Here is a 178,192-nt window from a genome sequence, read left to right as displayed (position 1 = left end):
TCATCCACCTTTTCGCGCTCCCCGAGCCTCGCCGCCCAGCGCGTAGGCCGCTCCGTCACCTTTCGTGCCTACATTCGCAGCGCCGGCGCCTACGCCCCGCCTACGCCGGCGCCCACATTGCCAGCGCCCCTACCCACGCCAAACCCAACGCCCACGGGGTTTCCGCCGATTTTCACCTCTGCGGCTCTCATCTCCCCTTTTTTGTAGGTCCGCCTCCCGCGGTATAATGGCCCCGCTTCGATAGCCGCCGCCGTTTCTGCTGCACCGCGGGATCAAACCCGGCCGGAAGGTGTTCCCCCCGGCGCTCCGGCCATGTATCTGACCCCCATCCGAACGGGCCTTCGGAATCGCGACGCTTATTGAGGACGGCTTGATGACGAACCGCTGGGTCTACAGCTTCGGAGGCGGCGGCGCCGAGGGCGACGCTTCGATGAAGAATCTGCTGGGCGGCAAGGGGGCCAACCTGGCCGAGATGTCGTCGCTGGGCCTGCCCGTGCCCCCCGGCTTCACCATCACCACCGAAGCCTGCAACAGCTACTACGCCGAGGGCCGCATGTACCCGGCCGATCTCGCCGCCCAGGTGGCCGACGGCATCGGCCACATCGAAAAGATCACGCAAAAGACCTTCGGCGACGCCGCCAACCCCCTGCTGGTTTCGGTGCGCTCGGGCGCCCGGGCCTCGATGCCGGGGATGATGGACACCGTCCTCAACCTCGGCCTCAACGACGCCACGGTCGAGGGCCTGGCCAAACTGTCGGGCGACCGCCGCTTCGCCTTCGACAGCTATCGCCGCTTCATCCAGATGTACTCGAACGTCGTCCTCGGCCTCGACCATCACGCGTTCGAGGAAATCCTCGATGATCACAAGGACCGCCTCGGCGTCGACGTCGACACCGCCCTGACCGCCAGGGACTGGGAAACAATCGTCACCGAGTACAAGCGCGCCGTGGACCGCGAGCTCGGCAAGGCCTTCCCGCAGGACCCGCAGGAACAGCTGTGGGGCGCGGTCGGCGCTGTCTTCCAGAGCTGGATGAACGACCGGGCCAAGTTCTACCGCCGCATGCACGACATCCCCGAAAGCTGGGGCACGGCGGTCAACATCCAGTCGATGGTGTTCGGCAACCTCGGCGACACCAGCGCCACCGGCGTCGCCTTCACCCGCAACCCCTCGACCGGCGATCCGGCCCTCTACGGCGAGTTCCTGATCAATGCGCAGGGCGAGGACGTCGTCGCCGGCATCCGCACCCCGCAGTCTCTGACCAGGGCGGCCCGCGAAGAGATGGGCGACCGCAATCCGTCCATGGAAGAGGCCCTTCCGGAGGTCTTCGGCCAGTTCCGCGATGTCGCCGCCCGGCTCGAGAAGCACTACCGCGACATGCAGGACGTCGAGTTCACGGTCGAACAGGGCCGGCTCTGGATGCTGCAGACCCGCAACGGCAAGCGCACCGCCAAGGCCGCGCTGAAGGTCGCCGTCGACATGGCCGACGAAGGCCTGATCAGCAAGGAAGAGGCCGTCTCCCGCATCGACCCGGCCGCCCTCGACCAGCTGCTGCATCCGACCATCTCCCCAGACGCCACCCGCAGCGTCATCGCCAAGGGCCTGCCCGCCAGCCCGGGCGCCGCCGTCGGCGCCATCGTCTTCTCCAGCGAAGATGCGGAACGTCGCGGCGCCGCCGGCGAGGCCATCATCCTGGTCCGCCACGAAACCAGCCCGGAAGACATCAAGGGCATGCATGCGGCCCGCGGCATCATCACCGCCCGTGGCGGCATGACCAGCCACGCGGCCGTGGTCGCCCGCGGCTGGGGCATCCCCTGCGTCTCCGGCGCGGGCGACATCGCCATCGATCTGAAAAACCGCAACTTCTCGGTCCGCGGCAAGGTCTTCAATGAAGGCGAGACGGTCACCATCGACGGCTCGACCGGCGAGGTCCTGGCCGGCTCGGTGAAGATGATCGAGCCGGAGCTGACCGGCGATTTCGCCAGCCTCATGGTCTGGGCTGACCAGGTCCGCCGCCTCAAGGTCCGCGCCAACGCCGAGACTCCCCTGGATGCGAAGACCGCCCGCCAGTTCGGCGCCGAGGGCATCGGCCTGTGCCGCACCGAGCACATGTTCTTCGACGAGCACCGCATCGCCGCCGTCCGTGAGATGATCCTGGCCGACGACGAGAGCGGCCGCCGCGCCGCCCTGGCCAAGATCGCCCCCTTCCAGAAGGCCGACTTCGTCGAGCTCTTCACCATCATGGAAGGCCTGCCGGTCACCATCCGCCTGCTCGACCCGCCGCTGCACGAGTTCCTGCCCCATTCGGAGGAGGACCTCGCGGCCGTCGCCGAATCCACCGGCCTCGACCCGGCCAAGCTGATGCGCCGGGCCCGTGAGCTGCACGAGAGCAACCCGATGCTCGGCCACCGCGGCTGCCGCCTCGGGATCAGCTTCCCGGAAATCTACGAGATGCAGGTCCGCGCCATCATCGAGGCCGCCTGCGAGATCGCCAAGTCCGGCAAGCCCGCCCCCGTGCCCGAAATCATGCACCCGCTGGTCGGCAAGGGCACGGAGATGAAGTTCCTCAAGGACCTCACCGACAAGACCGCCCGCGCCGTCATCGCCGAACAGGGCGTCGAACTGCAGTATCTGGTCGGCACCATGATCGAACTGCCCCGCGCCGCCATCCGGGCCGGGGACCTGGCCGAGAACGCCGAGTTCTTCAGCTTCGGCACCAACGACCTGACCCAGACGACGTTCGGCATCAGCCGTGACGACGCCGGCAAGTTCCTCAACGACTACATCGAGAAGGGCATCTTCGAAAAAGACCCCTTCGTATCTTTGGACCAGGAAGGCGTCGGCGACCTGATCCGCATCGCCGCCGAACGGGGCAGGGCGGTGCGCCCGGACGTCAAGCTCGGCATCTGCGGCGAACACGGCGGCGACCCCGCCTCCATCGCCTTCTGCGAACAGGTTGGCCTCGACTACGTCAGTTGCTCCCCCTTCCGAGTCCCGATCGCCCGCCTCGCGGCGGCCCAGGCGGCGCTGGCCAAGCGCTAGCGGCAAAGCCGACCAACCCAGCTCTCCCCCCACTTCGCGGGGGGAGAGCTTGTGTGACTGCCTCCACCGACACCCTGTCTGCGAATTCACCTGACAGTTTCGCCAACCCGTGGCCTCATCGCCGCATCGGGGAGACTTTCATGGCCACGTTCGATCCAGCCGCCGAGACGGCGCGCTACCTTGCCGCCCTGCCGCCCGAGGGCCACGCCAAGGCCGTCGCCTATACGCAAGGCGGCCACTGGCTGCTCCTCTGGGGCACGCTGGTCTCCCTGGCCGTCGTCTGGATCCTGCTGAAGAGCGGCGTCCTCACCCGCCTTCGCAGCCGCGTCGAAGCCCGCAAGCGCCGCCCGTGGCTGGCCTCGCTGGTCGTTGTCCTGGTGGCCCAGGCGGCCACCGCCATCCTGACCCTGCCCTGGGCCGTCTATTCGGGCTGGTGGCGCGAGAAGGCCTACGGTCTGACCAGTCAGCCCATCGCAGGCTGGCTGACCGAATGGGTCATCTCATCGGTCATCGGCCTGATCGTCGGCTCGCTGCTGCTGATGCTGTTCTACGCCCTGCTGCGGGCTGCCCCGAAGACCTGGTGGATCTGGGGCGCCGGCCTCTCCGCCGTGACGGCCGCCCTGCTGGTCCTCGCCTCTCCCATCCTCATCGAGCCGATCTTCAACGACTACAAGCCGGCCCCGCCAGGACCGGTGCGCGACACCGTCGTCGAGATGGCCACCGCCAACGGCATCTCGCCGGACCGCATCTTCGTCTACGACGGCTCCAAGCAGTCCAACCGTTACACCGCCAATGTCTCGGGTCTCTTCGGCTCGGCCCGGGTCGCCATGAGCGACACCATGTTCAAGGCCGGCGCCGACATCGCCGAGGTGCGCGGCGTCGTCGGCCACGAGATGGGCCACTACGCCCGGCAGCACATCCTCTGGCAGCTGGGGGCGATGATCCCGTTGCTGGTGCTGGCTTTCTTCCTGGTTGATCGGCTGTTCCCGCTGGCCAGCCGGTTGCTCGGGGCCGGCGACGTGCGGAGCATCTCCGACCCGGCGGGCTATCCGGTGTTCACCGCCATCCTGGTGGTGCTGGGCCTGCTCGCCACGCCGATCATGAACACCATGATCCGTGTCGGCGAAGTCGATGCCGACAACTACAGCCTCAGGGTCGTGAACGAACCCGACGGTCTGGCCAAGGCGCTGGTGAAAACAATCGAGTACCGCGCCGCCACGCCGGGCAGGCTGGAGGAGATCATCTTCTACAGCCACCCGTCGGTCAGCTGGAGGGTGCGCAACGCCATGAACTGGAAGGCGGCGCACCCGCCGGCCGAACAGCCCTAGGTCCGGCCCCCTCTAGGTCTGGCGGAGCGGCACGATCATGTGGTTGTCGAAGTTGAAAACCGCCTGCGGCACGAACGGCACCACCACGGTGTAGCGGTAGGTCCAGCTGATCCGCGCCACCGGCGTGCCGCCGTCCAACGTCTGGTTGGTCAGGGTCAGGTTCAGGTCGTCGATGCGGGCCACCTTCAGCCGGCCTGACACCGCCGTCCGCATCTGGGCCTGGGTCGTGTGCGGATCAACCAGCAGCAGGCGGCTGCAGCGCTCGATCGCGTGGCGCACGTCACTGCCCACGTACAGCGCCCAGCCGTAGTTGAAGATGCCGAAGATCAGGGCGGCGAACACCGGCAGCACCAGGGCCAGCTCGATCGCCGCGGCCCCGGACTCCGGCCCTCGCCGCGTCCGACGCCTCATCGGGTTCGCACCAGTTCGCTGGTCGCCAGCGTCGCTTGCCCGGTCGGACCGGTCATGGTCGTGCTGGCGCTGATCCTGGTGAAGGCCTGCGGATAGGTGGTGTCCTCGCAGACCGTGGTGCAGGCGTGGCGGATCGTGGCGCAGGTGCAGTACTCCTCGACCACGATGTCGCCGGCGGCGCCGCGGTTGGGCCAGGCTTCCAACGCCACGGCGCGCACCGCGGCCGGGTTGGCCCCGCTGGTCATCAGGGCCTGGGCCCCGGCGTTGACCGCCTTGTGCATGGCGTGGCGGTTGTAGACCACCCCGCCAACCTGGCTGAGGCCCAGGACCACGGCGATCAGGGCCGGGGCGATCAGGCCGAACTCGACGGCGGCGCCGCCGGACTGATTGCGGGCGAGGCGGGTTAGGAAACGGGTCATGGCCCTACCCCACCAGGCTGATCAGGCCGCCGGCAACGATGGACCGGAGGCCCAGCGCGCTGCAGTCGACGTTGAGGGTCGTGCTGCCGGACCAGCTGATGGTCCGGGCCACCACCTGGGTGCAGCCGCTCGTCCCCGAGAAGTTGCCCAGGTAGTTGACGTCCTGCTTGGGGAAATAGAGGGCGCCGGTCATCTTCGAGTCGGCCGTGCCGTTGAAGGTGTTGCCGACATTGGTGTTCGACCGCGAGCCCATGAACAGCACGCCCTTGTAGTCTCCGCTCGTCGGGGCCGACAGGTTCAGGGTGGCGTTGCCGTTGATGTCCACGTTGGCGTCGTTGGCCAGGTAGATGGTCACGCCCGTGCCGTTGATGTTGGCGTTGGCATTGATCTTCAGCGTGCCGCCATCGATGACGTAGACGCCGGGCGCCAGGTTGACCGTGTTCTTCAGGTTCAGGCCGTCGCAGTAGCGGCCCGGATCGAGGTTCTTGCCGTTGCCGTTCTTGCAGGCGCCGCTGTTCGACGGCTCGGCCACCGAGCGGAAGGGGTCGGCGGCGGGCGGGGCGGAGGTGATCACCGACCCGCAGGACAGGTTGAAGGCACCGGTGACGCTGGCCCCGCCGACCGACACGGCACAGGGGGCGTTGACCTGCGAAGAGCCCTGGTTGTGCACCGCGTCGCTGGCCATGGAGTTGGCCATCACCACACAGCCGGTGAAGTTGGCCGTGGTGTTGCCTTCGAAGGTGATGGCCTGCGAGGCGGCCCGATCGAGGGCCAGTATGCAGGTGTCGGAGGCGACCGCATAGGCGGCCGTCGACTTGGCCTGGACCACCATCGGGGTGTTGGTGAACATCTTCGAGAACAGCCGCTGTTCGACGCGGTTGATCTGGACGGCGACGGCGTTCTCGTTGGACGTTCCGTTGACCAGCGCCGGGGTGGTCATCAGGAGTTCGTCAGCGTTGACGGTAACCCCGTTGGCCTGGGCGGCGGCCTGGGCGGCAGCCAGCATCTGGCTCTGGGTCCCGCCCGAGCGCAGCTCGGCTGCGGCGGCATAGGCGGCCGCGTCGGCGGCCTGCTGCATTCGGGTGGTGTCATAGAACCAGTAACCGGCCTCGACACCGAAACCGGCGCCGGCTGTCACCATCGAGACAGTCAGCGCCGCCATGACGCCGACGTTGCCGCGTGCGTCTCTGCAGAACCTGCGCATTGTGGGAGCCCCCGGACTGATGCTTGAAAACAGCGCAGGATGATCGCATCAGGGTTTAGGGCGGGTTCGCCAAGGTGGTGAAAACGACGTTTGCCATGTTTTACCGCCTGGACGTGCCGGCGGGGGTCAGTCCACGCGGGGCGGGTAGTCGCGCTTGCGGCCGGCCGGGTCCTCGACCTGGCCGGCGTCCAGATAACCCGGCCCGATCGGCACCTTCCCGTGCCCGTCCGGGATATCGAGGATGTAGGTCGGCTGGCACAGCCCGCTCCAGGCGCCGCGCAGGGCCCGCATGATCGCCTGGCCTTCCGCCACGCTGGTCCGCAGATGTCCGGTGCCGGGCGCCAGGTCCATGTGGTGCAGGTAATAGGGCTTGATCCGTGTCTCAACGAAGCCTCGCATCAGGGCCCCCAGCGTCTCGGGATCGTCGTTGACGCCCTTGAGCAGCACCGTCTGGCTGACCATGGCCATGCCGCCGTCGACCAGCCGGGCGCAGGCGGCGCGGGCCGCCGGCGTCAGTTCGCGCGGGTGGTTGGCGTGCAGGGCGACCCAGGTCGTCAGCCCCGGATGGCGCAGGGCGGCGACCATCTCGTCGGTGATGGCCTCGGGATCGACCACCGGAACGCGGGTGTGGAAACGGACGATCTTCACATGCGGGATGGCGGCCAGCCGGTCCATCGTCTCGCGCAGCCGGCGCGGCGACAGCACCAGCGGATCGCCCCCTGTGACGATCACCTCCCAGATATCCGGCCGCCCGGCGATATAGGCCATGGCCTCGTCCAGTTGGGCGGCGCTCATATTGCCATGACCCTCCGGTCCAACCATCTCGCGGCGGAAGCAGAACCGGCAGTAGACGGCGCAGGTATGGGTCAGCTTCAGCAGAACCCGGTCGGGATAGCGGTGCACCAGGCCCTGGACCGGCGAATGGGCCTCGTCGCCAATCGGATCGGGCCGCTCCGTCGGATCCAGGGTCAGTTCCTCCTCACGCGGCAGGAACTGGGCGGCGATCGGGTCGGCGGCATCGGCCGGATCGATCAGCTCGGCCATGCCCGGCGTCACCGCCACGGCATAGCGCGCCGCCACCGCCTCGAGCGCCGGCAGCCGCTCGCTTGCGATCAGGCCGGCCTCGGCGAGGTCATCCAGGGTGCGGAGGGTTTTCACGGGCGCGCATATGGACCTTCAAGGGACCGGCGTCCACTGCACCTGCTCGATCCGGTTCGCCCCGGTCGCCAGCATCACCAGCCGATCAAACCCCAGGGCCGAGCCGCAGGCCTCAGGCATCACCTCCAGCGCGGCCAGCAACTCCTCGTCGATGGGATACCGTTCGCCGTAGACCCGGGCCTTCTCGTCCATCTCAGCCGCGAACCGCCGCCGCTGCTCTGCCGCGTCGGTCAGCTCCCCGAAGGCGTTGGCCAGTTCGACGCCGCAGGCATAGAGCTCGAACCGTTCCGCCACCCTGGGATCGGCCGCCTTGGGCCGCGCCAGGGCCGCCTCGCTGATCGGGTATTCGCACAGGATCGTCGCCCGCCCCACGCCCAGCTTCGGCTCGACCTTCTCGACCAGCAGCCGGCTGAACACATCGGCCCAGGTGTCGTCGTCGGCGACCCGCACCCCGGCGTCCCTGGCCTGCGCCGCCAGCCCGTCGCGGTCCGTCCCGCCGCCCGCCTCGACCGTCGCCAGCAGGTCGACCCCGGCCCACTGCTGCAGTGCTTGCGCCACCGTCACCCGCTCCGGCGTGGCGAAGGGATCAACCTCCAACCCCCGGAATTTGAACGTCCTTGTCCCCGCCGTCTCCGCCGCCAGGGCCAGCAGGCCCGCGCAGTCGTCCATCAGCTGCTCGTACGGCTCGCCGGCCCGATACCACTCCAGCATCGTGAACTCGGGGCTATGGAGCGGCCCCCGCTCGCGGTTGCGCCACACCCGGGCCAGGTCGAAGATCCGCGTCTCCCCCGCCGCCAACAACTTCTTGGCCGCGAACTCCGGCGAGGTGTGCAGGTACAGCGTCGCCCGCTCCCCGCCCGTGGTGATGGCCTCGGTCGCGAACCCGTGCAGGTGCGCCTCGTTGCCCGGCGAGACGTTCAGCGCCGCCGCCTCCACCTCGGTGAAGCCGCGCTCACCGAACCATCCGCGCACCGCGGCGGTGATCCGGTTACGGCCGATCAGGAAGGGCCGGCGGTCCGCGTGGCGGTCCTTGTCCCACCAGGGGGAGGGGAGGGTCATTGGTCGCTCCGGCCCGAGACTGGCGCAAACGCCTGGGACCCTATAGAGAGCGCCCCCAACAGGTTTCAACGGAATCGAGCGCGCCCAGGTCTTTTGAGAGGCACGCCGTTCCCGCTCACGAGGATACCATGCCCAAGGTTGCCGCCAGCTCGCTGCGCAAAGGTTCGGTCGTCGATGTCGACGGCAAGCTCTACGTCGTTCTCAGCATCGAGAACATCCACCCCGGCAAGGGCACCCCGGTCACCCAGCTGGACATGCGCCGCATCACCGACGGGGTGAAGGTCTCCGAACGCTACCGCACGACCGAACAGGTCGAGCGCGCCTTCGTCGACGAGCGTGAGCACACCTTCCTGTACCAGGACGGCGAGGGCTACCACTTCATGAACCCCGAGACCTTCGACCAGTACGTGGTCTCGCCGGAAACCGTCGGCGACAAGGGCGTCTGGCTGGCCGAGGGCATGAGCGTTTTCCTGTCGCTGCACGAGGGCAACCCGCTGGCCATCGAACTGCCGGCCCGCGCCACCTACGAGATCGTCGAGACCGAACCGGCCATGAAGGGCCAGACGGCCTCCTCCTCCTACAAGCCTGCCATCCTCAACAACGGCGCCCGGATCATGATCCCGCCGTATATCGCCACCGGCACCCGCGTCGTCGTGCTGCTGGAAGACGGCAGCTACTACGAGCGCGCCAAGGACTAATCCGCACCGTCGGCTTGACCGACAGCTGTAAAATCAACACCCTCCCTGCAAAGATGCAGGGGGGTGTCATGTTGCGTATCGGGGCGTGGCGTAAAGGTTGGCTGGGACTCGCGGGCGTGGTTCTGGCCTTCGGCATAGGTCAGGCGGCCCCCGCCGCCGACGCGCCCAAAGCCCTGAACCCCCAGCTGACTGCCGAAAACTACCGCGACGGCGAACTCGGCGACGAGAAAGACGACCTGCGCATCGGCTGGATGGACATCGCCGTCGACCTCAACGGGACGATGGCGCTCACCACCGTCACCGTCCGCTTCTCCAACCCGACAGACCGCGAGCTGGAAGGCGACTTCACCCTCGACCTGCCGGCCGAGTCCCTGATCACCGGCTACGCCCTCGACGTCGAGGGCGCCCTGCGGCCCGGCGTCCTGGTGCCCAACGCCAAGGCCGAGGAGGCTTATCGCGAAAAGGTCCGCGAGGGGGTCGATCCGGGCATCGCCCAGGTCACCCGCACCAACGCCTTCCGCACCCGGGTCTTTCCGATCCTGCCCCGCAAGGGCCGCACCGTCCGGCTGACCTTCGTCACCGCCCTCAGCCCCGAGCGGCCCTACCGTCTGCCGCTGGTCACCGGCCAGGCCGCCGGCCGGGTCGGCATCACGGTCACAGCCGACGGCCTCAAGGGCGCACCGCAGGTAGTCGGGCCGGACGGCGCCCTGCTGCCCTGGACCGACAAGGGCGTCGCCGCCGGCTGGGAGAACCGCGCCTTCAGCGGCGCCCTGACCATTTCCGAATTGACCCCCGCCAGCCCGATGACGCTGAGCCGCCACAGCGCCGGCGACACCGTCTTCGACATCCAGGACAGCCTGCCGCCGCTGCGCGGCGCTGACCGGCCCCGCACCGTGCGGGTGCTGTGGGACCGTTCCCTGTCGCGCAAGGACGACGATCTGACCCGCGAGCGCGACCTGATCGGCCGCTACCTGGCGGCGACCCAACCCCAGCGGATCGACCTGGTCACCTTCGCCAGCGACACCCCCACGCGCCAGACCTTCAACAGCGCCCAGGCGCTCGACGCCGCCCTGGCCAAGGTCACCTACCGGGGCGCGACGGCCCTGACCGGCGTGCTGGAGCAGGAGGACGCTGATGTCTGCCTGCTGTTCACCGACGGCAACGTCACCCTCGACGCCTGGCGGATCGAGCGCCAGCGCTGCAAACTCGTCACCATCGCCACCGCTCCGGACGCCAACGCCGCCCGCCTGGCCGGACTCGCGCGCCGCTCCGGCGGCAGCCACATCGATCTGTCCGCGACCGACCCGGCCCAGGCGTTGCAGCGTCTGCTGGCCCTGAAGCGCCGCATCGTCGAGATCACCGCCGCCGACGGCCGTCCGCTGGATGCCGTGGTGCTGCAAGAAACCGCCGACCGCTTCCGCATCGTCGGCCGCGCAGACCTGACGGGCGACGTGTTGGTCCGCACCGTCAACGGCGGCGAGGTGCGGCGCTACAGCCCCTCGCGCGGACCCGCCCGGGCCCACGACGCAGCCGGCGTCTTCTGGGGCGTGCGCCAGATCGCCGACGCCGAGGTCTCCGACCGCCCCGACAGCGATCGCCTGGTCGCCCTGGCCCGCCGCTGGTCTGTGGCCACACCCATCGCTTCCTTCCTGGTGCTGGAAGAGATGGAGGACTACGCCCGCTGGGAGATCGAGCCGCCGGCCATGGTCGGCAAGGGCGAGATGGGGCGGTACCGCGACCTGATCGCGGAGGCCCACAAGCAGGAGAACACCTACAAGGCCAACCACCTGGACGACCTCGTCACCGCCTGGACCGAGCAGAAGGAATGGTGGAACACCCGCTTCCCGCCGGTGCGCCGCATCCGGCCGCCGAAGGGAGAGCGGGTTGGCGCGCCGCCGCCTCCGCCCCCGCCCGTGGCCGCCGCTCCGGCCACGGCCGAGTTTGGCGATGACGACGCCGGTGGAGACGTCAGGGAACTCATCATCACCGGCCAGAGGCGTGCGCAAGACATCCAGGATGTTCCGATCGCCGTCAGCGCCTTCGGCAGCGAAAGCCTGGCGCGGTCCATCGAGGTCGAGATGGCGGAGTGGAATCCCGACCGTCCGTACCTCAAGGCCCTGGACGCCGCGCCGCCAGAGCGCTTTGCCTCCGTCCTGGCAGCCATGGAGGCCGAGCACGCCAAGAGCCCTGCCTTCTATCTGGACGTCGCCGAATGGCTGTTCCGCAAGAAGCGCGGGCCCGAGGCTGTGCAGATGGCCCTCAGCGCGCTGGATATGCCGCAGGCCAACGACGCCACCCTGATGGTCGTCGCCGACCGGATGATGCGCTACGGCGAGCACGACCGGGCCATCTGGCTGTTCGACCGCCTGGCCTATCTGACGCCGGACAAGCCCCAGCCGCTGCGCAGCCTGGCCCTGGCCCTGATCACGCGCGCCGAGTTGCCGGCGACCTCGCCGGCCGTGCGGGCCGCCGACTATCGGCGGGCGGCCGATCTGCTCAATACCGTCATCGTCACCCCTTGGGACGGGGCCTACGACGGCATCGAGATGGTCTCGCTGATGGAGATCAACCGCATCCTGCCGCGCCTGCCGACCGGAACGTCACCGCTGGATCCGCGTCTCGTCGCCCTGCTCGATGTCGATCTGCGGGTGGTGCTGGAGTGGAACACCGACGTCAGCGACATGGATCTCTGGGTGCTGGAGCCCTCGGGCGACACGGCCATCTACAGCAACCCCAAGACCCGCATCGGCGGCCGGCTGTCGAACGACATGACCGACGGCTATGGCCCCGAGGAGTATCTGCTGCGCAACGCCCCGCGCGGCGAGTACGAGATCCGCGCCAACGTCTTCGCGCCCGACGCCCTCGATCCGAACGGGGCGACGACGGTCCGGGCCCGGCTCTATCGCAATTGGGGCCGGCCCAACCAGAGCTCCGAGGTGCTGGAGATCGACCTGACGCCGGACACCGACGACAACCGGATGATCGGCAGGTTCAGGGTCGGGCGGCCAGAGTAGGCCGCCCGATGCCGAAGCCTAGCGCGGCTGCATGCGGATGGCGCCGTCCAGGCGGATGTCCTCGCCGTTCAGGTAGTTGTTGGTGACCATCATATGGGCCAGCTCGGCGTACTCCTCCGGGCGGCCCAGGCGCTTGGGGAAGGGCACCGAGGCCGACAGCGCGGCCTTCACGTGCTCGGGCGCGCGGCCCAGCAGGGGGGTGTCGAAAATCCCCGGCAGGATGGTGTTGCAGCGGATGCCTTCGCTCGACAGGTCGCGGGCCACGGTAAGGGTGATGCCGACGATGCCGGCCTTCGAGGCGGTATAGGCGACCTGGCCGATCTGGCCGTCCTCGGCCGCGACCGAGGCGGTGTTGACGATGGCGCCTCGGTCGCCGTCTTCCAGCGGCTCCAGGGTCAGCATGCCGGCGGCGCTGCGGGTGATGCAGCGGAAGGTGGCGACCAGGTTGATCTGCAGGATGCGCTCGAAGTTCTCGAGCGGGTATTCCTTGATCTCGCGGGTTTCCTTGTCACGGCTGACAGTCTTGGCCCCGCCGCCGACGCCGGCGCAGTTGACCAGGATGCGCTCCTGCCCATGGGCGGCGCGGGCCTTGTCGAAGGCGGCCGTCACCTGTGCGTCGTCAGCGACGTTGACCTGGCAGAAGACCCCGCCGATCTCCTGGGCCAGCGCTTCACCTGCCTCGGCGTTGAGATCAAAGATGGCGACCCGGACGCCGTCGGCGGCCAGGCGTCGGGCGGTGGCCGCGCCGAGACCGGAGGCCCCGCCGGTGACCACGGCGGCGATGGAGGAATCGAGTTTCATGGCGCGTCTCCTGACTTGTTGAGACGCTGTAAGCACAGCCGCGAAGGCCCGTCGACAGTGACCCGACGGCAAGCCCCCCGAGAGCGTGGCCGCGCCGGCGCCGTGGTGCGTTCCCCCGAACGCGCCGTTGCCCGGCGCCGCGGCAATGCGCGGCCACACCCGTCACGGCTGGTTCGCCGTCGCCGTGATGAACCAATGCTACCCACTGGTACGGTAAAGCCTATCCCCATTTGCGGTATGTCGTTGACCTGATCGTCGGACCAATCGGCTCCCTGATGCGTTGGTTCGCCGATGGCCGCACAACGCGATCTCCTCGAAACCCTTCAGGACCAGCTGGACCGCGCAGTCAAAGCCGGCGACACCGAGCGCGCCGACGCCCTGGCGCAGCGCCTCGAAGACCTGCGGAACGGAGCGACCTCCTACCTGCGTCCACAGCAGCCTGGCGCCATGGGCCTGGGAACCAGTGACGAGGTTCCGCGACGGCCGGTCGGTTGGAAGCCGCCCAAGCGTCCTGATCCGATGACGACCGGCGCCTCGCGTCGTCGCCGGTGAATCCAATCGGCCCTCCAGGCGTTCAGAACCCAGGAGACCGCCTGATGACCGACACCCGCCCCTTCATGGTCCACACCGCCAACGACAGCCGCGACGCCGGCCACACCGTGCGCGCCCAGTCGGTCGAGGACGCCGCCTTCGCCTTTGTCGATCACTGGCATCCGCCGGTCGATGCGTCGGGGGACGTCGTCCTGATGATCACCGACTGCGAAAACGGCCGCCGCGAATGCCTGCGGCTGGACCTGTCGGACGGAACGGCGGCGCCCTGCGACTAGGGGCCAGTCGGGCCACCCTTTTGAAGAATTGCGCGCCCGCCGCGCATCGTCCAACCTCTCCCCGTTTGGGGGAGCGTCATGTCCGGTCAGCGTTTGATTGTCGTCGAGGATGAAGCGCCCCTGCGCGACCTCTATGCGCGGGCCCTGGAACAGGCCGGCTATCAGGTGCGGACCGCCGGCGGCGCCCAGGCCTGTCGCCACCTGCTGCGGGAAGGCCCCGCCGACTGCCTGCTGCTCGATATCGGCCTGCCGGACCTGGACGGCCTGTCGCTGGCCGCCGAGTTCACCGACACCCCGGATCTGGGCCTGATCATCGTCTCGCGCCGCGACGCGCCCGAGGACCGCATCGCCGCCCTGGAGCTGGGCTGCGACGACTACATCACCAAGCCGGTGCATCTGGGCGAGCTCTGCGCCCGGGTAATGGCCGTCCTGCGCCGCCGCAGCCCGCGCCGCCGGCTGGCGCTGGGTCCCTTCCGCATGGACCTGGAGGCCCACGCCCTGTCCGCCGACGGCGTTGACATCCCCCTGACCCGAGGCGAGTTCGCCATCCTCGCCCTGCTGGTCGCGGCGGGCGGCAAGGTGGTGGCGCGCGAGGCCCTGTTCGAACGCATCAGCCGCAAACCCGACGAAGGCGACCTGCGCACCGTCGACATCCTGGTCAGCCGCATCCGCCGCAAGACCGCCGAGGCCGTCGGCGGCGACCGCCTGATCGTCACCGCCCCGGGCTTCGGCTACCGCACGGGCCTCGAAGCGGTCGAATGCTAGAGGCTCCAAATCTCGGACGGGAACCCGAACGCCATCGCCTGATGGCCGCCCTGGCCGACCCCGCCGTCCGCCTGATCGTCCTGCGCGGCGAGGCCGGGGCCGGCAAGACCGCCCTGGCCCGCGAGGCCATGCAGGCCGCCGCCGAACAGGAGGCCCTCGTTGCACTGGGCAAGCACGCCGAAGGCGACAGCGGCGTCCGCCCCGCCGGCCAGGCCCTGGCCCGCCTGCTCGACCAGGCGCTGGAACAGCTGCACGACCCCGAGGCCGGCCTCGCCTCCCTGCGCCAGGCGCTGGGCTCCGCCGCCCCCGTCCTCGCCGCCCTCGACCCCGCCTTCGGCCACGATGACGCCCCCTCCGGCGCCCCGCTCACAGCCGAAGCCGCCGCCCAGCGCCTGGCCTTCGCCGCCATCCGCTTCCTGCGCTGGGTCTCGGGTCTGGGCCTGCCCATCCTCCTCGTCCTCGACGACTGGGGCCGGGCGAGGGGACAGGCCGCCGTCCTCTACGAACGCCTCGCACGCGAGTCCGAACTGCCCGGGGTCACGCTCATCGCCACCGAGCGCAGCGGCGAAGAGAGCCCCATAGCGGGCGACGTCACGCTCGATCTTGCCCCTCTCAGCCGCGAGGCCCTCCACGCCATCGCCGCCGCGCGCCTGGACGGCGACGCCGTCGCCGCCTCCGCCGTCCTCGCGCTCTGGCCCGGCCCCATCACGCCTCTGACCCTGATCCAGGGCCTCGCCGCCCTGACCGACGCCGGTGCGCTGACCCGGGACGCGACAGGCTGGCGCTTCGACCGCGCCGCCGGGGCCGCCGCCCTCGGCGAGGACGCCGCTCAGCTCCTGCTCGGCCGCATCGTCGGCACGGCGCCCGACCTGCGCTGCATCCTCGACGCCATCGCCGTCTACGGCGACGCCGCCCCGCGCACAGCCCTGGAAGCGGTCTGCGACTTGGGCGCACGCGGCCCCGCCGCCCTGATCGCCCTCAGCGACGAGGGCCTGATCGAACTGGTTGGATCCCAGGCCCGCCTGCGCCACGACACCATCCGCGCCGCCATTCTGGCCAGCCTGAAGCCGGCCGACCGCCGCCGCTTCGCCGCCGCCTGGGCCGAGCAGCTGCGCCGCGTCCGTGGCGCCGACCTCCAGACCATGCTGCGCCTGCGCCTCGAAGCCGGGATCGCCAACATCAGCCCCGACTGGGCGCCGCTGTTCACTGCAGGCGCCGCCGCGGCCCGCGCCACCGGGGCAGGCGCCCAGGCGCGCGCCCTCGCCGACGCCGCCCTGACCCTCGAAGACGCCAGCCATAAGAAAAGTTACGCCGCCGCCCGCGAAGCCGGCCTCGCCGCCGTCCAGGAAGGCGACCTCGCCGCCGGTCAGGAGCTGGCCGCCCTGATGGAGGTCCGCGCCGCCGACGACGACCAGCATCTCGAAGCCGCCGAGACCGCCGTCTTCGCCGCCCGCCTCTCTGGCGACCACGCCAAGGCCTTCCAGATCGGCCGCGCCGCCGTCCGCCGCTTTGGCCTGTTCGCGCCCGACAAGGGCTCGCTGCCCGGCCTCATCGCCGCCCTCATCGGCATGCGCCTGACGCCCGACACTCCTCCAAAGCAACGGCCACAACAGGGCGCCGCCGCCCACCGCCTGCTCAGCACCTTGGGCTCCATCGCCTTCGAACGCGACCCGGCCATCGCCGTGGTCATGGCCGCCCGCAGCGCCACCCACCCGGCCCTGCGCGGCGGCCCCTTCGCCGCCGCCCTGCGCTGCATGCTCGCCTGCCTGACCGGCGACTGGAAAAGCGCCTCCCAGCTCGGCGAAACCACCTTCGCCCGCCTGGACAACGAAGACCCCCTGCGGGCGGCCGCCATGCAGCTGGCCCTGCAGTTCGGCCTCGGCCTGACCATCGACGCCCCCCGCCACATGGCCGAGGCCGAACGCCTCCAGGCCCTCGCCCTGGCCGAAGGCGACCTTGGCGTCGCCGCCTACGCCAACCGCGACCGGGCCCTGGCCTCGATGCGCATGCCCATCACCCTGGCCGCACACCGCAAAGTGCTGGCCGAGTGCAAGGCCAACGCCGGCCGCTTCCAGGACCAGGCCACCGAACCCCTGATCGACGCCCTCAGTCAGATGGCCGCCAACCTCGCCGAGGGCGGTCCCGAGCCCTGGCGCCTGGCCGGCGACATCTTCGACAGCCCCAACTTCGAACAGACCTGCGGCCCCGACCTCGAACGGGTGGCCATGGCCGCCATGACCTTCGAGGCCCTGCTGGCCAACGCCTGGGGCGCCTGGGAAACCACCCTGGCGGTCTGGACCCGCATGGGGACCCGCTTCGACAGCCTCAAACACCACCCGGTCACCGTCATCTGGGCGTTCCACACTGCCCTGGCCCGCGCCCGGCTCGGCATGCCGATCCGCAAGTGGGAGACCTTCGTCGTCGACCGCGCCGCCAGATTCAATCCGCTCAGCTACGCCCACCGCAGCCTGGCCCTCAAGGCCGAAGCCCAGCTCCAGAAGGGCCGCCCCGCCGCCGCCATGGCTGCGTATGAGGCCGCCGTGGTCGCCGCCGCCCAGTCCGGCTTTCCCCTCGAACAGGGCGTCGTCGCAGTCGCCGCCCGCGCCGCTGCCCTGCAGGCCGGCCGCCCCGACCTCGAGGCGCGCTTCGCCGCCGCCGAGCAGACCGCCTGGCGCACGCTCGGCGCCCACGCCCGCCTCGGCGAGGCTCAACCGACCGAACCCTCCGTAGCCTTGGCGAAGGAGGGCGGCCCCGTCACCGATGACCGCGCAAGCCGCGCCAAGACCCGCCTCCTCGCCGGCGCCGCCCACGAGTTGCGCACCCCGATGCAGGGCATCCAGGGCCTGCTCGACCTCGCCGCCGACGACCCCGCCACCCTGGACGTCGAGCGCCTGCGCGAGGCCTTCGGCTCCCTCAGCGCCGTCGTCGACGACCTCACCGAGCTCGGCGCCGTCGAGGCCGAGCGAGTCGCCATCGTCGACGCCGTCTTCCAGCCTCTGCGCCTGGCCCAGACCGAGCTGCAGCTGGCCGGCGCGGACGCCGTCCGCCGCGGCCGCAGCTTGCGGATGGAGACCGACGGCGATGTCGCCGCCGACGTCCTCGGCGACGCCGGTCGCATCAGCCAGATCGTCCGCAACCTCCTGACAAACGCCCTGCGCTACGGCGAGGGCGAGACCCTGCTGCGGGTCCGGACCACTGGCGACAGCCTGGTCTTCGAGGTCCTCGATCACGGCCCCGGCCTGACCGCCGCCGACCTCACCCGCCTGTTCCAGCCCTTCGTCCGCGGTGACGCCTCCGGCAAGGCCGAGGGCACCGGCCTTGGCCTCTCCCTCTCGCGCCGCCTGGCCCGACGCATGGGCGGTGACCTGACCGGCGACAATCGCCCTGAAGGCGGCGCGGTCTTCACCCTCAGCCTGCCCCTGCGCCGGCCTGACGCTTCGACCGCCATCGCCGCCGCCGCGCCATCCCGCCCGCTCCGAATCCTGCTGGCCGAAGACACCGAACTGAGCCGCGAGACCCTCAGCCGCCTCCTGCAACGCCAGGGCCACACCGTCACCGCTGTCGACGACGGCCAGGCCGCCCTGGCCGCCGCCCGCGCGTCCGCCTTCGATCTCCTGATCATGGACGTCCGCATGCCCGGCCTCGACGGCCCCCAGGCCCTAGGCCAGCTTCGGGCCGAGGGCATCGCCACCCCCGCCCTGATCCTCAGCGCATCGGTGGACGAGCCTCTGGCGCGGCGCCTTGCTGGCCTCGACCCTGTCCGCCTGGCCCGCAAGCCCCTGACCGCCGCCCAGCTGGCCGGCCTGGCCGCCGACTTCGCGGGCGACGGCATCGACGCGGTGCTCGGCGACGACGCGCCGGCCGCCCGCGCCCAGGCCGTCGCCGTCCTGCGCCGGCGCGCCGCCGAGGTTCTCACCTGGCCCGACACAGGCCTCGCCGCCGCCCGTGAAGCCGCCCATGCCGCCGCGGGCGTCGCCGCCCAGTTCGGCCTGGTCCGGGAGGAAGAAGCCTTCGCGGCCGCCGAGCAGGCGGCGGCGAGCGGCGACGAGGCGGCGATGACGGCGGCCTGCCAGTCTCTGGGGACGCTCGCCTAGAGCTCGGCCAGCACTCGTTCGAGCTGCGCGCGGAGGTCCGGCGAGGGCGCTCCTGCCTTGAGCGCCGCCTGGAGATCGTCAAGCAGGGATGCGGTTTCAGCCAGACCAAACTGCCCGGCCAATCCAGCCAGACGGTGGGCCTCATCGGCCAGCGCCGGCTCAGGCGCGGCGGCGACCTTTGCCAGCAGCTCCCCGGCCCGCGCCTTGACCTCGACACGGGCGGCGGCGGTCAGCCGCGACAGCTCGGCCTCATAGGTGTCTTCATGAGCCGCCGGCTGGGCGGCCTGGCCCAGGCTCTGGGCGATGGCGGCGCGCAGCTCGGGCGCGGCGACCGGCTTGAACAGCACCTTGGCGGCCCCGGCGGCCAGCGCCGCCTCGACCCGGTCCGGGGCCGTCGATCCCGTCAGCACGATGACCGGGGGCGCCTCGCCCTGGCCGCAGTGACGATGGAGCGCCGCGATCACCTCCAGCCCGTCCCCGTCAGGCAGGCCGAGGTCGAGCAGGATGAGGTCCAATGGCTCCTGGCAGAAGGCGATAGCCTGGGCCAGGGTCGCCGCCTCGACCGTGGTGTGGCCGTCGCGGCGCAGGAAGGCGGCGAAGCTGCGCCGGATCAGGGCGACATCATCGACGATCATCACCTTGAGCGGCGCAATCAGCGGACTGACCGGCTCGGCCGGCGCCTGCGTGCTCACGGCCGCCGGGAAGGTGAAGGTGAAACGCGCCCCGCCGTCGGCCCGATTGTCGGCCTCCAGCCGCCCGCCCAGCCGCTCGGCGATCCGCCGCGAGATGGTCAGCCCCAGGCCCAGCCCGCCCGGCTCCTCGCGGCCGCCCCGGTCGAAAGGCTCGAAGATCAGGGTCTTCTGGGCCTCGCTGAGCCCCGGACCGGTATCCTCGACGGTGGCCGTCACCGCATCGCCGGCGCTGGTCAGCCGCACCACCACCCGGCCGGCGTCGACGTATTTCACCGCGTTGCTCAACAGGTTGCGCATCACCTGGCGCACGCGCGCCCCGTCGGTGATGACGGCGGCCGGCAGGGCCGGGTCAAGACTGAGCTCCAGCGCCAGCCCGCGCGCCGCCGCCGCCGGCGCGACCAGCCCCAGTTCGGTGCGGGCCAGCATCGCCAGGTCGACCGGCGCCAGCCGCAACACGGCGTCGCCGCCGGACTGCGCGCCCAGATCGGTCAGGTCATCGACCACCTCCCGCAGGCTGCCGAAGGCGTCCCGCAATCCGGCCAGGTCGATCGCGCCCGGATCGTCGGCGGCCAGCTCCAGCAGGGTCTGGATGCTCTGCATCGGCGTGCGCAGTTCGTGGCTGACATCGGCCAGGAACCGCATCTTGGCCCGGTCCGCCTTCTGGGCCAGCGCCGCCTGGCTCTCGGCGGCGGCCAGCCGGCCGAGCACGGAGGGTGAGGCGGCCTCGTCCGCCTCGGGCAGCTTGCTCAGCGCGCCCCAGGCGCGCCAGATGTCGCGGGCGATGGCCTCATAGCGGTCGGCGGCGGCCCCTTCGCCCAGCGCCCGGGCGGCGGCGGCGGCGCATTCGGCCGCCACCCCGGCGTCGAGTCGCGTACCGCAGGTCCGCAGGGTCTCGATGGCCGCGCTCCAGGCGGCCAGGCTGGCATGGGCCTGGCCCTGCTGGCGCAGGGTCTCGGCCCGCAACACCGGCAATCGCCAGCCATGGTCGGTCGGGTTGAGCCGCGCCGCCCGCTTCAGGTAGCCCAGATCGCCCCGCCGCACCGGCCGACCGGTCTTCAGCCGCGCCAGGCTCTCATAGAAGCGCCAGATCACCCCGCCCGGATGGCTGCTCCAGCCGGCCCGCCGGCCATGCATGCTGTCGGCGAACCGGGCCAGCCCGACCCAGTCGCCGGCCAAGGCCAGCAATTCGATGTGCACCACGGGGATTGCCGTGGTCCCGGACGGCGTCGCCGCCTCGGCCGGACCGGGCCCGGCCAGGCCTCCCGGCTGCATGATCCGGGTGATGGCGTCGGTCGTCAGCCGAAGGCCGGCCAGGATGGACTCATCGCCCAGCCGCTCGGCGATCTCCTCGGTGGCGGCGAACTTCTGCAGCAGCGGCGGCAGGGCCGGGGCCAGCCGCCAGTCGAGCAGCACGCTGTTGCGGATCGCATAGCCGGCGCTGACCAGGTCGCCCTCGGCCAGCGCCATGTTGTAGGCCTGGTCGCAGTAGGGCGGCATGTCGGCCAGCGGTCGGTCCCAGATCACCCCGAAGAAGGCGGCGCGGTACAGCGACAGCCCCCGGCCGAACACCACCTCCGGCGCCCTGCGCACCGCCTGGGCGCCCAGTCGGGCCGCCTGTTCGAACCGCCCCAGGGCTGCCGCCAGGAAGGTGTCGGTGGTCAGCCAGAAGGGATCGTGATCCCCCCTCCTGTGCGCCTTGGCCGAGCCGATCAGCCCGATGAACATCGCGTCCAGCGGGTTGCGCTCGAACGCCAGCGACCCCGCCGAATGGGTGGCCCGGGCCAGGGTCGAGGGGGGCGCCGCCCCCTGATCCCGCGTCGGCGAAAGCGTCAGCGCCAGTCGCCACAGCAGCGCCCGGAACATCAGGCGCGCCATGGTCGGCCGGGCCGGCAGGACGATGCCGTGATGGCGTAACGCCTCCGTCGCGATGGCCCAGGCCCCGGCGTCGTCGCCGGCCAGCCGCTGGGCCGAGACGGCCAGGTCATAGGCCTCGGCGATCTCCATCTCGCTGTCGGCGGCGGCGATCATCAGGGCGGTGCGCGCGCTCGCCGCCGCCCCGTCCCGCCGCGCCCCGGCCGCCAGCGCCGCCTCGCGCACCAGCAGGCCGTCGGCTTCGCGCCCGCCCGCTTCCTGCTGGCGCAGTGTCCAGGCCGCCTCGGCGAAGGTCACCGAGGTGCGGGTGTCGGCGACGATGCGCGCGGCGTTGGCGGCCTCCGCGAACCGGTCCCGCCACAGCCCGGGCCCGGCCTCCTCCAGCCCGCCCTGCAGTCTCAAATGCAACGCCGTCCGCCCGACGCGCCGCCAGGCCTCCGCCGGACCCGCCGCCAGCCGCTCGGCCATGGCCGCCGCCAGCCCGTCCAGCTCGGCCGCCGCCGTTGACGCCAACAGGCTGGCCCGATGCCGATCATGGGTGAAGGCAACCTCGCCCGCCTCCCGCCGTGCGATCCCGGCCCCGGCCAGCCCCTGCGCAGCCCGGGCGATAGCCGCCTCCGGCAGCCCCAACGCCAGCGCCAGATCCTCGATGGCCGCACGGTCCCCCCACAGCGCCAGCCCCTGGCCGACCGTCCGCAATTCCGGGTCCAGCTCCCGCACCCGCCGCGCCATGCTGGCCGTGAAGTCGCCCCGGTCGATGACCGCCGCCCGCGCGTCGCTGACCTGCCAGACCCCGTCGCGTAGCCGCAACGCCCCCGCCTCGGTCAAGGCCCGCGCCGCCTCCAGCAGGGCCAGCGGCAGGTTCTGGCTGTCCTCGCCCAACCAGGCGTCGACCGCCGCCCCGGCCCCGGCATCGCCCAGCGCCAGGCTCAACAACGCCCCCCGGTCCTCCAGCGACAACGGCCCCAGCACCAGCTCCGGCGCCGCCAGCCGCACGGCCCCGGCGACCGGCGCCGCATCGTCCCGCTGACTGAGCAACAGCGTGAAGAACGGATGCCGCGGCTCCCGCGCCAGGGCCGCCGCCAGCGCATGCGCCTCCGACGGCGCCCGATGCCAGTCGTCGATGAACAGCACCGTCGTGGCGCCAAAGCCGTTCAGCCAGTCGATGACCCGCAGCATGGCGTCGACCAGTCGGGCGGCGCTGGCCCGCGCGCCCACCGCCTCGCCGCCCCGCGCATAGGGGTCGGGCAGGGCGCCCAGCGCGTCGAACCCCATCCGCGTCAACAGATCGAACCCCGGCCCGACCGCCTGGCTCAGGCTCTCCAGCCCCGCCTGCGGATCGTACAGCAGGTCCAGCGCCTGTTCGACCACGCTCGACAGCGCCGACAGGATCGGCAGAAACCCGGCCCCCGCCTCGCCCTCGGCATATTTGCCCGAGCCCCGCAGCACCGCCCCGCCAAGGCCCGACATCGCGCTGACCGCCAGCGCCGTCTTCCCCGCGCCCGACGGCCCGGTGATCAGCAGCACCGGCGTTGCAGCGTCATGGATGGCGCTCTTCAGCCGCGCCAGTTCGCGATCCCGGCCGATCAGAGCCGCGGGCGGGCCCACCTTCAGAGGCTCTCCGCCGGTCGCGTCAGCCGATAGCCGAAGCCCGGCGCCGTCGCGATCACGCTGTCATCCCCGACCGCCGCCAACTTGCGGCGCAGCCGGCTGACCAGCACATCAACCGACCGCAGGTCGGCGTCCTCGGGATTGCGGCTGACCCCCTGGACCAGCAGGTCGCGGCCGACGATCTTGCCCTCGGCCTCGATCAGCCGCGCCAGCACGTCGAACTCCCCGCGCGTTAGTCCGGCGTCCATGTCTCCGGCGACCACTGTCCGCGCCTTCAGGTCGACCACCCACCCGGCCAGCCGCTTGCGCCCGTCCTGCAACAGCCCCCGGCGCCGCATGACGCTGCGGATCCGCGCCGCCAGCTCGCCGTAGTGGATCGGCTTGACCAGATAGTCGTCGGCCCCGGTGTCCAACGCCTGGATTCGCGCCTCATGGCTGGCCTCCCGGGTCGCCACGATCAGCCCCGCATCCCCCGCCGCCCGCAGCTCGCGGGCCAGGGTCAGGCCATCGACGCCGGGCAGCCCAAGGTCGAGAATGATCACATCGGCCTGGACGCTGCACAGCACCGCCCGGCAGGTCACCGCGTCGGAGGCCTCGGACACCGAAAACCCCTCCTGGCGAAGGGCCAGCGCGATCGCCCGCCGGGTCAGCACCTCGTCCTCGACCACCACGACGCGCAAACAGGCCTCCCCTCAGTCTGGGGAGACCATAGGCCTCGCGCGCGAGGCTCCGATAGCCGCCGCCTGCGAAAATCGACCGCCTGTTCACACGCGGTTGACAGCGGACTCGGCGCGCTGGCCACGATGGCCACCGGAATTGCGTAATTCCCCAAACCGGGTGGAACGGTTAATCGCGGCGCGGCTTTCAACACGGGTTCGGCGGACGATCGGCCGGCCTGTGGATCGGCCTCGCGTCCCCTCACGGGCCGGTCCACTTCTTCCGTCCCTGCTCGAAAGCCTCTCCATGAGCGATGACAAGACCCAGGTCGGCGCCGACCGCAAACGCATCAGCCTCGCCGAAGACTACGAGCGCCGCCACTGGGCGGCCCGCTTCGGCATCAGCGAGGAGCGCCTGCGCGCCATCGTCGGCGAGGTCGGTCCGATGGTCGAGGATGTGGAGCGGGTGTTGCGGGGCCAGGGCGGATCGGCCCGGTTCTGACCCTCGACATTAGTCCCAGACCGACCCCGTCTCTGCATACTCCACGTCCCCCCACCCCTCGTCGTCAGGCGGCGCGAAGAACGGGTGGTACCCCTCGATCCACCGGTCGCTGTTGGTGCGCGCGATCTCGACGCTTCGCGACCGGTTAAGCCTGCCGGTTCAGACTGCCCCCATGGCGCCAGACCCGATTCCCGAACCCAGACCGGCCCTGAAGGACCTGATGGCCGCCGTCGGCTACCTGTTGCTCTATTGGGGGCACACCGAGCGGCGGCTGGCCGGAAAGCCTTTGCCGGAAGACCTGCAACCGATCCGCCGGCTCAGGAACGATCTCTGCCACACCCTGGAGTCCGCCCACGCCTTCCCGCTGCACGCCCACGAGCCTCAGCTGACCTGCCGCCGCCCCGGCGGCGAGCGGGTCATCTACGGCTGGACAGACCTGCAGGACGCGATCCGTGTCCTCGAAACCTTCCAGGTTCGCGGCTGAGGGCGTTGCTCTACCAGATCGTCAGAACGCGGTGACCCGCTGGTTCGTCGCCGTCGCGTCGATGCGCTTGATGATGTCTTCCAGGCTTTCCGGAGCGGCCGGCAGCTCGAACCGCGACGCCGGGATCGGTTCATGCGAAACCGACGTCAGCTCGGCGCCGGCGATCGAGATGGGCGTACCCCCCCTCATGATGGTCGCCATTTCAGCACTGAGCGGGTTGGGGGCGAGCTGGAGGCGGTCCGACATGGCGAACTGACCAGCAATGGCGATGCCGATCGGCGCCAGTTCGGGATCGGAACTGATCACGACCACCGGCGGAACGTCCGGGCGACGGGGGCCTGGAAAATAGTAGGGCGTTCCCTTGCGGCCCTGCACGACGACGTCGTCACCTTTGGTCAGAAGATTGCCCTCGCCCTCCATGTCCTTGGCGGCGGTCTGCATCATTTCCAGGAACGCGGGACCCAACCGTTTCTCTGCGACCACCTTCAGACCGGCCACCGCGTCTTCCACGCGATCGACAACCACGCCGTTGGCGGTCTGGATGACGACATACCCCTGTCCGTTCCGGGTCAGGACGTAGACCCCTGGCTTGCCCGCGATGTCACCCCGAACATCGCCATTCGCGGCGATCTCCAGGGTCATCCTGAACTTGCCCCCGGGGAGCTCGTAGACGGCTGTCGTATCCGCGAACGCGGGTCCGGCCAGGCCGAAGAAAATGCAGATCAGCCAAATGCGCATCGACGCCCCCCTGTCGAACGCCGAGGTAGCATGGAAGCGGTGACACACTGAAATCGCCAATGTGTCCCCTCTCACGTTCCGCCGGTCCTTATGCGTCGGCGGCTTCCATCGCCGCCTTCGCGGCCGCCATCATCTTGGCGAAGGCGCCGCTGCGGATCAGTTCGCGCCGCTCCTCCAGCCCGCGGTGAAGCTCGGCCAGCGTTCTTGCGGCATGTTCATTCGTCTGGATCGCGGCCCAGTAGGCGGCGACGTTGGCGTGATCCGGAATGGGGTTCCCCCGGCCGGCGGCCGGCAGGGTGTTCTCGATCAGGAACAGCGCCGGGACCAGGGCGCAATCGGCCATGGTGAGCCGCCCGCAGCAGGCAAAGCCGTCCTTGCCGATGATGCGGTCCAGGGCCTTGATGTTGCGCAGCACCTGGCCTGCCAGCAGATCGACGACCCCCTCGTCGCGGGTCTGGGCGTAGGTCTGGCCGGCCAGCATGAACATGTTGTTCATCAGGTAGATGTCGCCGATCCGCGCCAGCGTGCGGATCTGGGCGGTCTCGCGGGGCGTGGCGCCCAGCATCCGCGGCTCCGGATAGATCTCCTCCAGATACTCGGCGATCACCTCCGACTCCGGCATCAGATCGCCGTCGATATCCAGGACAGGGATGCGGCCGATGGGATTGTCCTGGCGGAACGCCGGCAGGCCGAAGGTCGCCGGCCGCTCGAACACGATATCGGTGATGCCCTTGGCGTAGATCTGCATACGCACGCGCGCCGAATAGGGGCTCAAATCCCCGGAATAGAGCTTCATCATCCGGTCTCTCCTTCGGCGCTTGCAGGTCAATTCGAGGGTCGTCCGCACCTTGCCCGGAAACGGGGACACATTGAAATCGCAGATTTCAATGTGTCCCTCTCGGCCAATATGGCCGCCATCCGTCCTCAGGACTGGCCGATGGAGGTCTTGTCCTGCTCAAGGGCCAACAGGTCCAGTTTCTCTCCGAGATAGACACCGACGAACAACACGGCGGCGGCCAGCAGGCATAGGGCGGCGAACTGTGACAACAGCAGCTGGGTCTGCAGCAGTCCCAGATTGTGTGTGCCTTCCGGCGCGGTGTCGAAGAAGACCGAAATCAGCAGGGCGATCCCGCCGATGATCGCAAGGGCCTTCCAGATGTGCCCCAGGCTGACGGTCAAGGTGATGGATTTCATACGGTCTCTCCCCCAATGGTTGCGTCGACCCTAGGCGATTCTATCCGGCCTGCTGGCGCCGATCCTCTTGTGGCGTTAACCTTTCCCGGGGCGCCGCATCGCGGCGGGATCGGGGACGTCTTATGGAATTGGGGGCTTGGCTTGAACAGGCCAGGGTCGCCATGGCGGCGGTCTGGGCGATGCTGTCATCACCGATTGCGCTGCGCGTCTACTTCATCGGCGCCTGCATAGCCTCGCTGCTCGCTTCGCTCGCGGCGCGGCGCGTCCAGAAGAAGATCAGCGACCTCGCGCAGGGGCGGGAAGCCCATCCGCCGAGTCGGCGTGGCCGTCGGGCGACCGTGGCCGATACCCTGCGGCGAAACCTCAAGGACCTGAACGCCACCCAGCAGAGCTTCCTGCGCGAGCTATTAGCCAGGGCCGCATTGGTCGTCACGTTCGGACATCTTCTGCCGACGCTCGGCCTCTTCGCAGCGACCTATTGCTACAGCTGGTTGACCATGGGCGGCGCCATGCTGACGGGACCGGGCGGCCCGGTCCCGGCCCCGACCGTCATGGAGACAGCGCTGTTCTGCCTGACTCAACTGGCCGGCGGCGGACTGGCGGACACCCTCGAGGTTTTCGGCATCAGCTGGGGCGCCCTGGAGGCCGATGCCGGCAACAGGCCGGTGCTGGCCTTGCTGGTCCTGTATCGCCTGATCGTCGGCGCCTACGCGGCCATACTGATCCTCACCGTTCACGCGATGATCGTGGTGCGCCGCAACTACAGGCCTCGACGCGACGAACTCGAAGCTCGTCTCCACGCGGCGGTGGCGGCGGAGGCCGAAGGCTGATCAACGCCCCCTGCCCAGCCGGGATCGTCCTCAATGCCGGGACCTCAGGCCGCTCAACCCCGAATGAGGCGATGTCGCCTGCGTCAGAGCGTCAGGCCGCCTTGCGGCAGGCCTCTTCGGCCTGAGCCTGCTCGTCATAAGCCTCGGCCAGCTCCAGCAGCATGGCGGCCATCTCTGGCTGACGGGTCCCGGCCGCCTGCCTGCGGCAGATGGCGGCAAGTTCGCGAAAGGTGGGGTAGGGGCTCGACATGCAGGCCCAAACTCCGCGAGCCCGGCCGCCGTTCCCGGGGCCGCCTGTGAATCCCGTGTCCCGAATTGTGGATTTTTTCCGCGCCGGCGGGGAGGGGGCGGCAACCCCCGGGCTCTCCCTACTGCGTCCGCTCGCACCGCATCTTGCCCGCGGCGCTGTTGAACTCCGCGAGCGTGTCCTCGGCCTTGACCCGCGAGCGCCACATGGCGTCCACGACGTCCTGCGGGCAGCGCATCTGCTTGCTCAGCCGATGGCCGTCGCTGTAGACGCCGCACAGCCGGCCCGCCACCTTGGCCCTCAAGTAGGGGCTGCCGCCGGCGAAGTCCTTGAGTTCCCGCGCGGCCGCTTCGGCGTCAGCCGAGGTCTGCCGCATCAGGCTCCGGCAGGCCTCGAGATCGGCCGGCGTCGGGTTCGGCTTGGGCGTGTAGACGGGCCGCAGCTGCGCCAGGCTGGCGACCGAAAAGCCGAACCGCTGGTCGCACAGTTCGACCGCGAACTTCACCTGGTCGCCCGTCATGCCGTCGCTCCTGCTGTAGGACGCGTCCATGGTTTCGGCCCTTTCGCGCAGCAGCCCGGCCGCCTCCGGGTAGGGCCTCCCGGACCGCCTGGCGAATTCGGCCGTCAGCGGACCCTCGGCCAGCCGCGCCGCTTCCGCCATCTCCGGGGCGCCGGTGAAGCGGCCCGCCACCATGCGGTACATGCCGCCGCAGACCTTGGCGAACTCCGTGCTGGCATAGAGCTCGGGACCCTGCGGCAGCACGCCCGTCTCGATCGGGATGGCCCAGGCCCTGACGACGTTCAGCCGGAACTCCTGGTCGCAATGGCCCAGCTCCTTGTCGAAGTCGGCCACTTTCAACGCGCCGGAAATCAGTCGCTCGCGCACCAGGCCCGCCGCCCTGGCGGCCTCCCGCTCCATGCCGTTCGGGGTGATCCTGGGGTTGCGGGACATGGTTATGGCGTAGAGGTCGTCCCGCGCCGCGGCCGCGGCCTTGCCCCGGGCCGAGGCCGGCTCCTCGTCGGCGCGGTACTTCATGTAGACGGCGCAATCGGCGGCGAACTGGACGCTATCGAGCCGGCGGACCTGCGCTTCCGTGAGGCCCTGGCGAGCGATGCCGCCAGGCTGGGCCGCGCCGATCAGCAGCAGGGTCGCGACGATGAGGGCCGAACGCCACATGGGAAGCTCCTGAAATCCAGGCGTTCCTCTTAGGCCGCGGCCGCCCATATCGGCGGCCCCCGTAAAGGGGGGCGCCATTCCCCACCCCGGGGAAACACCGTTCTGTTCACACGCCGTTTACAGCCGCCGCTGCGCTCAGGGTGTGTGTAGGCCCCAAGGGCCCGTCATCCCACCGGCGAGTCCTTAGGCGCACCGACTGTCCCCCACAGGCGGTGTCGCTGGGGGAACTGCGCATGCTTCACTTTGCCAACCCGTCGTTTCGACGCGGCCTTCGCGCCTCCAGCACCTCCATGCCCTGCAATCCTGCCCGCCGCCCGGCCCACCGCCGCGCGGCGCTGCTCGTCTAAGGACAGCCCCCGATGCCCAACCAGCGCACCGAAACCGTCGTCAACGAAACCACCGCCGGCCATCAGAACTATCCGACGGTCGCGACCCTGCCGGACGGCGGCTACGTCATCGCCTGGATCTCGTCGACACAGGCCGGCGACACCAACGGCGGCATCTGGTTCCAGCGCTACAACGCCGCCGGCCAGAAGGTGTCGGCCGACGGGCTGACGCTCGGCGCCCAGGAGGTGCTGGTCAATTCGACGACGGCGGGGCGGCAATACTATCCCGACATCACCGTCCTGCCGGACGGCAAGTTCGTCATTGTCTGGAACAGCTACGACGCCCAGGACGGCTCGGGCCAGGGGATCTACGCCCAGCTGTTCGGGGCCGACGGGGCGCCCATCGGGGCCGAGACCCTGGTGCCGGTCACCACCAGCGGCGACCAGTCCGAACCCATCGTCCACGCCTGGGGTGCGGGCTATGTGATCAGCTGGGACTCGACAGGGGGCCCGGGCGACGCCAGCAGCTACCGCGTCTACGCCCAGCGCTTCGACGGGGCCGGCAATTTCGTCGCCTGGAGCGGCGCGGCCAACGGCAACATCCGCGATCAGACCCTGATCAATACCTCGACCGGCAACTCCCAGGGCTGGAACGAGCAGGTCGTCATGGCCGACGGCAAGCTTCTAATGCTCTACGGCAGCCGCCATCTGGCCGGCAACGTCGACATCTTCGCCAAGCTCTACAACGCCGACGGCACGGTCGCCACCGACGAGTTCCGCATCAGCCAATATACGCCGAGCGAGCAGATCTGGCCCAACGCCGCCCTGCTGGAGGACGGCCGCGTCGTCGTCTCCTGGAGCAGCTATGGCCAGGATGGCGACCAGTACGGCGTCTTCGCCCGCTTCCTGACCGCCGGCGGCGTGCCGGTCGGCAACGAGTTCCAGGTCAACACCTACGCCGGCGGCTCGCAGTCGAACGGCCCGGTCCGTGAGGGCTCCCAGATCGCCGCCCTGAGCGACGGCGGCTTCCTGGTCGTCTGGCACAGCGCCGACAACCACGGCGCCGGCGTCTTCTACCAGCGCTTCGACGCCGAGGGCGACAAGGTCGGCGGCGAGGTGATGGCCAACACCGGCAACTACCTTGGCGACCAGTATGTGCCGCAGATCCGCACCTTCGAGGGCGGCTTCCAGCTGGTCTGGCACTCGACCACGGGCGACAGCGAAGGCTGGGCGATCTACCAGAAGACCTACGCGCTCGAGGAAGGGATTGTCCGCCACGGCGGCGAGGAGCTGGTCAACACCGCCACAGGCTTCAACCAGCGTCTGCCGCAGGTCGTCTCGGCCGACGACGGAACCTATGTCGTCGTCTGGCAGAGCCAGACCACCTACAATTCGGGCGACGGGTCCGGCTGGGGCCTGTTCGCCCAGCGCTACAACGCCGATGGCACGCGCTCGGGCGCGGAATTCCAGGTCAACACCGTCACCGCCGGCGACCAGCCCTATGATTTCGGCTTCCAGGTTTCGCAGCTGGCCGACGGCCGGTTCGTCGTCGTCTGGGGGGCCTACAACCAGTCGGGCGACACCGACTACGTCTCCATCGGCCAGCTGTTCAACGCCGACGGTTCCCTCTCGGGCGGCGAGTTCCGCCTCAACACCACGACCGGCGGGGAGCAGATCTATCCCGCCGTCACCGGCCTTGCCGATGGGGGCTTCGTGGCCGTCTACCGCGGCTACAACATGAACGGCGGCTCCAGCTACGACGTCTTCTTCCAGCGCTTCGACGCCGCCGGCGCCAAGGTCGGCGGGGAAACCCGCGTCAGCGTCGCAGACAGCGTCAACACCTCCGACAACTCCGAACACCAGGGCAGGGTCCTGGCGCTCGAGGACGGCGGCTTCGTCATCCTGTTCGCCGACAGCGGCAATGACGGCTCCGGCGAGGGTCTCTACGCCCGCCGCTACGACGCCTCCGGCGCCCTGGTCGGCGGCACGAACGCCGACGGCACGGCGGCTGCCGCAAGCTGGCGCGTCAACCTGCAGACCGTCCACGACCAGTACATGAAGTACCAGTGCATGACCGCGCTGGCCGACGGCGGCTTCGTCATCACCTTCTCGTCGAACCACAGCGACCAGTCCGGCCTCGCCGTCTGGGCCCAGGTCTACAACGAGGACGGAACCCTCCGGGCGCCCCAGTTCCGCGTCAACGGGGGCCAGTACGGCACCCAGGCCGACCCCTCCATCGCCGCCCTTGCGGACGGCAGCTTCGTGGTCGTCTGGATCTCCGAGCAGGTCGATTCCGCCGAGGGCCAGGAGGTCTATGCCAAGCGCTTCGCCGCCGACGGCAGTGTTCTCAACGAGGAATTCGTCGTCGACACCGTCAACACGCTGGGCAATCAGCGCTGGCCCTCGGTCGCCGCGACGCTGGACGGCTTCGTCGTCGTCTGGGAGCATGAGACCAGCGAGTACGCACAATCCTACGACGGTAGCGGCGGCTCCATCTGGAGCCAGCGCTTCACCGTCGACGGCCTGAACGCCACGTCCGACACCGCCCACCGCCCGGTCCTGCTCACCGCGGCGGCGCAAGGCGCCGAGGACACCGCTATCGACCTCGACGTCACCGCCGCCCTGTCGGGCGCCGCCGTGGGCACGGAGTCGCTGACGATCTCCATCGCCGGCCTGCCGGTCGGCGCCACCCTGGCCGACGGGCTCGGCCACCACTTCACTGCCGTCCTCGGCCAGACATGGGCTGACGTCAGCGGCTGGCAGCTGTCCAGCCTGACCGTCACGCCGGCCCAAGACTCCGAGGCTGACTTCGTCCTCCGCGTCCGCGCCACCTCCACGGACAGCGCCAGCGGCGACACCGTCACCAACGAAGCCCAGCTCGCCGTCACCGTCGACGCCCGCGCCGACACCATGGAGGTTGGCGGTCGCTCCGAACGCGTGAACAGCTACACGGCCGGCGACCAGCTGTTCGACGTCAGCGGCGAGCAGATGTCCCGCTCCCCGCTCTCCAGCTGGGCTGACGGCTCCTACGTCGTCGTTTGGCAGTCGAACGGCCAGGACGGCAGTGAGTGGGGCGTCTACGGCCAGCGCTACGCCGCCGACGGCACGCCGGTCGGAACCGAGTTCCAGGTCAACAGCTTCACCAGCTCGACCCAGATGGAGGCCTCGGTCGTCACCCTGGCCGGCGGCGGCTTCGTCGTCACCTGGAGCAGTTTCGGCCAGGCCGTCCCGACCACCGCCACCACCGACCCCTACTACAGCTACTACGACGTCTATGCCCGCGTGTACGACGCCGCCGGCAATCCCGGCGCGGAAACCCACGTCAACACCTACTCGCCCTATGCCACCTACCAGTTCCACTCCGACATCACCGCCCTCAGCGACGGCGGCTACCTGATCGTCTGGCATTCGGAGCCGCAGGACGGCTCCAGTTACGGCATCTACGCCCAGCGCTACGACGCCTCCGGCCAGGCGGTCAGCCGCAACGGCGCCAGCGTCGGCGCCGACGAGTTCCGCCTCAACACCACCACGGCGGGCGAACAGAGCTGGCCCTCGATCCAGGGCCTGCCGGGCGGCGGCTTCGTCGCCGTCTGGAACAGCTACGCCCAGGAAGGGGCAGGCAATAACCACGGCGTCGTCGTCCGCCGCTTCGACGGCATCGGCCAGCCGGCCTCGGCCGAGGCCATCGTCAACCAGACGACGGCCGGTCAGCAGTACCATCCCAATGTCACGGTCCTCGCCGACGGGGGCTTCCTCGTCCTCTGGCAGAGCGACACCGGCGACGGTTCCAGCTGGGGCGTCTACGGCCGCATCTACAACGCCGACGGCTCGGCCCGCAGCGATGAGTTCCTGGCCAACCGCGTCACCAGCAGTGACCAGAGCAAGGCCCAGGCCGTCGCCCTGGCCGATGGCGGCTTCTTCGTCGCCTGGAACGGCCAGAGCGAGGACATGTACGGCTATGGCGTCTTCGGCCAGCGCTTCGACGCCGAGGGCGACGCCGTCGGCGGTGAGTTCCCGCTCGACTCGACCCGCACCTTCGGCGAGCAGCGCTATCCCTTCCTGGCCGCCGGCGCCAACGGCAGCCTGATCGCCGTCTGGCAGGGCCACGACACCTACAGTGACGGCTACTGGGGCGATGGTTCGGGTTGGGGCATCTTCGGAACCCGGATCGAGCTGGACGCCCAGCTGGCCGCCCCGACCGGCGGCGAGAACCAGGTCAACACCAAGTCGGCCCACGACCAGTCGGGCGCCGACATCGCAACCCTCGATGACGGCAGCTATGTCGTCGTCTGGAAGAGCGCACCCAGCCGGGGCACCGGCGATATCTCCTCCAACGGGGTCTTCGCCCAGCGCTACACCGCCGCGGGCCAGCCGGTCGGCGCCGAATTCACCGTCAACACCACCCTGACCGGCGACCAGACCAATCCCCAGATCGCCGCGCTCGGTGGTGGCGGCTTCGTCGTCACCTGGCAGTCTTCCGTCGGTGATGGCTCGGGCTACGGCATCTACGCCCAGCGCTTCAACGCCGCCGGGGCTGCCGTCGGCGGCGAGTTCCAGGTCAACAGCGGCGCGCCCGGCAACCAATACGACGCCCAGGTCACGGCCCTCACCGGCGCCAACGCCGGCGGCTTCGTGGTCACCTGGCATCAGGACAGCGGCGAGGTCGAGGCCCGGGTCTTCAACGCCGCCGGCGTCGCCGTGGGCGCGGACTTTACCGTCAACCTGCAAATCCCGCGTCTGAACGGCAACGACAGCAATGAATACTATCCCGCCATCGCCGCCACGGCCGATGGTGGCTTCGTCATCGTCTGGCGCGACAACGACAGCGACGGCCACTCGGGCGGTGTCTTTGGCCAGCGCTTCGGCGTCGACCTGGCTGGCGGCACGGTCACCCGTCTGACCGGGACCAACCCCGACGGCTCGGTCGCGGCCACCAACTTCCGCGTCAACGACACCACCTACGGCTACCAGCACGATCCCAAGGTCGTCGGCCTGGCCGGCGGCGGCTTCGTCGTGGTCTTCCAGTCCGACGTCCTCGACAGCAGCTCCACCGGCCTGGTCGGACAGCTCTACGACGCCAACGGCGCCCGGGTCGGGACCGAGTTCGTGATGACCAGCCACGTGGCCGGCACCCAGAACCTGGCCGACATCGTGGCCCTGCCCGACGGCAGCTTCCTGCTGACCTGGCAGAGTGACCACAACGACGGCTTCGAAGGCGTCGACGTCTTCGTCAAACGCTTCGCCGCCGATGGCCGCACCCTCAACGAGGAACAGCGCGTCAACACCTACGGCGCCGGCTACCAGGGCGACCCGGCCATCAGCGTGGTCGGCGACGGCTTCACCGTCGTCTGGACCTCGACCGGCCAGGACGGCAGCGCCGCCGGTGTCTTCCAGCAGCACTTCACCTTCGATCCGGGCCCGAACGGCGGCGCGACCGCCGACCGCCCGACCCTGGTCGCCAGCGACGCCACCGGCGACGAGGACACCGCCATCGCCCTGTCCGTCAGCGGCGGTCTCGTCGACACCGACGGTTCCGAAACCCTGACCCTCGAGGTCAGCGACATCCCCGTAGGCGCCACCCTCAGCGACGGCGCTGGCCATACCTTCACCGCCACCGCCGCCGACCGCACGGTCGACATCGCCACCTGGACTCTGTCCGGTCTGACCATCAGCCCGGCTGCCGACAGCGACGCCGACTTCACCCTGCAGCTGCGCGCCCGGTCGCGTGAGACCAGCAGCGGCGACGTCGCCTGGAACACCGACAGCATCCGCGTCACCGTCAATTCGGTGGCCGAGGCCCAGCTGCCCTACAACGACGAGTTCGACGTCAACGTCACGACCGCCGGCAACCAGTACGACCCCCTGGTCGCCGCCTTCGCCGACGGCAGCTACATCGTTGTCTGGACCAGCGACAGCAACCCGGGCGGTCAGTACGAGGACATCATCGCTCGCCGTTTCAACGCCGACGGCACGCCGGCCGGCGCCGAGTTCATCGTCAACCTCACCAACACCAACTACTACGAGAACCGCCCGGACGTGACCGTCCTCTCTGACGGCGGCTTCCTGATCAGCTGGACCCAGCTCGACGAAAGCGGCTGGGGCGTCTTCGGCCAGCGCTACGACGCCGCCGGCGTTCGCCTGAACCTCGACGGCACGACGGGCGGCTCGCCCGTCCGCATCAACGACACCACCGCCCGCGACCAGTACTGGCCGGAAGTAACGGCCCTGGCCGACGGCGGGTGGATCGTCACCTGGCAGTCCTATGACCAGGAAGCGGCCCCGGGCCAGCCGGGCGACGAAACCTGGGGCATCTACGCCAAGCGCTACGCCGCCGATGGCTCGGTCGTGCAGATGTACGACGCCGCGGGCGTCGCCGCCGACGAGGTGCGGGTCAACGTCACCGTGGCCGGCCACCAGCAACATGCGGCCGTGGTCCAGCTGGCCGGCGGCGGCTTCGCCTTCAGCTGGTATGCGCCGGACGCCAGCGGCGGCGGCCAGTACGTCCGCTTCTACGACGCCTCGGGTCACCCGGTGACCAGCCTGGGCAACCAGGGCGAACTGCTCGCCAACACCACGACCGGCAACGAGCAGGGGGCCGAGGGCGGCGCCATGGCCGCCCTGGCCGACGGCGGCGTGGTGGTCACCTGGCACAGCGCGGGCCAGGACGGCTCGGGTTACGGCATCTACGGCCAGATCTTCAACGCCGACGGGACCACCCGTGGCGGCGAGTTCCACGTCTCCTCCTACGCCTACGACAACCAGCAGGAGCCCCGGGTGACCAGCCTGCCCGATGGCGGCTTCATGGTGGTCTGGACCAGCGCCTACCAGGACGGCGACACCTGGGGTGTCTACGGCCAGCGCTTCGACGCCACCGGCGACGCGGTCGGGGCCGAATTCCGCCTCAACGAAACCACGGCCGGCGAGCAGTCGACGCCCGCCATCGCGGTCCAGCCGGACGGTTCCGGCGTCATCGTCGTCTGGGAGGTCGGCGACGGCAGCAGCGGCGGCATCGACGGCAAGCGCATCCCGCTGCCCGACGCCGTCACCGAACTGGCGATCGACACCGCCGGCGTCGAACAGCAGGTCAACAGCTACACCACCGCTGACCAGACCTATCCCTCGGTCACCAAGCTCGATGACGGCTCATATGTCGTGGTCTGGCAATCGAACGGCCAGGACGGCTCCAGCTGGGGCGTCTACGCCAAACATTTCGACAGCGATGGCGACGCCATCCAGCTGACCGACACGAACGGCGATCCGCTGTGGGTGCTCGACGGCAACGGCGACCCGATCCTCGTCCCCGACGGCCAGGGCAACATGGTGCAGGTGCCGCTGACCGAATTCCGGGTCAACAGCTACACCAACAGCGAGCAGCGCGCGCCCAACGTCGTGGCCACGGCCGACGGCGGCTTCATGGTCGTCTTCCAGTCCTACGGCAACGGCGGCGCCGGCGACGGCGACTGGGGCGTCTACGCCCGCAAGTACGACGCCAGCATGCAGCTGGAAATGCTGACCGACGCCTCGGGCAACCCCACGGCCGAATTGCGCATCAACAGCTACACCCCCAGCACCCAGGAGTCGCCCAAGGCGACCCTGCTGGCCGACGGCAGCGTGGTCGTTACCTGGCAGTCGCACACCCTTGACGGCGATACCTGGTCCATCGCCAGCCGCCGCATCGATGCTTCCGGCCAGCTGGTCGGCGTCAGCGACACGGTGGTCAACACCACCGTAAGCGACCAACAGACCACCCCGACCATCGCCACCCTGACAGATGGCGACTACGTCATCACCTGGAGCTCGCTGAACCACGACGGCGGCGACTGGGGCGTCTACGCCCAGCGGTTCAACGCCGATGGCACCCGCGATGGCCAGGAGTTCCTGGTCAACACCCTGACCGACTCCACCCAGTACATCTCCAGTGTGGCCGGCCTCAGCGACGGCGGCTACGTCATCGCCTGGCAGACCTACACCGGCGCCGACAGCGATAACTCCGGCTTCGGTATCGCCGGCCAGCGCTATGACGCGGCGGGCAACGCCGTGGGCGGTGAGTTCCTGATCAACGGCGTCGGCTACCAGGACCAGACCCAGGTCACCCTCGTCGCCGCCCCCGATGGCGGCTTCGTAGTCGCCTGGACCAGCTACCAGGCCGACGGCTCCAGCAACGGCGTCGTCGCCCGGCGCTTCGACGCCGACGGCAACGCCACCGAGCCCTACGGCGACGATGTGCTGGTCAACACCTACAGCCTGAACGACCAGTCGGGTCCGGCCATTGCCATGCTCGACCGCGGCTTCGTCGCCGTCTGGCATTCGCAGAACCAGGACGGCAGCGGCTACTCCATCGAGATGCAGCGCTTCCAGGGTCAGGGCCTCGAGCCGCCGCCCCTGATCGTCGACGCCGCCCAGGGCGGCGACAACGCCAACGACCTGATCTTCTCGACCCTGCAGGAGGCGCTCGACGCCGCCGAGGACGGAGACACCGTCATCCTCAAGGGCGGGACCTACAACCTGTCGGCAACGGCCGTGGTCGATGTCGACGACCTGCGGATCAAGAACGCCGTCGGCGAGACGGTGATCATCAATGGTCCGGCCGGCGCGGCGGTGCTGGAGGTCGGTTCGGGCCTCAATATCACCCTGCGGGCCGATGCGGTCGAGCGGCTGGTGTTCAACGCCGGCGCCGGCGCCCCGGCGGCGGTAGACCTGCTGGGACTCAACAGCGGCACCGAGATCCTGCGCGTCACCATCAACGCCAACGGCGATTATGGCCTGCGCTTCGGCGGCGGCCAGAACGGTGTCAGCATCAGTGACAGCGTCTTCGGCGGCGCCGCTGACCTGGCTCTGGTGCTGGTGCGCGGCACGGCCAGCGGGGTTGCGGCCTCGACCGGCGTCAATGTGCTGGATAACCTGTTCAGCGGGACCGGCGGTTCGGGCCTGGTGACCGAGGCGACCGGCGGTCAGATTCTCGAGAATGTCTTCAGCGCCGACTTCGCCGAGGGCTTCGCCGCCCTCGTCGTCTGGGCGGCCGGCGGCGATATCCAGGACAACACCTTCAGCGGCCCGGGGGCGGGCGCCTGGTTCTACGACCTGGCCAACGCCTACGTGGAGTCGACCTTCCTCAGCCAGAATGCCTTCCCGGCCGGCTGGACCTGGGTGCAGCAGCGCGATGGCGTCTTCTCGACCCTCGAAGAGGCGCTCAGCGTCGCCCAGTCCGGTGACACCGTGCAGGCCACCGCCGGCGACTACTCGGGCGAAACCGGCCTGACTGTCGCCGACGACCACCTGACCATCAACGCACCGGCCGGGGCCACGGGCATCGTTCTGACGCTCGGCTCAGGCGTGACCACCGTCACCTTCAATGACGCGGCGGCCATCACCCTGACCGGCAACAGCGCCGCCAACGCGGTCTATGCGGGTTCAGGGGCGGACTCCATCCACGGCGCGGGCGGCAATGACCAGCTCGACGGCCGCGGCGGCAATGACGCGCTGTTCGGCGACGCCGGCGACGACACCCTCACCGGCAGCGGCGGCGACGACGACCTGCAGGGTGGGGCCGACAACGACCGCTACATCGTCAGCCTGGGCGAGGGCCATGACACCGTCACCGACGCTTCGGGCGCGGCGGACGTGCTGGCGCTCCACACGACCAACTTCGGCAGCAACGACAGCCTGGTGCTGTCGGGCGCCTCGGGCTCGACCACGGCGACCTTCAACGGCGACGCCTCCGCCAATGTGACAGCCACCGGCATCGAAGCGGTCGAGGTCAGCCTCGACAACAACGACAGCGTCACCCTGACAGGCGCGATGGGCGCCTCCGGCGTCCGGATCAACGGCGGTACGGGCGTCAACGTCATCGACGCCAGTGGTCTGACCTCGGCCACGGCCATCACCTTCACCGGCGGACGCGGCAATGACAGCTTCACCGGCTCGGCGGGGCTGAACGACACGGTCGACTACTCGGCCGAGACCGACCCGGGCGACGTCGTCGTCAACCTGGCCAACGGCACGGCCACCGACACCCATGGCGACAGCGATACCCTCAACGGCGTCGAGAACGTCACCACCGGGGCCGGCGACGACAGCATCACCGGCAGCGACGCGGCAAACCGCATTGAAGCTGGCGGCGGCTCCGACGGCATGGTCGGCGGCCTGGGGCGCGACACCTTCGTCTTCCGCGCCGGATTCGGCGGGGACACCATCCTCGACTTCAACGGGGCCAACGAGGTGCTGGCCTTCGACGCGGCGGTCTTCGCCACGGTCGAGGATGTGCTGGCGGCCGCCACGGTCAATGACGGCGACACCATCATCGACGCGGGCGGCGGCAACACCATCACCCTGCTGAACATCACCAACCTCGGCGCCTGGAATATCGATATCCTGGGGTCCAACGACGCCCCGACACTGCGCGCCGGCGCTCCCGACGCCAGCCTGCGCGAAGTCGGCCAGGGCGTGGCCGGCACGGCCTTGTCCACCGTCGCCCTGACACCGGATGATGTTGACGGCACGGTGTCCTACGACACCGTGGCGCTCGCGGCGGACGGCTGGGTGCAGAGCCCGGCCGGCGTCTGGACCAAGGACGGCGTTTACGGCCAGGCGGTCCTGACCACCGCGACCAACAGCCTCGCCTACGCCCTCGACAACGCCCGCACGGCCACCCAGGCCTTGCAGACCGGCCAGACTGTCACCGAGGTCTTCACCGTTCCGGCCATCGATGATGGCGGGCGCACGGCCACCCGGCCGGTGACCTTCAGCATCGGCGGCAGCAACGATGCCCCGGTCGGAGTTATCGACACCGGCACGGCGGTGGAGAGCGGCACGGCCGCCGGCGCCAACGCCACCGGCAACGTCCTGACCAACGACACCGACGTCGATGCGGGCGACACCAAGGCCGTCTCGGCGGTGTCGTTCGGGGCGACCAGCGGCACGGTCGGATCGGGCCTGAGCGGCGCCTACGGGACCCTGACGCTCAACGCCGACGGGACCTACAGCTACGCCATCGACAACGCCAACAGCACGGTCCAGGCCCTGCGCACGGCGGGCCAGACCCTGACCGAGGTCTTCACCTACACGGTGCGGGACACCCTTGGGGCGACCAGCAGCACGACCCTGACCATCACCCTTCAAGGCGCCAACGACGCCCCCGTGGCGGTGGTCGATGTCGGCACGGCGGACGAGGCCGGTGTCGCGGCGGGCGCGAACGCCACGGGCAACGTCCTGACCAACGACACCGACGTGGACAGCGGCGACAGCAAGACCGTCTCCGCCGTCGGAACCGTCGGCGACGGCCCTGTCGGCATCGTCGGCCAGGCCCTGACCGGGACCTACGGCGCCCTGACCCTGAACGCCGACGGCAGCTACAGCTACGTCGTCGATAACGCCAATGCGACGGTCAACGCCTTGCGCACGACCGCCAACACCCTGACCGACGCCTTCACCTACACGGTCATCGACACAGCCGGGGCGACCAGCAGCACGACCCTGACCATTACCATTCGCGGGACCAATGACGCGCCCGTGGCCGTCGCCGACACCGGCACCGCGGTCGAGGCCAGCAGCCACGTGCCGGCCTCCGGCTCGAACGGCGTCGGCCAGGTGTTCAGCAACGACACCGACGTCGACAGCGGCGACACCAAGACCGTCACCGGCGTTTCCAAGGGCGCCGTCAACGGGACGGTCGCCGCTGCGCTCCAAGGCGACTACGGCTATCTGCAGCTCTACAGCAACGGCACCTGGACCTATGTCGTCGACAACGCCAATGCGGCGGTCCAGGCGCTGCGCACCGCCGGTGAGACCCTTACCGACACCTTCGGCTACACCATGCGGGACACGGCGGGGGCGACCAGCTCCAGCACCCTGACGGTGACCATCCAGGGCGCCAATGACGCCCCCGTCGGGGTCGCCGACACCGGCTCGGCCACCGAGGCGGGTGTCGCGGCGGGTTCGGACGCCAGCGGCAACGTGCTCACCAACGATACGGACGTGGACGCCGGCGACACCAAGACCGTCTCGGCGGTCAGCGGCGGGACAGTCGGCTCGCCCCATGTCGGGACCTACGGCTCGCTGACCCTGAACGCCGACGGCAGCTACAGCTACGTCGCCGACAACGCCAACGCGGCGGTCAACGCCCTGCGGCAGTTCACCGACACCCTGACCGACGTCTTCACCTACACGGTGCGGGATACGGCCGGGGCGACCAGCACCGCGACCCTGACCATCACGGTCCATGGGGCCAACGATGCGCCGGCAGGGGTCAATGACACCGGCACGGCGGTAGAGGCGGGAACCTCGGCGGGCAGCAACGCTGGCGGCAACGTCCTGACCAACGACACCGACGTCGACACCGGCGACACCAAGACGGTGTCGGCGCTCAGCGGCGGCACGGTCGGTTCGGCCTTGGCCGGCAGTTACGGAAGCCTGACGCTCAACGCCAACGGCGCCTACAGCTACGTCGTCGACAACGCCAACGCGGCGGTTCAGGCCCTGCGCCTGGCCGGCGACACTCTGAGCGACAGCTTCACCTACACGGTGCGGGATACGGCTGGGGCGACCAGTACGGCAACCCTGACCATCACCATCCAGGGCGCCAACGACGCCCCGGCGGCGGTCGATGACGTCGGTTCCGCCAGCCTCGGCGTCGACGGCGGACCAGCCAATGACGCGACCGGCAATGTGCTGAGCAACGACACCGACGTGGACAGCGGCGATACGAAGACCGTCTCCGCCCTCAGCGGCGGCACGGTCGGCGCGGCCCACGCCGGCCAGTACGGCACGCTGACCCTCAACGCCGACGGCAGCTATACCTATGTCATCGACGAGCTGGATCCAGCGGTTGTGGCCCTCGGCCCGACCGACAGCATCTCAGAGACCTTCAACTACACCGTCACCGACACGGCCGGGGCGACCGACACCGCCGTCCTGACCATCACCGTCTTCGGAGCCAACGAGTCGCCGACGGCGGTCGCCGATGTCGGCACGGCTGTCGAGGCCGGCGCCGGTGCGCCGGGTTCGAACGCCACCGGCAACGTCCTGACCAACGACACCGATCCGGATGACGGCGACAGCCAGACCGTCACCGAGGTGAAGTTCGGTATCGTCAGCGGGACCGTCGGCCAGGCCCTGGCCGGCGAGTACGGCAGCATGTGGCTCAACGCCGACGGCTCCTACGTCTACGCCATCGACAACAGCGACCCGGTGGTGAACGCCCTGCGCACGGCTTCGGACACCCTGACCGAGGTCTTCACCTACACGATGCGCGACACGGCGGGGGCGACCAGCACCACGACCCTGACCATCACCATTCAGGGCGGCAACGACTTCCCGTTGGTCGCGGGCGACACCGGCACGGCGGTCGAGGCGGGGACGTCGGCGGGCATCAACGCCACCGGCAACGTCCTGACCAACGACTTCGACCCGGACACCGGCGACACCAAGACCGTCTCGGCCGTCAGCGGCGGCACGGTCGGCTCGGCCCTGGCCGGCGAGTACGGGACCCTGACTCTCAACGCCAACGGGACCTACAGCTATGTCGTCGACGACAGCAACGCCACGGTTCAGGCCCTGCGCACGGCCGGCGAGACCCTGACCGACAACTTCCTCTACACCATGCGCGACACGGCCGGCGCCTCCGGACAGAACGCCCTGGTGATCACCATCCAGGGCGCGAACGACGGCCCGGTCGCCGTGGCCGACACCGGCTCGGCGACGGAAGCGGGGGCGGCGGCGGGCTCGAACGCGACCGGCAACGTCCTGACCAACGACACCGATGTGGACGCCGGTGACAGCAAGACCGTCTCGGCGCTCAGCGGAGGCACGGTCGGCTCGGCCCTCAGCGGGACCTACGGCGCGCTGACCCTCAATGCGGACGGCAGTTACAGCTACGCGGTCGATAACGCCAATGCGGCGGTCAATGCCCTGCGGACCACGTCCGACACCCTGACCGACGTCTTCACCTACACGGTGACCGATACGGCCGGGGCGACCAGCAGCACCACCCTGACCATCACCCTGCGCGGCGCCAATGACACGCCGGTGGCGGTAGCCGACACCGGTACGGCGGTCGAGGCCGGGGTGGCGGCTGGCTCGAACGCGACGGGCAACGTCCTGACCAACGATACGGACGTGGATACGGGCGACAGCCAGACCGTCACCGCTCTCAACGGCGGCACGGTCGGGTCGGCCCTCAATGGGACCTATGGGGCGCTGACCCTGAATGCGAACGGGACCTACAGCTACGCCGTCGACAACGCCAACAGCACGGTCCAGGCCCTGCGCACGGCCGGGCAGACCCTGACCGACGTCTTCACCTACACGGTGAGCGACGCGGCCGGGGCGACCAGCAGCACGACCCTGACCATCACCATCCAGGGCGCCAACGACGCTCCGGTGGCGATCGCCGACACCAACTCGGCGACGGAAGCCGGGACGTCGGCGGGCTCCGACGCCGCCGGCAACGTGCTCGGCAATGACACCGACGTCGATGGCGGCGACAGCCGGACGGTCTCGGCGCTCAGCGGTGGCACGGTGGGCTCGGCCTTCGCCGGGACCTACGGTTCGCTGACCCTGAACGCCAACGGGACCTACAGCTACGTCGTCGATAACGGCAACGCGACGGTTGACGCCCTGGCGTCGGGCCAGGTGCTGACCGATATCTTCACCTACACGGTGGCGGACGCGGCCGGCGCGACCAGCTCGACGACCCTGACGATCACCATCAACGGCGCCAACGACGCGCCGGTCGGCGTGAACGACACCGGCGCCGCCGTCGAGGCCGGCGCCAGCGCCGGCAGCAACGCCGCCGGCAACGTCCTGACCAACGACACCGACGTCGACACCGGCGACACAAAGACCGTCTCCGCCCTCAGCGGCGGCTCGGTCGGTTCGGCCCTGGCTGGCGACTACGGCAGCCTGACGCTCAACGCGAACGGCAGCTACAGCTACGTCGTCGACAACAGCGACGCGGCGGTGAACGCCCTTCGCACAGCCGGCGACACTCTGACCGATGTCTTCACCTATACGGTGCGGGATGCGGCCGGGGCGACCAGCACCGCCACCCTGACCGTCACCGTCCAGGGCGCCAACGACGCCCCGGTGGCGGTCGATGACAGCGATTTCGCCGGCAAGGACGGCAATGGCGTCCCGATCGACGCGGTCGGCAACGTCCTGACCAACGACACCGACGTCGACACCGGCGACACCAAGGCCGTCTCCGCCATCGCCGGCGGCACAGTCGGCGCCGGCCTGGTCGGCGAGCACGGGACCCTGACGCTCAACGCCGACGGCTCCTACCGCTATGTCACCGACGAGAGCGATCCGGCGGTCGTGGCCCTCGGCCCGACCGACAGCCTGACCGACGTCTTCACCTACACCGTGACCGACGCGGCCGGGGCGACAGATACCGCCACCCTGACCATCACGGTCTACGGGGCCAACGAGGCGCCGACGGCGGTCGCCGATGTCGACACGGCGGTCGAGGCCGGCGCCGCTGCCGGTTCGAACGCCAGCGGCAACGTGCTGACCAACGACACCGACCCCGATGACGGCGACACCCAGGCGGTCACCGAGGTCAAGTTCGGGGCTGTCACGGGCACGCTCGGTTCCGCTCTGGCGGGCGACTACGGGTCCCTGACCCTGAACGCCGACGGCAGCTACAGCTACGCCATCGACAACGCCAATGGGGCGGTGAACGCCCTGCGGACCGCTTCGGACACCCTGACCGAGGTCTTCACCTACACCATGCGGGACGCCGTCGGCCTGACCAGCACGACGACCCTGACCATCACCATCCAGGGCGCCAACGACGCTCCGGTGGCGGTGGCCGATGTCGGCACGGCCGTCGAGGCCGGGACCAACGCCGGGTCGAACGCCACCGGCAACGTCCTGACAAACGACACCGACGTCGACAGCGGCGACGGCAAGACAGTCTCGGGCCTCAGCGGCGGCACGGTCGGCTCGGCCTCGGCCGGGACCTACGGTTCCCTGACCCTCAACGCCGACGGCAGCTACAGCTACGCCATCGACAACGCCAACGCGGCGGTCCAGGCCCTGCGTACGGCGGGTCAGACCCTGAGCGACGTCTTCACCTACACTGTGACCGACACAGCGGGGGCGACCAGCTCGACGACCCTGACCATCACCATCGAGGGGGCCAACGACGCCCCGGTGGCCGTGGCGGACACGGGCTCGGCGACCGAGGCCGGGACCAGCGCCGGGTCGAATGCGACGGGCAATGTCCTGAGCAACGACACCGACGTCGACGCGGGCGACAGCAAGACCGTCACCGCCCTCAGCGGCGGCACGCTCGGTTCGGCCCTCAACGGGACCTACGGCGCGCTGACCCTCAACGCCGACGGCAGCTACAGCTACGCCGTCGACAACGCCAACGCGGCGGTTAACGCCCTGCGGACGGCCGGCGACACCCTGACCGACGTCTTCACCTACACAATGACGGACGCGGCCGGGGCGACCAGCCAGACCACCCTGACCATCACCGTCCATGGGGCCAACGACGCCCCGGTGGCCGTCGCCGACACCGGCACGGCGGTCGAGGCCGGCGCGGCTGCGGGCTCCAACGCCACGGGTAACGTGCTGACCAACGACACCGATGTGGACAGCGGCGACGGCAAGACCGTCTCCGGCCTGATCGGCGGCGTGGTTGGTGCGGCGACGCCGAGCGCCTACGGCAGCCTGACGCTCAACGCCGACGGCAGCTACAGCTACGTCATCGACAACAGCAACGCGACTGTCCAGGCCCTGCGGACCGCCGGCCAGACGCTGACCGAGGTCTTCACCTACATCGTCAGCGATACGGCGGGCGCGACCAGCTCGACGACCCTGACCATCACCATCCAGGGCGCCAACGACGCCCCGATGGCGGCGGCCGACACCGGCTCGGCCCTGGAGGCCGGCACGGCGGCGGGTTCGTGGGCCAGCGGCAACGTCCTGACCAACGATACGGACGTCGATGGCGGCGACAGCAAGACCGTTTCCGCCCTCAGCGGCGGGACGGTGGGCTCGGCCTCGGCCGGGACCTACGGCGCGCTGACCCTCAACGCCGACGGGACCTGGAGCTACGCGGTCGACAACGCCAATGCGGCCGTCAACGCCCTGCAGGCCGGCCAGACCCTGACCGACACCTTCACCTACACGGTGGCGGACACGGCCGGGGCGACCAGCTCCACCACCTTGGCGATCACCATCAACGGCGCCAACGACGCCCCGGTCGGCGTCAACGACAGCGGCGTGGCGGTCGAGGCCGGGACGGCTGCGGGCAGCAACGCCACCGGCAACGTCCTGAGCAACGACAGCGACGTGGACACGGGCGATACCAGGACCGTCTCCGCCCTCAGCGGCGGCACGCTCGGCTCGGCCCTGGCCGGCGAGTACGGCAGCCTGACGCTCAACGCCGACGGCTCCTACACCTACGTCGTCGACGACAGCGATGTGGCGGTGGGCGCCCTGCGCACCGCTTCGGATACCCTGAGCGATGTCTTCACCTACACGGTGCGCGACGCGGCCGGGGCGACCAGCACCGCGACCCTGACCGTCACGGTCCAGGGCGGCAACGACGCCCCGATCGCCAACGACGACGTCGGCTCGGCCATGAAGGACGGCGACGGAACGCCCATCGACGCGGTCGGCAATGTCCTGAGCAACGACACCGATGTCGACACCGGCGATACCAGGACGGTCTCCGCCATCGGTGGCGGCACGGTCGGCGTCGGCCTGGTCGGCGACCACGGGACCCTGACGCTCAACGCCGATGGTTCCTACCGCTATGTCACCGACGAGAGCGATCCGGCGGTCCTCGCGCTCGGCCCGACCGACAGCCTGACCGAGTCCTTCACCTACACCATGACCGACGCGGCCGGGGCGACCGACACCGCCGTCCTGACCATCACCGTCTACGGGGCCAACGAGGCGCCGGTGGCGGTGGCGGATGTGGCGACGGCCGTTGAAGCCGGCATCGGGGCCGGGACCGATCCTTCGGGCAACGTCCTGACCAACGACACCGACGACGACGCGGGCGACACCAGGACCGTCACAGAGGTCACGTTCGGCGCCACGACCGGAACCCTCGGTTCGGCCCTCAACGGCGCTTACGGTTCGCTGACCCTCAACGCCGACGGCAGCTACAGCTACGTCGTCGACAACGCCAATGCGGCGGTGAACGGTCTGCGTACGGCGGGGACCACCCTGACCGAGACCTTCACCTACACGATGCGGGACGCGGTCGGCCTGACCAGCACCACCACCCTGACCATCACCATCCAGGGCGCCAATGACGCCCCGGTGGCGGGCGATGATCTGGGCAATGCGACCGACGGCGGGCCCAACGGCTCGGGCAACGTCCTGACCAACGACAGCGATGTTGACGGCGGCGACAGCAAGACCGTCTCGGCGGTGACCGGCGGCTCGGTCGGAACGGCCTTCGCCGGCCAGTACGGGACCCTGACGCTCAACGCCGACGGGACCTGGAGCTACGTCGTCAACGGGGCCAACGCCCAGGTGGCGGCGCTGGGGGCCAGCCAGACGCTGACCGACAGCTTCACCTACACGGTGACAGATGCGGCCGGGGCAACTGACACCGCCAGCCTCGACATCACTGTGCTCGGCATCAACGACGCGCCGGTCCTCGACCTGCAGGTCAGCCGCGGCGGCACGGGCACGGTGGTCGGCTTCGGCGACAGCACCGGGCCGGTGATCATCATCCCGGCCGACGTCCTGGTCGACGATCCCGACGATGCGACCATGACCAGCGCCACCCTGCGCCTGACCAACCCCTCGTCGGGCGATCGGCTGGGCATCAGCAACGCCTCGGCCCTGACGGCTCTGGGCATCACCGCCTCCGTCTATGACAGCGGCACGGGCATCCTGACCCTGACCGGGCCGGCCAGCGAGAGCGCCTTCCAGCAGGCGCTGCACCTGGTCACCTTCAACTCCACCAACCCGACGCCGCCGCTCGGCGACCGGCTGATCCAGGTCACCGTCACCGACGGCCTGGCCACCAGCAACGTCGCCGTGGCCACGGTGCAGGTGGTGGCCCGCATGACTCTCTACGGCGGGACTGGCAACGACACCCTGACCGGCAACGTCGGCGGCGACACCCTGCTGGGCCGGGCCGGCGACGACGTGCTCAAGGGCATGGGCGGCAACGACCTGATCAACGGCGAGGCCGGCATCGACCGCCTCTACGGTGGCGACGGCGCCGACCGCCTGATCGGCGGCGAGGGGGCAGACAGCCTGTATGGCGAGAACGACAACGACAACCTCAGCGGGGATGCCGGCGACGACAAGCTGTTCGGGGGCGAGGGCGACGACACCATGGCCGGCGGGACCGGCAAGGACGTCCTCACCGGCGGCGCCGGCGGCGACACCCTGCGCGGTGACGACGACGATGACACCCTGAACGGCGAGGCCGGTGTCGACCGTCTCTATGGCGGCAACGGCATCGACCGTCTCAACGGCGGCGTCGACGGCGACTTCCTGTACGGCGACGCCGGCGACGACACCCTGACGGGCTTCGACGGCGACGACACGCTGACCGGCGGGATCGGGGCCGACAAGATCTACGGCAACCTCGGCAACGACCGGGCGTACGGCGGCGACGACAACGACCAGATCCTGGGCGACGCCGGGGCCGATACGCTCAACGGCGATGGCGGCGACGACAAGGTCTACGGCGGCGCCGACAACGATGTCATCAACGGCGGCGTCGGCAACGACTTCCTGCGTGGCGACGCCGGCGACGACAAGCTGACAGGGGCGGACGGCAACGACGACCTGGGCGGCGGCGATGGCCTGGACAACCTGAACGGCGGCGCGGGCCTCGACATCCTCAAGGGTGACGCGGGCGACGACCAGCTGTCCGGCGACGTCGGCGCAGACAAGCTCTATGGCGGCGACGGGACCGACAAGATCTACGGCGGTGATGACGCCGACCAGGCCTGGGGCGATGCCGGCAACGACACCATCCTCGGCCAGCTCGGCGACGACACCCTGTGGGGTGGGACGGGTCTCGACACCCTCTACGGCGGCGACGGGGTCGACCAGATCCACGGCGGCGACGACGCCGACACCCTCAACGGGGACGCCGGCAATGACAGCCTTTGGGGCGATGCGGGCAATGACCGCATGCTCGGTGGGGACGGTGACGATGTTCTGATCGGTGGGATCGGGCTCGACACCATGACCGGCGGTTCAGGTTCGGACCGGTTCGTGTTCAGTGCGATCACGGACTCCGCACCGGGGGGTGCGGACCGGATCACCGACTTCAGCAACGCGCTGGACACGGTCGACCTGTCAGCCATCGACGCCAACATCAACCTGGGCGGCAACCAGGCCTTCACCTGGGCCAGCGGCTTCAGCGGCGTCGCCGGTCAGGCTGTGTTGACCTACAGCACGGTGACCAAGGTCACGACGCTGCAGCTCGACAACAACGGCGACGGCACGGCGGACTTCGCCCTGACCTTCACGGGTCAGGTGACGAACGCCAGCGGCTGGATCCTCTAGGCGCGGGGGACCTGTCCCGCCGCGGACTAACGGGGCGGCGGGACGGGCTTAAGCAAGCCATTCCTGCCGTCCGGCACACAGGCGGGGAGGGGACCGCCGGCTTGACGGGCGTATAGACGCCCCATGGCCGATGGAACCTCCCCCCTCATGACCCAGCCGATCGTCACGACCCAGAGCGGTCCGTTGCGCGGCGTCTCCGCCGATGGCGTCAACAGCTTCCTGGGGGTGCCCTATGCGGCGGCCCCGGTCGGCGAGCTTCGTTTCGCCAGGCCGCAAAAGCCGGCCAGCTGGTCCGAGCCGCGCGACGCCTCGGCGCCCGGCCCGACCTATCCGCAGACCGTCCGGCCGTTCGACGCCCTCGATCTCGCGCCGCTGATCGGCGAGGGCTCACGCCCCGGCAACGACTGGCTGAACCTCAACGTCTGGGCGCCGCAGGGCGGCCCAAGCAATGAGAATGGCCTGCCGGTCATGGTCTGGATCCACGGAGGCGGCTTCGTCGCCGGCAGTGGCCACACCCCGGCCAACGACGGGACCTCGTTCGCGAAGAGCGGCGTGGTGCTGGTCAGCCTCAACTACCGGATGGGCGTCGACGGCTTCATGGCCATCCCGGACGGGATCACCAACCTCGGCCTGCGCGACCAGATCTTCGCCCTCGAATGGGTGCGGGACAACATCGCCGCCTTCGGGGGCGACCCGGCCAACGTCACGGTCTTTGGCGAGAGCGCCGGCGCCATGTCGATCGGCAACCTCGTCGCCTCGCCCCTGACCAGGGGCCTGTTCAGGCGGGCCATAATCCAGAGCGGCCACGGCTCCATGGTCCGCCCCGTCGAGATCAGCCACCGCCTGGCCCGCAAGGTCGCCCGCATGATGGGCGTGCCCGCCACGGTCGAGGGGTTCAAGACAAAGACCGCCGAGCAGACTCTGCAATGGGCCGACAAGGTTCAGATGCCGACGGTGCAGCTCAATCTTCGCGACGATCAGGGCCGCGAGCCGGCCTTCGGCCTTTCACGCTTCCTGCCAGTGTTCGGCGACGACGTGCTGCCCGAGCACCCGCTGGTCGCGCTGGCCAATGGCGCGGCCAGGGACGTCGAGATCCTTGTCGGCACCAACCTCGAAGAGATGAACGTCTACTTCGTGCCGACGGGCGTGCGGAAGAACATCAACCGCTGGCTGGCCTGGTACATGGTCAGCCGCTCGATCCGGAACGCCAAGGCCATCCTGCAGGACTACGGCTACGACGACCGCAAGGTGAAGGCCGGCGACATGCTCAGCGAAGCCATGCACGACCTGGTCTTCCGTTGGCCGGCCCGCGTCTTCGCCCAGAAGCACCAGGGCAAGACCTGGTTCTACGAGTTCGACTGGAAGAGCCCGGCCTTCGACGGCGCGCTCGGCGCCTGCCACGCCCTGGAAATTCCCTTCGTGTTCGACACCCTGCGCACGGCGGCCGGCCCCAAGGGCTTCGCCGGCCCTAACCCGCCCCAGGCCCTGGCCGACCGCATGCACGCCATCTGGGCCGACTTCGCCAAGGGCAAGGGCGCGCCCTGGACCGCCTATGATGCGGCCACCCGCCAGGTGCATCGCTTTGAAACAGGCGAGACGATCACCGACCCCGACATGCCGGCCGCCAGGCACTGGCGTCCGTAAGGACCAACCCGATGTACCTGCAGCGCTTCCAGCTTCCCGGCCGGGTGGCCTTCGTCACCGGCGGGGCCAGCGGCATTGGCCTGTGCACGGTCGAGGCGCTCGCCGAGGCCGGCGCCAAGGTCATCTTCGGCGACCTCAGTCAGGACGCCATCGACGCCGCCGTCGCCGCCATGGCCGCCAAGGGCTATGCCGTCGAGGGCCTGATTCTCGACGTCACCGACTCGCCGGCCGTCGCCCGGGTGGTCGCCGAGGTCGTCGCCCGCCATGGCCGCGTCGATATCCTGGTCAACAACGCCGGCATCGCGCTCAGCGAGATCGACGCCGAGAACATGGAAGACGAGCGCTGGCTGAAGGTGCTCGACGTCAACCTCAACGGGACCTTCTGGTGCGCCCGCGAGTTCGGCAAACAGATGCTCAGCCAAGGTTCCGGCAGCATCGTCAATGTCGGCTCGATGAGCGGCTTCATCGTCAACCGCCCGCAAGGCCAGGCCCACTACAACGCCTCAAAGGCCGCCGTACATCACCTGACCAGGAGCCTGGCCGCCGAGTGGGGCGCCCGCGGCGTGCGGGTCAACGCCGTGGCGCCGACCTATATCGCCACGCCCCTGAACGCCTTCGCCGACAAGGAAGCGCCGATGTACCGGCGCTGGATCGACTCCACGCCCCAGGCGCGCCTCGGCGAGCCCGAGGAAGTCGCCGCCGTCATTCTGTTCCTGGCCAGCGACGCCGCCAGCCTGATGACCGGCTCCATCGTCCTGACCGACGGCGGCTACAGCTGCTGGTAGGGTTTTGACGCCTGTGCCAACTCCGCCTGCGGATCGGCACAGCCCGCGACCTTTCAGATAGGTCCGGCGCGCTCTAAGCCTTGGTGCTAGAACCGGGGCCCTCCCGGCACAGGAACTCCAGGGGAAACCTCATGCGCTTCACCACCCTTCTCGCCGCCGGCGTCGCCGCCTCAGCCCTGCTCTCGGGCACCGCCGTCTTCGCTCAGGACACTGCTCCCGCCGCGGCCGAAGACACCACCGACGTTGGCGAGATCATCGTCACCGCCCGTAAGCGCGAAGAGAACCTGAAGGACATCCCGATCGCGGTCACCGCCGTCGGCGCAGACACCCTCGAGCGCGAGCAGATCAACGTCCTCAAGGACATCGCCGCCTACTCCCCCGGCCTGACCATCAACAGCGACGCCGTCGGCCGCGCCTTCGTCTCGATCCGCGGCATCGGCACCACCCTGATCGACACCGTCCAGCCCGGCGTCGGCATCTTCATCGACGGCATCTACCAGCCCAACACCAGCTACCTGAACAGCCCTCTGCTCGACGTCGAGCGCATCGAAGTGCTGCGTGGCCCGCAGGGCACCCTGTTCGGCAACAACACCCTCGGCGGCGCCATCAGCGTCGTCACCCGCCAGCCCTCCGACAGCTACCGCGCCCGCATCAGCGGCGCCTGGGCCGCCCCGGACAACTACGGCACCGTCGCCGCCTCCATCTCCGGCCCGATCATCGAGGGCAAGCTGCAGGCCCGCATCGCGGCCAGCTACCACACCCAGGACGGCTTCTCCGAAAACGCCCTGGCCGGCGGCAACGCCAGCCCGCTTGAGCAGCAGTCGGTGAACGGCTCGCTGCGCTGGGAAGTCAGCCCCAACGCGGTGATCACCACCAGCGCCTACTTCGACCGCGTCACCGGTGGCCAGACCCCCTATGTCAACGTCACCGGCCCCAAGGACCACAGCCGCGACACGACCCTGAACCTCAACAGCATCGCCACCTACGAGTACCGCGGCTTCAACACCAAGGGCGTCTTCGACATCGGCAACACCAAGGTCACGGCCATCGCCGCCTACGACCGCAAGGAAGGTGAAGCCAAGGGCGACGGCGACTTCGGCCCCGTCGATTTCCTGCGCGTCTCGAACGGCCACAACGACGCGGACAGCTACACCGCCGAACTGCGTGCCGACACCGAGTGGACCGACAGCTTCTCGACCCTGGTCGGCGTCTTCGCCAACGATGTCGAGACGACCAACGGCAACGACACCACCATCGTGCCCTTCGGTATCACCCAGACCTCGGTCGCCACCCAGCACATCCAGCAACAGGCCGTTTTCGCAACCGCCTTTTGGAAGATCGACGACAGCCTCGAGATCACCGGCGGCCTGCGCTACGACCACCAGCTGGTCACCGCCACCAACGCCACCAACGAGTACGAGGCCTACCAGCTGCAGCCCCGCCTCACGATCACCAAGCACTGGAATGACGATGTCATGACCTATGCTTCGGTCAGCCGCGGCTTCCGCGGCGGCGGCTCCAACGGCGCCGGCGCGCCGAACCCGATCTACAGCGGCGACTCCGTCTGGACCTACGAGATCGGGACCAAGCTCTCGACCCCGGACAACAAGCTCTCGGTCGATGCCGCCGTCTTCTACAACGACTACAAGGACTACATCGGCCAGAACTCGCTGGCCCCCAAGGTCGGCGGCGCCGGCTTTGTCGCCATCAACCTCAACAGCGGCGACGTGAAGTCCTACGGCCTGGAAGTGGAGGCCCGCTGGCGCCCGACGGACAACCTGTCGTTCAGCGCCGGCCTGACCCTGCTGCATGCCCGCATCACCGACGACACCGCCTATTTCGACACCACGGGCATGACCCTGGCCAGCGATCGCCTGCTGTTCGTGCCCGACTGGAACTACCACCTGAACGGCAGCTACACCCTGCCCATCGGTAGCGACGACCTGCGGTGGGACGTCACGCTCGTCGGCAAGGGCGAACGCATCGGCTCGACCCTGGCCGCGTCCAACGTGCCGGTCCTGGAGAGCTACAGCCTGGTCAACACCTCGCTGACCCTGGTGCATGGCGACATCAACGTGGCCCTGTTCGCCACCAACCTGTTCGACGAGGACTACACCGAGTCCTACATCGACCGTTCGCTGCTCGAGAAGGCGGGCCTTGCCTTCCTGGCGACCAACCTGGCCATCCAGGGCGACGGGCGTCGCGTCGGTATCCGCGCCTCGGTGAACTTCTGATACGCGTGATCTCCGATGAACGCTTTGAGTGTCAGCCACGGCCTTTCCGAGACCTTCCTGGCTGACGCCCGGGCGGTCTTCGGGGATCGCCTCCACCTCGGCGAGGCCATGCGCCGCCAGCACGGACAGAGTGAAAGCCACTTCGACGTCGTGCTGCCGGATGCGGTGGTCTTCGCCCGCTCGACCGAAGAGGTCGTGGCGCTGGTCAAGCTGTGCAATCAGCATGACACGCCGCTGATCCCCTTCGGCGCCGGCACCTCGATCGAGGGCAACACCATCCCGGTGCGGGGCGGCGTCACCCTGGACCTCTCGGAGATGAACGCCATCCTCAGCGTCAACGCCGAGGACTCCGATGTCACCGTCCAGGCGGGCGTCCGGCGGGAGGAGCTCAATACGCACCTGCGTGACGTCGGCCTGTTCTTCCCCATCGATCCGGGGGCCAACGCCACCATCGGCGGCATGGCGGCGACCCGCGCCTCGGGCACCAATGCGGTGCGCTACGGCACCATGCGTGAAGCTGTCCTGTCCCTGCGTGTCGTCACCCCTGATGGCCGCGACATCCGCACCAGCCGCCGGGCCCGCAAGTCGGCGGCCGGCTATGACCTGACCCGGCTGATGATCGGCTCGGAGGGCACGCTGGGCGTCATCACCGAGGTGACCCTTCGCCTGCACGGCATTCCTGAGGCCATCCTCTCGGCGGTCTGCAGTTTCGAGACCCTGGCCGGGGCGGTCGACACGGTCGTGCAGTCGATCCAGCTTGGCATCCCGCTGGCCCGCGTCGAGATCCTCGACGACATGCAGATCAAGGCCTGCAACGCCTACAGCGGTCTGAAGCTGCCGGAGAAGACGACCCTCTTCTTCGAATTCCACGGCTCCGAACGCTACGTCCAGGAGCAGGTCGAGACCGTCTCGGCCATCGCCGCCGACAACGGCGGTTCCGAGTTCCAGTGGTCGAACCTCCCCGAGGAGCGGGCCAGGCTATGGAAGGCTCGCCACCAGGCCTTCTACGCCGCCACTGCCCTGCGCCCCGGCGCCGTGGGCTGGCCGACCGACGTCTGCGTGCCGATCAGCCGCCTGGCCGAATGCATCGGCGAGACCAAGAAGGACCTGCTGAACGCCACCGTACCCGCCACCATCCTGGGCCACGTCGGCGACGGAAACTTCCACGTGGTCTTCGTCATCGATCCGGAAAACCCGGCCGAACAGGCCGAGGTCGAGCACCTCAACGAGCGTCTCGTCCGGCGAGCCCTCGACATGGACGGCACCTGCACCGGCGAGCACGGGATCGGCATTGGCAAACAGGACTGGCTGGTCGAAGAATTGGGTGACGCCGTAGACATGATGCGGCTGATCAAACGGGCCCTTGATCCCAAGGACCTGTTCAACCCGGGAAAGATCTTCAGCCTGTGACCACCCCCTCCAGGCCGGCCCCGACCGGAACCCGCCCTCTGGTTGATGCCGAGGTGTCGCCCCTGCTCGACATCTTCCCGACCTCGATGCTGAGCAACGAGATCTTGGAAGACCTGCGCAACGCCGACCGCATCCCGTTCCCGCCGGCCGAGGGCAGGGCGGCCGAGGTCACCCGCCAGGTCTTCGAAATCCCGGGTCCCAAGGACGCGCCCGACGTCGGCGTCATCGTCTACAGCCCGCCCGAGCGGACCGGACCCGTCGGCTGCATCCTGCATATCCACGGCGGCGGCTACGTGCTCGGCGCCGCCGCCCCGCAGGAGCCGGTGCACCGCAACTGGGTGGCCGAGCTCGGCTGCGTCATCGTCACCGTCGAATACCGCCTGGCCCCCGAGACCGTTGCTCCCGGCAACGTCGAGGATTGCTACGCGGCCCTGGCCTGGACCGTCGCCAACGCCGAGACCCTCGGCATCGACCCGGCCCGCATCGGCGTCATGGGCGAGAGCGCCGGCGGCGGCCTCTCCGCCGCCCTGGCCCTGCTGGCCCGCGACCGGGGTGAGTACAAACTGGCCTTCCAGCACCTGATCTACCCGATGCTCGACGACCGCACGGTCACCCACCCCGATCCTCACCCCTACGTCGGCGAATTCATCTGGACGCCGCACAACAACCACTTCGGCTGGGCCGCCATTCTTGGCGTCGAGCCCGGCTCCGACGGCGTCTCTCCCTACGCCGCCCCGGCCCGGGCCGAAGACCTGTCGGGTCTGCCCCCGACCTTTATCTCGACCGGCGCCCTCGACCTCTTCCTGGAAGAGGACCTGGAATACGCCCGCTGCCTGATGCGGGCCGGCGTCCCGACCGAGCTGCACGTCTATCCCGGCGGCCCGCACGGCTTCGATTTCCATCCGACGGCGGAGGTCTCGGTGCAGGCGCGGCGCGACAGCCTGGCGGCGCTGGGCAGGTTCCTGCGGCTGCGGACCGCCTAGTCCCGCACGAAGATCCGCTTGGTCTCTCCGTAGCCGAACGCCTCGGCGGCGCTATCCCAGGGCAGGATCTCGGTCGGGATCGAGGTGCTGGAAAACTTCCCCTGCGCCATCAGCGCCAGCACCGGGTCCATGTGGGCCCGGGCGTGCGGCTGGCCCATGATCAGCCGGCCGTTGCGCAGGAACATGGCGCCGGCAGGAATCGCCGCTTCGCCCATGGTTGGCCAGACCGGCGTGCAGACGCCGTCGGGGCCCAGCTTGCCCAGGGCGACGGCCAGGCGATCCACGGCCCCGCTGCAGTCGACGACGATGGGATAGAGGTCGCCGGGCTTGGTGTCCGAAAGCTTCACCGGCCGCGCGCCCAGCGCCTCCGCCGCCGCCAGGACGTCCGGCGAATCGTCCAGGAAGTCGATGCGCTCGACGCCAAGCGCCCTGGCGACCACGATCCCGTAGAGTCCCATATTGTGGGCCTTGCCGCCGACGATCAGCACCGTCGGGTCAGGAAAATCCCCCAGATGCGGCGCGATGGTGCGGTGCAGGTCGACCAGGTTGCAGCCCACGGCCGCGCAGTCGGCGGCCGACAGCCCGGCCGGCACGGGCGCGGCCATGGCGTCCGCATAGGGCACGGACAGCAGGTCCGACATGCCGCCGCCCCAGTCGCCGGCGCGCGCTCCGGAGCCATAGTTGGAAAACGCCGGCCGTGAGGTGCAGCTGTTGGTGCGCCGGGCGTTGCAGCTGGGGCAGGTCCCGCAGTTGATGTGCAGCGGCAGCACCACCCGCATTCCGACCCGGATGTCCCGGACCTCGGCCCCGACCTTGACGACCTCGGCGACAATCTCGTGGCCGATGGCGATGGGCAGCGGCAGGTTGGGGTAGCGGCCGGTCACCACGGCGCGGTCGAAGTCACAGACCGCCACCGCCACCGGCCGCACGATCGCCCCCAGCGGCCCCGAGAGCCTCGGCGCCGGGACCTCCAGCCATTCCAGCCTGTTTGGACCCATCACGGTGAGCTGCTTCATCGAAAAATCCCCGGTTAAGACGACTGTCCTAACGGTTGATATTCTAGGACAGTCGTCATAGTCAAGGGCATGACCCCGTCACCCCGCGACCAGATGATCTCAACCGCCATGACGCTCTTCCAGCGGGAGGGCTACACGGCCACCTCCTGGCGCAAGCTCATCGAGGCGTCCGGCGCGCCTTGGGGCTCGGCCCATCACTACTTTCCCGGCGGCAAGGAACAGCTCGGGGTCGCCGCCTTGGACAAGGCGGGCGAAGGCCTGGCGCGCTTCTTCGAGGCCTGCTTTGCCGCCGACCGAACCGCCGCCGACGGTGTCCAGAGACTGTTCGAAGGCAGCGCCAGGAGCCTCGAACGGTCTGGCTTCTGCGACGGTTGTCCGATCGCCACCGTCGCCCTCGAGACCGCCGCAACGTCTCCGGCCCTGGCCGAGGCCGCTCGCCACGGCTTCCTGCGTTGGCAGGCGGCGATCGAGGCCGGCCTGCTTCGCACCGGCGTCACCCCCGACCGCGCGCCGGCGCTGGCGCAAACCCTTCTGGCGCTGCTCGAAGGCGCCCTGATCCTTGCTCGGGTCACCCGCTCGCCCGACCCGCTGCTGAACGCGGCTGCGTCCATGAAGGTGTTGCTCAGTCAGCCTTGACCTCGGCCCATGCCGCTTCCTTACGTCGCAACCTATCTGACAGGTATGGACGAACCTGTCAGATAGGTCCATGGTGCGACTCGGCCCCCGGGAGAGGGGCGGGAGGACATCGCCATGGGTCAGTTCGCGTCCGAGGCCGTGCGTGCTCACGAGACCATCGTCGTCTCGCATGAACTGACCATTCTGGTCGGCGGCGGCCCCTTCGATTCCGTGGCCATGCCCGAGTACGCCGTCGCCCTGTGCTGCGGCATGGGCTCGATCAACAGCCAGGCGTCCCTGGAAGTGGTTGGCGCCGACAAGGTCCCCGCCCTGCTGGCCCGCGAGAACGAGGCCACCCGCATCATCCTGCTGATCGCGCCCGACGTCGTGAACCGCGTCGGCGCTGAGGCTCTGGACCGCGACGACCAGCGCCTGTTCCACCTGCCGACCGGGCTGCGCACCATCGCCCTGGCCCTGCGCGACACCCAGCGCACCGGCGAGGCGGCCGACATCTACCGCGCCGCCAAGGGGGTCGAGCTGCTCTCCGAAGCCTTCTTCCTGCTGACCGAAGGCGGCCTGGTGCCGATGGCCAGCGACGGCCAGCTGTCGCGCGACGACGCCATGCGCATCCTCGCCGCCCGCCGCCTGATCGACGAGCGCTGGAACGAGAAGCTCTCTCTCGACGGCATCGCCAGCCACTGCGGCCTCAACCGCGAAAAGCTGTCCAGAGGCTTCAAGGAGATGTTCGGCTCGACCGTCGCCGAGGCCATCGCCGAACAGCGCCTGCAACAGGCCAGCCGCATGCTGCTGACCACCGATCTGCCGGTCTCCCTCGTCGGCTATGAGAACGGCTACCTCAACAACGCCAGCTTCGCGCGCGCCTTCGGCCGCCGCTTCGGCGCCTCGCCCTCCGATTTCCGCGCCCGCGAACTCGCGGCCTAAGACAGGACTGAACGCTCATGGGCGTGGTTGCAGTACACAATGGCGCGCGCGACGAAGGCGGCTCGCTGGTCCAGCGGTCGGTCCGCGCGGTCACCGATCACATCCGCGAACATGGCCTCAAGGTCGGCGACAGTCTGCCGGGCGAGGCCTTCTTCGCCACCAGCCTGGGCGTCAGCCGCGCCGTCATGCGCGAGGCGTTCGGGGCTATGGCGGCCCTGCGGCTGATCGATGTCGGCAATGGGCGCAAGCCGCGGGTCGCCGCCCTCGACGGGGCCGTGATGGCCTCCAACCTCGGCCACGCCGTCGACACCGCCCAGATCACAGTGCCCGAAGTCTGGGACGTCCGCCGCACGGTCGAACTGCGCACCGCCGCCCTGGCCGCCGCGAACCGCACCGAGGACGAGGCCCGCCGCATCGTCGACCTGGCCGAGGCCATGGCCGCCTCCATGGGCGACCTGCCGGCCATGACCCGCCACGACATCGCTTTCCACGACGCCATCGCCAAGGCCAGCCACAACGCCCTGTTCGTCCAGATCGTCGCCTCCTTCGGCCCCCTGATGGAAACCGCCGTCCCCACCGCCTGGGCGACACGTTCAACCGAGGAAGAGCGCCACGGCACCATCGCCCGCCACCGCGCCGTCGCCCGGGCCATCTTCGCCGGCGACCCGGCCGCCGCCGTCGCCGCCATGGACGACCATTTCGAAACCGCCGTCGGCGATGTCCTCAAGGCCCAGGAGCTGAAGCGATGACCGTCCACGCCATCGCCCCCGGCGCCGCCAAGGCCGACGCCACCGAACTGCCCGTCATCCACCGCGCCTGGCTCGGCATCCTGATCCTGGCCATCACCATCGCCAGCGGCTCGACCCTGCGCACCCTGTTCTCGCCGCTGCAGGAGGCGGCCAAGGCCGATCTGCATCTCACCGATGTGCAGATCAGCCTGGCTCAGGGCCTCGCCGCCGCCATCCCCATCGCCCTGCTGTCCCTGCCCATCGGCTGGTGGACCGACCACGGCCGGCGGGTGCGCATCCTGACCGGGCTCGTCGCCCTGTGGACGGCGGGCACGCTGATGACCGCCTTCGTCGACGGCTTCTGGCCCTTGATCATCGGCCGCATGCTGACCGGCTTCGGCTCGACCTGCGCGGTCACCGTCGCCATCTCCCTGGCCGCCGATCTCTGCCTGCCCAAGAACCGCGGCCGTTCGCTGCTCTTCCTGACGGTGGGCAACATCGGCGGCGTCGCCATCGCCTTCGCCCTCGGCGGCCAGCTGCTCGACGCCTTCGCCAAATCCGGCCACGTCAGCCTGCTGGGCCTGACCCCCTGGCGCGAACTCCACCTGATTTTCGGTCTGTTCAGCGCCGCCCTCATCCTGCCCCTGCTGACCATGGCCGAGCCCGCCCGCCGCGAGGTCGGCGAAACCAGCGCCGCCCTCAAGGTCGCCCTCAGGGAGCTGTGGGACCGCCGCGCCTTCCTCGGCCCTCTGTTCATCGGCCAGATCTCCGTGACCATGGCAGACGCCGCCGCCGGCGTCTGGGTCGCCCCGGTCCTGATGCGCAACTACGACCAGACCGCCAGCGAGTTCGGCGGCTGGGTCGGCGCCATCCTGCTCGGCTGCGGCCTCCTGGGCGCCATCATCGGGGGCCTCTCCGCCGACTGGGGCCAGCGCCAGAAGATGCGCGGCGGCGTCCTGCTCGCCGCCGTCATCGCCGCCGCCGTCGGCGTGCCCACGGCCCTGTTCCCGATCATGCCGACGGTGCCGGGCTTCGCCGTCATGTTCGCCATCCTGATCCTGGCGGGCACGGTCACCGGCCTGGTCACCGCCACCACCATCGCCGTCCTGGTGCCCAACGAGATCCGCGGCGTCTGCCTCGGCGCCTTCATCGTCATCAGCAGCCTGGTCGGCCTTGGCGCCGCCCCCGTCGTCGTCGCGGGCCTCAGCCAGCTGCTCGGCGGCGAGACACAGATCGGCCTCTCCCTGGCTATCGTCGGCGTCGTCACCGGCGCGGCCAGCCTGATCGCCTTCTGGCTGGCCATGCGCAACGCGCCGCAAAGCGCCACCGAACCCGGCCCGGCGGCCATTTGATGCGCCGCTGGCTGGTCCGGGGCCTGGCGGCCCTCGCCGCCCTCCTCGTCATCCTCCTCGGCCTGGCCATCGCTGTCTTCGCCGCCCAGGGTGTCCAGACACCGAAGGACCCGCCGGAATATGTTGCCCTCGGCAGCAGCTACGCCGCCGGGGCGGGCCTCGGCAAACTCGAGAACGGCAGCCCGCTCCTCTGCGCCCGTGGCGTGGGCGGTTACCCCCATCAACTGGCCGCTATGCGCGGCCTGAGCCTCGTCGATATGGCCTGCGGCGGCGCGGTCACCAAACACGTTCTCACCGGTGGCCAGTTCTTTCAGGGTCCCCAGCTGCGGGTCATCACGGCCCAGACCAGACTGGTAACCCTGACGGTCGGCGGCAACGACATCGGCTACGTCGGCGATCTGTCCCTGCCGGCCGCGGCCAAGGACGACAGCTTCATGGGCTCCCTTACGCGCGCCCTCTGGAAGGGGCCGAAGACCGACCGGCCCTACGAGACGCTCCGCGCCGACCTGAAGGCCGCCTTGGGCGCTATTCGGGCCAAGGCGCCGAACGCCACCCTCGTGGTCGCCACCTACCCTGCCGTTTTGCCGCCCACCGGAACCTGCGCCCGCCTTGGCCTGACCGCGGCCGAGGCCGACCGGATGCGCGTCGTGGCCCTCCGCCTGGCGCAGACCACCATCGCCGCCGCGCGAGAGGCCGGCGCGGTCGTGGTCGACATGAACCGACTGGGCGCCGCCCATCACGCCTGCGCCACCGACCCCTGGACGACCGGCTGGAAAGACGCCGGCCCGGCGCCATTTCACCCCACCCTGGCCGGAGCAAAGGCGACAGCGGCTGCCATCTCGGCCAGTCTCGACGCCCGTTAGCGGCTTCGATTGGCCCGAAGGCCTTCGCCCCGCCGCCGAACCTTGCTAAGGGGCGCGCGTCCAATGACGGAGCCTGCCTTGACCCTGTCCGACCATCTGTCGACCGCCCATCCGGCCCTGGCCGAGTTGATCCTCGCCGTCGCCGACGCCTGCGTGGAGATCGCTGGCGCTGTCCGCCGGGGCGGGGCCGAGCACGCCGCCGCCGTCTCGGTCAATGTGCAGGGCGAGGTCCAGAAGGGGCTGGACGTGCTGGCCGACGACATCCTGGTTCAGGTCGCCGCCCGCGCCCCCGCGCTCGTCGCCATGGCGTCCGAGGAGCAGGACGACATCATCCCGGTCCGAGACCTGGGCCCCGAGGGCGGGTATTACCTGCTGTTCGATCCGCTCGACGGGTCCAGCAACATCGACGTCAACGTCTCGGTCGGCACCATCTTCTCGATTCTGCCGGCCAAGGGGGCGCTGCCTGCCCGCGCCGCCGTCGAGGCCGACCTCATGCAGCCGGGCCGCAACCAGGTGGCCGCTGGCTATGTCGTCTATGGCCCGCAGGTGACCATGGTGCTGACGACAGGGCAGGGGGTCGCCGGCTTCACTCTCGATCCCGAGACGAACGTATGGAACCGCTCCGCCGAGCAGATGACCCTGCCGGCGCGGACCAGCGAATACGCGATCAACGCAAGCAACTATCGCCACTGGGCGCCCGCCGTGCAGACCTATGTCGACGAGGTCCTGGCGGGCAAGGAGGGGCCGCGCGGGCGGAACTTCAACATGCGCTGGGTCGGTTCGATGGTCGCCGACCTGCACCGCATCCTGACCCGGGGCGGGGTCTTCCTCTATCCCTGGGACAAGCGCGAGCCCGACCGGGCGGGCCGCCTGCGCCTGATGTACGAGGCCAACCCGATGGCGATGATTGTCGATCGCGCCGGCGGCCAGGCCTTCGACGGCATGACCGATATTCTCGATACCCCGGTCACCGGTTTGCACCAGCGAGTGTCGGTGATGATCGGCTCGGCCGAAGAGGTTGAGTATCTTAAGGCGCTGCATACGGCTGGTTGAACAGCGCGGGATAAAATGTGACGTTGTGTTGCGTGTGCTACAGCTTGCGCGCGTCCCCGCTATCTTGAAGGGGGAAGCAGGTCACAGGGGGGACGGCCATGGCCGATCTTGGATATCGCAGCGTCGAGGTGGTGGTCACCAACGACACCCGAGGCAATCTGACGGTCCAGGCCGTGGCCTGCGGCTCAGGCAACAGCTGGGTTCAGGGCGAAACTCCGAACCAGGGTGACGCGCTGCCGCAGTACAATTCCGTCAAATGGGGCGTTTCGACCAACGACATCAACGGGACAGCGTCCGGACAGGTTCAGCTGACCGGGCTGGGATCCTGGCCGGTGTCGATCGTCTTCCAGAACAACGCGATGGGTATATCGACCTGCACTGTCAGCCCCAATGACCAGGTAACCGGCATCGTCAGCCAGCAGAACACCGGCGAGATCAACCACTCACTCTTCACCGTCCAACTGATCCCGGTCTCGTAGAGCCAAGGCCGGCGGTCCCCCCGGACCGCCGGCCTTCGCCTAGATGTCGACGATGATCTTACCGAAGTGCGTGCCGCTTTCCTGGTGCGCGAAGGCGGCGCCCAGCTGCTCGAGCGGGAAGTGCTTGTCGAGCACAGGCTTGAAGCCGACCACGTCGATGGCTCGCACCATATCCTGCTGATGGCGGCGGCTGCCGACGGTCAGGCCGATCAGCTTGATCGACTTGCCCATGATGGCCACCGTCGGGATCTCGCCCGAATAGCCGGCCAGCACGCCGATCAGGCCGATATGGCCGCCGATGCGGCTGGCGGTGATCGACTGGGGCATGGTGCCCGAGCCGCCGATCTCGACGATGTGGTCGACGCCGCGGCCATTGGTGATCTCGCGGGCCTTGCCGCCCCAGCCGGGGGTGGTCTTGTAGTTGATCAGGTGATCGGCCCCGAGGCCCTTGAGCCGCTCCAGCTTCTCGTCCGACGAGGAGGTGGCGATGACTTCGCAGCCGAACGCCTTGGCGATCTGCAGGGCGTAGATCGACACCCCGCCGGTCCCCTGGACCAGCACGGTTTCGCCGGCCTTCAGGTTGCCGTCGACGACCAGGCAGCGCCAGGCGGTGACCCCGGCGCAGGTGATGGTGGCCGCTTCGGCGGCGCTCCAACCCCTGGGCGCCTGGGTGAAGGCCGTGGCCGGCATGATCACCTGTTCGCGGGCGTAGCCGTCGATGCCGTCGCCGGGCACGCGGGTGAAGGCGGTCTCCGGCGGCTCGCCATCGAGCCAGTCGGGGAAGAAGGTCGAGACGGCCAGGTCGCCGACCTTGAAGTCGGTCACGCCCTCGCCGACGGCCACGACTTCGCCCGCGCCGTCCGACATCGGCACCCGGTCGCCGGGCGTGGGGATCATGCCCTTGACCACCATCAGGTCGTGATAGTTCAGGGAGGAGGCCCGCAGACGAACCTTGATCTCGCCCTTGCCGGGCTCGCCCGGATCGGCCCGGTCGACCAGAGCCAGCTTGTCCAGTCCGCCGCCGCCGTGAACCTCAATCGCCTTCATCACCGGTCTCCGTTCCCACACCCGCATCATTATAACGGGTTCCAAAATGAAATCGCCGGGACAGTCAGGTGACTGCCCCGGCGGAAGACAAGCGCTAGTTCGAAAAGCCTAGCCGCGCCCTAGCCCCGAACGCTGCGGGGCAGGTCGAAGCGGTCGTTGTTCATCACCTTGGTCCAGGCCTTGACGAAGTCCTTGACGAACTTCTCGCCCGCATCACTGCCGGCGTAGACCTCCGACAGGGCGCGCAGTTCCGAGTTAGCCCCGAAGACCAGGTCGGTCCGTGTCGCCGTCCACTTCTGCTCGTCGGTATTGCGGCAGGTGCCGACAAACTCCTCGTCGCCCGACGCGTCCACCTGCTTCCAGGCGGTGCCCATGTCGAGCAGGTTGACGAAGAAGTCGTTGGTCAGCTGGCCGGGCCGGTCGGTGAACACGCCGTGCCTGGAGCCGCCATGGTTGGCGCCAAGCACCCGCAGGCCGCCGACCAGCACGGTCATCTCCGGCGCCGTCAGGCGCAGAAGCTGGGCGCGGTCGATCAGCAGTTCCTCGGTCGGCACGCTGAACTTGACCGAGAGATAGTTGCGGAAACCGTCGGCCTTGGGCTCGAGCACCTCGAAGCTGGCCGCATCGGTGTGCTCGTCGGTCGCATCGACCCGGCCCGGATGGAAGGGAACCTCGATGCTATGGCCGGCCGCCCTGGCCGCCTGCTCGACGCCGACGTTGCCGGCCAGCACGATCAGGTCGGCCATCGAGACGTTGCCGGCGAACTCGCTCTTGATGCGGCCGAGCGTCTCCAGCACCGCCGACAGCCTGGCGGGGTTGTTGACCTCCCAGTCCTTCTGGGGGCTGAGCCGGATGCGGGCCCCGTTGGCGCCGCCCCGGTGATCCGAACCGCGATAGGTCGCGGCCGAAGCCCAGGCGGTGCTGACCAGGTCCGAGACCGAAAGCCCCGAGGCGGCGATCCTGCCCTTCAGATCCGCGATCCCCGCCGCGTCGACCGGCGGATGGCTCGGGGCCGGCAGCGGGTCCTGCCAGATCAGGTCCTCGGCGGGCACTTCCGGGCCGAGGTAGCGGATCTTCGGCCCCATGTCGCGATGGGTCAGCTTGAACCAGGCCCGGGCGAAGGCGTCGGCGAAGTAGGCCGGATCGTCGCGGAACTTCTCCGAGACCTTGCGGTACTCGGGGTCCATCTTGAAGGCCATGTCGGCCGTGGTCATCATCGTCGGCACCCGGCGATCGGGGCTGTGGGCCCCGGGCGCCAGGTCGCTCGGGGCGACGTTGACCGGCTGCCACTGCTTGGCCCCGGCCGGGCTCTTGACCAGCTCGTAGTCGTAGTCGAGCAGCATGTGGAAGTAGCTGTGGTCCCAGGTGATCGGGGTCGGGGTCCAGGCGCCCTCGATGCCGCTGGTGATCGTATGATCGCCCATGCCGCTCTCGTGGGTGCTGACCCAGCCCAGGCCCTGGCTGGCGATGTCGGCCCCTTCCGGCTCGACCCCGACCAGCGAGGCGTCGCCGGCCCCGTGGGCCTTGCCGAAGGTGTGGCCGCCGGCGGTCAGGGCGACGGTCTCTTCGTCGTTCATGCTCATCCGGCTGAAGGTCTCGCGGATGTCGCGGGCCGACTTCAGCGGATCGGGATTGCCGCCCGGGCCTTCCGGATTGACGTAGATCAGGCCCATCTGGATGGCGGCCAGGGGGTTTTCCAGCGCCCGTCCGGACTCCTCGTCGTGACGGGTGACGCCGACCCATTCCTCTTCCGTGCCCCAGTAGATGTCCTTCTGCGGCTCATAGAGGTCGGCGCGGCCGCCGCCGAAGCCGAAGGTCGGTCCGCCCATCGATTCGATGGCGACGTTGCCGGCCAGGATCATCAGGTCGGCCCAGGAAAGCTTGGCGCCGTACTTCTGCTTGATCGGCCACAAAAGGCGCCGGGCCTTGTCGAGGTTGCCGTTGTCCGGCCAGCTGTTCAGCGGCGCGAACCGCTGACCGCCAGCCGACGACCCGCCCCGGCCGTCGCCGCTGCGATAGGTGCCGGCGCTGTGCCAGGCCATGCGGATGAAGAAGGGACCATAGTGACCATAGTCGGCCGGCCACCAGGGCTGGCTGTCGGTCATCAGGGCGGTCAGGTCGCGCTTGAGGCCGGCATAGTCGATCGACTTGAACGCCTCGCCGTAATCGAAGTCGGCGCCCATGGGATTTCCCTGGTCGCCATGCTGATGGAGGATTTCCAGGCTCAGCTGGTTGGGCCACCAGTCGCGGTTGGTGCGGCCCAGCAGGCGCCGAAGCGCGGCGGGTTCCTTGATCGGGCAGCTCAGCGGCGAGCCTTCGTCACTTCCGTCGTGGGCCATCTTTTCCTCCTGTGGCGTTGGCGCCGGTCAAAGCCGGCGTTCAACCCACAGGCGACACCCAAAGCAGGGCCAAGTCCAATCGATTGATATTGGACTTGGCATAGAAATTTTCTCTAGCTCAGGGCGCCGACAGTTTCAGCGCCGCCTCGATGCCGATCCAGGGGATGATCTTGAAGTTCTGCGGCTCCGGCGGGCTGACGTTGCGGCCGTCCTGGACGACCAGGGCGCCGTTCGGGAACAGCGGCCCCATCGGCCGGCTGGTCACGTCCAGCCCGTCGGTCTCCGACGAGCCGTCAATGCCGGCCGGGCCGTTGGCGACCACGGCGAAGGAACCGACATAGGCGTTGGTCCCCTCGCGCTGGAACACCGCGTAGCTGTTGTTGCCCTGGCTGGAGAGCACGATGTAGCCCTTGCCGCCCGGCTGCAGGTAGAGGCTGACCCCCTCCAGGTCGTCCTTCAGCGCCGGGTTGGTGGCGACGCTGGTCACCTGGGTGCGGTTCTCCGGCCCCTTGGGCTCGGCGTTCAGCCGCCACAGGGCGACGTCTTCCTCGGCGACATAAAGCCAGCCGGTCTCGTCGTCGGCGACACAGCCTTCGGTCTGGGTAGCGAAGGCGAACTCGCGGACCAGCACCGCCTTGACGGCGCCGGTCGCCGTCGGGTCCAGCCGCCACTGGCGCATCTTGCCGTCGGTGTCGTTGATGAAGACGTAGGTCTTGCCGGCCTTGCTCTGGTACATGCACAGGCCATAGGGGTCGCCAAGGCCGGTGTTCTGCACCCCGTCGGAGACGTTGCGCAGGGCCCCGCTGGCGCCGTCCAGTACATAGATGGCGATGGCGTTCCTGGTCCGGTCGCTGGCCGTGACAAGGGTGACCGGCTGGCCTGCCAGCTTGAAGCCGTCGCGCAGGTCGACGTTGTTCATCTTGCCGTCGGCGGCGAACGACACCCGCTTGCCGGTCAGGTCATAGACCCCCAGGCCCGCCTGCTTGTCGGTGCCGATGATCAGGCTCCTGGCCGGGTTGACCCGGTTGACCCAGATGGCCGGGTCGTCGGCCGCGTCGCCGCCCTGGCCGACCGGCTGGGTCTCGGCGATCGGACGGACGATGGGCAGCGGAGAGGGCAGGGCGGCCATCGGATCGGCCGGCGTCCCTGCGTTCAGCTTCAGGGCTCCGGCGATATCGCCCACGCGGGCCAGCTTGTAGTTGGCGCCCGCCGGGTTGTCGTCGTCCATGGCCAGGAACAGGCCGCCGCCCGAGGCCAGGCCGCCGGCGTTCTCGACACCGGTCACTGTGAATGTGCCCAGGTACTTGTTGCCGTCCTCGCGATTGAACAGGTGGAAAGCATTGGCCGAAGCATTGGAGGTGATCAGGTAACGGGCGCCCGGCCCGCCATCGACGACAGCCAGACCGCCGGCCTCCTCATCGATCCGGCCCAGACCGACGGCGTCGATCAGGGTGGGAATGGTCTCGGCTTCCGGCTCGGCGTCGAACTTCCAGACCCCGACGGCCTGCTCGGCGATGTAAAGGGCGCCGCTGGCGTCATCGACGGTGCAGTAGCTGGCCTCGGAGGCGATGTGCAGACGTCGGACCAACCGCCCGTCGAGCTTGCCCTGGCCGTTGTCGAAGATCGACCACTGCTCGATCTCGCCGCCACTGCCGAGGGCGAACATGAACAGGCTGCCGTCCAGCGGGCTCTTGTAGAGACAGCCCGATTCCGCCGACAGGCCGGCCGACAGCGTCCCCGCCGTCACCTCGGTCAGGCCCTCGCCGACCGTGAAGAAGCGCATCTTGGCCTGCTGGGCGTCCATGACGCCGAGCACCGTCTCGGACCGTCCGCCTAGCGGCACATTATAGCGAACGTCCAGCCCGACGACCTCGCCGGCCGGGACCGAGGCCAGGCGGGCGCCGTCCGTACTATAGAGTTCGACTCCTCCCAGGCCGCCGCTGCCGGCGATCCGCATGCCGCCGGCCTTGTCGAACACCAGCACCCCGGTGTTGGCGTCGTTGCGCACTGTCGGAGCCGTCTCGGCGATCGGCGCCACGGCGGGCGGCGGCGGTGTCTGGGCCTGGGCGCTCAGCGCAACAGAGGCCACGCTGGCCACAAGCGTCAGGCGCAGAGCTGTCAGCGCACGGTTTTTCCTGGTCATCGGCATCCCCTTTGTTGACGGCAACATCATCGCTCCGAATGCGGAATGCAATTTAATTTCCATTCATGTTGTCAAATAGAATTTTTGTTCGTAGTGTCCGTTTCATCAGCCGTCGGAGCGAGTCTTCGTTCGTCACGTCCTCGCCAAGAGGGGCTGCAACGAGAAGCAATGGGGAGGGTCGTATGAAATCTCGATATCTGTTGAGCGCGCTCTTGGTCTCGTCCTGCCTTGTGGCGCCCGGCATCGCCGCAGCCCAGGCCCAGGAAGAGGTCGATGAAGTGGTCATCACCGGCCAGCGGGCCAGCGACCGCGACTCTCTCGAGAAGAAGCGCGAGGCGACCAGCGCCAGCGAAGTCGTCTCGGGCGGCGAGGCGGGCAAGCTGCCCGACCAGAACGTCGCTGAATCGGTCCGCCGCCTGTCGGGCGTGTCGGTCGCCACCGACAAGGGTGAAGGTCGCTATCTGATCATCCGCGGCATCGAACCGAACCTGGCCAACGTCACGATCAACGCCCAGACTGCCTCGGCCCCCGAGCCGGAATCGCGCAACGTCAAACTCGACGACATCCCCTCGGCCCTGATCGGCTCGGTCAGCGTGGTCAAGTCGCTGACCCCCGACCTCGACGCCAACGCCATCGCCGGCCAGGTCGACATCAAGACGGTCACCGCCTTCGACCGCAGCCGAACCATCCTCAACGCCCGGGCCGCGGTCGGCGGCTTCGAGATCACCGACGAGAACAGCTACGAAGGCGACTTCTCGGCGGGGACCCTGTTTGGTCCCGACAAGCAGTTTGGCGTCGTCATGGCCCTGAACTGGTCCGAACGTCCCTCGGACTCGGAAGACGTGCTGTCGGGCGGCCGCATGACCGTCGGCGGCGTCGACCTGCCGGTCGAGTTCGACAACCGGGTCTACACCCCGGCCCTGCGCACCCGCACCGGCGCGGTCCTGAACCTCGACTGGCGTCCCACCGACGACATCAAGGCCTACGCCCGGATCATGTACTCGAAGTTCGACGACGACGAGATCCGCAACCGCACCCGCTTCTTCTTGCCGACCTCGGCGGCTAGCTACTCGAGCCTGACAGAAGACGGCGGAACCTTCACCACCGGCGCCAGCGCCCGCAAGCTGCTGCGCGTCCGCAACGAGATCACCGACACCACGACCATCGCCATCGGCGGTGAGTTCAACATCGGCGAGAACGTTCTGACCATCCAGGCCACCCACAATCTGGCCACCAAGGAAGACCCGATCCGCGACGAGATCGAGTACCGCTACAACACCGGCGGCGGCGCGGGCCAAATCACCGGCTCGTTCGGCAACCAGGACGGCTTCCCGGCCGGCGTTACCCTGAGCGCCAACGCCTACAACCCGGGCTTCTATCGCCTGCGCAGCTTCAAGCAGGTCAGCCGTGAAGCCGAGGAAGACCTGAACCAGATCCGCATCGACTTCCAGATGCCGCTCTCGGTCCTCGGCAACGACAGCTATGTGAAGATCGGCGCCAAGTGGCTGGATCGGGACAAGTTCACCGACGCCACCGGCCAGGTGTTCTCCTATACCGGTCCCACCCGCACCCTGACCTCGGAAGTCGGCCCGACCTACGGCGACACCTTCGAGGGTCGTTTCCTGGCCGGTCCGTCGATCAGCTACAACGGCGTCAACGCCTTCTTCAAAGCCAACCCCGGCCTGTTCAGCAACTCCTTCGATGACCAGATCGTCGAGAGCCTCGGCTCCGACTACCAGGTCCAGGAAACCATCACCGCCGCTTACGTGATGGCCAACCTCGACTTCGGCGACATCAGCATCATCCCGGGCGTCCGCGTCGAGCAGACCGAAGGCGACACCAAGGCCATCGCCGTCACCCCGACTGCGACGCTTGCCGACGACTACAACCGGTTCGGCAGCTACAGCTACACCGACGTCTTCCCGGGCCTGAATCTGCGGTGGGATGTCAGCGAGAACATCCTGGTGCGGGCGGCGATCACCACCGCTATCGGCCGGCCGGAGTACTTCCAGCTGGCCCCGACCGTGGCTGTCGACGGCGACGACGTCAGCCTCGGCAACCCCGACCTGAAGCCGCAACAGGCGGTCAACCTCGACTTCTCGCTGGACTACTATTTCGCCGATGAGGGCGGCTTTTCGATCGGCATCTTCCGCAAGCAGATCGACAACCCGATCTTCGCCTCGACCCTGGAAAACCAGACCGGCACCTTCGGTGGCGTGAGCATCGTCAACGGCGATGTCTTCTCCTTCCAGAACGGCACGGAAGCGACCGTGACCGGCCTGGAACTGAACTTCCAGAAACCCTTTACCTTCCTGCCGGGCGCGCTCGACGGCTTCGGGGTCAACCTCAACGCCACCTTCCTGGACGGCAAGCTCAAGGTGCCGGGCCGGGCCAAGGAAACCAGCCTGCCCAAGCAGTCGGACATGCTGATCAGCGCCCAGCTCTACTACGAGAAGTACGGCTTCTCGGCTCGGATCGCCTACACCTACCGCTCCGACTACATCGACGAACTGGGCGCCTCGGCCGACGAGGACCTCTATTTCGGCGAAAACCAGACCATCGGCGTCAAGGCGGCCTACAAGGTCACCAAACAGCTTGAGGTCTTCGCCGAGGGCAACAACCTCAACGACGAGACGGATTACTATTTCTACGGCAACCGCAGCCGCTTCGCCGAGGCCGAAACCTACGGCCGCTCCTGGCGGGTGGGCCTGAGCTTCACCTACTGATTTCTCCCTGACTTAACTTGCGCAACTTGGCGGCGGGCCCATCAGCCTGCCGCCATTTTCTTTGGCCGCGCTGCGAGCCCTGCCCCCGCTCGCCGGGAGAAGGTGGCGGCCATAGGCCGACGGATGAGGGCAGCGCCGGCCAGTCAGAATTGGCGCGCTCTGGCGCTGATCAGCACCACCCTTCAGACACTAAAAAGGGCAGCCCGGCCAAAGCCGGCGCTGCCCTCATCCGACCCCTACGGGGCCACCTTCTCCCGACAAGCGGGAGAAGGATCAGAGGTGGACGACTGCGCCCGTCCTCGCCGACTCCCCCGCCGCTTCCGCCAGCACCAGGGCCTCGACGCCGTCCGCATAGCCGATCGACGGCGTCGCCCCGCCGAGGATGTCGGCGAAGTGGGCCATCTCCGCCACGTAGGCGGCGGCGTAGCGGTGGAGGAAGAAGTTCTGGAACGGGGCGGCGGCCGCGCCGGCCTCTGTCCAAACCTGCACGGTGTTCTCGGTGACGTTGGCCGCCTTCAGCATCCCCTTCGACCCAAAGGCCTCGATCCGCTGGTCATAGCCATAGCCGCTGCGGCGGCTGTTGCTGATCATGCAGATGCGGCCCGACGCCGTCTTCAACAGGATCTTGGCGGTGTCGACATCGCCGGCCTCGCCGATGGCCGGATCGACCAGGCAGCTGGCCGAGGCGAACACCTGGGCGACGTCCTCGCCGAGCATCCAGCGGGCCATGTCGAAGTCGTGGATGGCCATGTCCTTGAACAGCCCACCCGACACCTTGACGTAGCTCACCGGCGGCGGGGAGGGGTCGTGGCTGGTGATGTGCAGCGTCTCCAGCGTACCGACCTCGCCGGCCGAGAGCCGGTCCTTGATCGCCTGGAAGTTCGGATCGAAGCGGCGGTTGAAGCCCAGGAACAGCGGCTTGCCCGCGAAGTCCTTCGCCGCCCCGCGCGCCCGGTCGAGGTCGAGATCGATCGGCTTCTCGCAGAATACCGCCTTGCCCGCCGCGATGGCGCGGCCGGCGTATTCCAGGTGGGTGTCGGTCGAGCTGGCGACGATGACGCCGGCGATGTCCGGATCGCTCAGGGCGGCGTCCAGTGAGGTCACCGCCGCGCCGGTCTCGGCGGCCAGGCTGTCGGCGGCGGCGGCCACTGGATCGACCACGGCCTTCAGGGTCAGCCCCGGATGCGCCTTGGCGTTGGCCGCGTGGATACGGCCAATCCTGCCGGCGCCGATGAGAGCGAGGTTGTACATGCTTGAAAACCTTACAGTTTGACCGGGGCCCCGGTGGCCACCGACAGGGCGGCGGCCTCGGCCAGTTTCAGGGAGGCGACGCTGGCCTCATAGCCGGCGGCGGACGTCGCCTTGCCTTCCAGCATGTCGGCGAAGTGGTCCATCTCGGCGGCATAGGCGCCGGCGTAGCGGCTCATGAAGCCGGGAAAGAGGGCATCCGAGCCCTCGCCGCCTTCGGTCCAGCGCGCCAAGGTCGTGGGTGTCGGATTGCCCGCCGTGGCCATGCCGCTGGATCCGAAGGCCTCGATCCGCTGGTCGTAGCCGCAGCCGCTGCGGCGGGTGTTGCTGATCATGACGATCTTGCCGGTCGCGGTCTTGAGGATCACCCGGGCGGTGTCAACATCGCCCAGCTCCCCGATCATCGGATCGACCAGGCAGCTGGCGAAGGCGAAAATCTCGCTGAACGGCTCGCCGACCAGCCAGGCGGCGACGTCGAAGTCGTGGATGGTGAAGTCCTTGAACAGACCGCCGCTGGTCGGCACGAAGTGCGCGGGCGGCGCGGCCGGGTCGTGGTTGATCAGGTGCAGGGTCTCCAGCGTTCCGATGGCGCCCGAGGCCACCGTCCGGGCCAGGGCCGCGAAGTGCGGATCGAAGCGGCGGTTGAAGGCGACGAAGATCGGCGCATCGACAAAGTCGGCCTCATGCCGGGCCAGCCGGGCCAGTTCGAGGTCCAGCGGCTTTTCGCAGAACACCATCTTGCCGGCCTTGAGGCAGGCGAGGGCATTGTCGAGGTGGGCGTCGGTCGAACTGGCGACGATCACGCCCTTGATCTCCGGATCGGCCAACACGGCTTCGAAACTGGTCAGCTCGGCCCCGATCTCGCGCACCAGGTCCCCCGCCACCTCCGGCCGGGGATCGACCAGGTACGCCAGGTTCAGGCGCGGATTGGCGGCGGCGTTGCGGGCGTGGATGGACCCCATCCGTCCGGCGCCGAGCTGAGCGATCTTGATCATGAGGACCCTCCGAACGCCCGTACTATGGAACAAACATTCCGAACGCAATATGAATTGGAATGAACGGGCGGCGTCCGTTGTGTTCGCGGCTGGAACGGATATTCTAACTTCGAAACCGCGCAGGACGCTTCCACGGTATGACCGATTCCGAGACTCCGACGGGCCCGCCGCCCGCCACCGCCGAAGAGCTCCGCGCCGCCATCCTCGAACGCTACGACAGCCTCAGCAAGCGCCTGCAGCAGATCGCCCGCTATGTGCTGGACGAGCCCAACGACATGGCGCTCGAAACCCTCGCCGTGCTGGCCGACCGCAGCGGCGTTCAGCCCTCGGCCATCGTCCGCTTCGCCAAGAGTTTCGGCTATCCGGGCGCCAGCCAGATGCAGCGGCTTTTCCGCGACGGCCTGCTCAGCGGCCAGTCGGCGCTGGGCTATGGCGAGCGGGTCCGCCGCTTCAACCAGGAAGTCGACAGCCGCGAGAGCGGAGCGGGGACCCAGCTGCTCGGCGAGTTCGTCGAGGGCAACATGCTGGCTCTGCAAAACCTGCGTCAGGCCATCGACGAGAAGGACATGACCGAAGCCGTCGCCCTGATCCGCGATGCCGACATCGTCTATGTCGCCGGCTTCCGTCGCGCCTTCCCGGTGTCGTCCTACCTGGCCTATTCGCTGCAACAGCTGGGCAAGCGGACCATGTTCATCGACGGCGTCGCCGGCCTCGCCCGCCAGCAGGTCCAGGGCATCAGCGACCGCGACCTGCTGATTGCGGTCAGCTACCACCCCTACGCCGAGGAGACGGTCACTGCCGTCGAGATGGCCGCGGGCAAGGGCGCCAAGGTGCTGTCGATAAGCGACAGCCTGGTCAGCCCGGTCGCCAAGAGCGCCACGACGGTTCTCCAGGTCCGCGAATCGGAAATCCGCTCCTTCCGCTCGCTGGCCGCCTCCATCTGCCTGGCGCAGGCCCTGGTCATCGGTTTCGCCTTCGAATCCACGCCCCAGGCCGGCTGATCGGTCCATTCCAAGAATGAAATGAATGTTGCAAACAAATAGCGAATAGAATAATCGTTGCATTGTCAGGCGTGACGGTCGCGCCGACGCTTCTGGGACCCTCATGGCGCAGCACGACAAGACGCTGGATCTGATCGCCATCGGCCGCTCGAGCGTCGACCTCTATGGTCAACAGGCTGGCGGACGGCTGGAGGACATGGCCTCCTTCGCCAAGTATGTCGGCGGCAGCCCGACCAACACCGCCATCGGCGCCGCGCGCCTGGGTCTCACGGCGGGTCTGATCACCGGTGTCGGCGCCGACCATATGGGCCGTTTCATCACCGAACAGCTGGTGCGCGAGGGCGTTGATGTCACCGGGGTCGTCTCCGATCCGGACCGGCTGACCGCCCTGGTCATCCTCGGCATCCGCGACCGCGAGACCTTTCCGCTCATCTTCTATCGAGACAACGCGCCGGACATGGCGCTGACCGAGGCGGACGTCGATCCTGACTGGATCGCCAAGGCGCGCTGCGTGGTGCTCAGTGGCACCCATCTGTCGCAACCCGAAGTACTGGCCGCCAGCCTGAAAGCCGCCGGTCTGGCCAAGGCCAACGGCGCCCGCGTCGCCCTCGACATCGACTACCGCCCGGTGCTCTGGGGCCTGACGGCGAAAGAGGCCGGTGAGAACCGCTTCGTCGCCAACGACAAGGTCACGGCCGTGCTTCAGCAGGTGCTGCCCCTGTGCGATCTGATCGTCGGCACCGAGGAGGAGGTCCACATCCTCGGCGGTGCGACCGACACCATCGCCGCCCTGCGCGCCATCCGCCGCTCGACCCAGGCCCTGCTGGTCTGCAAGCGCGGCGCCGACGGCTGCTCTGCCTTCCCGGGCGTCATTCCGGACAGCCTCGACGACGGCATCCTCGGCCGTGGATTCCCGATCGAGGTGTTCAACGTCCTGGGGGCCGGCGACGCCTTCATGGCCGGCTTCCTGCGCGGCTGGCTGCGTGACCTGCCGCTCGAAAAATGCTGCGAGATCGCCAACGCCGCCGGGGCCATCGTCGTCTCCCGTCACGGCTGCGCCCCGGCCATGGCCACCTGGCCGGAGATGGAGCATTTCCTCGGCCGCACCGACCTGCCGTTCCGCCTGCGCGACGACGAACAGCTGGAGCACATCCACTGGGCCACCACCCGCGACGGGGTGCACAACGAGCTGACGGTCCTGGCGGTTGATCACCGCAGCCAGTTCGACGACCTGGTCGCCCTGACCGGCGCCGACCCGGCCCGCGTTCCGGCCTTCAAGCTGCTGGCCCTGCGCGCCGTCGATTCGGTGGCCAAGGGCGATCCGCGCTTCGGCATCCTGGCCGACGGCCGTTATGGCTTTGATACGCTCGCGAAAGCCGCCGATTATCCTTACTGGATCGGCCGCCCCATCGAGCTGCCGCAGTCGCGGCCGCTGCAGTTCGAAAGCTCGGCCGATGTGGCGACCGAGTTGGCCGAATGGCCGCTGAACCACGTCGTCAAATGCCTGGTCTTCTACCATCCGGAAGACCCGCCCAGTCTTCGCGAAGCGCAGGAGCGCCAGCTGGTCCGGCTGGCCGACGCCTGCCGCAAGACCCGCCACGAGTTCCTGCTCGAGGTCATCGCGCCAAAGGGCATGCCCATCGACAGCGGCACCATCGCTGACTGTCTGCAACGCTTCTATGCTCTGGGCATCAAGCCCGACTGGTGGAAGCTGGAGCCGAGTGACGACGTGACCGCCTGGCGCAACATCGAGGCCGTCATCCAGCGCAACGATCCCTGGTGCCGCGGCGTGGTCCTGCTCGGCCTGTCGGCGCCGATGGAAGACCTGATGGCCTCCATCAAGGTCGCGGCCGAGATCCCGATCATCAAGGGCTTCGCGGTCGGCCGGACCATCTTCTACGACGTCGCCCGCGACTGGCTGGCCGGCAGGATGGGCGACAGCGCGGCCGTCGCCGCCATGGCCGCCCGCTTCGACACCCTGACCAAGACCTGGCGGCTGGCCCGCGGCTCGCGGGAGCGGGCGGCGTGAGCACGGTGCGTCTGACGGCCGCCCAGGCCGCTGTCTGCTGGCTGGGCCGGCAGTTTGTCGAGGTCGACGGGGCCGAAGTTCCGTTCTTCGCCGGCTGCTGGGCCATCTTCGGTCATGGCAATGTCGCCGGTCTGGGTGAGGCGCTTCAGGCCGCGCAGGACACGCTGCCCACCTACCGCGCCCACAACGAACAGGGCATGGCCCACGCCGCCATCGCCTACGCCAAGCAGTTGCGCCGCCAGCGGGCCATGGTCTGCACCACCTCCATCGGCCCCGGCGCCACCAACATGGTGACCGCTGCCGCCCTGGCCCGTGTGAATCGCCTGCCGGTTTTGTTCCTGCCAGGCGACGTCTACGCCAACCGCCGGCCTGACCCCGTGCTCCAGCAGATCGAGGACTTCGGCGACGGCACAGTCAGCGCCAACGACTGTTTCCGGCCGGTGTCCCGCTATTTCGACCGGATCACACGTCCGGAGCAGCTGCTCACCGCCTTGCCGCGCGCCATCGCCCTGCTGACCGATCCAGCCGATTGCGGCCCGGTCACCCTGGCCTTCTGCCAGGACGTCCAGGCCGAGGCCTACGACTACCCCGAAGCCTTCTTCCAGCGCCGCCTGCACCGCCAGCGCCGCCAGCCAGCCGACCCGCGCGAGCTCGACGATTTGGCTGCCCTGCTGCTCACCGCCAAGGCGCCGCTGATCGTCGCCGGCGGCGGCGTCCGCTACAGCCAGGCCGAGATGGCACTCGCTGCCTTCGCCGAGACCCATGGCGTCCCTGTCGTCGAGACCCAGGGCGGCAAGGGCAGCCTCGCCTGGGATCACCCCGCCAATCTCGGCGCCGTCGGCGTCACGGGCACGAGCGCCGCCAATGCCGCCGCCGAAGCCGCCGACCTCATTGTCGGCATCGGCACGCGGCTGCAGGATTTCACCACCGGCTCCCGCGCCCTGTTCGGCGCTCCCGGCCGCCGTCTGGTCCAGGTCAATGTCGCCGCTTTCGACGCCGCCAAACACGGCGCCCTGGCCGTGGTCGGCGACGCCCGGACTGTTATGGAAGGGCTCGCCGAGCGCCTGTCCGGCTACCGCGCCGGCGTCGACCACAGCGCCGCCATCGCAGGCTGGAACGCCGCCTTCGACGCCGTCACCGCCGCGCCCGGCGCCAATGTCCTGCCGTCCGACGCCCAGGTGCTGGGCGCGGTCTGGCGCACGGCCGACGAGGACGCCGTCGTCGTCTGCGCCGCCGGCGGCCTGCCGGGCGAACTGCACAAGCTGTGGCGCACCCACCGGCCCGGCGGCTACCACGTCGAATACGGCTTCTCCTGCATGGGCTACGAGATCGCCGGCGGGCTTGGCGTTAAGATGGCCGAGCCCGGCCGCGAGACCATCGTCATGGTCGGCGACGGCAGCTACCTGATGATGAACTCCGAGATCGCCACCTCGGTGATGCTCGGCCGCAAGCTGACCCTGGTGGTGCTCGATAACCGCGGCTTCGGCTGCATTAGCCGGTTGCAGGCCGGGACTGGCGGCGCCCCGTTCAACAACCTGCTGGCCGACACCCGCCACGAGATCCTGCCCGACATCGACTTCGCCGCCCACGCCCGCAGCCTCGGCGCCCTGGCCGAGAAGGTCAGCGGCTTTGCCGACCTCGAACCGGCTCTGAAGCGGGCCTACGCCGCGGACCGGACGAGTGTGGTGGTCATCGACACCGACCCGGCCATCTCGACCGAGGCTGGCGGAACCTGGTGGGACGTGGCCGTGCCGGAAGTCTCAGACCGCGAGCAGGTCCGCGCCGCCCGCGCAACTTACGAACTCCAGTTGAAACAACAGCGTACCGGGGATTGATCATGACCATCCGCTTCGGCGTCAGCCCCATCGCCTGGGCCAACGACGACATGCCCGAGCTGGGCGGCGACACCCCCCTGGAGTCCATCCTGGCCGACATCCGCGACGTCGGTTTCAGCGGCGTCGAGCTGGGCGGCAAGTTTCCGCGCGATGCGGCGACCCTCAAACCCCTGCTCGACAGCTATGGCCTCGACCTGGTCGGCGGCTGGTACAGCGGCAACGTCCTGATCCACGACGCCGACGCCGAGATCGCCGCCCTGCAGGACCACCTGGCCCTGCTCAAGGCGCTCGGCAGCACCGTCTTCGTCCACGCCGAGACCTCCAACGCCATCCACGGCGCCCGTTCGGTGCCGATGACCGACACCCCGATGCTCGACGAAGCCGGCTGGAAACAGTTCGGCGAACGCCTGACCAGGGTTGCCGATTACATCACCGCCCAGGGCCTGCGCTTCGCCTACCACCATCACCTGGGCACCGTCGTCGAGCGGGCTGACGACCTCGACGCCTTCATCCGCCATACCGGCCCCAATGTCGGCCTGACCTTGGACACCGGCCACGCGGCCCTCGGCGGCATCAACCCCGCCGAGGTGATCAAGAACCACCCCGACCGCATCGCCCACGTCCACTGCAAGGACATCCGCCGCGCCACCCACAAACAGGTGCTTGAGGCGGGCGCGAGCTTCCTCGACGGCGTGCTGGCCGGGATGTTCACGGTCCCCGGCGATGGCGGCCTCGACTATGCGAAGATCATGCGGGCCCTGTCGGACATCGGCTACAGCGGCTGGATCATCATCGAGGCCGAGCAGGACCCGGCCCTGGCCGACCCCAAGACCTACGCCGACCTGGGCTTGCGAACGCTTGAGCGCGAGGCCGAAGCCGCCGGCCTGAAGAAGGCGGCTTAAGATATGACCCTGCTCGTCCGTCCCCACGCTCCCGACGCCGCCGGCACCGTGCTGGAAGTCACGCCCCAGAGCGCCGGGTGGGACCATGTCGGCTTCAAGGTCGTCAACCTCGCGGCCGGCCAGTCCGCCGGTGAAGCCGCCGGGATGCGCGAAACCTGCCTCGTCGTCCTGACCGGCAAGGCCGACATCACCGTCGGTACGGAAACCCACAAGGGCCTCGGCGGCCGCGCCAGCGTCTTCGAAGACGCCGCCCCCGCCGCCGTCTACGTCCCTGCCGGCCAGGCCTGGTCAGTGACCGCCGGGGGCGGCGTCGAACTGGCCGTCTGTTCGGCCCCGGGCACGGGGGAGGGCGCCTCGCGCGTCATCGCGCCTGAGAAGATGAGCCGCGAGGTGCGCGGGCAGGGGACCAATACGCGCTACGTCCGCAACATCCTGCCCGAGACAGAACCCGCCGACAGCCTGCTGGTCGTCGAGGTCATCACCCCGGGCGGCCACTGGTCCAGCTATCCGCCGCACAAGCACGACACCGCCACGGCCGGCGAGGAAACGGCGCTCGAAGAGACCTACTACCACCGCCTAAGCCCGCCGCAGGGCTTCGCCTTCCAGCGCGTCTACACCGACGACCGCAGCCTCGACGAGACGGTCTGCGTGCAGGACGGCGACGTGGTCATGGTGCCGCGCGGCTATCACCCCGTGGGCGCCCCCCACGGCTACGACCTCTACTATCTGAACGTCATGGCCGGACCGAAGCGGCAGTGGATCTTCCGCAATGACCCGGACCACGACTGGATCGCCAGGAAGACCTGAGACCGGACTGTCACAGATGCATGGTCCAAGCCCCTTGAATGGGCGGCCAGGAAGAAAATCGGGGAGGGACGGCAGAGTGTTCAGCAATCTGATGAGGGCCTTCGCGCCGGGGCCGGACGCCCCGCCGCTGACCGACCGGGAGCAGATCGACAAGATCTTCCGCCATAACCGGCTGATGGTCATGCTGGCCATCACCGGCGGCTACGGCCTGGCCTACACCTGCCGCCTGGCGCTGGGCGTCGTGAAGAAGCCGCTGATCGATGCCGGCATCTTCTCGCCGGCGGAACTGGGCCTGATCGGCTCGGCCTTCTTCTACACCTACGCGTTCGGCAAGCTGACCAACGGCTTCCTGTCCGACCACCTCAACCCGCGCATGTTTCTGGCCTTCGGGATCCTGATCTCGGCCCTGGTCAACATCGGCATGGGATTCAACATTATTCTCTGGGTGGCGGTGGCGCTCTGGGGCCTCAATGGCTGGTTCCAGTCCTTCGGCGCCCCGGCCAGCGTCGTCGGACTGTCGCACTGGTTCTCCAACCATGAGCGGGGCCGTTTCTACGGCATCTGGAGCACGGCCCATTCGATCGGCGAGGGTCTGACCTTCCTGGTCACCGGGGCGCTGGTCTCGGCGCTCGGCTGGCGGGCCGGCTTCTGGGGCCCGGGCGCGCTCTGCGTGGTCACCGCGCTCGGTTGCCTGTGGCTGATGAAGGATCGTCCCCAGACCTTCGGCCTGCCCAAGGTCGCCGTCTGGCGCCATGATGAATGGGATCAGGCCGCACCGCCCCCGCCGACCACCAGCCTGTGGAAGACCCAGCTCTCCATCCTCGCCATCCCGGCAGTCTGGGTGCTCGCCGTCTCCAGCGCCCTGATGTACGTAACCCGCTACGCCATCAACAGCTGGGGCGTCCTCTACCTGCAGGAAGGCCGTGGCTACTCCCTGGTCGAGGCGACCAGCCTGCTGACCATAAACACCGTCACCGGCATCCTCGGCGCGGTGGCCTTCGGCTACATCAGCGATAAGTTCTTCAAGGCCCGCCGCCCCCCGGCCAACCTGATCTTCGGTCTGATGGAGATTGCCGGCCTGCTGATCATCTTCTTCGGACCGACCAACGTCTGGGTGCTGTCCTTCGGCCTGGCCCTGTTCGGTCTCGGCCTCACCGGCCTGGTGACCTCGGTCGGCGGCCTCTTCGCCACCGACATCTGTCCCAAGCGGGTGTCGGGCGCCGCGCTCGGCATGATCGGGGTGTTCAGCTACATCGGCGCCGCCATCCAGGAAAACATCTCCGGCGGCCTTATCGAGGCCGGCATGAAGACCATCGACGGGGTCAAACACTACGACTTCGGCCCCTCGATCCTGTTCTGGATCGGCTGCTCGGTCGCCTCGCTGATCCTCGCGACCAGCCTCTGGAACGTGAAGCTGAGAGACTGATGAGCCAGCCCTCCAAGACTATCGCCGCCATGTTGGCGGCCGCTCAGGACGCCGGCGCCGGCCTCGTCGCCGATCAACGGACGCTTGCAACCCTGACCATCGAGCGAAAAGGCGTCTCGGACTTCTTCTCGGCCGCCGACGTCAAGGCCGAAGAGACCGTCCGCCGCCACCTGGAGGCTTTTGCCCCGACCTACGGTTTTCTCGGCGAAGAGGGCGGCCTGATCCCGGGCTCAGACCCGGATCACGTCTGGGTCGTCGATCCCTTGGACGGCACCACCAACTTCCTGACCAACACGCCGCTGTGGGCCGTCAATATCGCGCTCACCCGCCAGGGCGAGGTCATCGCCGGCGTCACATACTGCCCCGCCTTGAACGAGATGTTCCGCGCAGAGACCGGGCAGGGCGCCTTCCTCAACGACCGCCAGATCCACGTCTCGACCCGCGACAGGCTGGAAGACGCTGTCCTCGCCGTCGGCATCCCCTTCGCCGCCAAGCCCGAGCACGAGCGGTTCCGCAACGAGATGGCCGCCCTGACCAACCGCGTGGCCGGCATTCGCCGCCTCGGGGCCGGCGCCATCGATCTGGCCTGGGTCGCGGCAGGGCGGTTTGAGGCCTACTGGGAACAGAAGGTCAGCGCCTGGGATATGGGCGCCGGCGTCATCCTGGTGCGCGAGGCCGGCGGGACGGTCAGCGACACCCTCGGTCGCGACCTCGACCTGCACAACGGCACGGTCCTGGGGACCAACGCCATCCTCCACGACCAGATCCTCGAAGCCATCCGACCTTTGTAGGGGAGTTCCCATGACCGGACCGCGTATTGGCCGCCGAGGCTTCTTCGGCGCCACGACTCTTGCCGCCCTGATCGCCAGCGCGCCGCGTGCATTCGCCCAAGTGCTGGGCTATCCCCGCTGCCTGGAAGGCCCGATGGTGGGCCCCGGCGGCCCGGACCACATCACCATCTGGGCCCGGGTCAGCGGCGCCTTCGAGGTCATGGTCGAGGCCAGCCCTGACCGCTATTTCAAGGCTCCGATCAAGTCCGCGCCGGTCACCGCCAGCGCCGACAACGACTTCTGCGTGGTGTTGAGCGTCACCGGCCTGCAGCCTGCCACCCAGTACTATTACCGCCTCAAGATCGCCGGGAAGGCGGACCGTTATCAGCCGGTCCCGTTCAAGACCCGCACCGCGCCCAAGGGGCCGGCGAACTTCCGCGTCGGGTTCGGCAGCTGCTGCCGCATCCAGTACGACGCCGACCAGAAGATCTTCAACGCCGTGGTCGACCAGGAGCCGGACCTGTTCTTCTGGCTGGGCGACAACATCTACGCCGACACCACCGAGCCATCGGGGATTGCCGACCTCTACCGGCGCCAGCGCAGTGTCGAGCGCCTGCTGCCCCTGACCCGCACCACGCCTCAGCTGGCCGTGTGGGACGACCACGACTACGCCTACAACGACGGGGACAAGAACAACCCGATCCGCGAGCAGTCCCTGGCCCTGTTCAAGCAGTACTGGGCCAACCCGTCGGCCGGCACACCCCAGACGCCCGGCGTCTTTTTCCAGCACAGCCACGGTGGCGTCGACTTCTTCTTCCTCGACGACCGCTACCACCGCGACCCGACGGGCGTTCCCGACAACCCGGCCAAGACCATGCTCGGGGCCGGCCAGAAGGCCTGGCTGAAGGCGGCGCTGAAGGCCAGCAAGGCCCCGTTCAAAATCATCGTCTGCGGCGTCGGCTGGTCCTTCGCCGAGACCGGCAGCGACAGCTGGACCTCCTACCGCCACGAGCGGAATGAGATTTTCGACTACATCCGCGATGCCAGGATCGAGGGCGTGGTTCTGCTCAGTGGCGACACCCACATGGGCGAGCTCAACTGCATCCCCTGGTCGGAGAAGGGCGGCTACGACCTCTACGACTTCTGCTCATCACCCCTGGCCCAGGTCCCGGACAACGACTTCTGGGAACAGACGCCGGAGGTCCGCATGCGGCCGGTCTGGGGAAAGACTGTCTGTTTCGGCATCCTCGACTTCCAGATGGGCGAGACGCCGACCCTGACCCTCAACCTGCACAATGTCGTCGGAGCGCCGCTGTGGGAGCCGCTGGTCCTCACCCCCGCCGACCTGAAGAACGGCGTCTCCACCTGGGCGGCCAAGATCGACAAGGACGAGATGAAGCGGCGCCAGGCCAGGGGCGCCTGACGCTTGCGCCGACTTCGCCTAGGGTGCGGCCCCGATGACCGCGCCCGAGACGCCTGAACCCCGGCCAAAGCCGATGAGCCCGGTGAAGCGCTACCTGTTGCGCGGCCTGGGGAGCGTCATGGTCGGGCTGGCGACGGCCGGGGTCTTTCTGCCGCTGCTGCCGACCACGCCCTTCCTGCTGATCGCCCTGTGGGCCTTCACCGCCAGCGCGCCGGAGTGGGCCGAGCGCCTTCGCCGCCATCGCAAGTTCGGACCGCTGCTAATCGCCTGGGAAGAGCGGCAGGCCATTCCCGTCGCCGGCAAGGTGGCGTCAGGCCTGGCCATGGGTGGCAGCTGGACGGCGTTGGCCCTGACCTATCGCAATCCCTGGGTGGTCGGCGGCGTCGCTATCCTGCTGCTGGCGGTGTTCGCCTACATTGTCACCCGGCCCTCGGCCTAGATCTCTGTGGCTTGCCTCGCCAGGATCAGCGCGCCTTCCAGTCCTGCATGCTCCAGCGCCGCATGGGCCAGGAAGCCCGACCGGCGCACGGCGTCGGCGACGCCGTAGTCACCGATCTCGGCCAGCATCCGCTCGGCGATGACCTGGGCCAGGCCCGAGCCGGTCAACACCCCGCCGCCCAGCACGATGCGGTCCGGCGACCAGGCCATGACCAGGCTGGCGCACAGCTGGCCCAGGTAGTCGGTGACGATGGCCGCCACATCCGGGCGGTCCGCCAGCCGCTCGCCGGCCGCCAGGCGAGCCCCAACCGCCGGCCCCGCCGCCAGACCCTCGACGCAGGACGCGTGGAACGGGCAGCGGCTGGCGATGTCATCGCCGGCCAGACGGCGGACGGGCAGGTGGCCGATCTCCGGATGCAGGGCCCCCTTCAAGGTCACTCCGTCCAGGGCCAGGCCGCCGCCGATGCCAGTGCCGACGGTGACATAGGCCACCGCGCGCGCGCCCTTGCCGGCGCCCGAGGCCTGTTCGGCCAGGGCGGCGGCATTGACGTCGGTGTCGATGACGATGGGCACGCCGAAACGCTTGAGCGCAGCCACCATGTTGAACCCGGACCAGCCGGGCTTGGGCGTGGCCAGCATGACGCCATAGTCTGGCGCGGCGGGGTCGATGCGCACGGGTCCGAAGCTGGCGATGCCGATGGCGGCCAGTGTGTTGTCGCCGACCAGACCGGCGATGGCCTCGCCCAGCTCGCCGAACACGGCCGCCGGCGTCGTCGTGGGCAGGCGGGTCTCGCCGATCAGATGACCCTGTGCGTCACTCACCCGGCAGACGATCTTGGTGCCGCCGGTCTCGATGGCAGCGAAGAGGCGGGTCATCGCAAGTCCAGTCCAGAAGGCCGGGAATCCGCCCGGCGGCGGCCGAGGCCGCCAGCTGCTCGAACGCTGCCATCAGAGGATAGACGCTGCTGGCCGGCGAGGCTTCGCGGACAAACTCGCGCGATGCAAGCCGATTGTCGCGCCAACGGCTGTCGCCCCGGCCCGGCGCCGCTTGGCCGGCTATCAAACCAGCTTGGCTATAGTCTGATGGTTTGGCCGTTCTCTCCCGATCCCTCAGGCAGGCCCGGTCGTCCCCGCTTCGGCCGGGGTTTCATTTGTCGGAACAGGCCGAGCGCCGCCATACGACGACGCATCTCCACCATCCGTCCTTCGTGGCGGCCGCGGGCGGATTGATTCAGCGCATCGGCGATCTGCAAAATCGCATGTTGCGCCCTTCAAGAATGCAGATCCTGCGGGGCCGTCTGGCTGCTAGGCCCGTGCAAGGCGCCATCCCGCCCGCACGCCCGCCCAAGCAAGCAACGACCGGGAGATGTTCAACAATGAACCGCAAACAGAGGACCGCCTTCATCGGCGTCGGCAACATGGGCGCCGGCATGGCGTCCAACCAGGTGAAGGCCGACCGCCACGTCGCCGCCTTCGACCTGTCGGCGGCCGCGCTCGACAAGGCCCTGGCCCACGGCTGCTCGCCCTCGGCCTCGGTCGCCGAGGCGGTCAAGGACGCGGACATCGTCATCACCATGCTGCCGGCCGGCAAGCATGTGCGGGAGGTCTATGAGAAGGACATCCTGCCCAACGCCCCGAAATCGGCCCTGCTTATCGACTGCTCGACCATCGACGTCGACAGCGCCCGCGCCGTCGGCGCCCTGGCCAAGGCGGCCGGCTTCCGCTTCGGCGACGCCCCGGTCAGCGGCGGCATCATGGCCGCCGACGCCGGCACCCTGGCCTTCATGGTCGGCTGCGACGAGGCCGACTACCCGGCCTTCGAAGAGGCCCTGCAGCCCATGGCCCGCGCCATCTTCCACGCCGGTGAACTCGGGGCCGGCCAGGCGGCCAAGATCTGCAACAACATGCTGCTGGGCGTCTCGATGCTGGGCGTCTGCGAATCCCTGGCCCTGGCCGAGAAGCTGGGCCTCGACCCCACGAAGTTCTTCGACATCGCCTCGAAGTCCTCCGGCCAATGCTGGAGCCTGACCACCTACTGCCCCTGGCCGGGGCCGGTGGAATCGGCGCCGTCGAACCGCAACTACGAGGGCGGCTTCCTCACCGCCCTGATGCTCAAGGACCTGAAACTGGCTCAGGACGCGGCCGCCAAGGCCAACGCCACCACCCCGATGGGCGCACAGGCCGAGGCCCTCTATGCCATGTTCGACGGCCTGGGCTTCGGCCAGAAGGACTTCTCGGCTGTGCTGCAGCTGATGCGGGGAAAACTGGGCGAGCTAGGCGCCTAGCCCGGTGGACGGAGCCGTCGGCGGGCCCCGTCGGGTCATCAGCACCAGGGCGCCGAGGCCAAGGGCGACGATGGTCGCCGGGGCCAGGTAGGCGAGGCCGTAGGCAGCCAAGGCGCCGGGCAGCAGGGTGAACAGGGCCAGGGTGATGACCACGCCGGCCGGCAGGCCGATCTGCTGGGCGGTGAACAGGAGGCCGGAGGCCGCGCCCTGGCTCTGGGCCGGGACTTTTTCCAGGGCCAGCCCCATCAGGGCGACGAAGGCGCTGGTGCTGCCGAACACCGCCACGAAGGCCAGGGATACGACGGGGAGGTACTGGCCCAGCGGCGCGACCAGACAAAGGCCAATCAGGCCGCAGAGCTGCAGCGACAGGCCGCCGATGGCCAGGGTGCGCAGCGGCAGGCGCTTCATCAGGAACGGCGCGCAGGGGCCGGCGGCGATGGTGGCCAGGGCGATCGGCGTCATCGCCACGCCGGCGATGGCGGCCGAGAAGCGCAGGCCGTTCTGCAGGTAGAGGCTGGTCAGCACGAAATAGCCGCCGAAGCCGGCGATCAGGGCCATCAGGGCCAGGGCTCCGCCCGGCAGGTTCTCGGTCCGGAAGATGCTCAGTGGCATCAACGGCGAGGGATGCCGCGCCTGGCGCCGGACGAAGAGGCCGAAACCGGCCACCGCCGCGACCAGCAGCCCGGCCCCGAGCGGCGAGCTGAGGCCATGCTCGCCCAGATGGGAGAGAGCCGACAGCAGCAGGCCCGTGGAGCCGGCGATCAGCACCGCGCCGCCCATGTCGTCCAGGGCGCCGGAGCCCTTCGCCGGGGCGGTGCGCGGCAGGACGGCGGCGGTCAGGGCCAGGCAGCCGGCGACGATCGGCAGGCTGACGAAGAACACCGCCCGCCAGCCCAGCTGGGTGGTCAGCCAGCCGCCGAGCAGCAGGCCGATGATCACCGACAGGCCCTGCATGATGGCGAAGACGCCGAGCGCCCGATGGCGGGCCGGCCCCTCCGGCAGGTAGCCGTGGATCAGCGAGAAGCTGGCCGGCGAGATCAGCGCCGCGCCCAGCCCCTGCAGGCAGCGGGCGGCGATCAGGGTCCAGATGTCGAGGCTCAGCCCCGACAGCAGCGAGCCGGCCGCGAACAGCGCCAGCCCCCAGGCCAGGCAGCGCCGATGCCCAAAGGCGTCTGTCAGCCGCCCGCCGATGATCAGGAAGCCGGCGAACACCACGCTGTGGGCCGAGACCACCCAGGACAGCAGGGCCGGCTCGATGCCGAGCGAACGGCCGATGCTCGGCAGGGCGACGCTGACGATCGAGAAGTCGGAGGTGATGACCAGCTGCGCCAGCCCCATCAACAGGGTGATGGCCAACAGCCGCGAGGGCGCGCCGGGCGCCGCTGTCTGGATGTCTGCCATGCGCGTGGTTTCCGTTCTCTTGGTGTTGAACGGCGGCCGGGCGGCTCACCGCATGTAGGAGGCCTTGTTGGCGAAGACGATGGTCTCGCTGATCACCGTCTCGGCCAGCATCGCCTGGAAGGCCGGGAAGCTGTCCTGCGCCATGAAGGCCTGCAGACCCGTGTCGAAATGCTGGAAGTCATCCAGCTCCCAGAGGTCGATGACGCTGCCGAGCCGCCCGGTTCGCTGCACGAAGGCGCCGGCCAGCCGCCAGCCCTGGCTTTCCAGGAAGGGAACGGCGGTCTTCTCCATGCCCTCGAGGAACCGGCCAAGGCCGGCTGCGTGCACTTCCAGCGTCACATGAACGAAGACCGACATGAGCGTTCCCTATTCGACCGGCATGCCGATGGCGTCGGCGATGTGGCGATGGGTGTTCTGCAGGGCCTTCTCATTGCGGCCGAAGACGACCCTGAAGCCGGGCGGAGCATGCTCCATGTTGCGCTGGCCTTCCCTGGAGACGCTGTAGTCCTCGGTGGTCACCACATGCTGGATGAAGTCGTGGGCGCCCTCGAGCACCGCGTCGGCGGTCTCGGCCGGCAGGTCGGCGCCGCGATAGGTCGACATGACGGTGAACGACTTGCCGGGCGCGTCGCCGGGGTAGAGCCGGTACATGCCCACCATGCTGCCCCCGCCCTCCATCGGCGCGCCGTAGACGATGGAGTTGGGGAACACCATGTGGCTTCCGCCGTAGGGCGTGGTCGGCCAGTCCTTCTCGTCCACCCCGACCAGATCGCGGTAGCCGACGTTGGTGAAGTTGACCCGGTAGTGGGGCCCGAAGGTGTCGCAGAGGATGACGTTGGAGATGGTGGTGGTGCCGAAGGTCGTCGGGTGCAGCGCCCCGAAGTGGTAGCCCTCGCCATAGGTGTCGAGCGCGTACTTCCAGTTGGCCTCGACATCAACGCGGCTGTGCTTGATCAGCTTGGCGCCGGCCAGATTGAGCCGCAGTAGTTCGGGCCCCATATCGCCGAGCCAGGCTTCAACATCGATCTGTTCCTCGCCGGCGTAGGCCTTGACGAAGACCATGCCGCCCCACTCGCCGACCGGAACCTTGACCAGGCCTCGGGTCGAGCGGTCGATGGTGGCGAAGCTGTCCTCGCCGGGAAGGGCGACCAGCCGGCCGTCCAGGTCGAAGCTCCAGGCGTGGAAGGGGCAGACCAGCAGCTTGCGCCGCGAACAATCCAGGGCCAGCCGGGCCGCGCGGTGGGTGCACATGTTCAGGAAGGCGTTCAGCCTTCCCTCGCGGTTGCGCACGATGAGGATGCCGGGGCCGGCGTTGTCGAACAGAAGCACATCGCCGGGCTCGGCCACCTCGCAGCTCAGGCCTGCCAACAGCGGCGCCTTGCCGAACAGCTCGCGGCGTTCGGCCTCGAACCGCGCCGGGTCGGTGTATTCACTCGGCGAGAGCAGCATGGCTTCAGGCGCCTGGTCGGTGGTCCCGCCGGCCGCCAGATGGGCCACGGCCCGACGCTCGAGTTGTCGCATGGCGTCGGTGGCGGCGGTCGCCGCGTCGGGCTTCGCGGGGATATCGAGAGTGTCGGACATGACGGACTCCATCTGGGGTCGGCGGGACCTTTCGGCCCGGGCTAGTACTTCAGGGTGAACTGCAGGGCGATCGTGCGGGGCGGCTGGGGCGTGCCCACCAGATCGGAGCGAATCCCGGCCGGGGTCCCCGTACCGCTGCCCGAGCTGGGTGCGTCGGCGGCCGAGGTCAGCACATATTCGTCGGTCAGGTTCTTGCCGATCAGGGCGATCCCCCAGCGCTCGTCTTCGCGGTTGAGGCGCATGGACAGGTCGAAAACGGCATAGCCGTCCTGGACCGCATGAGGGTTGGCAAAGGCGCCCAGCATGTAGTCGCTGCTGCCGTGAAGGTTGCCGGTGATCCCGAAGACCATGCCCGCGAAAGGTTTGGTCTCGTAGTCGGCCTGAAGGCCCCAGCTCCACTCCGGAGCCGCCGCCGTCGCCTTGCCGCTGATATCCTGTTGCGGACGCCCGCCGACAATGGTGCAGCCGTCGACTGGCCGCTGACCGCCCCAGCAGGGGGCCCCGGCGAAGTTCTCGTAACGCGACTTGTTGTAGGCAAGAGACCCGGAGATCACCAGGCCGGGCGCGAACTCGGGAGCCCATTCGCCCTGGAACTCGGCGCCCTGGGTGACGGCGGAGCCAGCGTTGTAGGTGGTGTACTGGATCTTCGTGGCGTCGAAGAAGTCGATCTGGAAGTCTTTGTAATCGTAGTGATACAGGTCCAGAGAGACGCGCATCCGGCCGTCCAGCAGGCGAGCCTTGACCCCACCTTCGAAGCCTTCAGGCGTCTCCGGTTCGAAGGTCAGGTCGTCAACCGTGGTGTTGACGCTGTGCAGGGCGCTGCCGGAGAAACCGCCCGACTTGAAGCCCTGTTTGTAGGCCGCATAGACCGTCCAATCGTCGGTCGGATGCCAGGTGAGGGCGATTTCCGGCGACAGGTTGTTGAAGCTCTGGTTGGCGGCCAGGGGGTCGTTCTGCAGGAAGACGCCCTGGTACAGGGTCACCACGTAGGGTTGGTCGAACACCGAGTCCTTGGTCTCATGGGTGTAGCGGGCCCCGGCGGTCAATTCCCACTGGTCGTTGAGCTTCCAGATCAGCTGGCCGAACCCGGCGAAGGTGGTTCCGTCGGTGCGCGAGAGCTTCTCGAGCGTGATGTAGCGTCGCGACCCCTTGGTCGGATCCTCGAGGGCGCCCGGGAAGATGATCTGCTGGTTAAAGTCCAGCCGGGTGCTCTGGTAGAAGACCCCGCCCATGAAGTTGATCGGGCCGTCCAGGCTGGTCTGGACGCGGATCTCCTCGGAGAAGGCGCTGTATTCCGACCTTTCCGAACCCCAGGTCCCGCCGTTCGACGCCCCGGAGAAGTCGTAGTCGCCCAGGAAGTAGTTGGTGAAGTGGTGCAGGCCGGTGACCGAGGTGATGTCCACCAGGTCGGTCGAGTACTCGGCGTTCAGCGTCAGGGCGTAGGAGTCGTAGTCCTGGTACAGCTGGCCGCCATGCCGGCCAAGCAGGCCGTTGGTGGCTGCGATGTCCTTGGGCACGTCGTTCTGCTCAATTTTCCAGTCGCCATTGCAGGCCTGGCCAGGGTTCACCTGGGAAAAGCCGGAGGCGCACTTGTACATCTCGTTGTTCCAGGTGGCGTTGACCACCCGGTAGCGGTCTGCGGCGGCCTTGAAGGTCAGGCTGAACTCGTCGGTGGGCGTCCACCTGGCCGTAAAGCGGGCGACCGCGTCCTCCTCGGCCGGGATGTCCTTCTGCGGGGCGGCGACCCCGTGGTTGGTGGCCGCGAAGGTGTTGACGTTCAGGGTCGACAAGGTCGAGGCCGGGGCCTCGTTCTCAACCAGGCCGCCGTCCATCCTGGCGGCCCGCACGGCCAGGCGCACGCCGAAGGTGTCGCTGATCGGACCTGAAACCATGGCCTCGACCGAGGCGGTGCGGCCGGTGGTCTCGTAGCCGACGCGGCCAAGAGCCTCGAATTCATCGCCGGGACTGGCCGAGGTGAAGGACAGCACGCCGGCCGTGGCGTTCTTGCCGAAGAACAGGGCCTGAGGTCCTTTCAGGATCTCGACCTGCCGCATGTCGAAGAAGCCTTCGTTGATGATACGGCCCTGGCCGTAATAAACGCCGTCGACATTGACCGCGACCGACTGCTCAATGCCGATGCTGGTGTAGGTCGAGCCGATGCCGCGCAGGCTGATGGTCGCGCCGCTGCCACTGCTGCCGCGGGACACCGACAGCTGCGGGGTGGTGGCGGAGATGTCCTCGATGGTCCGAACGGCCATCTGGTCCAGCTTCTCGCCGGACATGGCGGTCACGGCGACCGGCGTATTGAGGATGCTCTCCTCACGTTTGCGGGCCGTGACAACGATCTCGTCGAGTTGCGTGCTCTGATCGTCGGCAGCGGCCGGCGGGTCGGCCGCGAACGCTGTCCCGCCGGCGCTGACGGCGATGACCGCCGCCGAGGCCGAGAGCAGCAGGGCCCGGTTGAAGTGCAACCCGCGTGTTTGTTTTGCCTTGATGGTCATATCGTTTCCTCCCCCTTTTCTGGTTGTTGTCGCTCCGGCCGCTCAGCGGCGCCGGATGGCTATTCGAACACCGGGGGCGATGGCCGCCCGAGCTGCTCGCCGATACGCGCGCCGCCATACTCGCCGGCGGAAATCAGTCGCAGGCGCTGGATGCGCCAGCCTTGCGGAGTGCGCACGAAACGGTTCTCGTAGCGGCCCCAGCGATGGCAGTCGGCCGTGACCGGAAAGCCGGTGAACCGCTGCCAGGAATACATGTAGCCGTGGAACAGGACCTGATCGGGCGTCTCGAAGGTCAGCTCCACGTTGCTGATGTGATGACTGCCGCTGACCGTCGCGGTCAGGGCGGCGGTGAGCATGGCGCTCAGCTCGGCCTTGCCGTCGAGGAACAGTCCCCCGGCGATGGGTGAGAAGTCGGCCGTGCAGTCGTCGGTGAACAGCGCCACCATCGACGCGGGGTCCAGATTGTCTGCGTGACGGCAGTAGGCGTACATGGTCTCGAGTATGTCGACCCGATCCTTCAGTTCGCGAACGGTCTCTTCCAGAGACATCGGTTACTCTCCCTTGGTCCGGCGGCGTCTTGGCGCGGCTCGGTGAATGGTCAGGCGATCTTGATCCAGACCGATTTGATCTGGGTGTAGTGCTCCAGCGACTCATGTCCCAGGCTTCGTCCGTAGCCGGACTGCTTGACCCCGCCGTAGGGGATGGCCGGATTGACCCGCTGATAGGTGTTGACCCAGACCGTGCCGGCCCGGATGCCCTGGGCGAAGCGGTGGGCGCCCGACAGGTCGCGGGTCCAGACCCCGGCCGCCAGGCCGAAGTCGGTGTCGTTGGCGATGCTCAGGGCTTCCTCTTCGGTGTCGAAGGGGATGACCGACATCACCGGCCCGAAGATCTCCTCGCGGGCGATGGTCATGCGGTTGTCGACGCCGGTGAAGATGGTCGGCTGGTGGAAGTAGCCGCTGTCGCCGACGCGCGCGCCGCCCAGCGCCAGGTTGGCGCCCTCGGCCTTGCCGATGTCGACATAGCGGCTGACCCGCGCCAGCTGCTCGGCCGAGATCAGCGGGCCCATCTGGGTGTCGGGGCTGAAGCCCGAACCGATGCGGATCGACTCCGAGCGCTTGACCATCTCGGCGACCAGCTCGTCATGAATGCCGCGCTGGATCAGCACCCGGGTGCCGGCCGTGCAGACCTGGCCGGTGTGGCCCCAGGCGGCGCCGATGATGGTGTTGCAGGCGGCGTCGAGGTCGGCGTCGTTGAAGACGATCTGCGGGCTCTTGCCGCCCAGCTCCATGCTCAGCCGCTTCAGGGTCGGGGCGGCGGCGGCCTGGATGCGGCGGCCGGTCTCGCCAGAGCCGGTGAAGCTGATGGCGTCGACCAGCGGGTGCTCGACCAGGGCCGCGCCGACGATCTCGCCGACCCCCTGCACAACGTTGACCACGCCCGGCGGAATGCCGGCCTCCAGGCACAGCTTGGCGACGACGATGGCGGTCAGCGGGGTCTGCTCGGCCGGCTTGACCACCACGCTGTTACCGCAGGCCAAGGCCGGGACGATGGCGCAGGGCGCCGCCGAGGGGCCGTTCCACGGTGAGATGATGGCGCAGACGCCGACCGGCTCGCGCAGTTCCTGGACGACGGTGTCGGGCGGGCAGGCCGGCATGCGGCCCGCAAGCTTGGTCGGCCAACCGGCGTAGTAGTCGACGGTATCGATGCCGAACTGGACGATGAATTGCGAATAGGCCTGCACCACGCCGCCATCGATGACGTCGAGGTCGGAGAGCAGGGCGCGGCTCTGGTTCAGGAGCGCCGAGAAGCGGCGCAGGCGGCGCTCCTTCTCCTGGGCGTCGAGATTGCGCCAGCGCCCGTCGTCGAAGGCGGCGCGGGCAGAGCGTACGGCCCGGTCGACATCCTCGCGGCCGCCGGCCGCGCAGCGGGCGAACTCGACGCCGGTGGCCGGATCATAGACCGGCATGGTCTCGCCGGAGGCGGAGGGGACGACCTCGCCCTCGATCACATGGCCGAACAGCTCCTGACCCAGGAAGCTGGCGCCCGGGCCGGACAGCGGCCATTCATCGACGGTTTTCAGGAAGGCGCGGGTAGCTCGCATAGGCTTGGTCTCGGCGGTCAGGCGGGCGCAGGCTCCCGGCGCGCGAAACAGCTGTCTCGCGCCGTGAGGGCGGCCGTGGAGGATGTGAAATCAAACAAACTGGCGCGAAGACGGGCATCGCGCGGCAATCGGACTCAGGGCGTGAGGTGATCCATTTTATTCCTTCTCCCTAGCGTTCTTTATTTGTTATGTTACGAGCGTTATATAACAACCGTTATGTGAAGGCGTCAATGCCAATTCCTGCCGATCATCATGCGAGACGTACTCAGGTCGTCGAAGTCGCTCTCAAGCTCATCGCCAAGGCGGGGCTGGAGGCCGTGACCGTGCGGGATGTGGCCGCCGCCGCTGGTTTCAGCACGGCCATCGTGTCCCACTACTTCCGCAACAAGATGGAGCTGCTCCACCTCTGCTATCAGGCCACCATCGACCATTCGACGGTCCGCTGGGAGGCCGCGCTGGTCGCCAACGACGGGGACCTGCGCGCCTATCTGGCCGAGATCATGCCGCTCGATGAGGAGCGATTCACCGAATGGCGGATCTGGATGGCCTTCTGGGCCAAGGCGGCCACCGATGAGACCTTCGCGACGATCCAGCGCGACTGCGTCGCCCGGGCCCGGGGCCGCATCCTCGACGCCATCGACGCCCTGCACGAGCAGGGCGCGATTCGGCCGGAAGTCGATCGGCCTCACGCGGCGCGTCACCTGCTGGCGCTGATCACCGGCATGGCGGTCCAGGTGATGTTCGATGTCGAGGACTGGCCGGCGAGTCGCCAGCACGAGCTGATTGATTCGGTGTTGCGGACCCTCTACCGGCCCTCACGCCTGCCGGCGACGCTGCGCGAGGATGGCTGCGCCGAGGTTGCGTGACCAGCGGCGCTAGCCGCCCGCCAGGGGCTCCGTTCCGCCGGTCGAGAAGTCGCGCTCCGACCCGCGCCGACGAACGCCGCCGGCGGCGATGGCCGGCTGATAGCTGAAGCAGGTTCCTGGACGGTCGAAGGCGGCTGCGGTCGGAACGTCGTCGATGTCGATCCACCGGCCCCGCGACAGCCAGATGGCGCGCCGCAGCAAGAGCCGCGCCTCGGCCTCGTCGGGGGGCAGGACGGCGAGTGAGCGACTGTTCAGGCCGGCCACCGACGTTCCGACCACGCCCTCCGGCGCCACCAGGACATCGCCCTCGAAGCGCCACTCCAGGGTTACGGCTCCGTCCTGCAGCAGAGTGGCGCGCCGGCCCCCCGCGGCGAAATCCTCGACCATCAGGTCATAGCGCCGCTCGCTGGCCGGTCGGGCCGCATGGGCTATCGCCAGGCCCGCCAGTTCGAACTGATGCGTGCATTGCTGGCGCACATCGGTGTGGCGGTAGAGGGCGGCGGGGTGCGTCCTCAAGTCCAGGCTTTCGAGGGCCGCCAGGGCGCCGCTGGCCAGCGGGCAGCTGGTCCAGGGATAGCGGATCGATCGGCCCTCCACCGCCGTCACCCTCTGGCCGTCGTGGCGCAGGGTGACGCCGAAGCGGTGGAAGTCGTCCTCCAGCTCGGCCTGCACCGAGGTCTCGTCCAGGGTCCGCAGCAGGATGGCCCGGCGAAAGGCGCCCCCCGGTCTGGCCAGTAGCGGCATCTCAGGCCGGGACCGCGAACAGGGGCCTTGGGGTTCCGTAGAGGGTGGTGCGCCGCCGCGCCGGCCGGCCGGCGGCGACCAAGGCCGCTTCCAGGTCGGCGGCCTGCAGTTCCTGGCCATGGGCCGAGCCGGCGGCGCGGCTGATCGATTCGTTCATCAGCACCCCGCCCAGGTCGTTGGCTCCGGCCCCGAGGCAGGCGATCGCCCCATCGAGGCCGAGCTTCACCCAGGAGGCCTGGATGTTGTCGATCTGGCCATGCAGGGCGATGCGGGCGGCGGCATGCATCAGCACCGTTTCGCGCCAGGTCGGCCCACGCCGCGCCTCGCCGCGCACATAGATCGGCGACTGCATATGGACGAAGGGAAGGGGGACGAACTCGGTGAAGCCGCCGGTCCGGGCCTGCAGCCTGCGGATGGCGAGCAGATGCGTCGCCCAGTGGTCGGGCCGGTCCATATGGCCGAACATGATGGTGGCGGTGGTCCGCAGGCCGACGTCATGCGCCGCCTCGATGACGCCCAGCCACTCCTGCGTGTTGAGCTTGTCCGGGCAGATCACCGAACGCACCTCGTCGTCGAGGATCTCGGCCGCCGTGCCGGGCAGGGACCCCAGCCCCCGGTCGCGCAGCATTTCCAGGAGTTCCCGCCAGGTCAGGCCGAGGGTCCTGGCCCCGTGAGCGATCTCCAGTGGGGAGAAGGCGTGGACATGCATGTCAGGGACGGCGGTCTTCACCGCCCGGCAGATGTCCAGGTAGGTCGCGCCGGTATAGCGCGGGTGGATGCCGCCCTGCAGGCAGACCTCGGTCGCCCCCTTCGCCCGCGCCTCGCGCACCCGGCCGGCGATCTCTTCCAGCGGCAGGTCGTAGGGTTTGTCGCGGTGGCCGGCCTTGCTGGAGGTCTTGGAGAAGGCGCAGAAGCTGCAGCTGAAGGTGCAGATGTTGGTGTAGTTGATGTTGCGGTTGACCACATAGGTCACCGCCTCGCCGACCGCCGAACGGCGCAGTTCGTCAGCGGCGGCGACGACATCCAGCGCCGCCTCGCCCCGGGCGGCGAACAGGCCTGTGATGTCGGCGGCCTCGGGCGTCTCGCCCGCCAGCACCCGCGCCAGACAGCGATCGAGCGCTTTCGAACGTCGTCGCGCCGAGGCGGGCAGCGGGCCGAGCGGGCGGTCGATGCTTCCCGGCGCAGCCAGCGGCATGCCAGGCGACCAGTCGCTTTCGCGGGCAAGGTTGTGACTGTCCGACAGGGCCCGGGCCGGTCCACGGACAGCGCGGTCCAGCCAGGCGTCGGGCTCGGACAGATGCCGCGGCCAGATGGCCAGCCGCTCGACCAGGTCATGACCCTCGGCGGCGCAGTCGGCGGCCAGGGTGTCGATCTGCGGCCAGGCGGCTTCCGGGTTCACATGGTCGATGGTCACCGGCGAGATGCCGCCCCAGTCGTTCAGCCCCGCCGCGATCAGCCGCGCCGTGCGGCCGGGATTGAGGTTGGGCGGCGCCTGGACGCCGACGGAGGGGTCGAGGATCAGCCGGGCGGCGGCGATGGTCCAGACCAGCTCGTCCTCGGACGGTTCGGGCGCATCGGCCATGCGGGTGCCGGGTTTGGCCCGGAAGTTCTGGATGATGACTTCCTGCAGGTGGCCGTGGCGGTCGTTCAGCGCCTGCAGGGCGTAGAGGGCGTCCAGCCGTTCGGCCCGGGTCTCGCCGATGCCGATCAGCAGGCCGCTGGTGAACGGGACCCGGGCCTCGCCCGCCGCTTCGATCGAGGCGAGCCGCACGGCCGGAACCTTGTCCGGCGAGCCGTGATGCGGCCCGCCCTTGACGCACAGCCGCTCGGCCGAGCTTTCCAGCATCAGCCCCATCGAGGCGCTGACCGGCCGCAGCCGGGCGTAGTCCTCGGCGTCCAGAATGCCAGCGTTGATGTGCGGCAGCAGGCCGGTCTCGCGCAGCACCCGGCCGGCGACGTGTTCCAGATAGGCCAGGGTGGTCTCGAAGCCGAGCTCGGCCAGGGCGGCGCGGGCGGCCGGGTAGCGCAGCTCCGGCTTGTCGCCGAGGGTGAACAGCGCCTCCTTGCAGCCGGCCGCCGCGCCCTGGCGGGCGATCTCGAGCACCTCGTCCGGGGTCAGATAGGGCTTGGCCATGCCGCGCGGGGCCTTGGCGAAGGTGCAGTAGTGGCAGACATCCCGGCACAGCTGGGTGAGCGGAATGAACACCTTGCGCGAATAGGTCAGCGTGCCGCCGAACGCTGCGTTACGCACGGCCCGGGCCCGGTCGGTGAGGTTCTCCAGCGGCGCGGTGAGCAGGTCCTGACGCAGGTCGTTCATGCCGACTTCCTCAACGGGGCCAGCGCCTGGCGCAGCATGGCGGCGCTGTGCGTGGCGGGGGCCAGCAGGATGTGGCCGATGTCTTCCGGCCGGTCGATGTCGAGGCCCAGCGGCCCGCCCTCGATGATCTGCAGCGGCAGGCCGAGTGTCTGTGCGGCCGCCAGGTGTCGCCTGAAGCTGTCGCCCCCGAACCTCGGCGGAGTCTCCGCGCCGGCCGGCAGGCCGATCGCCCCCGTGCCGCCATCTGCCAGCGAGGCGGCCAGCAGCAGGGCGCCGCTCGCAACCGCCCGGGCGGCCATCTCAAGATCGGCCGGCCCGACGAGGGGCAGGTCGCCCGGCAGCAACAGCACGGGCGCGTCGGCCTCCGCCCTGGCCAGGCGCAGGCCGGCGACGAAGGCGGCGTTCAGGCCGAACGGCTGCTCTTCCACCAGGGCCACTGCGCCTCGGCGCCCTGCGATGTCGGCCAGCTCGGGGGTCGGGGTAACGACGATGACCGGCCCCAGCCCGACCGCGCCGGCGGCGGCCTTGAGCATGTCTTCCAGCATGGCGGCGACCAGCGCCTGGCGGTCGGCCGCGCCGAGAACCGGCGAGCACCGCGACTTCGCCTGCGGCCCGCCGCGCACGGCGATGACCAGGGTCGTCCTCATGCTGTCGCCCTTTCCAGGCTGCCGGCGAAGGCCAGGGTCTCGCGGGCCAGGCGGCGGCGGTCGTCGTCGCCCTGCATGACCGAGGCGGCGGCGAGGGTTCGCACCCCCATCGCCTCGATGGCCGGAGCGCGGGCTGCATCCGCGTTGTCGATGACCAGCCCGTCGATCAGGCCGGCGTAGTGACGGGCCACGGCCTCGACGCCGGGCTCGATGTCCAGCTCGACCATCAACTTGGCGGCCGGTCCCTTGAGTGCCTGGCCGGCGATGATCGGCGAGACGGCGACAACCGGCGCAGGGCTGCGTTTCAACGCCTCCACTACTCCCGGAACGGCCAGGATCGGATCGACGCTGAGGTAGGGATTGGATGGACAGATGACGATGGCGTCGAGGTCCGGCCGGGCCAGAGCCGCCGCCAGGCCCGCCGACGGCCGGGCGTGTTCGGCGCCTTCGAACCGGATGCCGCGCACCACGGGGGCGCAACGCTCGCGGACAAAGTAGTGCTGGAAGGCCAGTTCACCGTCGTCGGTCCGCACGAAGGTGCGCACCGACCGGTCGCTCATCGGGACGATGGCGGCGCTGAGGCCCAGCGCCCTGGCCAGTTGTTCGGTCACCGCCGACAGGCTCTCGCCGGCCGCCAGCCGGCGGCTGCGCTCGACGTGGGTGGCCAGGTCATGGTCGCCGAGCTGAAACCAGTCCTCGCCGCCCAACCGCTTGACGGCCGACATGAAGCTCCAGCTCTCGCCCGCCAGGCCCCATCCCCGCTCGCGGTCGGCCAGGCCCGACAGGGTGTAGAGGACCGTGTCGATGTCCGGACAGATGGTCAGGCCCAGGTGCTCGAAATCGTCGCCGGTGTTGACCGCGATGGTCAGGTCGCCGGGCGCGAGCTCGGCCGCCAGCCCGAAGGCCAGTTTGGCGCCGCCGACGCCGCCGCAGAGGGCCAGAACGTGGCTCATGACCCCGTCACCGGAACAGGTCCTGATCCAGCGGCCGCAGCATCTCGCCAATGCCCTCGTCCTCGGCCGGCTCGTAGATGGCGCCCCGCACGACGGCCACCGGCGTGCCCTCGGCCGCCTCGCCGATCACCAATGAGGCGGCAGCGGCGATCTCGTCGGCGACCCCGATGACGGTGGCCTGCAGCACCCGGCCAAAGAGGTCGCTCTCGCCCCGCCGGTCGCGTAGCGGGCGCAGGCCGGAGACGCCGATGGCGGCGCCGGTCGTGCCCATCCGCCAGGCCCGGCCCAGGCTGTCGCCGACGATCACCGCCAGGCGGACCCCGAACCGCGCCTGCAGGACGGCCCGCAGCCGCGCGGCGCTGGCGTCCGGATCGACCGGCCAGAGGAGGGCGGTCTCGCCCCCGCCCTGGCTGACGTTGGACATGTCGATACCGGCGTTGGCGGCGACCTGGCCGGTGCGGTGGCGGGCGATCAGCACCCCTGGCGCCACCCGCATCACCTCCTGCGATTCGGCGTGGATCAGTTCCACGCTGGCGGCGTCCTTGCCGGCCAGGGCGGCGTCACGGACGGCGTCGTCGCGCGGAATGACGGTGTCCAGGCGTACGGTCCGGCCCTCGGCCTTGGAAACAACCTTCTGGGCCACAACCACGACGTCGCCCTCGGCCAGGGTGGTCCCGCGGGCGACGATGGCGTCGGCGATGAGACCGCCCAGGTCGTCGCCGACCTCGATCAGCGGCACGCCGGCCACTGGGCGCACGGTCAGCCCCTCGGCGACGGCCGGCGCGTCTTTGGGCTTGCCGGTGATGCGCAGGCCGGCCTGGTTGATCTTGTAGCGCCGGTTGATCTGGATCAGCACCGAGGTCATGGCCTCGGCGGCGGCCGAGTTGGCCAGCGGACCGACATGCCAGCTGCGCAGACCGATGGCGGTCAACAGCTCGCGCACCGCCTCCACCGCCTCGGCGTCGTCGCCGGCCACCAGCACGTCGGCGTCGATGCCGCCGCCCGCCGCCAGCTTCTCGGCTCCGATGGTCTGCAGCGCCGAGATCACCCGCACGCCCTCGCCGAGCCGTTGGGCCGCTTCCACCGCCGCGGCGCCGGAAGCGGGCAGCTGGACGGTCCCGACCTTGGGCTGGCGCAGGGGAACGGTGGTGTCGACGACGATCTTGCCGGCGACGCTGTCGCGAATCTGGTCGAGCGTGTCGGCATGGGCGGCGTAGGGAACGGCCAGGAAGCAGATGTCCGCCGCCGCCGCCGCCTGGGCGAGGCCGGCGCCGGCGACAACCACGCCGGGGTGGTCAGCGGCGATCTGATCGGCGGCGGCCTTGGCTTTGGCTCCATCGCGCGAGCCGATCCAGACCGCCTGGCCGGCCAGGGCCAGTCGCAGCGCGAGGGCCGAGCCCAGGGCGCCGGTGCCCCCAAGAATTGCGATCTTCGCCACGCCGATCCTCTCGTTTCCCTCATCGCCGCGATGCCCACTCTTGTGTGGAGGACGACCACGCGGGGTTTTCCCCGTCCGCTGTCAGGACTATAGACTCTCATCATGATTATGATCAACTATGCAGAACAGCGACCTTGATCAGCCGGCGAAACGAGCGGCAAATCCCGGTCGCATAGGGAGAAGATCATGGGCGACAAGCCAATCGCAGAAGGCCTTTTCGAGATTGTCGCGGGGGCGCCGCGCCTGGTCGGCGGCCGTCGCCGAGGCGACGGGGCCGTGACCTTCCCCATGCCCGTCGGCTCGGAATCGACCCTCTATGAGCCGGTCCTGCTGTCGCCGGAGGGGCGGCTGTGGTCCTACACGGTGCAACGGTTTCGCCCCAAATCGCCGCCCTACGCCGGCGCCGAGGACGATCGCAGTTTCACGCCTTTCGCCGTCGGCTATGTCGAGCTGCCGGGCGAGGTGATCGTCGAGGCGCGCCTTGAGATCGATGACTTTGCCGACCTCAAGGTCGGTCTGCCGATGACCCTGGCGCTCGCGCCGTTCGCGCTGGCCGGCGGTGAGACCGTCACCAGCTACGTCTTTCGCCCGACCGCCTGAGGAGCGCAGCCAAATGACCGACGTGCACATCATCGGAGCGGGCATCCATCCCTTCGGCCGTCATGACGATATGAGTGGCCTTGATCAGGGGGTGTTCGCCGTCCGGGAGGCCCTGGCCGACGCCGGCCTCGACTGGACCGACATCCAGTTCGCCTTCGGGGGATCCTCCGCCGCCGGCAACGCCGACGCGGTTCTGCCGCGGCTGGGGCTGACCGGAGTGCAGTTCATTAATGTCGCCAACGGCTGCGCCACCGGCGGCTCGGCCCTGCTGGCCGGCTACTGGGCGGTCAAGTCCGGGGAGTTCGACCTGGGCGTGGTGGTCGGCTTCGACAAGCATCCGCGCGGGGCCTTCAACGCCGATCCGGAGGAGTGGGGCCTGCCGGCCTGGTACGGCGAGGTCGGCATGATGCTGACCACCCAGTTCTTCGCCAACAAGATCACCCGCTACATGGACCTGCACGGGATCAGCGCCCAATCGCTGGGGCTGGTGGCCGAGAAAGCCTATGAAAACGGCGTTCTGACGCCCCATGCCTGGCGTCGCCAGGCGGTGGACATCGACACCATCATGACCTCGCAGATGGTCTCCGATCCCTTGACGAAATACATGTTCTGCTCGCCGGCCGAGGGCGGGGCGGCGCTGATCGTCACCTCAGACCGCAAGATGCGCGAGCTGGGCCTCAGCGGACCGAAGGTGCGCGGCGCCGCGGTCCGGACCCGGGGGGAGGGGTCCTTCGAGGTCTTCGCCCCCTCATTGAACATCAACCGGGGACCCTCGCCGACCCAGACGGCGTCGAAGGCGGCCTATGAGATGGCCGGGGTCGGGCCGGAAGATATCGACGTCGCCCAGCTGCAGGACACCGAGTCCGGGGCCGAGATCATGCATATGGCCGAGAACGGCTTCTGCGCCGACGGCGAGCAGGAGGCCTGGCTGGCCGAGGGGGCGACGAAGCTCGGGGGGCGGTTGCCGGTCAATACCGACGGCGGCTGCCTGGCCTGTGGCGAGCCGGTGGGGGCCTCGGGCCTGCGCCAGGTCTACGAGAATGTGCAGCAGCTGCGGGGCCGCGGCGAGGCGCGGCAGGTCGAGGGGGCGAAGCTCGGCTACAGCCAGGTTTATGGCGCGCCCGGCCTGTCCGGCGTGGTGATCCTGGAGGCTTGAGGTGGCTGCGACAGGCGACTTCGCCGGCCGCGTCGTGCTGGTCACCGGGGCCGGGGCGGCGGCCGGGATCGGCGCGGCGACGGCGCGCGCCTTGGCGGCCAGGGGCGCATGCGTGGCGCTGGCCGACCGCGACGGGGCGGCGGCGCAGGCCTCGGCGGATGCGATCGTCGCCGACGGCGGCCTGGCCAGGGCCTACACCCTCGATGTCACCGATCCGGCCCAGGTCGAGGCCGTTGTCGCGGCGGTCGAGACCGAGCTCGGTCCGGTCGCCGTGCTCGTCAATAATGCCGGCATCGGGGAGCGCACGGGCTTCCTCGACCTGACCCTCGAGGCCTGGCGCCAGGTTATGGACGTCAACCTGACCGGGGCCTTCCTCTGCGCCCAGGCGGTGGCGAGGCGGATGGCAGCGCGCGGGGCCGGCGGCGTCATCATCAGCGTGGCCTCGATCGCCGGGCTGACCGCCGTTCCGGGACGGGCGGCCTATATTGCCTCCAAGCACGGGCTGGTCGGCCTGACGCGGGCCCTGGCCCTGGATCTCGGCGGCGCCGGCATCCGGGTCAACGCGGTCGCGCCGGGGTCGGTGGAAACACCCCTGACGGCTGAATTGCTGGCCAGGCCGGGGGCCCGCGAGGCGACCGGACGGCGCCATCCCCTGGGGCGGCACGGCCAGCCCGAGGAAATCGCCCGCGCCATCGTCTTTCTTGCTTCGGACGACGCGAGCTTCATCACCGGGGCCTGCCTGCCGGTGGATGGCGGCTTCCTGTCCGGCAAGTCCATCTGATCACAGCCTGACCTCAGCAGCGTCCAGCGCCCTTCCTGGTGGCCGCTGTCCTCATCGCCCCGGAGCCCGGCTCCGGGGCGGCTCTTTTACAATCGGACTAGATCATGATGACAATCATGATAAATAGGAGCCAACAATCTGCCGCGCGGGAAGCGGCGAGCGCAGCCAGGGAGCCCGGGAATGAACTTCGAGCACAGCGATGAAACCAAATTCTGGGTGGCCAAGGTCCAGCAGTTCCTGGACGAGCACATCTATCCCAACGACGCCCTCTATCATGAGCAGGAAGCCGCCGGAGACCGCTGGAAGGCGGTGCCGATCGTCGATGAGCTGAAGGAAAAGGCCAAGGCCGCCGGCCTGTGGAACTTCTTCATGCCGCCGCACAGCGGCCAGACCCACGTCGACGACAGTTTTCACTTCGAAGGCGTTCAGCTCAGCAACGTCACCTTTGCCGCCATCGCCGAACAGCTGGGCAAGATCGGTTGGGCCAGCGAGGTATTCAACTGCGCCGCGCCGGACACCGGCAACATGGAAGTGCTGATGCGCTACGGCACCCTGGAGCAGAAGGAAAGGTGGCTGCGCCCGCTGATGGACGGCGACATCCGCTCGGCTTTCCTGATGACAGAGCCGGCGGTGGCCAGTTCCGACGCCTCCAACATCCAGACCAGCATCGTCCGCGACGGCGACGACTATGTGATCAACGGCCGCAAATGGTGGTCCTCGGGCGTCGGCCATCCGCGCTGCGACGTCTACATCCTGATGGGCAAGACCGATCCTTCCGCCAGGACCTACGGCCAGCAATCGATGCTGCTGGTGCCGGCCAACACCCCCGGCATCAAGATCGAGCGCATGCTGCCGGTGTTCGGCTACGACCACGCCAGCCACGGCGGCCACGCCCAGGTGCTGTTGGAAAACGTTCGGGTGCCGGTCAAGGACGCCCTGCTGCTGGGCGAAGGCCGTGGCTTCGAGATTGCCCAAGGGCGCCTCGGCCCGGGGCGCATCCACCACTGCATGCGCATCGTCGGCTGCGCCGAGAAGGCGCTGGAGATGATGTGCCGCCGCCTGCTCAGCCGCCGGGCGTTCGGCAAGCAGCTGTCTGAGCATTCGATCTGGGAGCAGCGCATCGCCGAGGCCCGTATCGACATCGAGATGTGCCGCCTGCTGTGCCTGAAGGCCGCCTATATGATGGACGCGGCCGGCAACAAGTCGGCGCGCGGCGAGATCGCCATGATCAAGGTCGCCGCTCCGCGCATCGCCTGCAAGATCATCGACGACGCCATCCAGGCCCACGGCGGGGCCGGGGTAACCACCGACTTCGGCCTGGCCGAACTCTACGCCAACACCCGCATCCACCGCCTGACCGACGGTCCCGACGAGGTCCACGCCCGCACCGTGGCGCGGATGGAGCTGGGCCGCTACGCCCCCGCGCCCGCCAGCCGCGTCGCGGCCGAGTAGGGGAGGCGGTCATGGCGCTGGAGCTGTCGCCGGCCGATCTCGCCTTCCGGGACGAGGTCCGGGCCTTCCTGGCCGAGAAGCTGACCCCCGACCTGGCCGCCGCCGCCGGCCGCCAGGCCGGGGTGTTCGCCGATGGCGAACTCAGCCGCCGCTGGCACCGGATTCTCCACGAGCGAGGCTGGGTCGCCCCCGCCTGGCCACGAGAATACGGCGGGCCGGGCTGGACGCCGCTGCAGCGCTTCATGTTCGACGACGAATGCGCCAGGGCCGGCGCGCCGCAGATCCCGGTCATGGGGCTGCAGATGTGCGGCCCGGTGATCATGCGTTACGGCACGGAGGCGCAGAAGGCGTTCTTCCTGCCCCGCATGCTGTCGGGCGAGCATTACTGGTGCCAGGGCTATTCGGAGCCGCAGTCCGGCTCCGACCTGGCCTCGCTGCAGACCCGCGCCGTGCGGGATGGCGACGACTATGTGGTCAACGGCACCAAGATCTGGACCACCCACGCCCAGCACGCCAACTGGATGTTCCTGCTGGTCCGCACCGCCACCGAGGGCAAGCCGCAGGCTGGCATCAGCTTCCTGCTGACCCCGATGGACGCCCCCGGCATCAGCGTGCGGCCCATCATCAGCATCTCCGGCGAGCATGAGGTCAATCAGGTCTTCTTCGACGAGCTGCGCATCCCGGTCGCCAACCGGCTGGGTGAAGAGAACGCCGGCTGGACCGTCGCCAAGCACCTGCTGGAGTTCGAGCGCGGGGCCGGCGCCGCCGCCAGCCGCCTGGGCCGGATGGTCGACCACGCCCGGTCGATCGCCCGGAAGGAGCTGGGCGGCGAGGGCTCCAGCGTCTGGGATGAGGACGCCGCCTTCCGCGCCCGGCTCGGGGCCCTGGAGATCGAGATCGCCGGCCTGGCCCACGCCGAGGCCCAGGCCGCCGCCACCCTGTCGGCCGGTGGCGACATCGGGCCCACCGCCTCCCTGCTCAAGCTGCAGGCCTCGACCCTGCAGCAGCGGGCCACCGAACTGGCGATGGAGGCCCTCGGCCCCTACGCCGTCGCCGACCAGCGTGGGGCCCTTGGCTATGGCGCCAATGAGCCGTCGGTCGGGCCGGAGCACGCCGTCACCCCGACCGCCAAGTACCTGAACACCCGGGCGGCAACCATCTACGGCGGCTCCAGCGAGGTTCAGCGCAACATCCTGGTGCGCACCGTCCTGGGCCTGTGATGTTTTCCGGTCAGGGGCAGCGAAATAGCCGTTGCAATGAATTATAATCATCATCATAATTAGGCCAACGATCGAAGCCTGATCCGAAGCGCCAGCGCTTTGCCGGGCCAACAACAGGGCGGCCTTCAAGGGTCGACGGAGGAGACGAACGTGAACGCTATCGTCAAAGAATTCAAAGTCATCGACACCGACACCCATGTCATCGAACCCTATGACCTGTGGACGTCGCGCATCTCCACCGCGAAGTACGGCGACAAGGTCCCGCACGTGAAGTGGGACCCCAACATGAACGAGGACGCCTGGTTCTTCGGCGGCGACCGCACCGGCGCCGCGGCGGGCGCCGCCATGGCCGGCTGGCACGAATACCCGCCCAAGCGCCCGCAGCGCCTGGAGCAGGTCGACCCGGCCCTCTACCAGAACACCGCCCGCCTCAAGAAGATGGACGAGTACGGCATCTGGGCCCAGGTGCTGTACCCCAACGTCGCCGGCTTCGGGGCCGGCAAGTACCTGGCGCTGGGTGACACCGAGCTGATGCTGGCCTGCGTGACGGCCTACAACGACTGGCTGACCGAGTGGTGCAGCGTCGCCCCCAACCGCTTCATCGCCCAGTGCGCCCTGCCGTTCTGGGACCTGAAGGCGACGATCAAGGAAATGACCCGCTGCGCCCGGATGGGCCACAAGGGCGTGGTCATGTGCGCCGAGCCGGAGACGTTCGGCCTGCCCAAGCTGACCGATCCCCAGTGGGATCCGCTGTGGGCCGCCGCCCAGGAGCTGGGTCTGCCGATCAACTTCCACGTCGGCACCGGCGACATGTGGTACTTCGACATGATGCATGAGAGCGTGAAGCCCCATGCCTCGTTCGCCTCGATGGGCGCGCTGTTCTCGCTCGACCTGGCCCAGACCATCTCGCAGCTGACCTGCGGCGGCGTCTGCCACCGCTTCCCCAACCTCAACTTTGTGGTCGTCGAGAGCGGCGTGGGCTGGATTCCCTACCTGCTGGCCAGCCTCGACTACCAGTGGCTCAACTGCGGGGCCCACAAGGAAAACCCCGAGTACAAGCTGCTGCCCAGCGAGTTCTTCAAGCGCCAGATCTACGGCTCCTTCTGGTTCGAAAAGCCGACCCTGAAGCTGGCCATCGACGTGCTCGGCGCCGACAACATCCTCTACGAAACCGACTTCCCGCACCCGACCAGCATGAGCCCGGGCCCGGCGACCTCCGCCCAGCACCCGGCCGTCTACATGGAAGAGGTGTTCAAGGACGTCGCCCGCTCGGACGTCGAGAAGATCGTCCACGGCAACGCCAAGCGCATCTACCACCTGGACGACTAGTCACCGGCCAAGCCCGGGGATCAACGGACACAGGGGAAGCGGCTTTGACCGATTACTTCGACATGACCGGCAAGGTCGTGCTGGTCACCGGCGGCAGCCGGGGGCTGGGCTATGAGATGGCCAAGGCCTTCGCCCATCAGGGCGCGGACCTGATCATCGCCAGCCGCAAGCTGGAGACCTGTGAAGAGGTCGCCGGCGAGATCCGCGCCATGGGCCGCCGGGCCCTGGCCATCGGAGCCCATGTCGGACAGTGGGACGCCCTGCCGGCCCTGGTCGAGCAGGCCTACGACGAATTCGGCAAGGTCGATGTGCTGGTCAACAACGCCGGCATCGCCCCGACCACCCCGCGCTCCAGCGACATGTCGGAGGAACTGTTCGACAAGACGGTGGGGGTCAACTTCAAGGGCCCCTTCCGCCTCTCGGCCCTGGTCGGCGACCGGATGGTCTCGGCCGGCTCGGGCTCGATCATCAACGTCAGCAGCACCGCGGCGGTGAACCCCGGCGCGGCCTATCCGGTCTACGCCGGGGCCAAGTCGGCGCTGAACGTCATGACCCAATGCCACGCCGTCGAGTTCGGCCCCAAGGTTCGGGTCAACGCCATCATGTGCGGGCCGTTCTGGACCGACATCGCCAAGTCCTGGCGCGAGGAGCTGGACAAGACCTCAAAGTCGGCGGTCAAACGCATCGGCCGCGCCGAGGAGATCGCCACCACGGCCCTGTATCTCGCCAGCGACCGCTCCAGCTACACGACCGGGGCCATCATTAGGCTCGACGGCGGTGACTTTTGACCGCCCGGGGCAAATACCTCGGGGCCGTCGTCGAAATGCGGCCGCAGCATGCGCTCGACGTCGAGCAGCTTGCGCGTTGGCTGTCGGGGACCGTGGCCGGCTTCAAGGGCCCGCTGTCGGTGCGCCAGTTCGAGGGCGGCCAGTCCAACCCCACCTACTTGCTGGAAACGCCGGACCGGAAGTACGTCCTGCGCCGAAAGCCGCCGGGCCCGCTGCTGCCCAGCGCCCATGCCGTCGACCGTGAGTTCCGGGTGCTCAGCGCCCTGGGCGGGGCCGGCTTCCCGGTCCCCGAAGCCCTGGTCCTCTGCGAGGACGACGCGGTGATCGGCTCGATGTTCTACGTCATGGCCCATGTCGAGGGCCGCATCTTCCTCGACTGCGCCATGCCCGACCTGTCCAGGGAGGACCGGGCGGCGGCCTATGACTCGGCCAACGAGACCCTGGCCCGGCTGCACAGCCTCGACCATGTGGCGCTCGGCCTTGGCGACTACGGCCGGCCGGGCAACTATTTCAGCCGGCAGATCGGCCGCTGGTCCAAGCAGTACGAGGCCTCGCGCACCGCCGACATCCCGGAGATGGACCGGCTGATGGTCTGGTTGCCGGCCGCCACGCCGGCCGACGAGACCAGCACCCTGATCCACGGCGACTACAGCTTCCATAACCTGCTGTTCCATCCCACCGAGCCTCGGGTCGTCGGAGTGCTCGATTGGGAGCTGTCGACCACCGGCCATCCGCTGGGCGACCTCTTCTACCATGGCATGGAATGGTACCGGCCGGGCGGCAGCGACGCCCGTGGCACGCTGAAGGGTGCGGACCTGGCGGCCATGGGCATCCCCAGTCTCGACGCCTATGTCGCCCGCTACTGCGAACGGGCCGGACGGCCAGCGCCGGAGAACCCCGGCTTCTACCGCGCCTACAACCTGTTCCGGGTCGCCGCCATCATCCAGGGCATCGCCGGCCGCGCCCGGGACGGGGCCGCTGCAACGAGCGACGCCGCCGCCCAGGCCGACCGCGTCGCCCCTATCGCCCGGGCCGCCTGGGCCGAGGCGCAAGCCGCCGGAGCCGTCTGAGCATGATCCTTCGCCAATGGACCCTGGCCGACCGGCCGCTTGGCCGCAGCCTGGCCGAGACCGACTTTGCCCTCGAGACTGCCCCGGCCCCGCGGGCGGCCGAAGGGGAGGTAGCCTTCCGCACGGACTGGCTGAGTTTCGACCCGGCCCAGAAGAGCTGGATGGAAAACATCGCCGGCTATGTCGACGCCATGCAGATCGGCGAGGTCATGCGCGGCTCCGGCGTCGGCACGGTCATCGAATCCCGCCATCCGGATTTCGTGGCCGGCGACGTAGTCTACGGCCCGATCGGCTGGCGTGAGGCCGGCGCCCTGCCGGGTGAGCAGCTGAAGAAGGTCCCGGACGGCGTGCCGCCGACCGCCGCGCTCGGCGTCATCGGCACGACCGGCCTGACCGCCTATCTCGCCTTCATCGAGGTCGGTAAGCCCAAACCCGGCGACACCGTGGTCATCTCCGCGGCCGCCGGGGCCACCGGCTCCATCGTCGGCCAGATCGCCAAGCTGGCCGGCTGCCGCGTGGTCGGCATCGCCGGCGGGGCCGACAAATGCGCCTGGCTGGTCGAAGAACTCGGCTTCGACGCGGCCATCGACTACCGCAGCGAGCGGGTGAAATCGCGGCTGCGCGAACTCTGCCCCGGCGGCATCGACGTGATGTTCGACAACGTTGGCGGCGACATCCTCGACGACTGCCTGGCCCGCATCGCGCCCGGCGCCCGGGTGGTCATCTGCGGGGCCATCTCGCGCTACAATTTCGACCCGCGCGACGCGGCCCAGATGCCGGCCGGGCCACGCAACTATTTCAACGTCGTTTTCACAGGCGCCACCATCCAGGGCTTCCTGCTTCCCAAGTACGAGGCTCTGATTCCGGCCGCCGAGAAGCGATTGGCCGAGTGGGTGCGGACCGGCGCCCTGCGCTACAAGGAAGACATCCAGACCGGTTTCGAGAACGCGCCGCTGACCCTGATGCGGCTGTTTGAGGGCCGCAACTTCGGCAAGCAGCTGCTGCGGCTGAACTGACCCTAACGGGAGCGATTGCCCTCCGTCCGTGAATCCCTGACGATGATCCTGTTTATAGCGAGTGATTATCGGAGACGCCCCAGATGGCCAGGCAAGTTCACGCAGACGGGCGCCCCTCTCGGCGCAACCTCAAGACCGCGGAGATTGTCGCCCTCGACATCGTCCGCGACATCGTCGACCAGAACCTGAAGCCCGGCGACCGGCTGCCGCACGAACCGGAGATGCTGGTCAACTACCGGGTCAGCCGATCCTCCCTGCGCGAGGCGCTGCGCTTGCTCGAGACGCAAGGGCTGATCGCCATCCGGCCCGGCGCCGGCGCCGGCACGGTGGTCGGCGAGGCGGCGCCAAGCAATCTCGGCCGCACCATGACCCTCTATTTCCACATGGCGGCGGTGACCTATGACGACCTGCTGGACGCCTGGATCCGCACCGAGCCACTGTTGGCCGAGATGGCGGCGCTCAACCCCGATCGCGAGCGTGTCCGAGCCATGCTGGAACCCTATCTGCCGGCTGAGGAGCGGCCTGTGCGGACCGACATTCCCTCCGGCCTGGCTTTCCACGACGCCGTCGGCGAGCTGTCGGGCAACCGGACCCTGGCCTTCACCTTCCGCTCGATCGGATTCATCGTTTCGGATCATGTGCTGCTGATGAAGGACCGTGACGGCCTGGAGAGCTTCATTGTCCATGACCATGCCGAACTGGCGCGGGCGATCATTGACGGCGACTCGGTCCTGGCCCGCCGATTGATGGCCGAACATGTGCAACATGTGGTCGATGACTTCCGCGCCTACTGGCCGCGGCGGGTGGGGCAACGGGTAACCTGGCGTTGAATCTGGACCGTGAAAGCCGGGCCAATCGCTAACCGGAAGCTGTGTTTCCGCAACGGAATACGAACGTCTAGATCATGATCATAAAAAAGCACCCAAATCACCTCGGCGCGTTGACAATGATCGAGATTATCATCATGATCTATCCCAACGAAAAACGATAAAAATCTAGGGAGGAGACAAGCGAATGGTCGATATCCGCTAGGAATTTCAACCCTTTGGGACGCCGTCCCATTGTCTCACCTGGTGCGCGTGGCGTGCGCCGGGCGCGCGTTGCCGTGTCCGGTGCTTAGACAACATAATGACCATAACGGGAGGGGTAATATGACCATCATGAACCGCAAGCGCGGCATGTTCTGTGGCGGCGCTCTGGTCGCATTGACGGTGGCGACAGCGGCGCCCGCCCTGGCTGCCGAGCCGGCGCCGGCGGCCGACACCGGCGATGTGTCGGAAGTCATCATTACGGCGACCAAGCGCGAGGAAGCGCTCAGCAAGGTGCCGGTCGCGGTCAGCGCCTTCTCCGGAGACCAGCTGAAGGAACAGAGGGTCACCAACTTCGAAGACCTGTCCGCCTCGCTGCCGGGGCCGACCTTCGTGCCCATCTCGGGCGCCAGCGGTTCGCAGATGCAGATGCGCGGCCTTTATGCCTCCGATGACTCGCCGGCTTTCGACACCCCGGTCGGGGTGTTCATCGACGACGTCTATTACGGCTCGGTGGCGTCCTTCTATCCGGACTTCTTCGACGTCGCCCAGGTCGCCGTTCTGCGCGGACCTCAGGGCACGACCTTCGGCCGCAACACGGTCGGCGGTGCGCTGCAGATCACGAGCAACAAGCCCAACTTCGACGGCTTCTCCGGCGAGACCAACCTGGTGGTCCGCAACTTCAACGGCTTTGAGGGCAGCGGCTTCGTCAACGGCGCCTTCAACGACATGGTCGCCGGCCGCTTCGCCTTCGGCTTCAAGAACGTAGACGGCTCGCAACATAACATCACCAACGACACCAACCTCAACGACAAGAAGGTTTGGAGCGCGCGGGCCTCGCTGCTGATCCGGCCCACCGACAGTGTCGAGATCCTCGGCTCGCTGACCTACACCCATGAGGACTCGCTTGCCGACGGCCCGGTTCTCTACGGCCAGGGCGCCCTGGTCGCCTCGCTGCGGGCGATCTCCACCGACCCGAGCGACACCTTCGTCGATGACGACGGCAGCACGCGCAAGAACGTCTACAACGGCTTTGTGCGCGTCGACTGGGACAACCCGCTCGGCACCTTCACCTCGATCACCAGCTACCGCAAACTGAACGCCTCCTACGTCGAGGATATCGACGGCAGCCCGTTCCCGATCGCGCCCAACAAGATCGACATCAACCGGGAATCCCAGGTCAGCCAGGAGTTCCGCCTGACCTCGCCCGACGACCAGACGCTTGAGTGGATCGTCGGCCTCTATCTCCTCAAGCAGGAGACCTTCCGGTCGGAAACCTACACCTTCGGCGGCCTCGGCCCCTGGCGGATCAATACCCTGACCGGCGGCGCCACCCAGCGGCCGACCATTTCCGGCGATATCGAGACCGTCTCCTACGCGCCCTTCGCCGAGCTGAAGTGGAACATCACCGACCAGTGGGCCCTGACCGTGGGCGCCCGCTACACCCATGATGAGAAGAAGAACCGGACGATCCACGACTCGCCGTCGGTCTTTTTCGGCCCCGCCAAGGACGTCAGCGCCGAAGAGAGCTGGGACGCCTGGACGCCGCGGGCCATAATCAGCTTCACGCCCAACGACGACCTGTTCTTCTATGCAAGCGCCTCGACCGGCTTCAAGAGCGGCGGCTACAACTACGCCGCCTCGACCGTCGCCCAGGCCGGGACGCCGCTGCTGCCGGAAGAGAACGTCACCTATGAGGTCGGGGCCAAGACCTTCTTCTTTGATCGCGACCTGTCGGTGAACCTGGCCCTCTACCAGAGCAACACCAAGGACCTGCAGGTCCGCTCCCTGGTCGGGGCGGCGCTGATGTCGACCAACGCCGGCGAGGCCGAGACCAAGGGGGCCGAACTCGAGGTCCTCGTCCATCCTTTCCAGGGCGCGACGCTCGGCCTCAACTACGCCTACACCGACGCCAAGTACGCCTCGTTCAAGGGCTGCGCGGCCGGCGGCGTCGACTGCACCGGCAACGCCATCCCCTTTACGCCCCGCAACGCCCTGACCCTGATGGCCCAGTACCGTTGGGAGATGGAGGGCGGCGCCAGCCTGACCGGCCGGGTCGAGGGCCGGTGGGCCAGCCACTATGAGCTGACCCCGCAGAACACCCTGTTCCTGGTCCGTGACAAGACGGCCCGCAAGGACTGGATCAACGCCTTCCTGACCTACGAGCCGGCTGACGGCGACTGGAAGGTTCAGGCCTGGGGCCGCAACCTGCTCGACAACAAGGCGGTGACCTTCGGCACCAACTACGCCTTCTACCTGCTCACCCAGGCCGAGGTGGTGGCCGGGCTGACGGAAGTTGATCGCACCTCGGTAACCGAAGGCCGGACCTACGGCGTAACCCTCACCTACAGGTTCCGGTAGTCTGACCCGGCGGGGTGGCTGCAACGTCGCCCCGCCGGCTTTTTTCAAAGTCTGGAGGCATCGGTGAAATCCGCTACGGGTCTTCCCACCACGGCGCGCCATGCCCGCTTTGCGCTGGTGATGTTGTTCGTCGTCGCTCTGTTCAACTACATCGACCGTTCGATCATCTCGATCCTGCAAGAGCCGCTGAAGGCGGACCTCAAGCTGTCCGACACCCAGCTTGGGGCCCTGACCGGCCTGTCCTTCGCCCTGCTCTACACAACCATGGCCCTGCCCGTGGCCCGGATGGCCGACACCTGGAACCGCAAGCGGCTGATCGCGGCGGCGCTCGCCATCTGGAGCGCGGCGACGGCCTGTTGCGGCCTGGCCAACAACTTCGCCACCCTGGTCGCCTTCCGCATGGGCGTGGCGTTCGGCGAGGCCGGCTGCGTCCCGGCCAGCCATTCGATGATCGCCGACTATTTTCCGGTCAAGAGCCGCGGCACGGCGCTGGCGCTCTGGGGCCTGTCGTCGCCGCTGGGCATCATGCTCGGCTTCGGGGCGGGTGGCTGGCTGGTCACGGCCATGAGTTGGCGGGAAGCCTTCCTGATTTTCGGGATCGCCGGCCTGGTGCTGGCGCCGTTCGTACTGCTGGTCAGGGAGCCCAAGCGCGGCCAGTTCGACCAGCATGTCGCCGCGGCCGATGAGAGCCTCGAAAGCTCCGCCGCGGCCCAGGAGGCGCTGGACGCCAAGGTGCCGTTGCGGGTCGCGCTGGCCACGCTTTGGAACAGCAAGGCGTTCCGCTACCTGGCCCTGGGCGGCGCCACCCATGCCTTCGTCCTGTTTACCGCCCACAACTGGAATGCGCCCTTCTATGTCCGGGTGCACCAGATGCCGATCAGCCAGGTGGCCTTCTATCTTGCCATTGCGTTCGGTCTGGCGGGCGCCGTCGGGCAGTTCGCCGGCGGCACGCTGATCGACCGTCTCGGACGCACGGACAAGCGCTGGTACATGTGGGTGCCGGCCCTGGCGTCCCTGCTGTTGGCCCCGGTGAGCCTGGCCCAGTATTTCGCGCCGTCCGCCCAGGTTTCCATGGCCCTTGGCCTGGCGGCCGCGGTGCTGATCCAGGTGTATTTCGCCCCCATCGTCGCGACCGCCCAGCTCCTCGTGCTGCCCAGGATGCGGGCCTTCACCTCGGCGATGCTGGTGCTGATCGTCAACATCATCGGCCTGGGCTTCGGGCCGCTGATCACCGGTGGGATCAGCGACCTGCTGACCCCCGCCTTCGGGCGCGAGTCGCTTCGCTACGCCATGTCATCGACGTTGTTCATGGCGGTGATCGCCGCCCTGCTGTTCGCCCGCTCGGCGCACCACCTGCGCAAGGAACTGGCGACGGCGTAGTGCTGCTCAGCGCCACTGCACCTTTTCGCCGACCCGGCGCGGCCAATAGGATTTGAAGTCTTCGACGATATGTTCGCAGTGCGCCGTCATCAGCTTCCGAGCCAGCTGGGCCTTGCCCTCGCTGATGGCGATGGCCAGCGCCCGGTGGTCGTCGACGATCTGGTCCTCCAGCTCAACGCGCGGCGCGGTGGTCAGAATGTGCTCGGCGACGATGAAGCCGACGGCTTGGAACTGCAGACTCAACACCCGGTTGCCGGCCAGTTCGGCGACCACATCGTGGAAGTTCAGGCCGGCGGGGATCTTCCGCATCTCGCCCTCGTAGGTCTCGGCCCCTTCCATGAACGGCGCCATCGCCGCCTTGACCTTGGCGCGGTCGGGATTGCGCGCCGCCAGTTCCGCCAGGATCGGGTCGACCAGGATCCAGGCGTCCAGCAGCTCGCTGTAGGTGACCCCCGACATGTGCAGATAGAGGGTCAGGGTGCGGGCGAAATTGCCCGGCAGCACCCGCCCGACCACGGTGCCCGAGCCCGGCCCCGGACGGATGGCGATCAGGCCCTGGACCTCCAGCAGCCGTAGCGCCTCGCGCAAGGACGAGCGGCTGACCCGGTACTGCACCAGCATTTCCGACTCCAGCGGCAGCCGGTCGCCGGCCTTCAACCCCTGGGCGACGATGTCGCGGACGATGTCGAGCGCCACCAGCTCCGAGGTCTTCAGAGTCCGCCGCGCGAACTCCCCCGACCAGGTCATGCGTCCGTCACCGCTTCCACCGTGGTCGCCTTGTCGTCGTGTCCGCCGTTCGACCATGGCCGGAGGTCTTCCTTGTGATGCCCGGCGAGTCCCGTCGCCTCTCCCTTATTCAAGGAAACATACCCCGAATTCAATGACGCAGATCAATGCGGCGATTGACATCAGGGTGGGCGAGTTCATAATCATGATTATAAGAGACATGCTCACGCGGCGACTCGTTGAACCCCGATGAGCAGGCATTGGAGGAGCCCCCGAACGGGGGAGAGCACGCGTTGTCCAGCACCGTCGAGACCCTGCGCCGCCCTGATGCGACGCCCTATCCGGACCCGCGCCGTCGGCCTGGCGCTCGCCAGGGGCCGTTGGCCGGCGTGCGGGTGGCCGACTTCTGCTGGATGGGGGTGGGGGCCTGCGCCACCCGGCTGCTGGCCGACTTCGGCGCCGAGGTGATCCGCATCGAGGACCGCAACCGGCTCGACATGCCGCGCCGTCTGCCGATCTACAAGGGCGAGGCCCGCACCTATGGGGAGGAAGACGCCAATCCTGACCCCAACAAGGGCGGGCTGTTCAACAACTACAACCGCAACAAGCTGGGCGTGACCATCAACATGCGCGACCCGCGCGGCAAGGCGCTGGCCGACCGGCTGATCGCCTCCTCCAGCGTGGTCACCGAGAACTTCGCGCCCGGCGTCATGGAGCGCTGGGGCCTGACCTACGAGCGGCTGTCGGCCCTGTCGCCGAACGTCATCTACGCCCGGATGAGCGGCTTTGGGCACAGCGGGCCGCATGCCGAACACCGCAGCTATGGCCCCGTGGTCCAGGCGGTCAGCGGCCTATCCCACATAAGCGGCCTGCCGGGCGAGGAGCCCTCCGGCTGGGGGCTGTCCTACATGGACAACGAGGCGGCCTTCTTCAACGCCGCCGCCCTGATGATGGCCATCTACAGCCGCAACACCACGGGCCGGGGCTCGGAGATCGATGTCTCCGCCGTCGAAGCCGGCATCAACCTGCTCGGGCCGCTGCTGCTCGATGTGGCGGTCAACGGCCGCAACACGCGTGGTCCGGACTTCCCGCTGGGCAACCGGCTGGACCATCCGGCCGCCGCCCCGCACGGGGTCTACCCCTGTGTCGGCGAAGACCGCTGGATCGCCATCGCCGTCTTCGACGAGACCGAGTGGCGGGCTCTGCGCGGGGCCATGGGCGAGCCTGACTGGGCGGCCGACCCGGCCTTCGCCACCCTGGCCGACCGTTACGCCAATCAGGATGCCCTGGACGCCCACATGGCCGCCTGGACGCGCGGCCAGGATCGTTTCGCCCTGATGCATGGACTGCAGACCGTGGGCGTCCGCGCCGGCGCCGTGCAGACGGCCGAGGACCTTAACGAGACCGACCCCCAGATCGCCCATCGCGGCGTCTTCTTCGAGATGGATCACCCGGTGATCGGCGAGGCGCGGTTCGAGGGCACGCCGATCCAGTTCTCCTCCATCCCTCAGGAGAACTGGCGCTCCGCCCCCCTGCTCGGCGAGGACAACGCCTACGTCTTCCGCGAACTGCTCGGCCTGTCCGACGATGACTTCGCCACCCTGACCGCCGAGGGCGTGCTGTGATGAACGCCGCTCCGTCCGCCCCGCCGCCTTTCACCGGCCTTCGTGTCGTCGAGCTCTCCGAGGATCCGGCCGGGGACTACGCCGGCCGCCTGCTGGCCGAGATGGGGGCCCGGGTGCTCAAGCTGGAGCCGCCAGGCGGCTCGCCGGCTCGCGCCATTGGCCCCTTCGCCGGCCCGGCCGGACCGGAGGCCAGCCTCAATTTCCGCTTCTACAACACCGGCAAGCAGAGCCTGGTCGTCGACCTGACCACCCCGGGCGGCCTGACCCGGCTGGGCGACCTGTGCCGGGGCGCCGACATCTTCATCTCGACCCTGCAACCGGCGGCCCTGAAGACCATCGGCCTGGATCTGGAAGCCCTGCGCGCCGCCAATCCCCGGCTGATCGTGCTTTCGGTGACCGCCTTCGGCCTGACCGGCCCCTGGGCTGACTACAGGTCGAGCGACCTGATCGCGCTCGCAGCCGGCGGGCCGCTGATCAGTTGCGGCTACGACGACCATTCGATCCCGCCGATCCGGCCGGGCGGCAACCAGGGCTATCACTCGGCTGCTAGCTTCGCCCACATCGGCGTCATGCTGGCCCTGCTGCATCGTCAACAGACCGGCGAGGGCCAGTTGGTTGACGTCTCGATGCATGAGGCCTGCGCGGTCAACATCGAGCTGGCCAACCCCTTCTGGTTCTACCCGAAGGTCAACGTCCAGCGGCAGACCTGCCGCCACGCCCAGCCGACCCCGACCCAGTCGGCCCTGTTCCGCACCGCCGACGATCGCTTCGTCTACTTTGCCCTGATCCTGTCGGACCCCAAGGCCTGGAACAGCCTGGTGGCCTGGATGGACGAGAAGGGCATGGCCGCCGACCTGGCCGATCCCGCCTACCAGGACCTGGCCCATCGCCAGGCCCAGTTCCCCGAGATCCAGTCGATGGTCGAATGCTTCTTTCTGATCCAGGAGGCGCATCAGGCCTACCACGAGGGCCAGGATCGCGGCCTGCCGATCGGGGTGCTCAACGCCCCCGAGGACCTGTTCGACGACGAACATCTGAAGGCTCGCGGCTTCTTCGTCGAGGTCGAGGAGGCCGATGGCTCCAAGGTGCTCTATCCGGGCCCGTCCTATGTCTTCTCCGCCTTCGGTCCGGTCCCGCGCACCCGCGCCCCGGCCCTGGACGAGCATGCGGGCGACCTGCTGACCGAGCTGGAAGGAGCCGCCTGATGAGCGCTCTGGGTGACGACATGGCCTTCGCCGGCCGCGACAAGACCGCCGTGGTCGGCATCGGCCAGACCGAGTTCAGCCGCGATTCCGGCCGCAGCGTCCTGTCGCTGGCCACGGAAGCGGCGCTGAAGGCCATCGCTGACGCGGGCCTGAACGTCTCCGACATCGACGGCATCGTTCGCTGCGGCGACGACACCGTCACGCCCCACACCCTGGCCGCTTCGCTGGGCGCCACCAATCTGGCCTACTGGGCCGACACCGGCCCGGGCGGGGTCGCCCCCTGCATGATGATGGGCCTGGCCATGGGCGCGGTGCTGTCGGGCCAGGCCAAGGCCGTGCTCTGCTTCCGCTCGCTGAACGGTCGGTCGGAATCGCGGCTGGGCGGCTCCGGCCGGGCCGAGGTCGCGGCCGTCGGCGGCTTCGGAACGGGCGACGAGTTCTACGTCCCCTACGGCCTGATGACCGCCGGCCAGACCTTCGCGCTGATGACTCAGCGCCACATGATCGAGTACGGCACCACGGCCGAACAGCTGGCCGCCGTCGCCATCACCTGCCGCGACCATGCGCAGCTCACGCCCCACGCCATGATGCGCGGCAAGCCGATGACGCTGGACGACTACATGGCCGCCCGGATGATCTCGACGCCCCTGCGCCTGTTCGATTTCTGCCTGGAGTCCGACGGAGCCTGCGCCGTGGTCGTCACCTCGGCCGAACGGGCCAAAGACCTGCCCAAACCGCCGGTGCTGATCCGGGCCGTGGCCGGCGGCGCGCCGCGCGACCACCGCACCGGGATGATGTTCCCGGTCGTCACCCGTGACGACATGACCGACCTCGGCGGGCGTCGGGCCGGCGAAACGCTGTGGAACCGGGCCGGGGTCAGCCCTTCGGAAGTCGATATCGCTCAGCTCTACGACTGCTTCACCATCAGCGTCATCCTGCAGCTGGAGGCCTACGGCTTCTGCGCCAAGGGGGAGGGGGGCGCCTTCGCCGCCAGCGGGGCCATCGGCCGGACCGGCAGCCTGCCGATCAACACCGGCGGCGGCCACCTGTCCGAGGGCTACGTCCACGGCATGAACCACATCGTCCAGGCGGTGCGCCAGCTGCGCGGCGAGGCTGACATGCAGATCCCGGACGCCGAGCTTTGCCTCTGCACCGGCGGCCCGCTGCCGGTCGGTTCCAGCGTCCTGTTCCGGAGGGCGGCGTGATGGACCGCATCCTTCCCAACGTCCACGACCGCGAAACCAGCGGCTTCTTCGAAGCGGCGGCACGGGGCCGGCTGGCCTACCGCGCCTGCGACGATTGCCAGCACGCCCTGCATCCACCGACCGCCCATTGCCCCCATTGCGGCGGCTGGAACACGGCCTGGCGGACCGCGACGGGCAGGGGCCGGCTGCATGCCTGGACCACCGTCGCCCACCAGATCCACCCGGCCTTTCCGGCCCCCTACACGGTGGTGGTGGTCGAGTTGGAGGAAACGCCGGAGGTCCGGCTGATGGGCCACCTGGACGGGGCGCCCGAGCTTACCCCGGGCCAGCCCATGGAGGTCTGGTTCGAGAAACTGGCCGAGGACGTCACCCTGCCGCAGTGGCGGCCGGCGAGCGCTTGAGAGGAAACGACACCATGGCCAGCGCCACGCCTAAGATCGGCATCACAACTTACAACTACCCGCCCCAGGAACTTATCAACCTGGCCCGAACCGCCGAGCGGCTGGGCTTCGAGGGTCTGTGGTTCGGCGAGCACTACGTCATCCCCGGGTCCTACGGCAGCAAGCACCCGGGCATCGCCAGCGATGTCGAGCACAAGGAGGATGACATCCTCTCGCCGAGCGTGCGGCTGTACGATCCCTGGTTCACGCTCGGCGCCATTGCCGGCGCCACCACCACCCTGAAGCTCGGCACGGCCATCTGCATCGTGCCGATGATCCATCCCCTGCTGCTGGCCCGGGCCACGGCCACGGCACACGACATCTCCGGCGGCCGCTTCCGCCTCGGCATGGGCGCCGGCTGGCTGAAGGAGGAGTTCGAGGCGCTTGGCGTGCCATTCGAGGAGCGCGGTAGCCGGCTGGACGAGTCCATCGCCGTCCTGCGCAAAGCCTGGGAAGGCGGCTTCTTCGAGCACCAGGGAAAGTCCTTCCAGTTCGGCCCCCTGCAGATCACCCCCCACGCCACCCCGGTGCCGCTGGTCTGCGGCGGCAACACCGGCCCGGCCCTGCGCCGGGTGGTGCGGGTAGCCGACGCCTGGATGAACTCGGCCATGGTGCCGCTGGAGGAGGCCCTGCGCCTGCGCGACACCATCGAGCAGGGCCGCGCCGAGGCCGGCAAGACCGGCGATCCCCTGACCTACTACCTGCGCCCGCCCGAGGCGACGCCCAAGCAGGTGTCCGCCTTCGCCGCCGAGGGCTTCGACAACATCGTCCTCTGGGGTCCCCACGTATGGCCCCAGTCCCCCGACATCCCGCTGGAGGTGAAGGTCGAGGGCCTGACCCGCCTGGCCCGGGACCTGGGTGTCGCGCCGGCCGCCTCGGCCGCGGCCTGAAGGAGATCAAGGTCATGAACCTCACCCCCGGCTCGCGCTGGAAAAGCGCCGTCTGCGACACCCAGGTCGTGGTCGTCCGCCCGCCCTCCGCGCCGGCCGTCCTGGAATGCGGCGGTCAGCCGATGGTCGCCTTCAACGCCGAGGCGCCGGCTGGCCTGGTTCTCGATCCGGTCCACTGCGCCGGCAGCCTGCTTGGCAAGCGCTACCTCGACGAGGAGACCGGCCTGGAGGCCCTCTGCTCCAAGAGCGGCGCCGGCTCGCTGTCGGTCGACAGCCGGCCCCTGACCATCAAGGAAGCCAAGAAGCTTCCCTCCTCGGACTAGGCCATGCACACCGCCCTCCTGCTCGACATGGCCGCTGGCGCCTTCCCCGACCGTCTCGCGCTGGGGTCGCTGGCCGATGGCGTCAGCTACGAGGAACTGGCCTTGCGGTCCCGCGCCGGCGCCGCCTGGCTGGACGGCCGGGGCGAAGGCAGCATCGTCTTCCTCGGCCTCAACGGCCCGACCCTGCCGACGGCGGTGTTCGCCGCTGGCCTGCTGGCGCGGCCCTTCGCCCCTCTCAACTACCGCCTTTCGGACGAGGAGCTGCGCAAGCTGCTGGCCCGCACGGCCCCGTCGGTGGCCATCGTCGACGCCGACATGCTGCCCCGCATCGCGGGCGTGCCCGGCGTCGTCCTCGTCACCCGCGACCAGTTCGACGCGGCCTGTCTGGACGAGTCTCATCGCGCCGCCGAGCTCGTCGAGGGCGATCCCGACATCGCCGTCCTGCTGTTCACCAGCGGCACCACAGGCGAGCCCAAGGCCGCCGTCCTGCGTCACCGCCACCTGACCTCCTACGTCATCTCTACCGTCGAGTTCATGGGCGCGGACGAGGAGGAAGCCGCCCTGGTCAGCGTGCCGCCCTATCACATCGCCGGGGTCTCGGCGGTGCTGACCGGCGTCTACGGCGGCCGCCGCGTCGTCCACCTGCCGGCCTTCACCCCCGAGACGTGGGTCGAGGCGGCGGCGGCCGAGAAGATCACCCACGCCATGGTGGTGCCGACCATGCTCGGCCGCGTCCTCGACCTCCTTCAGGCCAGGGGCGAGACCCTGCCACATTTGCGGGCCCTGTCCTACGGCGGCGGCCGGATGCCCCAGCCGGTCATCGAGCGGGCCCTGGCCCTTCTGCCGCACGTGGATTTCGTCAACGCCTACGGCCTCACAGAGACCAGCTCGACCATCGCCGTGCTTGGACCGGACGACCATCGCGCCGCCATCGCCTCCGACAGCGAGGCCGTTCGCCGCCGGCTGGGCTCGGTCGGACGGCCTCTGGCCAGCCTCGAACTCGAAATCCGTGGTCCCAGCGGCGAACAGGTCCCTGCCGGGTCGTCCGGCGAGGTCTGGGTGCGCGGCGAACAGATCTCCGGCGAGTACCTCGGCCGCAAGCTGATCCGCGACGACGGCTGGTTCCCGACCAACGACAGCGGCTGGCTGGACGAGGACGGCTACCTGTTCGTCGAGGGGCGTCTGGACGACGTCATTGTGCGCGGCGGCGAGAACATCTCCCCAGGCGAGATCGAGGACGTGCTGCGCAGCCACCCGGCCGTGCGCGACGTGGCGGTCATCGGCCTGCCTGACGTGCAGTGGGGCGAGCGGGTGGCGGCCGTGGTGGTCGGCGACGCGCCGGCTGACCAGCTGGCGGACTGGGTGCGGCAGCGGCTGCGTTCGACCAAGACTCCCGAGGCCTTCTTCTTCCGCGAGGCGCTGCCCTACAACGAGACCGGCAAGCTGCTGCGCCGGGCTCTGCGGGCCGAGCTGGCCGATCCGGTTCCGGTTTGATCCGATGGTCCGGTGCGCCGATCCTGTGCTGTGGGAGGATGAGGTCGAGCGCCGCGCGCCGATCTTCGGCGACCCGCTGCGCATCGTCGACCTGGCGCGCGAGGAGGCCTCGGACTCGCCCGGCATCCTGGTCGGCGTCGACCGCGAGGGGCGGCTTCCGGCCGGCCTTGATGCCTGCGATGTGCTGCTGACCACGGCGCCGGACGCGCCACGGCCCTGGGTCTCCCTGGCCGCCGGCCAGCTGGACGCCGCCCTGACCGGGCTGGCGGCCGCCGTCGGCCGAAAGCCGCTCGCCGCCGCCGCGCTCGCCCAGGTGCTGCGCATCGGCCCAAAGCTGGCCTTCGACGACGCCCTGGCGCTGGAATCGGCGGTCTATTCGACCCTGCTGGGCGGCGAGGAATTCCGCGCCTGGCGCCGGTCCCGCCCGGCCCGCATCCCTCGCCCGGAGCCCGCCGCCCGGGTTGTCCTGACCCGCGAGGGTTCGGCCATGACCCTCACCCTGACCCGGCCGACGCGGCGCAACGCCGTCGACGCCTGCCTGCGGGACGAACTGGTCGAGGCCTTGCGGGCGGCGGCGGCCGATCCGGCGGTCGAGACGGTCCTGCTGCGCGGCGAGGGGCCCGACTTCTGCGCCGGCGGCGACCTGGAGGAGTTCGGCTCCGCCCCGGATCTGGCGGCCGCCCATTTCACCCGCCTCATGCGCTCGCCCGCCCGGCTGATTCACCAACGGGCGTCGGCCTTCACCACTCACGCCCACGGCGCCTGCATCGGGGCCGGGGTCGAGATGGCCGCCGCTGCCGGCCGGCTGGTCGCGGCGCCGGACGCCTGGTTCCAGCTGCCAGAGGTGGCCATGGGCCTGATCCCCGGCGCCGGCGGCACAGTCACCTTGCCCCGCCGCATCGGCCGCCGTCGCACCGCCTGGATGGCGCTGACCGGAACGCCCCTGGACGCCCGCGCGGCGATGGGCTGGGGGCTGGTCGACGCTCTGGAGCCGGCGCGATGAGCGTTGCCGTCCGTCATCGCCCCGCCGCAGCCGCTGTCCCGGCCGCGATCCGCTGGGCGCGGTCGGGCATGATGGCCTTGACCGGACCAGCCGACGGGCCGCCCCGCCTCCCGGCCGGCGATGTCCTGACGGGCGTTGACGTCCTGATCTCCCGGGTCGAGACCGCCGCCGCCCGGCTGGGCCGGCCGATCACGGTCGATGCCCGGCTGCTCACCGAGCGCGCGGCCCTTACCGGCTTGGCCCGGCAGGGGAGGGTCTCATGCGGCGGCGCCGCCCGGCTGGTTGAGGCGCGCGACGGTTGGCTGGCGGTCAACCTGCCGCGCGAGAGCGACCGGCTGTCGATCCCGGCCTGGCTCGGCGGCGACCTCGCCGAGGATCCCTGGGGCGCCGTGATGCGCGGCGCGCGCCGGCGATCCCTGGCCGACCTGGTGGAGTCGGGCCGCCATCTCGAACTGGCCGTGGCGGCTGTCGGCTCCGCGGGGCCACCCGATGCGCCCGTCAGCCTGCGCCCGATGGCGGCCGGGCAGATGGGCCGGGCGGCGCCGGCACAACCGCTTGTGATCGACCTCTCGGCCCTGTGGGCCGGTCCTCTCTGTGGCCAGCTCCTGGCGGCGGCAGGGGCGCGGGTGATCAAGGTCGAAAGCGTGGGCCGGCCCGACCCCGTCCGCCAGGCCGCTCCGGCCTTCTTCGACCGGCTGCAGGCCGGCAAGGCCTCTGTGGTCCTGGATTTCCGCGACGAGGGCGACCTCTCCCGCCTGCGGGCCCTGCTGGCCCGGGCCGATGCGGTGATTACCAGCGCCCGGCCGAGGGCCTTCGCCCAGCTGGGCCTCGACCCCGAGGTCCTTTTCGCCGCCAATCCGGCCCTGGTCTGGGTGGCGATCACCGCCCACGGCTGGACGGGTGGAAACGCCAACGCCGTCGGGTTCGGCGATGACGCCGCCGCCGGCGCAGGCCTGGTGGCCTTCGACGGGACCGGGGCGCCGCTGTTCGCCGGAGACGCCTTGGCCGACCCACTGACCGGCCTCGCCGCGGCCGGCGGGGCCCTGCGCGCTCTGGCGGACGGCGGCGGCCTGCTGGTCGACGCCAGCCTGTCGGCTGCGGCAGCCTACGTTGCGGCCCGCCCGGCCGGTCCCGTCACCGCCCTGGTGCATGGCGACGGCGCGGGCTGGCAGGTGGCGGCCGGCGGATGGAGCGTTCCCGTCGCCGCCCCGCAGGCCCGGCCCTGGCCCGGCCCGGCCGCCCAATTCGGCGCCGACACCGTTCGCGTCCTTGAGGCGCTGACATGAGCGGTGACCTCCTGATCCGCGACGCCATCCTCGAGGACCGTCCCCGCCACGTCGTCCGCATCCGCGCCGGCCGCATTGTCGAGATCGGCGAGGGCCTCTCCGGCCCCGAGCCGGTGCTGGAGGGGCGCGGCGGCTGGCTGATCCCGGGCCTCATCGACCACCACATTCACCTGTTGGCATGGGCGGCGATGCAGCGATCGGTGCGTCTCGACGGCGCCTTGGGCGAGGCGGGCCTGCGCCGGGCCCTGGAGGCGGCGCCGGGCGACGACTGGGTTCGCGCCGTCGGCTACCACGATGGCCTTGCCGGTCCGCTCGACCGCGACCGCCTCGACCGCCTGGCGCCGGACCGCCCGGTCCGCCTGCAGTACACGACCGGCAGCCTCTGGGTCCTGAACTCCGCCGCCCTCGACCGTGTCCTTGACGGCGAGCCGCCGGCCTGTGTCGAGCGCGACGGCGCCGGCCGGGCGACCGGCCGCATCTGGCGCGGCGACGCCTGGCTGCGCGGCCGTCTCGCCCAGGCCCCGCCGCCCCTGGCCGGCATCGGCGCTCAGCTGGCCGCCTGGGGGATCACCGGCATCACCGACGCCAGCGCCTCCACGGGACCCGCCGAGGCCGCCCTGCTGGCAGAAGCCCACCGCTCCGGCGCCCTGCCGCAACGGCTGATGCTGATGAGCGCCGGCGCCCTCGAAGAACCTTTCGATGGCGCCTTCACCGTCGGCCCGGTCAAGCTGCTGCTCGACGAGCATGCGCTGCCGGACTGGGACGACCTGGCGCTCCGTTTCGAAACCGCCCGCGCCCAGGGCCGCCGCATCGCCGTCCACTGCGTCACCGCCACCGAACTGGCCTTCACCCTGGCCGCTTTCGAGGCCTTCGGCTGCTGGCCCGGCGACCGCATCGAGCACGGCAGCGTCATTCCGGACGCCGCCATCGAGGCTTTGGCCCGCCTGAATCTGACCGTCGTCACTCAGCCGTCATTCGTCGGCGAGCGCGGCGACCGCTACCTGGCCGAGGTCGATGTCGCCGATCAGCCGGACATCTACCGTTGCGCCAGCCTGATCGGGGCCGGTGTCCGGGTCGCGGCCAGTTCCGACGCCCCGTACGCCGGCGCCGATCCCTGGGCCGCCATGCGGGCCGCCGTGCGCCGCCGCACGCCCGCCGGCCTTCCGCTGGGCGAGGCCGAGCGGCTGTCGCCGGCCCGGGCGCTCAACCTGTTCCTGGGCGCTTTGGACGATCCCGGCGGCCCGCCACGCCGCCTGAGCCTCGGCGCCCCCGCCGACCTCTGCCTGCTGACCGCCCCGCCGGCCGAGGCCCCGTTCTCAGGCGAGCCGGTGGCGGCGACCGTCATCGACGGCCGACTGGCCTTTTCGTCCCGTCCCTCGGCGGTCCGCCATCATGCGCCGGCTTGAAGGTCGCGCCGCACTGGTCACCGGCGCCGCCCAGGGCATCGGCGCCGCGATCGCCGGGCGGCTGGTCGCCGAGGGGGCCAGCGTCCTGCTGTGCGACATCGCTCCGTCCGTGGCGGAGACGGCGACGCGGCTCGGCCAGTCCTGGCGGGTGTTCGATGCCGCGCAGCAGGATGAGGTTGAGGCGGCCGTCGCCTTCGCGCTGGCCGCATTCGGCCGACTGGACATCCTGGTCAACAACGCCGGCATTACCCATGCCGCGCCCCTGCTTGAGGTGACCGAGGCCGACTTCGACCGGGTCATGGCGGTCAACGTCAAGTCGATGCTGTTCGCCACCCAGGCCGCCGCCCGGGCGATGATCCCGCAGGGGTCCGGGGCGATCGTCAATCTGTCCTCGATTAACGCCGTGCTGGCCATCCCCGACCAGGTTTCCTACTGCGTCTCCAAGGGCGCGGTGCGGCAGTTGACCAACGTCAGCGCCCAGGCCCTGGCCCCGCACGGCATCCGGGTCAACGCCATCGGGCCCGGCACGGTGATGACCGAGATGGCCCGCGAGGCCATGGCCGCTGCGCCCGGCGCCAATGACCGGCTGCTGTCCCGCACCCCCCTTGGTCGGGCTGGCGAGCCCGAAGAGATCGCGTCGGTGGCCGCCTTCCTGGCCAGTGACGATGCGGCCTACATGACCGGCCAGACCCTGTACCCGGACGGCGGCCGGCTGGGCCTCAACTACCTCGTCGACAGGAACCCGAGCCCTTGACCCAGCCTGACTCCAGGACCGTCGCGCTGGTGACGGGCGCCAACTCCGGCATTGGCAAGGCGCTGGCCCTGGAGCTGGCCCGGCGCTGCCACGCCGTGGTCGCCGGGGTGCGTGATCCGGCCAGGGCCGGCGCCCTGATCGACGAAGCCGCCTCCGAGGGCCACCTCATCCGGGCTGTCCGCCTGGATGTCACCGATCCCGCCAGCATCGCCGCCGCCATGGCCGACATCGGCGGGCGGGAAGGAGAGGTCGCGCTGCTGGTCAACAATGCCGGGGTGTCGGCCAACGGCCCGCTGGAACTGCTGGACGAGGATCACCATCGCCTGGTCTTCGAGACCAACTACTGGGGCGCTGTGCGGATGATGCAGGCGGTACTGCCGGCCATGCGAGCCCGGCGGTGTGGCCGAATTCTCAACATCTCCTCGATTATGCCGCGCTTCGTGCTGGCCGGAACCACCGCCTATGCGGGCTCCAAGGCGGCCTTGGAACGGGCCAGCGAGGCAGCGGCCCTGGAGACCGCGCCGTTCGGCATCCGCATCGTTGTCATCGAGCCGGGGGCCGTGAAGTCGGACCTGCAGGCCAACACCAGCGGCGGCGGCCGCTGGGCCGACCCCGCCCTGACCCCCTACGCGCCGGTCTTCGCGCGGATGCGGCGCATCCAACGCCATATGCTGGCCCAGGCCATGGAGGCGGACGCCGCCGCCCGGGTCATGCTGGACGCGGCGCTGGCCGACGATCCGCCTTTCCGGCTGCTGGTCGGAGAAGACGCCAACAGCTTCGTGCCGGCCCGCGAGACGATCGCCGACGAGGACTGGACGGCCATGGGGGCCAGCAGCGAGGCCGACTTCGACACCCTGTTGCGTGACCAACTGGGCGTGACGGACGAAGACTGAGGAGAATGGGGATGGTGGGCAGGGTTGTGGTGGTGACGGGGGCCTTCGGCGCCCTGGGGCGCGCCGTAGCGGGGGCTGCGCTTGACGCCGGCCTGCGGGTGGCTGCGATCGACCAGGCGGCCGCCCCATCGCCGTCACTGCCGCCGGAAGTTCTGGCGCTCGGCGGGGTCGATCTCTCCGACCCTGCTCAGGCCGGGGCCGCCATGGCCGCCGTGGCCGAGCGCTTCGGCGGCATCGACGCTCTGCTCAACATCGCCGGCGGCTTTGTCTGGCAGACCACCGAGGATGGCGATCCGGACGCCTGGGCGCGCCTCTACCGTCTCAACGTCCTGACCACGCTGCACGCCTCCCGGGCCGCGCTGCCGCACCTGCTGGCAGGCGGCGCCGGCCGGATCGTCAACGTCGGCGCCAACGCGGCGATCAAGGCCGGGCAGGGGATGGGGGCCTATGCCGCCTCCAAGGCCGGAGTGCATCGCCTGACCGAGGCCCTGGCGGAGGAAACCAAGGGGCGCGGCGTCACCGTCAACGCCGTCCTGCCCTCGATCATCGACACCCCCACCAATCGCGCCGACATGCCGGACGCCGATCCGGCCCAATGGGTCCGTCCCGCCGACCTCGCCGCGGTCATGCTGTTCCTGGCCAGTCCGGCCGCCGGGGCCGTCACCGGGGCGCTGCTGCCGGTCACGGCGGGGCTGTAGCCCGACCCCATCATCAGGGCGCGCCGGCTGAGCCGGGCGCGTCGCTTAACCTCACCAGCCATGCCTTTCGGAGGATGCCGCGCCATGATTTCCAACCTGAACCCAAGTCCAGCTCAAGGCGCGGCCCCCGGCCGTACCCTTGGCGGCCCTCCCGTGCGGCTGCGCGCGGTCAGCTGGATCAGCGTTGGCGGCGTCGCCCGCCTGACCGGCATGACCATCCGCGCCATCCGCTTCTATGAGGAGCGTGGCCTGGTAAACCCAGAGCGGGACGCCCGGGGGCTGCGCCGTTACGACCGGGAGACGGTGGACCGCCTGCTCGACATCGGCGCGTTGCGGGCGGCGGGGCTATCGCTGATCGAAATTGACGAGGTGCTTTCCGAAGGCCGTTCGGACAGCCGGCTCGCCGAGCTTCTGCTCAATCGCCAGCAGCTTCTGACCCGGCAGCTGGACGCGATCCAGGCCTGCGCCGAGCGCATCGGCGTCGCCGTGGCCGTCACCACCAATTTTCAGGAGAACTGAAATGGTGGGTGCAGTAGGATTCGAACCTACGACCCGCTGATTAAGAGTCAGCTGAAGTGGCCCCGGTTCGGTCTTTGGGTCCCCTCAACCCAGCTCGCGCACCCACGCAGCGAAGCGGGATGCGCCATTGGGGGCCAACTCGGGCGTCGTCCGGGCGAGAGGGAAGGCGCCCTGTCGGGCCGCGGTCGGCGTATGGCCGTACTGGCGCCGAAATGCGCGACTGAAGTGCGCTTCGCTCGAGAAGCCCCAGGCGGTGGCGATCTCGGCAATGCTGCGATGGTCGCCACGATCCGTCAGCGCCTGGCGGGCCCGGGCCAGGCGGCGGCGCCAGATGACCTGCGCCACCCCGCCAGAGCCGTCAAACAGCCGGTAGAGGGCCGCCCGCGACAGCCCCGCTTCGGCAGCGATGCGGGCGGGTGTGAGGCCTTCGGACAGGCGGGCTTCGATGATGTCGCGGACCCGGCCGGAGCGGGAATCGCGGGCGGTCGCAATGTCGCTGCCCCGGACCGCGGCGGCAAGAAGCTCAACCAGCGCTGAACCAGCGCCTTCGGCGGCCGACGCCGGCATCGTCGGCAGATTGCGGCTCAGGGACATCAGGTAGTCAGCCAGCATGGCGCCGGCGTCACCGACGAGCACGGCGCCGTGGCAGCCGCGTCCAAGCTGCGCCAAGGGTCCCGAGGTGGGCTTCATTATGCCAATCGAGATCACCCGCACCGCCGTTGTGCGCATGACCAAGGGCCTTGATAGATCGGCGACGATGATCTCCCCGGGGCCGGCCCTTGCCGGAACACCATCGAAATCACCCGAGATCTCTCCATCAACCTGCAGCTGGAAGGTCAGGTGAGTCAGGCCGTCGACCGCGATGCGCTCGGCCGTTCGCCGAAAGGTCTGTGCGCCGACGGTGGAAACGTGGGCGATGACCTTGCCCAGCCTGTAGGTCGTGATCTCGGCGGAGAATTCCGGATCCGCCTCATCCACATCAAAGCCGACGGAAACTAGACCTGCATAGTAGTCGTGCGCTCGACCCTCCGGTGCGTCCGCGGTCGAAAAGGTTAACCGCGGCACGAGTCCGCCCGCCTCCGGAGAGGCGTCATCAAGCAATTGCTCTGCCAACTGTAGGTCCCCAACCCATTCTGGGGCCCCCGCCCCGAATGAGACGAACAGTCAATACAATGAGACGGATGGACAAGACCCAATCGGAGGATTCGTGCGACAGAACGGCGATTGGGGGGCTGGGATAGTCGTTTTGCGCCAAGGGGTTGAGCGCGCGATCCGAATTACCCGCTTCAGAAGAGAAAACAACAGAACTCGTGACCACCGGTCCGCGAGGAGGAAACACCATGGCTGGCAAATCAGGTTCCGATTCGGTTGCGGGCACCAACGCGTCCGAGCATCTCAATGGCGGCGCGAGCGGCGACACCATTAACGGCATGGCCGGGGACGACCGCATCAATGGCGGCTCTGGCAACGACGTCCTCGACGGCGGCTCGGGCAACGACATCGTCAATGGCGACGCCCACAATGACACGCTGGTCTACGTCGTGTCGCAGAACATCGGGTCGCGCGACGTCTACGACGGCGGCTCCGACATCGACACCCTGCGCCTGGTTATGACGCGGGCCGAGTGGCTGAACCCGACCTTCCAGTCGGACCTGACCCGCTACCTGGCTTTCATCCAGGCCAACACCCTGCCGAACGGCCAGGCCAAGAACGTCGCCTTTGAGTTCACCGCCTTCGGCCTGAGCGCCGCGCGGTTCGAGAGCATCGAAATTCTCGTGGACGGCGTGCTGGTCAATCCGGCCGACCAGGCCGTGACCCTGAACAACGACACCATGATCGCCACTGAGGACAGCGCCAGCGCCTCGGTCGACGTGCTGGCCAACGACAGTGTGCCTGACCTGATCAGCAACTTCAGCCACGGCCAGCCGGCCCACGGCACGGTGACCCTGACCTATGCGGCCGGCGCCCCGGGCGCGATCGACAGTGCCCGCTTCGTCTACACGCCGAACGCCACCTACTGGCAGTATCTGGCGGTCGGGCAGACGGCGACCGACAGCTTCACCTACACGGTCCGTGATGCCGATGGCGACGTCAGCACCGCCACCGTGACGGTGACCATCGTCGGCGCCAATGACGCGCCGCGGGTCCTGGCGATCAACGCCGGCGTCACCGACGAGGACGCGGTCCCGCTGAGCATCAACCTGCTGGCCACCGCGACCGATGTCGACGCCACCGACGACCTCGACGTGTCAGGAGTCACGGCGACCTCGTCGAACGCTGGCCGTACCCTGGTCTTCACGGTCGATGCCGAGACCGGCGCCTTCAGCCTGAACCCGGCCCAGTTCAATGACCTGGCGGTCGGTCAGAGCGAGACGGTGACCGTCAGCTACACCGTCACCGACGGCAACGGCGGCAGTGTCGCCAACACTGCGACCTTCGTGGTCGAGGGCCGCAACGATGCACCCGTCGTCAGCGCCATCACGGTCGCGGCCACCAACGAAGACGCCGCCCCGGTCGTCATCAACCTGCTGTCGACGGCCAGTGATGTCGACGCCACCGACGACCTCGACGTCGCCGCCGTCACGGTGACCTCGTCGAACGCTGGCCGCACCCTGGTCTTCACGGTCGATGCCGAGACCGGCGCTTTCAGCCTGAACCCGGCCCAGTTCAATGACCTCGCCGTCGGCGAGAGCGAAACCGTCACGGTCCGCTACACCGTCACGGACGGCAATGGCGGCAATGTCGCCAACACCGCGACCTTTGTGGTCGAGGGCCGCAACGACGCGCCGGTGGTCAGCGCCATCACGGTCGCAACTACCAACGAGGACGCCGCACCTGTCGTCTTCAACCTGCTGTCCACCGCCAGTGATGTCGACGCCACCGACGACCTGGACCTCAGCGGCGTCACCACCACGTCCTCGAACGGCGCCCGGACTCTGACCTACTCGGTTGACGCCGAGACCGGCGCCTTCAGCCTCGATCCGGCCCAGTTCAACGACCTGGCGGTTGGCGAGAGCGAAACCGTCACCGTCAGCTACACCGTCACTGACAGCCACGGCGGCAATGTCGCCAATACCGCCACCTTCGTGGTCGAAGGGCGCAACGACGCGCCCGTCGTCAGCGCCATCCTCGCGCCGGCCACCCATGAAGACGCCGCGCCGATCGCCATCGCCCTGCTGTCGACGGCGAGCGACGTCGACGCCACCGACGATCTGGACGTAGCCAGCGTGACGGCAGACTCCTCCAACAGCGCCCGGACCCTGACCTTCACGGTCGATGCCGAAACCGGCGCCTTCAGCCTCGATCCGGCCCAGTTCAACGACCTCGCCGTCGGCCAGAGCGAGACGGTCACCGTCAGCTACAACGTGGTCGATGGAAACGGGGGCGTCACCGCCAACACCGCCACGGTCGTCGTCGAAGGCCGCAACGATGCCCCGGTGATCGGCGCCGCCGACACCAGCGGCGGGGTTTCCGAGCGCGAGCCGGTCAACGGCGTCACCGCCGTCTCGACCCCTGTGCTGCCGGACACGGAACTCAACGACACCTTCGCCTCCGCCCAGCTGATCGACCGCGCCGTGCTGCGCGTCGCGGCCAATCCCAACCTCGGCGACGCCACCGATCCGTCCGTCACGGTCAGCGGCAACATCGCCAGCCAGGCCGATCAGGACGTCTTCCGCATCACCCTGGCGGCCGGCGAGACCCTGACGCTCGACATCGATTTCGCCGGCGGCTTCGGCGGCGCTCTCCCGGCCACGCCGGGCTATCCGGCCGGGTTCGGGCTCGACTCCTTCATCTTCATCTATGACGCGGCCGGCAACCTGCTGAACTCCAACGACGACGCCCCGATCAGCAGCGGCGGCACCGGATCGATCCGCGCCCAGGACTCCTATCTGCAGTTCACGGCCGCGGCGGGCGGCGAATACTTCATCGTCGTCCACGACTGGGACGGCTCGGCGGGCAGCTATTCGGTCGGCCCTTACCGCCTGCAGGTCAGCGTCGACAGCCAGAACCTGCAGCTGACCGACACCGGCTCGATCAACTTCACCGACGTCGACCTGGCCGACAGCCACACGGTCGGCGTTACGCCCGCCGCAGGCGGCTATCTCGGCGCCCTGACGGCCACGGTGGCCAACGACTCGACCGGCGACGGCGCCGGCCGCATCGACTGGACGTTCTCGGTCGCCAACGCCGCCGTTCAGTTCCTCGCCCAGGGCCAGGTGCTGACCCAGAGCTACACGGTCACGGTCGATGACGGTCACGGGGGAGTGGACTCCCGTGTGATCGACATCACCATCACAGGTGAGAACGACAAGCCGGTCATCACCAACGCCTTCTCCAACGCCATTGTCGTCGAAGACGTCACGGCCTCCACCGGCGGCGCGATCAACTTCGGCGATGTCGATCTTACTGACGGACATACGGTCACCTTCGCCGCCGAAGGCTCCGGCTATCTCGGAACTTTCAGCGCTTCCGTGGCCGACGCCTCGACGGGCGACGGCGCGGGCCAGGTGGCCTGGACGTTCAACGTCGATCCGGCTGACATCCAGTTCCTGAGCGAAGGCCAGGGCCTGCTGCAACGCTACATCGTCACCATCGACGACGGCCATGGCGGCACGACCCAGCAGTTGATCAACGTTACCCTGCGCGGGACCAACGACGCTCCGGTCATCACCGGCGGTGTCGCCGACGGCCAGATCATCGAGGACTATCAGACCAGCGTCGGCGGGGTGATCACCTTTGCCGATCCGGACGCCAATGACGGCCACAACGTCAGCTTCGCGCCGGTGGCGTCGGGTTACACGGGCTGGTTCTCGGCCTACCTGAGCGCCCAGGGAGAGGTTTCCTGGTCCTACAACGGCGACTGGAACGCCCTGCAGTCCATGGCCGAGGGCGAGACCCTGACCCAGGACTATATTGTCACCATCAACGATGGTCGCGGCGGTCAGACCCAGCAAACGGTGTCCATCAACATCACCGGGACCAACGACGGTCCCTACGTGACCTACGCCGACTACTATGGCGCGGTTGGTGAGAACCAGACGGCCGCCGCCAGCGGCGCCGTCGGCTTCTTCGATGCCGACCTCAGTGACAGCCATACCGTCCAGGTGAACCCCTACTACTGGGGCGGCGACTATGTCGGGACTCTTACCGCCACGCTGACCGACGCCGCCACCGGCGACGGCCAGGGCCAGGTCGCCTGGTCGTTCGATCTGGGCGGCGCCGACGTCAACTATCTGTCGGCCGGGGAAAGCCTGTATCAGTACTATGAAGTGACGGTCACGGACTCCCACGGCGCTGCGACCACCAGCTGGGTCGAGATCCGGATTGTCGGCGAGAACGACGGGGTCACAATCCTGGGCGGCGACTTCGACGGCTCGGTGCTTGCGACCCCGGTCGAGGCGGATGCACCGGCGCCCGAACCGATCGTCTTCACGGTCGAGCAGTTCACCGGCATCTCGACCAACGATTTCCAGACCATGCGCACCATCGCGCAGACCACGACGGCCAACTACACCGTCCAGACCAGCGTCATCGACTTCACTGATGACCCCAACGGCTTTGGCGGCGAGCTGGCCGGCTCCAACCCCTGGCCGGCCGCGGTCGCCCAGGGCGCGACCGGGACCGGCGGCATCAACGATCAGTTCTTCGCGCGGATCACCACCACCTTCGAGGTCGGCTCGGCGGACACCTTCACCTTCCGCACCTTCAATGACGACGGCGTCTATCTGCTGATCGACGGCCAGTTCGTCATCGCCGACAGCAGCTATCACCCCGAGACCCCGTTCGAAGGCTCCATCTACCTGACGCCGGGCTCGCACACGCTCGAGCTGTTCTTCTTCGAAGGCGGCGGCGAGGCCTCGCTGGAACTGTCGGTGCGCAACTCGACGGGCCAGTTCGGCCTGCTCGGCGGCACGGCCGGTCCGATCGGCGGCAGCGCCCTGACCGACAGCGGCGTCATCGATTTCGGCGACGTCGATCGCTACGATGGCCACTCGGTCCAGGTCAGCGAAGACGCCGGGGGCTACCTCGGCGCCTTGACCGCGACGCTCACGGACGAGTCCTACTATGACGGCGCCGGCCAGGTGCGGTGGTCGTTCGCGGTCGACAACGCCGCCATCGCCTACCTCGGCGCGGGCGAAACCCTGACCCAGACCTACACGGTCACCATCGCCGACTATAACGGCGCCCAGGTCAGTCAGCAGGTCACCATCACCCTCAACGGGACCAATGAGGCGCCGTACGTGACCTCGGCGGTCGTCGCCGGCGAGGTGGTTGAAGACGGCTCGGCATCGGTTTCCGGCGCCATCGCCCTGCGCGACCTCGACCTCAACGACACCCACAGCATCGACGTTGTCGCCGGCGGTAACGGCTACCTCGGCGACCTGTCGGCCCAGCTGACCAACGCCTTGACCGGCGATGGCGTTGGCGAGGCGACCTGGACCTTCTCGCTTGACCAGGCGCAGGCTCAGGCCCTGGCCGAAGGCGAGGTGCTGACCCAGACCTACCAGGTGCGTGTCACCGACGGTGCGGGGGCCCAGGTTTCCCGGACGGTCACCATCACGCTGCGTGGGACCAATGACGGTCCGGTCGCCACGGCCGACAGCGCTTCGGCCTCGGAAGACGGCCCCGCCGTCACCGGCAACCTCCTGGCCAATGACACCGACGTCGACAACGGCGCGGTGCTGACGGTCTCGAAGGTCGACGGCCAAGCCGCCAACGTCGGCGTCCAGGTCGTCCTGGCGTCCGGCGCTACCCTCACGGTCAACGCCGACGGAACCTATAGCTACAACCCGGCCGGCCGGTTCGACAGCCTCGCTGTCGGTCAGACGGCCGGCGACAGCTTCTCCTACGAGGTGACCGACCAGTTTGGCGCGGTCTCGACCGCCACCGTCGCCCTGACCATCACCGGCGCCAATGACGGCCCGGTGGCGGTCGCCGACAGCCGCACCGCCTCCGAGAACGGACCGGCGGTGACCGGCAACGTGCTGGCCAACGACAGCGACGTCGACGCCGGCGACCAGCTGACGGTCAGCCAGGTCAACGGCTCGGCCGCCTCGGTCGGGGTGCAGGTGACCCTGGCCTCCGGCGCGCTGCTGATGCTGAACGCCAACGGGACCTACAGCTACGATCCCAACAACCAGTTCCACGCCCTGGCCGTCGGCCAGACCGCGACCGACAGCTTCACCTACCAGGTCAGCGATCTGGCGGGCGCCGTGGCGACCCAGACGGTCACCCTGACCATCACCGGCGCCAACGACGCTCCGGTGGCTGTCGCCGATAGCGCCGCCGCTGCCGAGAATGGCCCTGCAGTGACCGGCAACGTCCTGGCCAACGACAGCGATGTCGACGCCGGCGCGGTCCTGACCGTAAGCCAGGTCAACGGCTCGGCCGTAAACGTCGGCGCCCAGGTCACCCTGGCCTCCGGCGCGCTGGTGACCCTCAGCGCCAACGGGAACTACAGCTACAACCCGAACGGCCGGTTCGAGAGTCTGGCCGTCGGCCAGACGACCACCGACAGCTTCACCTACCAGGCCCGGGACGCCCAGGGCGCCGTGTCCAGCCAGACGGTTACCATCACTCTGACGGGCTCCAACGACGCTCCGGTGGTCACCGATGTGACCCTCGGCGCGGGCGGCTCTGCGGGTCTTCCGCTCATCTTCGGGGGGGGGACCTCGTCACCGTTCGGTCAGGCCGTCTTCACCCTCGTCGACAGCAACAATGACGGACGGGTCGAGACCGCCTCCAGCATCTCCAACCTGACCGCGACCGGCTACGGAAACGCCTATGGTCTGGCGAGCGGCGACCTCGACGGGGACGGCGACGCCGACGTGGCGGTGGCGGCCAACAGTGGCCTGTTCGTGTTCACCAATCGCGGCGACACCAATAACGACGGGATCGTCGAGTACACCGGGACGCAGGTTCGGGTTGGCTTCAGCGGCTATGATATTGCGATGGGCGACTTCAATGCCGATGGTCGGCTTGACCTCGTGTCGGTCTACAATACTCAGCTGTTCGAACTTGTGAATCTTGGCGACTCCAACGCCAACGGCGTCATCGACAACTTCTCGACCCGGACGCTTTCGGCGCCCACCGGCAGCTCGGTCTACGGCATCACCGTCACGGACCTGAACAATGACGGCCGCGCCGACATCCTGTTCGCTAACTGGAGCGCGGGACCGGTCGAGATCCGCTTCAATCTGGGCGACACCAATGGCGACGGTCAGATCGACTATCGCAGCCAGTCGATCGAGGACGCCTACGACGAGTACGGCATCGGCGTGGATGCCGGTGACATCGACGGCGACGGCGATACCGACTTCGTCCTGTCGCGGTACAGCAACAACGACGAGGTGATCTATCTGAACCTCGGCGACAGCAACGGCGATGGCCTGCTCGAGTTTGCCAACATCGTCCTGCCGACCGGCGGCAACACCCTCGAGAGCGAACTGATCGATATCGACCGGGACGGCGATCTGGATGTCGTCAGCAACGGGGCCCAGGGCACGCCGCGGATCTCCTACAATATGGGAGACACCAACAATGATGGCCGACCTGACTTCGTCGTCCAGAACCTGACGGGCCCCAACTCCAACCTGGGTCTCGCGGTCGGTGATGTCGACGGCGATGGCGACCTCGACATCGTCCTGCCGAGCCAGAGCGCCGGCCAGACCATGGTGCTGTTGAACAACGGCGACACCAACGGTGACGGCCGTCTGGACTTCACGAGTGTCACCTTGGCCGGCGTTGGCGGATCCTGGGATGCGGAGTTCACCACCATCGGAACCGGTGGCGCCGGCGCCGCCCGCGAGGACGGTCCCGCCGTCAGCGGCGCCTTCAAGGGCGATGACATCGACTCCGATGACAACATTGCCAGCCTGACCTACGCCATCACCTCGGCCCCGGCTGAGGGCACGGTGGTCAACAACAACAACGGCACCTTCAGCTTCATCCCCGGCTCGGCCTTCCAGGACCTGGGCGTGGGCGAGACGCGGACCGTCAGCTTCACCTACCGGGCCACCGACGCCCATGGCGCGGTTTCGAATACCAGCACGGTGACCATCCGGGTGGCTGGGACCAATGATGCCCCCGTGGCCGTGGTCGACAGCGTCTCGACCAACGAAGACGCCCCGGTGACCTTCAACGTGCGGGCCAACGACAGCGACGTCGATGGCGACGCCCTCAACGTCAGCCACATCAACGGTGTGGCGATCGCGGTGAACGGGACGGTCTCGCTCGGGACCGGCAATGGCTCGGTGCGTCTCAACGCCGACGGCACGCTGACCTACACGCCGACGGCCAACGCCAACGGTGCCCGCAGCTTCACCTATACCGTCTCAGACGGCGTCGGCGGCTCGGCGACCGCGACCGTCAATCTGACGATCAATGCAGTCAATGACGCCCCGGTCGCAGCGGCCGATAGCGGTTCGACCAATGAGGATACCGCCGTCACCCTGCTGGGCTCGACCCTGCGGGCCAATGACAGCGATATCGATGGGGCCGGGACTTTCACCATCACCGCGGTGCAGGCGACGTCGACCAAGGGCGCCACGGTGTCCCTGAACGCCAACGGCGACGTCATCTACAACCCGGCGACCTCGTCGGTGCTGCAGGCCCTGACGATCGGCCAGCAGACGACGGACACCTTCACCTACACCATCACCGACGCCGGCGGCGCGACCTCAACCGCGACGGTGACCATCACGGTCGCCGGTCGCCTGGAAGCGCCGACGGCCAATCCGGACACGGTCACTGTGACCGAAGGCGGAACGGCGAGCGGCGACCTCGTGATCAACGACGTGGTCACGGGTTCGACGGGCGCCTCGGGCAACGTCCTGACCAACGGCAGCTTCGAACAGGGCAATCCCGTGCCGGCCGGCGGCATCGCCTTCCCGGCCAGCCTGCCGGGCTGGACGTCGGCTCAAGGCAGCTTCGAGGTCTGGGGCACCGGCTTCGGGGGCAACGTCGCCAGCGACGGCATCGCCTTCCTCGAACTCGACAACGGCGGCGGCATCGACGCCTACAGCAGCACCCTGACCACCCAGGCCGGGCGCCAGTACACGCTGCAGTTTGATCTGGCCCTGCGCAACGGCACGGCCGCGACCAGCAACCGTGTCGAGTTCTTCGTCAACGGCGTATCGCTGGGCATCTTCACCCCGCCCTCGACGACCTTCACCACCTTCAGCGTCACCTTCATCGGCGGCGGCTCGGACGTCATCACATTCCGCGAACCGTCCAGCGACGGCGTCGGCGGACTGATCGACAACCTGCGGATCTCGGCCCAGGCCGATGTGTTCGTCACGGCGGTCGACGGCTCGGCCAGCGGCGTCGGTACGGCGGTGACCGGCTCCAACGGCGGCCAGTTCACCGTCGGCGCCAACGGAGCCTACAGCTTCGCGGCGGGTTCGGCTTTCGACTACCTGTCGGCAGGCCAGACGGCGACGACCTCGGTGACCTACACGGTGACCGACGCTGGCGGGTCCTCGACCAGCACGGTGACCGCCACGGTGACCGGCCAGAATGATGCGGTGACCATCACCTCAGGTCCGCAAACGGTGGCGATCAGCGAGATCGTCGAAGGGCAGGCCGGCGAGGACACCACCGTCCACAGCCACAGCAGCGTCGTCACCTTCACCGACGTCGACCTGGCCGACATCCATTCGGCCAACGTCACGCCAACGGCGTCCGGCTACCTCGGGTCCCTGGTCATGTCGGGCGTCGACCAGGCCGGCAACAGCGTCGGCTGGACCTTCCAAGTCTCCGACGCTGACCTTGACGGTCTGGCGGCCGGCGAGGTTCGCACCCAGACCTACAATGTGACGGTGACGGACGGGCAGGGGGGATCGGCGGTTCAGACCATCGACATTACCCTGACGGGCGCCGCCGACTCGCCGCTCCGCGCTACGCAGATGGCTATCGTCGGCTCCGCCAACGGCTTCCAGTGGGACGTCCTGGCCGGGGTCAATTACGGCGGGTCGCTGTTCTCGGATGGCATCTCAGACGCCTATGACGGCGCCTACCAGGTGACGGGCTTCACCACCGCGGCCGGGTTCGTCGACATCGTCTACACCGCCGAAGGGGTGTTCATGCAGCTGGGGCCGATGATGAACGGCGCCATCCAGCTCAACCGGTCGGTCTTCATTCCGGCGACCGGCGGCGTGGCGCGCATCTTCGACTCCTTCACGAACACGGGTTCCGGCCCGGTCACCCTCGACCCGACCTACTACACCAACCTCGGATCGGACGGTTACGAGCCCAACCGGACGAGCTCGTCAGGCGATGCTGCCTCCGGGACCAACGATCGCTGGTTCGCCAGCGATGACGATGCTGGTAGCCGGGATCCGGCCTTGCTGCACTTCACCGGGGCGACCGACTCGATGGTCTACAGCGGCGGGGAGTTCCGTTGGTCCTACGCCAGCATCACCCTGGCCGCGGGCGAAACGCGATCGGTCCTCAACTTCGCCGGTCAGCATAACAACATCGGCGAATCCGCCGCCGCCGGGGGGGCGCTCATGTCCCTTGATGCCGCGGAACTGGTCGGCCTCACCGCCGCGCAGATCGCGACCATCGTCAACCTGGCCGGCATCAGCCATGCGGCGGCCGGGGCCGTGGCCACCGCCGCATCTCAGCCCGCCTCTGGCGTCTACAGCTACTTCCATGACGCCGGGACCGTTGCCTACGCCCAGCCCTATTTCTACACCGCCCAGAGCCGAGACTTCGTGAGGGGATCGGAATTCGGCGATAACATCTACGGCGGAGAGGGCGATGACACGATCATCGGCAGCCTCGGCCAGGACCTGTACTACGGCGGGGGCGGCGCTGACCGCTTCATCTTCACCGATGTCAGCCAATCGACGTCGGACAGCACGGATGTCATCGCCGACTTCAACGCTGCGGAGGGCGATGTGGTGGATGTCAGCGCCATTGACGCCAACTCGGCGCTGGCCGGAAATCAGGCCTTCACCTTCGTCGCCTCGTTCACCGGCCAGTCCGGCCAGGCTGTCTTCCAGTCTGGCTTGCTGCAACTGGACGTCAATGGCGATGGCCAGGCGGACTTCGTGCTCCAGGTTCAGGGTGCGGTGGACACCAGCTCCGGCTGGATCCTCTGATCGGCTACGGGGGACGGCGCTCGCGTCGTCCCCCGACGCCATCGCGCCGGCTTGGGCCCGGCACCGAACCGGCCTGGGGCGTCGCCTGTGCTCGGTGTTCCACAGCGAGGCTTTTGGTTGAACTTCGCGCTGACGGTCAGATGATTTGCCGCCGGATGACGTGCGCTGACGGTCTCACGGGATGCTGACTTCCGTAACTGTTCCGGCCACGGGCAGGCCGCTGACATTCGAAATCCTTATCGATGCGATGAGTTGCCGGGCGGGCCGAAAGTCAGCCTTTGCGGAATTATTTCATGTCCCTCGCGGCGCAAAACGGCGCCTCGCATTCGGGTGTCAGTCAGCTTGACCGAACGAGCAGCTTGCTGTTGGCTTGCCAACACACGGCCAACGGCGATGGCATGCTGCGGAGATATTGAGGGACACCACTTAGGCTTTTGAAAAGCCTCAACAAAAAAGTGGTGGGTGCAGTAGGATTCGAACCTACGACCCGCTGATTAAGAGTCAGCTGCTCTACCAACTGAGCTATGCACCCGTATCGACGGTTCGGGCGTACCCGGCGGCGAGGGCGCGGAACATACTCGAAATTGCTCGGGACACAAGGGGCGTAATTTGGCCAAGCGAGACATCACCGGAGCGGTCGATTTTCCCTACCTGGAAAGCTTTGCGGCCGGGGATTTCGGGGTCATCGACGAGGTGCTGAATCTGTTCCGTGAACAGGCGACGATCTGGTCGCGAATGCTCGAGCCCGGCGACCCCGGCTGGAACGACGCCCTGCACACCATCAAGGGCGCGGCGAGGGGAATCGGGGCCAACGCCCTGGCCGACGTCTGCGAACGGGCCGAGCGGGAAGGGACGGGCGTGCTGCCGGCCGTGCATGCGGCCCTGGACGCCGCCCTGCTCGACGTGGCGGCCTATCAGCACGAACTGATGTTGAAGAGCCTCAAAGGCTAGCGGGTCTTGTCCCAGACGCCGAACTCATAGGCGATGCAGCGGTCGACGAGCGTTCGCCATACCGGTTCTGCAATGGCGTGCGAGAGCCCGGCCTCGGTGGCGGCGGCTTTCACCTTGGCGACCACGTCCTCGATCCGCGCCACGTCGCGCACTACGCCCCGGTCCGGTTTGATCCGGGCGGCGGCGTCCATGTAGCCCTGGCGCTCAGCCAGCAGCTTCACCAAGGCGCGGTCCAGGGCATCCACCCCGACACGGACCTCGGCCATCGTCGTGCAGTCCTGCGGCGCGACCCGGGGGTCGACCGATACGGAAACGTCTTTGGGCATGAAGAACTCTAGATACCTGCGCCGTTGTCGAGGGTCTGGAGGGCGGCTTCGTGGGCGGCCGCCTCTTCCATAAGCCAGGAGACGAAGGCCTTAACCTGCGGCAGCCGTCCCTTGGTCTTGGGGTGGACGACGTAATAGGCGAAGTCCACCGCCGTGGCGATCTGTAATGGCGTCACCAGCCGTCCGGCGTCGAGATCGGCCTGCGCCAGCGTCCGCTTGGCCAGGGCCACGCCCCGGCCGTTGACCGCCGCCTCGATGACCAGGCTCGACTGGTTGAAGCGCGGCCCCCGCGTTCCGTCGACGCCGCGAATGCCCCGCGCCGCCAGCCACATGGCCCAGTCGGGGCAGCTGTCGTCGGCGTCCGGGCTGCCGTCGTGCAGCAGGATGTGGTGCGACAGGTCGCTGGGATCGTTCAGCGGATTCTCGTTCAAGAGGTTGGGACTGACCACCGGGATCACCGTCTCGGTCATCAGCTTGATGACCTCCAGGCCCGGATAGCGCCCGCCGCCGTAACGGATGGCCAGGTCGATCTCACCCGAGGCAAAGTCGACCACCTCCATGCCGGCCGACAGCCAGACATCGACCTGCGGATGCTTCTCCTCGAACTTGCCCAGCCGCGGCACCAGCCATTTGGCGGCGAACGACGGCGCGGCCGTCAGGGTCAGGCGCCGGCCGTCGACGGCGGCGGTCAGCAGCGACGCCGCCTCGGCCAGCCGGTCGAAGGCTTCTCTAAGGGCGGGAAGGGCGGTCTGGGCTGCGTCGGTCAGCAGGAGGCCCTTGGGCGTGCGCTTGAACAGCGCCGCCCCGACATAGTCTTCCAGGTTCTGAATCTGCTGGCTCACGGCCCCGGGCGTCACCGACAGCTCTTCGGCGGCTCTGGAGAAGTTCAGATGGCGCGCGGCCGCCTCGAACGCCCGCAAGGCGTTCAGCGGCGGCAGGCGCCTGCGATGATCAGAGGGTTTATCCATCCCCAAGTTTTCCTGAACGCCCCGGCAGAAGTCCTAGTTTGCGAAGTGGTCTTCGCGAGCCCAGTTAGCAAGTGTCCGATGGCGTCACGGCCCTTTTCGTCATCGGGTATCGGGCGGGGCGGGTCGTTTTCGGCCCGCCTCGACCCTCTCGCCGCCCTTATAGAGAAGCTATCGCGCCATGTCCCGGCTTTCGCGTCCCGCATCCTCCAACAGGCGTCTCGTGGCGCTCGATGGCCGTCGCGCGAAACCCGGCATGGTCTGGCTGGTCGGCGCGGGTCCGGGCGACCCCGACCTGCTGACCATCAAGGCCGCCCGTGTCATCGGCACGGCCGATGTCATCGTCCACGACGGCCTCGTTTCCTCTGAAATTCTCGCCCTGGCCCCTGCCGGCGCCCGCCTCATCGACGTCGCCAAGCGCAAGTCGCGCCACACCCTGCCGCAGGACGACATCAACGATCTCCTGGTCGCCCTCGCCCAACAAGGCCTGACCGTCGTCCGCCTCAAGGGCGGCGACCCCTTCATCTTCGGCCGGGGCGGTGAAGAACTGGCCGCCTGCCGCTTCGCCGGTCTCGAAGCCCAGGTCGTGCCCGGCGTCACCGCCGCCCTGGCCGCGAGCGCCTCGGCCGGCGCCCCGCTCACCCATCGCGGCGCCGCCCAGTCGGTCACCTTCGTCACCGGCCACGCCGCCCACGGCGAGCCGGATCTCGACTGGCCGGCCCTGGCCCGCGCCAACCAGACCGTGGTCATCTACATGGGCCTCAGCACCGCCGGCCTGATCGCCGAGCGCCTGATGGCCGCTGGCCGCGCGCCCTCGACCCCGGCCCTGATCGTCGTCAACGCCAGCCGCGCCGACGAGCAACGACTGCCGACCACGCTTGGCCAACTCACCGAGACCGCCGCCGACCTCTCCGGCCCGGCCTTGCTGATGGTCGGCGAGGCGATGTCGATGGCTCAGGCCAATGACGCTCCGGACGCCATCCTGGCGCGGGTGTCGGCATGAAGGTCCTGACCGCCAACCGCCTGATCGATGGCGAGGTCGTCTTCTGGCAGGCCGGCCAGTGGGTCGAACGCTTCGCCGACGCCGACATCTTCGAGGATGACGGGGGCGAGGCCGCCGTCGCCGTCGCCAAGGGCCAGCCGACCGTCATCGTCGAACCCTATCTGATCGACATCGCCCAGGGCCCCGCCGGCCTGGCGCCGGTCAGCTACCGCGAGCGCATCCGCGCCCTTGGTCCGACCAACGAACCCACCCACGGCAAGCAGGCCGAAGGCGGCGCCGCCATCGAAGCCCTGCAGGCCGCCACCGGCGCCGCCCGCTCGACCGGCCGCGTCGACCTGATCCGCAGGAAGTAGCCCCATGTACAGCTACGACATCATCGACCAGGAATTCCTCGAGGACCGCGCCGCCGAGTTCCGCGGCCAGGTCGTCGCCCGTCTGGCCGGCGACATCACAGAGGACCAATTCAAGCCCCTGCGCCTGATGAACGGCCTCTACCTCCAGCTCCACGCCTACATGCTGCGGGTCGCCGTCCCCTATGGCTCGCTGAACCCGACGCAGATGCGCGCCTTCGCCCACATCGCCCGTACCTGGGACAAGGGCTATGGCCATTTCACCACCCGCCAGAACATCCAGTTCAACTGGATCAAGCTGGGCGACACGCCGGACATCCTCGACCATCTGGCCGGGGTGCAGATGCACGCCATCCAGACCAGCGGCAACTGCATCCGCAACGTCACGTCGGACCCCTACGCCGGCGCCACGGCGCAAGAGGTCGACGACCCCCGCGTCTGGTCCGAAGTCCTGCGCCAGTGGTCGACGCTGCACCCCGAGTTCAGCTACCTGCCGCGCAAGTTCAAGATCGCCGTCACCGCGTCCGAGACCGACCGCACGGCCGCCCGCGCCCATGACATCGGGCTGAAGGTCCTGCGCAACGCCGACGGCGCCCTCGGCTTCGAGGTCATGGTCGGCGGCGGCCAGGGCCGCACGCCCTACCTGGCCCCGACCATCAAGCCGTTCCTGCCGGCCAGCCGGCTGATCAGCTATCTGGAAGCGGTTCTGCGCGTCTACAACCGCCACGGCCGCCGCGACAATTCCTACAAGGCCCGCATCAAGATCCTCGTCGCCAGCCTGGGCGCGGAAGAGTTCGGCCGCCAGGTCGAGGAAGAGTGGCTGAAGATCGGCGAAGGCCGCGATCTGCCCGACACCGAACTGGCCCGCATCCGCGGCAGCTTCATCAAGGTCCCGTTCGAGACGCTGGCCCCGAAGTCCGACGTCTTCGACGCCGAACTGGCTTCCGACCGGGCCTTCGCCCGTTTCGTGCGTAACAACGTCAAGGCCCACAAGCAGCCCGGCTACGCCATCGTCGAGATCAGCCTGAAGGCCCCCGGCGCCACCCCTGGCGACGCCTCCGCCGAGCAGATGGAGGCGGTCGCCGACCTGGCCGAACGCTATGGCCTGGGCGATATCCGGGCCACTCACGAACAGAACCTCGTCCTGCCGCATGTGAAGCTGGACGACGTCCCCACCGTCCACCGCGCCCTGCAGGCCGTGGGTCTGGCGACCTCCAACATCAGCCTGATCAGCGACATCATCGCCTGCCCGGGCCTCGACTACTGCGCCCTGGCCAACGCCCGCGCCATCCCGGTCGCCCAGTCGATCCAGGACCGCTTCGCCGACGCCGACCGGGCCGAGGACATCGGCGAGCTGAAGATCAAGATCAGCGGCTGCATCAACGCCTGCGGCCACCACCACGTCGGCCACATCGGCGTGCTCGGCGTCGACAAGAAGGGCGAGGAATTCTACCAGCTCAGCCTCGGCGGCTCGGGCGCGGAAGACGCTTCGCTCGCCTCGATCCTCGGCCCGGCCCTGCCGGCCGACAAGGTCGCCGACGCCGTCGACCGCCTGGTCGAGACCTATCTGTCGGCCCGCCAGGGCGAGGAACGCTTCCTCGACACCTTCCGCCGCCTGGGCATGGCCCCCTTCAAGGAGGCCGTCTATGCCGACGCTCATTAAGCTCGAAGGCGGCAAGTTCGGATACGCCGACGACGTCTTCACCGACGTCGCCGACGAGGACGATATTCCGGCCGGCCCGGTCATTCTCAGCCTGAGCCGCTTCCAGGCCGAGGGCGACGCGCTTGTCACCGCCGGCCGCGCCGTCGGCGTCCGCATCCAGACCGACGAGGCGGTCGAGGACCTGGCCTACGACCTGCCGCGCCTGGCGCTGGTGGCCGTGGTCTTCCCAAAGTTCCGCGACGGCCGCACCTTCACCACCGCCACCCTGCTGCGCGAGCGCTTCGCCTATGCGGGCGAGGTGAGGGCGGTCGGCGATGTCCTCTTGCAACAAGCAAGCTTCATGGTCCGCACGGGCTTCGATTCCTTCGCGCCGGCCGACGGCGCCACTCCTGAACAATGGGCCAAGGCTGCCGGCCTCTTCCGGCATGTGTACCAGCGTGCGGCCGACAACCGCCCGCCGGCCTTCGAGGAGAGAAGGTAATGGCCTTCGACCAGCTCGAGCGCCCCACAACCGCGGCCTTGCTGGACGCGGAACTGCGCAGCGCCCACCCGACCACCATCATCGAAGCCGCCGTAACGACCTTCGGCGAGCGCCTGGCCCTGGTCTCGTCCTTCGGGGCGGAGAGCGCCGTGCTGCTGCATTTGGCCGCCCAGGTGAAGAAGGACATCCCCGTCCTCTTCCTCGACACCGGCATGCTGTTCGGCCAGACCCTCGACTACCGCAAGCAGTTGGCCCAACGCCTTGGCCTCACCGACGTCCGTGACCTGCGGCCGCGCTTCCAGGACCTCGCCGTCGGCGATCCCGACGCCAACCTGTGGAAGACCGACACCGACGCCTGCTGCAATATCCGCAAGGTTCTGCCGCTGGACCGCGCCCTCGAGGGCTTCGACGGCTGGCTGACGGGGCGCAAGCGCTTCCACGGCGGCGACCGCCTGCGCCTGGCGGTGGTCGAACAGGCCGACCACCAGATCAAGTTCAATCCCCTGGCCAACTGGGGCAAGGAAGAGCTCGACGCCTACGTCGCCCTGCACGACCTGCCGGCCCACCCGCTGGTCGCCCAGGGCTTCCCCTCGATCGGCTGCTGGCCCTGCACCAGCCCGGTCGAAGAGGGCGCCGACGTCCGCGCCGGCCGCTGGGCCGGCCAGGACAAGACAGAATGCGGCATCCACGTCGCCCGCGCCCATGTCGCGCCGACCAACGTGGGCGGGGATATCTGACCCGCGCCCTTCAATGAGGGAGGAAGGGGCTTTGCCCCTACTTCGCCGTGGCGATCCGCTGACCGGCCTTCGGGCAACCGGTGAACGTGCCGGCCTTCATGACCTGCACTGTCTTGGTGTTGATCTTCATCAGCGGCCGCATCGAGCCCCGGCCGTGGCCGGTGAACAGATCGATCTTGGCGCCTTTGACCGCGCCGCCGGTGTCGGAGATGTACCAGTAGCCGTCATGCACGCCGCCGTCGGGCATGGCCATGCCGACCGTTTCCGGAATGAACACGATGGAGCGCTTGGGGGCGACCCGGGGGTCGCTGGCCGCCGTGCGCATGGCTACCACCGGACAGCCCAGGCTGTCGCGGGCGCCCGCGCCGCCGCCGCCCGAGTGGTACAGGGTGACGCGCATATTCCAGTCGGCCTCGCCGGGAACGGTCCTGGCCTGGCTCGCGTTGTCATCAGGCAGGATGGCATCGTCCGGAATGGGCGACATGGTCCCACGGAGTCCGACCGTCTTCCCAGCATTGGTTTGGGCGACCGGCGTCTCGGTGTTGATCTGCGCGATAAGATCCCCGATGGGATCGCCGTTTGCGCTGCCCAAATCCTGGGCGGACGAAGAACTTGCAACCAGCATAAAAGCCAGTGCGGCGAGGCATGCTGAGGTACGCTTCATCAGCGGTCCCCCCTTTGTTTCTCGACGACAGGTCGGGGCTAGGTAGCGACCGAGGGCTCAAAAGGCAACCCCGTCCGGTGTCGCAGGGAGAAAAACCATGAGTATCACTGTGTTTGGCGACAGCATCAGTGGCAATTGTCTCAAGGTAAAGTGGACCGCCGACCGAATCGGTAGGCCGTATCGCTGGGTCGAAACCGACATCCTCAAGGGCCAAAGTCGTACGCCTGATTTCCTCGCGCGGAACCCGGCCGGTCAGGTTCCTCTGGTTGTGCTGGAGGATGGTCGCGCTTTAGCGCAAAGCAACGCAATTATACTTCACCTTGCTGAAGGCTCCGACCTGGTCCCCAAGGACTCGTACGAGCGCGCCAAGATGTTCGAGTGGCTGTTCTGGGAGCAGTACAGTCATGAGCCCTACGTCGCGGTCGCCCGCTTCCAGATGGCCTATCTGGGCAAGGCGGCGTCCGATCTGGACCCCAAGATCGTTGAACGCGGCAAGGCGGCCCTGGCCCGTCTGGAGATGGCCCTGGAGGGCAACCCCTTCCTGGTCGGTCACGACCTGACCCTCGCCGATATCAGCCTCGTCGCCTACACTCGGGTCGCGCACGAGGGCGGCTTTGACCTGTCGGACTATCCGGCGGTCCAGGCCTGGATCCGGCGTGTCGAGGCGGCGCTGGAGATTGCATGAACGAGCCGGACCCGAAGGCCTTTGTGCTCGAACCCCTGGCCTGGACCAATCTGGATCCGGCCGAGATGGCCAGCCGGGCCGAGGCTTTCCTCCAGGTCATGGCCGCCCGGCGGACTGTCCGCGATTTTTCCGATCGAACCGTGCCGCGAGGCCTGATCGAGACCTGTCTGCGGACCGCCGCCAGCGCCCCCAGTGGGGCCAATCTTCAGCCCTGGCATTTCGCGGTGGTCGGCAGCCCGGCGGTCAAGCAGCGAATTCGCCAGGCGGCGGAGGAGGAGGAGCGGGCCTTCTACGCCGGAAAGGCCGGCGAGGCCTGGCTTGAGGCGTTGGCTCCTCTAGGCACCGATCCGCACAAACCGTTCCTGGAGATCGCGCCCTGGCTGATCGTCGTCTTCGCCCAACGGCGAGCCGGGGCGGTCTCTGGCGAGGATCGCAAGGCCTATTACTTCAACGAATCTGTCGGCATCGCCACCGGCCTGTTGCTGGCCTCGCTGCACCAGGCCGGGCTGGCGACCTTGACCCACACGCCTGCGCCAATGGGATTTCTCAACGAAATCTGCGGTCGTCCGGCCACTGACAAACCCTATCTGATCGTGGTTGTCGGCTATCCAGCCACGAACGCCGCGACACCGCGCTTCGCCCGGCATAGAAAGGCCCTCGACAACATCACCACATGGCTTTGACGACCCTCATGTATTCCAAGCGCATTCCAGCCCTCCTTGCCGCCATCGGTCTCGGCGCCGTGATCGCCACCCAGGCCCTGGCATGGGGCGCCAGCGGGCACCGCATCATCGGCCAGCTGGCTGTCGAGGCCCTGCCGGCCGAGATCCCCGCCTTCCTGCGCGGCAAGAAGGCCGTCGCCGCCATGGGCGAACTGGCCCGGGAGCCCGATCGCTGGAAGGGCGCCGGCAAGCTGCACGACACCGACCGCGAGGGCGCCCATTTCATCGACATCGACGACAACGGCCTGGTCTTCGGCGTCATGCCCGTGGGCGAGCTGAAGTCGACCCGCGCCGAGTACGAGAAAGCTCTGCAGGAGAAGGGACTCGACGGCTGGAAGGCCGGCTGGCTGCAGTATTCGATCATCGACGGCTATCAGCAGCTGACCCAGGACTTCCGTTACTGGCGCGTCCTGACCGCCATGGAGAAGCGCGCGAAGGGCAAGCAGAAGGCCTGGTACAAGGCCGACCGCCTGCGCCGCGAGCAGCTGATCCTGCGGGATCTCGGCGAGTTCGCCCACTACGTGGGCGACGGCTCCCAACCCCTGCACACCTCGATCCACTACAATGGCTGGGGCGATTTCCCGAACCCCAAGGGCTACAGCAACGACCGGCTGCACAGCCCTTTCGAGGGTGAGTTCGTGGCCCGCAACGTCACCCTGGTCGGCGCCCGCGCCGCCGTCCCGGCCGTCCGCGACTGCGCCTGCACGATCGAACAGCGCACCGTCGCGTACCTGTTGAAGACCAACACCCAGACCGAGCCGCTTTACGTCCTCTGGGGCGAGAACGCCTTCAAGACCAACGACCCCAAAGCGGTCGCCTTCGCCACCGACCTGATCGGATCGGGCGCCGGCGAGCTGCGCGACATGGTCGTCATGGCCTGGCGCGAGAGCGCCACCGGCAAGGTCGGCTGGCCGGCGGTGGCCGTCGACGACGTGGTGTCGGGCAAGGTCGATCCCTGGGTGTCGCTGCTGGGCAAGGACTGATGCTGGAGTTCGGCCTCCGCGACCCGGAGAAAGCCTACCGCCTGCGTCCCGCCGCCTTCGGCGTCTGCGAGCGGGACGGCCTCATCGCCTGCGTCCACGTCACCCGCAGCGACGACCGCAGCTACCACGACCTGCCCGGCGGCGCCGTCGACGGCATGGAGAGCGAAGCCGAGGCCCTGATCCGCGAATTCGGCGAAGAGACGGGCCTCATCGCCCGCCCCGGCGCCCTGATTGTCCGCGCCGTCCAGCTGTTCCTCAAGAGCGACGGCGAGCCGGTCGAAAACGAGGGCGGCATCTACGAAGCGACCCTGACCGGCGAGGACCCCTCCCTCAAGGTCGAGGACGACCACACGCTCGTTTGGCTTGATCCCCAGGAAGCGGTGCTGAAACTCCGCCACGAGAGCCACGCCTGGGCCGTCGCGAAATGGTTGCGCGAGCGGGGCTGACCCCGCAACCTAGGCCCATGACCAGCTTCTACGACCGTCACATCATGCCCAAACTGATCGGCTGCGCCTGCGGGGCCAAGCCGATCACCTATCAGCGCAAGAAGGTCGTGCCCAAGGCGGCCGGCAGGGTGCTGGAGCTTGGCATTGGCGGCGGCATGAACCTTATCCACTACGACGCCGCAAAGGTGACCAGCGTCTCCGGCGTCGATCCCTCAGCGGAACTTCGCGCCATCGCCCAGAAGGCCCCGCGCCCGGACGGCCTCAAGGTCGACATCCAGGACGGGACCGCCGAACAGCTCCCCTTCGCGGACGCCAGCTTCGACTGCGTGGTCTGCACCTTCACCCTCTGCACCGTCTCCTCGCCACCGGCCGCCCTGGCCGAGGCCAAACGCGTGCTCAAGCCCGGCGGCCGCTTCCTGTTCTGCGAGCATGGCCTTTCGCCCGACCCCAAGGTGGCCAGCTGGCAGGGCTTCATCGAACCCCTGTGGAAGCGCATGGCCGGCGGCTGCCACCTGACTCGCCCGGTCGCGGCTGGCATCGCGGCCGCCGGCTTCGCCATCACGGACCTGAGCAGCATGTACCTGCCCAGCACCCCCAAGTCGGTCGGCTGGAACGAGTGGGGAGAGGCCAGAGCTTAGCGCTTGAGGGCCAACTGACGCGTTGACGCTCATCATACCGACGTTCAAAACTCATCCGGCCTGCTTCGGGGGCGAGACGGGGCTAGTGGCCAGCAGATGGACGATGCGGCCTTCTTCAATGGGCTCGAACAGACCCGAAGCCTTGTCGAGCGTCGCCTGGCCCAGCTGTTGCCGCCAGACGGCCAGGCTCCCGCGCCCCTGACCGGCGCCGCCCGCTACGCCGTTCTTGCGCCGGGCAAGCGCTTCCGTCCCATGCTGGCCATTCTCGTCGCCCGCGATTTCGGAGCTCCCGACGGCGCCGCCCTCGACGTGGCCTGCGCCTTCGAGATGGTTCACACCGCCTCCCTGATTCTCGACGACCTGCCGTCGATGGATGACGCCAGCCTGCGCCGGGGCGTCGCCACCACCCACAAGGCCTTCGACGAGGCCAGCGCCATCCTCGCCGCCGTGGCCCTGCTCAACCGCGCTTACGGGGTGATCGCCGACGATGCCGGCCTGACCGACCAGGCCAAGGTCGAGCTGACCGCCCGCCTCTCCGAATGCGTCGGCTTCCGCGGCCTCGTCGCCGGCCAGTCCCGTGACCTCGACCGCCGCGGCAAGACCCTGAGCAATGACGAGATCGATCTCCTGAACCACCAGAAGACCGGCGTCCTGCTGGTCGCCCCGGCCCAGGCCGGCGCCCTGATCGCCGGAGCCGACGGCGCCCGACTGGCCGCCATCGGCGAGTTCGCCCGCCGGCTCGGCCTCGCCTTCCAGATCCGCGACGACATCCTGGATGTCGAGGGCGCGGCCGCCGACGGCAAGGATCAGGGCAAGGACGCAGGCATGCCGACCCTGGTCACCAGCCTTGGCGTCGCCGGGGCCCGCCAGGCCATGCAGGGCTACCTCGACGCTGCCCGGGACGCCCTGGCCGAGGCCCGCTGCGGCGACCACGCCTGGCGCTATGCCAGCGCCCTGTTCGGCCCCCGCAAGGTCGCCGCGTGACCGACAGCCGGCCGATCCTCAACGTCTGGGGCGCCGAGCTCAGCCACGGCCGCCGCAAGCTGCTGCGCGGCGTCGATCTGACCCTGCGTCCCGGCGAAATCTACGCTCTGCTCGGGCCCGCCGGCGCCGGCAAGACTACCTTGTTGCACGCCATCTGTGGCCGCATGAAGCTGGACAAGGGCGACATCGCCCTGGAGGGACAGAACCCCTGGTCGACACCGGTCTGCCGCGCCGCACTCGGCCTCGTTCCGCAGAACATTGGCCTCTACAACCACATGACCGTGCGCGAGAACCTCCAGACCTTCGGCCGCCTGGCCGGGGTGAAGGGCAAGGACCTGCGCGACGCCGTGGCCCGTGCCACCCACCTCTGCCGCATCGATGACCATGAGAAGGAGCCGATCGGCAAACTGTCCGGCGGCTACCGCCGGCGGGTCAACATCGCCTGCGCCATTCTGCACGGCCCCCGCTTGTTGGTCCTCGACGAGCCGATGGTTGGGGTCGAGCCGGAAGCCCGCGAGTCCCTGGACGGGGTCATCCGCGACCTGCGCGACACCGGCGTCTGCGTGCTGATGATCACCCACGACCTCGACCAGGCCGGTGATCTGGCCGACCGGGTCGGCTTCCTGCGCGAGGGCAAGAAGGTGATGGAGGGCTCGCCCCGCCACCTGATCACCCAGGCCTTCGGCGAAGAACTGGAAATCCTTGTCCAGCTCGACGAGGACCCCGACAGCGGCGACGAGATCGTCCTGGCCGGCGCCGGCCTGGAGCGACGCGGCAAGACCAACGTCTGGACCACGCTCGACGCCGGCGGCTACGCCACTGCCGGCAAGCTGGATGCGACGCTGCGCAAGTCGGGCGTCACGCCGCGCGAGATCCGCGTGCGCCAGCCCAGCCTGCACAACCTCTTCACCCTCGTCGCAGACTGGCAAGACGCCGCATGATGTTCGCGATGTTCCGGGTGATGCTGCTTCGGCTGCTGCGTGATCGCGGCGCCCTGGCCATGACCTTCCTCCTGCCGCCGCTGGTCTTCGTGATCTTCGCGACCGTGTTCTCCGGCGCGACCGGCGAGAACATCAAGCTGAAGCTGGTCATCGCCGACCAGGCCCGGACGCCGGCGTCCGGTCGCCTGGTCAACGCCCTGCTGCAGGACGGCCACCTGCGGGCGGTGACCGCCGATCCCAACACCGCCAAGACCGTCCGCCGCCAGGTCCGCGCCGGCAAGGCCGACGCCGGCCTGATCATCCTGTCCGACCCGGCCGGGGAGGGGACTCCTTTCCTGGTCGTCACCGACAGCACCCGGGCCATGGCCGCCCCCATGACCCAGGGCCGCATCCAGGCGGCGCTCAGCGAACGCCTGCCCGACGTCATGCTGGAGAAGAACCTGCGCATGGTCGGCCCGGCCTATGCCCCCACCAAGGAACAGCGGGCGCGGGCCAAGGGGATCGTTGACCGGGTCCACGCCGACGCCAGCGCCGGCCGCCCCGTCCCTGCCGACCAAGACCTGTTCGCCGTCGAAGCCATCTCCGGCGCCGGACGGAGCCGGGGGACCATCAGCTACTACGCCGGGGCGGTGACCATTCTCTTTGCCCTGTTCTCGGCGGTGAACGCGGCCCTGACCCTGATCGAGGAGCGCAAGGCCGGGGTCGCCGACCGTATCCTGGCCGGGACCGCCGGCATGGTGCCTGCGCTGAACGGCAAGTTCCTGTTCATCGTCCTGCAGACGGTGCTGCAGGCCTGCGCCATCTTCCTGGTCGCCCAGGTTCTCTACGACACCCAGGTGCGCAGCCACCTGCTGCCCTGGCTGGCGACCAGCATCTGCGTCGGCATCTGCGCCGGCGGCATGGCGCTCGGCGTTGTCGCCCTGACCCGCAGCCGCGACCAGGCCCAGCTGGTCTCGACCTTCGTGTTTCTGCTGCTGGCGGCGGTCGGCGGCAGCCTGACGCCTCGCTTCCTGATGCCGCCCTGGCTGCAGGACCTCGGCTTCTTCACCCCCCACGCCTGGGCCATCGACGCCTATCAGGCGCTGCTTTGGCGCGACGCGGAGTGGACTTCGCAGTATGCTGCCTGGGGGGTTCTGGTCGGCACGGGCCTGGCGGGGCTTGTGCTGGCGCATGTGATGGCCCGCCGGGTTCGCCGATGATCCAGGTTCTGCAGTTTATCGTCCTCTACTTCGCCGCGGTGGTCTTCATGGAAGGCTTCGCCTGGGTGATGCATCGCTATGTCATGCATGGCTGGGGCTGGGTCTGGCATCGGTCCCACCACGAGCCGCGCACCGGCAATTTCGAGCTCAACGACCTCTTCGCCGTGGTCTTCGCCGCCCCGGCCATCGTCGCCATCTATTTCGGCGTCCACGGGACGCCCTGGCTGCTCCCGGTGGGCTGCGGCATCACTACCTACGGGGCCATCTACTTCCTGTTCCACGACGGCCTGGTCCACCGCCGCTTCCCCATGCCAAAGGCGAAGAGCGCCTACTGGAAGCGCCTGATCCAGGCCCACCGCTTCCACCACGCCGTCCACACCAAGGAAGGCTGCGTCTCGTTCGGCTTCCTGATGGCGCCCGACGTCCGCAAGCTGAAGGCCCAGCTCGCCGCCCGGGGCGTCGCCGCCGACGAGGGTTGACCTTCCGCCCTTGACCTGCGGGGCGACCACGCCCATTCCTCCGCCCGGATCAGATGGCCGGGCGATCGCGGCGCGCAAGCGTCGAGGAAAGTCCGGGCTCCACGGTGACAAGGCGGCGGGTAACGCCCGCCGGGGGCGACCCCAGGGATAGCGCCACAGAGAGCAAACCGCCTCTCTTCGGAGAGGTAAGGGTGAAAGGGTGGGGTAAGAGCCCACCGCGGGGCTGGTAACAGTCCTGGCACGGCAAGCCCCGCCTGGAGCAAGACCGAATAGGGATTCCGCGCCTGATAAGTCGTCCTTCGGGCCGATACTTCAGGCAGGGCCGTCACCGGCCCGAGGCGTCCGGGTTGGTCGCGAGAACCGTCCCGCGAGGGGCGGTCCAGAGGAATGATCGTCACCGGCCGTTCGCGGCCGGGACAGAACCCGGCTTACAGGCCATCTGATCCGCTCACTCCCCTTCCTTCCCCCGGCAAGCGGGAGACGGGCGCGCCAGTGTTATCCCCGTATTACTTAACGCGTTCCATGTATGTTCTGTTGATCGTTCAATTTCATTAACCAAACCAAGGAAAAATACCCTTGAATCCACACTGAATCTTGCGTTGAGGCATTCCGTCCCATTGCCGCCCAATTCGTCCCATGTTAACCCAAACACACTCGGCGCGGGGCTGTGCGGCGACCGAGAGGCGGGTTATTCCGAAGGGCAGGGACGCGGTGTTCTTCTCGACGTTCGAGAAACAGTTGGACGCGAAGCGGCGCCTGGTGGTGCCGATGGAGTTCCGCGCCGCGCTCTCGGGTCTGTTCGACGGCGTCTTCTGCTTTCCCTCCATCGAGTTCGACTGCATCGAGGGTGGCGGCAAAAGCCTGTTCGACCGTTACCAGTCGGTGATCGACGAGCTGCCCTTCGGCGACCCGCTGCGCTCCGACCTCGAATTCTCCATCAACGGCGGCCTGGCCAGGATGAGCTTCGACGACGCCGGGCGGATCACCCTGCCGCCGCAGCTTTGCGACCAGTTCGGACTGACCGACTGGGTGGTGCTGGTCGGTCTGGGCGAGCGGTTCCAGATCTGGCCGCGCGACGCCTTCCAGGCCCGCCGATCGGCCGCCCGCGAGGGGGCTCGCGAGGGGCTTGCCGCCCTGCGCGCCGCCCAGCGCACCGCGAAGCTGGGGCAGCCCTGATGAGCAACGCCGAGCAGCCCCACATCTCGGTCATGCTGCCCGAGGTGCTGGCCGCCCTGCGCGCGGGCCCTGGCCAGACCGTCATCGACGGCACCTTCGGGGCCGGCGGCTACAGCAAGGCCATCCTCGACACTGGCGCCTCTGTCGTCGCCTTCGACCGTGACCCCAGCGCCCGCAAGTTCGCCGCCCCGCTGGAGGCGACCGGCCGCTTCCGCCTGATCGACGCGCGTTTCTCGTCGATGGCCGATCAGCTCGGCGACGGCAGCGTCGACGGCGTCGCCCTCGACCTCGGCGTTTCCTCAATGCAGCTGGACGAAGCCGACCGTGGCTTCTCCTTCATGCGCGATGGCCCGCTGGACATGCGCATGGGCGCGGACGGTCCGACCGCCGCCGATCTGGTCAACACCCTCGAACACGCCGAACTGGCCCGCATCTTCTACGTCTACGGTGAAGAGCGCGAGAGTCGCCGGGTGGCCAGCTTCATCCTGCGCCGACGGGACGAGACGCCCTTCACCCGCACCCTCGACCTGGCCGAGGTTATCGAAAAGGCGCTCGGCGGCCGACGCGGCGCCAAGACCCATCCGGCCACCAAGTCGTTCCAGGCCCTGCGCATCGCGGTCAACGAAGAACTCAGCGAACTCGAAGCCGGACTGCTGGCCGCCGAGCGCGTTTTGAAGACCGGCGGCCGTCTCGCCGTCGTCACCTTCCATTCGCTGGAAGACCGCATCGTCAAGGCCTTCCTGGCCGAACGGGCGGGCAAGACCCCGGGCGGCTCGCGCCACGCCCCGCCGGTCAAGGCCGGCGCGCCGGCTTCGTTCGAGCTGATCCACAACGGCGCCAAGCAGGCCTCCGACGCCGAGTCGGCCGTCAATCCCCGGTCCCGGTCCGCCAAGCTGCGGGCCGCGGTCCGCACCGCCGCCCCTGTGTGGAGCGCCGCCGCATGAGCCTGCTCGACCACCGAACCCGCGGTTTCCGCACCATCAACGTCGTCTTCTGCGCCGTGCTGGCGGCGACGGCGGTGACGGTGCTGCTGGCCAAGGCCTACGCCGGCCGAGAGGTGCGCGACATTGCCCGCACCGAACGCTTCATTGGCGAGGAGAACAAGCGCATCCGCCTGCTGAAGGCCGAGGTCGCCCACCTCGAACAGCCCGAACGCCTGCAGCGCCTGTCCAAGCAGCTGCTCGGCATGGCGCCGCTGGCCGCCACCCGCGAGGGCGACATCAACAGCCTGCCGGCCATCGCCGCCGGCTATGCCCCGCCGACCCCGATCGCCACCCCCACAGCTCCGGAAGTCCAGCCCGAGGAAATCCCCGGCATCGACGCCGCCGCGGCGCCGGCGCCGGCGCCGGTCGCGGCCGAGGTGGGCGTCCCCGCTGTCGCCAGCCCCGCGGAGACCGGTCAATGAGCCTGGACGGTCTGACCCCTCACCGCTATCCGCGCCCGGTGCGCTGGGCCATCGACTGGCTCTGGCGCATCGAGCACGCCTTCGAGCGAGCCAAGGCTTCCGGCCGGCCGGAGGACGACGCGCGGGTCCGCATCCTGGTGGTGCTGGCCTTTTTTGCCGTTCTGTTCGGCCTGATCGGCGGCGGGGCCATCTTCGCCGCCGTGTTCAGCGACGCGGGTAAAAAGGGCTCGATCGCCTCCCTGCCGCTGAACGCCAAGGCCGACATGGTCGACCGCAACGGCCAGCTGCTGGCCGCCAACCTGACCCACTACAGCCTGTTCCTCGATCCGGCCGACGTCTGGAACCGCCGGGAGACCCGCAAGGAACTGCTGGCCCGCGTGCCGGGCCTGAAGCCGTCGAAGTTCAACGACGTCATGAACAAGGGCAAGCGCCGGGTCCTGGTGGAAGGTCTGACTCCCGAGGTCCGCGCCAGCATCCACGACCTCGGCCTGCCGGGCGTCAGCTTCGAGGAAAGCCCGCGCCGGGTCTATCCGATGGGCCCGCTGGCCGCCCACCTGGTCGGATTCTCCGATCCCGGCGGCCAAGGGCTGCAGGGCGCCGAGCGCGGCCTGATGAACGAGATGCGCGCCGGCTATGTCAGCGGCGAGCCCGTCGCCCTCTCCATCGACGTCCGCGTCCAGGCCGCCCTGGAAGAGGAACTGGCCGCCGCCGTCGAGGAATTCCATCCGCTCAACGCCGTCGGCATCGTCACCAACGTCCACACCGGCGAAGTCATCGCCATGGCCTCGCTGCCGGAGTTCGACCCCAACCGCTTCGGCAAGTTCGACGAGAACCAGCGCAAGAACCGCGCCTCGGCCCAGCTTTACGAGATGGGGTCGACGTTCAAGACCTTCACCGTCGCCGCCGGCCTCGACACCGGGGTGGCCTCGATGGACTCGACCTTCGACGCCCGCACGCCGCTGAAGATGGGCTACCGCACCATCCATGACTTCCACGGCACCAACCGCATCCTGACGCTCGGCGAAGTCTTCAACCACAGTTCCAACATCGGCACCGCCAAGCTGGCGCTGGGCATCGGCGTGGATCGGCTGAAGCACTATTACGACGCCATGGGCCTGACCCGTCGGCCTAAGCTGGAGCTGTTCGAGACCGCCACCCCGCTGGTCCCGAAGACCTGGAACGACGACGCCCTGGCCAGTGTGTCCTTCGGGCATGGAATCAACGTCACCCCGCTGGCGATGGCCCAGGCCATGGGAACCCTGCTGAACGGCGGAACCTTCGTACCCGTCACCATCCTCAAGAAACCGGCGGACTATCGTCCGCAGGGGCCGCGCGTGTTCTCCGAGGACACCAGCCGGGCCATGCTGCGCATCATGCGCGGCAACGTCGTCCAGGGCACCGGCCGCCGCGCCGATGCGCTCGGCCTGTCGGTCGGCGGCAAGACCGGCACCGGCGAGAAGTACGACCCCTCCATCCGCGCCTACAGCAGCACCAAACAGGTTGCCTCCTTCGCCGCCGTCTTCCCGACAGACGGCCCACTGGAAGCCCCTCGCTACTTCGTGCTGATCCTGCTGGACGAGCCGACCGGCGGGGCCCGCACCGGCGGCCTTGTCGCCGCTCCGGCGGTCGGCCGCGTCATTGACCGCAGCGCCCGGTTCCTGGGCGTCCAGCGCCAGATGCAGCGGCCGCAGTTCGACATCGCCGCCGTCCATGGGAGACCCAATCTGTGACGCTGCTGAGCGCCATCGTTGGTCAAGCGGTCGAGCGTGACGTCGAAATCACCGGCGTCACCGCCGACAGCCGCAAGGTGGAGCCGGGCTTCCTGTTCGCAGCCCTGCCGGGCAGCAAGGCCGACGGCCGGACCTTCATCGCCAAGGCCATCGAGCTGGGCGCCGCCGCCGTGCTGGCGCCGGAGGATGTGGCTGACGTCGGCGTTCCGGTCGTCCACGCCAAGGACATCCGACGGGCCTACGGCCTGGCCGCCGCGAAGTTCTGGGGGAGCCAGCCGGCCACTTGCGTCGCCATCACCGGCACCAACGGCAAGACCTCCATCGCCGCCTTCTGCCGCCAGATGTTCCGCACGCTCGGCCGTACCGCCGGCAGCATGGGCACTCTGGGTGTTGTCGTCTCGGCTCCGGGCAAGGACGATGTCGTCCTCACCCCGCCCGGCCTGACCACCCCCGACGCCGCCGACGTCGCCGAGCTGATGGCCAGGATGGCCGACATGGGCGTCACCCATGTGGCGCTGGAGGCCAGCTCGCACGGCATCGACCAGCGGCGCCTCGATGGCGTGACCCTGACCGCCGCCGGCTTCACCAATTTCACGCAGGATCACCTCGACTACCACGGCACCATGGGCGCCTACCGGGCCGCCAAGCTGCGGCTGTTCGAAACCCTGCTGCCGACCGGGTCCACCGCCGTGCTCAACGCCGACAGCGACCAGTATGACGTCTTCGCGGCCGCCGCCGTCACCCACGGCCACACCCTGATCTCGACCGGTGAGGCGGGGCAGGGGATCAAGCTGCTCGACCGTATCCTGACCCCCGACGGCCAGACCCTGACCATCGAGCACAAGGGCGCCCACCACATCGTCCGCCTGCCCCTCGCGGGCGGCTTCCAGGCCGACAACGCCCTGGTCGCGGCCGGCCTCTGCATCGCCGCCGGCGAAGCGCCGACCGCGGTCTTCGCCGCCCTCGAACAGCTCGACGGCGCCCCCGGCCGTATGCAGCGGGTCGGCACAGGCCCGCGCGGCGGCGAGGCCTATGTCGACTACGCCCACACCCCCGACGGCCTCGAGACCCTGCTGAAAGCCCTGCGCCCGCACGTGCGCGGCAAGCTGATCGCCGTGTTCGGGGCCGGCGGCGACCGCGACGCCGGCAAGCGTCCCCTGATGGGAGAGATCGCCGCTCGCCTCGCCGACGTCGCCATCGTCACCGACGACAACCCCCGCTCCGAAGACCCGGCCAGCATCCGCGCCGCCATCCTCGCCGCCGCCCCCGGCGCCCGCGAGATCGGCGACCGCCGCGAAGCCATCCGCGCCGGCGCCGCCCTGCTGGAAGACGGCGACGTCCTGGCCGTGGCCGGCAAGGGCCACGAGCAGGGCCAGTTGGTCGCCGGCGTGAACCACCCCTTCGACGACGTCGCCGAGACGGCCGCGGCGCTGGAGGCGGCCCGATGAGCCTCTGGACCGCCGCCGAGATTGCCGCCGCCACGGGCGGGACAGCCACCGCCGATTTCGCGGTGGGTGGCGTCTCCATCGACAGCCGCTCCATCGACGCCGGCGACCTCTTCGTCGCCCTGGCCGGGGTGCGCGATGGCCATGAGTTCGCCGCCAAGGCGCTCGCCGACGGCGCCGCCGGTCTCCTGGCCTCCAAGCCGGTCGATGGCCCCTCGGTGCAGGTCGCCGATACCCTCAAGGCTCTGGAACTGCTCGGCATGGCCGCCCGCGACCGTTCGTCGGCCCGCCGCTGCGCCGTCACCGGTTCGGTCGGCAAGACCAGCGTCACCCAGGCCATCGCGGCGGGCCTGACCCTGGCCGGCCCGAGCCACAACTCGGTGAAGAGCTACAACAACCACATCGGCGTGCCCCTGACCCTGGCCCGTATGCCGAAGGCGACTGAGCGCGCCGTATTCGAGATCGGCATGAACCACGCCGATGAAATCACCCCGCTGTCGAAGTTCGTCCGCCCCCACGCCGTGGCCATCACCACCGTCGGCCCGGTGCACATCGAGAACTTTCCCGACGGCGAGGCCGGCGTTGCCCTGGCCAAGGCCGAAATCTTCGACGGCATCGAGCCGGGCGGCGTCGCCGTCCTCAATGCCGACAACAGGTGGTTCGATCTGCTGAGCGACCGCGCCCGCGCCGCCGGGGCCAGGGTCCTCGCCTTCGGTAGCGGCGAAGGCTGCGACGCTCGCCTCACGGGCTTCGACGTCGATGGCGTTCAGGCGACCGTTTCGGCCACGCTCCACGGTCGGGCCCTGCGCTACAACCTGCTGCAGACCGGCCATCACTGGGGCCTCAACAGCCTCTGCACCCTGCTGATGCTCGAAGCCATGGACGTCGACCGTCCCACGGCGCTCGCCGCCCTGGCCGCCTTCGAGCCGCTGGCCGGCCGCGGCGCGGAAAAGGAAGTCGCCAGGCCGGGCGCGCCCTTCACCCTGATCGACGAGTCCTACAACGCCAACCCGATCTCGATGATCGCCGGCTTCCGCACCCTGGGGGCCCGCAAGGTCTCGGGGCGGCGCATCGTCGCGTTGACGGACATGCTGGAACTCGGCCCCGAGGGCCCGGCCATGCACGCATCCCTTGCCGGGCCAATCGATGCGGCGGGAATCGACCAGGTCTTCGTCGCCGGTCCGCTGATGAAATCGCTCTGGGAGGCCCTTCCGGCGACTCGCCGGGGCGGCTACGCGGAGTCAGCGGCCGAACTCGCGCCGCTGATCGCACAGGCCATAGAGCCTGGCGATGTGGTGATGGTCAAAGGCTCCAACGGCTCGCGCGCCGGCGTCATCGCCGCCGCCCTGGCCGCGCTGGGCAATGCCGGGGGTGACGCCTGATGCTGTACCTGCTCTATCAGTGGCTGACGGCGGCGGACGTGAAATTCCCCCTGCTCAACCTCTTCCAGTACCAGACCTTCCGGGCCGGCATGGCCTGGGCCACGGCCTTTATCGTCGCCGTCGCCATGGGCAGCCGCTTCATCCGCTGGATGAAGGCCAAGCAGGGCAAGGGTCAGCCGATCCGGGCCGAGGGCATCGAGCGCCATGTGCTTGAGAAGGCCGGCACCCCGACCATGGGCGGCTTCATGATCCTGGCCGGGATGATGGTCGGCACCCTGCTGTGGGCCGATCTGACCAGCATCAAGGTTTGGGTGGTGATCTTCGTCACCGGCGCCTACGGCCTGCTGGGCTTCCTCGATGACTATCGCAAGGTGACCAAGCAGACGACGGCCGGGGTCTCCAGCCGCATGAAGCTGCTGATTCAGACGGTGGTCGCGGTCGCCGCTGTGCTGGCCCTGATCCTCTGGGCCCAGGCCCCCAACGAGGCGCCAAACCTGACCACCTCGGTCGCCTTCCCGGTGTTCAAGAACCTGATCATCGACCTGGGCTGGTTCTATCTGGTCTTCGGCGCCTTCATCATCGTCGGGGCGTCCAATGCGGTGAATCTCACCGACGGCCTCGACGGCCTGGCCATCGTGCCGGTGATGATCGCCGCCGCGGCCTTCGGGGTTATCGCCTACCTGGTCGGCAACGCGGTGTTCGCCGGCTATCTGCAGGTGCCGTTCGTGCCCGGTTCCGGCGAGCTCGCCGTCTTCTGCATGAGCATCATCGGCGCCGGCATGGGCTTCCTCTGGTACAACGCCCCGCCGGCCAAGATCTTCATGGGCGACACCGGCTCGCTGGCCCTCGGCGGTTCGATCAGCGCCGTGGCCGTGGCCGCCAAGCATGAGATCGTGCTGGGCATCATCGGCGGCCTGTTCGTGGTCGAGGCCCTGTCGGTGATGATCCAGGTCGTCTACTTCAAGCGGACCGGCAAACGCATCTTCCTGATGGCGCCGATTCACCACCATTTCGAGAAGCTGGGCTGGGCGGAAAGCACCGTCGTCATCCGCTTCTGGATCGTCGCCATCATCCTGGCCTTCATCGGCCTCGCAACCTTGAAACTCAGGTAGGGGGACGCCGCGCAGATGATTCCGGTTCCCGGCTTTGAAGGGCGCACCGTCGCCGTGTTCGGCCTAGGCCGGACCGGTCTGTCGGCCGCGCGCGCCCTCATCGCCGGCGGGGCCAACGTCGCGCTGTGGGACGAGAACCCCAAGGGCCGCGAGGCCGCCGAGGCTGAAGGCCTGCCGCTGGTCGATCTGGAACAGGCCGACTGGTCCGAGTTCGCCTCCCTCATGCTGTCGCCGGGCGTGCCGCTCACTCACCCCGTGCCGCACTGGACGGTGACCCGGGCCCAGGCCAACGGCGTCGAGGTGCTGGGCGACATCGAGCTCTTCGCCCGGGCGGTCAACGCCGCGCCGGCCCACAAGCGGCCGAAGATCGTCGCCATCACCGGCACCAACGGAAAGTCGACGACCACCGCCCTGATCGGCCACATCCTGCGCAGCGCCGGCCGCGACGCCCGTATCGGCGGCAACATCGGCTTCGGCGTCCTGGGCCTGCCCGACATGCACGGCGGCGCGGTCTATGTGCTGGAACTCTCAAGCTACCAGCTCGACCTGACCACCAGCCTCAAGGCCGACGCCTCGGTCCTGCTCAACCTGTCGCCCGACCACCTGGACCGCCATGGCGGCATGGAGGGCTATGTCACCGCCAAGAAGCGGATCCTGCTCAACCAGGGCAAGGGCGACACCGCGGTCATCGGCGTCGATGATCCCTGGTGCCAGCGCATCTGCACCGAGATCACCGCCGCCAACCGCCGCACCATCCGGCCGATCAGCGCCGGCAAGGCCATGGGCCGGGGCGTCTACGTCCTGTCCGGCGTCCTCTACGACGCTACCGGCGAGCGCACCCTGGAGGTCGCCGACCTGACCATGGCCCGATCGCTGCCCGGCAAGCACAATTGGCAGAACGCGGCCGCTGCCTACGCGGCCTGCCTGGCGCTGGGCGTCTCCAGCGACGACGCCGCCAACGGCCTGATGACCTTCCCGGGCCTGGCCCACCGCATGGAAACGGTGGCCAGGATCGGCAACGTCCGCTTCGTCAACGACAGCAAGGCGACCAACGCCGACGCCGCCCGCCAGGCGCTGTCCAGCTATCCACGCGTCTTCTGGATCGCCGGCGGCCGCGCCAAGGATGGCGGCATCGAAGCTCTGGCCGACCTCTTCCCGCGCGTCGACAAGGCCTATCTGATCGGCGAGGCCGAGGAGGCGTTCGCCGCCACCCTCAAGGGCAAGGCCGTGTCCGTCCGCTGCGGCACGATGGAAGCCGCCGTGGCCGCGGCCTTCGCCGACGCCGCCCGGCTCGACGAGGACACCATCGTCCTCCTCTCGCCGGCCACTGCCTCCTTCGACCAGTACGCCGACTTCGAGGCCCGGGGCGAGGCGTTCCGCGCCGCCGTCCTGGCGCTCCAGCAGCCCGCCGCCCGCGAGGCCCGCGCATGACCACCGCCGAGTTCCCGACCAGCAACAACCAGCACCTGGTGTCCCGCGCCAACCGCGGGGCTCTGGCCAACTGGTGGTGGACCGTCGATCACGCCCTGCTGGCCGCGACCGGCATCCTGATCGCTATCGGCGTGCTGCTCAGCTTCACCTCCAGCCCGGCCGCGGCTATCCGCCTGCGCCTGGACGACCCGCTGCACTTCGCCATCCGCCAGGCTGTCTTCGGCCTCGGCGCCTGCGGCCTGGTCCTGGCCATCTCCATCCTCTCGCCAAGGGGCGTGAAGCGGGCGGCCTTCTTCATCTACATCGGGGCCATCGTCTGCATGGCCCTGCTGCCCTTCCTGGGCCACGAGGCCAAGGGCGCCACCCGCTGGGTGACCTTCGCCGGCTTCACCCTCCAGCCCTCGGAATTCCTCAAGCCGGCGCTGATCGTGCTGGTCGCCTGGATGTTCTCGGAGGGTCAGAAGGGGCAGGGGGTGCCGGGCGTCTCCATCGCCTTCGCCCTCTATTTCATCGCCGTGGTGCTGCTGATCATCCAGCCGGACGTCGGCCAGACCATCCTGATCACCATCGCCTTCGGGGCCGCCTTCTGGATGGCCGGGGTGCCAATCAGCTGGATCCCGATCATGGGCGGGGCGGCGGCCGGGGGCCTCGGTCTGATCTACGTCCTGCTGCCTCACGCCCGCAGCCGGGTGGACCGCTTCCTCAGCCCCGAGGGCGCCGACACCCACCAGGTCGACAAGGCGGCGCAAGCCATCGCGAACGGCGGCCTGTTCGGGCGCGGCCCGGGCGAGGGCGTCATGAAGCAGGGCGTCCCCGACCTGCAGACCGACTTCATCTATTCGGTCGCCGCCGAGGAGTACGGCCTGGTCTTCTCCCTGGCCCTGATCGGCTGTTTCGCCTTCCTGATGGTGCGCGGCCTCTACAAGGCGATGCGGCTGCAGGACAGCTTCGAACAGATCGCCGCCGCCGCCCTGTTCGTGTTGGTCGGCCAGCAGGCGATCATCAACATGGCGGTCAATCTGAACCTGGCGCCGACCAAGGGCATGACCCTGCCCTTCATCAGCTATGGCGGCTCCTCGATGCTGGCCATGGGCCTGACCATGGGCATGGCGCTGAGCCTCACCCGCCGCCGCCCGGGGGCCTTCGAGCCGGAGAGCAACAGGGGCGGGGCCTTCGCCCCGTAGCCCTCTCACCCCATCCATGCCAAAAGCCCGGCCACGCCGAGTCCGTTAGAGAGGTCCCGCCATGGCCGCCCGTCTGGCCGTCATCGCCGCCGGAGGCACCGGGGGTCACATGTTCCCGGCCCAGGCCCTGGCCGAGGCCCTGACCCGTCGCGGCTGGCGCATCGTGCTGGCCACCGACGAGCGCGGCGCCCTGTACGCCGACAAGTTCCCGGCGGACGTGCGCCTGACCCTGGCCGCCGCCACCGCCAAGGCCAGCGACCCCATCGGCATGATCAAGGCCGGCTGGGCCGTGCTGCAAGGAACGATGCAGGCCGGCGCCGCCTTCAAGCGCATGGACCCGGCCGTCGTCGTCGGCTTCGGCGGCTATCCGTCCCTGCCCAGCCTGATGGCCGCGCTCGGTCAGAAGCGACCGACCGTCATCCACGAACAGAACGCCGTGCTCGGCCGCGTGAACCGCTTCCTGGCCCCCAGGGTCACCGAGGTCGCCTGCGCCTTCCCGACCCTGGAAAAGGCCACCGCGAAGGTGAAGGCCCGCGCCCGCGTCGTCGGCAACCCGGTTCGTCCCGAGATCGCCGCCCTGTACGACGCGCCCTACACGGCCCCCGCCGACGGCGAGCCGATCCGCATCCTGGTCACCGGCGGCAGCCAGGGCGCACGCCTGCTCAGCGAACTGGTGCCGGAAGCCATCCTGCGCCTGCCCGAAGAGACCCGCCTGCGCCTCGAGGTCCAGCAGCAGACCCGCAAGGAGTCGATGGACATCGCCCGCGCGACCTACCTCAACGCCATGGTCAAGGCCGAGGTCGCGCCGTTCTTCCGGGACATGGCGGGACGGCTCGGCGCCGCCCACCTGGTCATCGGCCGGGCAGGGGCTTCGACGGTGTGCGAACTGGCCGTGGCCGGCAAGCCGTCGATCCTGGTGCCGCTGAAGATCGCCACGGACAACCACCAGCGCTTCAACGCCAAGCTCCTCGAAGACGCCAACGCCGCCGCCGTCTGCCTGGAAGAGGAACTGACCGTCGACAGCCTGGCCGGCGCCCTGAAGGCCCTGCTCAAGGACCCCGCCTGGCTCGCCAACATGGCCAAGGGCGCCCACGACGCCGCCAAGCCCGACGCCGCCGAAGACCTCGCCGACCTGGTCGAGCGCACCGCCTACCGCTGATGACGGTCCGGCTGGTCCCCTTCGACCCGGCCGTTCATGGCGCCCTCGTCCTGCCTCTGGCCCAGCTGTGGCTCGACAGCTGGCGCTCGACCAACACGGCCAACGAGGAGGTGGTGCTGGTCGAGGACCTGGCGGCCCGCATCCTCGAAGAGAGCGCAACGGTCTGGGAGGTCACCCTGGCCCTTCAGGACGACGCGCTCGCCGGCTTCATGGCCCTGCGCCCGCACGACGACTGCCTCGACCAGCTGTTCATGGCCCCGGCCGCCAAGGGCCAGGGTCTCGGCAGCGTTTTGATGGACCTCGCCAAGCAACGCCTGCCCGACGGCATGTGGCTCCGCACCGCCGAAGCCAACCACGCCGCCCGCGCCTTCTACGAAAAGCGCGGCTTCCACCACTACGACACCGACCTGCATCCGACGCTGGGCTACACCCGCGTCTTCTACCGCTGGCCCTGAGAACCTCCCTCCCCGAATGGGGAGGACAGGCGCGCGTTGCGCGCCGGGTGGGGCAGTGGGTCACCGGCCCCACCGGCTTGTCGTCTCAGCGCATACTCTCAAAGGTAAGGAACCGACTTCCCCACCCGACGCGCGTAACCGCGCGTCTGCCTTCCCCATTCGGGGAGGGAGGTTAGTCGACGTCGCCCGTCGGGATCCAACGCCTGCCGGCGGTGACGGCCGCATCAACGCCGTCAACATCCGCCGCCCCCAGCGGCGCGGCGCCGTCGCACACCACCTTAGCCGCCTCATCCTCGATCCCGCCCGGTGCGATCTTCGCCATCTCGCCAGCGGCGCCGGTCACCGGCCCCTCGACGCCATCGGCCCTCACACTCGCAAACCCCAGCCCCCGCGCGGTCCGGCCTGAGCAGTCCACCTCGAACCAGCGCCAGCCGCCGACATAGGCCACGCCGCCGGCCGTGAAGCCGGTCTCCGTCACCTGCAGCACGCGGAACTTCGCCGTCGTCCCGGTCCGCTCGACGCTGTCCAGATCGGTGAACATAGCGAACGCCCCCAGCTGCGTCGGCCTGAGGGTCGGGCCCTCCGCCGCGACCGCGCCGCCCGCCACCAGCAAGGCCGCCAAACCGAGGGCATTCCCCCACGGCGCCAAATCCTCTAATCCGCGTCTCATGATCGCCCGTCGCCGCCCCGTCCCGTTCGAACTCGGTCCCGTCCACTTCATCGGTATCGGCGGCATCGGCATGAGCGGCATCGCCGAGATCATGATCCGCATCGGCTATACCGTGCAGGGCTCCGACATGAAGCCCAGCGCCAATACCGAGCGCCTGGAACAGCTCGGCGCCCGCATCTTCATCGGCCATGCCGCGCCCCAGGTCGAGGGGGCTTCGGCGGTCGTCTATTCGACCGCCGTCAAGCCGGACAACCCCGAGTTCCTCGCCGCCCGCGAGCGCCGCCTGCCGCTGGTCCGCCGGGCCGAGATGCTGGCCGAGCTGATGCGGCTGCAGTTCTCCATCGGGGTGGCCGGCACCCACGGCAAGACCACCACCACCTCGATGGTCGCCGCCCTGCTCGACGCCGGCGGCCTCGATCCGACGGTGGTCAACGGCGGCATCATCAACGCCTACGGCACCAATGCGAAGGTCGGCGAGGGCGAGTGGATCGTCGTCGAGGCCGACGAGAGCGACGGCACCTTCCTGAAGCTCAAGTCGACCTGCGCCATCGTCACCAACATCGACCCCGAGCACCTCGACCACTACGGCGACTTCGACACGGCCCGGAAGGCGTTCAAGGACTTCGTCGAGAACATCCCCTTCTACGGCTTCGCCGCCGTCTGCCTCGACCACCCCGAGGTCCAGGCCCTGGCCGCCAAGGTCGAGAACCGGCGGCTGGTCACCTACGGCGTCAACCCGCAGGCCGAGGTCCGGGGCGTCAACGTCACCATGGGGCCGGAAGGCGCCAACTTCGACGTTATCTTCTCGCCGCACGACGCCGAGCCGCGCATCCTGCAGGGCCTGCACCTGCCCATGGCCGGCGACCACAATGTCGCAAACGCCCTGGCCGCCATCGCCGTGGCCCGCGAGCTGGGCGTCGATGACGCCTCCATCAAGAAGGGCCTGACCGGCTTCGGCGGCGTCAAGCGGCGCTTCACCACCACCGGCGTCGTGGGCGGCATCCGCATCGTCGACGACTACGGCCATCACCCGGTGGAAATCTCCTCGGTCCTCAAGGCCGCCCGCGCCGTCACCCCCGACGGCCGGGTCATCGCCGTCGTCCAGCCGCACCGCTTCACCCGCCTGCGCGACCTGATGGATGAGTTCTCGGCCTGCTTCAACGACGCCGACACCGTCATCGTCGCCGACGTCTACACGGCCGGTGAGCAACCCATCGAAGGCGTCGACCGCGACCATCTGATCGAGGGCATGAAGCGTTTCGGCCATCGCCGCGCCCTGCCGCTGAACAGCCCCGCCGACCTGCCGGCGATGATCGCCGAGGAAGCCAAATCCGGCGACCTGGTCGTCTTCCTGGGGGCCGGCGACATCACCTCCTGGGCCTACGCGCTGCCCGGCCAACTCGAGGCCAAAGGGTGAGCCCCACCGCCTTCCTGCGCGACATCGAGGCCGAGTGCCGGCGGCGGCGCATCCCGACCAAACACCTGCCGCAGCTCAACAAGGGCCGGGGCTTCGAGCCCGGCTACTGGCTCGACGTCATCGAGACCCCGACCCTGCGCTTCGAGATGTTCCTGTGGGACAAGACCGGCCGCACGCCGGTGTTCGAGACCTACGACCCCGCCGAGGCAGAACGCCTGATCCTCTGGCACGCCGACACCGCCGCCCGTAAGGCCACGATATGACCGACTTCCCCGAAGTGCGCGGCAAGCTGCTGCGCGACGAAGCCCTGGCTCCCTTCACCTGGTTCCGCGTCGGCGGCCCAGCGGAGGTGCTTTTCCTGCCGGCTGACGAGGAAGACCTGTCGGAGTTCCTGCAGCAGCTGCCGGCCGAGACGCCTGTCACCGTGCTGGGCGTCGGCTCCAACACCATCGTCCGGGATGGCGGCGTGCCGGGCGTGGTCATCCGCCTGGCCGGCAAACACTTCGCCGAGATCGCCATCGACGAGGAAGACAACCAGATCATCGCCGGGGCCGGGGCGCTCGACGCCGCCGTCGCTCGCGCCGCCGCCAATGCGGGTCTGGCGGGGCTGGAGTTCTACGCCGGTATCCCTGGCACCATCGGCGGGGCCCTGACCATGAACGCCGGCTGCTACGGCGCCGAGACCAAGGACGTGCTGGTCAGCGCCTGGGGCTACGACCGCTCGGGCGAGATGCGGGTCTTCCAGCTTGAGGACTTCGGCTACACCTACCGCCACAGCCAGGTCCCCGAGGACATCATCTGGATCCAGGCCATCTATCAGGGCCGCAAGGACGATCCGGAGGCGGTGAAGGCCCGCATGGCCGAGATCACCAGCCGCCGTGAAACCACCCAGCCGATCCGCGAAAAGACCGGCGGCTCCACCTTCAAGAACCCGCCCGGCCACTCGTCCTGGAAACTGGTCGACGAGGCCGGCTGGCGCGGCAAGCTGCACGGCGGGGCCAAGTTCTCCGAACTGCACAGCAATTTCATGATCAACGCGCAGGACGCCACCGCCGCCGATCTCGAAGGTCTCGGCGAGGCCGTGCGGGCCGACGTGAAGGCCAAGACGGGCGTGCAGCTCGACTGGGAAATCAAGCGGATCGGTCGGCCTTAGGCTATCGCCTCTACCCCTCCGCTATCGTCATCCTAGGCCTTGTGCCTAGGACCCCGCTGTAAACCGGGCTCTCAGGGTGGGGTGGAGGCGCGGTCGCGCCTCCAAGGCAGGGCTTGTCGCGTCCAGTATCTCCCAGCCGAGCAGTTCGGCGCAGAGCGGGCGAGGCAGTCTGTCGAGGGCGTGCGGCGGCATGGGAACTCCTTCGCCGACACCTTGCCAGACCCCTGCTGACAGCCCTCTGTCACCAGCTGCACGCACCCTTCACTTGACTCGATGCGCTCGGTGTCGCACCCGGCCAGCATGCGCAAACAGCTCCTCGCCGTCACGGCCGGTCTCGCCCTTCTCGCCAACAGCCTGCCCGCTGCGGCGCAAACCAGCGCCATCGCGGACAGCAAGCGCCAGCCGACCTACGAAACGGCCGTCGCCCTGCGCGACAAGGCCCTGAACGACGACACCGCCTGGCAGCTCACCGAATCCCTGACCACAGAGATCGGCCCGCGGCTGGTCGGCTCGCCCGGCATGGAGCGCGCCAAGGACTGGGCGGTGAAGACCTTCGAGCGGCTGGGCTTCACCAACATCAAGGTCGAGGAATTCCCCAAGCCGAGCTGGACCCGCGGTCCGGAGTCGGCCGCCATCGTCGCCCCCTATGACTGGCCCATCGCCATGATCGGTCTCGGCGGTTCGGTCCCGACCCCGGCCAAGGGCATCGAAGCCGAGATCGTCGTCTTCAAGGCCTACGCCGACCTGCTGGCCGCCCCGGAAGGCTCGCTGAAGGGCAAGATCGCCGTCGTCACCGCGCCCATGGTCCGCACCATGGACGGCTCGGGCTACGGCGCCGCCGGCATCGCCCGACGCGCCGGCCCCTCGGAAGCGGCCAAGCGCGGCGCCATCGCCTACCTCGTCCGCTCGATCTCGACCTCGGACCTGCGCAGCCCCCATACAGGCGGCACCTCCTACACCGAGGGCGTGCCGAAGATCCCCGCCGCCGCCATCGGCGTGCCGGACGCCGAGCTGCTCGAGCGCCTGGCCGCCAAGGGGCCGGTGAAGATCAAGCTCAACATGGCCTCGAGCGTCGATGAGAAGGATGTCGCCTGGAACATCTCCGGCGACATCGTCGGCTCGAGCAAGCCGGATGAGATCCTCGTCATCGGCGGCCACCTCGACAGCTGGGACGTCGGCACCGGCGCCATCGACGACGCCTCGGGCATCGGCATCACCACGGCCGCCGCCAAGCTGATCGGCGACCTGCCCAAGCATCCGGCCCGCACGATCCGCGTGGTCATGTGGGGCAGCGAGGAGCGCGGCGGCTCCAGCGAAGCCTTCGCCGCCACCCACAAGGACAGGCTGGCGAGCTTCATCGTCGCCGGCGAAAGCGACCTCGGCGCCGACGCCATCTATCGCATCGCCCTGCCCAAGGGCGCTGTGGCCGACCCGCGCATGGCCGACCTGCCGGCCCTGATGGCCCCTCTGAAGGTCATTGTCAGCCGCGATCCGGCCGCCTTCGCCGGCTCCGACACGGAGGGCCTACAGAAGGCCGGGGTGCCGGTCATGCAGCTGAGCCAGAGCGCCCTGCGCTACTTCGACCTGCACCATTCGCCGGACGACACGCTCGACAAGATCGACCCCGCCCAGCTGCAGCAGAACGTCGCCGTCTGGGTGTCGATCCTCTACCTGATCGCCGACAGCGACATCGATCTGCGCACCGTCGGGACCCCCAAATGAGCAAGCTTGCCGGTCATCACGTTGCTGTCCTGCTCGGCGGGCTATCGTCGGAGCGCGAGGTCAGCCTGGTTTCGGGCAAGGCCTGCGCCGACGCCCTCGAACGGCTCGGAGCGAAAGTCACCCGCGTCGATGCCGGACGCGACCTGGCCCAGGTTCTCGCCAACCTGAAGCCCGATGTCTGCTTCAACGCCCTGCACGGCGAATGGGGCGAGGACGGCTGTGTCCAGGGGATCCTGGAGACGCTCGCCATCCCCTACACCCACTGCGGCGTGCTCGCCTCGGCCCTGGCCATGGACAAGGCCAAGGCCAAGGCCGTGCTGGCCGCGGCCGGCGTCACGGTGCCCGGCGGGGGCCTGTTCAACCGCCACGACGTCGCCCGTGATCACGTCATCCCGCCGCCCTATGTGGTCAAGCCGAACGCCGAGGGCAGTTCGGTCGGCGTCTTCATCGTCATGGAGGGCGCCAACCGCCCGCCGACCGAGGTCGGGGCCCAATCCTGGACTCATGGCGAAGACGTGATGGTCGAGCCCTTCATCGCCGGCCTTGAGCTGGCCGTGGCGGTCATGGACGGGGTGGCCCAGGCGGTCACCGAAATCGTCCCGACCAGTGGCTTCTACGATTTCGAGGCTAAATACGGCGAAGGCGGCTCCCAGCACCTGATCCCGGCCCGCATGCCCAAGGGCGATTACGACGCCGCTTTGCGCCTCGCCGAGCGCGCACACGCCGCGCTTGGTTGTCGCGGAGTTACCCGAAGTGATCTTCGTTATGACCCTGTTAAGCGTGATTTGGTTCTGTTGGAGGTCAACACGCAACCAGGCATGACGCCCACCTCCCTCGCACCGGAGCAGGCGGCACACCAGGGTGTGTCGTTTGATGACCTGGTGTTCTGGATCGTGGAGGACGCGTATGCCCGCGGCGGTGCGGGGGGGCGGACGCAAAAGCGTCAACCCTCGGGGCAAAAGCCCCAGTAGTCCGAAGGCAAGGCCCGCTGCTCCCAAGGGGGGGCAGGCGGCCATGAAGCTGCGCGCGGCGCGCGGCGTTGGTCTTTCTCCCAAGATCGCGGTCGGCGCGGCCGGCGGCATTCTGGTTCTGGGTCTCGTGGTGGCGCTGGCCACTGGCCATCGCGGTCAGAACCTCGCTGATTCGATGACCCAGGCCTTGGCCGGCCAGACCACCGGGCTCGGCTTCACGGTTCAGGAAATCCATGTGGCCGGCGCCACGCCGGCCGGCGAGGAAGCCATCCGCGCCGTCCTCGCCCCCGCCAAGGGCCAGGCCATCCTGGGTCTCGACCTCGCCCAGGTGCGCGCGGGCGTCGAGAACGTCGGCTGGGTCGAGAAGGCCAAGGTCGTTCGCCTGCTGCCCAACACCCTGATGGTCGAGGTGCAGGAACGCGGCGCCCTGGCCGTCTGGCAGAAGAACGGCCGCCTGGTTGTCATCGACGGCGCCGGCCGTGTCATCCGCGAGGCCGACCCTGCCGCCTTCCCGCAACTCCCGCTGGTGGTGGGGCAGGGGGCCGAAGCCGTCGCCGCCGACATCCTCAAGTCGGTGGCCAGCCGGCCGCGTCTCAAATCCCGCGTCGAGGCCCTGGTCCGGGTCGATGAGCGCCGCTGGGACATCCATCTGAAGGACGGCTCGATCATCCTGCTCCCCGCCGTCGACGAGGAGAGCGCCCTGATCGAGCTGGACCTGCTGGACCGCCGCGATGCGATCCTCGAGGCGGGCCTCGAGCGCATCGACCTGCGCGAGCCCGGCGCCCCAGCTTTCCGCCGTCGTCAGACGGCTCAGGTTTCAGCTCCCATCGATGGTGGCGTCTGATGATGTCTAAGGTGTTTTGTCCGTGCTGAAGACCGCGTCGCGCAACGAACCCAAGAGCCGCAAGGCTCAGGACACGCTGAAGGCGGCCCTCAGCCGCCACCCGCTGGTCGCCGCCGTCGACCTGGGGGCCAGCAAGGTCGCCTGCTTCGTCATGAAGCCCGAGGGCGTCCGCAAGGCTGACCGGACCCTGACCGCCGCCGGCGTCGGCTACGTGCAGTCCCGGGGGATCAAGGGCGCGGCCATCGCCAGCATGGACGACGCCGCCGAAGTCATCGCCCTGGCCGTCGAACGCGCCGAGGGCGTGGCCGGCGCCGCCGTTCAAGGTGTCACCATCGCCACCGCCGGCGGCCAGCTTGCTTCTTGCAGGGTCTCCGCCCGCGTCTCGCTCGGCGCCCGCCCGATCAGCGACAACGACTGCTCCCGCGCCCTGGCCGCCGCCCTGGCCGAGATCCGCCTGCCGGGCCGCAAGCCGATCCACCTGCTGCCCATCGCCTGGCAGGTCGACAACCAGAAGGGCGTCCGCGATCCGCGCGCCATGTTCGGCAAGAGCCTGGGCCTCGAACTGCTGGTCGTCTCCATCGCCGAGAACACCTTCCAGACTCTCAGCCACTGCGTCGAGCGCGCCCACCTGGAGTTCGAGGGCGTCGTCGCCGCCCCCTTCGTCTCGGCCCTGGCGGCCCTCGAAGAGGACGAGATGGAACTGGGCTGCGTCTGCATCGACATGGGCGGCGGCTCGACCAGCGCCGCCGTGTTCGCCAACGGCAGCCTCGTCCACATCGATAGCCTGCCCGTCGGTGGCGAGCATGTGACCCAGGACATCGCCCGGGGCCTGTCCACCAGCCGCGCCGGCGCCGAGCGCATCAAGACCCTGCACGGCAGCGCCATCGCCTCGGCCAACGAGGACCGCGAGATGATCGAGGCCCCGCCGCGCGGCGACGACCCCGGCGCCGGCCCGGTCATCGCCCCGCGCAGCCTGCTCAAGGGCATCATTTCCCCGCGCGTCGAGGAAACCCTCGAACTGGTCCGTGACCGGCTGAAGAACGCCGGCGTCATGATCGAGCCCGGCGCCAGCGTCATCCTGACCGGCGGCGCCAGTCAGCTGGCCGGTGTGCGCGAAGTCGCCGTCCGCGTCTTCGACCGCCCGGTGCGCCTTGGCCGTCCGCGCCGGGTGCCGCACCTGGCCGACGCTGTCACAGGCCCGGCCTTCTGCGCCGCCGCCGGCATCCTGCATCGCGCCGCCTTCGGCCCGCGCGAGGCCGTCAACGCCAAGCTGCTGGCCACCATCAAGAAGCCTCGCGCTCCGGTCGACCCCAACGCCAATGGCCTGGTCAAGACCCTGAGCTGGCTGCGCGACAACCTCTAACCTTTCCGATCCTTAACTTGCCCGCACGGGCTCGCTCGCCCATCCAGTGAACCCCAGTTCGCGGGGGCGAATGAGGCAGGTGGGAAGGTGGGGGAGGTTGCGCCCAGGCTAAGGCTTGACGCCGATTTGCGACCAGCCGACTACGCGCCGGTGTTCCGGCAATATGGCCGCCTGCACATCCCCGGCATCCTCCAGGCCGATGACGCCATTGCCCTCAGTCGCGCCGTGGCCGGCTCTTCGGCCTGGCGACGCAGCATCCGCCAGAGCGACGACGGCACGGACCTCGACGTCCCGTTGGGCGAATACCTGGCCCTTGATCCTGCCGAACGCGCCGCCCTCGAAGATCGCGCCCTGGCCACGGCCCGCGATGCCTTCCGCTACATGTTCGACACCGTCCGCATCGGACAGGACCTCGACTCCGGCCGCCTCGTCGAACCTGCGCTGGCCGCCGTTCAGAGCTTCGTCAACAGCCCGGCCTTCCTCAACTTCCTGCGCGTGCTGACCCAGGACGACCGCATCGTCTATTGCGACGCCATGGCCACCCGCTACCTGCCCGGCCACTTCCTGACCGCCCATGACGACGCCGCGCCGGGCAAGCACCGCCTCTACGCCTATGTCCTGAACCTGACCGCCCGTTGGCGCGCTGACTGGGGCGGCATCCTGATGTTCCTCGACGACGAGGATCATGTGGCCGAGGGTTACACCCCGGCCTTCAACGCGCTGAACATCTTCCGCGTGCCCCAGCGCCACGCCGTGTCGCTGGTCGCCCCCTATGCGGGCGAGCCGCGCATTTCGATCACCGGCTGGATCCGTTCGGAGGTCCCGGCCTAGGGCCTGTACTCAACCGGGTTGCCGGATTTGACGAAGCTTGATTCAAGGCTG

134 protein-coding genes, 2 tRNA genes and 1 other RNA gene are annotated in these 178,192 nt (G+C 68.8%); 98 read left to right on the top strand and 39 right to left on the bottom strand.

Going from position 1 to position 178,192, the window contains the following annotated elements; translation table 11 throughout:
- The first annotated feature begins 373 nt into the window (after positions 1–373).
- Together ppdK and AC2YG9_RS18170 are read left to right on the top strand one after the other, a co-directional pair.
- Positions 374–3,040 carry a pyruvate, phosphate dikinase gene (ppdK, locus tag AC2YG9_RS18175; protein WP_487299402.1) on the top strand — a complete coding sequence of 889 codons (2,667 nt, stop codon included), beginning with the start codon at positions 374–376 and terminating at the stop codon, positions 3,038–3,040.
- A 140-nt stretch (positions 3,041–3,180) separates the two neighbouring features.
- A complete protein-coding gene (locus AC2YG9_RS18170; protein WP_487299401.1) occupies positions 3,181–4,368 on the top strand; it encodes a M48 family metalloprotease in 1,188 nt (395 codons plus the stop codon).
- A 12-nt stretch (positions 4,369–4,380) separates the two neighbouring features.
- On the opposite strand, the gene AC2YG9_RS18165 is transcribed toward AC2YG9_RS18170, so the two are convergent.
- From AC2YG9_RS18165 to epmA, 5 genes are all read right to left on the bottom strand, one after another.
- Complete coding sequence (locus AC2YG9_RS18165; RefSeq protein WP_487299400.1) at positions 4,381–4,779, bottom strand: TadE/TadG family type IV pilus assembly protein; 399 nt, start codon at positions 4,777–4,779, stop codon at positions 4,381–4,383.
- On the bottom strand, positions 4,776–5,198 hold the full coding sequence (locus tag AC2YG9_RS18160) for a TadE/TadG family type IV pilus assembly protein (RefSeq protein ID WP_487299399.1): 423 nt from the start codon (positions 5,196–5,198) through the stop codon (positions 4,776–4,778). Before AC2YG9_RS18160 ends, AC2YG9_RS18165 begins: the two co-directional genes overlap by 4 nt.
- Positions 5,199–5,202: 4 nt before the next feature.
- Positions 5,203–6,402: a pilus assembly protein TadG-related protein gene (locus AC2YG9_RS18155; RefSeq protein ID WP_487299398.1), complete on the bottom strand. Its 1,200-nt coding sequence runs from the start codon at positions 6,400–6,402 to the stop codon at positions 5,203–5,205.
- Positions 6,403–6,528: 126 nt separating this feature from the next.
- Positions 6,529–7,572 carry a lysine-2,3-aminomutase-like protein gene (locus AC2YG9_RS18150; protein ID WP_487299404.1) on the bottom strand — a complete coding sequence of 348 codons (1,044 nt, stop codon included), beginning with the start codon at positions 7,570–7,572 and terminating at the stop codon, positions 6,529–6,531.
- Between the two features lie 6 nt (positions 7,573–7,578).
- Entirely contained in the window at positions 7,579–8,619 is a 1,041-nt protein-coding gene (gene epmA / locus AC2YG9_RS18145; RefSeq protein ID WP_487299397.1) for an EF-P lysine aminoacylase EpmA, read from the bottom strand.
- Positions 8,620–8,747: 128 nt separating this feature from the next.
- Between epmA and efp the strand changes: the two genes are divergently transcribed.
- Both efp and AC2YG9_RS18135 read left to right on the top strand, forming a co-directional pair.
- Positions 8,748–9,317 carry an elongation factor P gene (gene efp, locus AC2YG9_RS18140; protein ID WP_487299396.1) on the top strand — a complete coding sequence of 190 codons (570 nt, stop codon included), beginning with the start codon at positions 8,748–8,750 and terminating at the stop codon, positions 9,315–9,317.
- A 116-nt stretch (positions 9,318–9,433) separates the two neighbouring features.
- On the top strand, positions 9,434–12,331 hold the full coding sequence (locus tag AC2YG9_RS18135) for a DUF2135 domain-containing protein (protein ID WP_487299395.1): 2,898 nt from the start codon (positions 9,434–9,436) through the stop codon (positions 12,329–12,331).
- An 18-nt stretch (positions 12,332–12,349) separates the two neighbouring features.
- Here AC2YG9_RS18135 and AC2YG9_RS18130 read toward each other — a convergent pair whose 3' ends face one another.
- Complete coding sequence (locus AC2YG9_RS18130; protein WP_487299394.1) at positions 12,350–13,132, bottom strand: SDR family NAD(P)-dependent oxidoreductase; 783 nt, start codon at positions 13,130–13,132, stop codon at positions 12,350–12,352.
- Between the two features lie 291 nt (positions 13,133–13,423).
- On the opposite strand from AC2YG9_RS18130, the gene AC2YG9_RS18125 reads away from it, so the two are divergent.
- The 4 genes from AC2YG9_RS18125 to AC2YG9_RS18110 all read left to right on the top strand — a co-directional run bounded on the left by AC2YG9_RS18125 (position 13,424) and on the right by AC2YG9_RS18110 (position 18,818).
- Complete coding sequence (locus tag AC2YG9_RS18125; protein ID WP_487299393.1) at positions 13,424–13,684, top strand: UvrB/UvrC motif-containing protein; 261 nt, start codon at positions 13,424–13,426, stop codon at positions 13,682–13,684.
- A gap of 44 nt (positions 13,685–13,728) precedes the next feature.
- Complete coding sequence (locus AC2YG9_RS18120; RefSeq protein ID WP_487299392.1) at positions 13,729–13,959, top strand: DUF5961 family protein; 231 nt, start codon at positions 13,729–13,731, stop codon at positions 13,957–13,959.
- Between the two features lie 78 nt (positions 13,960–14,037).
- Positions 14,038–14,724: a response regulator transcription factor gene (locus AC2YG9_RS18115; RefSeq protein ID WP_487299391.1), complete on the top strand. Its 687-nt coding sequence runs from the start codon at positions 14,038–14,040 to the stop codon at positions 14,722–14,724.
- Positions 14,718–18,818, top strand: coding sequence for an ATP-binding protein (locus AC2YG9_RS18110; protein ID WP_487299390.1), 4,101 nt, complete (start codon positions 14,718–14,720; stop codon positions 18,816–18,818). The genes AC2YG9_RS18115 and AC2YG9_RS18110 overlap by 7 nt, the downstream gene beginning before the upstream one ends.
- On the opposite strand, the gene AC2YG9_RS18105 is transcribed toward AC2YG9_RS18110, so the two are convergent.
- Together AC2YG9_RS18105 and AC2YG9_RS18100 are read right to left on the bottom strand one after the other, a co-directional pair.
- Complete coding sequence (locus tag AC2YG9_RS18105) at positions 18,815–22,990, bottom strand: ATP-binding protein (RefSeq protein WP_487299389.1); 4,176 nt, start codon at positions 22,988–22,990, stop codon at positions 18,815–18,817. The genes AC2YG9_RS18110 and AC2YG9_RS18105 overlap by 4 nt on opposite strands.
- A gap of 2 nt (positions 22,991–22,992) precedes the next feature.
- Positions 22,993–23,664 (bottom strand): response regulator transcription factor, encoded by a 672-nt coding sequence (locus AC2YG9_RS18100; RefSeq protein ID WP_487299403.1) that lies wholly within the window; start codon positions 23,662–23,664, stop codon positions 22,993–22,995.
- 292 nt (positions 23,665–23,956) lie between these two features.
- Here AC2YG9_RS18100 and AC2YG9_RS18095 point away from each other — a divergent pair, with 292 nt between their 5' ends.
- Positions 23,957–24,151 carry a DUF3606 domain-containing protein gene (locus tag AC2YG9_RS18095; protein ID WP_487299388.1) on the top strand — a complete coding sequence of 65 codons (195 nt, stop codon included), beginning with the start codon at positions 23,957–23,959 and terminating at the stop codon, positions 24,149–24,151.
- Between the two features lie 172 nt (positions 24,152–24,323).
- Entirely contained in the window at positions 24,324–24,635 is a 312-nt protein-coding gene (locus AC2YG9_RS18090) for a hypothetical protein (protein WP_487299387.1), read from the top strand.
- Positions 24,636–24,656: 21 nt separating this feature from the next.
- Here AC2YG9_RS18090 and AC2YG9_RS18085 read toward each other — a convergent pair whose 3' ends face one another.
- The 3 genes from AC2YG9_RS18085 to AC2YG9_RS18075 form a co-directional block, all read right to left on the bottom strand.
- The gene (locus AC2YG9_RS18085) at positions 24,657–25,373 is read right to left on the bottom strand and encodes a hypothetical protein (RefSeq protein WP_487299386.1); all 717 of its coding nucleotides are present in this window, start codon (positions 25,371–25,373) and stop codon (positions 24,657–24,659) included.
- An 88-nt stretch (positions 25,374–25,461) separates the two neighbouring features.
- Entirely contained in the window at positions 25,462–26,172 is a 711-nt protein-coding gene (locus tag AC2YG9_RS18080) for a glutathione S-transferase family protein (protein WP_487299385.1), read from the bottom strand.
- A 125-nt stretch (positions 26,173–26,297) separates the two neighbouring features.
- Complete coding sequence (locus AC2YG9_RS18075) at positions 26,298–26,567, bottom strand: hypothetical protein (protein WP_487299384.1); 270 nt, start codon at positions 26,565–26,567, stop codon at positions 26,298–26,300.
- A gap of 122 nt (positions 26,568–26,689) precedes the next feature.
- On the opposite strand from AC2YG9_RS18075, the gene AC2YG9_RS18070 reads away from it, so the two are divergent.
- Positions 26,690–27,397 carry a hypothetical protein gene (locus AC2YG9_RS18070; RefSeq protein ID WP_487299383.1) on the top strand — a complete coding sequence of 236 codons (708 nt, stop codon included), beginning with the start codon at positions 26,690–26,692 and terminating at the stop codon, positions 27,395–27,397.
- A gap of 91 nt (positions 27,398–27,488) precedes the next feature.
- On the opposite strand, the gene AC2YG9_RS18065 is transcribed toward AC2YG9_RS18070, so the two are convergent.
- On the bottom strand, positions 27,489–27,647 hold the full coding sequence (locus AC2YG9_RS18065; protein WP_487299382.1) for a hypothetical protein: 159 nt from the start codon (positions 27,645–27,647) through the stop codon (positions 27,489–27,491).
- 118 nt (positions 27,648–27,765) lie between these two features.
- Positions 27,766–28,821: a hypothetical protein gene (locus AC2YG9_RS18060; RefSeq protein WP_487299381.1), complete on the bottom strand. Its 1,056-nt coding sequence runs from the start codon at positions 28,819–28,821 to the stop codon at positions 27,766–27,768.
- A 359-nt stretch (positions 28,822–29,180) separates the two neighbouring features.
- Here AC2YG9_RS18060 and AC2YG9_RS18055 point away from each other — a divergent pair, with 359 nt between their 5' ends.
- The 6 genes from AC2YG9_RS18055 (at position 29,181) to AC2YG9_RS18030 (ending at position 56,705) form a co-directional block, all read left to right on the top strand.
- Positions 29,181–49,649 (top strand): VCBS domain-containing protein, encoded by a 20,469-nt coding sequence (locus AC2YG9_RS18055; RefSeq protein WP_487299380.1) that lies wholly within the window; start codon positions 29,181–29,183, stop codon positions 49,647–49,649.
- 147 nt (positions 49,650–49,796) lie between these two features.
- Positions 49,797–51,293 carry a carboxylesterase/lipase family protein gene (locus tag AC2YG9_RS18050; RefSeq protein WP_487299379.1) on the top strand — a complete coding sequence of 499 codons (1,497 nt, stop codon included), beginning with the start codon at positions 49,797–49,799 and terminating at the stop codon, positions 51,291–51,293.
- A gap of 11 nt (positions 51,294–51,304) precedes the next feature.
- Positions 51,305–52,078: an SDR family NAD(P)-dependent oxidoreductase gene (locus tag AC2YG9_RS18045; RefSeq protein WP_487299378.1), complete on the top strand. Its 774-nt coding sequence runs from the start codon at positions 51,305–51,307 to the stop codon at positions 52,076–52,078.
- Positions 52,079–52,209: 131 nt separating this feature from the next.
- The gene (locus tag AC2YG9_RS18040) at positions 52,210–54,312 is read left to right on the top strand and encodes a TonB-dependent receptor (protein WP_487299377.1); all 2,103 of its coding nucleotides are present in this window, start codon (positions 52,210–52,212) and stop codon (positions 54,310–54,312) included.
- Positions 54,313–54,327: 15 nt separating this feature from the next.
- Positions 54,328–55,722, top strand: a complete 1,395-nt coding sequence (locus tag AC2YG9_RS18035) for an FAD-binding oxidoreductase (RefSeq protein WP_487299376.1) — start codon at positions 54,328–54,330, stop codon at positions 55,720–55,722.
- Entirely contained in the window at positions 55,719–56,705 is a 987-nt protein-coding gene (locus AC2YG9_RS18030) for an alpha/beta hydrolase (protein WP_487299375.1), read from the top strand. The genes AC2YG9_RS18035 and AC2YG9_RS18030 overlap by 4 nt, the downstream gene beginning before the upstream one ends.
- On the opposite strand, the gene AC2YG9_RS18025 is transcribed toward AC2YG9_RS18030, so the two are convergent.
- Positions 56,702–57,721, bottom strand: coding sequence for a zinc-dependent alcohol dehydrogenase (locus tag AC2YG9_RS18025; protein WP_487299374.1), 1,020 nt, complete (start codon positions 57,719–57,721; stop codon positions 56,702–56,704). The two genes, AC2YG9_RS18030 and AC2YG9_RS18025, sit on opposite strands and share 4 nt — an antisense overlap.
- A 69-nt stretch (positions 57,722–57,790) precedes the next feature.
- Between AC2YG9_RS18025 and AC2YG9_RS18020 the strand changes: the two genes are divergently transcribed.
- The 7 genes from AC2YG9_RS18020 to AC2YG9_RS17990 all read left to right on the top strand — a co-directional run bounded on the left by AC2YG9_RS18020 (position 57,791) and on the right by AC2YG9_RS17990 (position 63,753).
- On the top strand, positions 57,791–58,357 hold the full coding sequence (locus AC2YG9_RS18020; RefSeq protein ID WP_487299373.1) for a TetR/AcrR family transcriptional regulator: 567 nt from the start codon (positions 57,791–57,793) through the stop codon (positions 58,355–58,357).
- Positions 58,358–58,471: 114 nt separating this feature from the next.
- Positions 58,472–59,278: a helix-turn-helix transcriptional regulator gene (locus tag AC2YG9_RS18015; RefSeq protein ID WP_487299372.1), complete on the top strand. Its 807-nt coding sequence runs from the start codon at positions 58,472–58,474 to the stop codon at positions 59,276–59,278.
- A gap of 17 nt (positions 59,279–59,295) precedes the next feature.
- Positions 59,296–60,027 (top strand): FadR/GntR family transcriptional regulator, encoded by a 732-nt coding sequence (locus AC2YG9_RS18010; protein WP_487299371.1) that lies wholly within the window; start codon positions 59,296–59,298, stop codon positions 60,025–60,027.
- A complete protein-coding gene (locus AC2YG9_RS18005) occupies positions 60,024–61,358 on the top strand; it encodes an MFS transporter (RefSeq protein WP_487299370.1) in 1,335 nt (444 codons plus the stop codon). Before AC2YG9_RS18010 ends, AC2YG9_RS18005 begins: the two co-directional genes overlap by 4 nt.
- Complete coding sequence (locus AC2YG9_RS18000; protein WP_487299369.1) at positions 61,358–62,221, top strand: SGNH/GDSL hydrolase family protein; 864 nt, start codon at positions 61,358–61,360, stop codon at positions 62,219–62,221. The genes AC2YG9_RS18005 and AC2YG9_RS18000 overlap by 1 nt, the downstream gene beginning before the upstream one ends.
- 78 nt (positions 62,222–62,299) lie before the next feature.
- Positions 62,300–63,274: a class 1 fructose-bisphosphatase gene (locus tag AC2YG9_RS17995; protein ID WP_487299368.1), complete on the top strand. Its 975-nt coding sequence runs from the start codon at positions 62,300–62,302 to the stop codon at positions 63,272–63,274.
- A 98-nt stretch (positions 63,275–63,372) separates the two neighbouring features.
- Entirely contained in the window at positions 63,373–63,753 is a 381-nt protein-coding gene (locus tag AC2YG9_RS17990) for a hypothetical protein (RefSeq protein ID WP_487299367.1), read from the top strand.
- A gap of 39 nt (positions 63,754–63,792) precedes the next feature.
- Here AC2YG9_RS17990 and AC2YG9_RS17985 read toward each other — a convergent pair whose 3' ends face one another.
- The 3 genes from AC2YG9_RS17985 to AC2YG9_RS17975 form a co-directional block, all read right to left on the bottom strand.
- Complete coding sequence (locus AC2YG9_RS17985) at positions 63,793–64,800, bottom strand: zinc-dependent alcohol dehydrogenase family protein (RefSeq protein ID WP_487299366.1); 1,008 nt, start codon at positions 64,798–64,800, stop codon at positions 63,793–63,795.
- Between the two features lie 119 nt (positions 64,801–64,919).
- Positions 64,920–67,139, bottom strand: a complete 2,220-nt coding sequence (katG, locus tag AC2YG9_RS17980; protein WP_487299365.1) for a catalase/peroxidase HPI — start codon at positions 67,137–67,139, stop codon at positions 64,920–64,922.
- Between the two features lie 118 nt (positions 67,140–67,257).
- A complete protein-coding gene (locus AC2YG9_RS17975) occupies positions 67,258–69,282 on the bottom strand; it encodes a phytase (protein ID WP_487299364.1) in 2,025 nt (674 codons plus the stop codon).
- A gap of 182 nt (positions 69,283–69,464) precedes the next feature.
- On the opposite strand from AC2YG9_RS17975, the gene AC2YG9_RS17970 reads away from it, so the two are divergent.
- Positions 69,465–72,008, top strand: a complete 2,544-nt coding sequence (locus AC2YG9_RS17970) for a TonB-dependent receptor (RefSeq protein WP_487299363.1) — start codon at positions 69,465–69,467, stop codon at positions 72,006–72,008.
- 273 nt (positions 72,009–72,281) lie between these two features.
- Here AC2YG9_RS17970 and iolG read toward each other — a convergent pair whose 3' ends face one another.
- Together iolG and AC2YG9_RS17960 are read right to left on the bottom strand one after the other, a co-directional pair.
- Entirely contained in the window at positions 72,282–73,259 is a 978-nt protein-coding gene (gene iolG / locus AC2YG9_RS17965; protein WP_487299362.1) for an inositol 2-dehydrogenase, read from the bottom strand.
- A gap of 11 nt (positions 73,260–73,270) precedes the next feature.
- A complete protein-coding gene (locus tag AC2YG9_RS17960) occupies positions 73,271–74,251 on the bottom strand; it encodes a Gfo/Idh/MocA family protein (RefSeq protein WP_487299361.1) in 981 nt (326 codons plus the stop codon).
- Between the two features lie 137 nt (positions 74,252–74,388).
- On the opposite strand from AC2YG9_RS17960, the gene AC2YG9_RS17955 reads away from it, so the two are divergent.
- The 9 genes from AC2YG9_RS17955 (at position 74,389) to AC2YG9_RS17915 (ending at position 84,883) form a co-directional block, all read left to right on the top strand.
- Entirely contained in the window at positions 74,389–75,252 is an 864-nt protein-coding gene (locus AC2YG9_RS17955) for a MurR/RpiR family transcriptional regulator (protein WP_487299360.1), read from the top strand.
- Between the two features lie 103 nt (positions 75,253–75,355).
- Positions 75,356–77,281, top strand: coding sequence for a bifunctional 5-dehydro-2-deoxygluconokinase/5-dehydro-2-deoxyphosphogluconate aldolase (locus AC2YG9_RS17950; RefSeq protein ID WP_487299359.1), 1,926 nt, complete (start codon positions 75,356–75,358; stop codon positions 77,279–77,281).
- Entirely contained in the window at positions 77,278–79,116 is a 1,839-nt protein-coding gene (gene iolD, locus AC2YG9_RS17945) for a 3D-(3,5/4)-trihydroxycyclohexane-1,2-dione acylhydrolase (decyclizing) (RefSeq protein ID WP_487299358.1), read from the top strand. The genes AC2YG9_RS17950 and iolD overlap by 4 nt, the downstream gene beginning before the upstream one ends.
- A gap of 2 nt (positions 79,117–79,118) precedes the next feature.
- Positions 79,119–80,018 (top strand): myo-inosose-2 dehydratase, encoded by a 900-nt coding sequence (gene iolE / locus AC2YG9_RS17940; RefSeq protein WP_487299357.1) that lies wholly within the window; start codon positions 79,119–79,121, stop codon positions 80,016–80,018.
- 3 nt (positions 80,019–80,021) lie between these two features.
- Positions 80,022–80,825, top strand: a complete 804-nt coding sequence (gene iolB, locus AC2YG9_RS17935) for a 5-deoxy-glucuronate isomerase (protein ID WP_487299356.1) — start codon at positions 80,022–80,024, stop codon at positions 80,823–80,825.
- A 76-nt stretch (positions 80,826–80,901) separates the two neighbouring features.
- Positions 80,902–82,251, top strand: coding sequence for an MFS transporter (locus tag AC2YG9_RS17930; RefSeq protein WP_487299355.1), 1,350 nt, complete (start codon positions 80,902–80,904; stop codon positions 82,249–82,251).
- A complete protein-coding gene (locus tag AC2YG9_RS17925; protein WP_487299354.1) occupies positions 82,251–83,042 on the top strand; it encodes an inositol monophosphatase family protein in 792 nt (263 codons plus the stop codon). The genes AC2YG9_RS17930 and AC2YG9_RS17925 overlap by 1 nt, the downstream gene beginning before the upstream one ends.
- A gap of 10 nt (positions 83,043–83,052) precedes the next feature.
- Entirely contained in the window at positions 83,053–84,444 is a 1,392-nt protein-coding gene (locus AC2YG9_RS17920) for an alkaline phosphatase D family protein (protein WP_487299353.1), read from the top strand.
- 34 nt (positions 84,445–84,478) lie between these two features.
- Positions 84,479–84,883, top strand: coding sequence for a YbaN family protein (locus tag AC2YG9_RS17915; protein ID WP_487299352.1), 405 nt, complete (start codon positions 84,479–84,481; stop codon positions 84,881–84,883).
- On the opposite strand, the gene AC2YG9_RS17910 is transcribed toward AC2YG9_RS17915, so the two are convergent.
- Entirely contained in the window at positions 84,880–85,758 is an 879-nt protein-coding gene (locus AC2YG9_RS17910) for an ROK family protein (protein ID WP_487299351.1), read from the bottom strand. The genes AC2YG9_RS17915 and AC2YG9_RS17910 overlap by 4 nt on opposite strands.
- 500 nt (positions 85,759–86,258) lie before the next feature.
- On the opposite strand from AC2YG9_RS17910, the gene mmsB reads away from it, so the two are divergent.
- Positions 86,259–87,167 (top strand): 3-hydroxyisobutyrate dehydrogenase, encoded by a 909-nt coding sequence (gene mmsB, locus AC2YG9_RS17905; protein WP_487299350.1) that lies wholly within the window; start codon positions 86,259–86,261, stop codon positions 87,165–87,167.
- Here the strand turns inward: mmsB and AC2YG9_RS17900 are convergent.
- Genes AC2YG9_RS17900 through AC2YG9_RS17875 form a run of 6 tightly spaced genes read right to left on the bottom strand, consistent with a single transcriptional unit; the run spans position 87,156 to position 94,754 of the window.
- Positions 87,156–88,568: an MFS transporter gene (locus AC2YG9_RS17900; protein WP_487299349.1), complete on the bottom strand. Its 1,413-nt coding sequence runs from the start codon at positions 88,566–88,568 to the stop codon at positions 87,156–87,158. The two genes, mmsB and AC2YG9_RS17900, sit on opposite strands and share 12 nt — an antisense overlap.
- Before the next feature lie 45 nt (positions 88,569–88,613).
- On the bottom strand, positions 88,614–88,925 hold the full coding sequence (locus AC2YG9_RS17895) for an NIPSNAP family protein (protein ID WP_487299348.1): 312 nt from the start codon (positions 88,923–88,925) through the stop codon (positions 88,614–88,616).
- A 9-nt stretch (positions 88,926–88,934) separates the two neighbouring features.
- Positions 88,935–90,149, bottom strand: coding sequence for an aromatic ring-hydroxylating oxygenase subunit alpha (locus AC2YG9_RS17890; RefSeq protein ID WP_487299347.1), 1,215 nt, complete (start codon positions 90,147–90,149; stop codon positions 88,935–88,937).
- A 41-nt stretch (positions 90,150–90,190) separates the two neighbouring features.
- Positions 90,191–92,650: a TonB-dependent receptor gene (locus AC2YG9_RS17885; protein WP_487299346.1), complete on the bottom strand. Its 2,460-nt coding sequence runs from the start codon at positions 92,648–92,650 to the stop codon at positions 90,191–90,193.
- A 59-nt stretch (positions 92,651–92,709) separates the two neighbouring features.
- Positions 92,710–93,198: a nuclear transport factor 2 family protein gene (locus AC2YG9_RS17880; RefSeq protein ID WP_487299345.1), complete on the bottom strand. Its 489-nt coding sequence runs from the start codon at positions 93,196–93,198 to the stop codon at positions 92,710–92,712.
- 50 nt (positions 93,199–93,248) lie between these two features.
- On the bottom strand, positions 93,249–94,754 hold the full coding sequence (locus AC2YG9_RS17875) for an aldehyde dehydrogenase family protein (RefSeq protein ID WP_487299344.1): 1,506 nt from the start codon (positions 94,752–94,754) through the stop codon (positions 93,249–93,251).
- A gap of 230 nt (positions 94,755–94,984) precedes the next feature.
- Here AC2YG9_RS17875 and AC2YG9_RS17870 point away from each other — a divergent pair, with 230 nt between their 5' ends.
- Positions 94,985–95,620: a TetR/AcrR family transcriptional regulator gene (locus tag AC2YG9_RS17870; protein WP_487299343.1), complete on the top strand. Its 636-nt coding sequence runs from the start codon at positions 94,985–94,987 to the stop codon at positions 95,618–95,620.
- Between the two features lie 9 nt (positions 95,621–95,629).
- Here AC2YG9_RS17870 and AC2YG9_RS17865 read toward each other — a convergent pair whose 3' ends face one another.
- Genes AC2YG9_RS17865 through cofE form a run of 5 tightly spaced genes read right to left on the bottom strand, consistent with a single transcriptional unit; the run spans position 95,630 to position 101,719 of the window.
- On the bottom strand, positions 95,630–96,364 hold the full coding sequence (locus AC2YG9_RS17865) for a hypothetical protein (RefSeq protein WP_487299342.1): 735 nt from the start codon (positions 96,362–96,364) through the stop codon (positions 95,630–95,632).
- Position 96,365: 1 nt separating this feature from the next.
- The gene (cofH, locus tag AC2YG9_RS17860) at positions 96,366–98,681 is read right to left on the bottom strand and encodes a 5-amino-6-(D-ribitylamino)uracil--L-tyrosine 4-hydroxyphenyl transferase CofH (RefSeq protein ID WP_487299341.1); all 2,316 of its coding nucleotides are present in this window, start codon (positions 98,679–98,681) and stop codon (positions 96,366–96,368) included.
- Positions 98,678–99,328: a 2-phospho-L-lactate guanylyltransferase gene (gene cofC, locus AC2YG9_RS17855; protein ID WP_487299340.1), complete on the bottom strand. Its 651-nt coding sequence runs from the start codon at positions 99,326–99,328 to the stop codon at positions 98,678–98,680. Before cofC ends, cofH begins: the two co-directional genes overlap by 4 nt.
- Positions 99,325–100,281: a 2-phospho-L-lactate transferase gene (gene cofD, locus AC2YG9_RS17850; protein WP_487299339.1), complete on the bottom strand. Its 957-nt coding sequence runs from the start codon at positions 100,279–100,281 to the stop codon at positions 99,325–99,327. The genes cofC and cofD overlap by 4 nt, the downstream gene beginning before the upstream one ends.
- Positions 100,282–100,288: 7 nt before the next feature.
- Positions 100,289–101,719 (bottom strand): coenzyme F420-0:L-glutamate ligase, encoded by a 1,431-nt coding sequence (gene cofE, locus AC2YG9_RS17845; protein ID WP_487299338.1) that lies wholly within the window; start codon positions 101,717–101,719, stop codon positions 100,289–100,291.
- A 186-nt stretch (positions 101,720–101,905) separates the two neighbouring features.
- Between cofE and AC2YG9_RS17840 the strand changes: the two genes are divergently transcribed.
- The 12 genes from AC2YG9_RS17840 (at position 101,906) to AC2YG9_RS17785 (ending at position 115,900) form a co-directional block, all read left to right on the top strand.
- The gene (locus AC2YG9_RS17840; protein ID WP_487299337.1) at positions 101,906–102,319 is read left to right on the top strand and encodes a Zn-ribbon domain-containing OB-fold protein; all 414 of its coding nucleotides are present in this window, start codon (positions 101,906–101,908) and stop codon (positions 102,317–102,319) included.
- 13 nt (positions 102,320–102,332) lie between these two features.
- Positions 102,333–103,475 (top strand): thiolase family protein, encoded by a 1,143-nt coding sequence (locus AC2YG9_RS17835; RefSeq protein ID WP_487299336.1) that lies wholly within the window; start codon positions 102,333–102,335, stop codon positions 103,473–103,475.
- A 1-nt stretch (position 103,476) separates the two neighbouring features.
- Positions 103,477–104,256 (top strand): SDR family NAD(P)-dependent oxidoreductase, encoded by a 780-nt coding sequence (locus tag AC2YG9_RS17830; RefSeq protein ID WP_487299335.1) that lies wholly within the window; start codon positions 103,477–103,479, stop codon positions 104,254–104,256.
- Between the two features lie 180 nt (positions 104,257–104,436).
- On the top strand, positions 104,437–105,708 hold the full coding sequence (locus AC2YG9_RS17825) for an acyl-CoA dehydrogenase family protein (RefSeq protein ID WP_487299334.1): 1,272 nt from the start codon (positions 104,437–104,439) through the stop codon (positions 105,706–105,708).
- A gap of 11 nt (positions 105,709–105,719) precedes the next feature.
- A complete protein-coding gene (locus AC2YG9_RS17820; protein WP_487299333.1) occupies positions 105,720–106,928 on the top strand; it encodes an acyl-CoA dehydrogenase family protein in 1,209 nt (402 codons plus the stop codon).
- A gap of 150 nt (positions 106,929–107,078) precedes the next feature.
- Complete coding sequence (locus AC2YG9_RS17815) at positions 107,079–108,257, top strand: amidohydrolase family protein (RefSeq protein ID WP_487299332.1); 1,179 nt, start codon at positions 107,079–107,081, stop codon at positions 108,255–108,257.
- A gap of 44 nt (positions 108,258–108,301) precedes the next feature.
- The gene (locus AC2YG9_RS17810; protein ID WP_487299331.1) at positions 108,302–109,045 is read left to right on the top strand and encodes an SDR family NAD(P)-dependent oxidoreductase; all 744 of its coding nucleotides are present in this window, start codon (positions 108,302–108,304) and stop codon (positions 109,043–109,045) included.
- Positions 109,042–110,115, top strand: coding sequence for a phosphotransferase family protein (locus tag AC2YG9_RS17805; protein ID WP_487299330.1), 1,074 nt, complete (start codon positions 109,042–109,044; stop codon positions 110,113–110,115). Before AC2YG9_RS17810 ends, AC2YG9_RS17805 begins: the two co-directional genes overlap by 4 nt.
- A 2-nt stretch (positions 110,116–110,117) precedes the next feature.
- Positions 110,118–111,131, top strand: a complete 1,014-nt coding sequence (locus tag AC2YG9_RS17800; protein WP_487299329.1) for an NADP-dependent oxidoreductase — start codon at positions 110,118–110,120, stop codon at positions 111,129–111,131.
- An 83-nt stretch (positions 111,132–111,214) separates the two neighbouring features.
- Positions 111,215–111,961 carry a FadR/GntR family transcriptional regulator gene (locus tag AC2YG9_RS17795; RefSeq protein WP_487299328.1) on the top strand — a complete coding sequence of 249 codons (747 nt, stop codon included), beginning with the start codon at positions 111,215–111,217 and terminating at the stop codon, positions 111,959–111,961.
- A 321-nt stretch (positions 111,962–112,282) separates the two neighbouring features.
- Positions 112,283–114,520, top strand: coding sequence for a TonB-dependent receptor (locus AC2YG9_RS17790; RefSeq protein WP_487299327.1), 2,238 nt, complete (start codon positions 112,283–112,285; stop codon positions 114,518–114,520).
- Positions 114,521–114,583: 63 nt separating this feature from the next.
- The gene (locus tag AC2YG9_RS17785) at positions 114,584–115,900 is read left to right on the top strand and encodes a spinster family MFS transporter (protein ID WP_487299326.1); all 1,317 of its coding nucleotides are present in this window, start codon (positions 114,584–114,586) and stop codon (positions 115,898–115,900) included.
- Between the two features lie 6 nt (positions 115,901–115,906).
- Here the strand turns inward: AC2YG9_RS17785 and AC2YG9_RS17780 are convergent, their stop codons facing one another.
- Complete coding sequence (locus AC2YG9_RS17780) at positions 115,907–116,647, bottom strand: FadR/GntR family transcriptional regulator (protein ID WP_487299325.1); 741 nt, start codon at positions 116,645–116,647, stop codon at positions 115,907–115,909.
- Positions 116,648–116,919: 272 nt separating this feature from the next.
- Here AC2YG9_RS17780 and AC2YG9_RS17775 point away from each other — a divergent pair, with 272 nt between their 5' ends.
- The 14 genes from AC2YG9_RS17775 (at position 116,920) to AC2YG9_RS17710 (ending at position 130,367) form a co-directional block, all read left to right on the top strand.
- Positions 116,920–118,251, top strand: coding sequence for a CaiB/BaiF CoA transferase family protein (locus AC2YG9_RS17775; RefSeq protein ID WP_487299324.1), 1,332 nt, complete (start codon positions 116,920–116,922; stop codon positions 118,249–118,251).
- Positions 118,251–119,456: a CaiB/BaiF CoA transferase family protein gene (locus tag AC2YG9_RS17770; RefSeq protein WP_487299323.1), complete on the top strand. Its 1,206-nt coding sequence runs from the start codon at positions 118,251–118,253 to the stop codon at positions 119,454–119,456. Before AC2YG9_RS17775 ends, AC2YG9_RS17770 begins: the two co-directional genes overlap by 1 nt.
- Positions 119,456–120,661 (top strand): thiolase C-terminal domain-containing protein, encoded by a 1,206-nt coding sequence (locus AC2YG9_RS17765; RefSeq protein ID WP_487299322.1) that lies wholly within the window; start codon positions 119,456–119,458, stop codon positions 120,659–120,661. Before AC2YG9_RS17770 ends, AC2YG9_RS17765 begins: the two co-directional genes overlap by 1 nt.
- On the top strand, positions 120,661–121,062 hold the full coding sequence (locus AC2YG9_RS17760; RefSeq protein WP_487299321.1) for a Zn-ribbon domain-containing OB-fold protein: 402 nt from the start codon (positions 120,661–120,663) through the stop codon (positions 121,060–121,062). Before AC2YG9_RS17765 ends, AC2YG9_RS17760 begins: the two co-directional genes overlap by 1 nt.
- A 14-nt stretch (positions 121,063–121,076) precedes the next feature.
- The gene (locus AC2YG9_RS17755; protein ID WP_487299320.1) at positions 121,077–121,991 is read left to right on the top strand and encodes a TIGR03619 family F420-dependent LLM class oxidoreductase; all 915 of its coding nucleotides are present in this window, start codon (positions 121,077–121,079) and stop codon (positions 121,989–121,991) included.
- Positions 121,992–122,005: 14 nt separating this feature from the next.
- A complete protein-coding gene (locus AC2YG9_RS17750; protein WP_487299319.1) occupies positions 122,006–122,314 on the top strand; it encodes a hypothetical protein in 309 nt (102 codons plus the stop codon).
- 3 nt (positions 122,315–122,317) lie between these two features.
- Entirely contained in the window at positions 122,318–123,808 is a 1,491-nt protein-coding gene (locus AC2YG9_RS17745) for a class I adenylate-forming enzyme family protein (RefSeq protein ID WP_487299318.1), read from the top strand.
- Positions 123,809–123,812: 4 nt separating this feature from the next.
- Positions 123,813–124,811, top strand: a complete 999-nt coding sequence (locus AC2YG9_RS17740; RefSeq protein ID WP_487299317.1) for an enoyl-CoA hydratase/isomerase family protein — start codon at positions 123,813–123,815, stop codon at positions 124,809–124,811.
- Entirely contained in the window at positions 124,808–126,097 is a 1,290-nt protein-coding gene (locus AC2YG9_RS17735) for a CoA transferase (protein ID WP_487299316.1), read from the top strand. Before AC2YG9_RS17740 ends, AC2YG9_RS17735 begins: the two co-directional genes overlap by 4 nt.
- Entirely contained in the window at positions 126,094–127,503 is a 1,410-nt protein-coding gene (locus tag AC2YG9_RS17730; protein ID WP_487299315.1) for an amidohydrolase family protein, read from the top strand. The genes AC2YG9_RS17735 and AC2YG9_RS17730 overlap by 4 nt, the downstream gene beginning before the upstream one ends.
- Positions 127,490–128,257, top strand: coding sequence for an SDR family NAD(P)-dependent oxidoreductase (locus AC2YG9_RS17725; protein ID WP_487299314.1), 768 nt, complete (start codon positions 127,490–127,492; stop codon positions 128,255–128,257). The genes AC2YG9_RS17730 and AC2YG9_RS17725 overlap by 14 nt, the downstream gene beginning before the upstream one ends.
- Positions 128,254–129,150, top strand: coding sequence for an SDR family oxidoreductase (locus AC2YG9_RS17720; protein WP_487299313.1), 897 nt, complete (start codon positions 128,254–128,256; stop codon positions 129,148–129,150). The genes AC2YG9_RS17725 and AC2YG9_RS17720 overlap by 4 nt, the downstream gene beginning before the upstream one ends.
- A gap of 11 nt (positions 129,151–129,161) precedes the next feature.
- Positions 129,162–129,848, top strand: a complete 687-nt coding sequence (locus tag AC2YG9_RS17715; RefSeq protein ID WP_487299312.1) for an SDR family NAD(P)-dependent oxidoreductase — start codon at positions 129,162–129,164, stop codon at positions 129,846–129,848.
- A gap of 153 nt (positions 129,849–130,001) precedes the next feature.
- The gene (locus tag AC2YG9_RS17710; RefSeq protein ID WP_487299311.1) at positions 130,002–130,367 is read left to right on the top strand and encodes a MerR family transcriptional regulator; all 366 of its coding nucleotides are present in this window, start codon (positions 130,002–130,004) and stop codon (positions 130,365–130,367) included.
- A gap of 2 nt (positions 130,368–130,369) precedes the next feature.
- Here AC2YG9_RS17710 and AC2YG9_RS17705 read toward each other — a convergent pair.
- Positions 130,370–130,471 (bottom strand) — tRNA-OTHER (locus AC2YG9_RS17705).
- Positions 130,452–131,468, bottom strand: a complete 1,017-nt coding sequence (locus tag AC2YG9_RS17700) for a helix-turn-helix domain-containing protein (protein ID WP_487299310.1) — start codon at positions 131,466–131,468, stop codon at positions 130,452–130,454. The genes AC2YG9_RS17705 and AC2YG9_RS17700 overlap by 20 nt, the downstream gene beginning before the upstream one ends.
- Before the next feature lie 239 nt (positions 131,469–131,707).
- On the opposite strand from AC2YG9_RS17700, the gene AC2YG9_RS17695 reads away from it, so the two are divergent.
- Positions 131,708–142,474, top strand: coding sequence for a VCBS domain-containing protein (locus AC2YG9_RS17695; protein WP_487299309.1), 10,767 nt, complete (start codon positions 131,708–131,710; stop codon positions 142,472–142,474).
- 456 nt (positions 142,475–142,930) lie between these two features.
- Here the strand turns inward: AC2YG9_RS17695 and AC2YG9_RS17690 are convergent.
- Positions 142,931–143,006, bottom strand: a tRNA-Lys gene (locus tag AC2YG9_RS17690).
- A gap of 77 nt (positions 143,007–143,083) precedes the next feature.
- On the opposite strand from AC2YG9_RS17690, the gene AC2YG9_RS17685 reads away from it, so the two are divergent.
- Positions 143,084–143,425, top strand: coding sequence for an Hpt domain-containing protein (locus AC2YG9_RS17685; RefSeq protein ID WP_487299308.1), 342 nt, complete (start codon positions 143,084–143,086; stop codon positions 143,423–143,425).
- Here AC2YG9_RS17685 and AC2YG9_RS17680 read toward each other — a convergent pair.
- Together AC2YG9_RS17680 and gcvA are read right to left on the bottom strand one after the other, a co-directional pair.
- Complete coding sequence (locus AC2YG9_RS17680) at positions 143,422–143,751, bottom strand: chorismate mutase (RefSeq protein ID WP_487299307.1); 330 nt, start codon at positions 143,749–143,751, stop codon at positions 143,422–143,424. The two genes, AC2YG9_RS17685 and AC2YG9_RS17680, sit on opposite strands and share 4 nt — an antisense overlap.
- An 8-nt stretch (positions 143,752–143,759) precedes the next feature.
- Positions 143,760–144,719 carry a transcriptional regulator GcvA gene (gcvA, locus tag AC2YG9_RS17675; RefSeq protein ID WP_487299306.1) on the bottom strand — a complete coding sequence of 320 codons (960 nt, stop codon included), beginning with the start codon at positions 144,717–144,719 and terminating at the stop codon, positions 143,760–143,762.
- 178 nt (positions 144,720–144,897) lie between these two features.
- Between gcvA and cobA the strand changes: the two genes are divergently transcribed.
- Genes cobA through AC2YG9_RS17650 form a run of 5 tightly spaced genes read left to right on the top strand, consistent with a single transcriptional unit; the run spans position 144,898 to position 148,950 of the window.
- The gene (gene cobA / locus AC2YG9_RS17670) at positions 144,898–145,719 is read left to right on the top strand and encodes a uroporphyrinogen-III C-methyltransferase (RefSeq protein ID WP_487299305.1); all 822 of its coding nucleotides are present in this window, start codon (positions 144,898–144,900) and stop codon (positions 145,717–145,719) included.
- Positions 145,716–146,072, top strand: a complete 357-nt coding sequence (locus tag AC2YG9_RS17665) for a DUF2849 domain-containing protein (protein WP_487299304.1) — start codon at positions 145,716–145,718, stop codon at positions 146,070–146,072. The genes cobA and AC2YG9_RS17665 overlap by 4 nt, the downstream gene beginning before the upstream one ends.
- A gap of 4 nt (positions 146,073–146,076) precedes the next feature.
- Entirely contained in the window at positions 146,077–147,732 is a 1,656-nt protein-coding gene (locus AC2YG9_RS17660) for a nitrite/sulfite reductase (protein ID WP_487299303.1), read from the top strand.
- Complete coding sequence (locus tag AC2YG9_RS17655; protein WP_487299302.1) at positions 147,716–148,213, top strand: DUF934 domain-containing protein; 498 nt, start codon at positions 147,716–147,718, stop codon at positions 148,211–148,213. Before AC2YG9_RS17660 ends, AC2YG9_RS17655 begins: the two co-directional genes overlap by 17 nt.
- Positions 148,213–148,950 carry a phosphoadenylyl-sulfate reductase gene (locus AC2YG9_RS17650; protein WP_487299301.1) on the top strand — a complete coding sequence of 246 codons (738 nt, stop codon included), beginning with the start codon at positions 148,213–148,215 and terminating at the stop codon, positions 148,948–148,950. The genes AC2YG9_RS17655 and AC2YG9_RS17650 overlap by 1 nt, the downstream gene beginning before the upstream one ends.
- Positions 148,951–148,987: 37 nt before the next feature.
- Here the strand turns inward: AC2YG9_RS17650 and AC2YG9_RS17645 are convergent, their stop codons facing one another.
- Entirely contained in the window at positions 148,988–149,434 is a 447-nt protein-coding gene (locus tag AC2YG9_RS17645) for a 3D domain-containing protein (protein ID WP_487299300.1), read from the bottom strand.
- A 277-nt stretch (positions 149,435–149,711) separates the two neighbouring features.
- Here AC2YG9_RS17645 and AC2YG9_RS17640 point away from each other — a divergent pair, with 277 nt between their 5' ends.
- From AC2YG9_RS17640 to AC2YG9_RS17540, 21 genes are all read left to right on the top strand, one after another.
- Positions 149,712–150,299 carry a glutathione S-transferase family protein gene (locus AC2YG9_RS17640; protein ID WP_487299299.1) on the top strand — a complete coding sequence of 196 codons (588 nt, stop codon included), beginning with the start codon at positions 149,712–149,714 and terminating at the stop codon, positions 150,297–150,299.
- Entirely contained in the window at positions 150,296–150,982 is a 687-nt protein-coding gene (locus AC2YG9_RS17635) for a nitroreductase family protein (RefSeq protein WP_487299298.1), read from the top strand. Before AC2YG9_RS17640 ends, AC2YG9_RS17635 begins: the two co-directional genes overlap by 4 nt.
- The gene (locus tag AC2YG9_RS17630) at positions 150,973–152,004 is read left to right on the top strand and encodes a phospholipase C/P1 nuclease family protein (protein WP_487299297.1); all 1,032 of its coding nucleotides are present in this window, start codon (positions 150,973–150,975) and stop codon (positions 152,002–152,004) included. Before AC2YG9_RS17635 ends, AC2YG9_RS17630 begins: the two co-directional genes overlap by 10 nt.
- The gene (locus AC2YG9_RS17625; protein WP_487299296.1) at positions 152,004–152,450 is read left to right on the top strand and encodes an NUDIX domain-containing protein; all 447 of its coding nucleotides are present in this window, start codon (positions 152,004–152,006) and stop codon (positions 152,448–152,450) included. Before AC2YG9_RS17630 ends, AC2YG9_RS17625 begins: the two co-directional genes overlap by 1 nt.
- 17 nt (positions 152,451–152,467) lie before the next feature.
- The gene (locus AC2YG9_RS17620) at positions 152,468–153,088 is read left to right on the top strand and encodes a class I SAM-dependent methyltransferase (RefSeq protein WP_487299295.1); all 621 of its coding nucleotides are present in this window, start codon (positions 152,468–152,470) and stop codon (positions 153,086–153,088) included.
- Positions 153,089–153,184: 96 nt separating this feature from the next.
- Positions 153,185–154,072: a polyprenyl synthetase family protein gene (locus tag AC2YG9_RS17615; RefSeq protein WP_487299294.1), complete on the top strand. Its 888-nt coding sequence runs from the start codon at positions 153,185–153,187 to the stop codon at positions 154,070–154,072.
- Positions 154,069–155,013 carry an ABC transporter ATP-binding protein gene (locus AC2YG9_RS17610; RefSeq protein WP_487299293.1) on the top strand — a complete coding sequence of 315 codons (945 nt, stop codon included), beginning with the start codon at positions 154,069–154,071 and terminating at the stop codon, positions 155,011–155,013. The genes AC2YG9_RS17615 and AC2YG9_RS17610 overlap by 4 nt, the downstream gene beginning before the upstream one ends.
- The gene (locus AC2YG9_RS17605; RefSeq protein ID WP_487299292.1) at positions 155,010–156,212 is read left to right on the top strand and encodes an ABC transporter permease; all 1,203 of its coding nucleotides are present in this window, start codon (positions 155,010–155,012) and stop codon (positions 156,210–156,212) included. Before AC2YG9_RS17610 ends, AC2YG9_RS17605 begins: the two co-directional genes overlap by 4 nt.
- Positions 156,209–156,691 (top strand): sterol desaturase family protein, encoded by a 483-nt coding sequence (locus tag AC2YG9_RS17600; protein ID WP_487299291.1) that lies wholly within the window; start codon positions 156,209–156,211, stop codon positions 156,689–156,691. The genes AC2YG9_RS17605 and AC2YG9_RS17600 overlap by 4 nt, the downstream gene beginning before the upstream one ends.
- Before the next feature lie 49 nt (positions 156,692–156,740).
- Positions 156,741–157,138: RNase P RNA component class A (gene rnpB / locus AC2YG9_RS17595), an RNA gene on the top strand.
- A gap of 264 nt (positions 157,139–157,402) precedes the next feature.
- Positions 157,403–157,867, top strand: coding sequence for a division/cell wall cluster transcriptional repressor MraZ (locus tag AC2YG9_RS17590; protein ID WP_487299290.1), 465 nt, complete (start codon positions 157,403–157,405; stop codon positions 157,865–157,867).
- The gene (gene rsmH, locus AC2YG9_RS17585) at positions 157,867–158,811 is read left to right on the top strand and encodes a 16S rRNA (cytosine(1402)-N(4))-methyltransferase RsmH (RefSeq protein WP_487299289.1); all 945 of its coding nucleotides are present in this window, start codon (positions 157,867–157,869) and stop codon (positions 158,809–158,811) included. The genes AC2YG9_RS17590 and rsmH overlap by 1 nt, the downstream gene beginning before the upstream one ends.
- Positions 158,808–159,272 carry a cell division protein FtsL gene (ftsL, locus tag AC2YG9_RS17580; RefSeq protein WP_487299288.1) on the top strand — a complete coding sequence of 155 codons (465 nt, stop codon included), beginning with the start codon at positions 158,808–158,810 and terminating at the stop codon, positions 159,270–159,272. The genes rsmH and ftsL overlap by 4 nt, the downstream gene beginning before the upstream one ends.
- Positions 159,269–161,002 carry a peptidoglycan D,D-transpeptidase FtsI family protein gene (locus AC2YG9_RS17575; RefSeq protein WP_487299287.1) on the top strand — a complete coding sequence of 578 codons (1,734 nt, stop codon included), beginning with the start codon at positions 159,269–159,271 and terminating at the stop codon, positions 161,000–161,002. The genes ftsL and AC2YG9_RS17575 overlap by 4 nt, the downstream gene beginning before the upstream one ends.
- A complete protein-coding gene (locus tag AC2YG9_RS17570; protein WP_487299286.1) occupies positions 160,999–162,450 on the top strand; it encodes a UDP-N-acetylmuramoyl-L-alanyl-D-glutamate--2,6-diaminopimelate ligase in 1,452 nt (483 codons plus the stop codon). Before AC2YG9_RS17575 ends, AC2YG9_RS17570 begins: the two co-directional genes overlap by 4 nt.
- Positions 162,447–163,829, top strand: a complete 1,383-nt coding sequence (locus AC2YG9_RS17565; RefSeq protein WP_487299285.1) for a UDP-N-acetylmuramoyl-tripeptide--D-alanyl-D-alanine ligase — start codon at positions 162,447–162,449, stop codon at positions 163,827–163,829. Before AC2YG9_RS17570 ends, AC2YG9_RS17565 begins: the two co-directional genes overlap by 4 nt.
- Complete coding sequence (gene mraY / locus AC2YG9_RS17560; protein ID WP_487299284.1) at positions 163,829–164,941, top strand: phospho-N-acetylmuramoyl-pentapeptide-transferase; 1,113 nt, start codon at positions 163,829–163,831, stop codon at positions 164,939–164,941. Before AC2YG9_RS17565 ends, mraY begins: the two co-directional genes overlap by 1 nt.
- 15 nt (positions 164,942–164,956) lie before the next feature.
- Positions 164,957–166,372: a UDP-N-acetylmuramoyl-L-alanine--D-glutamate ligase gene (gene murD / locus AC2YG9_RS17555; RefSeq protein WP_487299283.1), complete on the top strand. Its 1,416-nt coding sequence runs from the start codon at positions 164,957–164,959 to the stop codon at positions 166,370–166,372.
- Positions 166,369–167,556: a peptidoglycan glycosyltransferase FtsW gene (locus AC2YG9_RS17550; RefSeq protein WP_487299282.1), complete on the top strand. Its 1,188-nt coding sequence runs from the start codon at positions 166,369–166,371 to the stop codon at positions 167,554–167,556. Before murD ends, AC2YG9_RS17550 begins: the two co-directional genes overlap by 4 nt.
- 61 nt (positions 167,557–167,617) lie before the next feature.
- The gene (murG, locus tag AC2YG9_RS17545) at positions 167,618–168,715 is read left to right on the top strand and encodes an undecaprenyldiphospho-muramoylpentapeptide beta-N-acetylglucosaminyltransferase (protein WP_487299281.1); all 1,098 of its coding nucleotides are present in this window, start codon (positions 167,618–167,620) and stop codon (positions 168,713–168,715) included.
- Positions 168,715–169,170 carry a GNAT family N-acetyltransferase gene (locus AC2YG9_RS17540; protein WP_487299280.1) on the top strand — a complete coding sequence of 152 codons (456 nt, stop codon included), beginning with the start codon at positions 168,715–168,717 and terminating at the stop codon, positions 169,168–169,170. The genes murG and AC2YG9_RS17540 overlap by 1 nt, the downstream gene beginning before the upstream one ends.
- Positions 169,171–169,342: 172 nt before the next feature.
- On the opposite strand, the gene AC2YG9_RS17535 is transcribed toward AC2YG9_RS17540, so the two are convergent.
- Positions 169,343–169,711, bottom strand: coding sequence for a surface-adhesin E family protein (locus tag AC2YG9_RS17535; protein WP_487299279.1), 369 nt, complete (start codon positions 169,709–169,711; stop codon positions 169,343–169,345).
- 127 nt (positions 169,712–169,838) lie between these two features.
- Here AC2YG9_RS17535 and murC point away from each other — a divergent pair, with 127 nt between their 5' ends.
- From murC to AC2YG9_RS17495, 8 genes are all read left to right on the top strand, one after another.
- Positions 169,839–171,257, top strand: a complete 1,419-nt coding sequence (murC, locus tag AC2YG9_RS17530; protein ID WP_487299278.1) for a UDP-N-acetylmuramate--L-alanine ligase — start codon at positions 169,839–169,841, stop codon at positions 171,255–171,257.
- Entirely contained in the window at positions 171,254–171,520 is a 267-nt protein-coding gene (locus AC2YG9_RS17525) for a hypothetical protein (RefSeq protein ID WP_487299277.1), read from the top strand. Before murC ends, AC2YG9_RS17525 begins: the two co-directional genes overlap by 4 nt.
- Positions 171,517–172,410 (top strand): UDP-N-acetylmuramate dehydrogenase, encoded by an 894-nt coding sequence (gene murB, locus AC2YG9_RS17520; RefSeq protein ID WP_487299276.1) that lies wholly within the window; start codon positions 171,517–171,519, stop codon positions 172,408–172,410. Before AC2YG9_RS17525 ends, murB begins: the two co-directional genes overlap by 4 nt.
- A 300-nt stretch (positions 172,411–172,710) precedes the next feature.
- Positions 172,711–174,132 carry a M28 family peptidase gene (locus AC2YG9_RS17515; protein ID WP_487299275.1) on the top strand — a complete coding sequence of 474 codons (1,422 nt, stop codon included), beginning with the start codon at positions 172,711–172,713 and terminating at the stop codon, positions 174,130–174,132.
- The gene (locus AC2YG9_RS17510; RefSeq protein ID WP_487299274.1) at positions 174,129–175,103 is read left to right on the top strand and encodes a D-alanine--D-alanine ligase; all 975 of its coding nucleotides are present in this window, start codon (positions 174,129–174,131) and stop codon (positions 175,101–175,103) included. The genes AC2YG9_RS17515 and AC2YG9_RS17510 overlap by 4 nt, the downstream gene beginning before the upstream one ends.
- 43 nt (positions 175,104–175,146) lie before the next feature.
- Positions 175,147–175,947 carry a cell division protein FtsQ/DivIB gene (locus tag AC2YG9_RS17505; RefSeq protein ID WP_487299273.1) on the top strand — a complete coding sequence of 267 codons (801 nt, stop codon included), beginning with the start codon at positions 175,147–175,149 and terminating at the stop codon, positions 175,945–175,947.
- 22 nt (positions 175,948–175,969) lie between these two features.
- The gene (gene ftsA, locus AC2YG9_RS17500) at positions 175,970–177,310 is read left to right on the top strand and encodes a cell division protein FtsA (protein WP_487299272.1); all 1,341 of its coding nucleotides are present in this window, start codon (positions 175,970–175,972) and stop codon (positions 177,308–177,310) included.
- A 126-nt stretch (positions 177,311–177,436) separates the two neighbouring features.
- Positions 177,437–178,141: a 2OG-Fe(II) oxygenase gene (locus AC2YG9_RS17495; RefSeq protein ID WP_487299271.1), complete on the top strand. Its 705-nt coding sequence runs from the start codon at positions 177,437–177,439 to the stop codon at positions 178,139–178,141.
- The last annotated feature ends 51 nt before the right edge of the window (positions 178,142–178,192 follow it).

Source organism: Caulobacter sp. SRI_014, assembly GCF_057586315.1.
Note: the sequence above shows the minus strand (reverse complement) of the source record. Positions and strands in the feature narration are given on the sequence as shown.

Bases quoted from the DNA above. Each gene is read 5' to 3' on its own strand.
- AC2YG9_RS18005 (WP_487299370.1), top strand. From the start codon at position 60,024: ATGACCGTCCACGCCATCGCCCCCGGCGCCGCCAAGGCCGACGCCACC.
- AC2YG9_RS17605 (WP_487299292.1), top strand. From the start codon at position 155,010: ATGATGTTCGCGATGTTCCGGGTGATGCTGCTTCGGCTGCTGCGTGAT.
- iolG (WP_487299362.1), bottom strand. From the start codon at position 73,259: ATGTACAACCTCGCTCTCATCGGCGCCGGCAGGATTGGCCGTATCCAC.
- AC2YG9_RS18165 (WP_487299400.1), bottom strand. From the start codon at position 4,779: ATGAGGCGTCGGACGCGGCGAGGGCCGGAGTCCGGGGCCGCGGCGATC.
- AC2YG9_RS17990 (WP_487299367.1), top strand. From the start codon at position 63,373: ATGGCCGATCTTGGATATCGCAGCGTCGAGGTGGTGGTCACCAACGAC.
- AC2YG9_RS17900 (WP_487299349.1), bottom strand. From the start codon at position 88,568: ATGGCAGACATCCAGACAGCGGCGCCCGGCGCGCCCTCGCGGCTGTTG.
- ftsL (WP_487299288.1), top strand. From the start codon at position 158,808: ATGAGCCTGCTCGACCACCGAACCCGCGGTTTCCGCACCATCAACGTC.
- AC2YG9_RS18070 (WP_487299383.1), top strand. From the start codon at position 26,690: ATGGAATTGGGGGCTTGGCTTGAACAGGCCAGGGTCGCCATGGCGGCG.
- AC2YG9_RS18020 (WP_487299373.1), top strand. From the start codon at position 57,791: ATGACCCCGTCACCCCGCGACCAGATGATCTCAACCGCCATGACGCTC.
- AC2YG9_RS17540 (WP_487299280.1), top strand. From the start codon at position 168,715: ATGACGGTCCGGCTGGTCCCCTTCGACCCGGCCGTTCATGGCGCCCTC.
- AC2YG9_RS18170 (WP_487299401.1), top strand. From the start codon at position 3,181: ATGGCCACGTTCGATCCAGCCGCCGAGACGGCGCGCTACCTTGCCGCC.
- AC2YG9_RS17820 (WP_487299333.1), top strand. From the start codon at position 105,720: ATGGCGCTGGAGCTGTCGCCGGCCGATCTCGCCTTCCGGGACGAGGTC.
- AC2YG9_RS17985 (WP_487299366.1), bottom strand. From the start codon at position 64,800: ATGAAGGCGATTGAGGTTCACGGCGGCGGCGGACTGGACAAGCTGGCT.
- AC2YG9_RS17780 (WP_487299325.1), bottom strand. From the start codon at position 116,647: ATGACCTGGTCGGGGGAGTTCGCGCGGCGGACTCTGAAGACCTCGGAG.
- AC2YG9_RS17960 (WP_487299361.1), bottom strand. From the start codon at position 74,251: ATGATCAAGATCGCTCAGCTCGGCGCCGGACGGATGGGGTCCATCCAC.
- AC2YG9_RS17575 (WP_487299287.1), top strand. From the start codon at position 159,269: ATGAGCCTGGACGGTCTGACCCCTCACCGCTATCCGCGCCCGGTGCGC.
- AC2YG9_RS18045 (WP_487299378.1), top strand. From the start codon at position 51,305: ATGTACCTGCAGCGCTTCCAGCTTCCCGGCCGGGTGGCCTTCGTCACC.
- AC2YG9_RS17885 (WP_487299346.1), bottom strand. From the start codon at position 92,650: ATGACCATCAAGGCAAAACAAACACGCGGGTTGCACTTCAACCGGGCC.
- AC2YG9_RS17755 (WP_487299320.1), top strand. From the start codon at position 121,077: ATGGCCAGCGCCACGCCTAAGATCGGCATCACAACTTACAACTACCCG.
- rsmH (WP_487299289.1), top strand. From the start codon at position 157,867: ATGAGCAACGCCGAGCAGCCCCACATCTCGGTCATGCTGCCCGAGGTG.
- AC2YG9_RS18050 (WP_487299379.1), top strand. From the start codon at position 49,797: ATGACCCAGCCGATCGTCACGACCCAGAGCGGTCCGTTGCGCGGCGTC.
- AC2YG9_RS18160 (WP_487299399.1), bottom strand. From the start codon at position 5,198: ATGACCCGTTTCCTAACCCGCCTCGCCCGCAATCAGTCCGGCGGCGCC.
- AC2YG9_RS18115 (WP_487299391.1), top strand. From the start codon at position 14,038: ATGTCCGGTCAGCGTTTGATTGTCGTCGAGGATGAAGCGCCCCTGCGC.
- AC2YG9_RS17655 (WP_487299302.1), top strand. From the start codon at position 147,716: ATGCCGACGCTCATTAAGCTCGAAGGCGGCAAGTTCGGATACGCCGAC.
- cofC (WP_487299340.1), bottom strand. From the start codon at position 99,328: ATGAGGACGACCCTGGTCATCGCCGTGCGCGGCGGGCCGCAGGCGAAG.
- AC2YG9_RS18015 (WP_487299372.1), top strand. From the start codon at position 58,472: ATGGGTCAGTTCGCGTCCGAGGCCGTGCGTGCTCACGAGACCATCGTC.
- AC2YG9_RS17505 (WP_487299273.1), top strand. From the start codon at position 175,147: ATGAAGCTGCGCGCGGCGCGCGGCGTTGGTCTTTCTCCCAAGATCGCG.
- AC2YG9_RS17890 (WP_487299347.1), bottom strand. From the start codon at position 90,149: ATGTCCGACACTCTCGATATCCCCGCGAAGCCCGACGCGGCGACCGCC.
- AC2YG9_RS17620 (WP_487299295.1), top strand. From the start codon at position 152,468: ATGACCAGCTTCTACGACCGTCACATCATGCCCAAACTGATCGGCTGC.
- AC2YG9_RS17765 (WP_487299322.1), top strand. From the start codon at position 119,456: ATGAGCGCTCTGGGTGACGACATGGCCTTCGCCGGCCGCGACAAGACC.
- murC (WP_487299278.1), top strand. From the start codon at position 169,839: ATGATCGCCCGTCGCCGCCCCGTCCCGTTCGAACTCGGTCCCGTCCAC.
- AC2YG9_RS17760 (WP_487299321.1), top strand. From the start codon at position 120,661: ATGGACCGCATCCTTCCCAACGTCCACGACCGCGAAACCAGCGGCTTC.
- AC2YG9_RS17615 (WP_487299294.1), top strand. From the start codon at position 153,185: ATGGACGATGCGGCCTTCTTCAATGGGCTCGAACAGACCCGAAGCCTT.
- AC2YG9_RS17665 (WP_487299304.1), top strand. From the start codon at position 145,716: ATGAAGGTCCTGACCGCCAACCGCCTGATCGATGGCGAGGTCGTCTTC.
- cofD (WP_487299339.1), bottom strand. From the start codon at position 100,281: ATGAGCCACGTTCTGGCCCTCTGCGGCGGCGTCGGCGGCGCCAAACTG.
- AC2YG9_RS17870 (WP_487299343.1), top strand. From the start codon at position 94,985: ATGCCAATTCCTGCCGATCATCATGCGAGACGTACTCAGGTCGTCGAA.
- murG (WP_487299281.1), top strand. From the start codon at position 167,618: ATGGCCGCCCGTCTGGCCGTCATCGCCGCCGGAGGCACCGGGGGTCAC.
- AC2YG9_RS17660 (WP_487299303.1), top strand. From the start codon at position 146,077: ATGTACAGCTACGACATCATCGACCAGGAATTCCTCGAGGACCGCGCC.
- AC2YG9_RS17680 (WP_487299307.1), bottom strand. From the start codon at position 143,751: ATGCCCAAAGACGTTTCCGTATCGGTCGACCCCCGGGTCGCGCCGCAG.
- AC2YG9_RS17600 (WP_487299291.1), top strand. From the start codon at position 156,209: ATGATCCAGGTTCTGCAGTTTATCGTCCTCTACTTCGCCGCGGTGGTC.
- AC2YG9_RS18010 (WP_487299371.1), top strand. From the start codon at position 59,296: ATGGGCGTGGTTGCAGTACACAATGGCGCGCGCGACGAAGGCGGCTCG.
- AC2YG9_RS17625 (WP_487299296.1), top strand. From the start codon at position 152,004: ATGCTGGAGTTCGGCCTCCGCGACCCGGAGAAAGCCTACCGCCTGCGT.
- murB (WP_487299276.1), top strand. From the start codon at position 171,517: ATGACCGACTTCCCCGAAGTGCGCGGCAAGCTGCTGCGCGACGAAGCC.
- AC2YG9_RS18065 (WP_487299382.1), bottom strand. From the start codon at position 27,647: ATGTCGAGCCCCTACCCCACCTTTCGCGAACTTGCCGCCATCTGCCGC.
- AC2YG9_RS17910 (WP_487299351.1), bottom strand. From the start codon at position 85,758: ATGACCCGCCTCTTCGCTGCCATCGAGACCGGCGGCACCAAGATCGTC.
- AC2YG9_RS18120 (WP_487299392.1), top strand. From the start codon at position 13,729: ATGACCGACACCCGCCCCTTCATGGTCCACACCGCCAACGACAGCCGC.
- AC2YG9_RS17920 (WP_487299353.1), top strand. From the start codon at position 83,053: ATGACCGGACCGCGTATTGGCCGCCGAGGCTTCTTCGGCGCCACGACT.
- AC2YG9_RS17535 (WP_487299279.1), bottom strand. From the start codon at position 169,711: ATGTTCACCGATCTGGACAGCGTCGAGCGGACCGGGACGACGGCGAAG.
- AC2YG9_RS18130 (WP_487299394.1), bottom strand. From the start codon at position 13,132: ATGAAACTCGATTCCTCCATCGCCGCCGTGGTCACCGGCGGGGCCTCC.
- cofH (WP_487299341.1), bottom strand. From the start codon at position 98,681: ATGAACGACCTGCGTCAGGACCTGCTCACCGCGCCGCTGGAGAACCTC.
- mraY (WP_487299284.1), top strand. From the start codon at position 163,829: ATGCTGTACCTGCTCTATCAGTGGCTGACGGCGGCGGACGTGAAATTC.
- AC2YG9_RS17730 (WP_487299315.1), top strand. From the start codon at position 126,094: ATGAGCGGTGACCTCCTGATCCGCGACGCCATCCTCGAGGACCGTCCC.
- AC2YG9_RS18035 (WP_487299376.1), top strand. From the start codon at position 54,328: ATGAACGCTTTGAGTGTCAGCCACGGCCTTTCCGAGACCTTCCTGGCT.
- AC2YG9_RS18000 (WP_487299369.1), top strand. From the start codon at position 61,358: ATGCGCCGCTGGCTGGTCCGGGGCCTGGCGGCCCTCGCCGCCCTCCTC.
- AC2YG9_RS18080 (WP_487299385.1), bottom strand. From the start codon at position 26,172: ATGATGAAGCTCTATTCCGGGGATTTGAGCCCCTATTCGGCGCGCGTG.
- AC2YG9_RS17715 (WP_487299312.1), top strand. From the start codon at position 129,162: ATGGTGGGCAGGGTTGTGGTGGTGACGGGGGCCTTCGGCGCCCTGGGG.
- AC2YG9_RS17950 (WP_487299359.1), top strand. From the start codon at position 75,356: ATGGCGCAGCACGACAAGACGCTGGATCTGATCGCCATCGGCCGCTCG.
- AC2YG9_RS17550 (WP_487299282.1), top strand. From the start codon at position 166,369: ATGACCACCGCCGAGTTCCCGACCAGCAACAACCAGCACCTGGTGTCC.
- epmA (WP_487299397.1), bottom strand. From the start codon at position 8,619: ATGACCCTCCCCTCCCCCTGGTGGGACAAGGACCGCCACGCGGACCGC.
- AC2YG9_RS17510 (WP_487299274.1), top strand. From the start codon at position 174,129: ATGAGCAAGCTTGCCGGTCATCACGTTGCTGTCCTGCTCGGCGGGCTA.
- AC2YG9_RS17725 (WP_487299314.1), top strand. From the start codon at position 127,490: ATGCGCCGGCTTGAAGGTCGCGCCGCACTGGTCACCGGCGCCGCCCAG.
- AC2YG9_RS17825 (WP_487299334.1), top strand. From the start codon at position 104,437: ATGAACTTCGAGCACAGCGATGAAACCAAATTCTGGGTGGCCAAGGTC.
- AC2YG9_RS18155 (WP_487299398.1), bottom strand. From the start codon at position 6,402: ATGCGCAGGTTCTGCAGAGACGCACGCGGCAACGTCGGCGTCATGGCG.
- AC2YG9_RS17875 (WP_487299344.1), bottom strand. From the start codon at position 94,754: ATGCGAGCTACCCGCGCCTTCCTGAAAACCGTCGATGAATGGCCGCTG.
- AC2YG9_RS17915 (WP_487299352.1), top strand. From the start codon at position 84,479: ATGACCGCGCCCGAGACGCCTGAACCCCGGCCAAAGCCGATGAGCCCG.
- gcvA (WP_487299306.1), bottom strand. From the start codon at position 144,719: ATGGATAAACCCTCTGATCATCGCAGGCGCCTGCCGCCGCTGAACGCC.
- ppdK (WP_487299402.1), top strand. From the start codon at position 374: ATGACGAACCGCTGGGTCTACAGCTTCGGAGGCGGCGGCGCCGAGGGC.
- AC2YG9_RS17795 (WP_487299328.1), top strand. From the start codon at position 111,215: ATGGCCAGGCAAGTTCACGCAGACGGGCGCCCCTCTCGGCGCAACCTC.
- AC2YG9_RS17970 (WP_487299363.1), top strand. From the start codon at position 69,465: ATGAAATCTCGATATCTGTTGAGCGCGCTCTTGGTCTCGTCCTGCCTT.
- AC2YG9_RS17515 (WP_487299275.1), top strand. From the start codon at position 172,711: ATGCGCAAACAGCTCCTCGCCGTCACGGCCGGTCTCGCCCTTCTCGCC.
- iolB (WP_487299356.1), top strand. From the start codon at position 80,022: ATGACCCTGCTCGTCCGTCCCCACGCTCCCGACGCCGCCGGCACCGTG.
- efp (WP_487299396.1), top strand. From the start codon at position 8,748: ATGCCCAAGGTTGCCGCCAGCTCGCTGCGCAAAGGTTCGGTCGTCGAT.
- katG (WP_487299365.1), bottom strand. From the start codon at position 67,139: ATGGCCCACGACGGAAGTGACGAAGGCTCGCCGCTGAGCTGCCCGATC.
- AC2YG9_RS17635 (WP_487299298.1), top strand. From the start codon at position 150,296: ATGAACGAGCCGGACCCGAAGGCCTTTGTGCTCGAACCCCTGGCCTGG.
- AC2YG9_RS18060 (WP_487299381.1), bottom strand. From the start codon at position 28,821: ATGTGGCGTTCGGCCCTCATCGTCGCGACCCTGCTGCTGATCGGCGCG.
- AC2YG9_RS18075 (WP_487299384.1), bottom strand. From the start codon at position 26,567: ATGAAATCCATCACCTTGACCGTCAGCCTGGGGCACATCTGGAAGGCC.
- AC2YG9_RS18110 (WP_487299390.1), top strand. From the start codon at position 14,718: ATGCTAGAGGCTCCAAATCTCGGACGGGAACCCGAACGCCATCGCCTG.
- cobA (WP_487299305.1), top strand. From the start codon at position 144,898: ATGTCCCGGCTTTCGCGTCCCGCATCCTCCAACAGGCGTCTCGTGGCG.
- iolE (WP_487299357.1), top strand. From the start codon at position 79,119: ATGACCATCCGCTTCGGCGTCAGCCCCATCGCCTGGGCCAACGACGAC.
- AC2YG9_RS18055 (WP_487299380.1), top strand. From the start codon at position 29,181: ATGCCCAACCAGCGCACCGAAACCGTCGTCAACGAAACCACCGCCGGC.
- AC2YG9_RS17565 (WP_487299285.1), top strand. From the start codon at position 162,447: ATGAGCCTCTGGACCGCCGCCGAGATTGCCGCCGCCACGGGCGGGACA.
- AC2YG9_RS18085 (WP_487299386.1), bottom strand. From the start codon at position 25,373: ATGCGCATTTGGCTGATCTGCATTTTCTTCGGCCTGGCCGGACCCGCG.
- AC2YG9_RS17745 (WP_487299318.1), top strand. From the start codon at position 122,318: ATGCACACCGCCCTCCTGCTCGACATGGCCGCTGGCGCCTTCCCCGAC.
- AC2YG9_RS17895 (WP_487299348.1), bottom strand. From the start codon at position 88,925: ATGTCGGTCTTCGTTCATGTGACGCTGGAAGTGCACGCAGCCGGCCTT.
- AC2YG9_RS17695 (WP_487299309.1), top strand. From the start codon at position 131,708: ATGGCTGGCAAATCAGGTTCCGATTCGGTTGCGGGCACCAACGCGTCC.
- AC2YG9_RS17840 (WP_487299337.1), top strand. From the start codon at position 101,906: ATGGGCGACAAGCCAATCGCAGAAGGCCTTTTCGAGATTGTCGCGGGG.
- AC2YG9_RS17880 (WP_487299345.1), bottom strand. From the start codon at position 93,198: ATGTCTCTGGAAGAGACCGTTCGCGAACTGAAGGATCGGGTCGACATA.
- AC2YG9_RS17650 (WP_487299301.1), top strand. From the start codon at position 148,213: ATGGCCTTCGACCAGCTCGAGCGCCCCACAACCGCGGCCTTGCTGGAC.
- AC2YG9_RS17835 (WP_487299336.1), top strand. From the start codon at position 102,333: ATGACCGACGTGCACATCATCGGAGCGGGCATCCATCCCTTCGGCCGT.
- AC2YG9_RS17800 (WP_487299329.1), top strand. From the start codon at position 110,118: ATGATCCTTCGCCAATGGACCCTGGCCGACCGGCCGCTTGGCCGCAGC.
- mmsB (WP_487299350.1), top strand. From the start codon at position 86,259: ATGAACCGCAAACAGAGGACCGCCTTCATCGGCGTCGGCAACATGGGC.
- AC2YG9_RS17630 (WP_487299297.1), top strand. From the start codon at position 150,973: ATGGCTTTGACGACCCTCATGTATTCCAAGCGCATTCCAGCCCTCCTT.
- AC2YG9_RS17790 (WP_487299327.1), top strand. From the start codon at position 112,283: ATGACCATCATGAACCGCAAGCGCGGCATGTTCTGTGGCGGCGCTCTG.
- AC2YG9_RS17750 (WP_487299319.1), top strand. From the start codon at position 122,006: ATGAACCTCACCCCCGGCTCGCGCTGGAAAAGCGCCGTCTGCGACACC.
- AC2YG9_RS18095 (WP_487299388.1), top strand. From the start codon at position 23,957: ATGAGCGATGACAAGACCCAGGTCGGCGCCGACCGCAAACGCATCAGC.
- AC2YG9_RS17975 (WP_487299364.1), bottom strand. From the start codon at position 69,282: ATGACCAGGAAAAACCGTGCGCTGACAGCTCTGCGCCTGACGCTTGTG.
- AC2YG9_RS18125 (WP_487299393.1), top strand. From the start codon at position 13,424: ATGGCCGCACAACGCGATCTCCTCGAAACCCTTCAGGACCAGCTGGAC.
- AC2YG9_RS17925 (WP_487299354.1), top strand. From the start codon at position 82,251: ATGAGCCAGCCCTCCAAGACTATCGCCGCCATGTTGGCGGCCGCTCAG.
- AC2YG9_RS17645 (WP_487299300.1), bottom strand. From the start codon at position 149,434: ATGTCGCCCATTCCGGACGATGCCATCCTGCCTGATGACAACGCGAGC.
- AC2YG9_RS18090 (WP_487299387.1), top strand. From the start codon at position 24,324: ATGGCGCCAGACCCGATTCCCGAACCCAGACCGGCCCTGAAGGACCTG.
- AC2YG9_RS17640 (WP_487299299.1), top strand. From the start codon at position 149,712: ATGAGTATCACTGTGTTTGGCGACAGCATCAGTGGCAATTGTCTCAAG.
- AC2YG9_RS17770 (WP_487299323.1), top strand. From the start codon at position 118,251: ATGAACGCCGCTCCGTCCGCCCCGCCGCCTTTCACCGGCCTTCGTGTC.
- AC2YG9_RS18040 (WP_487299377.1), top strand. From the start codon at position 52,210: ATGCGCTTCACCACCCTTCTCGCCGCCGGCGTCGCCGCCTCAGCCCTG.
- AC2YG9_RS17955 (WP_487299360.1), top strand. From the start codon at position 74,389: ATGACCGATTCCGAGACTCCGACGGGCCCGCCGCCCGCCACCGCCGAA.
- AC2YG9_RS18025 (WP_487299374.1), bottom strand. From the start codon at position 57,721: ATGAAGCAGCTCACCGTGATGGGTCCAAACAGGCTGGAATGGCTGGAG.
- AC2YG9_RS17735 (WP_487299316.1), top strand. From the start codon at position 124,808: ATGAGCGTTGCCGTCCGTCATCGCCCCGCCGCAGCCGCTGTCCCGGCC.
- AC2YG9_RS17865 (WP_487299342.1), bottom strand. From the start codon at position 96,364: ATGCCGCTACTGGCCAGACCGGGGGGCGCCTTTCGCCGGGCCATCCTG.
- AC2YG9_RS17740 (WP_487299317.1), top strand. From the start codon at position 123,813: ATGGTCCGGTGCGCCGATCCTGTGCTGTGGGAGGATGAGGTCGAGCGC.
- murD (WP_487299283.1), top strand. From the start codon at position 164,957: ATGATTCCGGTTCCCGGCTTTGAAGGGCGCACCGTCGCCGTGTTCGGC.